Here is a 172,714-nt window from a genome sequence, read left to right as displayed (position 1 = left end):
AAGGACATCATGCGCTGCCTCAAGCGATTCGTCGCCCGCGAGGTCTACCGCGCACTGGCAGGAACACCAACCGAACACATCACTCAAACCGACCTTGCTCCTGCCGCTTGACATCTATAGGAGCATCCCGCGGCGCGCTACACACTGAGGTGTGACACGGACCGGTCGGCCGCGCCGAAAGTCGGCGAGCGCATTGCGACACCCGACCTTTGCGACGGTGCCGGCAAGGAGGCGGTCCGCCGGATGCCTGGCGGCGAAGTGATCCTCAGAGGGGAACGCCGATGCCCCCTTCGTCGGGGGTGTGACTTCGATCGCCTGTACACAGCGGAGGCGTCGGCTGTGTGGCACTGGCAGTCCAACGTGGTCCGGGGCCTAACCGGAGGAACGACGGTGGCTACCGCGACCGACTCAAGACCGAGCGCATCGCCGCAGGTCCGGCAGTATGAGCCCGCGCACACAGAGATCGGGCGATTAGTGGACAGCGGGCACGGCCAACTCCCACAGGATGCAGTACAACCCAATGGCATAGGTGTTGTCAGAGCCCGCCTGTCAGGACACCTGGGCGGATCCTAAACGACGATCTGGCCACGAATTCCGATATCTCGACCGTTTGCATATTGAGAACGACCTGTTCAGACCGCATGCAAGTGACAAATTGAAGTTCCTCGGTAGCACGAAGTGATCGATCTTGGGATACTATAAGGATCGAATTTGCGGTTCGTGCCATAACGGGCATTCCGCACATGAAGAAGGGCCCGAACGCCGGTCAGCTGAGCGGGCCCTTCCCGGGGCCCCGCGTTGACTGGCTAGCTAAGCCAGTCGCCGGGGCCTCCTCCATTCCTGAGCCACCATAGGAGCGTCCTCGCCGCGGCGAGGAGCGTCCGTACCAAGTCGACTAGCAGCTTCCACAGCCACCAGCGGGGTTGGCGTGAGGGATCGTCCCTCTGGGGGGCCTGCATGGAGTACCACCTCTCCAGTCCGGACGACCGCGCCGCCGGCGGCGGCAGGTCCAATCGACCGGATCCGCGTCGACCGCATGTCCGGATCGGCTGGGTGGTAGGAAGAAACCTACCGCCTACCGAACGGACCGCGCGCTGCTCCGCAACGTGTATCCGTGGCCCGCGGACGCCTTTCCGTCCGTCTCGAAGGGGGCGAGAGCGGTTCGGATCGGCTTCCTGCCGGTGCACCCTTACGGCTGACTCGAACAGTCCTCGGGCCGATCTCGCGACCCGAGGCCGTCGTCCCGCAGAGCCCGCCGATCCTCGTCATGCATCCACAAGCCCCCAGGTCAGGCCATGGAGCCCGCGGACGGCGACTGCTGCGAGAACTCGGTCCAGCCGTAGTCCGGGTGCGGCTTGTGGCTTCGGTCGAAGGCCGAGGCGCAAGGAGGAGAAACCCCCAAAGCGAAGTCTTGTGACCGGCCCGCCGGCATGCCCACTGGTACGTGAAAGCGAACCTGTAGTCGTTTTGGCAACTTTTTGGCAACGGACGAAGTGCTCGGTGTCTGTGCGGTGCACCGGGGGTGCCATCAGGGCACCTTGGTCCAGCTCGAAACGGACGCTGAGGTAGCCGCGCGCGACCTGCCGTGAGCGTGATCCGAAAGCCGTGCTCCGCGTCTACGGTCACGTGCTCCCGAGTTCCGACGAGCGTGCGGAAGGCGATCGACGACGGTCGGAAAGCCTCGATTCAGCACGGAGCACGCCTCTCACGAGCCGTTCCAGCGGCGGGAGAGGGCAGGAGAGAAGTCCCGGCCGCGTCCTCCCAATCCGGCTAGGGAAGAGCGACCGGGATTCTGGTGTCTTCGTGCGGCGTCAGGCGGGCAGGCCGAGGTCTCGGGCTATCAGCATGCGCTGGATCTCCGAGGTGCCCTCGCCGATTTCCAGGATCTTGGCGTCGCGGTAGAAGCGGCCCACCGGGTATTCGTTCATGAAGCCGTAGCCGCCGAAGACCTGGGTGGCGTCGCGGGCGTTGTCCATGGCGGCGTTGGAGGCCACCAGCTTGGCGATGGCCGCCTGCCGCTTGAACGGTTCTCCTGCGAGCATCCGGGACGCGGCGTCGTAGTACGCCAGCCGGGCGGTGTGCGCCCGCGCCTCCATGTCGGCGATCTTGAACTGGATCGCCTGGTAGTGGCCGATGTTGCGGCCGAACGCCGCCCGCTCCCCGGCGTAGCGCACGCTCTCGTCGACGCACCCCTGGGCCAGCCCCACCGACAGTGCGGCGATCGCGATCCGGCCCTCGTCAAGGGTGCGCAGGAACTGCGCGTAGCCGCGGCCCCGCTCGCCCAGCAGGTTGGCCTCGGGCACCCGGCAGTCCTCGAACACCAGCTCGTTGGTGTCGGAGGCGTTCCAGCCCACCTTCGAGTACTTCTGCCCGATGGAGAAGCCGGGCGTGCCGCTGGGCACGATGATCGTCGAGATCTCCGGGCGGCCGTCCGGGCGCTCCCCGGTGACGGCGGTGACCGTGACCAGCGCGGTGATGTCGGTCCCCGAGTTGGTGATGAACGACTTCGTCCCGTTGATCACCCATTCCCCGTCGACCAGGCGGGCGGTGGTGCTCGTCGCCGAGGCGTCGGATCCCGCGCCGGGCTCGGTCAGCCCGAAAGCGCCCAGCGCCTCCCCGGAGCACAGCCGGGGCAGCCACCGCGCCTTCTGCTCGGCGGAGCCGAACCGGTGGAGCGGCATCGCCCCGAGGGACACGCCCGCCTCAAGGGTGATCGCCACCGACGAGTCCGCGCGCGCCAGTTCCTCCAGGGCCAGGCACAGGGCGAAGTAGTCGCCGCCCATGCCGCCCTCCTCCTCGGGGAAGGGCAGGCCGAACAGGCCCATGCGGCCCATCTTGGCGACGATGTCGTAGGGGAACGCCCCCCGTTCGTAGAAGTCGCCGATGACCGGGGCGACCTCGTCGCGCGCGAACTTCTCTACCGTCGCGCGCAGGTCCTCGTGGTCGGCGGACAGGCCGTGTGCCATGCCTTCACTCCTTGCTCGTGGCGGGTGAGACGGGGCGGTCGGGGTCGACCGGTGCCGTGGGCGCCCCCGGCGGGGTCTCCGCGTGCGCGGGCACATCGGAGCTGCCGGGGGAGACCGGGGCGATGGTGGCGAGGAGGGCGTCCATGGCGACAGCCCGGCCGGCGCGGGCGTCCAGCCGGGTGACGACGCCGTCGACGGGGGCGGTGATCGCGTGCTCCATCTTCATGGCCTCGACGATCACCACCGGGGTGCCGGCCGTGACGTGCTGCCCCTCCTCCACCGCGACCGCGAGGACGGTCCCCGGCATGGGGCTGCGCAGCGACCCGTCGCCCGCCTGTGCCGAACCGCGGGTGGGGGCGACCGCGGGCTCCTCGTGGAAGCGCCAGGCCGACCCCGCCGAGCCGAGCCACAGGTCGGCGCCGTCGCGTGCGCGGGCATAGCGGGTGGTGCGGCCGTCGACGGAGACGGTGAGCGCGCGGCCGTCGGCCGAGCGCGCGGCCCGGACGCGCACCGGATCGGCACCGGCGACGCTCACCTCGTAGTCGAGCGGGCCGACGGGACCTGCCCCGGCGCCGTCCCCCTGGTGGCCGAGGACTCCGGATCGGCCCGCGCCGGTACCGGCGGGGGGCGCGGCGCCGGCCGCGGCCGCCCGCCGGACCCGGACGCTGACGATGTCGCGCCGGGGGGTGCGCAGCCGCCACGTCGTCCACGCGCGGCCGCCGATGCGCCAGCCATCAGGGATGTCGAAGCGGTCGGCGGCGGGGCCGGCGGGCTCCAGCCCGAGCTGGTGGTCCGCGGCCGCGGCGGCGTCGAGTTCGCGTTCACCCGGCGCATCGGCGGTACCCGGACCGGCCACCAGCCCGGGGCGGGCGCGCTCGGTGAGTCCGGTGGTGAGGTCGCCCGCCACGACGTCGGGGTGGCGCAGCAGGCGCCTGAGGAAGGCGACGTTGGTGCCGCAGCCCAGCAGCGTGTACCCGGCCAGAGCGGTGTCCATCCGCTCCAGCGCCGCCCGGCGGTCGGCACCCCAGGCCACGACCTTGGCGAGCATCGGGTCGTAGGCGGAGGTGACCTCCGTCCCGGTCTCGATCCCGGAGTCGACGCGCACGCCCTCGCCGCCGGGCTCCTCCAGGAGCAGGACCCGGCCGCCGGTCGGCAGGAAGTCCTGGGCGGGGTCCTCGGCGTAGACGCGCGATTCCACCGCGTGGCCCGACATCCCGATGTCGGCCTGCGAAAACGGCAGCGGCTCGCCTTGGGCGATGCGCAGCTGGAGCTCGACCAGGTCGATGCCGCGCCGCCCGCCGATGGCGACGACGGCCTCGGTGACGGGGTGCTCGACCTGGAGGCGGGTGTTCATCTCCAGGAAGGCGTACTCCGGCTCGGGGCCCGAGCCGCGGACGATGAACTCCACCGTGCCCGCGCCCACGTATCCGCACGCCTTGGCCGCCGCGACCGCGGCCTCGCCCATCGCGCTCCGCTGGGCGGGCGTGAGCAGGGGCGACGGCGCCTCCTCGACGATCTTCTGGTGCCGCCGCTGGAGGCTGCACTCGCGCTCGCCCAGGTGGACCACGCCGCCGTGGGCGTCGGCGAGCACCTGCACCTCGATGTGCCGGGGCTGCTCCACGAACCGTTCGACCAGGAGGGTGGCGTCGCCGAACGCGGCCGCCGCCTCGCGCCGGGCGGCCGCCGCCGCGGCGGCCAGCTCGCCGGGGGCTCGGACCAGCCGCATGCCCTTGCCGCCGCCGCCCGCGGAGGGCTTGATCAGCAGCGGGTAGCCCACCTGTTCGGCGGCCCGTGCCAAGGCGCCGTCGTCCATCGGGCCGGCGGCGGCGACGGGTCCCGGGGCGCCGTCGCCCGCGTCCGTCGTGCCGTCGCCCGCGCCCGCGGGGTCGTCCGCGTCGCCCGGACGGCGTTCCGCGAACCCCGGCAGCAGGGGCACCCCCGCTGCGGCGACCGTGGCCTTGGCGCGGATCTTGTCGCCCATGGCGTCGATCGCCTCCGGCGGCGGGCCGACGAACACCAGCCCCGCGTCGGCGCAGGCCCGCGCGAACCCGGCGTTCTCGGAGAGGAACCCGTACCCGGGGTGCACCATGGTGGCGCCGGAGGCGTGCGCGGCGGCGATGATCGCCGCCCCGTTGAGGTAGCTGTCGGCGAGCGCGGCGCCGCCGACGCGCACGGCCGTATCGGCCGCGCGCACGTGCCGCGCCTCGGCGTCGCCGTCGCCGTGGATCGCCACCGAGCGCATCCCGAGCCGGCGCAGCGTCCGCATGATCCGCACGGCGATCTCGCCCCGGTTGGCCACCAGGACAGTGGGGGGTCCGTCGCTCATCGGTCGCACCTCACATTCGGAAGACGCCGTAGCCGACGGGCTCCAGCGGGGCGTATCGGGCGCTCGCCAGGCCCAGGCCGAGGACCGTGCGGGTATCGGCGGGGTCGATGACGCCGTCGTCCCACAGCCGGGCCGTGGAGTAGTAGGGGTCGCCCTGGGTCTCGTACTGCGCGCGGATGGGCTCCTTGAACTCGGCCTCGGCCGGGGCGGGCCAGTCCTCACCGCGCGCCGCCATCTGGTCGCGGCGCACGGTGGCCAGCACCGAGGCGGCCTGCTCGCCGCCCATGACCGAGATCCGCGCGTTGGGCCACATCCACAGGTACCGGGGGGAGTACGCCCGGCCGCACATGCTGTAGTTGCCGGCGCCGAAGGAGCCGCCGATGACGACCGTGAACTTGGGGACCCGCGCGCAGGCCACCGCGGTCACCATCTTCGCGCCGTGCTTGGCGATCCCCCCGGCCTCGTAGTCGCGGCCCACCATGAACCCGGAGATGTTCTGGAGGAACACCAGCGGGATCCGCCGCCGGTCGCACAGCTCGATGAAGTGGGCGCCCTTCAGCGCCGATTCGCTGAAGAGGATGCCGTTGTTGGCGAGGATCCCCACCGGGTGGCCGTGCACGTGGGCGAACCCGGTGACCAGGGTCGGGCCGTACTCGGCCTTGAACTCGGTGAACTCGCTCGCGTCGACGATGCGCGCGATGACCTCGCGGACGTCGTAGGGGGTGCGGGTGTCGGTGGGCACCACCCCGTGGATCTCGGCGGGGTCGAACGCGGGGGGCCGCGGGGTGCTCCGTTCCCACGCGGGTTCGGGCCGCGGTCCGAAGGTCGCCACGATCTGGCGCAGGATCCCCAGCGCGTGCGCGTCGTCCTCGGCGAGGTGGTCGGTGACCCCGGAGACGCGGGAGTGCACGTCGCCGCCGCCCAGCTCCTCGGCGGTGACGACCTCGCCGGTGGCGGCCTTCACCAGTGGGGGGCCGCCGAGGAAGATCGTGCCCTGGTCGCGCACGATCACCGCCTCGTCGCTCATCGCGGGGACGTAGGCGCCGCCCGCGGTGCACGAGCCCAGAACGGCCGCGAGCTGCGGGATGCCCAGCTTCGACATGGTCGCCTGGTTGTAGAAGATGCGCCCGAAGTGCTCGCGGTCGGGGAAGACGTCGTCCTGCATGGGCAGGAACGCCCCGCCGGAGTCCGCCAGGTAGACGCACGGCAGGTGGTTGTGCAGGGCGACCTCTTGGGCGCGCAGGTGCTTCTTCACCGTCATGGGGTAGTAGCTGCCGCCTTTGACCGTGGCGTCGTTGGCGACCACGACGACCTCGCGCCCGTTCACCCGGCCCACGCCGGTGATCAGCCCGCCGGCGGGGGCGTCGGTCCCGTCGGCGCCGTAGAGGCCGTGGGCGGCCAGGGGCGACAGCTCCAGGAACGGCGATCCGGGGTCGAGCAGGGCGTCGACACGGTCGCGGGGCAGCAGCTTGCCGCGCTCGACGTGCCGGATGCGGGTCTTCTCGGGGCCGCCGAGCGCCGCGGTGTCGAGCAGTTCGCGCAGCCGGGCGACGAGGGCGCCGTTGGCGGCGGCGTTGGCGGTGAAGGCCGGCCCGCCGGTGTCGATCGCCGAGGTGAGCACGGGTGCCCTGCTCATCTGTTCCCCCAGGGGTTAATGACCGCTAACATCGGCGATGTTAGTGACCATTAACCACGGTGTCCAGGGCCACATGGGCGGCCGGCACCGCGCGGACCGGCCCACGGAGGAGCGGATGGCGAGAGCGGTGGCGCGGCGCGCCGATATCCTCCGGGCGGGCGCCGTCCTGTTCGCGGCGCGCGGGTTCCACGGCGTCTCGATCGACGAGCTGGGCCGCGCCGTCGGCATCACCGGTCCCGCCATCTACCGGCACTTCCCCGGCAAAGAGGCGCTGCTCGCCGCGATGCTGCTCGACATCAGCGAGCGGCTGGCGGCCGATGGCCGCCGCGCGGTGGCCGAGTCCCACAGCCCCGACGCCGCCCTTGACGCCCTGCTGCGCGGCCACATCGCCTTCGCCCTGCGCGAGCCCGCGCTCATCACCGTGCAGGACCGCGAACTCGACAACGTTCCCGAGGCCGAGCGCCGGAGCATCCGCCGGCTCCAGCGCGGCTACGCGGAGGAGTGGGTCGCGGTGCTCGCGCGGCTGCGCCCCGCGCAGCCGACCGCGGCGCTGAGGGCCGCCGTCCTCGCGACGTTCGGTCTGCTCAACTCCACGCCGCACAGCGCGGGCGGCCTATCGGAGGACGCCATGGCCGACCTCCTCCTGGCCATGGGCCGCGCCGCGCTGCTCGCCGAGGACTGAGCCGCGGCGGCCGCGCGGCCGGTGCCCGTTCCCATGCCCGCCGGCTTCCTCACCCCGCCGCCCCGGTCGGCGGCCGGCGGAGCGGGCACGGCCGGATCCGGCGCGGCGACGACCAGGCCGGAGCCGGCCGACCCCTTGGAAGCGCGCCCGGAGCGGGGCACGGCCGGTGCGCCGCACCGGCCGAGGAGGGGATGCCGCCTGAACATGGAAGAAGCGCCCTTCACCACGTGAAGCCCCCGATGCTCGGGACCCACGGGCAGGGGCACGCCCTTCTCCTTCTCCTGCCGGGGGACCGCCCTCGGGGCCGGCGCGGTCGTCCTGCTGTGCGGCCTCCTCGCGTTCTCCGTCGCCCCCGGCGGCCTCTGCGCCGGGCCGCCGGTCCGGCGGTTCGCGCCCGACCGGTCCCGTCGGCCCGGTCCGGGGCGTCCTGAAGCGGCGGCACCGCGCGCCGGCGCCGGGACCGGATCCGCGCCCGGCCCCGGCAACAGCGTGAGCGGTCCCGTCCACGGCACCCTGGTGCGGAGCGGATCGATCCACGGCCTCCTCCTCCACGTCGGCGCCTGCCCCTGAAGCGCGTGCCGCGTCCGGCGGGACACGGACGCGGCCGCCCGCTGCCCGGAGCGCCTCTAGGCCCACCGGCACGTGCCCGCCCGCGGCCCCGCGACGTTTGACGGCGGGGGCCGCGGGCAGCCGCATCCGAAAGGCCCGTTTTGCCCCGGCGATCGCGGCGCACACGCGCGACGCGACCGCCGGCCGTCCGTGGGGGAGTGGTGCGAGAATGTCACCGCCGCGTATCGTGGTGATCGGCGCCGGATTCGCCGGGCTGTACGCCCTGCGCCGGCTGGAACGGCGGATCCCGAGGGGCATGGCCGACCTCGTGCTCATCGCGCCCAACGACTACATGCTCTACACCCCGCTCCTGCCCCAAGTGGCGTCCGGGCTGCTCACGCCGCAGTCGCTGGCGGTCTCCCTGCACCGCCTGCTGCACCGCACGCGGATGGTGCCCGGATCGGCCATCGGTGTCGACACCGAGGCCCGCGCGGTGATCGTCAAGAAGATCTCCGACGAGATCACCTACGAGCCCTACGACCGGCTCGTCCTCGCCCCCGGCAGCCTCACCCGGGTCTTCGACATCCCCGGGCTCACCGAGCACGGCTTCGGCAACAAGAACCTCGCCGAGGCCGTCGTGCTGCGCGACCACGTGCTGGCCCAGCTCGAACTGGCCAACGCCACCCGCGACCCGGTCGAGCGCGAGGAGCGCTGCCGCTTCGTCGTCGTGGGCGGCGGCTACACGGGCGTCGAGACCGCGGCGTCGCTGCGCCGCCTGACCGAGGAGGCGGCGCGCCGCTACCCCGATCTCCGGCCGGACATCAACTGGCACCTGGTCGACATCGCGCCCCGGCTGCTGCCCGAACTCGGGCCGCGGCTCGGCGAGGAGTCGCTGGAACTGCTGCGCTCAATGGGCATCGAGGTGAAACTGGAGGTCACCGTCCGCGAGGCCACCGAGAACAAGGTGACCCTGACCGACGGCCGGGTGCTGCCCTGCCGGACCCTGATCTGGACCGCCGGAACTTCGCCCAGCCCGCTGATGGGCTCGCTGGGCTCCGCGACCGACCGGGGCCGCCTCATCGTCGGCGCCGACCTCACCGTTCCCGGCCACAGCGAGATCTTCGCGATCGGCGACGCCGCCGCGATCCCCGACCTGTCCAAGAGCGAGGAGGGCGCGACCTGCCCGCCCACCGCGCAGTACGCCGAGCGACAGGGCCGCGTCGCGGCTGAGAACGTGATCGCCTCACTGCTGCGCCGCCCGATGCGCGACTTCCTCCACCGCGACATGGGGCTGGTGGTGGACCTGGGCGGCCGGGACGCGGTGGCCCGGCTCCCGGGATACGACCTGGCGGGCCTGCCCGCGTTCGCCGTGACGCGCGCCTACCACCTGTGGACGCTGCCGTCGGCCCCGGCCAGGGCGCGTGTGGGCGCCAACTGGCTCATCCGCGCCCTGACCGGCGGCGAAGTGGCGCGCCTGGGGTTCGCCCACGGCAAGCCGTCGACGTTCGTCGACATCGAGGCCGCGCACTACCTCGGCCCCCAGGCCGTACGCCAGGAGAGCGCCCGCCTCCTGGACAGCGTGCCCGTGTAGGGCGGGTCCGGCGGCGGGCGCGCCGCCGGCCCGTGCGCGACGAGGCCGTGCCGCCGCGCCCGGAGGGCGCGGCGGCACGGGTTCGGCGGGACGGCCGGAGGTCAGCCCGCGATCTCGTAGCCCGCCTCGTCGACGGCCGCGGCGAGCTCGTCGGGGCTGAGGGGCTGCGTGCCGGCGATGGTGACCCGCCCGCTCTCCAGTTCGACGTCGACGCCGGTGACGCCGGGCAGGGCGGACAGCTCCTCCTTCACCGCGCTCACGCAGTGTCCGCAGGTCATGCCGGTGACGGTGATGGTCGTGGACATGGATGGCTTCCGTTCTGGGATGGGTGCCCGATCAGGAGCGCACCAGCCGGGCGATCGCCTCGGACGCCTCACGGACCTTCTCGTCGGCCTCTTCGCCGCCGTGCGCGACCGCGTGGCCGACACAGTGCTTGAGGTGCTCGTCGAGCATCGACAGCGCGAACGACCGCAGCGCCTTGTTCACCGCGGCGGTCTGGGTCAGGATGTCGATGCAGTACGCGTCGTCCTCGACCATCCGCTGCAACCCGCGCACCTGGCCCTCGATCCGGCGCAGCCGGTTGAGATGGCTCTGCTTGTTGTCGTGGTAGCCGTAGGTCGCCATGCCCGTGCTCTCCTGATGTACCTGGTCTTCCGCCATGAATATACCCCCTTGAGGTATGTCAGCGCCCGCGCGCCCGGCGGCATTCCCGCGGCCGCCCGGGGCGCGAGGCGCGACGCGCCGTTCTCCGCCCCTACGAGTATGAAGGGGCGCCGCCCCTTTCCGGCCGGTTCGTCACGCACCGGAGCCGCTGTTCCGGAGGTCGGGAGCGCTCGGGGGCGTCCGCCGCTCACCGCCGGTGCGGATGCAGGCCCATGCCGCTGAGCTCGAGTTCGGCCAGTCCCCGCACGATCGCGGGGTCGTCGGCCTGCCAGGCGGCGACCGGGTCGGAGTGCAGGGCCGCCAGCCGGCCCGCCGGCGCGGTGGACAGGGCGCGCAGGGCCAGCAGCCGCGCCCCCGCGTCCGCGGGCAGCGCCCGCAGCCGCACCGCGTCCGTCGCGCGCCGGACGAACCCCGCTCGTGCCGGAAGCCACACCGCCAGCACCACCAGAACCGGCAGGACCGCCGTGAGCAGCGACAGCGTGAGCGCCAGCTCCGTGACCCCGGCCCCGAAGTCGCGGCCGGCCTCGCTCAGCGACGCGCCGGCGCCGCCCACACTGTCGAGCGGTGCGGCCAGCGCGTCCCCCGCGAGCGGGAGCCCGCGGGCCTGCTCGGCCGCGTCGGCCATGTGGGTCGACAATCCCTCACCGGCCTCGTCCAGCAGGTCGCCCGGGCGCGCGAGCGACGCGATGAGGTCGTAGAGCCCCAGGGCGGCCCACACCCACCCGATGGTCCACACCACGGCGGACGCGTCGGCGGCGAGCTGCGCAAGGAAACGGGGGCGGCGGTCGGCGTACAACTTCATCTCGGGGACTCCAGGGGGCCGGGATCGGGGGGCGGCCGGGGAGCGCGTCCCCGGCGCCGCAGGGATTCCCCGGAGCGGGCGGAGCCAACCCCGGTACCGGCGGCGGCCCGGATCCGCGCGCGAGCGGGGCGGTCCCCGCGGGACCGGTCCCGCGGGGACCAGGAGCGGAGGGAAGTGCGCGGCCGGGAGGTGGGGCCGGCTGGCACGTGGCCGGGCGATGTCCCGCCGGGAGGTGCGGCGACGGGCGGCGCCGCGATGCTTGCCTTCGCGCCCACGGCCACCGAGCATGGATCGCATGACCCAGGACAGCGACATCCTCGAACGCATCACCGCACTCGTGACCGAGGAGCGCGCCCTCCGCGAGCAGAGCGAACACCGGCTGACCCCGGAGGAGCGGGAGCGCATGCGGGCGGTCGAGCGCTCCCTCGACCAGTGCTGGGACCTGCTGCGCCAGCGCCGGGCCCGCGACGAGTACGGCCAGGACCCCGACGACGCCGAGGTCCGCTCCACGTCCCAGGTGGAGGGCTACCGCCAGTAGCCGGGCGCCCGCCTGCCCACCCGCCGCGTCCGCGACCGGGAGGCCACGGAATCGAGCCCTGGGGGTGTGCGGCCCGGGATCCGCGGTGGTGTGCGTGTGCGGTCCCCGCGTCCCGCCGGGGGCGTGAGTGTGCGGTCCCGTCGTCCCTCCGGCGCGGGCGGAAGGCCCCGGATCCGCGCCGGCGTCGGCGGGCGGTGGCGCGGGCACCGGACCCGGACGCCGCGCCGGCGGTGGTGGCACATCCCGGGTGACGGACGCCGGAAGGGCACCGGAGCCGGTGCGCCGGCGCGGATCCCGCCGGGATCGCACCGAATTCGCCGGAACCTCAGGCGTTCCGCCGTCGTCTCACTACGAGTCGGACCGGCGGTGTGCCGGATGCGGGCGGACACGGACGGGCGGTAGCGGGCATGCTGGAGATACTCACCGGAACGGGGCTCGCGTCGGCCGCCGGGCTGAACGCCTACGTCCCGCTGCTGGTCGTGGGTCTCATCGCCCGCTACACCGACCTCCTGCCGCTGGGCGCCGGGTGGCAGTGGCTGGAGAACCCGTTCGTGCTGATCGTCCTCGGCGTGCTGCTCGTGCTGGAGTTCGCGGCCGACAAGATCCCCGGCGTCGACAGCGTCAACGACGTCGTGCAGACCATCGTCCGCCCCACCTCGGGCGGCATCACCTTCGGCGCCGGCGCGTCGGCGCTGAGCGGGGCCGACCTCGCCGCGGCCTCGGACGGCGGCTCGTGGTGGCCGGTCGTCTCCGGGGTGGTGATCGCCCTGGTGTTCCACGTCCTGAAGGCCGTCGCCCGGCCGGTCCTCAACGCCGTGACGTTCGGCGCGGGCGGGCCGGTCGTCAGTACGGTCGAAGACGTGGTCAGCTTCGCCACCTCGATCCTGGCGGTGGTGCTGCCGATCCTGATCCTCGTCGTCCTGCCGCTCCTGCTGCTGGTCGGAGCCTGGGCGTGGCGCCGCCGCAGGCGGCGGGCGGCCCTGCGCAAGGCCGGCGCGGAGAACGGCCCCGAGTTCTGAGGGCCCGCACCGGCCGCCGGTAGCCGGTACCGGCACGGTGACGGCGGGCATCCGCCGCCGTCGGCGCGGGAACCGGCGAAACCCGGTGGCCGCGCATCAGGCCGCAGTACGTTGGGCCCATGCCCACCGCCCGGCCGCTGCGCATCGGCACCCGCTCGTCACCGCTGGCCCTCGCCCAGGCCCGAGGGCTGCGCGACCTCCTCGCGGCGGCCGACCCCGCGCGCCCGGCCGAGATCGTCCCCATCACGACCACCGGGGACACGCGTAAGGGCTCCCTCGCCGCGTTCGGCGGCAAGGGGGCCTTCGTCAAGGAACTGGACCGCGCCCTGGCGGCGGGCGACGTCGACGTCTGCCTCCACTGCATGAAGGACGTTCCCGGCGACGCCCCCCGGCCGCCCGGCTTCCTGTGGGCGGCCTACCTGCGCCGCGACGACCCCCGCGACTGCCTCCTGCTCCCGGAGGGCGCGCCGCGGCGAGGGCTGCCGGACCTCCCGCCGGGCACCCGCGTGGGCACCTCGGCCGTGCGCCGGCGCGCGCAGCTGCGCCGCCGCCACCCGCACCTGGAGACCCGGGAGTTCCGCGGCAACATCAACAGCCGGATCGCGCGGCTGGACGCGGGGGAGTACGACGCCGCCGTCCTGGCCTACGCCGGCCTGCGCCGCGCGGGGCTGGAACAGCGGGCCACCGAGGTCATCGCCGAAGACGTCCTCTGCCCCGCGGTCGGGTCCGCCGTGCTGGGGGCGGAGTGCCGGCGGGACGACACCGCGGTCGCCGCGGCCCTGCGGGGCCTCGACGATCCCGGGACCCGCACCCACGTCACCGCGGAGCGCGCCATGCTGCGCGCCCTGAACGGCCACTGCAACTCACCCATCGCCGGGCACGCGACCACGGGTCCCGACGGCCGCGTCTCCCTGGTCGGGATGGTCTTCGCCGCAGATGGAGCCGCGTGGGCCCGGGCCCGGGCGTCGGCCGACCCCGGCGACGCCGCGGACCTGGGCGCGTCCGTCGCCGACGCCCTCCTCACCCAAGGCGCCCGCGCCCTGATCGAGGGCACCGCCCACTGAGGCGGGGCGGCTGCGCGCCGCGGGCCGCCGGCGCGCGGCGCAGGCCGCGGTCGCGCGGATCGACCGCCGTCCGCGGTCGCTCCGGTGCGGTCCGGGCACGGATCGTCGAGGAAATGCGCATCCTCCGCCATCGACCGAGGTTCGGACCGCTGCAAGGCTGATCCCGTCATCCGAGGGTGCCTCCGTCGCCGCGCGCCGCGGGCGGTGTGCCCCGGTGAGCGGATGGGCTCCGGCCCCGCTGTGCCCGCGGGTCGGCCGATGCTCGCCGCCACCCTCATCCCACCTTGCGAAGCCCGTATCCGGAGTGGCCCATGTCTTCCCCCCTGCCCGCGCCCTTGAAGAAGGCGCGCGTGTGCCTGTACATCACCGCGGGTGTCGCGGTGGCGATGCTCGCGGCCGGACTGCTGGTCGGACTCGACGCCAGGGGCATGGGGGGACTCACCGGGCAGCTGCTGCCCGCGCTTCTCGCGCTGCCCTGCGCGCTGCGGCTGCCCAAGGGACGTCGCCCGCTCTTCTGGACGATCACCGTCCTCCAGGTGTGGGGGATGCTCGGCGCCCTCGCCGCCCTTGGGGCGGGCGACCCGAGGGGCCTCACGCAGCTGGTCCTGCCGGTCCTCGTCCTGGTCTTCATCACCCGGCCGGCCGCGCGGGCCCATGTCAAGCGCTGATCGGCCCCGCCCCCGGGAGGGTGCGGACGGCGCTCACCCGTGGACCGGCCGGACGGTGCTCCGGCGGATCCACGACCCCGAACGCGGCGCCGGTTTCACCGAGTACGCAGCGGTGATCCTGCTCGTCGCCGCCATCACCGCGGGGGTCATCGGAGTGGGCATCCCCGCGCGCGTCGCCGACCTGATCGGCGGCGGCGTCGACGAGGCCGACTCGGCCCCGGGCGACGACAGCCCAGGCGGAGACAGCGGGCAGGCCGGCGACGGCGGGGGCGCGGCGGCGCAGGGCACCGAGCTGCCGGACCCCGCGGACGGCGCCGCCGAGGGATGGGGGCGATCGGACGGCGGAGCCGTCGTCCAGGCCGACGACACAGGCTCCGGAGAGGGCGGCGACGGATCCGGCATCCGCACCGTCGGGTGGAACCCGATCGAGTGGGGCGCCGACCTGGTGTCCGACGGCGCCGGCTGGCTCGGCGAGCTCGGCGGCGGTTTCGTGAACGGCGGGCGGAACTTCGTCGGAGGACTGATCGATTTCAGCCCTCCGGTCATGGCCTGGGACACCATCACCGATCCCGGTGGTGCCGTGGACGGCTGGTGGGACGGGGTCGTCGGCACCTGGAACGACCCGCTGGGGGTGTTCGTCAGCCCGGAGACCCGCGAATCGCTGGGCGAGGGGAACTACGGCGAAGCCATCGGGTATGGGATCTGGGACCTCGGGGGGCTGTTCTCACGCACCAGGATCCCGAAGCCCCCGAACGGCGGCGGCTCCGACCGCGGCGGCGGCGACAACGACCGCGATCGCGACGGCGAGCGGGAGGGCGACGACCATGGGGGAGACGACCGTGACGGCGACGGGAACAGCTGTCTCGCCGCCAGCGGTTTCGTACCCGCGGCGCCGATCCTGCTCGGCGACGGCTCGACGGCGGGGACCGGCGCCGCCGGGGCAGGGACGGTCATCGGCCGAGTCCGCGCCCTCACCGTCGAGGAAGTCCGCACGTATTACCTTCGTGCAAGGGCCGCGTCTCCTCTGGCTCACGGCGGGTCGTGGTGCACTGATGAGGAACGCGTCGAAGACGCCGAGGATATCGCCAGGGGGCACGCAAATGGTAAACATTCCAAGGAATTTCCCGGCTTGTCGACCGATGATCTCGTCGATCTCGCCACGGATGTGATGCAGAATCCGTCGCGGACCAAGGAATTGGGAAGTGGAAGGAAGGCGTTTCTCGGAAAAGATGGCACGACCATAGTGATCCACGACCCGATGAATCCGGACGGCGGAACGATATTCCGTCGGGATCCGGCGGACCTGGAAGATTACTGGCGAGGACTGGACTGATGTCAGAACTCGGAATTCCGGCGAGCCGACTCCTTGCCGGGCACGAGACGGAATTGCTGCGGCGGGCGCTCCTCGAATGGGGCGGACCAGCCCGGTGCGGTGATCGATTCGCTAGTGGAATGGGGTTTGCGAGCGAGCAGGATCTCCTCGATCAGTGTTCTCGGCTGAGGGGTGAGCTCGCGAACGATCTTCCGATCTCCCCGGAGGGCTGGGCGCGAATCCTATTGGCGGCTGAAATCGTTTTCATCAGCGACCTGGTCGGGTCGGGGGCCGAGTGGTCGACGACCACGGGATTCTCTGATGAGGCGACTGTTGGAGGTATCCGTTCCATCCAGCGGAAGCTTTCCCGGACCATCAGGGGCTATTACGGAAGAACGCCGATCGACTGACGCCACGGGCTGACCTCCCTGGCGCCGGCCGTGCGGAGCCAGGGAGGTTCCCCTCATTGTCAGGACAATGCCGAGCGCCCCCATGACACCGGTAGCTCCACCGTCGTATGCCCGGTGTCGACGGTGATCTCGGTGCCCTCCGGGTAGCGCTGGGTGTAGTCGTGGTCGGTCGAGATCAGGACGATGCCGATCCGGTGGCCGGCCTTGAAGACGTAGTCCTGAGCCTGGAGGTCCCAGGAGTAGCGGTACATCCGGTCGGCCACCACCGGGGTCTGCCAGGACTCCGAGCGGCGGTTGCGGGCGTCGATCCAGCCGCGGGTGACGATCTTGAAGTCGGCGGTCTCGGTCACGTGGTGGCTGGGGAAGGTGCAGCCGGTGTCCCCGGGCACGCCCTCGCCGTAGCAGACCTCGTTGTCCCGGTCATAGGCCACGCCGCCCGTTGCCCGGGTGTCGGTGCCGTAGTCCACCAGCAGCGCGCTCAGGTACGGGGACGGCCCGTCCATGGCGGCCCGTACCGATACCCGCACGGTCCCGTTCACGCGCACGTCGCGCGGGAGGACGGCGGTCCGGTGGACCAGGGCGTTGCTCCCGGCCAGCTCGGGGTCGGTGGCCAGTTCCTCGGCCGTCACCGTGCGTCCGGCGTCGGTGAACGACTCCCGGCCGCGCCCGTTGCTCCCGGGGGCGGAGGTCAGGTCACCGGCGGCCTCCGGCGCCTCCTCGGGAGCGTCCGCGGCTCCGTCCGCCGGGGCGGCGGCGCCCTCCCTGTCGGACGGCCCCGGGCGCAGGCGGACGGTGCGGGTGCCCGGAGCGGGCCAGGTGTCCTGCTCGGACCAGGTGAAGTCGGCGTTCTCGACGTGGACCGCGGGCTCGTCCATCACGCCGTTGTCCAGTTCGTAGAGCCAGTAGTCGAACCACGTGTGCATCTGGCGCAGCCACTCGTCCATCCGCAGGTTGAACGGGTTGACGTGGCCGCCCTGGTGGAGCCAGAGCCGGCGCGGCACGTCCTGCTCCTCCAGCGCCTCCCACAGCCGGGTGCCCTGGTCGGTCTTGACGTTCCAGTCGTTGAGCCCGTGGGCGATGAACACGCTCGCGGTGATGTCGCCGGCGCTGTCGCGGTAGTCGCGGTCGCGCCAGAACCGGGTGTAGTCGCCGGAGCCGCGGTCCTGGTCCTCGGCCAGGCCGTCGACCACCGGCCCGCACACCTCCTGGTCGGCGCGGGTGTAGACGGCCTCGGCCAGGATGTCGGCGTCCTCGCCCTGGTACCCGCCGGGCGCGATCACCCCGCCGTTGTCGCGGTAGTACTCGTACCACGACGAGATCGCCCCCTGCGGGACGATGGTGCGCAGCCCCTCGACGCCGGTCGTCGCGGCGGCGACCGGCAGCGTGCCGTTGTAGGAGATGCCGGTCATGGCGACGTTCCCGGTCGACCAGTCGTCGGCCGTGACCTCCTCGCCGTAGGGGTCCCAGCCGACCGTGCGGCCGTTGAGCCAGTCGACCGCCGCCTTCACACCGAGGGTCTCGTTCTCGCCGCCCGTGGTGGGGCAGCCCGTGGAGTCGCCGCTGCCCACGCTGTCGAGCTGGGCGACCGCGTAGCCGCGCGGGAGGAAGTAGTTGTCGTAGTAGCCCGACATCGTGCCCTCGGGGGCCGGGCCGCCCGCCTGCGCGAGCAGGGGATCGTCCTCGGTCCCCGCCGGCGCCCCGGCGGCCGCGGGCCCGCCGCGCGGGACGGTCCCGGCGCCGTCGTCGTCGAGGTCGACGCCGTGCATGGGGACGTCCTTGATCCCCGCCCAGTACGGGCTCGGCTCCAGGATGGTGGCGACCTTCAGGCCCGACTCCGTCTCGCGCGGGCGCATCACGCGCAGTCGCACGGTGTCGGGCTCGCCGTCGCCGTCGCTGTCGGCCTCCGTCCGGATGTCGACCTCCTGGTAGACGGCGTCGGCATAGTCGAACGCGACCTGGGTGGCACCGTCCTCGATCAGCAGCGACGGGGTGTCGGCGGCGGCCGGCGGGGCGAGCACGGCCGCGGCGACCGCGCCCGCGATGGCCGCCGCCGAAACGGAGCGGGCCGCGCGGACCGCGCGGGGGGAGGGGATTCGCATGTGCGCTGTTCCTCAGGGGGAGTGGGGAAGCAGGGGCGAGGCCATCCCATCCGATCCCGGCCGCCGCCCGGTAGCTCTCCGGTCGCCATAACGCCAAAATGTTATGCCCGGCGCGGCCGCCCTCCTGGCGCGCGGCGCGCGCGGGCGGCCGTCTAAAGTGCGCAGAGTGGTAGACAACGCGTTCGCTGACATGACAGGCATCAAGCACATCGTCTGGGACTGGAACGGCACCCTTCTCGACGACAACCACGCCAACCTCTCCGCCGTCAACGAGGTGTGCGGCATGTTCGGCCGCGATCCGGTGGACTTGGAGCACTGGCGCTCGATCTTCCGCCGCCCCCTCGTGCCGTGCTACGAGGAGCTGATCGGACGCGGCTTCGCCGACGGCGAATGGGAGCGGGCCAACACCGCCTACGACCGGCACTACGCGGCGGCGCTGCCGCGGTGCTCGCTGGCGCAGGGCGTCCCCGGCGTGCTGCACGACTGGGCGGCGACCGGCCGCACCCAGTCGCTGCTGTCCATGGCCTCCCACGAGCACCTGGTGCCGCTGATCGCCGAACGCGGCCTGTCCGCGCACTTCACACGGGTCGACGGCCGGCGCTTCGACACCGTGGACGACTCCAAGGCCGATCACCTGATCGCCCACCTCGCCGGTCTGGGGGCCGATCCGGCGACCGTGGTCCTCATCGGCGACATCGACGACGACGGCCACGCCGCCAGGAAGGCCGGCGCACGCGCGATCCTGGTCGCCAGCGGGATGATGAGCCGCGAACGGCTGGAGGCCACCGGCCACCCCGTGGCCGACACCCCCGCCGAGGCGGTGCGGGTGCTGCGCGGCGTATGACGGCGGAGTCCCCCGCTCAGCGTGCGGGGCGCCCGTGAGGCGCCGGCCTGCGCCGCCGCCGGGCGCTCCTGGGGCTCTGCGGCCCGCCCCGGCGGGGCGCGGTCCGGGGCCCGGACACGCCGAAGGGCGGCGCCCCCGGGGGGTGCCGCCCTTCGGCCACCGCCACCTGCGGGCGGTCGGCGGCCGCTAGCCCAACTGGACCTTGCGCGCGTCCTCGAAGCGGCTCTGGACGTCGGCCCAGTTCACCACGTTCCAGAACGCCTTGACGTAGTCGGCCTTGACGTTCTGGTACTGGAGATAGAAGGCGTGCTCCCACATGTCGAGCAGGAGCAGCGGGTAGGAGCCCGCGGCCAGGTTGCCCTGGTGGTCGTAGAGCTGCTCGACGATCAGCCGCTGGCCGAGGATGTCCCAGGCCAGGATCGCCCAGCCGGAGCCCTGGATGCCGGTGGCCGCGGCGCTGAAGTGCGCGCGGAAGGCGTCGAAGGAACCGAACTGGTCGTCGATGGCCGCGCCCAGCTCGCCGTCGGGCTTGTCGCCGCCGTCCGGCGAGAGGTTCGGCCAGAACACGGTGTGGTTGATGTGGCCGGCGAGGTTGAACGCCAGGTTCTTCTGGAGCTGGTTGACCGTGCCGAACTCCCCGCTCTCGCGGCTCGCGGCGAGCCCCTCCAGGGCCGTGTTCGCGCCCGCGACGTACGCGGCGTGGTGCTTGTCGTGGTGCAGCTCCATGATCTTGCCGGAGATCCACGGCTCCAGGGCTGCGTAGTCGTACGGCAGTTCGGGGAGCGAATAAGGCGCAGACATGTCCTACGCACCTTCCTCTGACGGTCTCGTCGCGATGATTGCGCGATCTTGGTCGCTGGTAAAAAGCTATCAGTCACGGGGCCTGCCGCCCGGTGTCGCCCTTGCGACAGGGCCGCGCGGGAATAACCGCGCACCGGACCCTCCGGCGGGCCGCCGCGGACGCCGGCCGGCGGGACCCGTGCGTCGGCCCTTCCCCCCTACCCCGGAGCCCTCCGCGGAATCGGACCGTGTGGGCCTGTGTCAGGTCGGGCCGGGGCGCGGTCGGCCCGCCGGCGTCAGGCCGACCGTTCGAATCCGCTGCCGTTCCAGGTCGTGCGGGCGCAGGCCACCCCCCAGGCGCCTTTGCGCTTGAGGATGTCGTAGATGTGCATCCGGTCGATCCGGGGCGACACCCCGTACCCCGACGGCCAGGTGATCGCCCAGTCCATGTCGAGGTCCACCAGCAGTTCCAGCAGCCGCGCGATCGTCGGGTCGTCGAGCCGCTCGAACGCCTCGTCCAGCAGCACCATGCGCAGCGGGCCCTCCGCACCCGTCTCCAGGGCGTCGTAGAAGGCCGCGCTGGCGGCGAACAGGGTCACATACGACACCAGCCGGGTCTCCCCGGACGACAGCTGCCGCACCCGGCGGTCGCGCGGCCGGCCGTCGGGCCCGGTGTCGTGGATGCGTACCCGGTAGGCGTACCACTGCCGGTAGTCCAGCGCCCCGGCCAGCACCTCGGCGTAGCCGCTGCTGCGGCCTTCGGCGCGGGTGGAGCGGATCCGGTCCATCAGCGCCCGGCGCAGCCGGTCGTTCTCCTCTGCGGTGCGCCGCGCCACGGGCTTCTTGGCCAGCGCGAACGCCGACCTCTCCGCCGGGTCCAGGTGCGGCGCGGGCTCCCACGCCAGGTCGACCCGCACCCCCTGGCTGGAGTGCGCCCCCTCCAGCACCGTGTTCATCCGCTGTGTCAGGGACTCGGCCGCGCCGATCTGGCGGTGCAGCTCCTCGGCGATGTCGCCGAGGAGGTAGTCCTCGAAGACGCGCTCCTCGCGCTCGGTCAGGTTCCGCTCGGCCTGCGCCAGCCGCGCCGCGGTGACGCGAGCGGTGGAGGCCACCGGCGCGCTCCCCGAGTCCTCCCCGACCGCGACGGTGAGGATGCCGCGGTCGCGGTCGGCCTGCACGTCGTGCGTCCCCGCGAGGGCGGCCTGCAGGGTCTGGATGCGGGAGATCAGGTCGCGCTCCAGCGCTCCCGGGTCGCCCGCCGCCCCGTCGCCGGACAGGGACGCCGCCAGCGCCGACCGCAGGTCGGCGCGTTCGAACGGGGCCTCGACCTCGCCGGTCGCCGCCTCCCACACGCCGGCGACCCCGGCGGAATCGGTGAGCGCGTCCTCGGCGTCGGCCACCCTGCCCTGCGCCTCGGCCACGTCGCGCTCGACCGCGGCCACGCGCCCTTCGGCGTCGGCCAGGGCCTTGATGCGCGCCTCGACCTCCGACTGCGCCTTGGGCGCGCTGCCGCGGAGCCGCCGGCGCTCCTCGTCCAAGGCGCGGACCTCGGCGCTCACCTGCTCGGCGTCGCGGCCCAGGCTCGACCGGAGCGTCGCGAGTACCGCGTGGGCCTCGGCGTAGGAGCGGTGCGTGTCCAGGGCGTCGGACTCGGCCTTCTCCCGGTCGGCCGCGGTGCGTTCGTGGTCGAGACGGGCGGCCTCGACCGCGCGGAGCGCCTCGCGGTGGTCGCGGCGCAGCAGCCCGGCCACCCCCTCCAGCGACTCGCGGGCGCGCCGCGCCTGGTCGCACAGCTCGCGCAGCTCCCCGACGCCGGCGCCCACGCCCAGCTCGCCGCAGGCGCGGCGGTGCGCGTTGCGCTCGGCGCCCATCGCGGCCCGCAGCCGGGCGTGCCCCGCTTCGGCCTGCTCGGCGTCGGCGACGGACCGCCGGGCCTGGGCCCGGCGCGACTGGGTCTCGATGTGGGCGCGCAGCACCTCCCCGATGTCGGGGAAGGAGTCCAGGCACAGCCCCCATGCCCGTTCCAGCGTCTGGGCGGCGTCGAGGTCGGCGCGCAGGCCGGCCGCCCGTGCCTCCAGGGCGGACAGCTCGGCCTCGGCCTCGGCCACGCGCCGCCGCCGCGCCTCGCCGCGCGCGCCCGCGCCGATGTGCTCGGCCTGCGCCTTGGTGTGGTGGCCCATGAGCACGCCGCTGCGCCACCGGCCGTCGGCGGCCACGCCCGAGTGCGGGGCGGCCGCGGCCTCCGGGGGCAGCAGCGGGACCGACCGCAGCAGGCGCCGCACGGCCTCCTCGGAGACCGGGGCGTCGGTGTCGGCGGCCGGGCGCAGGACATCGGCCAGGGTGGGGCCGTCGACGGGCGCACCGGGCCGCGCCCACGTGTCCTGGTGCGCCGGGTCCGCCGCGTCGTCCGCGGCGGGCAACCAGGCGTTGAGCAGCCCGCACGCGTGCAGGGCCGCCTCCAGCCCGGCCCGCTCCGCCTCACCTGTGCCGGGCTGGAAGTCCACCAGCCGGTAGAACGGCGCGCCGGCGGCGGGGTCGCGTTCGGCGCGGGTCAGCTCGGGGGCGGGCAGGCCCACCTCCACGGCCGCGCGCAGCCGCTCCAGTTCCGACCGGACACGGGCGTGCTCGGCGTCGGCCTCCTCCGCGCGGCGCTCGGCGGTCACCGCGGCGTGCTGGACCTCGCGCACCCGCGGGTGCAGGGCGGCGCGGACCTCGCGGTGGGCGTCGCGGAACGCCTCGGGGTCGGCGGCGACGCCGGCCGCGTCCGGCGCGGGCGGCAGCTCCCCGGTCCCGGGCCGGTCGCCGGACGGCAGCGCCTCGTCCCGCCAGCGCGCCACGGCCTGCGCCCACTGGCCGGCGAGGCCGCGCAGCCGCTCGCCGCTCTCGTGCGCCCGCCGGCCGGCCTCGGCGGCGGTCTCGGCGGCGCGGGCGGCGTCCTCGGCCAGCCGCTCCACCCGGCCCTCCTCCTCGCGCAGCCGCTCGGCCTCGGCGCGCAGACCGCCGAGCACCGGGGCGCGCTCGGCGGCGGCCCGTACGGCCCCGTCCACGCGCGCGGCGGCGTCGGCCGCCGCCTCCTCCAGCTCCGCGACCACGATGGAGGGGGCCGCGGGGCGGTCCAGCGCCTCGGGCCGGGCCCCGGGATCGGGCGAGAGCAGCACCCGGCCCGGGAGGGTGCGGCGGTCGGGATCGGGTGCCACCTCCGGCAGCGGGCCCAGGGCCTGGGGGAGGCCGATCGCGGCGAGCGCCTCACGCGACTCCGCGGCCCCCGACGCAACGGCGGCGCCGAGCCGCACGGCGGTGCCCGCCGCACGCTCGATCGCCGCGATGGACCGCTCCTCGGCCGCGCGCAGCTCCGCCGCGCCGGCGAGCTCGGCCTCGACGTGGCGGCGCTGGGAGGCGACGGTGGCCTCCTTGTCCTCCAGATCGCCGAGCGCGCTGTAGGCCGGCGACGCCTTCAGCGCCTCCAGCTCGGTCTGCACGTCCTCCAGCCGCTCGGCGGCCTCGTCGCGCTCTGCCTCGGCGCTGCGCAGCTCCGCCTCGGCGGCGGCGCGCTCCTTCTCGCGCTTGGCCCGGCGCGCCGCGGCCCGCTGGAGGTCGCCCTCGGACCGCTCCAGGCGTGCGGCGCGGTCGGCCAGCACCCCGCGGGCGTAGCCGCGGTAGCCGGCGAGGAACTCGCCCAGGGCGGCGTCGGCGCGGCGCAGCCGGGTCACGTTGCGCCGTACCCCTTCCAGGTTGTCCAGCCCGGTCGCCGTGCGGGTGATGACCTCCGGGTCGACCGGCGGCAGCGCATCGGACAGCAGCTGTTCGAGCTGGCCCTGGAGGACCTTGAGCCCGATGTCGGGGTTGCGCAGGGTGCGCTGCAGGTGCAGCAGGTCGGTGTAGCGGTTGCCGCCGGCGATGCCGTAGACGGCGGCGGCGACCCGCTGCTGGAACGCCTCCTGGCCCGGGACGACCGCGTCCTCGCCCACGTGCTCGCGCAGCCTCGCCTGGGTGATGGGGCGGTCCTGCTCCATCAGCGCGAAGTCCTTGTTCACCCGCAGCGGGGTCACGAACCGCCAGGAGTCGCTGACCTGCCGACTGGACGCGCTGGCCTTGACCCCGATCCCGCAGGTCAGGAAGGACGCACCGCCGTCGGGAAGCGCCCGGCGCAGCTCGATCCAGGCGTAGCCCAGCCGCATGGTGCCCTCGGTGTAGTCGTCGAGCATCAGCCGGCTCACGCTGACGGTGTCGAAGCCCTTGCAGCCCATGTTGCGCAGGTCGCCGTCCAGGCACAGCGGCAGCAGCAGCTCCAGCGTCCGCGACTTGCCCGAGCCGTTGGTGCCCTTGAAGATGACCCGGCCGCCGGAGAGGTCGAACTCTTCGTCGCGGTACTGCCAGATGTTGACCACGCCGCCGCGGTGCAACCGCCAGCGCCGGCCGTTCGGGCCGCCCGCGTCGTCGTTGCTCACCTGAGAACTCCTTGCCTGGATTGCGCCCTTCTCGGGCTTCGGATGCCGGATGACGCCGCACCACGGGGGCCGGTGGCGCGCAGCGAGTAGCTTAGCCAGGCGCCCGGCCTCGGGTTTCCCGCCGAACCCCGGCGCGCCCGGCGCCCGCGCCGCCCCCGTCCGGCCCGCGGCGGCGGCCGGAGCCGGGACCGCGGGGCGGCGCCGTCCCCTTGGCCGTTCAGAACGAGAACAGCGCCTCCTGCCCCTCGCCGGGGGCCGGCAGGGGCGGGTCGCGGTCGTCGGGACCCGTATCGGGGTCGGCCGGCGCGTCGGGGACGGGGCGGTAGCGGGCGGCGGCCGGGCTGAGCTCCATCCCTCCGTCGGGACGGGTGCGCGCGAGGCCGACGTGGGCCAGCGCGTGCGCCACAGCGGCGGCCAGCCGGGGGGTGTCGCGGACCGCGTCGCGCGACCAGGCCCGCGGGTGGCGCTCGGCCAGCCCGCGCACCACGGCCGCCAACCGCTCGGGGGGCACGTCGGTCCACGGTGAACCCGCGCCGGCTCCCGCCCCGGCCGTGCCCGCCCCGGACCCGGCACCTTCCCCGGCCCCGCTGTGCGCCTCGTGCAGGAGCTCATCGGCCGCCAGGAGTGCGATACGGGCGACCGTGCCGGTGCCCGGGAAGACGCGGTCGGTGAGGTAGCCCTCGGGATCGACGGCGAGCACCCCTTCCGCCCGCGCCTCCAGCCGCAGCCCCGTCAGCTCCTCCAGCAGATGCGCCTCCTGGCGCAGGTTGGCCCGCAGCCACTCGCGGCCCGCGGGCGCGACCTCGGTGTAGGGGACCACCGGGTCCTCCACGATCCGGCGGCGCACGGCGTGCCGCTCGTCGGCGCCCGGGTCCTCCGCCGCCTCCGGGCGCACGATGCGCGCCAGCGGCGCGGCCACCAGGTGGCCCAGCAGTTCGGCGTCGACCGTCAGCAGCGCCTCGCGCTCGGCGTCGTCGGCCCATGGCGACACGCTGCCGTCGGTCTCGCTGAGCACCCCCAGGCCGATCAGGTGCCGCAGCGCGGCCGCCAGCGCCCGGCGGTCCACGATGCCGCCGCCCAGGTCCAGCCCCGCTTCGGCGCCGGCCGCCCGGACGTCGGCCACCAGCGATGACAGCAGGAGCTGCCCGCCGCCGCCCGAGAGCACGGCCAGCACCAGCGCGAGGTAGGCGTAGGCGCGCGGGGTGAACGGCGCCCCGTTGGGCTTGTGCGCCCCGCGGACACCGCCGGGCGTCCCCCCGGTCTTGTACAGCCGGGCGAAGCCGGGCTCCACCACCAGCCGGTAGCCCAGATAGCCCGCGAACAGGGCCTGTAGGCGGTCGGCGTAGCGCCGCACCACCGGCAGGACCTCGCCCTCGGGTCCGTTGGCGCGCAGCAGCGGGCGCCGCAGCAGCACCCGCGCGCAGCGGCGCACCTGCGCCGCCTCGATCGCGTCCAGCCCGTCCAGGGCCCCGGCGTCGGGGCTGCCCAGCGCCTCGCGGCGCGGCCCGCTCACCGGTCGCTCCCGGCCGCGCCGGCGCCCATGCCCTCGCCCACGTCCACGCGGACCGCCACCCCGTGCAGCTCCAAGTCGCCGAACACCGAGCCGATCCGCGCCACCTCCCCGGCCGGCCGCGGCTCCAGCCGCAGCGTGAGGCCGGTGACGGCGTCGGCGGCGCTGCCGCGCTCCTCAGGGCCGTCGCGGTCGGCCCCGGCCAGCGTGAGCAGCTCGCAGAACACCTCCAACGCGTCGCTGGAGAGCCGGGCCGCGGCGAGGTCGGGTGCCGACGCGGTCAGCTCCGCGACGGCCGCGGTCCGGCGGCCGCGGCGGCGCTCCTCCTCGTCCAGCAACGCCGCGCGGCCCAGCGGATCGTCGGTCACCCGCGGCACCTGGCCGCCCGGTGCCCGTTCCCCGCGGGTGCGCACGTTGACCTCCACCTCGACACGGCCCCCGGTGTGCCACGCCAGATCGGGGCGGAGCCCGTCGTCGTCCCCCGCCATGCCCAGGTGCCGAGCCGAGGACAGGCCGAACACCGACGCGTACAGGTCGTGGGCGTCCTCGGGGGCGGCGGCGTCGAAGCGGGCCGCCAGCGCGAGCAGGTCGCGCCGGCGCCCGGGGTCGACCCCGCCCGCACCCGTGGCCCGCTTGACGTTGGTCAGCAGCGCGGTGATCGCCCGGCTCGTCGCCTCGCGCAGCGCGTCGACCTCGGAGGGCCGCCCGGGGCCCCCGATGAACCACCCGGCCAGGCCGTCCCAGTCGGCGGCGCGCCGCCCGGGCGCCCGTTCGATCAGCTCGATCTGGCCGCCGCGGGACCCGGGAGGCAGCGGGCCGAGGCCCCCGCTGCCGGTGATGCCGGGCAGACCGCCGGCCCCCGCCTCCGCGGCGTCGCCGCCCAGCCGCTCCAGCAGCAGGCCGCGCCTGCGGTTCAGCGCCCCCAGCCGCCCCACGATCGGCTCGGAGTGGCGCAGCACGTCCTCGGCGATCAGCTCCACGTACTCCAGCAGCATGTGCTTGAACCCGGCCATCTCGGCGGGGGCCAGGTCATAGCGCGCGATGACCGAACCGAGGTAGGCGTAGAAGTCGCGGACCGCGGCGGCGAACTCGTCGTGCTGGAGGAACAGGGTGGTGACCTGCTGGGCCAGCTGTTCGCGGAGCGTGCGCGCCGAGGCGTCCGCGGGCCCGCGCCCCTGTTCGGCGTCGAGGAGGGCGGCCAGGGTGTGGTCGATGTCCGCGAGGCCGTGCTCGATGGCGGGCAGCAGCTCGCGCGACACCTCGCGCGCGCCCTCGGCCACGGTCAGCATGTCGTCGACGTCGCGCTGGACCCGCATGGCGAGTTTGGCCACCTGGTAGCGGACGCGGCTGCGGGTGAACTCCGCGATGGTCGCGGCCGGCTCGCGGCGGCCCGGTACCAGGTTCCCCCAGCGGGCGAGCTGCTCCAGGCGGTCGATCACGGTGTCGAGCCGGGACTCGCCCTCGTCGACCTCGCCGTTGCGCTCGGCGGCGGCCAGGGCCGCCGCGACCTCGCCCGCGCCGAGGTCGGCCAGGAGCGTCGAGGTGAACAGCCGCATGACCGCCACGTAGGTGCGGCGCTCGGGCGCGGTCAGGTAGCCGTAGAGGCGCAGGCGGGCGTCGGCATCGCCGTCGGGGCGGGGCGGTGGGTCGGCATCGTTGAGCATGACCCGCCCCAACTTAGCGGCTCACCGCCCCGGTCAGGGCCGACATCGCCGTCACGGAGAGCCGGCGGGCGAGCGGAGGCGGCGCCGCCCCCGGCCGAAGGCGCCCGTCCGCGGGGCCGTGGGAGCAGAGCGGGAAGCCGAGCGTGACCCGGACCCCCGCGGCGCGCCGGAGGGCCGCTCAGGGGACGTACAGCGACAGGGTCTCGGCCACCAGCGCGTCGCGCTCGCCGCCCTCGATCTCCACCCGGTGCGCGAGCGTCAGCAGCACGCCCTTGGGGGTCTCCTTGGTGTCGGCCAGCTCGATGCCGTCGCGCACGCGCGCGCCCGCGCGCACCGGCTGGAGGAACCGGACCTTGTTGAGCCCGTAGTTGATGCCCATGCGCGGCGGCCGGGCCAGCCGGAACACACGCGGACCGAAGTAGGACAGCAGCGACAGGGTGAGGTAGCCGTGGGCGATCGTGCCGCCGAACGGTCCGTCGGCGGCCCTCGCCCGGTCGACATGGATCCACTGGTGGTCGCCGGTGGCGTCGGCGAAGCCGTCGATGCGGTCCTGGGTGACGGTCAGCCAGTCGCTGTGGCCCAGGTGCTCGCCCGTGGCGGCGACCAGCTCATCGATGTCCGCGAACGTCCTCAACCTGTGCTCCTCGCATCGGGTGGGAAACCGCGTGCCGACTCTAGCGGGGCCCGGCCGTCCGGTGTGTGCCGGGGGTCACACGTTGCGTCGCCGCCGCGGCCGAGGCCGGTCAGTCGGTGACGAGCTTGCTCATGCGCTGTTGCGACAGGCCCAGCCAGTGCGCCACGTCGTCGCTGCTCAGCCCGGCGTTGGTCAGGCCGTAGACCGCCTGCCGGGTCTTGGCGGTGGCCACCCGCAGCGCTTCGTCGGCGTCGCCGAGCGCGGCCTTCGCCTCCAGGGCGACCCGGTCGAGGTCGTCGCCGACGCTCGGGACCACGTCGACCTCGACGCCGGCCTCCTCGGCGGGCAGCTGCCCGCAGATGTACTCCCGGGCGCGCGCCGCGGCGTCGCCCAGGGTGGGGGACCAGGTGACGCCGATGCCGCCGACGCTCAGCTCCCACCCGTTCGCCCACTTGCGGGCCCGCACCTCGTAGCGTGCCACCGTGCCCATCCTTCCCCGACGTCCAGGACCAACGATCCTCTCCGAAACCCCGCCGCCCCGGCAAGGCGCCGGGACGCGCGGCCGGCCGGGACGACAGTGACGCATGTGCGGACCGAAACAGGAACGCAACAGAGGGTAACGCAATCTGCATGCATCGAGCCCCTTGCCGTGAACTGCGTCTGCTACACAGAGTGACACGAGGGTCGCAGTCGATTAACCCCCGTGTTGCGCGGGTTGACCCGGCGGCAACACGTCCTTCTTAGAGTTCGGCTGTTCGCCCCCCGCCGCCATCCCACGCGGGACGGCGGCTCACACACTTCCTGGCGACCCCACGGGAGGACGCATGGGCCCCGCGGCCAAGGCGACCGGATCAGCGCTCGACGTGCCGTTCATCGACATCTCCGGCTGGGAGAACGGCCCCGGGGCGCAGCCCGCCATCGCCGCGCGGATGGACGCGGCGGCCGCCGACACCGGGCTCATGCGGATCGCGGGCCACGGCATCCCGGAGAACATCCACGCCGGGATCGCCGACGCGATCGACCTCTTCTTCGACCGGCCCCCCGCCGCCAAACTCCGCTACCTCGCCGCGGAACCCGACCTCGACCGCGGATACGCGCCGCCGGGCCCCGCGCACCCCGAATCGTTCCGAATCGGCACCCGCGCCGACGACTTCCCCGACCGGGCGCTGCCCGCCGAGATCTACCCCGACAACATCTGGCCGGTGGGCCTGCCCCGGTTCCAGCCGCAGGTGATGGCGTGGTTCGACGCCGCCCAGCGGCTCGCCCGCCGGCTCACCCGGATCTGCGCGGTCGCCCTGGACCTGCCCGAAGGCTTCTTCGAGCCCTACACCGGGCACTCCATCGACACCCTGCGCCTGGACCACGGGGTACCCGCCCTGCTGGGGCCGGGAGCCCGGGGCCCCGGCCCGGCCGGGGCCGGCACCCCGGCCGGGGCCGGCACCCCGGCCGGTGCCGGGCGCACCGATATCGGCCTGCTGCGCATCCTGTGGTCCGACCCCGGCGGCGGCCTGCAATTCGGCGACGAACAGGGCCGCTGGCACGATGTCGAGCCCTGGCCCGGCACCCTGCTGGTCAATGTCGGCGACCTGCTGGCGCGCTGGACCAACGACCGCTGGCTGTCGGTGCCGCACCGGGTGGTGCCCGCGGACGGCCCCGCACCGGCGGCCGGGCACCGGCGTTCGGCCGCGCTGACCCACGGCGGCGACTTCGACGCGCTGGTCACCACCCTGCCCACCTGTGTGGGGGCCGACCGCCCCGACTACTACGAGCCGGTCACCATCGCGGGGCACATCGCCGCCAAGCTCGGCGGGAGGCGCTGGGAGCGCATCGTCGGCCCGCGCCCTGTGATCGCCCCGCTCGACACCTGAGGCGCGGCTGGCGCACCGCCACGGCCCGCGCCGGGAGCGGACGGGCGCCCGCGGGCGTCAGTCGGCCGGTTCCGCCGGTACGGTGCGGCGGCCCTGGCGGTCGAGCGAGACGGAGTCGACCGCCGCGTTGCCCAGCGCCCGGAAGTCGATATCGTGGCCCAGCCCGGGACGGGTGAGCGGGATGGGCGTGATGCCGTCGTGGGCGCGCACCGGCGGATCGGCGACATCGCGGACGGTGTGCCCGCCGGCTCCCGGCATCTCGCTGGGCAGGGTGATCCCGGGAAGCGACGCGAGGGCGACGATCGCGGCCCGGCCGATCCCGGATTCGGAGTCGGAACCGCACCAGAGGTCCCACCCGGCGTCGGCGGCGCGGTCGTGGGCGCGGCGCGCCGGGGTGAGCCCGCCCAGGTTCGCCACCCGCAGGTTCAGCGCACCGCCCGCTTCAAGGCGGATGGCATCGTCGAGCGCGGCCAGGGAGTCGACCGACGCGTTCAGCGCGACCGGCGTGCGCAGCTCGCGGTGCAGCCGGGCGTGGGCGGCGAGGTCGGGCGCCGCGAACGGCTGCTCGATGGCGAGCAGGCCGCGGCTGTCGAGGGCGCGGAGCCGGTCGAGGTCGGCGGGGTCCTCGGTGTAGCGCCCGCGGGCGTCGACCTGGAGTACCAGGAACGGGTAGCTCTCCTGGACGGCGCGGACGGCCTCGATGTCGTGGCCGGGCGCGATCTCCAGCCGGATGCGCCGGAACCCGCTGCCGACCTGCCGGTTGACCTCCTGAACCAGGGCGTCGAGCGTGTCCTGGCGGTGCACCGTGACCCCGGCGGTGACCGCGGTGCGCTCGCCGCCCAGGGAGTGGGCGAGCGGCGCCCCGCGCTGCTTGGACCAGAGGTCCCAGCAGGCGGAGTCGAGCCCGGCCGCGACGGGCGCGCACCAGGGCAGGCCGGCCCAGGCGAGTTCGGCCTCGGTGGGCCGGTGCCACGTGTGCGCCAGCAGGGCGGGGGCGTAGTGGTCGACGAGGAGGCGCCAGCGGTCGGGGTCGGCCATGGTGACCTCGCCCCAGCCGCTGATGCCGCGGTCGTCGGTGACGCGGACGAGGGCGTGCGGCTCACGGCGCGGCCGGCCCGCGGGATCGGCGCGGCGGGGCCGGGGATGGGCCGACGGCAGCCGGACCAGGGTCGCGTCGATGCTCGCGACCCGGGTGGCCGTCACCGGTTCGGTGGGTGGCACGCGCGCTCCAACTCGCTCGGGTGTGGGGTGGTCAAGGGTCGATCCCCTCCGATTCGAAGGTATCCGCTCGCCCCCGGCCCCACCACCGCCGGGCAGCGCCCTGTGGATACCGGGAGGCCGGGCATGACCGGGGACGCCGGCGGCGGGCCGGCGGGCGAGCGGACGGAGATCCGGCGGCCGGCGGCGCGTGTCGCGGGGCCGGCGGAGCGGGGCGCGGCGGCGGAGGCCGCCCCGGGACCGGGGACGGGCCCGTCCTCATTTCACCGCGGCGAACACCACGGAGCCGTGCAGGAGCGTCCGTTCGGCCGTGCCGAAGCGGGTCGCGAGCGCCTTCTCCACGGTCGACAGCTCCTCCTCGGCGAGGGCGAATCGGGTGGGCCGCCGGTGCCAGGCGACCACGGCCCGGCCCCCGCTGCGCAGCACCCGGTGCAGCTCGGCCATCCCGTCGTCCAGGCTCGGCCACATCGCCACCGTGTTGACCGACACCGCGAGGTCCGCACGGCCGTCGCCCACTCCCGTCGCCGCCGCGTCGCCGCGGTGGATGCGTACACGCCCGCTGCGCAGGGCCCGGGCGTTGCGCCGCCGCGCCATGGCGACCATCTCGTCCGAGGGGTCGACCGCGGTCACGGCCACCCCCGGGCGGCGCGCCAGCAGCTCGACCAGCACCCCGGGTCCGCACCCGACCTCCAGGACGCGGGTGCCCGCGCGGACGTCCAGCCAGTCCAGCAGCTCGGCGTTGCGGTCCCGGTTGGCGCGGGCCATGATCCGCCCGGCCAGCCGCCCGCTCAGGCCGCGCGGAAGGGCGAAGGGGTTGCGCCCCGGGGGCGCCCCCGTCCAGAGCCGCCGTGGTCCCACCGGCCACCCCCAAGGTCCGCACCTCCAGGGGCGTCTCGCCGAGCGCGATGTCGTCCCTGCACATGCGTTGTCCACTGCCCCGCAGAGCCCGGCTGACGCCCCCCTGCGCCCGCCGGATCGAAATCCGGCGCGGTCCGGTGGGCCGGCGCCGGGCGGGGGCGCCCTGCGTCCGCCCGGACCCGTCCCGCGGGCTCCGCGGCGCGGCCCGGCCATGCCGACGGCGCCCGCCCGGGAAGGCCCCGGACGGGCGCGGTGCCGTGGCCGCGCGCCCGGCCGTCTGCTCGGGCGCCGCCTGCCGCGCCCTATCCCGCGATCGCCTCGGCGACCGTGCGGTGCTTCAGGCCGTGCGCCTCCGCGACGGCCTCGTTGGTGAGGTCGCCGTCGAAGGTGTTGAGGCCCTGCGCCAGCGCCGGGTCCTCAGCCAGCGCCGCGCGCCAGCCCTTGCCGGCCAGCGCCACCGCGTAGCGCAGCGTGTCCTTGGTGAGGGCGTGGGTGGAGGTGTTGGGGACCGCGCCGGGCATGTTCGCCACGCAGTAGAACACGGTGTCGTGCACGTCGAAGGTGGGATCGGCGTGGGTGGTGGGCCGGGAGTCGGCGAAGCAGCCGCCCTGGTCGATGGCGATATCGACGAGCACCGCGCCCTTGCGCATCCGCGAGACCAGCTCGTTGGACACCAGCTTGGGCGCCTTGGCGCCGGGGATGAGCACCGCTCCGATCACGAGGTCGGACTCCAGGACGGCGCGTTCCAGCTCGAAGGCGTTGGAGGACACGGTCGCCACCCGGCCCGCGTAGAGGTCGTCGGCGTGGCGCAGCTTGCCCACGTTGAGGTCGAGCAGCGTCACATCGGCGCCCATGCCCACCGCGATGCGGGTGGCGCTGAGCCCCGAGACCCCGGCGCCGATCACGGTGACGCGCGCCGGCCGCACCCCGGGAACCCCGCCCATGAGCATGCCGCGGCCCCCGTTGGGGCGCTGGAGCGTGGCGGCGCCGACCTGCGGGGCGAGCCGCCCGGCGACCTCGGACATCGGGGCCAGCAGCGGCAGCGAGCCGTCGGGCAGCTGCACGGTCTCGTAGGCGACGGCGGTGACCTTGCGCTCCAGCAGCGCGTCCGTGCACTCACGCGAGGCCGCCAGGTGCAGGTAGGTGAACAGGGTCTGGCCTTCGCGCATCCGGTGGTACTCCTCGGCCACCGGTTCCTTGACCTTCAGGATCAGGTCGCCCTCGGCCCAGACGTCGTCGGCGGTGCCGAGGATGCTCGCGCCCGCGGCGGTGAACTCCTCGTCGGTGATCGACGAGCCGAGGCCGGCGCCGCGTTCGACGGCTACCGAGTGCCCGCGGGTCACCAGTTCGTGGACGCCTGCCGGGGTGATCGCCACCCGGTATTCGTGGTTCTTGACTTCTCGGGGCACACCGACGCGCACGGCGGTTCCCTCCTCGGCATCGTTGCGGCTACACCCTCACTGTGACGCGGAGGGGCGACCCCGGCCATCTCCAACATGGAAGCGAATCGGAGCCCATGTTGACAAAGTGTATCCACCCCTGGGGGTTCAGCCGCTGATGGGGAGCAAAGGGCCTCCGTCGGCGGTGTTCGGGCCCGGCCTCCCCGCGCCCTCCGCCCCGGTGCCGGCGGGGTCGGCGAACGCGGTGCGCCCCGCCACCCACGTCCCGGCCACCCGGCCGGTCAGGCGGCGCCCGGCATAGGGTCCCCCGCCGTGCTCGGGCACCGCCTGGACCGCGTCGGGGTCGAACGCCACGAGGTCGGCGTCGTGGCCGGGTGCGATCCGGCCCTTGCGCCGCAGCCCGACCAGCTCGGCCGGGGCCTGGGCGGTCCAGCGCGCGATGTCGTCCAGGCCGCACCCCCGGCGGGCGGCGGCCGTCCACAGCGCGGGCAGCAGCCACGCGATGGCCGCCACCCCGGTCCCCGGGCGGTGTCCCGACCCGATCGTGGTGATGGGGGAGTCGCCCTCGTCGCTCAGGACGCTCCACAGGGCGTTGCGGTTGGCGCTGGACCGCAGCGGGGGGCGGCAGCCGAAGGCGGGGGAGGCGTCGGGGACCTGTTCGGCGGGCAGGCACAGGTAGTGGGGGCAGGTCTGCGCGGTGACGGGGATGCCGATCGCCTGCGCCGCCGCGAGGATCGCGGCGCACTCGGCGGCGGTGAACGGGGCGACGTGGGTCCGGGCCCCGGTCACCCGCGCCGCGGCGATGATGCGCTCCAGCCCCCTGCGCTCGGCCCGCGGCGGGCGCGACACCAGCAGCGCGGCGTTGCCGGCGCGCGCGGGCTCGCTCAGCTCGCCGGCGTCCTCGGCGTGCACGAACAGCGGGACCTGCATGGCCGCGAGTTCGACCATGGCCTTGCGCAGCCGGGAATCGCCGACGGGCCCCACATCGGGCGCGCCGCCATCGGACAGCGAGCAGTGGAACCCCACCACCCCCGCCGAGCGCAGGTCGGCGAGGTCGGCGGGGGTGCTGTGCGGCCCGATCCCGCCGAGGAAGGCGACGTGCACACCGTTGTCCGCCGCCGCGGCCACGTGGCCGTTGAGCGCGTGCACCCCGGTGACCGCCGGGCGCGCGGGGGCGGGCGTGACGACCAGGGTGGTCACCCCGCCGCGCACGGCCGCCGCGGACGTGCGCGCGTAGCCCTCGCGCAGCTGCTGCCCCGGGGCCTGCACGGCGACGTCGGTGTCCACGCAGCCGGGGAGCAGCGCCACCGGGCCCAGATCGGTCTCGCCGCCACCGGTCAGCGGGGCGTCGTAGTCGGCCACGGCGGTGATACGCCCGCCGCGGATCCCGACCGCACCGGGCCGGACCCCGCCGGGGGTGACCACGCGCCGCGACCGGATGACGCTGTCGTACTGGGGCATCGCATCCCCTTCGTAGTCCAATGACCCTTTTCACGCACGCAGGGCGCAAATGACGAACAATGTGGCGGTCTGAGCATCGCCACACCTCCGGAAACCGCGTGTCGACCGCTCGACGGTATCGCGATCCGGGGGGCGAACCGCTATCGTCGTCACCGCACAGCCCGGATGAGCTGCGGAGATCAAGGTCCCTCCCAGAGTTTCCGATGAATTGCGGAGAACTTTCCCGAGTGGGCACCGATTATCGCCATGATGTGCCGCCGGATCATCGAAACCCGGATATTCGGAGGACCGCCATGCGACTGCCCCCTGCCCGTTACGTGGTTCCCCTAGCGGCGGCCACAGCGGCCGGCCTGGGCCTGACCGGGCTGCTGTGGGCGTCCGGCACCGTGGATGCGGCGGTCGCGCTGCAACTGGTCGTGTCGGTCCTGACAGCGGCGGCCGTGGCGGCCGCGGCGGTGTCCGTGCGCAGGCAGGGCATCCAGCTCCGCCGCCTGCGGGACGACCTCGCGGACCTCGCCACGGGCCAGTCCGCACTCCTGGACCGGGTCGAGACCGGCCTCGACACCCTCGGCGGCCTCAGCGAGCTGCCCAAGTCGCTGCGCGGCGTCCGCGCCGACCAGAAGGACCGGTTCGAGCGGCTGACCGCCCACGTCACCGCCCAAGGGCGGGCCGACTACGAGCAGCAGGTCGCCTGGCAGGAACTGCGCGACTACCTGAAGCCGGGCCCGTTCATGCCCGCCCTGCGCGACTGGGCGGCGTCGCCCGACATCCTGCGGCTGCTCGTCGAGCAGATCCGCGACCGCGCCCCCAAACTCGTCGTGGAGTGCGGCAGCGGCGCGTCCAGCGTGTGGCTGGGCTACGCGCTGCGCCGCGCGGGCTCCGGGCGGCTCGTGGCCATCGAGCACGACGAGCGCTACGCCGCCCTCAGCCGCGACCTGGTCGCCGCCCACGGGCTGTCCGACATCGTGGAGGTCCGGCTGGCCCCACTGCGCGACTGGTCGCCCCAGGGCGACGGCACCGACGCGCAGCGCTGGTACGACGTCGACGCGCTGGCCGACCTGAAGGGCATCGACCTGCTGTTCGTCGACGGCCCGCCCGCCCGTACCGGCCCGCAGGCGCGCTACCCCGCCGTGCCCGTCCTGCTGCCGCGCTGCTCCACCGACGCGGTCGTCGTCATCGACGACACCATCCGCACCGACGAGCAGGAGATCGGCGACCGGTGGGTCGCCGAGCACCCCGACCTGCGCCGCGTGCGCCGGGTGGCGCTGGAGAAGGGGGCCGACGTGTTCACCCTGTCCTCCCCGGAGGACCCCACGGACTGACCGCGGAGGCGTTCGCGCGCCGCCCCGGGCGGCCGTCCGCGCGAGTGCGGCGGCGCCCGGATCCGCGGTGCGGCGGACGGATCCCGGGAGGACTCCTGGAGGCGTGTCCAAGCCGTTGACCTGCGGGGCGGTGGGGTCTGCACCGCCCCGTCCGCGCTTTGCGCACGGTGGGTCCGACGCGCTGTAGTAGTAGGCTTACCCTGGTTCGAGGTGGTGTCCGCGTGGATCTGGCAGGCCTGCTCACCGGCGACTCCGTCGCCGCGCTCGGCCCCTGGCTGTGGGGCGGTTTCGGGCTGCTGGTGGGCGCGGCCACCGCTGTGGTGGTGATCCGTCGCCGCCACTGACCGGAGGGCGTTGCCCCGGCGCTGATTCGGCCTCATGGACTCCTCGTCCGTGGACCGACCGAAAAGCCGCCGTCGAGCCGCGCCCTGTCGAATTCGACGACGACGGAGTGGCACCGCGTGGCTCCCCCAGTGAACCGCGAGACCTCGACCGCAGCGCGCGGCGGGACCGACACCACGATCATCATCGGTGTGGCGGCGACCGCCGTCACCCTGATCGCGCTGATCATCGCGCTGGTCACCGGTGGCGCCGTGACCGCGCAGGTCATCCCCGGCCTGCCCGACGCCGGGCCCCTCACCCGCTGGGGCCTGCCGGTCGCCCGGACCGTCATGGACGTCGCCGGCGCGCTCACCGTCGGCCTGCTGCTGCTCGCCGCGTTCCTGCTGCCTTCCGACAAGGGGATCCTGGGCGGCCAAGCCCGCGGGTATGTGCGGGCGGCATCGTGGGCGGCGCTCGTTTGGGCCGCCACCGCCGGGGTCACCCTGGTCTTCCAGCTCTCCGACCTGCTCGGGCTGCCCCCGGGCGAGGTCATCGGCGACCAGCTGACGAGCTACGCCGGGTCGGTCGCGCAGGGCATCGGCCTGATGTTCGTCATCCTGTTCGCCACCGCGGTCGCCCTGTTCGGGCGCACCGTCGAGACCGCGGCGGGGGCCGTCGGCCTGGTGGCGACCGGCCTCGCCGGCGTCGTGCCGCCCGCGCTGACCGGGCACTCCGCTTCCTCCGGCGCCCACGAGCTCGCCACCACCGGGCTGGCCCTGCACGTCCTGGCCATCTCCGTGTGGGTGGGCGGGCTGGCCGCCGTGACCTTCCACGGCCTGCGCGCCAACGGCGAGCACACCGCGATCGCGGCCGAGCGGTTCAGCCGGATCGCCCTGTGGGCCTACATCGGCGTCGCCATCGGCGGTACCGCCAGCGCGCTCAGCCGCCTCTACGACGTCACGGAGCTGTTCACCACCGAGTACGGCCGCATCATGGTGGCCAAGGCCGCGGTCTTCGCCGTCCTCGGCGTCATCGGCTGGCTGCACCGCCGCTCCACCATCCCGCGCATCCGCGAGTCCGAGGGCCGGCGGCTCTTCGCCCGCCTGGCCGGGGCGGAGATCGCGGTCATGGGCGCGGCCATGGGCCTGGCCACCGCGCTCAGCCGCACGGCGCCGCCCCCGCCGATCGACGGCACCGTCGACCCCGTCGCCGAACTGCTCGGCTTCCCCATGCCCCCGCCCATGACCGCCACGACCCTCGCCACCCTGTGGCGGCCCGACCTGTTCTTCATCATGGTCGTCGTGGTCCTCGGCGGGCTCTACGCCGCCGGGGTGGTGCGCCTGGTCCGGCGCGGCGACCGCTGGCCGTGGGGCCGCTGCGCGGCCTGGGCGGCGGGCCTGGCGACCATCGTCATCGCGCAGCTCAGCGGGGTCAGCACCTACTCGATGGTCCTCTTCAGCGTCCACATGGTCCAGCACATGGTGCTGTCCATGCTGACCCCGATCCTGCTCGTCCTCGGCGCCCCGGTGACCCTGGCCCTGCGCGCCCTCAAGCCCGCCGCCAGGCGCGGCGACCGCGGGCCGCGCGAATGGATCAGCGCGTTCCTGCAGAGCCGCTTCTCACACGTGGTCACCCACCCGGCGGTGGCCACCCCGCTCTTCGTCCTCAGCCCCTACGCGCTCTACTTCACGCCGCTGTACGCGGCGCTGATGAACGACCACCTGGGCCACCTGGTCATGGGCGTGCACTTCCTGGTGAGCGGGTTCCTGTTCTACTGGGTGATCGTGGGCGTCGACCCCGCCCAGCGCAGGGTCCCGCACCTGCTGCGCATCGTCCTGCTGCTGGTCACGATGGGCGTGCACGCGTTCTTCGGCATCACGATCATGATGCAGTCGGAGCCGCTGGCCATGGACTACTACGGGCAGTTCGTCGTCCCGTGGAGCGAGGGCGTGGCCGAAGACCAGTACATGGGCGGCGGGGTCGCCTGGGCGGTCGCCGAGATCCCCACCCTGCTGGTCATGATCGCCCTGGTCGTGCAGTGGTCGCGCGACGACGAGCGCACCGAGCGCCGGCGCGAGCGGCACAGCCGCCGCGGCGGGTCCGACGACGCCGACATGGACGACTACAACTCCTACCTCGCCGAACTCGACCGCAAAGCGAAGCAGCAAGGCTAGACCTCCGGCGCCCGCCGGGTCCAGAGGGCTGAGCCGAGAGCGGAATTCTCCAGCTCCGGGCGTAACCCCCTGGTGCCCGCGGGCGCGTTCGGGTTGGGTCGGCCCATGACCACATTTCGGTTCGGTGTCAATTTCGGCAACACGGAGATCGGCCGGTGGCCGGACTTCTGCCGGAGCAGTGAACGCCTGGGGTTCGACGTCATCCTGGCACCCGACCACCTCGGGGCGCCCTCGCCCTTCGCCATGCTGGGGGCCGCGGCGGTCGCCACCACCCGCGTGCGGCTGGGCACGCTGGTCGTCAACAACGAGTTCTGGAACCCGGCGGTCCTCGCCCGCGAGGCGGCGACCGTCGACCGGCTCTCCGGCGGACGGCTGGAACTGGGCCTGGGGGCCGGCCACATGAAGGCGGAGTTCGACCGGGCCGGCATCCCATGGCGCCCCCACGCCGAGCGCGTCGACCGGCTCGAAGGGGCCATCCGGGAGCTCGACACGCTCTTCGCCGAGGACGGCCAGCAGCCGCTGCCGCGGCAGGTGCCGCGGCCGCCGCTGCTGATCGGCGCGCACGGCGAGCGCACGCTCGCCCTCGCCGCGCGGCACGCCGACATCATCGGGTTCGGCGGCCTCACCCAACTCAAAGGGCGGCGCATGGGCGAGTTCGGCGTCGCCGGACCGGAGGAGACCCTGCAACGGGCCGACTTCGTGCGTGAGCGCGCCGGCTCGCGCGCCGCGCACCTGGAGTTCAACGTCCTCGTCCAAGGCGTCTTCCTCACCGACGACGCCGAGAAGAAGGCGGCGGAACTGGCCGTCAAGCTCGCCGACAGCGGGCTCGGCACCGTCCGGTCCGTCCTGGACAGTCCCTACCTGCTGGTGGGTACGGCCGAGGAGATCGCGGCGGAGATCATCGCCAACCGCGACCGCTACGGCTTCGGCTACGTGTGCACCCACGGCCCCTATCGCGACGCCCTGGCCGAGGTCATCCCGCTGGTCCGCCGCAAAGCGGGCGAGGAGCCGGACCCTCCGGAGCCCGTCGACCGGCCCCGCGGCGCGGACACGCTCCCCGGCACAGCGGACACCTGAGCCGCCGGCCCGCCCCCGCCGCGCAAGGGACGCGGCGGGTCAGAGCCACCACCCGGCGAACACCGCGTCCGCGACCAGCACGAGCGCGCCGCCCAGGACCACGACGGCCAGCGCCGCCACGGCCGCGGCGTGCGGGCTTGTGCGAATCGCGCCGTTGCGGTGTCGCTGCCGCGGCTCCGGATCAGGCCGCGTTCGCGGCCAGGGCCAGCCCCGCGTCGAGCGCGCCGAGGGCGGCGCAGATGATCAGGCCGCCGAGCAGCGTCGCCGGGGTGAGCCGGAGGGGAGCGGGGCGGTCGAGGCCCCGCGCGGCGGCCGCGCGCCGCAGCGCCAGCGGGATCAGGGCGACGTTCGTGGCGTAGACGATCGCCACCACGCAGAACGCCACCAGGAGCGCCCGCCCGAAACCGGCCGAGGGGTCGGCGGCCAGCAGGTTCAGCGCCGCGATCGAGGGGACCATCAGCAGCAGGACGACCGCGACCGCTCCGAACAGGATCCGCACGGGGCGGCCGGCATTGCGGCCGGAGGCGATGAGCAGCAGCCCGATCAGGGCCGCCATCATGACGGCGCCGGCGATGCCGAACGCGACGATGTTGACCAGGGAATTCACCCCGACATTCTGTCATCGGACGGCCGGCGGTCCGGCCGGTGCCGATGCCGCCGCGGCACCGGCCGACCGCTCGGAATCGCGGTGCGGACGCCTCTGACGTGCCGCGACCACCATCCGTCACCGGACCAACGCCACCCGCCTCGGGGTGGAGGTGAAGCGGATCGCACCCAGGGCGCGTGCCTTCGCGCGGTCCAGCAGCTCCAGCGAGCGTGCGCCGCGCAGCACCGCGCCGGGGCCGCTGCCGCAGGCCGACAGCAGCCGCGTCCACCGTCGGCTGTGCGTGCGGTGGCTGTAGGCCGTGACACGGCGTCCGCGCTCGATCTGGCTGCGCAGGGCCTCATCGGGCGCGACGTCGATCAGCACCAGGTGCACCTCCACGCTCGCCCGGCGGCAGTGCCAGCCCAGCAGCCTGCGCACCGCGCGCCGGGTCCCGGTCTCGTGCACGATGACCGGGTCGCCGGTGCGCAGAGCGGCGACGACGCGCGCGTAGTGCAGGACGTGCACCACCCACCGCCACCACGGGTAGGGGACCAGGCGCAGCGCCGGAGTGAGGCGGTTGCGCGACTGCTGCGAATCCACCACGCGCACGCCTTCGCGCGTCCGTACGGTCCCGGTCTCGGTGCCGTCGAGCCCGTACAGCCGGTTCAGCAGCGTGCTCTTGCCCGCCCCCGGCACACCGCCCAGCAGCACGAGCGAACGGGCCGGGTAGTGCAGTACGGGCGGGGGCACCGCCGCCGGACGGGGTGGGGCCGCCGCCTCGCGGGCCGGGGCCGTCCGCGGCCCGGCGGGAGGGGGCGGACCGGTGGAGGACGGTCGGCTGCGGGGGTGGTGGCCGTGGCGGTCGAAGGCGGCGGATGGAGCGTCGGGCCCGGAGGGGGGCCGGACGCCGGTGTCAGCCACGGCGTCGGTTCTGACGTCGGAACACGTGGAGCACTCCAATGCACCGGCTCTTCGCGGCGTCCGCGCCTGCGGGGCGGCGGCGGGGACGAGGGAAAGGGTCATGTCCGTGTTCTGCGCCTTCCGGATAAGTGCCGTCTAAGGACAACCGGGACCGGTGGTGAGAAGTTCCGGAATCACGGCCGATCCCACCCCGGGTCACCGCTGGGCCGGCGCCCGGCCCGGCGCGGCACGGTTTCTCCTGGTCATCGCGGTTTCCCATGGTCATCCAGGGTGGTGTCCGCCTGGGCGGCGGACGTACCTCACCGGCTATCCGGTCGAGCCGGATCCAATCGCCGCATGTCGTGCCGGGCGGGGCAGGGACCGTGGCGTGATGCCCGAGACCGGCCGGCGGGTGGGTGACGTGGCGGGGCCGGGGGACGCGGGCCGGATCCCGAGCGGGTGGGGCGGCGGCGCGGCGCGGGCGGGCGCCGCAGGTGGGGTGGGCGGTCGGGGTGGTGGCGGTCGGCCGTCCACTACCCGCGGCGGGGGAGGTTTCGGCCCTGAACGGCAGGTGTTCGGGTCGCGCTGGTCGGATGTGCGGGATCGGGCCCCTGCTCCGGATGGGCGGGGCGGCGGGGCCGTGCGCCGGACCTCGCCCGGGCCGGCCGGATCGGCCCGCCCGCCGGTGGCGGCGGGCGGTGTCCCCGCAGGCCCTGTTCTCTCGGATCGTTCCGGGATCGCGACCACGCCCCTCCTGTGCCTGCTCCATATGGCGGCACAGCGGGGCCCTGACGCCGCATCGCTGCGCCGATCGCGCTTGAACGGGACCAGGCTGAACTTCGCGGATCGTCGTGCGAGGCGGCGCCTGGACGGCCGCTCGCCTATCCGGAGGCATCCGAACAAGCGGGGCCTATCCGATCTGGGTCAGGGTCGATCCGGTCGGGGTCTTGCCGACCTTGAGGCGGGTGGTGATGCGGGAGCGGAGGTCGGCGACGTGGCTGACCACGCCGACCGCCCGGCCGCCGTCGCGGAGGTCGTCGAGCAGGCCGAGCACCTCCTCCAGCGCCTCTTCGTCCAGGCTGCCGAAGCCTTCGTCGACGAAGAGCGTGTGGATGTCGGCGCCGCCGGCCTCCGCTCCCGCGACATCGCCCAGGCCCAGTGCCAGCGCGAGCGACCCCGCGAAGGTCTCGCCGCCCGACAGCGTGGCGGGGTCGCGCTCCTGGCCGGTCCAGGCGTCGAGCACGCGCAACCCCAGCCCGCCGCCCGAGCGTGAGCGGTCGCCCGCCGACTTGTCGATCGTGTGCCGCAGTTCGTAGCGGCCGCTCCACATCTTGGCCAGCCGGTCGTTGGCCGCGGCCACGACGCGCTCCAACCGTGCCGCCAGTACATACGCCGACAGGCGCACGTTCTCGCGGTTGGCGGTCGACGTGCCGGACGCGAGCCGGGCCAGCCTCTCGGCGACGGCGTGCCGCTCGCGGGCCGGGCGTGAACCCGCCAGCCTGGAATCGAGTTCGGCGCGGAGGCCGGCGAGGCGCGCGGCGCGGCGGGTGAACCGGTCACGCCAGGCCAGCGCGTGTTCGGCGGCGGCCTCGGCGGTGCCGGCCACGCGGCGCAGCGCGTGGAGGTCCGGGGCGGGCCGCGCCGCCGCTGCCGCGAGCTCCGGATCGGCGAGCACCGCCCGCACGGCGGCGAGTTCGTCGTCATGGGCGCGGGCGCGCTCGCGGAGGCCGCGCACGATGTCGTCGCCGCGCTCCGCGGCCCACACGGACGCGGTGTGGGGGAACCCGGCCTCGCCGAGGGCCCGGCGCGCTTCGCGTTCGGCGCCCCGCAGCTCCTCGGCCGCGGCGGCGAGCCGGTCCAGGGACTCGCCCGCCGCGGCCAGGAGGTCGGCCTCGGCGGACAGCCGGGAGATCCGCGCGGCGAGGTCGGGGTCGGGCCCGCGGGCGGAGTCGAGGAGCCCGGTGAGCCGCTCGGCCTCGCTCTCGCGGGCGGCGCGCCGCTCGGTGATCTCGGCGAGGTCGGCGGTGAGCCGGGCCTCGCGGGTGCGCGCGTGGTCCAGGGCGGTGTCGAGCGCGTCCAGGCGTTGGGCGGCCCCGGCCGCCTGGGCGGCCGCGGTGTCGATGTCGTGCAGGGCCTGCTGCCGCCGCCCGGCGAGGGCCACGGCGTCGGCTTCGTCCAGCCCTTCGGCCGCGGCCCGTGCGGCGGCGAGCCGCTCGGTCAGGGACGTGACCGCGGTCTCGGCCAGGGTCCGCCGCTCGCCCGCGGATTCCGCGTGCAGACGTGCCCGTTCTTCGTCTTCGGGGGAGGGGCGGTCGCGGTCGCCCGGCGCGGGGCGGGGATGCTCGGCCGACCCGCACACGGGGCACGCCGCACCGTCGGCCAGCGCGGCCGCCAGTTCCGCGGCCATGCCCTCGATCCGGGCCCGCCGGAGGTCCTGGAGAGCGTCGACCGCCGCCTGGGCGGCATCGACCGCGGCGACGCGGTGCCGTTCGGCCGCCGCGAGTTCGCGGTTCAGCGACGCGTGGTCGCGCGCCGCCGCCACCGTCCGCCGGGCGAGTTCGAGCGCCGTGGCGGCGTGCTCGCGCGATCCGGCACGGGACCGCGCGTCCTCCAGTTCGGCGGCGAGCGCGGACCGCTGCGCGGGGAGTTCGGCGATGCGGCGCCGCTCGTGGTCGAGGTCCTCGCGCTTGGCGGCGATGGCGTCGTCGAGCGCCGCGATCTCGCGGCGCACGTCCCGGCGGCGGTCGGCGTCGCCGCGGAGGTGTTCGAGCCGCGCGACTTCATCGCGGCGCAGCCGCTCGGCCGACCGCAGACGCCCCCGCTCGGCGCCGGGGTCGTCCCCGGGGCCGGCCGCCGGGGGCGCGGCCGGACCGTGATCCCGCCCGGCGGCGGCGTGGGGCTCCGGGGCGGCCGCGGCCCGGTGGCCGGGCGATGGGGACGGGGAGTCGGATGCGGAGATGGGCGCTGCCGGGTGGTCGCGCGGTGGGGGCGCGGGGTCGGTGGGCAGGCCGTTGACGAGGTCCAGGTGCTCGGCGACCGCGAGTTCGGCCTTGGCGAGCTGGGTGCGGCGCTGGTCCTCGGTGCGCAGCAGCGGGACGACGGCCGCGGCCCGCCCGGCGGCGTCGAGCTCGGAGTCGAGCGCCGCCCGCTCCGCCGCGCGTGCGGAGAGCACCGTGTTCCGCTCAGCGGCGCCGGCGTGGCGGCGGCGGCGCTCGTCGAGGGCGCGGGCGGAGTCGACGGCGCGGCGCGCGTGGTCGCGGTCGGCGACGCGCTCAGCGGTGACCGTATCGGCGTCGGCGGCGGTCGCCGCCGCCAGGGACGCGAGTTCGGCGGCCCACGGGACGAGGTCGTCCAGCCCGCCACCGGCCGGCCGGGAGGCGCCGGCGACCTCGGCCACGAGGTCGGCGGTGGAGGAGACCGTGGCCTCGGCGGCGTTGGCCGCCGTTCGCAGCGTGCGGGCGTGCTCGCTCAGCCAGTCCTCGACGCGCGTGAACACGCCGGTGTTGAAGATGCGTTCGAGGGACTCGCGGCGGTCGGGCGCCTTGGCCCGCAGGAAACTGGCGAATTCGCCCTGGGGTAGCAGCACGATCTGGCTGAACTGGTCCAACGACAGCCCCAGGAGGTCGTCGACGATGAGCTGGGCGGCTTCGTCGATCCGGTTGGTCAGCCCGCGCCATGCGCCGTCGACCAGTTCGGAGACGACGACCTTCGCCTTCTCCTCCGTGGTGCCCGTGCCTCGCTTCTTGGGGCGGTTCCACGCCGGGGAGCGGGTGATCGACAGCCGCCGCCCGCGGATGGTGGCCTCCAGCACGACCTCGGGGCGCCGGTCGGGCGGGGCGTGGTTGCTGCGCGGCAAGGTGGTGGCCTTGCGGGCGCCGGGCAGATTTCCGTAGAGGGCGAAGCACACGGCGTCGAGCACGGAGGTCTTGCCCGCTCCCGTGGGGCCGTGGATGAGGAACAACCCGCCCGCGCCCAGGCGGTCGAAGTCGACGGTCTCCGTTCCGGCGAACGGCCCGAACGCCTGGACGGTCAGTGTGTGCAGTCGCATCAGCGCGTGGCCTCCCGGGTGCGGACGTCTTCGAAGGCCGAGCGCACCAGCCCGCGTTCGGCGTCGGTGGCGGGGGCGCCGCGCGCCCAGCCGACGAAGTCGAGCGCGAGGTCGGGCTCGGACCGGCCCGCGACCCGCTGGGACCAGGTGGAGTGGTCGGAATCGGGGCGGTGGTCGGGGTCGAAGTCCAGGGCGAGGGCGTGCGGGAAGCGCTCGCGCAGCCGGTCCATGGGCAGCTGCGGGCGCAGCGGGTCGGTGAGGGTGATCTGGAGCCAGTGCCCGGTGTAGCGCTCCCAGCCGGCCCCGTTGAGGAGGTCGTCGATGCGCCCGCGGATACGGGCGATGGGCCGGGGGACGGGGGCCTCGGCGAATTCGGCCGACGCCGGGCCCGACGCGCCCAGGTCCAGGATCCAGGACCCCTTGACGTGGCGTTCCTCGGAGAAGGAGTAGGCCAGCGGCGACCCCGAGTAGTACGCGGTCGGCGACATGGCCTGCCTGCCGTGCAGGTGGCCGAGCGCCACGTGGCCGACGCCGTCGAAGACGGACAGCGGGACGTGCGACGCCCCGCCCACGGAGATGTCGCGCTCGCTGTCGGAGGGCTCCGCGCCGCTGACGAAGGCGTGGGCCAGGACCACCGACCGCGTGCCGGCCGGGCGCCGCTCCAGGTCGGCGCGGACGAGGTCCATGGCGTGGCCGATCACCGCGGAGTGCCCGCGCTCGGTGAGGCCCCAGTGGTGGCGGGCGATCTCGGGTTCGAGGTAGGGGATGCCGTAGAAGGCCACCGGCCCGTGGCGGTCGTCGATGACGACCGGCGTGCCCACGCGGTCGAGCGAGCTGCGCAGGTGGATGCCCGCGGCGTCGATGAGGTCGGTGGCATAGCCCAGTCGCACCATGGAGTCGTGGTTGCCGCTGATCAGGACGGCCCGCGCCCCGGTGTCGCGGATGCGGCGCAGGGCGTCGTCGAAGAGCCGCACGGCGTCGAGCGGGGGCAGCGCGCGGTCGTAGAGGTCGCCGGCGACCAGCACGACGTCGATGCGCTCCGACCTGATGGTGGCGATGAGGTGGTCGATGAACGCCGCCTGCGCGCTGATCAGGTTTTCGCGGTGGAACGAGCGTCCCAGGTGCCAGTCGGAGGTGTGCAAGAGCCGCATGGTCCGGGAGGTTACTGGAGTCGGGCCGGTGCCCGCAGGGGTTGTCCACACGTGCCCGGCTTCGTCCGGTACCGACCGGGCCGGGGGGCGGCCGCGCCCGCCGCCCCACGGCCCGGAGTCAGGGGGCCGCTGCCGCCGGCGGGGTGCCGGCCGCGGCGGGCGCCGCGCCCGCCGCGGGTGCGTCCCCGGCGCCGCCGGGCGGGGCGTTGAGCTCGGTGAGCATGGCGGCGCTGAAGCCGAAGTAGTACGTGGCCACGAACCCGGCGATGTAGCCCGACAGGAGCCCGGCCGCGTAGACCGCGATGGCGAAGCCGATCCCCTGCTCGCCGTTCGTCAGCGGGAACAGCGCCCACCCGGAGGGACCGATGGCGGTGGACCCGGTGGTGTAGCCGAGCTGGGTGAGCAGCCCGACGACGGCGCCGCCGAACGCCCCGCCCACGCAGGCGGTGATGAACGGGCGCCCCAGCGGCAGCGAGACCCCGTAGATCAGCGGCTCGCCCACACCCAGCAGCCCGGCGGGCAGCGCCGAGCGGATCGTCCGGCGCATCGCCGCGTTGTGCTTCAGCCGCAGGTACACGGCGAGCGCCGCGCCCACCTGGCCGGCGCCGGCCATGGCGAGGATGGGCAGCAGCATGGTGTAGCCCGACTGCTCGATCAGAGTGGTGTGGATGGGGATCAGCGCCTGGTGCAGCCCGAGCATCACCAGCGGCAGGAACAGCCCGGCCAGGACGAACCCCGCGAACACCCCCGCGCTGCCCAGCAGCCGGTCGGCCGCCACGCCCACGCCCTCGGCGACGAAGCCCGCCACCGACATCAGCACCAGGAGCGTCACCAGCCCCGCTACGAGGACCGCGAAGGTCGGGACGATCAGCATGGCGATGGATTCGGGCGCCCACCGGGTGGCCCACCGCTCCAGGTAGGCGGCGAGGACGGCGGCGCCCATCGCCCCGAGCACCCCGCCCTGGTTGGGCGCGAGATCCTGGCCGAACAGCGTGAAAGGCACGTCGGCGACGCCGGGGTAGACGATGATCGCCGCCACCGCGCCGCCGACGATCGGGGTGCCGCCGAACTCCTTTGCCGCGTTGACGCCGACGAACACCGCGATGAGGCTCATGAACCCGGCGCTGATCGCCGACAGCAGCGGCAGGAAGGCCGCCAGCCCGGTCAGGCCGTAGCCGGTGGCCACGTTGGTGAGCACGCCGGTGATGCCCGCGATGATGCCGCACGCGATCAGCGCGGGGATGAGCGGCACGAAGATGTTGGCGATCCGGCGCAGCAGCAGCTTTCCGGGGGTGGCGTTGCGCCGCCTCTGCTCGGCCTTGAGCCGCGCGGCCTCCCCCGTGAGGGCGCCGCTCCCGGACCCGCCGGCGGGCCCGGCCGCCGCCCCGCCCGGACCGCCGGCCGGGGCCGCCGCCTCCCGGGCCTCGTCCACCAGGCGTCCGAACGCCGTGGCGACCTTGGCCACGGCCCCCGGGCCGAGCACGATCTGGTAGGTGTCGTCCTCGACCACGCCCAGTACCGCGTCGTGCGCCCGGATGTCGGCGTCGCGGACCAGCGAGGGGTCGGCGATCCCCAGCCGCAGCCGGCTGATGCAGTTGGCCACCGAGGTGACGTTGGCGGCGCCGCCGACCAGGGGGAGCAGGTTGGCCGCTGTTCTCTGGTGCTTGTCCGTGTTGTCGGTGCTGCCCGCGTTGTCCATGAGGGCTCCTCGGCGGTGGGTGGCCGGCGTCGCTCAGTCGCCGGAGAGTGCGGGGCCGGCCCCGTTGGGGGCCGCTTCGAGTGCGGCGCGCAGGTGCCCCCGTGCCTCGGCGAGCAGATCGGCGGCGTCGGCGGCGCCCACCCCGGAGAGGATCATCAGGATGGCGTCCTTGACCTCGCCGCCGGTGGCCGCGAGCGCCTTTTCGATCTGCGGTTCGGGCGCCCCGGTCGCGAGCGCGACGATGCGCCGCGAGCGCACCCGCAGCTTCTCGTTGGTCGAGCGCAGGTCGACCATGAGGTTCCCGTAGGTCTTGCCGAGCCGGATCATCGTGATGGTGGAGATCATGTTGAGGACCAGCTTCTGCGCCGTCCCCGCCTTGAGCCGGGTCGACCCGGAGACCAGCTCGGGCCCGGTCTCGATCTCCAGCGCGTGCTCGGCGGCGGCGCCCAGGGCGGAGCCCGCGTTGCAGGCCAGCCCGACCGTCAGCGCCCCCGCGGAGCGGGCGTGCTCGACGGCGGCCACGGCGTAGGGGGTGCGACCCGACGCCGAGATCCCCACCACCACGTCCTGGGGGCCGAGGCCGAGCGCGTCCAGGTCGGCGGCGGCCCGCGCGGCGTCGTCCTCGGCGCCCTCGACGGCGGTGCGTATGGCCTGTTCGCCGCCTGCGATCAAGCCGATGACCTGCTCGGGCGCGGTGTTGAACGTGGGCGGGCACTCACTGGCGTCCAAGACGCCCATGCGCCCCGCGGTTCCGGCGCCGGCGTAGACGAGCCGGCCGCCGCCGCCCATGCGCTCGGCTATGGCGTCGATGGCCGAGGCGATGGCGGGCAGCGCGGCGGAGATGGCCGCCGGGACCTCGGCGTCGCCCTCGTTCATGGTCCGCGCGAGGTCCAGGGTGGGCAGCCGGTCGATCTCGGCGTGGTCGGGCCGGCGTGCCTCGGTCGACAGCGTCTCCAACTGCCGGCGCAGCTCGGCGGAGGGGCCCTCGGTGGTGGTCATCAGGTGGCGCGTCCTCGTCGTCGGGGCCTGGGATGCGGCGGGCGGGCCACCGGGTTGGTTTTCTCCCGCGGTCCGCTCATACGGGAAGGTTATTTACCACGCGCCCCGCGCACCACCCCGGGGCGGCACCGCTCTTTCGCGCCTCGCCCGGTCCGACGGCGGGCCCGGCCGAGGGCGGGGCGCCGCGCCTGGGCGGGTCAGTCCCTGCGACGGGCCAGCGTGAGGCCGTCGCCGATCGGCAGCAGGACGACCTCCACGCGCGGGTCGGCCAGTGCGTGGTCGTTGAAGTCGCGGATGCCCTGGACCTGCGCCGACGTCACGTCGGGGTCGATGACCCGCCCGTGCGACAGGGTGTTGTCGACCAGCAGCGCGCCGCCCGGCCGGATGCGCGGCACCAGTGCGTCCCAGTAGCCGATGTAGCCCTCTTTGTCGGCGTCGATGAACGCCAGGTCGAACCGCGGCCCCTCCGGCAGCGCCCGCAGGGTCTCCAGTGCCGGGGCCAGCTTGAGCGTGATCTTCCCGGCGACCCCCGCGCGCTCCCAGTAGCGGCGGGCGACCGAGGTCCATTCCTCGCTGATGTCGCAGGCGAGCAGGGTGCCGTCGGCCGGCAGGCCGCGGGCCGTGCAGATCGCGGAGTAGCCGGTGAAGGTGCCGACCTCCACGGCGTCGCGGGCGCCGGAGAGCCGGGCCAGGAGGGTCATGAACGTGCCCTGCTCGGGACCGATCTGCATGCCCGCGCTGCGCGGGTACAGGCGCTCGGTCTCGGCGGCGAGGTCGGCGAGGACGTCGTCGACCGGGGCGCTGTGGGCCACGATGTAGTCGTTCAGTTCCGGGCTCAGGGACTCCGAGGTGCGCGTCACGGAGATCACCTTAACCCCGCGGGGCCTCCGGGGCCGGGCGCCGCCCGGTCCTGGAGGCCCCGGCCGGGGGTCAGGACTCCGGTATGAGCTCGGGCCAGGGGAACAGGTAGACGCTGTAGAGGATGATCCCGATCGTGAGCAGCGGGGTGACGACCTTGCGTTCGATCTTGCTGTCGGTCTTGAACCCCATGTTCTGGCCGAACCGGTACTTCCAGAACGGCCACAGCAGCGGCACGCCCATCTCGGTGACCATGTCGCCGATGAAGTGGAGCAGGCAGCCGAAGGCGACCGCCAGGCCCATCCACGTGTAGTTCACGTCGTTGGTGAACAGCGCCAGTGTGATCCCCGCTGTGACCAGCGCGTTGATGACCTCGGCCGCGGTCTTGTTCTTGTCCATGCCGAAGCCGAGCCCGTTGAAGGCGATGCCGATCAGCAGGAAGACGAAGATCTGTACGGCGAGATCGGACCACAGCGCGAGTGCCTGGGTCAGCGCCCCCATGAGCAGGGCGAACAGTAGCGAGTGCGTGCCGTTGCGGTGCCCGCCGAACAGCCAGTTGAACAGCGCCCCCAGGGTGCGGGTGACCACGCCGTAGGTGTTGGTGACGGTGGCGCTCTTGTGGTCGATGTCGGGGAGCAGCGCCGCCCCCGCACAGACCAGGCCGCCCGCGATGATCTCGCCGGACCCCAGGTCGAAGCCGACCCCGAAGAACTCTGTTCCCTGGAGGAGCGGAACGACCGCCATCCATCCGACCACGCCGCTGAGCGCGTGTGAGTGCCCCATCATGGCCGGAACCGTAGCGGTAGCGGCGATTCCTGGCGAATCATCCCGGGTTTCGGAGCGGAGTTAATACCCGCTCCGGTGCATCTCGGGGTGGCGCCGACGATCCGCCCGGAACATCGTAAACAATGCGTGACAGGGAAGGTGTAGCTCGTTGACGCTCTTCCGTCCACGCTGGTAAACAACCAACACACCGACGGTCGGACTTCCCGTCCCCCACTGAAACCAAGGGGTTGGACTCACGTATGGCCACCAATTTGCCGGACCCCCCGAGACCCGGATCGCGCAGATCCCGGGCCTCCCGCCGGTTGCTCTCGGTCACCGCCGCCGCCATGGCCCTCGCCACCGCGGCGCTGCCCTCCGCGGCCGCCGGCGCCGACGAGGGGTCCGGGAACACCCTGACCGTCGGCGTGTCCCAGCCGGTCGACTCCCTCAGCCCCTTCCTCGCCCAGCGCCTCATCAGCACCAGCCTCTTCCGCCTGAACTACGACTTCCTCACCAACTACGACCCCGCCACCAACGAGCCGATCCCCGGGCTCGCGGAGTCGTGGGAGACCTCCGACGACGGCCTCACCTGGACCTTCCAGATCCGCGATGACGCCCAGTGGAGCGACGGCGAGCCCCTCACCGCCGACGACATCGCCTGGACCTACACCACGATGATGGAGGACGACGCCGCCGCCACCGCCAACGGCAACTTCGTCGCCAACTTCGAGAGCGCCACCGCCACCGACGACACCACCCTCGAAATCGTCCTCTCCGAGCCGCAGGCCACCATGCTCGCGCTCGACATCCCCATCGTCCCCCGCCACGTCTGGGAGGACGTCGAGGACTTCGGCGAGTTCAACAACGACCAGGACTTCCCGATCGTCGGCAGCGGGCCCTTCACCATCACCGGCTACGAGCCCAACCAGTCGGTGACCCTCGAGGCCAACGACGACTACTGGCGCGACCCTCCCCAGTTCGACCGCGTCGTCTTCACGACCATGCCCGAACAGGACGCCCAGGTCGAGGCGCTGCGCAGCGGCGAGGTCTCCCTCATCAGCGGCCTCACCCCCGCCCAGGCCGACGCCCTCGGGAACGAGGACGGCATCACCGTCAACAACGCCACCGGCAAGCGGTTCCAGGCGTTCACCATCAACCCCGGCGCCGAGACCCAGGACGGCGAGGCGTTCGGCGACGGCCACCCCGCCCTCCAGGACCGTGTCCTGCGCCAGGCCATCATGCGGGCGATCGACAAGGACGAGATCGTCGAGAACGTCTACGGCGGCTACGCCGAGCCCGCCGAGGGCTACATCCCCGCGCGCTACCCCGACTACGCGTGGGCCCCCGAGGGCGACCAGCGCCTCGACTTCGACGTCGACGCCGCCAACGACATGCTCGACGACGCCGGCTACGAAATGGGCGACGACGGCGTGCGCACCTCGCCCGACGGCGACCGGCTCGAACTGCGCTTCCACGTCCACAACGACCGGCCCGACTACGTCAGCATCGGACAGGTCCTCACCGAGCGCCTGGCCGCCATCGGCATCGAGATCGACAACCAGACGGTCGACCCCGGCGTGCTCAGCGACGCCCTGCACAGCGGCGAGTACGACCTCATCATGACCGGCTGGAGCGTCAACCCCGACCCCGACTACGTGCTCGGCATCCACACCTGCGACGCCCTGCCGGAAGAGCCCGGCACCATGCGCAGCGACGCCTACTTCTGCAACGAGGAGTACGACGAGCTCTACGCCGAGCAGCTGGCCGCCTACGACGACCCGCGGGCGCGCGCCGAGATCGTCAAGGACATGCAGGCCATCCTCTACGAAGAGGCCGTGGTCAACGTCCTGACCTACTCCAACACGCTGGAGGCCTACCGCTCCGACCAGATCTCCTCGATCCAGGTCCAGCCCGACCCCGGCGGCAACATCTGGGGCCAGGACGGCCACTGGAGCTTCACCTCGGCCACGCCGGCCGGGGCGGGCGCCGGCGCCGGATCGGGCCCGTCCACGGGGGTGATCGCCGGCGTCGCGGCGGTGGTCGTGGTGGCGGTCGCGGGCGGTGCCTTCTACTTCTGGCGCAGGTCGAAGACCTCCGAAGATCGAGAGTGATGCCTTGACCGCTCCGCACGACGAGGCCCCTGCGGCGGCCACCCCGGGCACCGGTCCCGGGGGCGGCCGCCGCGGCGCGGCACGAAGAACCCTCCGCTACCTGGGCGGGCGGCTGCTCACGGCGGCCGTGTCCCTGGTCGCGGTGATGGTCACCAGCTTCTTCCTGTTCCGCATCCTGCCCGGCGACCCCGTCACCGCGCTCACCCAGGGCCGCGCGGTCAGCCCCGAGCAGCTGGAGAACATGCGCCGCGACTTCGGCCTCGACCAGCCGCTGCCGCAGCAGTTCCTCGACTACTGCCTGGGCCTGCTCCGGTTCGACTTCGGCATGAGCTACCAGTACCGCGTCCCGGTGGCCGAGCTGATCGCCGAGCGCATCGGCCCCACCGTGCTGCTGGCCGGCACCGGGACCCTCATCGCCGCGGTCATCGGGCTGCTGCTGGGCACCGGCTCGGCCTGGCGGCGCGGATCGGCCATGGACCGGGTCAACACCGGGGTCGCGCTGACCATGTGGTCGGTGCCGTCGTTCTGGCTGGGCCTCATCCTCATCGTCGTGTTCGCATCGGGCACCGGGCTCTTTCCCACCAGCGGCATGATGACCCCCGGGGTCACCGGCACCTTCGCCGTGGCCCTCGACGTCGCCCACCACATGGTGCTGCCGGTCGCGACCATGGTCGCCGTCACCTACGCGCAGTACATGATGATCATGCGGTCGTCGCTGCTCGACGAGATGGGGTCGGACTACCTGACCACCGCCCGCGCCAAGGGGCTGCGCGACGCCCTGGTCCTGCGCCGCCACGCCGCGCCCAACGCGCTGCTGCCCACCGTCACCCTGATCTTCCTGAACCTGGGCCGCGTAGTGGCCGGGGTCATCCTGGTCGAGACCGTGTTCGCCTGGCCCGGGCTCGGCTCCCTGTTCTACTCCGGCCTGGGGGTCCCCGACCTGCCGACCGTGCAGGCCCTGTTCGTCGTCTTCGCGGGCGCGGTGATCCTGATGAACCTGCTGGCCGACCTGGTGTACCCCCTGCTGGACCCGAGGGTGCGCGTATGAGCGCGACCATGAGCCGGACGGAGCGGCCTGTGACGAGGACTGCGGCGGCTCCGGGAGGCGACGCCTCCCGGCGTCCCGGATACGAGCGGGGAGGAACGCCATGACCGCCCCGGAGCTTCCGCGCGACGGCGACGGCGACTCGGCCGCGCCGGCCGGCACCGTCCCCGCCCAGGGGGCCGAACCCGTCCACGAGCCCGCCGCACCGTCGCCGCCGCCACCGCCGCCCGCCTCCCGCCGGGCCCTGCTGTGGGAGCGGCGCCGCCGCGCCCTGACCGGGTTCCGGCGCGAGTACGCCCGCAACCGCGCTGGAATGTTCGGATTCGGCGCCCTGCTGCTGTTCGTGGTGGTCGCCCTCGCCGCACCGCTGTTCATCGACCCCGCCGGCCTCACCGTCACCGGCGCCCCCGGCGGGCGCTTCGAGCCGCCCAGCGCCCAGTACCCGCTGGGCACCGACGCCTTCGGCCGCTCGGTCCTGGACCTGGTCATCTGGGGTGCGCGGATCTCGCTCACCGTGGGGTTCCTCGCCACGTTCGTCTGCGTGGCGCTGGGCACCCTGGTCGGCATCGTGGCCGGGCACTTCGGCGGCGTGTGGTCCAACGTCCTGATGCGCGTCACCGACTGGTTCGTGGTGCTGCCCACGCTCGTCATGGCGGTCGCCCTGGCCGCGGTCATGAGCCGCAGCACGCTGACCATCATCATCGCCATCGGGGTCACCTGCTGGCCGACCACCGCCCGCCTGGTGCGCGCGCAGACCATCGCGGTCGAGGCCCGCCCCTACATCGAACGCGCGCGGGCTCTGGGCGGCGGGCACGCCCACGTCATGCTCCGGCACGTGCTGCCCAACGTCACCCCGGTCATCCTGGCCCAGACCACGCTGATCGTGGGCGAGTCGATCATCATGGAGTCGACCCTCGCCTTCCTCGGCCTGGGCGACCCGAGCACGATCTCCTGGGGCGGCATCCTCCAGGACGCCCGCACCGCGGGCGCCGTCAGCTCGGGCATCTGGTGGTACATGCTGCCCCCCGGCGTGGCCATCGCGGTCGTGGCCCTCGCGTTCACCCTGTGCGGGCGGGCGCTGGAAGGCGTGTTCAACCCGAGGCTGCGGGAGCGCCGGTGAACTATCTCGAAGTCAAGGACCTGCACGTCACCTACCGCACCGCCGGCGGCGAGGTCCCCGCTGTGCGCGGGGTGGGGTTCTCCGTCGAGCCGGGCCGCAAGCTCGGCGTCGCGGGGGAGTCCGGGTGCGGCAAGTCGACGGTGGCGCTCGCGCTGCTAAGGCTGCTGCCCTCCTCGGCCACCCTGAGCGGGGAGGTCCTGCTCGACGGCGAAGACGTGCTGACCATGCGGTGGGGCCGGCTGCGCGCGGTGCGCTGGGTCGGCGCGTCCATCGTCTTCCAGGGCGCCATGCACTCGCTCAACGCCGTGCGCCGCGTCGGCGACCAGATCGCCGAGCCCATCCTGCTGCACAACACCGCGACACCGGCCGAGGCCACCCGGCGCGTGGGCGAACTGCTGGAACACGTGGGCCTGCCCCGCTGGCGGGCGCGCAGCTTCCCCCACGAACTGTCCGGGGGCCAGCGCCAGCGCGTCATGATCGCCATGGCGCTCGCCTGCGAGCCGCGCCTGATCATCGCCGACGAGCCCACCACGGCCCTGGACGTCATGATCCAGGCGCAGATCCTGCGCCTCATCGACCGGCTGGTCGGCGAGCAGGGCATCAGCATGATGATGATCAGCCACGACCTGTCGGTCCTCGCCGACACCTGCGACCGGCTGGCCATCATGTACGCCGGGCGCATCGTCGAGGAGGGGCCCGCCCACACGGTGTTCGCCGGAGCCCGCCACCCCTATGGCGGGGCGCTGAGCGCGGCCTTCCCGCGCATCGGCGACCCCGCGTCGCGGCGCGCCCCCAGCGGGCTCGCCGGCGACCCGCCCGACCCCGCGGCCCTGCCGGGCGGATGCTCCTTCCGCCCCCGCTGCGCGGTGGCCCAGGACCGCTGCGGCGATGTCGACCCGGTGCTGTGGCCCGCGGGGCCCGATCGCGCCGCCGCCTGCGTGCGGGTGCTGACCGACGAGCAGGCCGCCGAGGCGGGGGTCCCCGTGGCCGCCGCCCCCGCGACCCCCGAGAAGGAGACCTCCGCATGACAGCCCTGGAGACCGCCGGGCAGGGTCCGCCCGCCGCCGCGACGCCCGTGCTCAGCGCGGCCGACCTCTACGTCCGGTTCAAGGGCCGGGGCGGGCGCGGTACCGCCCGCGCGGTCGACGGTGTCGACCTCGACGTGCGGCGGGGCGAGATCGTCGCCCTCGTGGGCGAGTCCGGCTGCGGGAAGACGACCCTGGCCCGCACCCTCTTGGGGCTGGAGAAGGCGTCCTCGGGCCGGGTGGCGTTCGAGGGCGAGCCGCTGACGTACACGTCGCGGCGGCTGAAGGCGTTCCGCAAGCGGGTGCAGCTCGTCCTCCAGGACCCCAGCGGCTCCCTCAACCCGCGCCACACCGTCTACGACGCCGTGGCCGAGGGCCTGCGCATCCACGAGGGCGCTGCGGCCGACGAGGAGCGGCGCGTCGCCGAGGCCCTCGCGCGCGCCGGGCTGCGCCCGCCGGAGCGCTACTTCCTGCGCTACCCGCACGAGCTGTCGGGCGGGCAGCGCCAGCGCGTCGTCATCGCGGGAGCGCTGGTCCTGGAGCCCGAGGTGATCATCGCCGACGAGCCGGTGGCCTCCCTGGACGCGTCGGTGCGCGGGGAGATCCTGCAACTGCTGCTGCGGCTGCGCGACGACCTGGGGCTGTCGGCGCTGGTGGTCACCCACGACCTCGGCCTGGCGTGGAACATCGCCGACCGCGTCGCGGTGATGTACCTGGGCCGCGTGGTCGAGGCCGGCACGGTCGAGGAGGTGCTGGGGGCGCCCCGGCACCCCTACACGCGGGCGCTGCTGTCGGTGCTGCCCGACGCCGACGCCGGCGAGCCGGTGGTCCTCACGGGCGAGCCGCCGGACCCGACCCACATCCCCGGCGGCTGCCGGTTCCACGCGCGCTGCCAGGTCCTCGCATCGGGAGAGGCGGAGCAGGCCGGGGTGGCCGGGCGCTGCCGCACGGCGGACCCCGGGATCCTGCCCGCCGACGACACCCACCGCGCCGCCTGCCACTGGGCCAGGGCACAGGCACCGCAGGCGTAGCCCCCTCCTCGCCGCCCGCCTCCGGGCGGCCGACGGGGTCACGGGGTGCCGGGCCCGGCATCGTCGAACCGGTGCCGGGTGGCCTCGATGCGGTCGAGGTGGGTCCGGGTCCAGGCGCACACGCCGTCGATGACCGAGCGCATCTCCGTTCCGGCCGGGGTGAGGGCGTAGTCCACGCGGGGCGGCACCACAGGGTGCACCGTCCGCTCGACCAGGCCGTCGCGTTCGAGGGCGCGCAGGGTCCGGGTGAGCATCTTGTGGCTGATGCCGTCGAGGAGCGCCCGCAGTTCGGTGAACCGCAGGGTTCCGTTGCCGAGGGCGTAGACCACCGGGACCGCCCACCGGCCGGCGACGGTCGCGAAGACCTCGGTGGCCACGGTGTTGACATGCGCCACATCGGGGCCGCCGGGCGGGCCGCTGAGCTGTTCGGTCACCTCGGGGTTCCTCTCTCACCGGAAAGTTCCGTCTTCCCGGCCAACCGGCGCGCTCCTAGCGTTCTTCCGAGCCCGGGCGCCGGCCCGGCGACCACTGCGAGGGGAACGGCCGTGACGATCCTGAAGACCTACGCCCGCCTGTGGGCGGACGACCTCGACACCGCGCTGCCGCTGCTGCGGACGCTGACCGGGCGCGAGCCCGACCTGCGCCTGGGCTTCGAGGCGGTGGAACTCGCCGCGATCGGCGACTTCCTGGTCATCGCGGGGGCCCCGGAGGCCCGCGCCCGCTACGCGAACGCGTCGGCCACGGTCGTCGTGTCCGATCTGGACGGGGCGGCGCGCGACCTCGCGGCCGACGGCGGGGAGGTCACCGTGCCGGAGGCGGCGGGCCCGACCGGCCGCTTCCTGTACGCCCGCCACCGGGGCGGGCCCGAGGTCGAGTACGTGGAGTGGACCCCCGATCTGGTCCGCCGCATCGCCGACGGCGGCTGACCGGGCGGCCCCGCACCGGGTGCGGGGCCGCTGTGCCGGGCGGGCGCCGGTCAGGCGGCCTCGCGGATGCGCTCGCGGATCCACTGGCCGGACTCCTTCAGGGGCGCCTCGCCGGTCCAGGGTCCGTTGGCGTCGCAGACGCCCTCGTCGAAGACGGCGCCGCTGCGGAAGTCGTCGGAGAAGTTCCAGTTCACCCAACTGATCTGCCGCTCGGCCATGAGGTCGATGTAGCGCTGGGCCGAGGCGAAGTCGTGCGCGCCGTCACCGGTGGCCGACTGGGTGCCGAACTCGGTGACGAAGATCGGCAGCTCGTCGGCGGCGCGGTCCAGGGTGTCCAGGTAGGACTGGCCGTGGGAGGCCGCGTAGAAGTGGAAGGTGTACATCAGGTTGTCCGCGTCGACGGGGTCGGCGATGATCTCGCGCTCGTCGGAGCCGTCGGAGACCCCCAGCGACGACCAGCCGCGGGTGCCCACGAGCACAACGGAGTCGGGGTCCTCGGCGCGGATCACGGGGATGACCTGCTCGGCGTAGCCCTTGATGGAGCTCCAGCTCACGCCGTTGGGCTCGTTGGCGATCTCGTAGAGGACATTGGGATTGCCCGCGTGCTCGCGGGCGATCTCGGCGAAGAAGGTGCGGGCCGCGTCGAGGTTGTGGTTGGGGTCGCCGGGGGTGAGCATGTGCCAGTCGACGATGGCGTACAGGCCGCGTTCGGTGGCCTCGCCGATCAGCTCGTGGACCCGCTTGGTGAACCCTTCGGGATCGGTCTCGTAGCCGTCCTCCTGGATGTACATGGAGATGCGCAGGACGTCGGCGTTCCAGTCGCCGGCCAGGGCGTCGAGCGAGCCGTCGGTGAGGCAGTGGCCGTACCACTGGAGCCCGTGGCTGCTCATGCCCTGGAGCTGGACGGGTTCGCCGTCCTCGCCGCACAGCAGGGTGCCGCAGACGGCGAGCTGCCCGTTCTCGGCGACCGCGCTGCCGGCGGGCGCTGCGGCCGGGGCGGCCTGGTCGGACCCGGCGGCGACGGCGGTGGCGCCGGAACCGGGCGGTGCGGGCGGGGCGACGAGGGCCGCGGCCGCCAGGGCCAGGCCCAGCAGGGCGGCCGCCGCGGCGGGCAGGAGGCGTGCGTGGGGGAGGGTGCGGGGGAGGCGCGCCATCGTGTCTCCAGGGGGGTCGGGGCGCGGGCAGGGGGTGTGGGGAATGTGGGGGGAGTGGGGGAGAAGGCGGGGCCGGGGGATTCGGAAACGCTTTCCCGGCCATTGGTCCCGGACGGTAACGACACCTTCCCGTTGCGTCAATAGGGGCAACGGGCGGCAGCCGCGGCCGCCCGCCGCCCGGGTGCAGGTGGGACGCGCGGTGTGTGTTGTGGACAAGCTCTGCGGGGCGGGCGGTGATCGTGCACCATGGAGGGGTGGACGCCCAAGACGTATCCCTCCTCCGCGAACTCCTGGCCTCGACCTCGTGGGTCGGGCGCGCCGACGACCTCGGCCGCGCGCTGCGGCGCACCCGCGATCCCGGGGGGCTGCTCCTCGTCGGAACCCCTGACCACGAGCCCTGGCACCTCGCCGCGCACCTCGACGACGAAAGCCGCTACGCCGGCCTGCCGCAGCTGGCCCCGAGCCTGGTCCGCTGGAACCCGCCCCCCGACGCCCCCGCCCATCTGCGCATCGGCCTCGAACGCCTCGAGGACGCCCGGCGCGGCGAAACCCTTTTCGTGGTGAACTCCGAGGTCGAGGCGCCGGTGCCGCTGCTGGAACGGGTCGACGACGCCCGCCGCACCGGTGCCACGGTCCTCGCGCTCGACCACGGCGACCCCGAACTCGGCGCGCTCGCCCACGACTCCATCAGCCTCCTGCCCGAACGCTCGCCGCTGTCGTTCGAAGGGCTGCAACACCTGGTCAGCACGGCGGCCGGGCAGCCCGAAGGCCGCCGCAAGGCCGGGGTCCGCGACCGCCTGTCGCGTTTCCTCGACCTCGTCAGCGGCCCTCGCGTGCTCGACCACCAGGACAGCTACTGACCTCGCCGGCCCGGTCGCTCCACCGTGTCGCCCGCATGGTGCCGGGGGAGGTCAGTCGCGGTCCTGCTCGTCCCACGCCTCGTTGCGTTCGGCCACCGTGTGCAGCGCCTCGGCGGCCGTCTCCCGGTCGGGGTAGGGGCCCAGCCGGTACTTGTCGGGGCAACCGGGTCCCTGCTCGGGTCGGCTGTGCCTGAGGCAATACCACCACCGCCGGTCGCCGCCGGGCGTGATGTCCTCCCGGTCACTCATGGTCGACTCCCGCTGATTCGTTCCGGTTTCGACTGCCTGCACCCGGCTCCTACCCGCACCGCGTGCTCCCGACTCCGATCCGGCCGCAAGCCGTACGAACTACACTGCGACGACATGAGCACTCCGCTGGTTCCCGGGCGTATCTCGCCGCCTCGTTCGGTCCCCTCCCCCATCGCGCGCCCCGAATACGTGGGCCGCAAGCACCCGGTCGAGGGTGTGCTGGGCGACCTCCAGAGCCCCGAGACCATCGAGAACATGCGGGTGGCCGGCCGGATCGCCGCCCAGGCGCTGGCCGAGGTCGGCAAGCACGTCGTCCCCGGTGTCACCACCGATGAGCTCGACCGCATCGGCCACGAGTTCCTGGTCGACCACGGCGCCTACCCCAGCACCCTGGGGTACAAGGGGTACCCGAAGTCGCTGTGCGCCTCGCTCAACGAGGTCATCTGCCACGGCATCCCCGACGACACCGTCGTCGCCGACGGCGACATCGTCAACATCGACATCACCGCCTACATCCGCGGCGTCCACGGCGACACCAACGCCACCTTTCTCGCCGGCGACGTCGCCGAGGAGTCGCGGCTGCTGGTCGAACGCACCCACGAGGCCACCATGCGGGCCATCAAGGCATGCCGGCCCGGCCGCCAGATCAACGTCATCGGCCGCGTCATCGAGTCCTACGCCAAGCGCTTCGGCTACGGCGTGGTGCGCGACTTCACCGGCCACGGCGTGGGCCCGGAGTTCCACTCCGGCCTGGTCGTCCCGCACTACGACGACCCCCGCGCCACCACCGTCATGCAGCCCGGCATGACCTTCACCATCGAGCCCATGATCACCCTGGGCGGGGTCGCCTACGACATCTGGGACGACGGCTGGACCGCGGTCACGGCCGACCGCAGCCGCACCGCGCAGTTCGAGCACACCCTCGTCATCACCGACTCCGGCGCCGAGATCCTGACCCTGCCCTGACCCGGCGGCGCCGGCCCGCCCGCGGGCGGGCCGGGGTCCCCCGGACGAACCCGGCCGAACCCCATCTGACCGGGGCATTCCTGGCCTGACCTGGCCACCGCGCCACGCCGGTGGGATACCGCAGCCGGGGGTCCAACCGGTAGGGTCCATCCCGTGAAGATCCTTATCTCCGCCGACATGGAGGGGGCGACGGGGGTCACCTGGCCGGCCGACGTCGAGCCGGGGACCGAGCAGTGGCAGCGCTGCCGGTCGATGTTCACCTCCGACGTCAACGGCGCCATCGAGGGCTTCTTCGCCGGCGGCGCCGGCGAGGTCATGGTCAACGAGGCGCACGCGACCATGCGCAACCTGCTCCTGGAACACCTCGACGACCGCGCCGTGATGCTCACCGGCCGCCACAAGGACCTCTCGATGGTCGAGGGCGTCCAGAGCGGCGACGTCGACGCCATCGCCTTCGTGGGCTACCACTGCGGCGCCGGCGACGAAGGGGTGCTCGCCCACACCTACCTGCCCAACTCGATCACCGGGGTGTGGCTGAACGGCGAACCCGCCAGCGAGGGCCGGCTCAACTCCTTCGTGGTCGCCGAGTACGGGGTGCCCGTCGTGCTGGTCACCGGCGACGACCGCGCCTGCGCCGACGCCGCGGCCTACGCCCCCGATGCCCGCACCGTCGCCGTCAAGGACTACGTGTCGCGCTACGCCGCCGTCTGCCGCACACCGGCGCGCACCCGCGCCGACATCGCCGCGGCCGCGCAGGCGTCCATGGCGCTCGCGGGGCGCACGGAGCCGGTCCGGCACGGCCCCCTCACCGTCGAGGTGGAGGTCGACGCCGCCCACCTCGCGGGGGCCGCCGCAACGGCGCCGGGCGTCGAGCAGGTGGGGGAGCGGCGCGTCCGGTCCACATCGCCCGACGCCTATGAGATGATCCGCTGTTTCAAGACCGTCGCCACGCTCATCTCCTCCGCCGTGGAGTCGCGGTACGGATGACGCGGGCGGGCGGTGCGCGCGCCGTGCGCGGACCGCCGGCAACGGCAGAGCGGCCCCGGACCCGAACCGGGGCGGGCGTGTGCGGCGGGGGCGGCCACGACACCGGAACGGCAGGAACCAGGAACCTTGCGACGGGGCAACGAGGCAGACGAGGGGCGGCGGCCCGCGCCGCTGGAGACCGCCGACGACGAAGTCGTCCGGTTCACCTCCGACCTGATCCGCATCGACACCAGCAACCGCGGCGGGGGCGACTGCCGCGAGCGGCCCGCGGCCGAGTACGTCGCCGAGCGCCTCGCCGACGCCGGGCTCGAACCGCGGATCCTGGAATCGGCGCCCGGGCGGGCCAACGTCGTGGCCCGCATCAGCGGCACCGACCCCTCCGCTCCGGCGCTGCTCGTCCACGGCCACCTCGATGTCGTCCCGGCCGATCCCGCCGACTGGACGGTGCACCCGTTCTCCGGCGAGGTCCGCGACGGCCTGGTGTGGGGGCGCGGCGCCATCGACATGAAGAACACCGACGCCATGGTCCTGGCGCTGGCGCGCGACTGGGCCCGCACCGGCCGGGCGCCGCGGCGCGACATCGTCCTCGCCTTCACCGCCGACGAGGAGGACAGCGCCGTCCACGGCGCCGACTTCCTGGTCCGTCGCCACCCCGACCTGTTCGAGGGCTGCACCGAAGGCATCAGCGAATCCGGCGCCTACACCTTCCACGCCGCCGCTCCGGGGGGCGAGCGCGTGCGGCTCTACCCGGTGGGCGCCGGCGAGCGCGGGACGGCGTGGCTGCGGCTCACCGCGCGCGGGACCGCCGGGCACGGCTCCAAGGTCAACCGCGACAACGCCGTGAGCGCCCTGGCCGCGGCCGTCGCCCGGATCGACGCCCACCGCTGGCCCGTCCGGCTCACCCCGCTCACCCGCGCCGCGATCACCGAGGTGGCCGCGGCCATGGGGGTCAAGGTCGACCTCGACGCCCCGGAGTTCGACCCCGAGCGCGACCTCGACGCCCTGCTGGAGCGCCTGGGGACGGCGTCCGCCCTGCTGGCCTCCACCGTCCGCAACAGCGCCAACCCCACGATGCTCGACGCCGGGTACAAGGTCAACGTCATCCCCGGTACCGCCTCCGCCGGGGTCGACGGCCGCGTCCTGCCGGGGGCCGAGGACGAGTTCCGCACCACCATGGACGAGCTCACCGGGGACCGGGTCTCCTGGGGGTACCGGCACTCCTCCCCGGCGCTGATGGCGCCGGTGCAGTCGCCCACCTTCGCCGCCATGCGCGCCGCCCTGCTCGCCCACGATCCCGAGGCGCACGTGGTGCCCGTGTGCATGTCGGGCGGCACCGACGCCAAGCAGTTCTCCGAGCTCGGCATCGTCGGCTACGGCTTCTCCCCGCTGCGGCTGCCGCCGTCGCTGGACTACGCGGCGCTCTTCCACGGTGTCGACGAACGGGTGCCGGTCGACGCCCTGCGCTTCGGGCTGCGCGTCCTGGACCGCTTCCTGACCACCGTCGAATGAGCGGGACGGCCGATCACGGGTGCCGGCGCCCAACGGCGCGCATTCGTGGACCGGAACACGGAGTTTCGCCGGACCGAAATCGGAGAACACCGAACGGCGCGCGCCGCCGGGATAGGAGTACTTCCATGACCGCCGTAACGCCCGGACAGTGAGTACCCGGACACACCCGAGTTCCCCCGGACAGAAGGGCACCATGCGAACCCTCCCCTACGGCTCCTGGCCCTCACCGATCGACGCCGACGACGTCGCACGCCACGACGGCATGCCCAACTGGCCGTCCGCCATCGACGACGAGGTGTGGTGGACCGAACCGCGCCCCGCCGAGGGCGGGCGCGTGACCCTGTGCCGCACCCACCTGGGCGCGCCCGACCGCCGTCCCGAGACCGTGCTGCCCGCCCCGTGGAACGCCCGCAGCCGCGTGCACGAATACGGCGGCCGCCCCTTCCTGCCGGTGCACGGCGAGATGGGCGGCACCGCCGTGGTGTTCAGCGAGTACTCCGACCAGCGGCTCTACTTCTACGAGCCCGGTGTCACCCCCGCCCCGCTGCCCATCACCCCGGAACCCGCGATCGGCTCCGGCCTGCGCTACGTCGAACCCGTCCTCGGGCCCAACCGCGAGGTGTGGTGCGTGCGCGAGGAGCACCTCCCGGCCGACGAGGGAGACCCCGACGGCTCCGGTGCCGACGACGCCGAGGCCCGCCCGGTCGTGCGGCGGGCCATCGTCGCGGTACCGCTCGACGGAACGGCCGCCGCCGACCCCGGCGCCGTACGCGTGGTCGCCGGCGGCCACCACTTCCTCGCCTGCCCGCGGCTGTCCGAGGACGGCCGCCGGCTCTCCTGGATCGGCTGGGACCACCCCGCCATGCCCTGGGACTCCACGGTGCTCAACGTCGTGGACCTGTTCGAGAACGACAACGCCCGCGCCATAGCGGTGGGGGAGCCGCAGGTCGTCGCCGGCGGCCCTGGTGAAGCCGTCGTCCAGGCCGAATGGGGCACCGGCGCCACCCTGTTCTGCATCTCCGACCCCGACGGCTGGTGGAACCCCCACCAGATCACCGTCACCGGTGTCGACGCGCCCACCCAGCGCGCCGTGGCGCTGACCCGCAGGGAAGAGGAGTTCGGCGGCCCGCTGTGGCAGCTCGGCCAGCGCTGGATGGTGCCGCTGCAGGACGACCACCTCGTCCTCATCCACGGCCGGGCCACCACGTCGCTGGGCGTGCTGTCGCCCGATACCGGGGAGATCTTCGACTTCGACACGCCCCACACCGAGTGGTTCGGCAAGCTCACCCTCGCCGACCGCAGCGAACGCACCGTCGTCGGCGTCGCCGCCTCGCCCACCCTGCCGGCCGAGGTGGTCGCGGTCGACATCTACGAGGGGACGTGGCGGTCGCTGAGCCGGCCGCGGTCCGCCGATGCCTCGGCATCCTCCACCACGGCCGCCGACGGCCCGGTCTCCGGGTACCTGCCCCGGCCCGAGGCGCGCGTGTTCACCGGCGCGGGCGGCCGCGAGGTGCACGCCAACCTCTACCCGCCGCACAACCCCGACTACACGGGCGTCCCCGGCGAGCTGCCGCCCTACGTGGTGTGGGTGCACGGCGGGCCCACCAGCCGCGCGCCGATGCTGCACGACCTGGAGATCGCCTACTTCACCAGCCGCGGCATCGGCGTGGTGGACGTCAACTACGGCGGGTCCACCGGGTTCGGCCGCGCCTACCGCGAGCGGCTGCGCGAGAACTGGGGCGTGGTCGACGTCGAGGACAGCGTGGCCGCGGCCCAGGGCCTGGTCGCCGAAGGGCTGGCCGACCCGGGCCGCCTGGCCATCCGCGGCGGCAGCGCGGGCGGCTGGACCAGCGCCGCGGCGCTCGTCTTCACCGACGCCTTCCACTGCGGCACCATCCAGTACCCCATCGTGGACCTGGCCGGATGGCGCACCGGTGAGACCCACGACTTCGAATCCCGCTACCTGGAGAGCCTGGTCGGCCCCTGGCCGCAGGTCAAGGAGCGCTACGAGGAGCGCTCGCCGGTCAACCACGGCGACGCCGTGAGCGTCCCGTTCCTGCTGCTCCAGGGGCTGGAGGACGAGATCTGCCCGCCGATCCAGAGTGAGCGCTTCCTGGAGCGCATCCGCGGCAGAGGCGTGCCGCACGCCTACCTCACCTTCGAGGGCGAGCAGCACGGGTTCCGCCGCGAATCCACGATCCGCACCGCCCTCCAGGCCGAGCTGTCCCTGTACGCGCGCGTCTTCGGATTCGAGACCGACGCCCCGGCCCTGGAGCTCCGATCATGAACGACGCCCAAGGCGGCCGGGGCGGGCTGACCCGGCCGCCCCGGCTGGTGCCCGGCGACACGGTCTCGGTCGTCGCGCCGTGCAGCCCGGTCGACCCGGACCTGCTCGACGGCTCGATCGAGGTCCTGCGCGACTGGGGGCTGGAGGTCAAGGAGGGGGCCCACCTGCGCGACCGCCACCCGCTGTTCCCCTTCCTGTCCGGGATGGACACCGACCGCGCCGCCGACCTCCAGCAGGCGTGGCTCGACCCCGACACTACGGCCGTCCTGTGCGCCCGGGGCGGCAACGGGGCACACCGGACCGTCGACCTGCTCGACTTCGACGTCCTGCGCCGCCGCCCCGCCAAGGCGCTGGTGGGGTTCAGCGACGTCACGGCGCTGCACGAGGCGTTCGCCGTCGAACTGGGCGTGGCCACCCTGCACGGCCCGGTGCTGGCGTCGGGCTACTTCGTGGGTGACGACGCCGCGAACAAGGGGCTGCGCGCCACCCTGTTCGAACCGGAGTCGCAGATGGTGCTGGCGCCCGAGGGTGCGAGCACGCTCGTCGGCGGCACGGTCCGCGGCGTCACCATCGGGGGGAACCTCAGCCTGCTCAACGACGGCGTCGCCACCCCGCACAGCAGGGGATCGGCGGCGGGCGGCCTCCTGCTGCTGGAGGACGTCAACGAGGACATCTCGCGCATCGACCGCATGCTGACCCAGCTGCTGCGCAGCGGGTGGATGCACGGCGTCGCCGGGGTGCTGCTGGGGTCCTGGACCGACTGCGCGCCCGGGCCCGAGCTGATCCGCGAACTCATGCTGGAACGGCTCGCGCCCCTGGGGATCCCGGTGGTGTGGGAGTTCGGGTTCGGCCACCGCTTCGGGCAGGTCACCGTTCCGCTGGGTGCGGTGGCCACCCTCGACGCCGACGCGTGCACCCTCACCCTGGACGCCCCCGCGCTGCTGTGACGCGGACCGCGGTGTGACACGGCGGGGCCGGGCGCGCCGGGCAGGACCGGCGGCCCGGCCCCGGGCGGAGAGGGCCCCCGCCCCGGGGACGATGTCCTTTCACCTTTTCCTGCGCATACTTGAGCGACCTATGGGGAACGCCAGGTAGCAGGGAGGGTGATCAATATGGTGACGATTCCCGTAGAGCCTCGTACATTCACGAGGACGGTACCGGCCGAGCGCGGCGCCGCCGATTCCCGGCGCTCCGGATGGCGGCGCGTCCTCTACGTCGCCCGGGGCATCCTGGGCGCGATGTTCGACGCCGAATCCGTGTTGCCCGAAGCCGATCCCGACCAGGTGCGGGCCCTGCTGATCGACCTCGGCAGGCTCGACTCGACCGCCGACCCGGCCCTCAGGGGACCTGCCCTGGCGGCGTTCCAGTACGACAACGGCCTGCCCGCCACGGGTACGGCCGACGGACGCACCGTGTCCGCCCTGGCCGCAGCGGCCAGGGAAGAGAACGAACTCCGCGAGCTGGGCCTGGCGTAACCGACCGCCCCACCTCACGACTCCCGGGATACGGGCCCGGAAACCGCCCGTATCCCGGGCACGGCGGTCCCCGCCGCCGGTGCGCACGGCCGCGCCGGCGCGGCCGACCGCACCGGCTGCCGGCCATACGAGGCCGGACACGGCGTCCGGCGGTGACACCGCGTCGTGTTCCCGTTCACCGGTGTTCCGTGTCACACACCGCCCGTTCCGGCCGATCCCGGCCGGCGGCTGCGATGATCGGACGCATGTCAGATCAGCAGACTCCACACGCCACCCCCGATGTGTCCGGGCGCACGATCGCGGTCCTGGGCGGCACCGGCGACCAGGGGCGCGGCCTGGCCCGGCGGTTCGCGTTGGCCGGGATCGACGTCGTCATCGGCTCGCGCCGTGCCGAGCGCGCGCAGACCGCTGCCGACGAACTGGGCGGCTCCGACCTGCCCATCCGCGGCCTGGAGAACGCGGCCGCGGCGGCAGCGGCCGACATCGTGATCGTCGCCGTGCCGTGGGAGGGCCACCGCGACCTCCTCGCCTCCCTCGAAGAGGAGCTGGCGGACAAGATCGTCGTCGACTGCGTCAACCCGCTCGGCTTCGACAAGCAGGGCCCCTTCGCGCTGCCCGTCGAGGAGGGGAGCGCTGCGCAGCAGGCCGCGGCGGTCCTGCCGCGCAGCCGCGTGGTGGCGGCGTTCCACCACGTGTCCGCGGTGGTGCTGCTCGATCCCGAGGTCGACGACGTCGACCTCGACGTGCTGGTGCTGGGCGACGACCGCGACGCCACCGACCAGGTCCGCGCCCTCGCGGACGTGATCCCGGGCGTCCGCGGCATCTTCGGCGGCCGCCTCCGCAACGCCCACCAGATCGAGGCGCTCACGGCCAACATCATCGCCATCAACCGCCGCTACAAGGCCCACGCCGGTATCCGCATCACCGACGTGTAGCGCCGGAGCGACGAACGGGCGGCCCCGCACGAGCGGAGCCGCCCGCCGTCGGGCTGCGAGCGGTCAGCCGGCGGCCGCAGCGGCGGCACCGACCCGGTCACTCCAGGTGAGGGTGAACCCGACGCCGTGGCGGGGCCGGGGGAGCGGGCCCCAGGTGTCGGCCAGGTAGTCGATCAGCCTCATGCCGCGCCCGTGCTGCGCCATGGGTGTCAGGGGACGCATGAACGGAAGCGTCCCGCCGGTGGGACACCCTTCGTCCTCGACCTCGATGGTGATCTTCCACTGCTCGACCATGAGCGTGACGTCGAACCTCCCGCCCCGACCGCTGGCGGTGTAGCGGATGGCGTTGGTGGCCGCCTCACTCAGGAGGAGGACGGCCGAGGCGACGGTATCGCCGGGGATTCGGCGCCCGGAGTGGAGGGTCAGCAGATCCTCACACCAGTCCCGGGCCCGCTTGACCTGATCGGCCCACCCCGGAAACCGGGCGTAGTAGACGACCATCGTCACCGCCCTCCGATCCGGAACAGATAGGGGCGAATTCGCCCCCGCCGGTGTCGCTGGAAAATTCCGTTCCGGGATTGCGCGACGCTAGGCTTCGTCATTGGTCCTCCCTGGATATTCAGGCCGAGGGCTGAGCCTGCTCAGTGCTGTCACCACTGGGCAGGGTCGCTTTCGTGCAGGGAATCGGTCCGAGATGTCATTTCGCCGCGGCCGGACTTCGGTTCCCGGATGCGACTATGCCACCACAGCCTTCGACCTGCCATAAGGGATACATGTTTGTTGATCTATTGTCAGATGTGTTCTCGTTGGTATCCGCGCAATGAGATGCTGTCGCCATGCAGAAGATAGATAGGAACAAATGGCGTCCATTCGGACATGAACTTCGGCAGCAACGTCAGCTGGCCGGGATGACGCAGCGTCAGCTCGCGGGGAAGGTGGGACTTTCCCACGGTATGGTCGGGGCGATCGAAAGGTGTACACGAAAACCACAGGCGGAACAATCGGACGCCTTCGATGTGGTCCTGGATACGGGTGGCATCCTCCGGCGCCTCTGGCAGCAGCTGGCGGAGCAGCGCCACGTCCCCGACTGGTTCAAGGACGTGCTCATCATGGAGCGGCGCGCTACGGAGATCCGGGAGTATGAGCCGACGACGATCCCCGGACTGCTTCAAACCCCTGGCTATGCGCGCACGTTGGTCAACGCCCGACGCACCACGGCGACGGTGGAGGAGGCCGAGGAGATGGTCACGACGAGGACCGGCCGTCTCTCGGTGATCCTGGAAAACGGGCGCCCGCTCCTGTGGTTCATCCTCAAGGAGGCGATGTTCTCGCGCACCGTCGGGGATGAGAACATCATGCGAGAACAGCTCGCGCACATCATCAAGCTGGCGGAGGACGGCGTTGTCCGCGTCCAGTTGCTTCCGGACACGCCTACGAGTGCCGCACCCGGTACCCCGTTCCGGGTGATGGCGCTCGGCGGTACTCAATCCGTCGTCTACGCCGAGCACGCGTTGGGTGGCGAGACTTTCGACAAGCCTGAGCAGGTCAACGCCATGACGACCCTTTTCGGCATGTTGCAGGCCGAGGCTCTGCCGGTGCCTGCCTCCATCAACCTGATACGCAAGATCAATGGAGAACGCTATGGAGATGTGGACTAAGAGCAGTTACAGCGAAGGCAACGGCGGAAACTGCGTGGAGGTCTGCGAAACTCCGGAGAACGTCAAGGTGAGAGACACCCAACACCGCCACCTCGGCCACCTGACGGTTCCCTCGCCGGAGTGGATCGCGTTCCTCGCCGGGATCGACTCCCTGTAGCCCCTGCACGACCACGGCCTCCGCCCCGGTTCCCCGGAACGGAGGCCGCCTCGCCTCAGCTCCGCCTCACAGCCACCCGCGCAGCTTCTCGATGAGCTTCACCGGGTCGGCTCCGACCGGGGTGACGTTGAGGTGGGTGACTCCCGCCGCGCGGAACGCCTCCACCCGTTCGCGGACGTGGGACTCCGGGCCGACGAGGTTGGTCAGCTCCACGACCTCGGCGGGTACCGCGGCGGCGGCCTCGTCCTTGCGGCCGGCCAGGTAGAGGTCCTGGATCGTGTCCGCCGCCTCCTCATAGCCGTAGCGGCGCATGAGGGTGTTGTAGAAGTTCCTGCCCTTCGCGCCCATGCCGCCGACGTACAGGGCGATCATCGGGCGGGAGAAATCGGCCAGCTTGCGGGTGTCCTCGTCCTCGCCGATGGCGAGCATCCCGCCCGCCGAGATCTCCAGCGGGCCCAGCTCCGGGGCGCGCTTGGCGGCCCCCCTTTCGAGGGCGCCGCCCCAGACCTGCCGGGCCTTCTCCGGGATGAACAGGTGCGGCAGCCAGCCATCGGCGATCTCCGCCGTCATCTCCACGTTCTTCTCGCCCAGGGAGGCCACGTAGATCGGCACCGCGCCGCGCACCGGGTGGTTGATGATCTTGAGCGGCTTGCCGAGCCCGGTGCCCTGGTCCGCGGGCAGGGGGAGGGTGAAGACGGCGCCGTCATGGGTCAGCGGCTCCCGGCGCGCCCACACCTTGCGGCAGATCTCCACGACCTCGCGGGTGCGGGCCAGCGGCTTGGTATAGGGGACCCCGTGCCACCCCTCGATGACCTGCGGGCCGCTCGCGCCCAGACCCAGGACCGCGCGGCCGTCGGAGAGGTAGTCGAGCCCGGCGGCGGTCTGCGCGATCAGCGAGGGGGTGCGGCTGTACAGGGGGAGGATGGCCGAGCCGATGCGCACCCGCTCCGTGCGCGCCGCGATGTAGCCCATAAGAGTGGGGCTGTCGTAGCCGTAGACCTCGGCCACCCACACGGTGTCCAGGCCGGCCTTCTCCAGGTCGGCGACCTGGCCGAGGGCCTGCTTGGGGTCGCCGGCGTATTGCAGCGGCATGGAGATGCGCATCGTGCCTCCGTTGGTCCTCGCACCGGGGTTCGCGAAACTCTACCGCCGAGTAGCGTTCGGTTTCGAGTCCCCGGAGGGAACACGCCGCAGGCCCTCGCCACCGACCCCCGGGACCGACCCGTGCGGGTGTTCCGAGGCGGTCGGCACCGCGGACGCGGTACCGCGGAGAGCTCCGGCCCGAACCGGCCGGGCCGGAGCCCGGAGGCTCAGGAGTAGGAGTGCTCCTTGTCGGGGAACCGGCCCCCGATCACGTCCTCGGCGTAGCTCTTGGCCGCCTCCGACAGCGACTCCGTGAGGTTGGTGTAGGTCTTGACGAACTTCGCGACGCGCGGGCTCAGCCCCGCCATGTCCTGCCAGACCAGCACCTGGGCGTCGGTGCCCGCCCCTGCGCCGATCCCGATGGTGGGGATGGTCAGCTGCGCGGTGATGTCGGCCGCCAGCTCGGCCGGCACGCACTCCAGGACCACGGAGAAGGCCCCGGCGCGTTCCAGCTCCTTGGCGTCGGCCAGCAGTGCGGCGCCGGCCTCCCCCCGCCCCTGGACCCGGTAGCCGCCCAGGGTGTTGACCGACTGCGGGGTCAGCCCGAGGTGGCCCATGACCGGGACGCCGGCCGCCACGAGCGCTTCGACCTGGTGGGCGACCCGGTGGCCGCCCTCCAGCTTCACCGCCTGGGCGTTGCCCTCCTTCATGAACCGCGCCGCGGCGGCCAGCGCCTGTTCAGGGGAGCCCTGGTAGGAGCCGAAGGGCAGGTCGGCGACCACCATCGCGCGGCGAGTTGCGCGCGCGACGGCGGCGGTCAGGGGCAGCAGGTCGTCGATGGTGACGGGGAGGGTGGAGTCGTAGCCGTAGACGACCATCGCCGCGGAGTCGCCGACGAGCAGGACGGGGATGCCCGCCTCGTCGAAGACCCGCGCCGTGAGGGCGTCGTAGGCGGTGAGCATGGGCCAGCGCTCACCGCGCTCCTTGGCCGAGGCGATGTCGCGGACGCTGACCCGCCGGTTCGCGGTCCCCCCGTAGAGGGCGGGGGGCTGGGTGGTGGAGCTCATGTGCGTTCCTCCGATGTCTCGAAGCACCTTCGTGGCGTCCCCGGACGGTGTAGGTAACGGTTGTGGCGACGGTGGGGCCGTCACCGGTCACGTCATCATCGCATGACCCGGAATCGCTGATCCCTCTGAGGTTTCAACTCCCTGGAGGCGCCGGATCATCCCTGGTCGGGGGTCGATCGCGCCCGTGAAGTTCCGCTGTTCAGGGGGTAGTGGGTCCGGTCGGCGGGCAGGAACCCCACGTCGCGACACAAGGAGCAGGAGTGGACCCGACTTCGACCTACCGGCGCAGGTGGGCCATCCTCAGCGTGCTGGTCATCAGCCTGCTCGTGGTGGTCCTCGACAACACGATCCTCAACGTCGCCCTGCGCGTCATCTCCGACCCCGATCGCGGTATCGGCGCCAGCCAGGCGGAACTGGCCTGGGCGATCAACTCCTACACGCTGGTGTTCGCGGGGCTGCTGTTCACCTGGGGTGTGATCGGCGACCGGGTGGGCCGCAAGCGGATCCTGCTCATCGGCCTGGCCCTGTTCGGCTTCGGCTCGCTGCTGTCGGCCTACTCCCAGGCCCCCGAGCAGCTCATCGCGGCCCGGGCGGTCATGGGCGTCGGCGGCGCCGCCGTCATGCCCCAGACCCTCTCGATCATCAGCAACGTGTTCCCCTCCGAGGAGCGCAGCCGGGCCATCGGGATCTGGGCCGGAGCGGTCGGCCTGGCCATGGGCATCGGCCCGCCGCTGGGCGGCCTGCTGCTGGAGCACTTCTGGTGGGGGTCGGTGTTCCTGGTCAACGTGCCGGTGGTGATCATCGGCATCGCGCTGATGCTGTTCCTGGTCCCCGAATCGCGCAACGAGCGTCCCGGGAAGATCGACCCGATGGGGGTCGGGCTCTCCATCGTCGGGCTGGTCCTGATCGTCTACGGCATCATCAGCGCGGGCGAGCGCAGCTCGCTGGCCGACCCCGACGTCTTCATCGCCCTCATCGCCGGGCTCGTGGTCATCGCGCTCTTCGTCCGCCACGAGGCGCGGTCCGACCACCCGGCCCTCGACGTACGGCTGTTCCGCGACCCCCGCATGTCCGTCGCCGTCGTGGCGATCGTGCTGATGTTCTTCGCCATGGCGGGCGTGCTCTTCTTCATCACCTTCTACTGGCAGAGCGTGCGCGGCTTCTCGCCGCTGCACGCGGGCCTCCTCGTGCTGCCGATCGCCGCGGCCCAGATCATGGTCTCCCCCCTCAGCCCCCTGCTGGTGGAGCGCTTCGGCCGCAAGCTCGTCTGCGCCTCCGGCGTTCTGCTGACCTCCCTCGCCCTGGGCTTCTACTCGACGCTGAGCGAGCACACGCCCGTGTGGCTCATCGCGGTGGCGTTCTTCGTCCAGGGGGCCGGCATGGCCATGGTGATGACCCCCTCGACGGGGGCGATCATGGCGTCCGTGTCGCCCGCCAAGGCCGGTTCGGCGTCGGCGGTGCAGAACACCGCGCGCCAGTTCGGCGTCGCGATGGGCGTCGCGGTGCTCGGCGCCGTCGTGTCGACCGTCTACCGCGGCGACATGGCCCCCCACCTGGCCCGGCTGCCGGAGAAGGCGCCCGGCAGCGCCACGGCCTCCATCGAGGCGACGCTCGTCTTCGCCCGGAGCCTGGGCCCTGAGGGTGCCGGGCTCATCGCCCCGGCCAAGGAGGCGTTCCTGCACGGGATGCACCTGGCGTCGCTGTGCTCCACGGGGATCGGCCTGCTGAGCCTCGTCATCGTGCTCGTGTGGATGCCCAGTTCCGGACGCGTCGAACGCCAAGACCGCCGGCGGCGCAGGAAGCGCGAGGGCCACTCGGAGGGCTGAGGGTTCCAGGCCGTTCGGGTCGCTCACCCGGCGCGAGCGCGAGGTGCTGGAGCCGGTCACGCGCGGGTGCGGCGATCGGGAGATCGCCGCTGAGCTGGTGATCTCGGTGAAGACGGTCAGCGTGCACGTCTCGAACGTGCCGGCCGAGCAGCCGAGCAGCCAAGCACAGTGTGGCGAATCGCAATGCCGCCGCTGCCAAGGCACGGGACGAAGGTCTCGAATGAATTTGCGGGAAGGCGCCGAAAACATGGTGAATTGGGGGTAATGTTCGGATCGGCCGTTTGAAACCGTATGTTTTTGTCCGTGCGGATGGCCCCGATAGGGGGCGCGCGGCCCGGGAATCTCGTGCACAGGCGGGCGATCCGCGGCTGTCCATGGCCGGATCAATGGCATAAACTGTGCCGAACAACGGCCTCCCGATGCGCATCGCAGCAGGTCATTCCGTATCCGACGGTCCACCCCCGGGGATTCGCCGGACCCGCACCCGAATAACTCGATATCCGGCCGCCTCGCGCCAGGAAGGAATTCCGTTGTGAGTGGGCATGCCCCCGCCCCCGTCACCACCCCGACCGCCCCCGCCCCCACCGCGGTCTCCGCCCGCCCCATCACGGTCCTCGCGGTCGACGACCACGCGTTCTTCCGCCGCGGGCTGGTCTCCTTCCTCGCCGAGGAGGCCGATATCGACGTCGTCGGCGAATGCGGCGACGGCGAGGACGCCCTGAACCAAGCCACCCGCCTGCGCCCCGATGTCGTCCTGATGGACGTGTGGATGCCCCGCATCACCGGCATCGACGCCTGCGCGGGGATCAAGAACACCGTCCCCGAGACCAAGATCGTCATGCTCACCATGAGCGACGAAGAGGACGACCTCTTCGAGGCGCTGAAAGCCGGGGCGACCGGCTACCTGCTGAAAGAGATCGCCGTCGACGAGCTCCCCGACGCCGTCCGCGCGATCGCCGAGGGCCAGTCCTTCATCAACCCGTCCATGGCCAACAAGCTCATCGGCGAGTTCACCGGGCTGGCCCGGCGCGGCGGCGGGACCTCCGCCCGCAAGGCCCCCGTGCCCAGCCTCACCGAGCGCGAGACCGAGGTGCTGCGGCTGGTCGCCCGCTGCCTGAACAACAAGGAGATCGCCGACGAGCTGTTCATCTCCGAGCACACCGTGAAGAACCACGTGCGCAACATCCTGGAGAAGCTCCAGCTGCACTCCCGGACCGAGGCGGCGGTGTTCGCGGTCCGGGAGAAACTGGTCGACGGCTGAACGGCGGTCAGAGGGTCGGCAGGTACCGCTGGAGCTCGTAGGGCGTCACCTGGCGGCGGTAGGACTCCCACTCCGCCTTCTTGTTGCGCAGGAAGTAGTCGAACACGTGCTCACCCAGGGTCTCGGCCACCAGCTCGCTGGCCTCCATCACCCGGATCGCCTCGTCGAGGCTCTGCGGCAGCGGCGAGATCCCCAGCGCGCGGCGCTCGGCGTCGGTCAGCTGCCACACGTCGTCATCGGCGCCCGGCGGGAGGTCGTAGCCCTCCTCGATCCCCTTGAGGCCCGCCGCCAGGATCACGGCGTAGGCCAGGTACGGGTTGCAGGCGGCGTCCAGCGAGCGGAACTCGATCCGGCTGGAGTTGCTCTTGGTGGGCTTGTACATGGGCACCCGCACCAGCGCCGAGCGGTTGTTGTGGCCCCAGCACACATACGCCGGCGCCTCGCCGCCCATGCCCGCCGCCGCCGACGCGTTGTCCCACAGCCGCTTGTAGGAGTTCACGTACTGGTTGCAGACCGCCGTGATCTCGCCGGCGTGGCGCAGCAGGCCGGCGATGAAGCCGCGGCCCACCTTCGACAGCTGGAAGTCCGCGCCCGGCTCGTGGAACGCGTTGCGGTCGCCCTCGAACAGCGACATGTGCGTGTGCATGCCCGAACCCGGGTACTCCGTGAACGGCTTGGGCATGAAGGTGGCGTAGACGTCCTGCTCCATCGCCACCTCCTTCATCACCAGGCGGAACGTCATGATGTTGTCGGCCGTGGTGAGCGCGTCGGCGTAGCGGAGGTCGATCTCCTGCTGGCCCGGGCCGCCCTCGTGGTGGCTGAACTCCACCGAGATGCCCATGGCCTCCAGCATGTTGATCGCGTTGCGCCGGAAGTCGTGGGCGCTGTTGTGCGGGGTGTGGTCGAAGTAGCCGCCGGAGTCGTTGGGCTCGGGGAACTCGCCGTAGCCCGGCATCTTCTTCAGCAGGTAGAACTCGATCTCGGGGTGGGTGTAGAACGTGAACCCCAGGTCCGATGCCTTGCTGAGCTGGCGCTTGAGCACGTGGCGGGGGTCCGCGTAGCTCGGTGAGCCGTCGGGCAGCAGGATGTCGCAGTACATGCGCGCGGTGCCGTGCGGCTCGTTGCGCCACGGCAGCACCTGGAAGGTCGACGGATCGGGCTGGGCCAGCATGTCGGCCTCGTGCACCCGGGCGAACCCCTCGATCGCCGAGCCGTCGAACCCGATGCCCTCGGAGAACGCGGCCTCCAGCTCGGCGGGCGCCACCGCCACCGACTTGAGGTAACCGAGCACGTCGGTGAACCACAGCCGGACGAACCGGATATCGCGCTCCTCCAGCGTGCGGAGCACGAATTCCTGCTGTCGATTCAACGGGTTCACCTTCCTCGTCATGGTCACGCGCGGCGCTTCCATCGTGTCGTACGGAGCCCTACCCCACAGTGTGCCCTGTTGAGGTTTCCGATGCATTAACGCAGCTTGAGGCCACAATGGTGAATCGGGTGTACGCATTATCACAACACAACACCGGGACCCGGACGGCCGCCCCCGCCCGCCGAGGCCCTAATCTCGGGGGCGTGGTGCAGATCAGAATCGCGATGGCACAGGTGAACCCGACCGTCGGCGACCTCGAGGGCAACTCGCGGATCGTCGTCGACTACGCCCGCCGCGCCGCCGGCCAGGGCGCTCATCTCGTGGTATTCCCCGAAATGGTGGTCACCGGCTATCCCGTCGAAGACCTCGCCATGCGCAACTCCTTCGTCTCCGCGTCGGTCAAGGCCACTCACGCCCTCGCCGAAAGCCTCGACGCCGCGGGGCTGGGCGGGCTGCCCGTCGTCGTGGGCTTCCTCGACCGCCGCGACGGCGTCGGCCCCCGGTTCGGCCAGCCCGCGGGGGCGCCGCAGAACTCCACCGCGCTCCTGCACCGCGGCCGCATCCGGCTGACCTCCGCGAAGCACCACCTGCCCAACTACGGCGTGTTCGACGAGTTCCGCAACTTCGTGCCCGGCGACTCCCTCGCCGTGGTCCGGCTGCACGGAGCCGACATCGCCTTCGCCGTCTGCGAGGACCTGTGGCAGGAGGGCGGCCCCGTCACCGCCGTGCGCGCGGCCCGCGCCGGCCTGCTCATCACCCTCAACGGCTCGCCCTACGAGCGCGACAAGGACAACGTCCGCCTGGAGCTCTGCCAGCGCCGCGCCCGCGAGATCAACGCCGCGGTGGGCTACGTCAACATGAGCGGGGCCCAGGACGAACTGATCTTCGAGGGCGACTCGCTGATCGTCGACGCCGACGGCGAGCTGGTCTCCCGCGCCCCGCAGTTCGAGGACCACCTGCTGATCACCGACCTCGACCTGCCCCGCGCCGACCCCGGCGACCCGCCCGACGGCCCCGTCGACGGCATCCGCGTCGTCCGCTACACGGTCTCCACCGAGCCGGTCGACCGCTACGAGCCCCGCGCGCACGAGGTCACCCCGCGCCCCGACCCCGTCTCCGACATCGGCGAGGTGTACCGCGCGCTCGTCGTCGGGCTGCGCGACTACGTCCTCAAGAACAGGTTCGGGTCGGTGCTGGTGGCGCTGTCCGGCGGCATCGACTCCGCGCTCACCGCCGCCATCGCGGTCGACGCCATCGGCGCCGACAACGTGTACGGCGTCCTGATGCCCAGCGCCTACTCCAGCGAGCACTCCATCGCCGACGCCGAGGAGCTGGTCAAGCGCCAGGGGATCTCCGGGCGCACCATCCCCATCGGCTCGGTCGTCGACGCGTTCCAGGCCGCCAACCCCGTCGAGGGGGTCGCCGCCGAGAACCTCCAGGCCCGCGTGCGGGGGACGACGGTCATGGCGCTGTCCAACCAGGAGGGCCACCTCGTTCTGGCCACCGGCAACAAGAGCGAGCTGGCCACGGGCTACTCCACCCTCTACGGCGACGCCGTGGGCGCCTACGCGCCCATCAAGGACTGCTGGAAGACGGTGGTGTGGGAGCTCGCGCGGTGGCGCAACGCCCAGGCCGAGCGCGCGGGCGAGACCCCGCCGATCCCGGAGAACTCCATCAGCAAGCCGCCCAGCGCCGAGCTGCGCCCCGGGCAGCTCGACACCGACTCCCTGCCCGACTACGCCGTGCTCGACTCGCTGCTGAGCGCCTACATCGGCACCGACAAGGGCCTGGCGGAGCTGACCAGCGCCGGCTACGACCCCGAGCTGGTGGTGCGGGTGATCGGGCTGGTCGACCGCGCCGAGTACAAGCGCCGGCAGTACCCGCCGGGGCCCAAGATCTCCTCGCGCAACCTCAGCCGCGACCGCCGGCTGCCGATCACCAACCGCTGGACCCCCTGAGCCCGAGCCTGGCCAGGGCGCCGCGCCGGGCGGGCGTACCGCCGGCGGCCGGCGGTTCCGGCGCCGGTTCCGACCGCCGCTGGGCCGGTGCCGCCCGGCCGAGCGCCCGCCGCTCGCGCTCGGCGATCCGGTCGCGCGCCACCGCGCTCAGAATGTCGGGGTGCATCACGTCGTCCTCCCGTGTATCCGCCGCCGGGCGTCCCGGCCGATGGTCCGAGATTCCGCCTAAGACCCCCTCCCGCACATCGGGCGAATTCCTTAGCCCCGCCCGGGGCCGGCGGGGCGGGCGGGAACAGGGCTAAGGCGGCCGGGGCCCGGTGCCGCGCGGCGCGGACGCCGCTGCCGCGGCGCCCTGGCGCGGCCGGCACCGGGCCGGCCCGCCCCGCAGCCCTTGGCGGAGATTTGAGGCGCACGTGGGCGGCCATCTGTCGCGCGCTCCGGGCGTCTATCGGATGCTGGTCAGAGGGTGTGTGGGACGGCCAAGGGAGGAATCCGTATGCTCACGACCGACTTCGTCTTCGGCTCCCCCTGCTGGCTCGACCTCGGCGCGCCCGATATCGACGCCGCCGTGGCCTTCTACGGGGCGGTCTTCGACTGGGAGCACAGATCCGCCGGGCCCGACATGGGCGGGTACGGCTTCTTCCAAGTGGGCGGGCGGACCGTGGCGGCGGTCGGACCTCTCACCGAGGAGGGGGCCCGGTCGGCGTGGACGCTCTACTTCAGCACGTCCGACGCCGACTCCACGGTCCGGTCCGCGGAGCGGTCGGGCGGGACGGTGCGCGTCGGGCCGATGGAGGTCGGTGAGGAGGGGCGGCTCGCCCAGCTCAGCGACCCCCAGGGGGCCGACTTCGCCATCTGGCAGCCGGGCCGGATCCGCGGGCTGGACGAGGTGTCGCGGCCGGGGGCCCTGAGCTGGACCGAGCTGTGCACCAGCGACGTCGCCGGGGCCAAGGCCTTCTACGGGGCGCTCTTCGGCTGGCAGACCAGCGACGTCCCCATGCCCGGCGGCAACGAGGGGACCTACACGCTCATCACGCCCTCCGGCCAGGGAGAGGACCTCATGCAGGGCGGGTTCGTCCAGCTGCCAGTGGAGTACCTGCCCGAGGGGCCCTACTGGCACCCGGTGTTCGAGGTCGCCGACTGCGACGCGGCGGTCGCCCGGCTGACATCGGCGGGCGGCAACGTGCAGATGGGCCCGGACGACGTCGAGGGCGTGGGCCGGCTGGCGGTCGGCACCGACCCCGCCGGCGCCGAGTTCGTGGTGCTCACGCCCAGCGCCGGCTGACGCGGGCCCGGGGCCCGCGTCAGCCGGGCCCCGGGGCACCGGCGGCCGAATCGTTACAGCTCCGGTCGTGCGGGGGCGGCGCGCACAAACTACACGGCGTAGTAGATTTGGGCCATGGAGATCCTCAACTCGGCCCTCGTCTTCCTGCACCTCCTGGGGATGGCCGGAATCCTGAGCGGGTTCCTGATCCAGGTCATGACCGGCAACGCCAAGGCGCCCAAGGTGCTGCTGCACAGCTCGCTGCTGCAGCTGGTCACCGGCCTCCTGCTGGTCGGTGTGGCCGAGATGGGGGACGGCGCCGTCGACCACATCAAGGTCGGCGTCAAGCTCGTCATCGCCCTGGCCGTCAGCGTGCTCGCCTTCCTGAACCTGCGCCGTCCCGCGACCCGCCTCGCGGTCGCCGCCGGTGTGCTCACCATCCTCAACGTCGCCGTCGCCGTCTTCTGGTAGCCGCAACCCACCATCCGTGCCGCCGAGTGCCGGTCCACCCGTCAGGTGGACCGGCACTCGGCGTTCGCGGGGGCGGACACCCTCTGGTCGCTTCAGCCGGCGCACGCGGTGGGCAGGGCGCCGCGGTCACCCGTGGGGCTGCGGGCGCCGGCGGGGCGGGAACGCCGCGATGGCCAGGGCGAGGGGGCGGCGGCGCCGATGGCCGTCACGACCCGGAAGCCCGCCTGCGACGGGACGTCCGTGTCGGCGAAGGGGGTGGTCATCTGTGCCACGAGGACGCCCGCGACGGCTCCGGCGATGGAGATGCCGATGGCGCGCCACCTGATCACGCAGATGTCCGTAGAGAGGGAGCGCGCCCTGGCCGAGGGCGGCACCACCCTCCGATCGAGCTGGGAAGACCTTGCCACCAGCATCATCGACGCGATCACCGGACTCTGGACGGCCCCGGAGACGCACCGGCCGCGACCTGAGCGTGCCCCCCGGACGATGGTCGCGTCGCGTCACCTACCGGGGATCACACCTGTCGGATCAGCCGTGTTCACGGTGGGCGCGGATCGCGTGGAACCGCTCCAGGACGGCGTCCGTGGGCACCAGGTGGTCGTCGGGACCGGGGACGCCGATGCCCCCGGCGTGGACGCGCTGGTGCAGGTCCTCCATGAGGGAATCCAGCCGGTTGGCGGTCTCGGCGGCCTCCGTGAGGTGGTCGACCACCTCACGCGGCACCTCGCGCCGGTACTTATAGAAGATCTTGTGCTCGAGGCTGGCCCAGAAGTCCATGGCGATGGTGCGGAACTGCAGCTCGACGGTGACCTGTACCGCCCCGTCGGAGAGGAAGACCGGGACTTTCACCAAGGCGTGCAGGCTGCGGTAGCCGTTCGGCTTCGGATGCGCGATGTAGTCCTTGACCTCGATGACCGTCAGGTCGGACTGGCTGGTGAGCATGTCGAACAGCCGATACACGTCCGAAGTGAAGCTGCACGTCAAGCGGACACCGGCGATGTCCGTGATGGACTCCCGGATCGCCTCGAAGGACGGATCGGAGCCTTTGCGGGCGACCTTCGCGATGATCGACTCGGGGGACTTCAGCCGGGAGCCGACGTGCTCGATCGGGTTGTAGTCGTGCAGCAGCCGGAACTCCTCACGCAGGATCCCGATCTTGGTGATCACCTCGTCGACACCGAACCGGTACTGCAGCATGAAGCGCGTGAATTCCGTGCGAAGCTGCGTCAGGTCGCCCAGGAGAGCGGGGTCGAGGTCGGCCAACGGGCCGCCGGCGCGGTGCGGATCGGCCGAGGCGGCGTCATTGGTCACGTTGTCTCCCGGTGGGTCGTCCCGAAGGTGGTCGGGCTCATTGTCGATGCCCCTCGGCGCAGGGGGCCGGTGACGCGCGTCGCCGCGCGGGCGGTCATGAGGTGCGGGCGGTGCCACAACGGAAGGGCCGCCCGGGGAGCCCGCTCCCCTCGCCGGGACGCGCCCCGGCGACGATCATCCGGCCGCCCGGTCCACGGTCGCGCGCTACGGACGGCTGCGGAAGAGGACGGACGGCACCGACGCACAACGCGATGATCTCACCGGCACCGACCCACCACTGCATGGGCCCGCGGTCCCGGGCTGCCTGGTGCGGCGTCTGAATACGCGTCGATGCTCCGGACGCCGAAAAGGCCGGCGCCGACGAGCACGGTGCCGCTCGTCATGCCGACCGGCACCGGGGAAGGCCGAGGTCCGGGGCCGATGCCAAGTGCTCGTGCATGGCGGCGGCTCTATCGGCGGTGGCGGCAGAAGAGCGGCAAGACGATGACAGTGGCTCGGTATCTCTCACTGGTCGCTCTGCGCGATCCGGCGCAGGGTCGGGATAGACCGTACTCCCGGCCCGATGGAGGAGCCGATGCGTTCTGGACCCCTTCCGCCTTCCCGACCGTTGTCGGTCGCACTTGAAGGGTCGAGTGGTTCGGGCACGACCACGACGGCCCGGCTCCTGACCTCCCTGTGCACCGAAGAGGTGGCATCGTGAAGGTCGCCCTGATCTATCCCGAGGTCTACGACATGGCGCGCTACAAGGAACACCGCAAGGAGTTCCCGCCCTTCGGCGTTCTCTACCTGGCCGCTGTGCTCGAAGAGGCCGGCCACGAGGTGGCCATCGAACGTGCCTGGCCCGGTCACGTGGCCACACCAGAACCACTCTCGCCCCGACCGCTCGCGCGCTGCGGGAACTGCTCGGTGAACACGGCCCCCTGCACCACCGCGCCATCGAAGCCCGCCTGGTCACCTTTACCGCGGCCGACGTCCGCTTGGCGCTCAAACTCGCCTGGGAACAAGGACACCTCGCCTACGTCAACACCAGCCCCCGCTGGGACCGCGAACACCGCACATTCGCCCTCACCGACCGCGCCTACCCCCGCCTGGACACCGGCCTTGACCGTGGCGCGGCCACGCGCAGGCTGGTCAACGCCTACTTCGACCGCTACGGTCCGGCCACCGTCAAGGATGCCGTCTGGTGGTCGGGCCTGTCGGCCGCCGCCATTGTCCAGGCATTGGACGAAGAAGGCACCGAACTCGCCGAACTGGACACCCCCTGGTCCGGCGACCCCCTCTACATGAGTACCGACCGCTTCCACCACGCCATCACCTCTCCGGACGAACCGACCGGCATCACCCTGCTGGCCCACGAAGACGTCGCCCTCAATGCCTACTTCCAGACCCGGCAGCGATACCTGGCCGGCCTGCCGCAAGCCAAGGCCTTCAACCGGATCGGCGAGGCGCTGCCCACCGTCTGCGCCGACGGTCGGGTCGTGGGCACCTGGGCCTGGGACCCCGCCGACCGGCGCGTGCGCCACCGCCTTCTGCCCGGCCTGCTCCCTCGCGGCCGCCACGCCGAGGTGCGCCGGGAAGCCGCCCGCCTGACGAGCCTGCTCAACGCCGCCCTCCGCGGCTGAAGGTGCCTCTTCGTCCCACGTGCCACAGCCGTCCCTGCTAGCGTGTCGCGCATCCCGTGCACCAGATGACCCGCGGAGATGCGATGCAGCCGCTTCCCGAGCACCCGCTCACCCTTGCCGAGATCCAGGACTACGTGCAGAAGATGGAGGCCGAGCGGGGCTTCTCCGGTAGCAGCATCGTCGAGCAGACCCTCAAACTCGCAGAGGAGACCGGCGAGGTCGCCAAGGCCGTGCGCAAGCGCCAAGCGCTGGGCATCGACCCGGCCAGCACGACCGGCGATCTCGGGGCCGAACTCGCCGATGTCCTCATCTACCTCGCCGCGATCGCCAACCGGACGGGCATCGAACTGTCCCAGGCCTTGCGGGACAAGGAACGCATCAACGAGACCCGCACCTGGTCGTAGCCGCCACCGGGCCGTAGGCGTTCATCCGGTGAGCAGGTCCAGCACCGCCGCATGGTAGGCGGCTTGCACCGGTACCAGCGACTCCACGCGCACCCTTTCGTCCACCCCGTGCAGCCCCACGTAGTCGGCCCCGAACCCGGCGGTCGCCGCTATGCCGAGCCCGGCGAGGTAGTTGCCGATGTTGGAGGGGCCGGCGACCTTCGGCTCGACCCGCAGGCCCGCGCCCGCCGCCCCACCCAATAGCGCACCGGCCAGCGGGTGCGTGGGTTCCAGCGCGAAGGCCGGCCAGGACAGCACCGGCTCCATCGACGAAGGCGGTGTCGTCGGCCAGGCCCGGTCCACATCGGCCACAGCGGCGGCCACCGTCTTCTCCGCCCACGCCGCGTCCGCCGACGGAGTGGTGCGTACGTCCACGTTCACCGTGCACACATCGGGCACGACGGACCAACTGTCCCCGCCCTCGATACCGGTCACCGTGATCCGGGGCGGCTTGGGGAAGCCGTCAGCAGGGGGCGCGTCGATATCGATGGCGTGCAGCCCTTCCACCAGTTGCGCGGCTTTGACGATCGCGCTCGGCGCCACCGCCGACCCACCCGAATGGGCCGCCATCGCGCGCACCCGCACCCGAGCCCGCCACACCCCGCGCCCACCCACCACGAGATGATCAATGCCCGGGTAACCGATCATCACCCCGGCCACATCGGCGTTGTCGGTGCGCCCGAAGTAGGCCCGCGCCCCGCCGAAGCCCCCCGTGTGCTCGTCCACGTCGAACAGCAGGACCAGGCGGCCCGCGAAGTCCCGGGTGCGGTTCAGTGTGGCGGCGATGTGCGCGAACACCGCCGCCCCGGACTTGGAGTCCGCCGCACCGCGCCCGTGCAGCCACCCGCCGCCGATCTCGCCGGACAAGGGAGGTCGGATCCACGCCTCCACGTCGCCGAAGCCGGCGGTGTCCAGACAGGCATCCAGCACGACGCGCTTTCCGGGGCGGTGGCCGTGGATTTCGCACACCAGCGCGACGGGCGCACCGGCGCCATCGTCGAGAACTCCAGGCTCCAACCCGGTCTCTTTCAGCCAGGTGGCCATCGCCTCCAGCACCGGACCGTAGTCGTCGATACCGCCGCGCGAAGGAATCCGCACCAGCTCCCGGGTCAGTGCGACCACGGAAGCGTGATCGGTGCGTGCCTGCGCCATGGCCTCCTCGATCACCGATACCCCCCACTTTCCCGGAGCACGCCCAGTTCCTCCACCGCCGCCCGGGTCTCTACCGGCCGCGACGCCGCGTAGAGCTGTACGGCGTGTTCGACCAACCGTGGAGCCTCATCCTGCCCGACCACGACACCGGAGTCGAAGGCGCGCGCATTGCTCAGCGAAGGAACGCTGACGACCGCCTGCTGCTCGCTGGCCACGAAATGCCGCTCCGGGTACAGCAGGGAATCCTCTACCACGCCGATATGGAGCGTCTGCACCCCGGCCGAGCGGTCGGCCGGGTCCCGCACCTCGAGCAGGGCGAGCAGGTGCCGGTGGAGCACATCCCGGTGCGGCGGCCCGAAGAGCACCCGGTAGTGCACCAGCCGCGGGTCGGCCTCTACGGCCTTCTCGATAGCCGCGAGGTAGGCGCCGTCCCGCGAGCGTGATCCGGTCACCACCAGCAGGCGGCGGGCGTCCCGCACGACCCGGAGCATCGCTTCCGAGAGCTCGTCGTGAGTCTTCAGCAGGCGCGGGTGTGCCAGTCGTCCCGGAGCGTCCTAGTAGGCGAACAGGTCGCCGGCATCGGCGCGGTAGAGGCGGGCGAGCAACCGCCGGTAGGCGGGACTCGTGCGGGTGGTGCCGCGTTCCCACGCGCTGACCATGGACGGGGTGACCCCGAGGTCGGTACCGGGAGGTGCGTGGGCGATCAGCTCCTCGACCACACGGTCCAACGTCGAGGAGCGCCGTAAACGCGCCCGCCGCAACGGTGAAGGTCCGGCCATGACCGCTCCTCACGTGTTGAGCAGGAATCGATCCTACGGCTGCACGCACATACCAAGGCTCGCACGCAGTGCCGCCAGCGGTCGCCGCGGCGGCGTGTCCGCTGGGCACACCTGGCTCGCAAGTACTTGCGGTAATTTGCGGGGCCCTTCCGTTGTCCGATGGCGGGCGGGGGTCGGTCGTTGCTGGTCGTGTGTGCGGGTGATGATTACTCATGGTGCATAAAAAGTGTCTAAAAGTGGTCGTTTGTGTGTATCGCCAGGTTGAAGGGTGGTCGGGCTGCGTGTCACCGCATCGTCGCTTCCCGGAAACCGCGTATTCACAAGTGGCCGCTCGCTTGTTATCTTCGTCACGGCGCGAAATTTTTTGCAGGATCTGAAAGCACGACACATCCCCTCGGTCCCCGACGCCCACCCCCGTCGGACACATCCGCCCAGGAGGCGTGATGAAGATACGAAGGCTCGGCCCGGCCGCCGCGTCACTCGCCCTCGCCGCCGGTGCCCTGTTCGCCCTCACACCCCCCGCACAGGCGCAGAGCGCCCCCGCATCCGCCCCCGCATCCGCCCCCGCGACCGCGCCCGGCGAGAACGCCCCCGCCGCCGCCGAGGGAAACGGCGACGCGATCGTCCACCTGTTCCAATGGCGATGGGAATCGGTCGCCCAGGAGTGCGAGGACGTCCTCGGCCCCAACGGGTTCGGCGCCGTCCAGGTCTCCCCGCCCCAGGAGCACGTCGTCCTGTCCGGGCAGGGGTTCCCCTGGTGGCAGGACTACCAGCCGGTCTCCTACACGATCGACACCACCCGCCGCGGCACCGCGGCCGACTTCCAGGACATGGTCGACCGCTGCCGCGGCTCCGGCGTCAAGATCTACGTCGACGCCATCCTCAACCACATGTCCGGAACGGGATCCGTCGGCTCCGGCCCCGGCAGCGACGGCACCGAGTACGGCAAGTACGACTACCCCGACCTCTTCGGCGACGGCGCCCACGGCTACAGCAGGCAGGACTTCAACGGCTGCGGCCGCGACATCTCCAACTGGAACGACCGCTGGGAGGTGCAGAACTGCGAGCTGGTCGGCCTGTCCGACCTCGCGACCGGCAACGACTACGTCAGGGACCGCCTCGCCCAGTACCTCAACGGGCTCATCGACATGGGCGTCGCCGGGTTCCGCTACGACGCCGCCAAGCACATGCCGCTCGCCGACATCGAGGCGGTCAACTCCCGGCTGCGCACCACCGTGCCCGGCTGGGACGAGCCGCCCTACATCTTCCAGGAGGTCATCGGCGACGGCACGATCGGCGCGGGCGAGTACACCGGCGCCGGCGACGTCACCGAGTTCGAATACCACCGCAGGGTGAGCTCCCGGTTCGCCGAGGCGAACCTCCAGGGGCTGCGCACCATCGGCGACGGGCTGATCCCCGGCGACGACGCCATCGCGTTCGTCGTCAACCACGACACCCAGCGCAGCCATCCGACCCTGACCCACCGCACCGACCGCGACCGCTACGACCTCGCCCAGGCGTTCCTGCTGGCCTACGACTACGGCACCGCCCAGGTCATGTCCAGCTACGACTGGACGGGGAGCAACGACACCGGGCCGCCCAGCGAGTCCGACGGCACCACCCGGGCCACGGCGTGCGGCCAGGACGGCTGGGTCTGCGAGCACCGCGCCCTCAACGGCATGGCGACCTTCGCCAACGCCGCCGACGGGACCGGCGTCGACTGGAAGGACGGCGACGGCAACGCCCGCATCGCCTTCGACCGCGGCGGGGCCGGGTTCGCGGCCTTCAACGCCACCGGCGGCGCGTGGACCGCCACCGTCGACACCGCCCTCCCCGACGGCGAGTACTGCGACGTCGCCAACGGCACCTTCACCGGCGGCACCTGCGATTCCGACGGCTACACGGTGTCGGGCGGATCGGTCACCGTGCGGGTCCCGGCCGAGGGAGCGGTCGCCCTCCACGTGGACGCCCCCGGCTCCTGCGACGACCCCGCCGGCTGCGGGCCCGGCGGCCCCGGCACGGGCGAGTGCGACACCATCGACGCCTCGTTCACCACCGAGGCCACGACCTGGTACGGCCAGGAGGTGTACGTGGTCGGCTCCATCCCGCAGCTGGGCTCCTGGGAGCCGGCCCGGGGCCTCAAGCTCGGCACCGACGAATCCCGGTACCCGCTGTGGAGCGGCGGGCTGAGCTACCCCGAGGGCACGGAGTTCGAGTACAAGTACGCCAAGGTCGCCCCGGACGGCGGCGTCGAATGGGAGCCCGGCGCCAACCGGGCCGCCGTCGCCGAGGCCGGCTCGGACGACTGCACGCAGGTCTTCACCGACCGCTGGCGCTGACCCCGGCGCCTGGACCGCGTCCCCGACGGCGGGTGCCCCCTCCCCGGGCACCCGCCGTCCCCGCGCCGCGGCGGCTGAGGAGTCGAAGCGCCCGGGCACGCGCCGCACGTGCCGATGTCACAGGCGGGCCCTAGCGTCTACGGCCATGAGCGACCCCTTGACCCGGAGCCTCCCCCTCGACGTCGACTACGCCCAGGCGTATCTCCACGACGGCCACGCCGGAGCGGAGACCTGGCCCGACGACCCCGATCACTCAGCGGGGATCATCCGGACACCGCCCGACCCGGGCTATGCCTTCCTCGTCACCGGCACCCGCACCGGCGAGGTCGGATTCACCGTGGCGGTGGGCGCCGAGGACCCCGGCCCGGACCTCGACGGCTATGAGGACGCGGTCGAGATCAGCGTGCACATGCCCGAGGGCACCCCCGTCATCGAGGAATGGGGCGGCGACGTCCACGAACTGCCGCCGCTCACGGACGGGCCGGGCTGGTACCGCCTCCGCTACCACGCCCGCGGCTTCGACGCCGGGCGCGACGACGACCACTGCGACGGCGGCCCGCCCGACTCCTACCTCCTCCAGATCTGGCCGGCCCCGCCCGCCCCGCCGCAGACCCTCCGCGTCGTCAGCGAAGGCGTCCGCTACTGGGTGAACGAGATCTGACCACCGAGGGCCCCGGCCGCCGCCCCGCCCTGGTCAGTCGTCGTAGAACACGCGTTCCATCACCGTGCGGGCGCGGCGGGTGGCTTGGCGGTAGTCCTGGAGGAGCTGGCCCGAGGCGCCCTCTCCGTCGTCCTCGCTGCGGTAGCCGAGCGCCCCGGCGATGGCCGACAGGTCGCGCAGGCCCGTGGGGATGGAGTCGCCCGCCCGGCCGCGGACGAGCATGACCGCCCCCCGGACCCGGGCCGCCAGGCGCCACGCCACCTCCAGCGTGCCGCCGTCCTCGCTGTCGAGCAGGCCGTGGGCCACGGCGACGTCCAGGGCCCGCAGGGTGCTGCGCGTGCGCAGGTCCTCGATCCGGTGCGCGTGGCGCAACTGGAGGAGCTGGGCGACCCATTCCACGTCGGACAGGCCGCCGCGCCCCAGCTTGGTGTGCAGCGTGGGGTCGGCGCCGCGCGGCAGGCGCTCGGCCTCCATCCGCGCCTTCAGCCGGCGGATCTCGCGTACGGCGTCGTCGCTCACCCCGCCCGCCGGGTAGCGCAGCGGGTCGATGAGCCGGACGAAGCGCTCGCCCAGCTCCCGGTCGCCCGCGATCGGCTCGGCGCGCAGGAGGGCCTGGCTCTCCCAGGTCGAGGACCAGCGCCGGTAGTAGGCCGCGTAGGAGTCCAGGGTGCGCACCATGGGGCCGCTCTTGCCCTCGGGGCGCAGGTCGGCGTCCACGTGCAGCGGCGGTTCGGCCGCGGGGATCTCCAGCAGCCTCCGCAGCTCGCGCACCAGCGCGTCGGCCTCGCGCGTCGCCTCCTCGACATCGGCGCCGGGGAGCGGGTCGTGTACGAACATCACGTCGGCGTCGCTGGCGTAGGACAGCTCGCCGCCGCCGAAGCGGCCCATGGCGATGACCGCCAGCCGGGTCCGCTGCTCCCCGCCCTGCCGGGCCAGATTGGCGCGCGCGGCCTGGAGCGCCGCCTCGATGGTCACGGCCGAGACCGTGGTGAGCGCGCCGCCGACCTCGTCGATGCCCGCGACCTCCAGCAGGTCGGCCGCTGCCGTGCGCAGCAGTTCGCGCCGGCGCAGCGCCCGCACCGCCGCCACCCCGTTCTCGGCGGTGTCGTGGCGCCGCAGCGCGGAGGCCGCCTCGGCCGTCAGGGTCGGGGCGGGCCGGCGCGCCAGATCGGCGTCGTCGGCGAGGATCGCCACCGCCTCGGGGGCGCGCAGCAGCAGCTCGGTGACATAGCGGCTGGTGCCCAGCAGCCACGCCATGCGCTCGGCCACCCGGACGTCGTCGCGCAGCAGCCGCAGGTACCAGGGGGTGGCGCCCAGCTGGTCGCTGACCTTGCGGAAGCCCAGCAGCCCGGCGTCGGGATCGGGGGCGTCGGAGAACCACTCCAGCATGACCGGCAGCAGCGTGCGCTGGATGGCGGCGCGGCGGCTGACCCCCGCTGTCAGCGCCTCCAGGTGGCGCAGCGCCCCCGCGGGGTCGACGAACCCCAGGGCCTCCAAGCGGTCGCGGGCCTGCTCCAGGGTGAGGCGGGCCTCGGCTCCGGGCAGCCGCGCGACCGCGTGCAGCAGCGGGCGGTAGAACAGCTTCTCGTGCAGCCGCCGCACCTCGCCGGCGACCTGCTTCCACGACGACATCAGCTCGGTGACGGGGTTGGCGGCGTAGCCGAGCGCCCGGCCCAGCCGGCGCAGCTGGTCGGGGCCGTCGGGCGATGCGGGGTCGGGCAGCAGGTGGGTCCGGCGCAGCCGGTGCAGCTGGAGCAGGTGCTCCACCCGCCGCAGGAACCGGTAGGCGTCGGCCAGCCCCGACGCGTCCTCACGGCCCACGTACCCGCCCTTGGACAGGGCGTCGAGGGCGATGAGCGTGTTGCCCGACCGCAGAGCCGGGTCACTGCGCCCGTGGACCAGCTGGAGGAGCTGCACCGAGAACTCGATGTCGCGCAGCCCGCCGCGGCCGAGCTTGATCTCCCGCTCCTTCTCCGCGGGCGGGATGTGGGCGATGACGCGGCGGCGCATGGCCTGCACATCGTCCACGAAGTTCTGCCGGCCGGCCGCCTCCCACACCAGCGGGGTGATCGACTCGATGTAGGCCGCGCCCAGGGCGGCGTCGCCCGCGATCGGCCGGGCCTTCAGCAGCGCCTGGAACTCCCACGTCTTGGCCCACCGCCGGTAGTAGGCGATGTGCCCGGCGAGGTTGCGCACCAGCGGGCCGTTCTTGCCCTCGGGGCGCAGCGCGGCGTCGACCTGCCACAGGGTTCCCTCGCGGTCGGTCTCGCTCGGAATGCGCATCATCGCCGCGGCCACGCGGGTGGCGGCGCGCATCGCCGCCTGCTCGTCCTCGACCCCCTCGGCGGGTTCGGCGACGAACACGACGTCGACGTCGCTGACGTAGTTCAGCTCCCGGCCGCCGCACTTGCCCATGCCGATCACCGCGAGCCGGCACAGGGCGGCCTCGTCGGGGGACTCGGCGCGGGCGATGGCCAGGGCGGCGTCGAGCGTCGCCGCGGCCAGGTCGGCGAGTTCGGCGGACGTGGTCTCCAGGTCCGAGGCGCCCGTGAGGTCGCGCCCGGCCAGCCGCAGCACACGGCGGTGGTAGGCGACCCGGAGCGCGTGGGCCGGGCCCTCGGGGTCGTCGCCGTCGGCATCGGCGACGGGGGCGTCGGCATTGGGGTCGGCGCCGACGGTGTACAGCAGGCCGGCGCGCACCTCGTCGCGGCCGGGGACGCGGGCGGCGTCGGCCCCGCGCAGCTCGCGCCAGTCGCCGGGGTGGCGCACCAGGTGGTCGGTGAGGGCGGCGCTGGCCCCGAGGACCCGGGTGAGCCGGACGCGCAGGTCGGGGTCGTCGCACAGGGCGTCGAGCAGCTCCTTGGGGTCGCCGCTGCACTCCAGGAGCCGGACCAGGCCCAAGAGCGCCTGGTCGGGATCGGCCGCCCCGCTGAGGTCGCGGACGACGGCGCCGTGCGCGTGCGGGTCCAGGCCCGCGTCCTCCACCAGCCGCACCGCCCGCGCGCCGTCGCCGAACCCGCGCCGCGCGAGCGCGCCGGGCGTCACCGTGAATCCGTCCTGAGTCCCCACGCAGATCACCGTAGCCCGTCCGGCCCCGCTCGGGGAGCCCGGATCCGCGGCACGGGGATCCGCCGCCCGCCGCGGGCGCGGCGCGCCCGCGTGCCGGTGGGGCGCGTGGGGGAGCGGAGCGGCGTGTCGGTAGGTTGCGGGGGTGCCGCCGCACCGGTCCGGCGGCGTATCCCCACGTCCCGGAGGTGTGTCCGCCATGCCATGGCTGCTGCTCGTCGGAGCGATCGTCGCGGAGGTCACGGGTACGATCTCGCTCCGCTACTCGGAGGGCTTCACCCGGCTCGTCCCCTCCGCCATCACCGTCATCGGCTACGGGGCCGCGTTCTGGCTCCTCGCCCAGGTCCTCAAGAGCGGCATGAACATCGGTGTCGCCTACGGCGTGTGGGCCGCGGTGGGCGTGAGCCTGGTGGCGCTCATCGGCGCGCTCTTCCTCGGCGACGGCCTCACCTGGATCCAGATCGGCGGGATCGGCCTCGTCATCGCGGGCGTGATGGCTCTCGAACTCGGCGCGGCCCACTGACGCGGCCCTGTGCTAGCCGCCGAGTCTGTCCTCCATCCAGGCGGTGGCGAAGCCGATGACCTCCGCGGCGTCGAACACGTGGCTCTCGGCGGCGCCGACACAGCCCGTGCGGCCGATTCCGGCCGCGATCATGTCCCGGGCGATGGCGTCGAACGGATCCTGGCCCGCGGGAACCGCGGCGGAGTAGTCGAAGGCCCCGTTCTCGGAGTCGATGTCGTGGAAGCGGCGCCAGACCCGCCTGCCGTCCACGATCACGGGCTGTTCGTAGGCGACGAACCGCTTGCCCGGTGCCTCGGCAAGGACCTCGGCGTGGTGCAGCAGGGTGAGGGTGTCCAAGGGGGCACCCAGCAGGAGGACCCTGCCGCCGTGGGAGACCAGGCGGGCCAGGGGGCTGCCGGGGCCGTGTGGATCGTCCCAGGGATGGTCGTCCATCAGCGCCGGCGCAGCCGGCCCCAGGGCGGCGAAGCTGACGTCGGGGTGCCGGCTGCGGACGGCCCCGGCCCGGCGGCGCAGCGCTTCGGGCAGGCGGCCGTTCGCGTGGTCGGCCTCGCTGAGGTCGGGATCGTAGGCGGGGTGTTCCGCCCGCAGAGCGGCCTGCCAGGAGGGCGGCCAGCCGGTGAAGTCGTAGGGCGGCGCGTCGTTCCAGCCGCAGGTCACCATGAGTGTCCCCGCAGGTCCGACGACGTCGAGCAGCGCGTCGATGACGGTCTGGGATCCGCCGGGGACATAGCCGATGGCGGACATGCGGGTATGGAACATCACCACATCGCCCGCGCCGAGGCCGAGTCCGGCGAGGTCGCGGCTGATCCGGCTCCGGGACACGGGACCACCGGACCGGTCGAGCAGGTCCTTTTCATCCATACCGCGAACCTAGCGCCGAATCGCGATCCGCCGGACATCCGGGCAACGGCCGAGGGCCGTCCGCCGCGCTCCTGCGGGGAGGCGCGGCCGACGGCCCTCGGATGGTCCAGCGGGGCGGGCCCGCGCTGGATCGCTACGCGTCTTAGACGTCGTAGTAGAGCTCGAACTCGCGCGGGTGGGGGCGCAGGCGGACGGAGTCGATCTCCTCCGTGCGCTTGTAGTCCACGTAGGTCTCGATGAGGTCGGGCGTGAACACGCCGCCCTCGAGGAGGAACTCGTGGTCGGCCTCCAGGGCCTCCAGCGACGCGTCGAGCGAGGCCGGGACCTTCTGGATGGCGTCGGCCTCGGCCGGCGGGAGCTCGTAGAGGTCCTTGTCGACCGGCTCCGGCGGCTCGATCTTGTTCTTGATGCCGTCGATGCCGGCGAGCAGCAGCGCGGAGAAGGCCAGGTACGGGTTGGCCGACGGGTCGGGCACCCGGAACTCCAGGCGCTTGGCCTTGGGGTTGGAGCCGGTCAGCGGGATGCGGATGCACGCGGAGCGGTTGCGCTGCGAGTACACGAGGTTGATCGGGGCCTCGTAGCCGGGGACCAGGCGGTGGTAGGAGTTCACCGTCGGGTTGGTCAGGGCGAGCAGCGCCGGGGCGTGCTTGAGAAGGCCGCCGATGTAGTACCGGGCGAGGTCCGAGAGCTGGGCGTAGCCGGACTCGTCGAAGAACAGCGGCGCGCCGTCCTTCCAGAGGCTCTGGTGGACGTGCATGCCGGAGCCGTTGTCACCGAAGACCGGCTTGGGCATGAAGGTGACCGACTTGCCGGCCGCGTACGCCGTGTTCTTCACGATGTACTTGTAGAGCTGGACGTTGTCGGCGGTCTTCAGCAGCGTGCCGAACTTGAAGTCGATCTCCGCCTGGCCGGCCGTGCCGACCTCGTGGTGCTGGATCTCGACGTCGATGCCGGACTCGATGAGGTTGCGCACCATGGTCGAGCGCAGGTCGCTGTAGTGGTCGACCGGCTCGACCGGGAAGTAGCCGCCCTTGTAGCGCGGGCGGTAGCCGAGGTTGCGGCCGTCCTTCTCGGTGCCCGTGTTCCAGGCGCCCTCGACGGAGTCGATGTAGTAGAAGCTCGCGTTCTCCTGCGTCTGGAACCGGACGTCGTCGAAGATGTAGAACTCGGCCTCGGGACCGAAGAACGCGGTGTCGGCGATGCCGGTGCTCTTGAGGAACGCCTCGGCCTTGCGCGCGATGTTGCGGGGGTCGCGGCTGTAGGACTCGCGGGTGAACGGGTCGTGGACGAAGAACGTCACGTTCAGCGTCTTGTGCTCGCGGAAGCGGTCCAGCACGGCCGAGGAGACGTCCGGCAGCAGCAGCATGTCGGACTCGTGGATGGCCTGGAAGCCGCGGATGGACGAGCCGTCGAACATCAGGCCGTCATCGAAGGTCCCCGCGTCGACGTGCTCGATGGGGAGCGTGAAGTGGTGCGTCGCTCCGAAAAGGTCCGTGAAGCGGACATCGAGGAACTTCACGTCCTCGTTGCGGGTGAAGGCCAATAGCTCTTCGGCGCTGCTGAACAAGACTCAACCTCCGTGCAGGTGACGGAGACCACGTGGCCCGGTCTCCACATCGTCGCTGATGTCGCTCGGATACCCCGCCGCCTCCCGGCTACGCCTCGACGCTAGGAGGGGGCGGTTTCGGACCCATGTCTCCAATGTTTCCTCCAGGTTACGGAGCACCGTGTTTCCCCTGCCTGAGGGGGATGAAACCCGTGTCGCGCGGGACCGGATCGGGGTGGCGTGCGGGGGCCGATACCGTTGGGATCATGGCGAACACAGGAGGAGCGGACGACACCGCGTTCCAGTACCGGGGCAACCGGCTGGGGATGCCGGAAGAAGGCACGGGGTCGGTTCCCGGGTTCGGGCGCCGGCTCGCCGCGATCATGCTGGACTGGCTGCTCTGCCTCGCCCTCGCCCACCTGTTCACCGGGTCCGCCCTGGGCGATCCGGCCGCCGCCAACGCGGTCTCCGGCCCCGCCCTCGCGATCTTCGCCGGCTACAACGTCGTGCTGCTGTCGCTGATCGGCACCACGGTGGGCAAGCGGCTCGCGGGCGTGGGCGTCGCGGCGACGGGGGAGCGCGCGATGCCCTGGCCGGTGGCCATGCTGGTGCGGACCCTGCTGCTGTGCCTGGTGGTCCCCGCGGTGGTCTACGACCGCGACCAGCGGGGCCTGCACGACCGCTTCGCCGGGACGATCACCCGCCGCTTCTGACACATCGGGCCGCCGGGCCCCCCGGGCGCGCCCTCCGGCAACGCGGGGCCGCCCCGTGACGCGCTGGGGCCCCGCCACATCGCGGCGGGGCCCCAGCGCGTCACGGAGGCGGGCGGGGTCAGCCCTGGGCCTTGGGGCCCTTCGGCATCTTCACACCGCGCGGGATCGGGCCCTTGGGCATCTGCATGGCCGCCGGCAGCGCCTTGAGGCGGTACCGCAGCTCGGCGACCTCGGCCTTGCTGAGGTTGCGGGGCAGCTTCACCAGGTGCCGCTGGAGGTCGGCGATGGCGACCTGGTCGTCGCCGTTGCCCACCCGGACGTCGTAGATGGGCGTGTTGTAGGCGACCCGCGCCACACGCTTCTTCTCGCCGGCGATCAAGCCCTTGAGGCGCCCGGGGTCGCCCTCGCCCACGAGGACCACGCCGGGGCGGCCCACGGCGCGGTGGACGATGTCCATCTGCCGGTTGGCGGCCACGCCGGGTTCCACGCTCCAGTCGCCGCGCATGTTGTCCAGCACCGCCATGCCCGCGCCGAGCTGGCCGTCGAGCATCTTGTACTGGATCCGCTGCGCGGAGCGCGTGAAGAAGATGAACCCCGCCAGGAACGCCACCGGGATGCCCAGGGTCAGCCAGTAGAGCCACCCGCCGGTGAGGAGCGCACCCACGACGGACAGCGCGACCAGCCCGACGAAGATCGCCACGGCGATCGGGATGCTGCGCGGGCTCTGCTTGTGAACGACCTTGGCGACCATGCCGACCTGCTTGAACCGGCCAGGCGGCTTCTCGGCGCCGCTCTTCCCCTTGGCGTCGGCGGCCGGGGGGGCCTGGGTGTCCTTGGGCTTCTTCGCCATAACCCAAGGATATGGGGCGCGGCGGCCCGGACGTGAAACGGCGGCCCGCGGCCGCCGTTTCAGCTTGATTACTTTGTCCGGTTCGACCGGACCGCCGGAAGGGCCCTGATCAGGCGCCGACCACCTGCGCGCGCTTGTCGACCGCCTGCTGGTACAGGCGTCCGGCACGGTAGGAGGAGCGCACCAGGGGCCCCGACATGACCCCGGCGAAGCCGATCTCCTCGGCCTCCGCGCCCAGGTCGACGAACTCCTGGGGCTTGACCCAGCGGTCGATGGGGTGGTGCAGCTTGGACGGCCGCAGGTACTGGGTGATGGTCAGCAGGTCGCAGCCGGCCTCGTGGAGGTCGCGCATGGCCTGGCTGATCTCCTCGCGCTCCTCGCCCATTCCCAGGATCAGGTTGGACTTGGTGACGAGACCTTCCTCGCGGGCGCGGGTGATGACCTCGAGGGAGCGCTCGTAGCGGAACCCCGGGCGGATGCGCTTGAAGATCCGCGGCACGGTCTCGATGTTGTGCGCCAGCACCTCGGGGCGCGACCCGAAGACCTCGGCGAGCTGGCCGGGGTCGGCGTTGAAGTCCGGGATGAGCAGTTCGACGCCGGTGCCGGGGTTGAGCTCGTGGATCCTGCGCACGGTCTCGGCGTAGAGCCAGGCGCCGCCGTCGTCGAGGTCGTCGCGCGCCACACCGGTGACCGTGGCGTACCGCAGCTCCATGGTCCGGACGGATTCGGCGACCTTCAGCGGCTCGCGGCGGTCGAGGGCGGTCGGCTTGCCCGTGGCGATCTGGCAGAAGTCGCAGCGCCGCGTGCACTGGTCGCCGCCGATGAGGAACGTGGCCTCGCGGTCCTCCCAGCACTCGTAGATGTTGGGGCACCCGGCCTCCTGGCACACGGTGTGCAGACCCTCGCGCTTGACCAGGGAGTGCAGCTCGGTGTACTCCGGCCCCATCTTCGCCTTGATCTTGATCCACGGCGGCTTCTTCTCGATGGGGGTCTGGCTGTTGCGCGCCTCGATCCGCAGCAGCTTGCGCCCTTCAGGAGCGATGGACAACGCGGGCCCTTCCTTTCGTCATCCCTTGTGGGGAAGTCATGGTGTGGCTCGTGGCCGCTGGTTCGATGCTCAGGCGCCGACGAGCCCGGCGGGCTCCGCGGGCTCGGGGACGCCGTCGAGGTGGCTGTACCGGGGGGCATCGAGTACGGCCGCCAGATGCCGTTCGACGAGCGGCAGCACCTCGGCCACCGTGACGTCGCGGCCCAGTTCGCGGGTGAGTGAGGTGACGCCGGCGTCGGTGATCCCGCACGGGACAATGCGGTCGAACCACGACAGGTCGGGGTCGCAGTTGATCGCGAAGCCGTGCATGCCGACCCCGCGGGCGATCCGGCAGCCGATGGCCGCGACCTTGCGCTCGATCAGCCCGCGCGCGGGATCGGCCGCCAGCCAGACGCCGGTGCGCCCCTCGACCCGCAGGCCGGTGAGCCCGAACTCCGCGATGGTGCGGATGATGGCCTCCTCCAGCATGCGGACGTAGGCGATGACGTCGATCGGGTCGGCGAGCCGGACGATCGGGTAGGCGGTCAGCTGCCCCGGCCCGTGCCAGGTGATCTTGCCGCCGCGGTCGATGTCGACGACCGGTGCGCCGGGATCGGTCAGCGGGCGGTCGCCCTTGCCCGTGCGCTTGCCCGCGGTGTACACCGGCTCGTGCTCCAGGAGCAGGACGGTGTCGGGGACGCGATCGGCCACGCGCTGCCCGTGCAGCCGCTTCTGGAGGTCCCAGCCCTCGTGGTAGGGGACGGGCGCGGTGCCGAGCCGGGCGAAGACGAGCTCACTCATACATCCCACCTTATGCCGTGCGGTGCGGGTCAGGCGATGTCGGATAGGGCACTGGCGATATCGGGGTGGCTGAAGGAATACCCCGCCTTCAGCAGCCGTTCGGGGACCACCCGCTGGTTGACGAGAGCCGCCTCGTCGGCGAACCCGCCGAGCGCCGCGCGCAGCAGCACACCGGGCACCACCAGCGGCGCCGGCCGGTGCACCGCCCGGGCCAGCGCGGCGGTGTAGTCGGCGTTGGTCACCGGCTCGGGGGCGGTGAGGTCGAAGGCGCCCGTCAGCACCGGGCGCTCCAGCAGGAAGCGGATGGCGCCCACCTCGTCGGCCAGCGAGATCCAGCTCATGTACTGCAGGCCCGTCCCCAGGCGCGCGCCCAGCCCCAGCCGGAACAACGGCAGGACCGCGCCGAGCAGCCCGCCCCGGCGCGCCAGCACCACCCCGGTGCGCACGTGCGCCACCGAGATGCCCGCGTCGGCCGCCGGCGCCGTCGCGGCCTCCCAGTCGGCCGCCAGATCGGCGAGGAACCCCATGCCGCGGGGCGAGCCCTCGTCGGCGACGGAGTGCCCCGTGTCGCCGTAGTAGCCCACGGCCGAGCCCGACACCAGCCGCCGCGGCGGCTCCGCCATCCCCGCCAGCGCGACCGAGAGGACGCGCGTCCCCAGGACGCGGCTGTCGCGGATCCGGTTCTTGTAGCGCGGGGTCCAGCGGGCCGGCCCCAGCGGGGCGCCCGCCAGGTGCACCACCGCGTCGGTGCCCGCCAGCCGCTCGGTGTCCACGCCCCCGCCGGAGGGGTCCCAGCGGACCTCGGCGATGTCGCGCGGCGCGCGGCGGACCAGCCGCAGCACCTCGTGGCCGTCGCCGGTCAGGGATCGGGAGAGCGCGGTTCCGACCAGGCCCGATGCCCCTGTGATCGCGATTCGCATGTCTGTTGCCTACCCCCGGACCTCCGGGTCACGCGCCGTCCGTGCCGTGACGGCCAGGCGACCGGCGCCGGTCCGGCTCGCGAAAAGTCGGCCTGATTGCGCCAAAAGGCTGCGCGGTGGCACCTCGGGCGCCTACCTTTCTGTATGGGACACGGGACTCCCTGTGACGAGCAGGGGTCCTCGGGGGCGGCGCGTGCGCCGCCCCCGGCCACAGACCTTTGGTGATGGGGATCACCAGGGGATGGTGAATGGTGGGGTAAGAGGCGGGGCGGCATCCGATCCGGATGCCGCCCCGCTGCCGTTCCCACCCCTCCCGCCCCGCGGCGGGAGCCGGCCGGGTCAGGCCAGGCCGAGCTCGGCTTCGAACGCGCCCTCTTCCAGGCGTTCGCGCACGCTCTGCAGGAAGCGCGCGGCGTCGGCGCTGTCGATCAGCCGGTGGTCGTGGGTGAGCGCCAGGTACGCCATCGAGCGGACCGCGATGACCTCGCCCAGCTCCGGGTCGTCGACCACCACGGGCCGCTTCACGACGGCGCCGGTGCTCAGGATCGCCACCTGCGGCTGGCTGATGATCGGGGTCTCGAACAGCGCGCCCACCTGCCCGGTGTCGGTCAGCGTGAACGTGCCCCCGCTCAGCTCGTCCGGGGTGAGCCCGCCGGTGTGCGCGCGCTCGGTGAGGTCGGCGATCTTGCGCGCGAGCCCGCCGAGGTTGAGGTCGCCGGCGTCCTTGACGACCGGGACGAGCAGGCCGCGCTCGGTGTCGACCGAGATCCCGACGTTCTCGATGCTGTGGTAGGTCACCTCGTAGCTGGAGCTGTCGATGACGGCGTTCAGCTTGGGGTGGACCTTCAGCGCCTCGGTCGCCGCCAGCGCGAAGAACGGGAAGAAGCCCAGCTCCACGCCCTCGCGCGCCTCGAAGTCGGCGGCGGCCTTGCCGCGCAGGCGCGCGATGTCGGTGACGTCGACCTCGATGACCTGGGTGAGGTCCGCCGAGATCCGCTGCGACTCCGCCATCTGGTCGGCGATCGACCGGCGCAGGCGCGACATCTGCTCGGTGCGGCCGCGCAGCGTCGTGTCGGCGACCACGGGGCGCGCCGCGCGGGCGGGGGCGGCGGCAGCGGCCGGAGCGGCGGCGGGCGCCTCGCGGCGGGCGCGGGCGGCCTCCTGCACGTCCTGCTTGCGGATGCGCCCGCCCACACCGGTGCCGCGCACCGTGCCCAGGTCGACGCCCTCCTCGGCGGCGAGCTTGCGCACCAGCGGGGTGACGTAGGCCTCGGTGACGGCGTCGGTCCCGCTGGAGCGGCCGGTGCCGCTCAGGGTCTCGACGTCGACGCGCGGGGTGGACTCCTCGCGGCTGGGCCGCGCCTCGGCCTCGGCGGCGGGGGCCGGGGCGGGAGCGGGGGCCGCGGCCTGCGCGGGCTCGGGCTCAGGGGCGGCCTGCGGCTCCGGCTCGGGGGCCGCGGGGGCGGGCTCCGGCTCGGGCTCCGCCTGGGCCTCCCCACCGCTGGGGGCGCCCTCCTCGGCGGGGGCCTCGCCGGCCTCGCCGATGACCGCGATCTCGGCGCCGACCTCGACCGTCTCGTCCTCGTCGACGAGGATCCGGGTCAGCACCCCCGCCACCGGCGACGGGATCTCGGTGTCGACCTTGTCGGTCGAGACTTCGAGCAGCGGCTCGTCGACCTCGACGGTGTCGCCCTGCTTCTTGAGCCACTGGGTGACGGTGCCCTCGGTGACGCTCTCACCCAGGGCGGGCATGGTAACGGAAGTCGGCATGGGATGGGTTCCTCTTAGATGGACGTGCGAGAACGCGAAGAGAACGGGGCGGGCCGCAGCCCGCCCCGTCGGCGCGTCAGTCGTGGACGTGCAGCGGCTTGCCCGCGAGGGCGAGGTGCGCCTCGCCCAGCGCTTCGGACTGGGTCGGGTGCGGGTGGATGAGCTGCGCGACCTCCGAGGGCAGCGCCTCCCAGTTGTAGATGAGCTGCCCCTCGGCGACGAGCTCGCCGACCCGGCTGCCCACCATGTGCACGCCCAGAACCGGCCCGTCCTTCTGCGCGATGACCTTGACGGCGCCCTGGGTCTGCAGGATCTGGCTCTTGCCGTTGCCGCCGAGGTTGTAGTTCATCTCGACGGTCTCGTAGCCCCGCTCCTTGGCGATGGCCGAGGTGATGCCCACGGAGGCGACCTCGGGCTCGGAGTAGGTCACGCGCGGCACGCCGTCGTAGTCGATCGCCGGCGGGTTGAGGCCCGCGATGCGCTCGGCGACGAAGATGCCCTCCGCGAAGCCCACGTGGGCGAGCTGGAGGGTGGGGATGAGGTCGCCCACGGCGTAGATGTTGCCGACCCCGGTGTGCAGGTTCTCGTCGACCTGGACGAACCCGCGGTCCAGGCGGATCCCGGCCTCCTCGTACCCCAGGCCCTCCGAGACCGGGCCGCGGCCGATGGCCACGAGCAGGACCTCGGCCTCCAGGGTCTTGCCGCCCTTGAGGGTGACGTTGACGCCGGAGTCGGTGGTCTTGACGCTCTCGAACGGGGTGCCCAGCTCGTACTTGATGCCGCGCTTGCGGAACGCCCGCTCCAGCAGCTTGGAGCTGGACTCCTCCTCGACCGGCACCAGGTGCGGCAGCGCCTCGACGATGGTGACCTCGGCGCCGTAGGAGCGCCACACGCTGGCGAACTCCACGCCGATGACGCCGCCGCCCAGGACGACGACCGACTCCGGAACGCGGTCCAGCCGCAGGGCCTCGTTGCTGGTGATGACCTTGTCGCCGTCGATCTCCAGGCCCAGGGTCTTGGGCTTGGAGCCGGTGGCCAGCAGGATGTTGGCGCCCTTGTAGGCGGTGCCGTCGACGGTGACCTCGTCGGCCCCCGTGAGCTTGCCCTCGCCCTCGATGACGGTGATCTTGCGGGACTTGATCAGGCCCGTCAGCCCGCGGTGCAGGCCGGTGATCACCTTGTCCTTGTACTTGTGGACGGCGTCGATGTCGATGCCCTCGAAGGACGCCTTGACACCGAAGGTCTCGCTGTCCTTGGCGGCGTCGGCGACCTCGGCGGAGTGCAGCAGCGCCTTGGTGGGGATGCAGCCGTAGTGCAGGCAGGTGCCGCCCAGCTTGTCTTTCTCGATCAGGGCGACGCTCATGTCCAGCTCGGCCGCGCGCAGCGCCGCCGCGTAGCCGCCGCTGCCGCCGCCCAGGACGATGAGGTCGAAGGTGCCGCCGCTCTCGCTCACGGAAGGACACTCCTTGCTGTGGATGTTGGTGTGCGTCTGGTTGTCGTGCGGGTTCCGACCGCGGCGCGGCGCCCGCGCGCGTGTCCCGCGCGGGCGCCGCGCCGGTCAGTCCCGGCCGCTTGCGTGGGCTTCGGCGATCCGCACCAGCGTGCGGGCGCCCGCCCCGGTCCCGCCCTTGGGGGTGTAGCCGTAGGGGCCGCCCTCGTTGAACGCGGGGCCGGCGATGTCGAGGTGAGCCCAGTCGACGCCATCGGCGATGAACTCCTTGAGGAACACGCCCGCGCTGAGCATGCCGCCCCACCGCTCCCCGGCCACGTTGGCGATGTCGGCGACCGCGGAGTCCAGGCCCTTGCGCAGCTCCGCGGGGAGCGGCATGGGCCAGGCGGACTCGCCCGCCGCAGCGGCGGCGTCCGTGACGTCCTCGCGGACGGAGTCGCCGTTGGCCATGACCGCGAAGACGCGGTTGCCGAGGGCGACCTTCTGCGCGCCCGTGAGGGTGGCGATGTCGACGATGAGGTCGGGCTCGTCCTCATGGGCGCGCACCAGGGCGTCGGCCATGACGAGCCGGCCCTCGGCGTCGGTGTTGAGGACCTCGACGGTCCGGCCGCCGTAGATCGTCAGGACGTCGGAGGGCCGCTGCGCGGTGCCGCTCGGCATGTTCTCGGCGATCGCCAGGTACCCGACCACGTTCACCGCGGGCTTGAGCACGGCGATGGCCTGCAACGCCGCGAGGACGGCGGCGGCGCCGCCCATGTCGGACTTCATCGCGTCCATGCCCCCGGCGGGCTTCAGGGACAGGCCGCCGGAGTCGAAGGTGATGCCCTTGCCGACGAACGCCACGGTCGAGGCGGCGTCGGGGTGGGTGTAGCCCAGGCGCACCAGTCGCGGCGCGTTGGACGAGCCCTGGCCGACGCCGAGGATGCCGCCGTAGCCGCCCTCGGCGAGCGCGCTCTCGTCGAGGACCTCGATGCTCAGGCCGTTCTCGCGGGCGACCTCCTCGGCGATGCCGGCGAGGTCCTCGGGGACAAGGTCGGCGGGGGCGGTGTTCACGAGGTCGCGGGCGAGGGCGACCGAGCCCGCCAGGACCTCGGCGCGCTCGACCTCGGCGGCGGCGGAGCCGGACGCGCTCACGACCAGCAGCCGCTCCAGCGGGGTGTCGGGCCCGGCGCCGGTGCGGTAGCGGGTGAAGGAGTAGTCGCCCAGCAGGGCGCCCAGGGCCGCGGCCCCGGCCTCACCGGGGCCGGAGGCGGGCAGCGCCAGCGCGACGCGGGCGTGGCCGCTGCGTGCGCGCAGGGCGGCACCGGCCGCGCGGGACAGGGTCTCGGAATCGAGCGCGTCGCCGTCGGCGGGGGCCGGCCCGAGGCCGACCGCGATCACCACGGGCGCCGTGACGGAACCGAGGGAGGGAACGCTGTACACCTCCTCGGCGGCGCCGCTCGCTCCCAAGAGCGACAGTGTCTTGGCGAGGCCGCCGGCGAAGGCGGCATCGACATCGTGAGCCCCCGACGCGGGCTCCGGGCCATCGGCTCCGGAGTGGTAGCCGACGACTACCGCGTCGGCGTCGAGCGAAGAGGGGGATTCCGTAATGACTGACAACGACGTGCTCACGAACCCGATGCTAGTCCTTATGACGTGCCGCCGGGCACGTGGCATGCGCCGTAGCCCGGGCTCACACCGGGGCTGGGTGAAATGTCCTGACCGCGAAGAACGTCGTTTATCCGATGATTGCCCTCGACCGGCACGGCGGGGGAGCGGGAGTACGCCCCGATGCCGTCACCTGCCCTTTCACCGAAACAGCCGGGCCTCCGGACCCAACCCCCGCCGGTCGGCACCCCCACACGAACCCCCCGATGGCCGGGAGCGGCCGGAACCATCACACCCACCCCAAGCCGACATGCGCGCCATGAGGCCATACGTGCGGCCGGTGTGAAGAAATGTGATGATCCTGACACGTTCGTCCGAATCGGCGAACCTGTCCGCGACCGTTGGACGCGCTGTCCAACACCCGCCCCGATCATGTGCATCACCCGGACACCGACGCGACGCCTTCCGGGTGGCCCATGATGACCGCCGGCCTCAACAGGGCCATCGCGGACAGCCCCAACAACAAGTTGCAAAAACCGGCCTTCCGCCGCGATATCATCCCAGCTCAGCAAGCCTGCTCCCCGCACGCGCGGGGATGGACCCGGTGAGGTCGTCGCCGCCTGGTCGCGCAACATCTGCTCCCCGCACGCGCGGGGATGGACCCAGCGCGAGATTGAAGACCTGATGATGATGGATCTGCTCCCCGCACGCGCGGGGATGGACCCTGGCCCGGCATGTACGTGGACGCCGTCGAGGACTGGTCCCCGCACGCGCGGGGATGGACCCTGGTCGCCTACGCCGGCTTCGTGTCCTGGTGGCTGCTCCCCGCACGCGCGGGGATGGACCCGAGTGCAAGACCGTGAAGCCGATGAAGCAGATCTGCTCCCCGCACGCGCGGGGATGGACCCTACGTGTCCGCCCCGGACTACAAGCACGACATCTGCTCCCCGCACGCGCGGGGATGGACCCGGCGGCGGCCCAGATCAGAACATCAACAGCCACTGCTCCCCGCATATGCGGGGATGGTGGGGCGGTTACGCCAGGGCTGCGAGGGCCACAAGTGCGGTCGTCGTGGCGGTTTCGCTGAGGGCTCCCAGGACGTCGCCGGTGATGCCGCCCAGTCGGCGGGCTGCGTGCCAACGTAGGGCGGCGGCTGTGAGTTGGGCGGCCCCCAGCGCGACCGCGCAGGACAGGGCGAAGGTGATGCCGTGGGGGAGTCCCACCAGCGTGGCGAGCAGAGTGACCACGACCGTTGTCGCGATCGCTGCCCGCTGTGGCACGGTGCCCGCTACCAGGGCTCCCAGGCCCTCTTCTCTGGCGGATGGGGTCTTTGGGGTGCAGGACCAGGTGATCGCCAGGCGGCCCGACATCGCCGCCACCACGATCGCGCCGATCGCGGCCGCCGGTGATGTGGCCGCGATGTCGCCCAGCGCCACCACCTGTATGAGGACCACCAGGACAAGGGTGACGACGCCGAAGGGGCCGATGTCGGAGCGCTTCATGATGTCGAGCGCTTCACCGGCCGGGCGGGCGCTGCCGAGACCGTCGGCAAGGTCGGCCAAGCCGTCCAGGTGAAGGCCCCGGGTGAGCAGCGCCAGAGCACCGACCGCCAGGGCCGCCGCCAGGAGCGGCGACATCGCGGTCAGTCCCGTCAGGAGCAGCACCGCCCCCGCCACCGCGCCTAGGAGCAGGCCCGCGGCCGGGGCCAGCGACATCGCCCAGCCGGCCGTGGTGCGGTCGACACGCTCCACCCGGACGGGGATCACGGTGAGCGTCCCCAACGCCAGCCGTGCGCCGTCGGCGACGTCACGCCCCCTTGCGGCGTAGCGACCCGATCCCCCCGTAGACCAGCGGTCCCAGCGGCCCCCCGGCGGTGTGCCGGGGTTGGTCACGGGAGGTCCACGATGCGGCCCGCCGTCGCCAGGAGGACCTGTTCCGACTCGGCGGCGAGGAGCCGGTTCAATCGGCCCAAGCGGTCGCGGAAGAGGTTCCCGCTGGCGGTGGGCGGGACGACGCCCGAGCCGACCTCGTTGGTGACGGCGACCAGCAGGGCCGGGCACTGTCTCCAGGCGTCGATCAGCTCGGCTTCACGCGCGGCCAGCGTCTCCAGGGCGTCTCCGGGCGGGGTGTCCGACCACAGGCCGCAGGCGTCCATCACCCCGGCCAGCCACGTCCCGACGCAGTCGAAGAGCACCGCGCCCGTCGCATCGCGCAGGACCGCCGCCGCCTCCAGGGTCTCCTGGGTCTTCCACCACGTCGGGCGGCGCCGGCGGTGGGCCGCGATGCGCTCCGCCCACGCGTCGTCGTCACCCGGCTGCGGGCCCGTGGCCAGGTAGGTGACCTCGGGTTCGCCGAGGAGGCGCAGTTCGGCTTCCGCCGACTTGCCCGACCGCGCGCCGCCGGTGATCAGCACCCGGTGCGGTCCGCCCACGCGGTCCGGCGGCCACGCCGCCGGGGGACACGACAGCTCGTGGCCGTCGGAGGGCGCGGACGCGCCCCACAGGCGGGCCCGGCGCTCGAACTCGGCGGGGGAGTGCACCCGGTGGTCGCCGCCGACCGCCACGACCACCGTCGTCCTGCCGACGACGCCCGCCCGGCGCAGCGCCCCGATGACCTCGGGGTTCTCGACCACGTCGACGATCGCGACGTCTACCTGCCGCGTCGGGGACGGCGCCCCGTCCGGCAGGTCGTCGGCCGGAGGGTCGGCGGGGGCGTCGGGGCGTGCGTAGAGGAGGCGTCCCCCGTCCGGGCCGTCCACCCGGGTGCCGTGCGGCGTGGCGGTGACGGTGTAGCCCTCGGGCGCCGGGGTCGCGGTGCCGGTGCCCGGTTCCCGGAGGGTGAACGCCTGGTCCACCGTGAGGCGCACCGGTAACCGCCGGTTCTCGACCGCGCGGTTGCACGATGCGCATCGGCAGTGGGGCGCGGGCCATCCAGCGGGGCCGGAGGTGCCCGAGAGTCGGATTCGCACGTTGGCCAGTTAACAGCATGTCGAAGGGCTGCGCGGCTAGGCTCTGCTGGGATGACCGGCCGTGCGGGACGGCGGGCCCCAGGAGAGAGGTGACCCATGGCGTGGAGCTGGCGGTACGAGGCGGCCGATGGACGGGTGCTCGAGGACAGCGCGCTCCCCGGTGAGCTGTTCTCCTCCCGGGGCGACGCGGAGAGCTGGCTCGGGGAGAGCTGGCGCGGCCTCACCGATGCGGGAGCGTCGCAGGTCACGCTGCTGGAGGACGAGCGTCCGGTCTACTCGATGAGCCTCACCGAGACCGTCTGAGAACGGCCGGTCCGGCGACCCGTTCGGCCCTCGGGGCTTACTCCCCCGGGGCCGGCGCGCACCGATTCCCGTTCACGCGCCGAGCACGTGGGCGTTCCGGGCCCGCCGCGCACCTGTGTGCGGAGATCGCCGCCCAATCGGAATCCGCGGCGGTAGGCGCCCCGTCCGTTCCTACGGCTGTCTGCGCGGCCGGCCGGTCCCGGGTCCGCACGGCCCTCGGCCGCGGTGGAATGACGATGGGCCGCCCGGCCGCCCGGCCGGGCGGCCCATCGCCGCGATCCCTGATCCGCGTACCGGCGCGGCCTACGGCCGGTGCTCCGGGCTGACCGTGAGGGCCGGGTCGGTCTGGATCTTGTCGCCCAGGACCCCGTCGATGCGGCTCAGCAGCTCCGCGTCCAGCTTCACTCCCGCGGCGCGGGCGTTGGAGCGCACCTGCTCCGGGCGCGAGGCGCCGATGATGGCGGAGGAGACGTTGGGGTTCTGGAGGACCCAGGCGATCGCCAGCTGGGCGAGGTCGAGCCCGGCCTCCTCGGCGATCGGCCGCAGCTCCTGCACCCGCTGGAGCAGTTCGCGGTCCTCGACGTAGCGCGAGATGAAGCGGGCGCCGCTCTTCTCGTCGGTCGCCCGGGACCCCTCCGGCGGAGCCTGGTCCGGCAGGTACTTGCCGGTGAGGATCCCCTGCTCGATGGGCGACCACACGATCTGTCCCAGGCCCTCGCGCTCGGAGACGGGCACGACCTCCGACTCGATGACCCGCCACACCATGTTGTACCGCGGCTGGTTGGAGATGAGCCGGGTCAGCCCGAGTTCCGCCGCGATCTTCTGCGCGTTCTCGATCTCCTCGGCGCGCCACTCCGAGACACCGATGTAGAGGACCTTGCCCTGGCGGACGAGGTCGTCGAACGCCCGCATGGTCTCCTCCAGCGGGGTCGCGTAGTCGTACCGGTGGGCCTGGTACAGGTCGAGGTAGTCGGTGCCCAGGCGGCGCAGCGACTGCTCCACCCCGCGCACGATGTGCTTGCGGGACAGCCCGCGGTCGTTCTTGCCGGGGCCGACCGGCCAGAACACCTTGGAGAAGATCTCCAGGCCGTCGCGGCGCTCGCCCTTGAGTGCGCGGCCCAGGACCTCCTCGGCAGCACCCTGCGCGTAGCCGTCGGCGGTGTCGAAGGTGGTGATCCCCTCGTCGAGCGCGGCGCGCACGCAGGAGACCGCCGCGTCCTCCTCGACCTGTGAACCGTGGGTGATCCAGTTTCCGTAGGCGATTTCGCTGACGACGAGGCCGCTGCTGCCAAGATGACGGAATTCCATGTCGGCACCTTAACGCCGTGCCCGCGGCAGGTCCCGGGCGGCGGGCCGCTAGCGGCCCGCCCGGTCAGGAACCAGGAGTGGGGATGGGCTGTCCCACCTTGAGGCGCGGCTTGGGCAGGCGCAGCCGGCGGATCTGCAACTGGCGCATCGCCGCGTACATGCCCACGCCGCGGATGGTGTCGTCGCCGGGGAACAGCCTGCGGGCGTCCTTCTTGATGCGGTTGCCGATGTAGAGGCCCTCGGCGACGATCGTGACCATCATCAGCGGCCACACCACATAGGTGACGCCGAGCTGGAACTCGGGGAACGGCAGGAACAGCAGGACGATGATGGCCAGCGAGAAGTAGAGGAAGAACTCGCTCACGCTGCGCCGGGAGTCGACGACGTCGCGCGCGTAGGCGCGCACCGGGCCGTGGTCCTGGGGGCGGAAGTAGCGCTCCTCGCCGCGGGCGGCGCCACCGCGCTGGGCCGCGCGGGTGGATTCGCGGGCCTGGCGCTCGCGGTACTGCCGGTACGCCTCTTTGCGGGTCTGCGGCGCGTTGAGGGGGCGGCGCAGTGTCTTCTCTGCCTCACTGCGCTTTGGGGTCGGCGCACCTTTTTTCGGGGTATATCCCTTAGGTTGGGTGGCCTCAGTAGCCTCAGAACTGGCAGAGCCGGCCACGGCCGGCTCTTCGGATGCGGAAGCGGAGCGACGTCGGAACACATCCCCCAGGGTAGCCGGTCCGAGCTTCATGGCGACCGCTCGCCAGAGCGCGTAGGGTTGGATGCAGCGCCCGCCGGGAACAGCCGATGTACGGACCGAGAAGGGGACGGCCACGCCGATGAGCGTGTTTCAGCGACTTTCCATGATCTTCAAGTCCAAGGCCAACAAGGCCTTGGACTCCGTCGAGGACCCTCGCGAGACCCTCGACTACTCTTATCAGAGGCAGCTGGAACTCTTGCAGAAGGTCCGGCGCGGGGTGGCCGACGTCGCCACGTCGCGCAAGCGGGTCGAGCTGCAGGTCCAGCAGCTGGAACAGCAGTCCGGCAAGCTGGAGAACCAGAGCCGCGCGGCGCTCGGGCAGGGCCGCGAGGACCTCGCGCGCGAGGCGCTCACCCGCCGCTCCGGCCTCCAGTCCCAGATCGAGTCCCTCAAGCAGCAGCACGAGCAGCTCCAGGGTGAGGAGCAGAAGCTCACCCTCGCCGCGCAGCGCCTCCAGGCCAAGGTCGACGCGTTCCGCACGCGCAAGGAGACCATCAAGGCCACCTACACCGCCGCGCAGGCCCAGACCCAGATCAGCGAGGCGTTCTCCGGCATCTCCGAGGAGATGGGCGACGTCGGCATGGCCGTGCAGCGCGCCGAGGACAAGACCGCAGAGATGCAGGCGCGCGCGGGCGCCGTCGACGAACTCCTCGCCTCCGGCGCCCTCGACGACGTCACCGGCACCTCCAAGGACGACATCCAGGCCGAGCTCGACCGCATGGCCAGCACCAGCGGCGTCGAGCTGGAGCTGGAGCGGATGAAGCAGGAGCTCGGCACCGGCAGCGGCGGCGGCTCCACCCCCCAGATCGAAGGCGGCAACGGCCAGGCGTCGGGCAACGGCAGCCAGGTCCAGCCCTACCGGCAGGGGGATGGCGCATGATCGTCCGCATCATGGGCGAGGGGCAACTCGACCTCTCCGACGCAGACCTCGACCTGCTCAACGGGTTCGACCGGACCCTGGAGCAGGCGATCGCCCTCGGCAACGAGGACGAGTTCCGGCAGGCACTGAAGGAGCTGCTGGACAAGGTCCGCGAGGACGGCAAGCCGGTGCCCGCCGACTCGCTGGCACCGTCGCAGTTCATCCTGCCGCCCGCTGATGCGACCATGGACGAGGTCCGGGCCATGCTCGGCGACGAAGGGCTCATCCCCGACCTCGCCTGAGCGTCCCACGGCCTCCCGGCATTCGGCTGCTGCGCCTGCGGCCGCCCGGCACACCCCGTGCCGCGGCGGCCGTACGCGTATCCGCACCTTTCACCCGCCCTCCCGTCGCACACCCGCCCGTCGTACGCCGGCCCGTGAACGGCCGCGACCGGCCCCGGCCCGGCCGCCGGGGGTCGGCCGACTCACAATCCCGCTTAACGGAATTCACGCCCTGCCTGGCTAGACTGCGATCAAGGCCGGGGCGGCGGGAGCCGTCGGGCCCGCACGGACGCACCCGGTGAAAGGCCGTCGCTGTGGCAGGATCCAAGTTCATTCCCGATCGCGGGCTGACCAGCCGCATGGTCCTGACGATGTCCCTCCTGGGCATCCTCTACGTCGCGTTCGTCATCGCCCTCGTCCTGGTCGGCCTGAACGTCTGGCTCGTCGTCGCGATCGTCGTCGGCTTCGCGCTCTTCCAGTACTTCACCTCCGACAAGATCGCGATGTACTCCATGGGCGCCCGCGAGGTGTCGCCCGATGAGGCCCCCGATCTGCACGCCGTCGTCGACCGGCTGTGCGCCATGGCCGACATGCCCAAGCCCAAGGTCGCCGTCGCCCGGACCGACGTGCCCAACGCCTTCGCCACCGGCCACAACAGCAAGACCGCAGTCGTGTGCGTCACCAGCGGCATCATGCGCCGCCTCGACACCGCCGAACTGGAGGCGGTGCTCGCCCACGAGCTGTCGCACGTGGCCCACCGCGACGTGATGGTCATGACCATCGCCGGGTTCCTGGGCATCGTCGCGGGCTTCCTCACCCAGATGGGCCTGCGCTTCGCGCTCTTCTCCGGCGGCGGGCGCGGCCGGGGCCAGAACAACCCCGCGATCGTGGCGCTGGCCGTGGTGGCGGTGAGCGCGATCGTGTGGGCGCTCAGTTTCCTGCTCACCCGGGTGCTCTCGCGCTACCGCGAGCTGTCGGCCGACCGCGCCGCCGCCTACCTCACCGGCCGCCCCTCGGCCCTGGGTAGCGCGCTCACCAAGATCACCGGCGACATGGCCCGCATCCCGACCGACGACCTGCGCAAGGCCGAACCGTTCAACGCGTTCTTCTTCACCCCGGCGGCCGCCCCGAAGGGGTTCAGCCTCAGCACCCTCTTCGCCACCCACCCGCCGATCGAGCAGCGCCTCTCCCAGCTCGCCGACATCTCCCGGCAGCTCGGCAGCGGGGCCTGAGGAGCGCGCACCCACTCCACCCCCGACCGCCCGACCCGCCGGTCGCCGGCGGCCGAAGCCGAAAGGCACGTTCAGCGCCATGAGTTTCCTCCGGGCCCTGCTGGGCCGCTCCAAGCCCGCCAAGCCCGACCTCGACGCCCTGTTCGGGCTGCCGTCGGCGGCCGTCACCCTTGAGGCGACGGCCGGGTTCCAGCCCACCGGGACCGGATCGGTGGCCTTCCGCGCGACCGAGGGCCAGGCGTTCGCCACCCTGGAACGCGACATCACCGAGCTGCTCAACGCCGACAACGGCCCCGCGGTCGAGCCCGTCGCCGACGACTACGGCTACACCTGGCTGGTCCTGCGCGCGCCCGAAGGCGCCGAATCCGACGTCTCCTCCCTGGTCACCGACATCCACGCGGTGAACTCCTCGCTGGAGAGCGCCGGCTACGGGCCCTCGCTGCTGTGCTCCCTGGTGACCTTCGCCGACCCCAAAGGCCGCCGGGTCGCCCTCGTCTACCTCTACAAGCGCGGCACCTTCTACCCCTTCGCCCCGCTGGGCGGTCAGCGCCGCGACAACGCCCTCGAACTCCAGACCGAGGCGGCCATCGGCAACGACCTGGCCGTCGAGAAGGACAAGTCCCGCTGGTTCCCCGTCTACGGCGCGCCCGGGCTCTGACGCACACCCCCGGTGACCCGGGGTGATGGCCCACCCCCGGGTGTGGCCTGGACCACCCCCAGGCGGCACACTGGCCGGGTGCGCATCATCATCGCTCCAGACAAGTTCGCCGGGACGCTCACCGCCCTCGAAGCCGCGCAGGCCGTGGCCGACGGCTGGCGGAGCGCCGACCCGACCGTCGACGCCGAACTGGTCCCGCTGTCCGACGGCGGCCCCGGGTTCGTCGAAGTCCTGCACACCGCTCTGGGCGGCACCCTCGCCCAGGCCACCGTCACCGGTCCCTTGGGCGACCCCGTCCAGGCCGCCTACCTGCTCGACGGCGACACCGCCTACATCGAGAGCGCGCAGGCGTGCGGCCTGCACCTGGTGCCGCCCGACGCCCGCGACGCCGGACGTACCACGACCCTGGGCGTCGGCGAGCTCATCGCCCACGCGATCGCCGCCGGCGCGCGTACGCTCGTCGTCGGCCTCGGCGGCAGCTCCACCAACGACGGGGGCGCCGGCATGCTCGCCGCCCTCGGCGCCGGGCCGCGCGACGCGCTCACCCGCGGCGGTGGCGCGCTCGCCGCCCTCACCGGCGAGATCGACCTCGGCCCGGCGCGCGCCGCGACAGGGGGCGTCACCCTCATCGCCGCCACCGACGTCGACAACCCCCTGCTCGGGCTGCACGGCGCCAGCGCCGTCTTCGGCCCGCAGAAGGGCGCCGACGACAACGAGGTGCAGCGCCTGGACGCGGCCCTGGCCGCGTTCGCCGACGCCACCGAGCCCGGCGGGGCCCTGCGCGACGCCCCGGGCGCCGGCGCCGCCGGCGGGCTCGGTTACGCGCTCCTCCTGCTGGGCGGCACCGTCGAGTCCGGTGTGGCACGGGTCCTGGCCGCGGTGGGCCTCGACCGGCTCGCGGCAGGGGCCGACCTGGTCATCACCGGCGAGGGCTCGTTCGACTTCCAGTCGCTGCGCGGCAAGCTGCCCCACGGGGTCGCGCGGGCGGCCGCCGCCCACGGTGTCCCGTGCGTCGTCACCGCAGGCGTGGTGTCGGTGGGCCGGGCCGAGGCCGCTGCGGCCGGGATCACCGAGACCTATTCCCTGGTGGAGTCGGCGGGCTCCACGGAGGCGGCGCTCACCCGCTCGGCGGAGGAGCTGCGCGGCCTCGCCGCCCAGGTCGCGCGGCGCTGGACGTCCTGAGCGGATCCGCGCGGGCGTCCGCCGGGCCCGGGTATCCCCAGAGCCGCGGTCCCTGATGGCGGCATCGGCCGATACGCCCTAACCTGGGGGGAGACCCAACCTGGATGAAGCGGCGAGCCGCTTCCCCGGCACAGGCAGGAATGCACCACGCGGTCCCGGCGTTGACCACGTCCGAGGGGCAACCGGGTCGCAGTGGCGGCCACACCGCATTTTCGGAGGAGTTGGCAGATGACGGTTCAGAGCGAGGCCACGACGGCGGGCATCATCCTGACCGATGAGGCGTCGGGCAAGGTGAAGACCCTCCTGGAGCAGGAAGGCCGCGACGACCTCCGGCTTCGCGTCGCCGTGCAGCCGGGCGGTTGCTCGGGACTGCGGTACCAGTTGTTCTTCGACGAGCGCGAACTCGACGGCGACGTCGTCGCCGACTTCGGCGGCGTCGGTGTCGTGACCGACCGTATGAGCGCCCCCTACCTCATGGGCGCCACGATCGACTTCGTCGACACCATCGAGAAGCAGGGCTTCACCATCGACAACCCCAACGCCACCGGCTCCTGCGCCTGCGGGGACTCGTTCAACTAGCCCGGTGAAGGGCGCGTCCCGGCGGGCCCGCCGGACGGCCACGCGGACCCCGGGGCCCGCGCGCACCACGGGTGCGCGCGGGCCTTCGCCGTGCCCGGGCCGTCCGCGCCCATGCCCGGTCCGCCCGCTCGATCCCAGGGCACGCGGTGTGAGTGGGGTTCATGGGCCCTACTGCGGCACGGAGTCGCTGGGTACTCTTGTGGTTTGTTCCGTCTCCCGACCCAAGGAGCCCTCAGCAGTGCGCATCGCGGTTACCGGATCGATCGCCACCGACCACCTGATGACCTTCGAGGGCCGGTTCGCCGAGCAGCTCATCGCCGACCAGCTTGAGCAGGTCTCCCTGTCCTTCCTGGTCGACGAGTTGGAGGTGCGCCGCGGCGGCGTCGCCGCCAACATCTGCTTCGGCATGGGCCGCCTGGGCCTGCGCCCCCATCTCGTCGGCGCGGTGGGCGCCGACTTCGACGAGTACCGGTCCTGGCTGGAGCGCCACGGCGTCGACACCTCCGGGGTGCACGTCTCGGAGCTGCGGCACACCGCCCGTTTCGTGTGCACCACCGACCGCGACCACAACCAGATCGCCTCGTTCTACGCGGGCGCCATGTCCGAGGCGCGCAACATCGAACTGGCCCCGCTGTCGGACAGCGTTGGCGGGCTCGACCTCGTGCTGGTGGGCGCCGACGACCCCGAGGGCATGCTGCGCCACAGCGACGAGTGCCGCGACCGCGGGCTGCCCTTCGCCGCCGACCCCTCCCAGCAGCTCGCGCGCATGGAGGGCCCCGATGTCCGGCGCCTGATCGAGGGCGCGACCTACCTGTTCACCAACGAGTACGAGAAGGCGCTCGCCGAGCAGAAGACCGGGTGGAGCGAGGACGAGATCCTGGAGCGGGTCGGCACCCGGATCACCACGCTGGGGGCCAAGGGCGTGCGGATCGACCGCCAGGACCAGCCGCCGCTGGACGTCCCGGCCGCCGCGGTCACCGCGAAGGTCGACCCCACCGGTGTGGGCGACGCGTTTCGCGCGGGCTTCCTCGCCGGGCTGTCCTGGGGCCTGTCCCTGGAGCGCTGCGCACAGGTGGGCAACGCCGTGGCGGTCCACTCGCTGGAGGTCAACGGGCCGCAGGAGTACCACTTGACCGGCACGACCCTGCTGGAGAAGGTCAACCGCTCCTACGGTGAGGACGCCGCCCGCGACGTCGCCGAGCACGTGGCCTGACACCGGCGCAGGTGTTCCGGCGGCCCCGGCCCGCCGGTCCCGGTCCCCGCGGCGCAGGCCGCGGGGACCTCGTCATTCCGGGGCCCCCGGGTGGTGGCCCGGTCCGGCGGGGGCCTGGTTGCGGGCCAGCAGGTCGTAGAGGGCCCGTTCGAGCTGGCACGGAGCGGTGATCGGGGCGCTCCAGGGGATGCGGACGAGCACCGGGTGGCCGGCCCCGGCGGGGTTCACCCAGAGAGTGGCGCCGGCGGAGTCCAGCTCCCAGAGCCAGGCGGCCCCCTCGGGCGCATCGGGCAGGTGGCGCAGCGCGGCGCTCAGCTCGTCGCGGTGCCGGTCGTTGACGTGGCGCAGGATGTGCTCGGCCGCGCCGGTCAGGGGGTCGGGCCGGGCCACGCGGAACGCTTCGCCGTCGATCACCCCCGCCGCGTCATATGTGTGGTAAATCACGGTTGCGGGCTCGACCCGGGCGAGCAGCGGCGCGTCCGGCGTGGGATCATCTTCTACTGCGGCGAGCAGCCCTTCGTCGGGATGGCCTTCGGCCACCGCGAGGGCCGCATCGCGGCGCTCGCCTGCGGGGATCACCGACACCCAGCCCTCGCACCACAGGCGGGCGCGTACAGTGGGTGTCCGACCCACATGCCGCATCGCGCAGAGATCGACGCCGACCGCCAGGTCGGCGCGTCCGTGCCGCCGTGCCCGCAGTGCTTCGTGCAGCGGATGCCCGGCATCGATCCACAGGATCGCGCGACCGGCGTGATCGACCGCTCCGCGCACGCTGAAATGCGTGCCGGGATAGTCAGCCGACGTCGCCATGGTGGGGGTCGCCGTGGCGGCAAGGGAACGGACCCGTTCGATCACGGACGGGCTGGGTGGTCGCATGACACCTCCTAGACTTAGGCAAGCCTTACCTAGGATTCCCGTTTTTGCAAGATCGCACATAGACGGAGGAACACGAATGCGCTACACCGGACCGAAGGTGCGGTTGTCCCGGCGCGCCGGTACCCCGCTGACCCGTAAGGCGGTCAGCTACTTCGAGAAGCGTCCGTACCCCCCGGGTGAGCACGGTCGCCGCGTACGCCGCTCCACCAGCGACTACGCCGTCCGGCAGGCCGAGAAGCAGAAGCTTCGCTGGTACTACGACCTCTCGGAGAAGCAGCTCGCGCGCATCTACGAGAACGCCAAGAAGCGCCCGGGCCGTACCGGTGAGGAGATGATCGCCGAACTGGAGCTCCGGCTCGTGACGGTGGTCCTGCGCTCCGGGCTCGCCCCCTCGATCTACGCCGCGCGCCAGTACATCACCCACGGCCACATCACCGTGGACGGCCGCAAGGTCGACATCCAGTCGTACCAGGTCAAGCCGGGGCAGATCATCGGCGTTCGGGACAAGTCAAAGCAGACCGTCCCGTTCGTCGAGGCGTCCGAGGGCGTGCACGCCGACGACAAGATCGCCGGCTACCTCGCCGTCAGCCATAAGGACCTGCGCGTCGCGGTCGTCGACCGCCCCAAGCGCGAGCAGGTTCCGGTGCCCTTCGACGAGCAGCTCGTCGTCGAGTACTACGCGCGCTAGAGCCGCAGGCTCCTCCGCGTGACCGCGGGCCGTGTGACCGAAGGGCACACGGCCCGCGGCCGTGCGCGGTCCGCGGCCACCGCACGCGGACCCGTCAGTACATCCGCCGGATGTGGAAGGCGTGGCCCCGCGCGAGCGGCACCTCGGCCACGAACTGCTGCATCTTCAGGCGGCACCACGAGGGGATGTCGGTCCGGGCGGCGGGGTCGTCGGCGGTGACGGCGATGACCGACCCGATCGGCACCTCCCGGATGCGTCCGGCGAGCATGATGATCGGGATCGGGCACTTGCGGCCGATCGCCTCCACGGTCACCAACGGCTGGTCCGACACTGACGCTCTCCTTCCGTGCCCCGCTGTCCGGGCGGGCTGCGGGCCCGCCCGCGCGCTCGGGCGGCCGCCCGTATCCCATTCTTTACCCACGCCGGCGGCTAAGCGGCACCCGGTTAAGCGTCCGATAAAACCAGCGATACGCTCGGCCTAGCCCGTCCATGAGGGGGCACGCCAACGCCGCACCGGCGGCCGGAGGCGATCCTCCTGGGACGGACCGGGCGATCCGGCGCGAACCGCCCTGGCCGGCGGCTCACCCGCGCCGCGCGACGAGGCCGGAAGGGAACGCTGATGAGTGTCCGCACACGCCCCCCAGGGCGGGCGCGCTCCAACACGCGCCCCCTCGGGCCCCTGATCGGCGCAGCAGGTGGATCGCGCTAATGTTGCCCCTTGACAAGCTTTGGACATACGACCGCCCGCGCGATCGTCGCGGGCATCACCGCTGGGAAGGCATTCCGTGAGTCCGACCCGCCATAGGAATCGGCGCCCCGCGTTGCGTCGATGGGCACCACGTGGCGCCGCGCTCGCCGCGTTGGGCATAGCCGCGACCGGCTGCGCGTCGAACGAGTTCACTCGTTTGGGTGTGCCCGAGCCGATCACCGAGCAGGCCGAGCGCGTCCTCATGCTCTGGCAGGGTTCGTGGGTGGCGGCTTTCGCGGTCGGCATCCTCGTGTGGGGACTGATCATCTGGTCGATCATCTTCCACCGCAAGCGGTCCGAGCAGCTTCCGCCGCAGGTGCGCTACAACCTGCCGATCGAAGCCCTCTACACCGTCCTGCCGATCGTCGTCATCGCGGTCCTCTTCTACTTCACCGCGCGCGACCAGACCTACCTGCTGGAGACCGAGGAACCGGCCGACACCAACGTCGAGGTCGTGGGCTTCCAGTGGAGCTGGCAGTTCAACTACCTGACGGAGCCGAACCCCGAGGGTGAGACCGACCCCCGGTCGGAGCGCGAGTTCTCCATCGAGGGCACCCCCGACGACGTTCCCACCCTGGTGGTGCGCGAGGGCGACGTCGTCCACTTCGACCTCGTCTCGCCCGACGTCATCCACTCGTTCTGGATCCCGTCGTTCGCGTTCAAGATGGACGTCATCCCCGGCCACCCCAACGAGTTCCAGGTCAAGGTCAAGGACGACGTCGTTCCCGAGGGCGAGGACTCCGCCACCTTCGCCGGCCGCTGCGCCGAGCTGTGCGGCGTCGACCACGCCCGGATGCTGTTCAACCTCGAGGTCATGACCCCCGAGGCCTACGACGCCTGGTACGCCGAGCAGCTGGAGACCGCGCAGTCCGAGGCCGAGCAGCAGGCGGCGCGCGCCGAGGAGCAGGAGCTGGTCGAGGACCCGCGCCCGGAGAACCAGCCCCCCGCCGGCGACGCCGAGGGCGGCACCGAGACCGAGGACCAGCCCGCCACCGAGGGCGCTCCCGAGCCGCAGACGGCGGAGACGCCCGCTGAAGAGGAGGGTGGCAACTGATGGCGACCACCGTGGCGACCCCGACCGGGTCTGCGGACTCCGCCCCGCCCGCCGCCAAAGGGTCGATCCTCGTCAGCTGGATGACGTCGACCGACCACAAGGTGATCGGGTACATGTACCTCATCACCTCGTTCGCGTTCTTCATCTTCGGCGGCATCCTGGCGCTGATCATCCGCGCCGAGCTGTTCCTGCCGGGCATGCAGGTCGTGACCGCCGAGCAGTTCAACCAGCTGTTCACCATGCACGGCACGATCATGCTGCTGATGTTCGCGACCCCGCTGTTCGTCGGGTTCTCCAACATCATCCTGCCGCTGCACATCGGCGCACCCGATGTGGCGTTCCCGAGGATCAACCTCTTCGGGTACTACCTGTACCTGTTCGGCAGCCTCATCGCCGTCGGCGGGTTCCTCACCCCGGGCGGCGCCGCCAGCTTCGGCTGGTTCGCCTACACCCCGCTGTCCGACGCCGTCCGCTCGCCGGGCCTGGGCGGCGACCTGTGGATCCTGGGCCTCGCCGTCAGCGGTCTGGGCACCATCCTGGGCGCGGTCAACTTCATCACCACCGCCCTGTGCATGCGCGCGCCGGGCATGACGATGTTCCGGATGTCGATCTTCTCCTGGAACACCGTGCTCACCAGCGTGCTGGTGCTGATCGCCTTCCCGGTGCTGACCGCCGCCCTGATCGCCCTGGGCGCCGACCGCATGGTCGGGACGCACGTCTTCGACCCCGCGCACGGCGGCGCGATCCTCTGGCAGCACCTCTTCTGGTTCTTCGGCCACCCCGAGGTGTACATCATCGCGCTGCCGTTCTTCGGCATCGCGACCGAGATCCTGCCGGTGTTCAGCCGCAAGCCGATCTTCGGCTACAAGAGCCTCGTGGGCGCGACGATCGCCATCGCCGGCCTGTCGGTCACCGTGTGGGCGCACCACATGTTCCCGACCGGCGCCGTGCTGCTGCCGTTCTTCTCGTTCATGTCGTTCGTCATCGCGGTGCCCACCGGTGTGAAGTTCTTCAACTGGATCGGCACCATGTGGCGCGGCCAGCTGGTCTTCGCCACCCCGATGCTGTTCACCATCGGATTCCTGGTGACGTTCCTGTTCGGCGGCCTGACCGGCGTCCTGCTGGCGTCGCCGCCGATCGACTTCCACGTCACCGACTCCTACTTCGTGGTGGCGCACTTCCACTACGTGGTGTTCGGCACCGTGGTGTTCGCGATGTTCGCGGGCTTCTACTTCTGGTGGCCCAAGTTCACCGGCAAGATGCTCGACGAGCGCCTCGGCAAGATCCACTTCTGGCTGCTGTTCTTCGGCTTCCACGGCACCTTCCTGGTCCAGCACTGGCTGGGCGCCGAGGGCTTCCCGCGCCGCTACGCCGACTACCTGCCCACCGACGGCTTCACCGCCCTCAACCAGTTCTCGTCGATCAGCTCGTTCGTCCTGGGCGCCTCCACGCTGATCTTCTTCTGGAACATGTGGGTCACCCACAAGAACGCGCCCAAGGTCGAGGTGGACGACCCGTGGGGCTACGGCTGCTCCCTGGAGTGGGCCACCTCGTGCCCGCCGCCGCGGCACAACTTCACCTCGCTGCCGCGGATCCGGTCCGAGCGCCCCGCGTTCGACCTGCACCACCCGCACGCCGCCGCACCCGGTGCGGCCGCCCAACCGGTCAGCAGCAAGGGGTAGGCGAGTTCCATGAAGATGCAGGCCTATCTGTTTATGGGCGTCTCGACCTTCTTCGGTCTGGTCGCGGGGCTGTACGCCTACTGGTCCTACGCCGCCGAGGGCTACATCGAGTGGACCGGCACGGTCGCGCTGGTGGTCTCGGTCGGGTTCGGCTGGATGGTCGGGTTCTGGCTCTGGCAGGCAGCCCGCCGCAGTGAGCGCCACCACGGCCTCGCCCCTGAGGAGCGCCTCGACGGGGAGATCGCCGAGAACGCCGGCGAGTACGGGTTCTTCAGCCCGCACAGCTGGTGGCCGCTGTTCGTGGCCCTGGCGGTCGCGTTCATGGCGGTCGGCGTGGCGATCGGCTGGTGGATGGTCGCCGTCGGCGCCTTCGCGGTGCTCCTCACCGCGATCGGCTGGATCTTCGAGTACTACCGCAAGGAGTTCCAGCACTAGGAGTGACGGTCGCGGCGGACCCTCGGGGCCGCCGCGACACGCCGGGCAGCGTGCTCAAAATGCCTTATGCCCTGGTCCGTCCCCGGTTGGTCACCGATTTCCGCTGAAATCGGGATCAGCCGGGGTATCGTTTTTCAGGGGGCAGATACCCACTGTCGGTGAGCGGCCGTTCAGCGCCGACCGTGGCCGGTTTGCCGGGGATCGGGGGGAGACACGAGCTTCCCGCGATGCCACGCGTCCCACGGAGTGATGGGCCTCAGGGGTTCCAATCGACGTGGAGGTTGCACGGTGAAGGGCAGCACATCTACAGCGGGGTACCGCAGCGTCGGGGCAGGAGCGGCGGGGTCCGCCATCATCCTCACGGCGGCCTGCACGGGGCTCTGGGCCGGTGTGACCGGCTCCGGAGGCGACACCGAGCCCGTGACGATCGAGATCACGCCGGCCGACGGGACCGGCGACGTCCGGTCCAACGTTCCGATCACGGTGGGGGCCGCGAACGGGACCATCACCGATGTCCGGGTCGAACAGGCCGGGGGCGGTCCCGATGAGGACATCCCCGCGCGCGTCGGCACCGAGGCCGAAGCGGTCGCGGAGGCCGGGGACGGCGACGACTACGCCATGACCGGTGTGCTCGACAAGGCCAAGACCGAGTGGGTCAGCGACTGGAACCTCGTCCCCGGCGCCGACGTCGTCGTCACCGCCACGGGCATCAACGCGGACGGCGCGGAGACCGAGGTCGTCAGCCGGTTCACCACGGAGCCGGCCGACAAGGGCAAGAGGCTGGGGCTGGAGTCCAACTTCCCCTCCAGCGGCCAGACCGTCGGCGTGGGCATGCCGGTCATCGTCAACTTCGACGCGCCCGTGGAGAACAAGGAGCAGGTCGAGAACTCCATCGAGGTCACCTCGGAGAAGGCCACCCAGGGCGCCTGGAACTGGTTCGGCGACCAGATGGCCGTGTTCCGGCCGGAGGAGTACTGGGAGCCCGACCAGAAGGTCTCGGTGAACATGCGCCTCGCCGGCGTCGAGGCGTCCCCGGGGGTGGTCGGGACCGAGAACCGCCGGCTCGACTTCCAGGTGGGCCGCGAGCAGATCACCACGGTCGACGACGGCGCCCACGAGATGACCGTCCAACGCTCCGGCAAGACCGTCAAGACCTTCCCGATCAGCAACGGGCGCGCCGACACCGAGCGCTACACCACCACCAACGGCGTCCACCTGACCATGGAGAAGTACGAGCACCTGGTCATGGACTCCTCCACGGTGGGCATACCCGCGGGCAGCGCCGAGGCCTACCGCCTCGACGTCAACTGGGCGGTCCGCTTCTCCAACAGCGGCGAGTTCGCCCACGCGGCGCCCTGGAACGGCAATGTCGGTTCGGCCAACTCCAGCCACGGCTGCACGAACATGGCCACCGACGACGCCAAGTGGTTCCACGACGAGACGCTGATGGGCGATCCCTACATCGTCGAGGGCACCGACCGCGAGCTGGAGGTCGACAACGGGTGGGGCTTCTGGCAGCGCTCCTGGGACGAGTGGCTGGAGAACAGCCCCACGGGGGAGCCCGACTCCACCGACGACACCGGCACCCCGGGCTCCGTCCACGCGGCGTAGCCCGCAGCGGAGGCACGGCCCTGCCCTCGTCCGGCGAGGGCAGGGCCACTCAGGGCTGGAGCCCTGCTCACCGATGGCCAGGGAGGTCGGCCGGCGCCGTGCGCTCCGCCGCCCAGGTGATCGTGAACGCGATCCCGCAGCGAGGGCGGGGGAGTGGCGCCCAGGTGTCGGCGAGCATGTCGATGAGCCGGATGCCCCGACCGCGCTCGGCCATCGGGGTGGCGGGCCGGAGGAACGGGATGCTCTCTGCCTTGCCCTCGTCCTCCACGTCGACGCGGATGCGCCCGCGATCGACCGTCATCCTCACGGTGAACATCCCGCCGCGACCGCTGGCCGTGTGGCACACGGCGTTCGTCGCCGCCTCGGAGACGAGCAGCACGGTGGAGGCGACGGCGTCATCGGGGATCTCGAATTCGGAGTGCGCGGCCAGGATGTTGTCGGTCCACGTGCGCGCGCGGCGGATCTGGTCCCGCCATCCGGGGAATTCCTCGGAGTAGGCCATTCCCATCATCGCATTCCGGCGAAGCGTCGGCGTCCGACGCGGAAGAAATAGGGACGAACACGGGCGCATTGCACCCGGAACGGCCTAGTAGGGTCGTGCATGTCATCAGCTCCTGGAGATCGCTGCTGGCCGTGCCCCGGACGATGTGGCGTCGTCGCGGGGTGTCTGCTGCTGCGTGCCCAGCGTTCCGGGACGGGCTGGGGAATTCCAGCGATTGTCCAGCTCTGGGAGCTATCTGTGAAGGCTATGGAAAATTAATGCGTCGGATGGTAGAACTCCTTTCCATGGTGGAGAAGGAGTTGCCCGACTGGGTCGATTTTGGCCGAGAGCTTCGCCGATTTAGGCTGCAAGCTGGAATGACGCTCAACGACGTGTCTCGGAGGATCAATATCTCGATCGGTATGCTGTCCAAGATCGAGAGGGCTACTCGGGCGCCCAAAAAGGACACCGTTGGAGAATTGGATCAGGTTTTTTCGACAAACGGATCCTTGCTCAGGCGCTGGTCCGATGTCACGCGAACAGTGGCCGATCCGGAGTGGTACCGCCGCGTCGAGGACGCCGAGGCCGCTGCCATCGAGATCCGGTTGCACAACCCGACCCTGATCCCCGGTCCATTGCAGGCCACCGAGTACACGCGTCAGGTACTGGAACACGGTCGTCCCTTGGACAGGGAGGACGACATCGACACTCTGCTCAGGCTGAAGGCGAGGCGAGCCGAGCGTCTTCTCGCAGAAGGCGAACCGCGCTTGACGGCTGTGGTCCCAGAGACCGTCATCACCGAGTGCGTGGGCACCCCGAAGACTGCGGTCGCCCAGTTGGAACGATTGGTCGATCTGCAAGAATCGGCCAGGGTCACGATGCATGTCATCCCCAAAGGGATGCCGACCCATATCAGTCAGTCAATCGGAGCCTTCGCGCTGATCACGTTTGTGGACCGGATGCCGACGGTGTTCGCGGAGTCGGCGACGGGTGGCGATCTGGTGGATCATCCGCGGGAGATCCAGCGGTTCGTCAGCGTGTTCGGGACACTACAAGGCTGGGCGCTGTCGCCCACCGACTCCCTGAGCCTGATCAGAAGGGCATGTGATGGATTCTCAGTGGCGTAAGGCCAGTTACAGCAATGCCGGTTCGGATTGTGTGGAGTGCCGGAGCATCGACGGCCGGACCGTGCAGGTGCGCGACACGGTGCATCGGGAGCTCGGGCACCTCGACCTCCCCTCTGGCGCCTGGGTCGCGTTCCTGGCGGAGGCCGGCCGGATGTAGGCGCCCTGGCGCTTCTCCAGAGAACGCCGAAGGCCCGGCCGCCCGTTGGGGCGGCCGGGCCTTTTCACGGGCCTGAGAACGGGTCTCAGTGCGTGTTGGCGGCCTCCGTGGTGTCGACCGCGGCCTCGTGGTGGGCGCGGTCGGCGGAGTCCCCTGCGTGCTGCAGGTGGTGGCCGCTGTGCGGCTGGACGCCCTCGAACGAGACGTTGTCGCGCGTGTACCAGTCCGCCAGGCGGGCGTGGAGCTTGCCCATGAGGCCGCGGGCCTGCGGCGACTCCACACCGTTGGCGTCGACCTCGCCGACCTCGATGCGGGGCACCTCCTCCTTGCTCTGGAGGATGTGCACGGTGTCGGCCGAGGACTCCTTGTGGACCTCGATGAACTCACCGCTGGGCAGCTGCTTGACGTGGCCGCTCTCGTAGCCGTGCTCCAGCGTCTCGCGGTCGCGGCGCTGGAGGCCAAGGCAGATCCGCTTGGTGATCATGAAGCCCGCGATCGGACCCACGATCACCGCGATGCGGAAGAACCAGCTCAGCGCGTAGAGGCTGATCGAGAACGTCTCCGACAGGATGTCGTTCGAGCCGGCCAGCCACAGCAGGCCGTAGAACGTGATCCCCGCGACACCCATGCCCGCGCGGACCGGGGCGTTGCGCGGCCGGTCGGCCATGTTGTGGTGCCGCTTGTCCTTGGTGATCCACGCCTCGATGAACGGCCACGCGCCCATGGCCCCGAAGATCAACCCCGGGATCACCAGCCCCGGCACCAGCACACCGGTCGGGATGGCATACCCCGCGATGTTGATGTCGAAGTAGTTCGGGAAGAGCCGCAGCGCCCCCTCCATGAAGCCCATGTACCAGTCGGGCTGGAGCCCGGAGGTGATGGAGGTGGGGGTGAACGGCCCGAACAGGTGCACCGGGTTGATCTGCACGAACGCGCTGAGGCCCACGCACACGGCGAACACGAAGAAGAAGAACCCGCCCGCCTTCACGGCGAACCCGGGGAACATCGGCGTGCCGACGACCTTCTTGTTCGTGTGCCCCGTGCCGGGGTACTGCGTGTGCTTCTGGTGCCACAGGATCATGAAGTGCGCACCGATGAGCGCCAGCAGCAGGCCGGGGATCAGCAGGATGTGCAGCATGTACAGGCGCGGGATGATGTCGTGCCCGGGGAACTCCCCGCCGAACAGGAACATCGAGATGTAGGTGCCCACCACCGGCAGCGACATCATCACACCCTGGAGGATGCGCACGCCCATACCCGACGGGAGGTCGTCGGGCAGCGAGTAGCCGAACAGGCCCTCCAGCATGGTCAGGGTGACGATCGCCACCCCGATCAGCCAGTTGATCTCACGCGGCTTGCGGAACGCGCCGGTGAAGAACACCCGGAGCATGTGCACCAGCATCGACGCCGCGAAGATCAGCGCCGCCCAGTGGTGGATCTGGCGCACCAGGAAGCCGCCGCGGACATCGAAGTCGATGTACAGCGTGGAGGCGTAGGCCTCGCTCATCGTGACACCGTGCAGGCGCTCGTAGGAGCCGTCGTACACGATCTCGGCCATGCTCGGCTTGAACCACAGTGTCAGGAAGACACCGGTCAGCAGCAGGATGATGAACGAGTACAGCGCGATCTCGCCCAGCATGAACGACCAGTGGTTCGGGAAGACCTTGCGCAGGTTCTTCTCGCCCATCTTGGCCAGGTGGAACCGATCGTCGATCCAGTTGCCCGCGCCCTTGAGCGCCTTGGGCGCCTGAGTTGTCCTGGTCATCGGCTACGCACCCCTCTCCGCGTCCCAGAAGGTCGGGCCCACGGCGCTGGAGAAGTCCCCATCGGCCACGAGATAGCCCTCGTCATCCACTGTGATCGGCAGCTGCGGCAGCGGGCGGTGCGCCGGGCCGAAGACGACCTTGGCGCCGTCGGTGGCGTCGAACGTCGACTGGTGGCAGGGGCACAGGATGCGGTGCGTCCCCTGCTCGTACAGTGCCGCCGGGCAGCCCACGTGGGTGCAGATCTTGGAGTAGGCGACGATCCCGTTGTGCGTCCAGCCCATCTGCTCTTCGGTCATGGTCGGCTTGAAGTCGCCGTCCGGCACCTTGATCAGCAGGATGACCGCCTTGGCCTGGTCGTTCAGGCTGAGGCCGTGCGGGTGCTCCTCGTCGTGCTCCTGGTAGGGCAGCGCGCTGATCATGCCGCCGGGCTCGTTCTCCAGGTCCTCGGCGCGGATCCAGGTGCCGGGGCCCTCGCGGTCCGTCCCCTCGACGACCATGCGCCGCCCGCGGTGCCACGGCGTGTGGTGCAGCACATCGCCGGGCAGCGGTCCGGTGTCGCGCAGCAGCACGATCGGGGCCAGCCCCAGGGGGGCCATGGCCAGCAGCAGCGTGCGGCGCAGCAGCGGGCGCTTGGTGATGCCGCTCTCGTCGGCGCTCTTCATGAAGAACTCGCTGAAGGAGCCCTTCTCCTCGGGTGAGGAGGGCAGCTCGTCGTAGGGCGAGGACACCTCGTAGTGGGGCATCACCTTGCGCGCCCACACGGTCATGCCCGCGCCGATCCCGAACAGGGCCAGCGCGAGCGATCCGCCCAGCGCCATGTTCGAGTACTGCGCGATCTGCGGGTCGGCGATGGCCTGGTCGCCCTCGGCGTTCGGGCCCCACCAGAAGAAGGCCACGAAGAAGAGGATGCCCGCGACGAAGGCGACCGTGAACCAGGCGGCGGCGGCGCGCTCGCCCTTGCGCTGGACCTCTTCGGACTGGGAGTGGGTCTCCTCGGCCGGGTAGGGGCCCTCGTGCTCGCTGTGCGGGTCCGCGGGGGCGGCGATGACGCCCCCGGCGGTGGACGGGGTGCCGATGACCCGGTCGGGGCCGTCGTCACCGGGGTTGTTGTCGGTGTTTGGGGTATCAGTCATGGGCTCGCTGCTTCGCGGTGATCCAGATCGCGCACGCCACGATCAGGCTGAGGCCGACCACCCAGCCGATGAACCCCTCGGCGACCTGGCCGATGCGGTTCAGGCTGAAGACGCCGCCGGCGTCGGGCTCGGCCTGGAGGTCCTTCACGTACGCGATCAGATCCTGCTTCTCGTCCGGGGTGATCGTCATGTCGTTGAACACCGGCATCTGGCCCGGACCGGAGAGCATGGCCTCGTAGATCTGGCGCGGCGTGGCGTCGTGGATCTCGGGGGCCCACTTGCCGTCCGTCAGGGCGCCGCCGGCACCGGACCAGCTGTGGCAGTGCGCACAGTTGGTCAGGTACAGCTTCATGCCGGCCTCGGTGTCCTGGGCGCCGGAGATGTAGGACTCGTAGGCCTCCTCGTACTCGGCCTCGGCGGCCAGGTAGGAGTCCTCGTCCTCGAAGTCGGCGCGCACGGGGGCGTCGGCGGGGATGCCCTCCGGGACCGCGGGACCTTCGCCGATCTCCTGCTCGTAGTAGGCGATCAGGTCGTCGATCTCGTCCTGGGTGAACGCCGGCGGCTTGCGGGGCATCTGCGCGTCGGGGTTCATGGAGGGCATGCGGCCCGTGCTCACCTGGAAGTCGATGGCGGCGCCACCGGCCGTGGTGATGTCGGGGGCCATGTCGGAGCCGGTGCCGGTGAGGCCGTGGCAGCTCGCGCAGCTCCTGACGAAGATGTCCTTGCCCTGCGCCACGTCCGTCTGGTCATCGGCCGCCGCTTCGGCCGCGACGGTTTGCGCCTCGGCCCGGTCGGCGCTGGGCGCCACATAGGCATAGCCCACGCCGACGAGCGCGAGCGCGAGTATGACGACGGCATACCCCGCAAGGGGATGCCGTCGCCGCGCGGTAATCCATTTCACGGTTTCCCCGTTTCGGGTTACTGAATGAAGTAGATGGTTGCGAACAAAGCGATCCAGACCACGTCAACGAAGTGCCAGTAGTAGGACACGACGATGGCGCTGGTCGCCTGCTGGTGGGTGAAGCGCTTCGCGGCGTACGTGCGTCCCAGCATGATCAGGAACGCGATCAGACCACCGATGACGTGGAGACCGTGGAAACCCGTGGTGAGGTAGAACATCGAGCCGTAGGCGCTGGACTGGAGGGTCAGCCCTTCGTGAACGATGAGTTCGTAGTACTCGTACGCCTGGCCGAGCACGAAGACCAGGCCCATGAAGAACGAGATGAAGAACCACATACGGAGCTTCCGCACATCACCGCGTTCGGCGGCCCAGACGCCTGCCTGTGCGGTGAAGCTGGAGGCCACCAGGATGACGGTGATGCCGAGGGCCCACGGGACGTTCAGGTGAGCGGCCGGCCACTCACCGAGGTCGGGGTTGCCCACGGTCACCGATCGGATGGTGAAGTACATCGCGAACAGCGCTGCGAAGAACATGAGCTCGTTGGCCAACCACACGATGGTGCCAACGCTCACCAGGTCAGGTCGCTTAGCCGCACCATGTACCGGTGTCGGTGCTGTTTCTTGGTTCGCGGTTGCTGTCGCCACGGTTGCATTATTGCGGCATCTCGCGGGGGTTGGTGCACGACCCCCCGAAAGCCACCCGATCTGCGGTGGCAACGGTATCGGCCCGTGATGAACCGGGCCTCCCGCGCGCCGGAAGGCGGTCGGGGGCGGTCGGCGGCGCCCGGGCGGGTGCGGTGCGGGGGCGGGGCGGCATGGCCGCGAGTGTGGCGCAGGTGGCATGCTGTCGTGGCGAAGGTCTCAAGGCAATAGGCTCGGAACAGGCGCGGAAGCGGTGGCGCGCGGTCGCGTACCCGCGCCGCCAGACGCAAGGGACGGTGACGGTCGACCATGGCGGACCACGGATCCGGGGCAGCGGACAGCGGCGCCCGAATGCGCATCCTCATCTACAGCGACAACGGCAGGACCCGCGAGCAGGTGCGGCTGGCCATCGGCCGCCGGCCCGCCGCCGACGTGCCCAAGGTCGAGTTCGTCGAGTGCGCGACCGCCCCCGGGGTGATCAAGCGGCTGGAGAACGAGCACATCGACGTCGCCGTCTTCGACGGCGAGTCCGCCCCCGCGGGCGGCATGGGCGTGTGCCGCCAGATCAAGGACGAGATCTACCAGGCGCCGCCGGTGCTGCTGATCATCGGGCGCCGCGACGACGGCTGGCTGGCCGCGTGGTCGCGCGCCGACCGGGTCGTCAGCCACCCCATCGACCCTGTCGCCCTGGCGGAGTCGCTGGCCGAGCTGATGCGGGAGCAGCAGGCCAAGGCCGCCGCGCTCGGGTAGGCTCCGGACAGGCCACCGGCACGGCGGCCCGCCCGCCACGAACGGAAAATCACGAGCATGGTGCACCACCCCGCCGCCGGCCCCCCGCTCGGCGGCGGCCGGTCCTCCCGGCGACCCGGGTCCCCCCGGTCCTTCAACGGCGCGGCCCACCACGGGGCCGACATCGCGCGATGGCGTCCGACCGCCACCGCCCGATGACCCCGTTCCGCACGCCGCTGTACTGGAGGACCCGCCCGTGAGTACCCGAGAACGCACCTGGCCCGAACTGATCACCGCCCTGCTGGAGGGCCGCTCCCTGACGGAGGCGGAGACCGGCTGGGCGATGAACGAGATCATGTCGGGCTCGGCCACCGACGTCCAGGTCGCCGGCTTCGCCATCGCGCTGCGCGCCAAGGGCGTCACCGTCGAGGAGGTCACCGGCCTGGCGGAGGGGATGCTCGACAACGCCGTGCAGATCACGGTGCCCGGCCGCACCGTCGACATCGTCGGCACCGGCGGCGACCGCGCCCACACGGTCAACGTCTCCACGATGGCCGCCATCGTGGCCGCCGCGGCCGGGCTGAAGGTCGTCAAGCACGGCAACCGCGCCGCCTCGTCCTCGTGCGGGACCGCCGACGTGCTGGAGCGGCTGGGGGTCGTCATCGACCTGGCGCCCGAGCACACCGCCCGCGTCGCCGAAGAGGCGGGCATCACCTTCTGCTTCGCGTCGCTCTTCCACCCCGCGTTCCGGTACCTGGCCAAGCCGCGGCGGGAGCTGGCGGTGCCGACCGTCTTCAACTTCCTCGGCCCGCTGACCAACCCGGCGCGGCCCGGCGCCGGCGCCGTCGGGGTCTTCGACGCGGGGATGTGCGAGGTCATCGCCGGGGTGTTCGCGCGCCGGGGGACCACGGCGCTGGTCTTCCGCGGCGACGACGGGCTCGACGAGCTGACCACGACCACCACGTCGCAGGTGTGGGAGGCGCGCGACGGCGTCGTCACCCACAGCCGGCTCGACCCCGCCGACCTCGGCATCGAGCGCTCCGCGCCCGACGCCCTGCGCGGCGGCGACGTCGAGTTCAACGCCCGGGTGGTCCGCGAGCTGGTGGGCGGGCGGACCGGACCGGTGCGCGACGCCGTCCTGCTCAACGCCGCCGCGGCCATCGTCGCCGCGGAGGAGGGCGGCGGCGCCGCCCTCGTCGACGCGCTGCGCGCCGCCTACGCGCGTGCGGCCGCCGCGGTCGACAGCGGCGCGGCGGCGGCCCTGCTCGACACCTGGATCGAGACCAGCCAGTCCTACGCCAAGGGCGCGTAGCCGCCGCGGAAGCGGAGGAGCGACGCACGAGGGGCCCGGTCCGCGGACCGGGCCCCTCGTCGTTCGCTTCGTCGCCTCGGGCCGTGCGGCGGCGCGGCCGGGACCGCCCGTGGCGGCCGGGCCTACTCCATGCCCAGCGAGAACGCCGATTCCAGGTCGTGCCGGGAGTGGGCGCTGAACGCGATGTGGGTGTCGGAGGAGCGCACGCCCGCGATCTTGTTGATGCGGCCGGGGATGACGTCGGCCAGCTCCTCGTGCCGGCGGACCCGCACCATGGCGATCAGGTCGACGCCGCCGGTGACCGAGTAGACCTCGCTCACCTCGTCGATCTCGGCGGTGGCCGCGGCGACCTCCGGAATGCGGTCGATGTCGGCCTTGATCATGACGATCGCGGTGATCACGGGTGCCCGTCCTTCTTAGTAGACGTCCGACAGGCGCGTTCCGGCGCGCCAGCGGATGCGGTACATGAGCAGCCCGCCGATCACGCCGGCGATGAAACCGTAGACGTGGGCGGCGTAGGCGACGCCGGCGTCGGTGCCGCCGCCGGGGAACAGCGAGACGCTGATGTAGAGAAAATACTGAAGCACGAAGTAGGTGGCCACGAGCGCCCACCCCGGCAGCCGCACCGGCAGGATGAAGAACACCAGGGTGATGACCCTGCTGCGCGACTGCACGGCCAGGTAGGCGCCCAGCACGCCCGAGATCGCCCCCGACGCGCCCACCAGCGGGACGTCGTCGACGCCGGTGCTGAGCGCGAAGGCGTAGGTGGCGGCGATGCCCGATGCGGCGTAGAGGCCGAGGTAGCGGTAGCGCCCCAGCCGGTCCTCGACCACCGGGCCGAACACGAACAGGTACACCATGTTGCTGAGCAGGTGGAAGCCGTCGCCGTGCAGGAACATCGAGGTGACCGACGACAGCCACGGGAGCTTGGTGAAGTCGCCCCCGCCGCACGCGGCCGTGCCCGCGACCTGGTCGCCGGTGAGCAGTTCCGCGGGGATCGCCGCCCAGCGCAGCAGGTACAGCTCGACCGGGCACATGCGCGCCATGAGGTCGCCGCCGTACCAGACGGCCAGCGCCGACATCGGCGACATCAGGTAGACCACGACGTTGGCGGTGATCAGCAGGTAGGTGACCACCGGCACGCGACGGACCGGGTAGTCGTCGCTGAGCGGCATGCCCGCCATGTCTCTCCTTCTACCTGGATGCGCGGCCCCAGTCTGTCAGGTCGCGGTGCTTTTCTGCACCATTGACGGGACATGTCCACGGTGATCCGGCTTCCACCAGCCGGACGCCAGGGGATTCCAGCCAGCGCAGCACGCATTCCATCTCGGCCGCTCCCGCGCGCGGCGCGGGGCCCGGACCGGGCTCGACCGATTCCGCGGTGCGGGTCAGCGCGTCGACGAAGGCGACCGGGTCGGCCGACGGCGCCATCACCGCGCTGCCGGCCAGCCGCCCGTAGCGGACCACGTGCACCTCCCACGCCGCGCCCGCGCGCCGGGCGGCCACCAGCTGGGGCAGCCGGGCCAGGGCGGTCAGGCGCTGGGAGCGGGCGGCGGCGGTGAGGAACGCCGCGAGCCGGTCGCGGTGGGCGGCGGCCTCCTCGTAGCGCAGCTCGGCCGCGAGCCCGGCGATGTGCGCGCCGACGGCCGCGACCACGGGGGAGGCGTCGAGGGTCATGGCGGTGTGGGCCGCGTGGGCGTGCGCGGCGTACTCCTCGGGCGATTCGCGCCCGTCGCACGGCGCGCCGCACCGGCCGAGCTGGGCCAGGACGCAGGCGGAGATCGGGCGGGCGGGGGAGAAGCGGTGGGTGCACTGGCGCAGCCGAAAGGTCTGGTGCAGGGCCTCGCGCGCCAGCTCGGCGTCGCGGGCGGACCGGAACGGGCCGATGTAGGGGGCGTCGTCGTCGCGCACGGTGCGCACGATCGACAGGCGCGGGTACGCCTCGCTGGTGAGCTTCAGCCAGTTGGCGCGCTCGGGGTTGCGGGAGCGGCGGTTGTAGGGCGGTTTGCGCTCGCCGATCATGCGCAGCTCGCGGACCTCGGCCTCCAGCTCGGTCGCGCAGACGATCGGGGTGACCCCTTCGACCAGGGCGATCATCTCGCGGATGCGCCCGCGGGTCTCGCCGGCGGTGAAGTAGGAGCGGACCCGGCGGCGCAGGTTGCGGCTCTTGCCGACGTAGAGGGTGTCGCCCTTGGCGTCGGTGAACACGTAGACCCCGGGCGCCTCGGGTACGCCGTCGGCGAGGCGCCGCTTGCCGCGCTGGGCGGCGGTGGGGGCCGAGCGGAAACCCCGCAGCTCCTCGACGGTGTCGATGCCGAAGGAGCCGAGGCGTTCGAACAAGTGGTGCAGCACGCCCACCGTTGCGCGGGCGTCGTCGAGGGCCCGGTGGGTGGGCTGGTCGGGCACACCGAAGTAGCCGGCGAGGGTGCCGAGCTTGTGGTTGGGGACTTCGTCGCGGGTGACCAGCCGGCGCGCCAGCGGCACGGTGTCGACCACGTGAACCGCGGGCCAGTCGAAGCCGTGGTGTGCGCAGGCGCTCTTGAGGAACCCGATGTCGAAGGGGGCGTTGTGGGCGACCAGCACCGTTCCGCCCCCCAGCTGCGCGAACTCCAGGAACGCCGGGAGCACGGACTCGATGCGGGGGGCGGGGGCCACCATCGCCTGGGTGATGCCGGTCAGCAGGGTGATGAAGGGCGGGATGGCCACCCCCGGGTTGACCAGTGTGGCGAACTCGCCGACGACCTCCCCGCCGCGGACCTTCACGGCGCCGATCTCGGTGATGCCGGCGCCGTCGGCGCGCGACCCGGTGGTCTCCAGGTCGACGACCACGAACGTGGCCTGCGACAACGGGGTCCCCAGATCGTCGAGGGTCCCCTGCACCGGTACCTGCTGCTCTACCACCCCGCCAGGGTAAACGGGGGTGCCGACGGTCCCGGCCGGAGGTCGGTCCTACGCCCACCAGCCCGGATGCCCCGCCGCCCGTCCGGGTGCCCCGCTCCATGGAAAGATGTCTCCCACCTCACGGGGCCGGACCGGGCGCGCGGGGCGGCGCCGGCCGCGGCCGTGTTACCCGGGCGGTTCGCCGTGCTCAGCACTAGTTTTGATGGAAGACGAAGGAGGACCAGGCTGTGAGTATTTCGGTGCCGTCCGATACCCAGCGGTGGCGGTGCACCCAGTGCGGGAACCTGACCCGGTTCGACGTCACGCGCAGCGTGCGATCGCGCGACTACCTGCACGTCGACCTCTCCGGCGCGAGCCGGGTGGAGGAGAGCGAGGTCCTCTCCGAGACGGTGGAGCAGGTGCGCTGCCGCTGGTGCAACGCCGTGGACGCCGTCGAGGTCGTCGACCGGCCCGCGGCCGAGCAGAACGGTGCGGCCGGAAGCGGCGCGGAGCGGGCATGAGTTCCGGCTCGGATGCGACGCCTCCGGGCGAGGCCACAGCGGAACCCCCCGAGGGAGGGGAGGAGCCGCTGCGCCGGCCGCTGCCCGAAGCCGTCCGGGCCCGCGTCATCGACTACGGCTCCGACGTGCTCGGCGGCCTGCGCGTCACCGACCTCCCGCCCGCGCTGCGCAGAGTGGCCAGATTCGAGCCGCGGCGCCGCGCCCGGCTCGCCGGTCCGCAGATCGCCGCGCAGCTGGAGACCGATCCCGGATTCCGCGCACGCGTGGCCGAGCGGGTCGAGCAGGTGTGGCCCGAGCTGGCCGAGGGGATGCGCAACGGGGTGGTGCCGCCCGCGGCCGACCCGATCGCCGTCGCCGCCGCCGGCTACCTGATCCGCCCGCCGGGCTGGCAGGAGATCGTCGAGCGCATCCACGACGAGCTCGACCGCCGCGACGAGGTGAAGGAGGCCGACGAGGCGGCCGAGGCGATCGCCGACCTGCGGCGGCGCCTGGACGAGGCGGTGACCGGCCACCGCGAGGAGGTCCTGAGACTGCGCGGGGAGCTGCGCGAGCAGCGCGGCACCATCGCCGACCTGCGGCGCAAGATCCACAGTGAACGCCAGCGTGCGAAGGAGGCCGTCCAAGGCGCCGAGCAGGCGATCGCGGAGGCGGCGGACCGCACTGCCACGACGACCAGCCAGGTCAGTTCCGTGGAAGCGGAGAACCGCCGGTTGCGCAACCGCCTTGCCGCGGCCGAGGCGCAGGTCGAGAACGCGCGCCGGGCGGCCCGCGCCGGGCGCAGCGTGGAGGAGGCGCGCGTGCGCGTGCTGCTCGACGTGCTGCTGGACGCCTCGCACGGCCTGCGCCGCGAGCTGGCCCTGCCCACCTCGATCGAGAGCCCGGCCGACCTGGTCACCGACGCACGCAGCACGCGCGCCGCGGGGACACCGGGCGGCGGGCTCCCCGACGACGACCCGGGCCTGGTCGACCAGCTGCTCGTGCTGCCGCGGATCCACATCCTCGTCGACGGCTACAACGTCACCAAGACCGGGTACGGCACGCTGCCGCTGGCCGACCAGCGGGGCAGGCTGCTGGCGTCCCTCGAAGGGCTGGCCAGCCGCACCAAGGCCGAGATCACCTGCGTGTTCGACGGCGCCGACGTGGACACCCCGCCGGTGCTCGCGGCGACGCGGCGCGTCCGGCTGCTGTTCAGCGACCCCGGCGAGACCGCCGACGAGCTGATCGTCCGGCTGGTGCGGGCGGAGCCGCAGGGGCGCCCGCTGGCCGTGGTCACCTCCGACAAGGAGATCATCGCGGCGGTGCGCCGCGAGGGCGCCCGCACGGTCGCGTCCGCGCTGCTGCTGCGCCGGCTGGAGGCGCCCGGATAGCCCCGCCGGGGGAGCCGCCGGGAGCCGCGCGGGTCCGATGTGACCGATTCGTGATGGGATGCGGAGCCCGTCCCGGGTCAGGGGCGATGCCCGTGTGATCTCGCCCCGTGGCGAACAGGATTCCCTGCCCCGGTTGAGGAGCCGGGACCGGTCCGCTAGGTTCTATCCGGAGCTTGATCGGCTTCCCGCTATAAGGCCGAATTGCGTCCGCGTTACGGCGCACCCCGGCCGGTGGCCTACGGGCCGATGCGCGGGAGGTTCCCTGACCTCAGGGGCGGTGCGGTCGTGCTGCCGCGTCACGCGGTCGAAGGTGACGCACCGCGACCGCGGTCCCCGCTCCCCGGTCCTGTGCGCTGCCGCGCCGTGGGTGCCGACCCCCGATCCCCCCATCCCCGTATGTGCACTGACGTAAAAGGAGCGTGGACCGCCATGGCGAGTAGAGGTGGTCGGCGCACGGCCCACCGGATTGCGACCGGTCTCGGGGTCGTCGCGGCCGGCGGCTTGATCCTGCCCTCCGGGGTCGCCTACGCCGAGCCGACCCAGGAAGAGGTCGAGGACCGGCTCGATGAGCTGAACCAAGAGGCCGGCCAGATCGTCGACGACTACAACGACGCCAAGGAAGAGTACGAGGCCGCCCAGGAGAAGGCGGACGAACTCGAGGCCGAGGTCGGCGACGAGCAGGACAAGTACGACGAGCTCCGCGAGGAGGTCGCCGGCTTCGCCAGCGCCGCCTACAAGGGCAACGACCTCAACGCCCCGAGCACCGTGCTGACCGTCGAGAACCCCGAGGACCTCCTCGACCAGTCGGCCGACATCTCCTACCTCTCCGAGAGCCAGAAGGCCAAGCTCGACGAGTTCGGCGACTCCTCCGAGCGGCTGTTCCAGCTCAAGGACGAGGCCGACGAAGCGCTCGCCGACGCGGAGGAGAAGTTCGACGAGATCGAGGGGAAGAAGGACGAGGTCGACGAGAAGATCGCCGAGCAGGAGGACCTGCTCGCCGAGTTCCCCAGCGCCGACCCCGCGACCGAGGGCAGCGACGTCGGCGGCTCCTACACCGGGTCCGCCTCCGGCAGCGCCGCGGCCGCGCTCGACTTCGCCTACTCCCAGCTCGGCAAGCCCTACGTCTACGGTGCGGCCGGCCCCGACGGCTACGACTGCTCGGGCCTGGTCATGCGCTCGTGGGAGGCCGCGGGCGTGAGCCTGCCCCGCACCACCTACGGCCAGGCCGAGGCCGGCGCGCAGGTGGGCCGCGACTCCCTCCAGCCCGGCGACATCCTCTTCTTCAGCGACCTGGGCCACGACGGCCTCTACGTCGGCAACGGCCAGATGATCCACGCGCCGCGCACCGGCAAGAACGTCGAGGTCGTCGCGCTGGCGGGGTATTGGGACGGACAGTTCATGTACGGCGTCCGCCCGTAACCGCGACCGCCCGCCCGCGGCGACCGCGCCGCGGAGTCCTACATCACACGCGCCGCCCATGGCGTACCCGCGTCGTCCCGCCTCCGGCCACCACCGGAGGCCGGGCGGCGCGGGCTTTTTCGTGCCGGGAGACCTGTGGGTCCGACCGAAATCCAGAACGGGACAATCCGTAAAATCGGGAATTAGGTAACGAATCGGTTGAGTCCGGTGCCGGGGATGCACTAGTGTTCGACGCCGAGCGCGGTCGTCGACCTCGCCATCACCAGATGGCGGCGCCCCGCTCCCGCCGAACTCCGCGCCGCACACCCCCTGTCCGATGGCGCGGAGACCGGAAAACCCCCGGGCGGCCCCCTGGTCCGCCTGTTCACGGAAGGTTTCCGGGTGACCTGCTGCCACGCCCTCAGTCGGCCTGGCCACGGGGCCCTGCCCCGCCCGCACCCGCGTCCGGTAGGCGGACCATGGCAGAAAGGTGTGCCACCCTCGTGGATGAACGCCATGAACGTGGCTCGTACCGCCGGCATATCGCGACCGTCGGCTTCGTCGCCTTCGGCGCCCTTGTGATGTCCACCGGCGTCGCCAGCGCGGACCCCACACCCGACGAGGTCCGCGACGAGATCGAGCAGCTCGAGCAGGAGTACGCCGAGCTCGCCGAGGCCTACAACCAGGCCGAGCAGGACCACGACGCCGCCCAGGAGAAGCTCGACGACCTGGAGGCCGACCAGCAGGACATCGAGGACGCCCTCGGCGAGATGCAGGGCGACGTCGTCCAGCTGGCCCACGCGGCCTACACGGGCACCGACTACAGCTCGCCGGCCTACCTGTTCGGGTCCGCCGGTCCCGAGAACGTGCTCCTCCAGGCCGCCGACCTCGGCTACCTGTCGCAGAACCAGCAGGACACGCTGGCCAACTACGTCGACCAGCAGGACACGCTGGACGACCTCACCGCCGAGGCGGCCGAGACCGAGCAGGACGCGGCCGACAAGCTCGACGAAGCCGAGCAGGCCAAGGCGGACGCCGAGGACAAGATCGACGAGCAGCAGGCGCTCCTCGACGACCTCACCGCCGAGGAGCAGGCCGACGCCACCTCCGGTGTGTCGCCGGTGAGCAACGGCTCCTCCGGGTCCTCCTATACGGGCGACGCCTCCGGCGACGCCAAGGTCGCGCTGGACTTCATCTACGCCCAGATCGGCGACTCCTACAGCCTCGGCGCCAACGGCCCCGACGTGTGGGACTGCTCCAGCCTGGTGCAGGCCGCCTGGAGCGAAGCCGGCGTGAGCCTGCCGCGGACCACCTACGACCAGGTCAACGCGGGATCATCGGTCTCCTGGGACGACTTGCAGCCCGGCGACCTGATCTTCTTCTACGGCGGCCCCGACCACGTGGGCATGTACGTCGGCGACGGCAAGATGGTGCACGCCTCCAACCCGTCCAAGCCGGTCGCGGAGGTTCCGCTCAACGACTACTACCGGACCAACTTCCACTCGGCCATCCGCCCGTAGGAGGTGCCGGGTCGCCCCGCGTCCCCGGTGTCCGAAGGAGACCCGCCCGCGCACCGCGCGGGCGGGTCGACCGCTGCCCGGCGCCACCCGCGGTCCGGCGGCCGGTGCCGGGACGCGCCGCCCGCGGGCGCACCCCGCCCGGCCGGCTCGCAGCGGGAACGCCGGGCGGGCGGGTGGTGCGCGCCGCCGCCCGGCATCGCCGGTCGCGCGCGCTGGCTAGACTCCGACCGTGCCCCGTACGCTGATCGTCACCAATGACTTCCCGCCCCGGCCCGGGGGCATCCAGTCCTTCGTCCACGAGCTGGCGGTCCGCCGGCCCGCCGGATCGGTCGTGGTCTATGCCTCCACCCCCACCGCGCGCAGCGCCGCCGCGTGGGGCGACTCCGAGGCGTTCGACCGCGCCCAGCCGTTCCCGGTCGTGCGCGAACGCACCCCCGTCCTGCTGCCCACCCCCGCGGTCACCCGCCGGGCGCGACGCATCGCCGAGCTGGAGGGGTGCGACTCCGTCCTCTTCGGCGCCGCCGCCCCGCTCGGGCTCATGTCGGGCGAGCTCCGCAAGGCCGGCGTGCGCCGGATCGTCGCCCTGACCCACGGCCACGAGACCGGGTGGGCGGCGCTGCCCGGCCCCCGTTCGGCGCTGCACCGCATCGGCGAACAGGTCGACACCCTCACCTACCTCGGCGACTACACGCGCGGCCGGCTGGCCCGCGCCCTGTCGCCGCGGGCCGCCGCCCGCATGCGGCCCCTCGCCCCCGGGGTCGACACCGACCGCTTCCGGCCCGGTTCCGGGGGCGAGGCCATCCGCGCGCGCTACGGGCTGACCGGGCGCCCGGTCGTGGTCTGCGTGTCCCGGCTGGTGCCGCGCAAGGGCCAGGACACCCTGCTGCGCGCGTGGCCCCGGGTACTGGCCGAGGTGTCCAACGCCGGGCTGCTGATCGTCGGCGGCGGCCCCGACCTGCGGCGGCTGGAGGCGCTGACCCGGCGCGAGGGGGTCGCCCACACGGTGCGGTTCGCCGGCGACGTCCCCGCCCGCGAGCTCGCGGCCCACTTCGACGCCGGAGACGTCTTCGCCATGCCGTGCCGCACCCGCAACGGCGGGCTGGACGTCGAAGGGCTCGGGATGGTCTACCTGGAGGCGTCCGCGTCCGGCGTCCCGGTCGTCGCCGGCGACTCCGGGGGAGCCCCCGACGCCGTCGTCGACGGGGAGACCGGCCTGGTGGTCGACGGCCGCCGGCCCGGACCCACGGCGCGCGCGCTCATCGGGTTGCTGAGCCGCCCCGAGACCGCCGCCGCCATGGGCTCCCGCGGGCGCGCCTGGGTCGAGCGCGAGTGGACGTGGGGCCGCGCCGCCGACCGGCTCGACGCTCTGCTGCGGGGCTGAGCGCCGCCCGTCCGCGCACCGGAGCACCGGGGCGCGGACGGGCGGCGCGGCACCGCCGTCCCCAAGGGGTCAGGAGGCGTAGATCTCGTCGATCTCCTTGCGGTAGCGCTGGGCCACCACGTGCCGCTTCACCTTGAGCGACGCCGTCATCTCGCCGCCGTCCTCGGAGAAGTCGTGCGGCAGGAGGGTGAACTTGCGCACCGACTCCGCCCGCGAGACGGCCTTGTTGGCGTCGTCGACCGCCGCCTGCACGGCGGCGATGAGGTCGGGGTCGGCGATGTTGTCGGCGATCCCGCCGGACTTGGCGTTCTGCTTCTTCCAGAACTCGAAGGCGTCGGGGTCGATGGTGATCAGGGCGGAGATGAAGTTCCGGTTGTCGCCGATGACCATGCACTGGCTGATGATGGCGTGCCCGCGGATGCGGTCCTCGATCACCGCGGGGGCGACGTTCTTGCCGCCGGCGGTCACGATGATCTCCTTCTTGCGGCCGGTGATGCTCAGGTGGCCGTCCTCGTCGAGCGTGCCGAGGTCGCCGGTGCGGTACCAGCCGTCCTCGTCGAACGCGTCCTTGGTGGCGGTCTCGTTGCCCCAGTAGCCGCGCATGATGTGGTCGCCCTTGGCGAGCACCTCGCCGTCGTCGCCGATGCGCAGGGACACCCCGGGGAACGGCGGGCCGACGGTGCCGATCTTGTTGACCTCGGGGGAGTTGACCGCGGTGGGCGCGGAGGTCTCGGTGAGCCCGTAGCCCTCGATGATGGCCAGCCCGATGCCCTGGAAGAAGTGGCCCAGGCGGTCGCCGAGGGCCGATCCGCCGGAGATCGCGTAGCTGGCGCGCCCGCCCACGGCGGCCAGGATCTTGCCGTAGACGAGCTTGGCGAAGACCGCGTGCTTGACGCGCAGGCCCAGCGGGACGCGGCCGGCGCTCAGCGCCTTGCTGTAGGCGATGGCGGTGTCGGCCGCCGCGGCGAAGATCTTGCCGCGCCCCTCGGACGTGGCCTTCTGCTCGGCCTTGTTGTAGACCTTCTCGAATACGCGCGGAACGGCGAGCAGGAAGGTCGGCTTGTAGACGCCGAGGGTGTCGATCAGCTCGGGGCCGGTGGTGGGGAAGTGGCCGAGGACGGTCTTGGACTCGATGCAGCCGACCTGGATCAGCCGCGCGAAGGAGTGTGCCAGCGGCAGGAACAGCAGGGTGCGGCGGCCTTCGAGGGTGAAGACCCGCTCGAGCGGCCCGTTGATGATGTTGAGGATGGTGAAGAGGAGGTTGCGGTGGGTCAGCTCGCAGCCTTTGGGGCGGCCCGTGGTGCCCGAGGTGTAGATGAGGGTGGCCAGCTCGTCGGCGCCGCCGGCACCGCGGCGCTCGTCGACCGCCGCGTCGTCGACATCGGCGCCGGTGGCGGCGAAGGCGGCGAGCGCGGCGCCCTCGATCTGCCACACATGGGCCAGCGCCGGAAGTTCGCCCCGGACGGCCTCGACCCGTGCGGCGTGCTCGGCGGTCTCGACGAACACGGCGGTGCTGCCGGAGTCGCTGAGGATCCACTGCGCCTGCTCCTCGGAGGAGGTCTCGTAGATGGGGACCGTCACGGCCCCCACCGACCAGATGGCGTAGTCGATCGTGGTCCACTCGTAGCGCGTGCGCGACATCAGGCCGACGCGGTCGCCGTGCCCGATCCCGGCCGCGATGAGGGCCTTGGCGATGGCGGCGATGTCGTCGCGGAACTCCGCGCACGTGACATCGCGCCACTGGCCGGACTCCTGCCGGCGCAGTGCGACCGCCCCGGGCTCCGCCGCCGCCCGGGCGAAGACGGTGTCGGGCAGGCGGGCCTCCGCGGAGACCTCGACCTTCACAGGGCGGCTGAATTCGCGCACGTGATCGCTCCTGGGCGTGTGGGGGATGGGCAGGGACGGGACGACCGTAACAAGAAACGCTACCGGTGGGTAGAACGCGTTCTAGTTTTGCAACGGGAGTGTGACCGAACCCCGCGGGGAACAGGGGTCGCGGCCCGGCCGCCGCGGTGTCGCCCCGGGGCCGGAGCGCCTCGCGCGTCCATTCGACAGTACCGCCGAAGCGCGCCGCGCGCACGCCCTGGCCTGCGACCTGGGCACCCTGAACCGCCTCGGGGTCCTCCCCGATTTCCGCCGCCCGGCGCACCGCCCGCCCGCGTGTGCGGCTAACGTGACGGCATACCCGACGAACAGGGGCAGCGAACACCATGGCAGAGCCGAACCGCGACTCCGGGTCGCAGGACATGATCGACGACGCCCTCCGGCTGGTCGACGCGTTGCAGCGCAAACTGATCATCGCCGGCGTCCGCAAGGGCGTCTCCGCGGCCACCTCCCCGCCGCCGCGCAAGGGCGACGTGTGGGAGGAGGCCATCCGGCAGGAGCAGCCCGAGCCGGAGCGGCCGCCCCTGGAGCAGTTCTTCGGCATCGTCCGGGCTAAAGGCCCTGAGGTCGCCGGGCACCTCGGCCGCGCGGGGTTCGCGTTCGTGGGAGCGGTGGGCGAGACGATCGGGGTCGTCGAGCGCGCGCTCCAGCGCTCGGGCTCGGGCACGCCTCCGCAGGCCGGCGGCGGCGACCGGGAACTCCCCCGCGGCGGCACCGGGAACTGAGGGCTCCGCGGCCACCGCGTGGCCGGCCGGTGCCGGAGCGGGCGCGGCGGCGAGGACTCCCGCATACCGCCTCCCGAGAGCGTGCCGGAGACCGGCGCACTGGTTTAATCCAGTGGTCCAGTCCATTTCCCGCGCGACGGGCCCCGGGACCGCCGTGCCGTGCGCGGGCACCACATGACAAGGAGCCGTCCATGCGGCTGACGATCGGCGTGGACATCGGCGGCACCAAGGTCGCCGCGGGCGTCGTCGACCCCGGCGGCCGGATCCTCGACGAGGTCACCCACCCCACCCCCGGCGGGGACGGGGAGGCACTTGCCGACGTGGTCGGCCGAGCAGTCGCCGAACTGCGCGAACGCCGGCCCGAGGGCGAGATCGCCGCGGTCGGCGTGGGCACCGCCGGGTTCGTCGACGAAGAGCGCTCCCGGATCGTCCTCGGAGCCAACCTCGGCCTGGCCGACGAGCCCTTCAAGGACCGCCTGCGGCGCCGCGTGGACCTGCCCATCGTGGTGGAGAACGACGCCAACGCCGCCGCCTGGGCCGAGGTCCGCTTCGGCGCCGGGCGCGGCAGCCGCCACGTCGTCTGCGTGACCCTGGGGACCGGCGTCGGCGGCGGAATCGTCATGGACGGCGAGCTCAAGCGGGGCCGCTACGGGGTGGCCGCCGAGGTCGGCCACTACCGTGTCGTCCCCTACGGCCGCCGGTGCGGCTGCGGCAACCACGGCTGCTGGGAGCAGTACGCCAGCGGACGCGCCCTCGTCGCCGAGGCCCAGGACCTCGCCAAGAACGACCCGGCGCGCGCCGCGCGGATCCTCAAGCCCGCCGGCGGCGACATCGCGCGCATCACCGGCCCAGGCATCACCCGGGCGGCCCTGGAGGGCGACGACGGCGCACTGGAGTGCTTCCGCACCGTGGGCGGCTGGGTGGGGCTCGGCCTGGCCGACCTCGCCGCGATCCTCGACCCGGAGTGCTTCGTCATCGGCGGCGGGGTCTCCGACACCGGCGACCTCCTCCTCGAACCGGTGCGGCGGTCCTTCGCCCGCCACGTCACCGGCCGGGCCACGCGCCGACTCGCCGATATCCGCATCGCCGAGCTCGGCTCCAAGGCCGGCATCGTCGGGGCCGCCGACCTCGCCCTGCGCTGACCCGCCGCCCGGACCGGCCCGCGCCGAGCGCGGCCGTCCACCGCGGGGCGGACGGCCGTTCGCCTTAGGGGGCGGCCGCCGGGTCGGCGTCGTCGGGGGCGTCCGCGGCCGCCTTCTTCGCCGCCTTGCGCGCGTCGCGCTCGGCGCGGCGGTCGCGCTTGCGCTTGGCGCGGTCGGCGCGGCGGCGCTCGCGCTCGTCGGCGTGCTGCTCCTTGCGCTCCTCCCGGGCCGCCGCCTCCAGTTCGGCCTTGACCGACTGGGCGTAGCGGTCGACGTACTCCTGGCCGGACTGCTCCATCAGCGCGTACATGATCTCGTCGGTGATGGCGCGCAGGACCCGCGGGTCCTTCTCCATGCCGTAGTACCGCGAGAAGTCCAGGGGCTTGCCGAAGACGACCTTGGGCCGGATCCCGAGCCGGGGGACGGTGCGGCCGGGGGGCATGATCTTGTCGACGTTGATCATCGCCATGGGGATCACCGGCGCCTTGGACTCCAGGACCAGCCGGGCCACGCCGGTGCGCCCGCGGTAGAGGCGGCCGTCGGGCGAGCGCGTGCCCTCGGGGTAGATGCCCAGCAGCTTGCCCTGCTTGAGCACCTTCAGCCCGGTGCGCAGGGCTGCCTCGCTGGCCTTGCCGCCGGAGCGGTCGATGGGGATCTGGCCGACCCCCGTGAAGAACAGCCGGCTCACCAGGCCCTTGGGGCCGGTTCCGGTGAAGTACTCCGCCTTGGCCAGGAAGGTGATCTTGCGGGGGAGGGGGAGCGGGCCGAAGAAATGGTCCGAGAAGGACAGGTGATTGCTGACCAAGATGGCCGACCCCTGCCGTGGGACGTTCTCGACGCCATAGGCGCGCGGTTGCCACAGCACCGCCAGCACCGGGCCCAGGATCGCCTTGACCACCCAGTAGAACACCGAGATCACCCCCGCACACGCGGGGAGCGTTCGGACAAGCTTGCCACGTTCGCCTTCCCGCTTCCACGAACAACCGTGGCCATCTTCGCACCGCTCGGGACCGACTACCAATATCGGCCCAAGTTACCCGGTGGTAGTCGACCTGGGCCGACGCGCCCGGGACCGCGCCCGCCCCGGGGGCCGGTACCCCCGCCACCGGAGTGGCGGGGGTACCGGCCACCCGCGCACCGGGTTAATTTCATACAGTCGGTGCGGTACGCGCGCGGCCCGCGGCACCACCGGAGAACCCGGAGAACAGGGAGTCCCCATGTCTTTACCGCCAGGAGCCGAACCGTTCCGCCACGACGGCGACGCCACCGGCGTCCTGCTGTGCCACGGCTTCACCGGCACCCCCCGGTCGATGCGTCCCTGGGGCGAGTACCTGGCCGGCGAGGGGCTCACCGTCGACGTGCCGCTGCTGCCCGGCCACGGCACCACCTGGCAGGACATGGTCACGACCACCAGCGACGACTGGCTCGCCGAGGTCGAATCGGCGCTGCTGCGGCTGCGCGCCCGGTGCGACCGCGTCTTCACCATGGGCCTGTCCATGGGCGGCTGCCTCGCCCTGCGCCTCGCCCAGCTGCACCCGGACAAGGTCGGCGGGGTCGTGGTGGTCAACCCCTCGCTCGCGGTCGAGAACCCGCTCCTGCTCGTCGCCCCGCTGCTGGCCCGGTTCGTCCCCTCCACCCCCGGTATCACCGACGACATCAAGAAGCCCGGCGCCACCGAAGGCGGCTACGACCGCGTCCCCACCGCCGCCGCGGCGACACTCCCGAGGCTGTGGCGCGCGACCCGCCGCGGCCTCGCGGGGCTCACCGCGCCGGTTCTCGCCTACGCGAGTCCCGAGGACCACGTCGTCGGCCCGCGCAGTCTGCGTATCCTCACCAATAGGGCGGTCAACACGGAGCTCACCGTCCGCACCCTGGACGACAGCTACCACGTCGCCACCCTCGACAACGACGCCGACGCCATCTTCGACGGCAGCCTCGCCTTCGTGCGCGAGCAGGCCAGGAGCGGGGAAGGAACGAAGCGATGACGCATCGCCGTGGGAACGGCCTGCTCGCCGACGCCTACGTCCCGCTCGTCCTGCTCGCCCCACCGCAGGCCGACCTCATGCTGGAGGCGCTGGGCAGATCGGGGATCGCCGCCTACGCCATCCCCCTCGACCAGGACATCCTCGACTCCGGCGGCGGGGTCGCCACCCCCTCCACCGACCACCTCTACGTCGACGCCCAAGAGCGCCCGGCCGCCGAGGAGATCCTGCGCACCGAACTGCCGGAGCTGGGCGAGCAGCCGGCGGGAACCGCCGGTCAGGGCTCCGCGGGCAGCGCGGAAGAGCCGGATTCCCCGCCGTCGCCCCCCGAGTCCGCGACGGTCGGCACCGCCCCCGCGCGGGAGTCCGCCGACGGCGTCCGCGGCGACCAGGACGACGACGTCTGGGCCGACCTGGTCGCCCGCTTCTACGACTACGGCGACGTCCGCGAACGCCCCGTCTGGCCCGACGCCGAGAACGTCGGCACCGACGACGGCCCCGCCGATCCCGCCGAGCCCCCGCCCGGCCGCGGCGGCGCCGACCTGCTGGCGGCCGACGACGATGACGACCGCCCCAGCCGCCCGGCCGCGAGCCGCGACGAGACCGACCACTACATCCCGCCGCCCCCGCCCCCGCTGCCCCGCGGCGACCTCACCAGCCGGCTGTCCTGGGCCGCGCTGTTCGGCGGCCCGATGGTCCTCCTCGGCTCCATGCTCTTCAGCGTCCGGCTGCCGGGGTGGCTGGCCTTCGTCGCGGTGGCCGCGTTCATCGCGGGGTTCGTGGTGCTGGTGATCCGCATGGGCGACCGCCCCTCCGGCGACAACGGCCCCGACGACGGCGCGGTGGTCTGAGCCCGGACGGATCCGGCGCCGCCGCGGACGGCGGCGGCCCCGCGCGCGTGCCCCGCGGCCGTCGCAGCCGCCGGAGCCGCGCCCGGTTCAGTGGGGGACGCGCAGCTCGATCTCGGTGCCCTCGCCCGGCGCGGTGGTGACGACGGCCTCCCCGCCGAGGTCGCGCAGCCGCCCCCGGATGGACTGGGCGAGTCCCAGGCGTCCCTGCCCGGCCGCCTCGGCGATGCGGTCCGGCCGCATCCCGGGCCCGTCGTCGCGGACCGTCACGGTCACCGCGCCGGGCTCGTCCTCGATCAGCAGCCACACCCGGGTGCCCTCCGGGCAGTGGCGTTCGACGTTGGCCAGCGCCGCCCCGACCGCGGCGTCCACCTCGCGCACCGCGTGCGCGCTCAGCAGCACCGGGGTCGCCGGAGCCGAGACGGTCACGCGGGAACCGGCGCGCGCCCCCAGCACCGGCCGCAGGTCCTCGGCGCCCGCGGCGGAACCGGCGGTGCCGCCGCCGGGGCCGGGCCCGGCGAGGTCGCGGCTCTGGTCCTGGCGCCCGATGAGGCCGCGCAGCGCCGCCTCCTGCTCGCCGGCCAGCCGGCCGAGTTCGGCGGCCTCGCCGCCGATGTCGGCGCCGCGCCGCTGCACCATCGCCAGCACCTGGAGGACGGAGTCGTGGATGGACCGGGCGAGCCGCTCGCGCTCATGCGTCCGGGCCTCCAGCTCCACGGCGCGGGCGAACCGGCGCTCGGCCGCGGCGGCGTAGGCGACCACGGTGCCCACCGCGTAGGCGGCGAGGAGCAGCAGCACGATCCCGCGCGGCACCGCGGCGGAGACGGTCAGCCCCAGCGCCACGCGCACGGCGATGTCGAGTACCCCGTGGCCCAGCGCGGCGCACATGCCCCAGAGGCGGCCCTTCACCACCGCGGCGGCCAGCACCGCGCCGCCGAACCAGGTGGTGGTCAGCGGCGGGGCCATGCGCAGGTAGCCGGGCTCGGCGGCCATGGCCGTCGCCGCCAGGCAGCCGCAGGCGATGGTCAGGTCGAGCGCGAGCAGGATGCGGCGGTCGGCGCCGGGCCGGGGGTAGGCGCGGGCGGCGACGGCGGTCCAGGCGGCCATGGCCGCGAGGACCGACCAGGCGACCCACGGGCGGGCCAGGAGCTCGTGGTACTGCGCCACGTGGCTGACGGCATAGCCCAGGGACGCGACCCGGAACACGGTGATGCCGCGCCATATCGGCGCCTCGAAGCCCATAGCCTCCGCCTCCCGCCGTCCCGTCGCAGGCAAGTGTCCACGATGCGCCGGTCTGCGGGCCAATCGGACGGTTGCGCCGGGCGGGGGCCCCGTGTCCGCGGTGGCGCGTACGGGCCGGGACAGGGCTGTAGCGGTGGCGGTGCCGCCGGTCACGAGGCCGGCGAGGCCACCGGCCCGGTGCCGGTGGTGCGATGGCGCCTGCGGGGATTTCGGGGCGCCGGCCAGGGCGGGCGTCGTCCGGGACTCGTGCTCCGTGCCCGGGACGGGGGCGCGCGGTCCCCGCGACGGCGCCGGTGACGCGGGCGGTGCCGCGCGGACCCCCGGATACCGCCCCGGCCCCGGGGCGGGGCGGGTGGGGTCGGTGGCCCGCGGGATCGGTGTGGTGGCGGGTGGTCGCCGGGTGGCCCGGGGCCCGCGGCCGGCGCACGGGGGCGTGGTACCGGCCCGGCGCCGGGCCCTCAGGTGAGCGGCGGGCCCTGGCCCGGTTCCTCCTGGTAGGAGTAGCGCTGCTCGTGCCAGGGGTCGCCGCGGTTGTGGTAGCCGCGCTCCTCCCAGAAGCCGCGCCGGTCGGCCGCCAGGTACTCGATCGCCCGCACCCACTTGACGCTCTTCCAGCCGTACAGGTGCGGCACCACCAGCCGCACCGGGTACCCGTGCTCCGGGGTCAGCCGTTCGCCCGCGCGGTGGGTGGCCAGCAGCACATCGGGCCGCAGGAAATCGTCCATCCGCAGGTTGGCGCTGTAGCCGTACTCGGCCCACACCATCACATGGGTGGCATCGGGGTCGGGCGGCGCGTGCTCGGCGATGAACTCGGCCCGCACGCCCGTCCAGTGGACGTCACGGAACGTGAACCTGGTCACGCAGTGGAAGTCGGAGACCGAGTCGGTGCGCGGGAGGGAGTCGAACTCCGGCCAGGTCCACCGGGCCCCGCCGGGCGATCGTGTGTGCCCGTACACCCGGAAGTCCCACCGCTCAGGGCGGAACCGCGGCACCGGACCGTAGTGCAGGGCGGGCCGGTCGGGGGGCGCATACTGCCCGGGCGGCAGCCGTTCATCCGACAATCGCACTCCTTCGTGGTCCTTACGCCATCCTGCCAGGCACCGCACACACCGTGACTTGAACCCCATTCGAGCTCCGCTCGACCAGGCGTGCGCTATAGTCGATTCCATGCAGCGGAAGTTTTGGCGCTTTTATGGCTACCGGCCCATGGGTAGGACGGTCGCCCGTTTAGCGCTGCGCTGACACGGACGAACCTCAAGAGCCCCGGGCCGATGGCCCGGGGCTCTTTCGTTTGCCCGCACCTTTTCGACAACGCCGCCCCAAGACGCGCCGCCGATCGGCGGACGCGCACCGCTGGAGGAACAAGACCATGGTCATCGTGATGGCTCCCGACGCCACCCCGGACAACATCGACAAGCTCGTCGACCTCGTCGCCACGGCCGGGGGAGAGGCGTACGTGACCCGCGGTGTGAGCCGTACGATCATCGGCCTCGTCGGCGACGTCCAGCAGTTCGAGACCCTCGACCTCCGCGCGATGCCCGGGGTGAGCGACGTGCTGCGCATCTCCGCGCCCTACAAGCTGGTCAGCCGCGAGAACCATCCCAGCCGCTCCATGGTGAGCGTGCGCGGCGTACCCATCGGCGGCGACAACGTCACCGTCATCGCCGGGCCCTGCGCCGTGGAGACCCCCGAGCAGACCCTCGCCGCGGCCCGGATGGCGCGCGCCGCCGGCGCCTCACTGCTGCGCGGCGGCGCCTACAAGCCGCGTACCTCCCCCTACGCCTTCCAGGGGCTCGGCGAGTCCGGCCTGAAGATCCTCGCCGACGTGCGCGAGGAGACCGGACTGCCCATCGTCACCGAGGTCGTCGACCCCGCCGACGTGGAGCTGGTGGCCGGGTACGCGGACATGTTGCAGATCGGCACCCGCAACATGCAGAACTTCGCGCTGCTCCAGGCCGCCGGGGAGGCGGGCCGGCCGGTGATGCTCAAGCGCGGCATGAACGCCACCATCGAGGAGTGGCTGATGGCCGCCGAGTACATCGCCCAGCGCGGCAACCTCGACATCGTGCTGTGCGAGCGCGGTATCCGCACCTTCGAGAAGGCCACCCGCAACACCCTGGACATCAGCGCGGTCCCGGTCGCCCAGAACCTGTCGCACCTGCCGGTGATCGTCGACCCCTCGCACTCGGGCGGCAAGCGCGACCTGGTGCTGCCGTTGTCGCGCGCGGCCATCGCGGTCGGCGCCGACGGCATCATCGTCGACGTCCACCCGGCGCCCGAGACCGCCCTGTGCGACGGTCCCCAGGCGCTGGTGGGCGACGACATCGAGGCCCTGGCGGACCTGGCGGCGTCCCTGGCCGCCCTCATGGGCCGCACCCTGACCCCCGCCCCGGAGCCGGTGCCCGCGGCCGTGTGAGCGGCACACGGCGGCGCCGCCCCACAGGCCGAGCGGGGCGCCTTCCGGGCGCCCCGCAGGCTGAGCGGGAAACTCAGACCCTGGCCGGGGCGGCGTCGCCGAGGAAGCTCGGGCGGTGCAGCTGCGCGGTGGTCACCAGGTGCTCGGCCAGCTCCTCGGCGTCGAGGCGCTTCTCGATCTGGCGCAGGTCGGCGATCTTGGCGGCGGTCTCGACCTGGCGCGGTGTGAGCAGCGTGCAGCAGTCCTCGTCGGGGAGCTCGGAGATCGACAGGGTGCCGATCGCGCGCGCCTGGTCCATGATCTCGGTCTTGTCCATGCCGATCAGCGGGCGCAGGATCGGCAGGTCCACGGCGTCGTCGAGCGCCGTCAGGTTGGTCATGGTCTGGCTGGAGACCTGGCCCAGCGCGTCGCCGGTGATGAGGGTCTCGGCCCCGAGGTCGTCGGCGAGGGCCTCGGCGGTCTTGAGCATCAGCCGCCGCTGGGCCACGATCTGCAACCGCTCGATCCCCGACGTCTTGAGCTGCTGCTGCGCCTTGCCGAACGGCACGACGAACAGCCGCGAGCCCGACTGGTAGCGGTCGAGCTGGCGGACCAGGCTGTAGGCCTTGTAGATGGACTCCGGGCCGGTGAACGGCATCCCGGAGAAGTGCAGGAAGTCGACCTTGAGTCCGCGGCGCATCATGCGGTGCGCGGCGACGGGGGAGTCGATGCCGCCCGACATCAGCACCAGGCCCCGGCCGCTCATCCCCACCGGCAGCCCGCCCTGCCCGGGGATGCCGTCGGTGAAGACGAACACCTCGTCCTTGTCGACCTCGACGTGCAGGGTGTTCGCCGGCCGCTTCAGCTCCACCGGAAGCCCGTGGGCGTGCTGCACGGCGGAGCCGATGTGCACCGCGATCTGCGACGACGTCATCGGGAACCGCTTGTCCCGGCGGCGCGCCTTGACCGCGAACGTGCCCGCCCGCTCGGCCATGGAGCGGACCGCGATGTCGGTGACGGAGTCGAGGTCCTTGGCGACCCGGCGCACCAGGTGCACCCAGACCACGCCCATGACGTTGCGCATGCGCTCGGCGAGCTCGGCGACCTCCAGGTCCGAGCCGCCGGGCATGCGGACGATGATGACCCCGGCGCCGCGCTGTGTGAGCGTGATCGAGCGCAGATCGCGCGCCGCCGAGCGGATGTTGTTGTGCAGCCGGCGCTGGAAGAGGTTCCGGTTGCTGCCCTTGAGGACGATCTCGCCGAGCTTCATCAGCACGCACAGCTCGCCCAGACCGGGATCGCCGCCGAGCTGCTGCGCGGTGTCGCGCACGTCGAGGGCGGCGGGGGCGGACGTAACGGCCATGAGGGCATCTCCAGGTGGGGTGGGGTCGGAGGGGGCGCGAGGGGGCACCCGGCTCCGGGAATGATTCCAGTATCGAACATGGGGCAACCGATTTGGACGGTGCGGTATTTCCCGCTCGGCCTCCGGGGGCGCTTCAACGCGCCGCCTTCGCTTCCCGATGCGCAGCACAGTGGCCCCGACCGATCGGGCGGGGCCACTGGCGGGTGCGGGCGGGGGTCAGCCGAAGAAGACCTCGGCCTCGGCGAAGCGCTCGTCCGGGACGGTCTTCAGCTTCTCGGTGGCCGCGGACAGGTCGACGCGGACGATGTCGGTGCCCTGGAGCGCGACCATCTTGCCGTAGTCCTGGGCGTGCACGGCCTCGATGGCGTTGACGCCCAGGCGGGTGGCCAGGACGCGGTCGAAGGCCGAGGGGGTGCCGCCGCGCTGCACGTGGCCCAGGACGACCGAGCGGGCCTCCTTGCCGGTGCGCCTCTCGATCTCCTCGGAGAGGCGCTGGCCGATGCCGCCCAGGCGCACGTGCCCGAAGGAGTCGGTCTCGCCGTGGGACAGCTCCATCTGGCCGTCCTTGGGGTGCGCCCCTTCGGCGACAACGAGGATCGGGGCGTACTTGGTGGTGAAGCGGCTCTCGACGTGGGCGACGACCTCGTCGATGTCGAACGGGCGCTCGGGGATGAGGATGACGTTGGCGCCCGCCGCCATGCCGGAGTGCAGGGCGATCCAGCCCGCGTGGCGGCCCATGACCTCCACGACCAGCGCGCGGTGGTGGGACTCCGCGGTGGTGTGCAGCCGGTCGATCGCCTCGGTGGCGATGTTGACCGCGGTGTCGAACCCGAAGGTGAAGTCGGTCGCGTTGAGGTCGTTGTCGATCGTCTTGGGCACGCCCACGACGTTGACGTCGCGCTCGTGCAGCTGGGTGGCGACGCCGAGGGTGTCCTCGCCGCCGATCGCCACCAGGGCGTCGATGCCCAGCGCCGCCATGTTGTCCTTGACGCGCTCGACCCCGCCGTCGATCTTCATGAGGTTGGTGCGGGAGGAGCCGAGGATCGTGCCGCCGCGCGGCAGGATGCCGCTGACCGCGGCGCGGTCCAGGGGCATGGTGTCGCCCTCAAGGGGCCCGCGCCAGCCGTCGCGGAAGCCGACGAACTCGTACCCGTAGTCCTTGATGCCCTTGCGGACGACCGCGCGGATGACCGCGTTCAGCCCCGGGCAGTCGCCGCCGCCGGTCAGCACCCCGACTCGCATGCGTGTACTCCTCGAATCCCGTGAAAAATCCCGAAATGGCCAATGCTGCGGCGCCCGTGGGCGCCGTACGGGTGGCCGGCCCCGCCGCAATCGTGACCGCCGCGATCACCGTGAGGGCGGCGATGTGACAGGGGTCACGAAAAGTGGGCCGTGGCGATTGTGAGCCGGTCATCCGCGGGGTAGGTCCCACGCATGGCGGCCCGGAGCGGAGCTGGTGGCACTTCCGTCTCACGCCGTCCACATGGTCTAGACCATAGTCGTCCAACCCAGCGGAGGCCAACCCATGTCCGTGCTCACCATCGATGCCGGAACCACCGGTGTCACCGCCCTCGTCGTCAGTGAGAACGGCGAAGTGGTCGCGCGTGGCTACCAGGAGTTCTCCCAGCACTACCCCCGGACCGGATGGGTCGAGCACGTCCCCGAGGAGATCTGGCAGGCCACCCTCGCCGCCTGCCAGAGCGCCCTGGACTCCACCGACGACGCCCCGACCTGCATCGGGATCACCAACCAGCGTGAGACCGCCGTCCTGTGGAACCGCAGACGCGCGAGCTCACCCCGCAGGGCGATCGTATGGCAGGACCGGCGCACCGCCGACATCTGCACCGAGCTGCGCGACGCCGGCCACGAGGACCGGGTCGCCGACATCACCGGCCTGCGCCTGGACCCCTACTTCACGGCGACCAAGCTCACCTGGATCCAGCGTAACGACCGGCGCGCCTGGAGCGGGGTGGAATCCGGCGACGTCGCCATCGGGACCGTCGACTCCTACATCATCGCCCGCCTCACCGGCGGCAAGCGGCACGTCACCGACGCCTCCAACGCCTCGCGCACGCTCCTGTTCGACCTGCGAGCCGGGACCTGGTCCGACGAGATGTGCGAGCTGTTCGGGGTCCCCCGCACGGCGCTGCCCGAGGTCGTCCCCTCCTACGGTGTCGTGGCGGAGTCCGAGCCCGACGACTTCCTCGGGCTGCGGCTGCCCATCGCCGGAATCGCCGGCGACCAGCAGGCCGCCATGTTCGGCCAGAACTGCTACACCCCCGGGTCCTCCAAGTGCACCTACGGAACGGGGTCCTTCATCCTGGTCAACACGGGCGCGGAGCCGGTTGCCCCGCAACAGGGCCTGCTCAGCACGGTCCTGTGGCAGCACCCCGACGGCCGGCTCGAATACGCGCTCGAAGGATCCATCTTCGTCACCGGCGCGGCCGTGCAGTGGCTGCGCGACGGCCTGGGGCTCATCGACAGCGCCCCGCAGTCGGAGGCGCTGGCCGCCAGCGTCGAGGACTCCGGCGGAGTGGTCTTCGTCCCCGCCCTCACCGGCCTGGGCGCGCCCGACTGGGACCCCTACGCGCGCGGGGCGATCTTCGGCATCACCCGCGGCACCGGCCGCGCCCACCTGGCCCGCGCCACGCTGGACGCCATCGCCTTCGAGGTGCGCGACGTGGTCGAGGCCATGGCCCGCGCGTCAGGGACCGAGCTGCCCGAACTGCGCGTGGACGGCGGCGCGTCGGCCAACGACCTGCTCTGCCACATCCAGGCCGACCAGCTCGGGGTGAGCGTGGCCCGCCCCCAGATCCAGGAGACCACGGCGCTGGGCGCCGCGTTCCTGGCCGGGCTGGGGACCGGTGTGTGGGGCTCCACGGACGACCTGGCGCACACCTGGAAGCTCGACCGGCGCTTCGAGCCGCGGCACCGCGACGACGCCGCCCACCGCCGCTGGCGGGTCGCGGTGGAGCGGTCCAAGGGCTGGGCCGGCCTGGAGTGAGCGGCGGCGCCCGGCCGGGAGGGGGACGGCGCCGCGGCGCGCCCTTGGCGGCGCCGGACGCTCAGTCGTCCAGGCCCTGGTCGATGGCGTAGCGCACCAGCTCGACCCGGTTGTGCAGCTGGAGCTTGCTGAGCGTGTTCTGCACGTGGTTCTGCACGGTGCGGTGGGAGAGGGTCAGCCTCGCGGCGATCTGCTTGTAGCCCAGCCCTTTGGCGACCAGGCGCAGCACCTCGGTCTCGCGCGGGGTGAGGGCGGGGGCGGCCGGGGCCGCCGCGGGGGAGGGCGCGGACGCGAGCCGCCGGAACTCGCCCAGCACCAGCCCGGCCAGCCCCGGGGTGAAGACGGCGTCGCCCCCGTGCACGCTGCGCACCGCGTCGAGCAGTTCGTCGCGGCCCGCGGACTTCACCAGGTAGCCGGTCGCGCCCGCCTTCACCGCGTCCAGCACGTCGCCGTGCTCGCCGCTGGCGGACAGGATGAGGACGCGCGGGGGGCGACCGGGCAGCGCCAGCAGCCGCCGGGTCACCTCGACGCCGCTCATGTCGGGCAGCTGGAGGTCGACCACGGCCACCGTGGGGCGCGCGGCCGGTGCGACGGCCACGGCCTTGCGGCCGTCGCCGGCGGTGGCCACCACCTCCAGCCCGGCCTCGGCGAGGTCGCGGGCGACGGCGTCGCGCCACATCGGGTGGTCGTCGACCACCATGACCCGGATCGCGCCGCCGGCCCCGCCGGCGGGGTCAGTCATCGTCGCCCCGGCCGTTGCCGTTGCCGTTGCCGTTGTTCCCGTTCCCGTTGTTCCCGTTCCCTCGGTCGTCGCCGTTGCCGAACGGGGTCACGAACAGCTCGACCTCCGTGCCGCTCTCGACCTCGCCCTGCGGGCTGAAGCCCGCGACGCGGTCGCCGCCCAGCGGTGCGGTGACCGTCACGGTCAGGCCCAGCTCCTCCAGCCGCTCCTGCGCGGCCGCCACCGACAGGCCGGTGACGTCGGGCACCTCGATGCGGTCGGGGCCCGAGGAGACGGTCAGTGTGACGGCGTCGCCGCGGCCGACGTTGCCGCCCGGGCCCGGATCCTGCGAGATGACCCGGCCGGCCTCGACGTCGTCGCTGGGCTCCTGGGCGATGTCGACGCCCAGGCCCCTGTCGCGCAGCGCCTGGGTCGCCTCCTCCTCCGTTCGGCCCTCGACGTCGGGCGCGCCGAAGCCGGTGCTGAGCGTGAGGGTGACCGATGCGGCGCGGTCGGCGTCGCTCCCCGGCTCGGGGTCGGAGGAGACCACCGCGCCGACCGGTTCGTCCTCCGAGGACGCCTCCTCCAGTTCGATGTCGGAGAACCCGGCGCCCTCCAGGGTGTCGCGGGCGTCGTCGGCGCTGAGGCCGACCACCTCGGGCATCGCGATGGTCTGCGGTCCCCGCGACAGGAAGACGGTGACGGTTCCGTCGGGCTCGATGCGGTCGTCGACCTCGGGGTCGGCTCCGGCGACCTCCCCCTCGTCGGCGGCGTCGCTGAAGATCCCCCGGTCGTCGACCTCCATGCGCAGCCCGCTGTCGGCCAGCACGTCGGCCGCGGTCTCCTCGTCCAGCCCGATCACGTCGGGGACGGTCTCGAAGCGCCCGATCAGCAGCCACCAGCCGAAGACGAGCACCGCCACCGCCATGGCGCCGCCGGCGAGGACGAGGAGGTGCTTGCGCTCCAAGGGGCGGTCGTCGGCGCGCCGCTCCGGCTCGGCGATGTCGTCGAGGTCGACCACGAGGGTGGCGTTGCCGCCGGCCGGAGCGGCCGGGGCCTGCGCGTCCACGCGGGGCGCGGTCGCGGCGGCCGCGCCGCCGTCGTCCGGCATGTCCTTCATGACCTCGGACATCCCGGCGAGGTACTGGGCGGCGTCGCCGGGGCGGTACCGCGGATCGCGCTCGGTGGCCTTGGTGACCAGGACGTCGACCGCGGGGCCGATGCCCGGCACGACGGTCGAGGGCCGCGGGACGTCGACGTTGACGTGCTGGTAGGCGACGGCGATGGGGGTCTCGCCGGTGTGCGGCTGCTCGCCGGTGATCAGCTCGTAGAGCATGATGCCGGCCGCGTACACGTCGGTGCGCGCGTCGGCGGTGCCGCGCTCGATCTGCTCGGGCGCCAGATAGGCGGCGGTGCCCATGAGCGTGCCGGTCTTGGTCATGGCCTGCTGCGCGGACTCCACCAGCCGGGCCAGCCCGAAGTCGGCGACCTTCACCTGCCCGTCCGCGGTGAGCAGGACGTTCTCGGGCTTGACGTCGCGGTGCACCATGCCCGCGCGGTGCGCGGCGCCCAGCGCGGCCAGCACCGGCGCCATGATCTTCAGGGCCGCGTGCGGCGCCAGGCGCCCGCGCTCGCTGAGGAGGTCGCGCAGGGTGCGGCCGGGCACGTACTCCATGGCGAGGTACACGTGGCCCTGGTCGGTGCCCTGGTCGTACACCTGCACCACATTGGGGTGGGAGAGCCGGGCGACGGAGTGCGCCTCGTTGATGAAGCGGCGCACGAACGTGGGGTCCTCGGCCAGGGACGCGTGCATCACCTTGCACGCCACCCGGCGGTCCAGTCGCAGGTCGTGGGCGACGTAAACGGTCGCCATGCCGCCGCTCGCGATGCGCCCCTCGATGAAGTAGCGATGGTCGAGGGTCGCACCGACGAGTGAGTCCGCAGTCGTCATGTCCACGCCGCCGAGTGTAATGGGGGAGCGGCCCCCACGCCGGTCCGCGCCCGGCGCGCGGCGGCCGAACCCAATGTGAACTGCGGTGATGTCCCGCCGCGTCACTCCACCGATGGTGACGATGCGTGGGCATACCGGCGCACCGGGATACGGCCCGCGCGCCGCGCGGCGCGCCCCGCGGCGACCGCGTCGCGCATGGCGGCGGCCATGAGCACGGGGTCCTGGGCGCGGGTGACCGCGGTCGCCAGCATGACGGCGTCGCACCCCAGCTCCATGGCGAGCGCCGCCTCGCTGGCGGTGCCGATCCCGGCGTCGATGATCACCGGGACGCCGGCCTCCTCCACGATCAGCTCGATGTTGTGCGGGTTGCGGATGCCCAGACCCGACCCGATCGGCGCGCCCAGCGGCATGACGGCGGCGCAGCCCACCTGTTCGAGCCGGCGCGCGAGCACCGGGTCGTCGTTGGTGTAGGGGAGCACCGTGAAACCGTCGTCGACCAGGAGCTCGGCGGCGTCCAGCAGCTCCACCGGGTCGGGCAGCAGGGTGCGCTCGTCGGCCACGACCTCCAGCTTGATCCAGTCGGTCTCCAGCGCCTCGCGGGCCAGGCGGGCGGTGCGGAGCGCCTCGGCGGCGGTGAAGCACCCGGCGGTGTTGGGCAGCGGGCGGATGCCGTTGCGCCGCAGCACGTCCCAGACCGAGCCCTGCGCGCCGGGGGAGACCCGGCGCAGCGCCACGGTGGTCAGCTCGGTGCCCGAGGCGATCAGCGCGTCCTCCAGGACGCGCATCGACGGCGCCCCGCCGGTTCCGGTGATGAGCCGCGAGGAGAACTCGCTCCCGGCGATGACGAGCGGGTCGGCGGCGGGGCGGGACGCCGGTGCGGCGGCCGGGTCGCCGATGTCGGTGGTCATGGTCAGCCTCCCTGGACGGCGGTCAGGACGTCCACACGGTCGTTCTCGGCGACGAGGGTGCGCGGCCAGGCCGCGCGGGGGACGACCTCGTCGTTGACCGCGGCCGCCACGCCCCCCTGGGCATCGGTGAGGGAGCCGACGATGTCGGCCACGGTGCTGCGGGGCGCCACCGGGGTGGGCCGCCCGTTGATGATCACGTTCACGTGCGTGCCTCGCTTCCATCGGGGCCGCCGTCGGCGGCGAAGAGCCGGGCGTAGCCGGGCAGGCCCCCGCCCGCCAGCACGTCGGCCAGCGCGTCGCCGGTGGCGGGGGCGAACAGGACGCCGTGCCGGTGGTGGCCCACGGCGAGGTGCAGGCCCGGGAGCCCGGTGGGGCCCAGCAGCGGTGCGTTGCCGGGCGAGCCGGGGCGCAGCCCGACGCAGATCTCGGCGACCTCCAGCTCCTCGACCCCGGGGACCAGGGTGTGGGCGTCGCGCAGCAGCTCCCACATCCCGCCCGCGGTCGGCCGCAGGTCGGCGCCCATCTCCTCCTGGGTGGCGCCCACGACCACCTCTCCGCTGTCGCGGGGGACCAGGTAGACGGGGGCGCCCCGGACCAGGCCGCGTACGGTGCGCGTGACGACGGGCGCGGCACCGGAGGGCGTGCGCAGCCGCAGCAGCTGGCCCTTGACCGGGCGCAGCGGCGGGACGGCGCCGTCGGGCAGCCCGCCGATCTCCGGCGTCCACACCCCCGCCGCCAGGACGACCTGGTCGGCGAGCAGCTCGCCGCCGCCGGCGAGGAGCACGCCGGCGGCCCGGCCGCGGGAGGTGAGCAGGCTCGCCGCCCGGTCGCGGACGCGCTGGGCGCCGCGCCGCCGGGCCGCGGCCGCCAGGGCGGCGGTGAGCAGGCGGGGGTCGACGGAGTGGTCGTCGGGGGCCAGGACGCCGCCGCGCACCGACGGGGCGAGCATCGGCTCCAGCCTGCGGCACGCGCGGCCCGTCAGCCGTTCGGCGGCCAGCCCCAGGCGGGCCTGGAGCTCCGCGAGCTCGCTCAGCCGGGCGAGGTCGTCGGTGTCGTAGGCGACCTGGAGGGTGCCGCCGGTCCGGTAGCCCGCGTGCAGGCCGGAGTCGCGCTCCAGCTCCTCGACGAACGCGGGATAGCGGTCGCGCGAGAGCGCGCCGAACCGCATCAGCGCCTCCTCGCCGAACACGGCCTCGCCGGCCGGGGTCAGCATGCCCGCCGCGACCCCGGACGCGGCGCCCGGGGTCGAATCGGGGGCGACGACGGTGACGTGCAGGCCGCGCCGGGCCGCCCGCCAGGCGACGGCGAGCCCGATCACGCCCGCGCCCACGACGAGGACTTCGCAGGGGCCGGGCGCGGGAGGCGCCGGAGGGGACGGGGACGGTGGTGAGAACGGGGACGGGGGTGTCGTGCGCACGGCTCCGCTGCCACTCCCTTCGCCGGTATGACCCGGATCAGGTTCTTGCGGTCGGAGGCTCGCCGCCTCCCTCTCAGCCGGTCCCACCGGCTCCCGCGGGGATCGTTGCTCGCGGCCAATCCTAGGGCCCCGCCTCCGGCGCCGGGCGACCGCCCTCCCGCGACGGGCCCGCTACGCCGGAAGCGATAAGGCCGGAGGGCCTGGTTTGGCGCACCCGGAACTGTGGGACATTGGCTGCGTGACAGAGAACGACCACACCATCGATTCCCTGGTCGGCGACTGGTTGACCCTGAAGGAAGCGGCGAAGGCGCTGAACATCAGCCCGAACCGGGTGAAGCAGTACATCGGCGACCACAAGCTGCTGGGGGTCCGCCGCAAGGGCGAGACCGTGGTCCCCGCGGCCTTCATCGCCGGCGGCGACATCGTCAAGGGCCTGCCGGGGACCCTCACGCTCCTCGCCGACTGCGGATTCGCCACCGACGAGGCGCTGACCTGGATGTTCACTCCGGACGACACCCTCCCGGGGGCGCCCATCGAAGCGCTGATCGCCAACCGCGGCACCGAGGTCCGCCGCCGCGCCCAGGCCATGGCGTTCTGACGGCCCGCCCCACCGCTGCCGGGCCCGCCTCGGGCGCGGGAACGGGCGCGCACTAGCCTGGGGCGGGTGAACACGAGCCCGCGCCGCCGCCTGGCCGATGCCCGCCTGTACCTGTGCACCGACGCCCGCCGCGAACGGGGCGACCTCGCGTCCTTCCTCGACGCCGCCCTGGCGGGCGGCGTCGACATCGTGCAGCTCCGCGACAAGTCGCTGGAGGCGCGGGAGGAGCTGGCGGCGCTCGCGACCGTGCGCGAAGCCTGCGAACGCCACGGCGCGCTGCTGGCGGTCAACGACCGGGCCGACATCGCCCGCGCCGCCGGCGCCGACGTGCTCCACCTGGGCCAGCGGGACCTGCCCGTGCCCTTCGCCCGCGAGATCATCGGCGACGGCCCGCTGATCGGCCGGTCCAACAACAACGCCGCCTCGGCCGCCGCGTCGGCGGCCGAGGACGGAGTGGACTACTACTGCGTCGGCCCCACCTGGGCCACGCCGACCAAGCCCGGCCGCCCCGCGGCCGGGCTGCCGCTGGTCCGGACGGCCGCGGAGCTGCCGGGCGGGCGCCCGTGGTTCGCCATCGGCGGCATCGACCTGGACAACCTGGACCGGGTCCTGGACGCCGGCGCGCGCCGCGTGGTCGTCGTGCGCGCCATCACCGAGGCCCCCGACCCCCGCGCCGCGGCCGCCGCGTTCACCCGGCGCCTGCGGGCCGCGGTCTGAGCCCCATTTCGACAGAGCGGGCGCGGCGCCTTGCCCGCAGCGGCGGCGGACGCCGCGCACGGAACCGGCCGCCGCGGTCCGGATCGGGCCGTCGCCGCCCGCTCGGGGTTCAGGGGTTGATGCGGCTCAGCGCGCTGGGGTGCTTGCGCAGGTAGCCCTCGATCGTCTGGGCGGGGTGGCCGGTCAGATCGGGGACAGCGGGGGAGACGACGTCCATCTCGCCCGCGGCGATGGCGGCGTAGGAACTGGCCCAGCCCTCGACGGCCCACTCCGGGGCGCCCGACGGCCGGCGCGACTCCAGCGCCTCGTCCCAGGTCTCCGGGACGTAGCGGACGACCTTCCCGGTGAGCGTGGACAGCCGTTCCACGGTCTCTCCCAGGCTGACGGCCTCGGGCCCGGTCAGGTCGTAGGTGCGTCCGTCGTGCTCCTGTTGCCCGAGCAGCACGGCGACCGCCGCGTCGGCGACGTCGTCGCGCGACACCCACGCGATCCGGCCCTGCCCGGCCGGGCCGCGGATCACGCCGTGCTCGTCGGCCCAGTCGGGCAGCAGGTCCAGGTAGAGGCTCGGCCGCAGGAAGGTGTGCTCCACGCCCGTGGAGCGGATGTGGGCCTCGGTGTAGAAGTGGTCGCGGGCGAAGGTGAACGTGGCGGCCGGCGCGGCGGAGAGGAAGGACAGGTAGACGATCCGGCTCACGCCCGCCGCCACCGCGGCGTCGACCGCGCTGATGTGCTGGTCGATCCGGTCGGCGGCCTCGATGGCCGAGACCAGCAGCAGGGTGTCGGTGCCGCGCACCGCCCGCCGGAAGGCAGCGGGGTCCTCGTAGGCGGCCATCGCCGCGCTGGCCGACGCGAGCTCCGGGGCGCGGTTGAGGTCGCGGACGATCAGCCGCTGGCGCACGCCGCGCCGCGCCAGCCGGGCCGCCACGCGCCCGCCGACTGCGCCCGTGGCCCCGGTGATCCCGACGGTGTGCGCTATTGCCTGATCCTTGCCCATGAGTCCCATTTTCGGGCAATGGCGCCCCGCGCGCACTCACCGGCGCGCGGGGCGGTCGCCGTCAGCGCGCCGCGTCCTGGGCGCCGGCCCCGGCGGGAGCCGGCGCGGACGGCGGTGCGGGCGCGGCGGGTTCGGGGCGCCGGTAGGTGAGCCGGCGCAGCAGCACCTCGGCGGGCCCGCGCCGGCCCGCGCGTTCGAGCGCGTAGGCGACGGCCACGGTCACCAGCCACACCGCGATCGCGAACAGCGCCATCGAGGCGCTGTGCATGGCGGCGCCGAGGCCCAGGCCCCAGGCGGCGAGCACGGGCGAGCAGATCACCGACTGCGCGAGGTAGCTGGTCATGGAGCGCTTGCCGACGGCGGTGACCGCGACCACGACCACGCCCTGGCGCTCGCGGCGGCCGAGCAGGTGGCCGATGATCCCGAACAGCGCGACATAGCCCAGCCCGCCGAACAGGCCGGCGAGGGACCGGGCCCCGTCCAGCGACTCCAGAGCGGGGGCGTTCAGGTTCAGCAGCCCGACCAGGTTCAGCGCTCCGGGGAGCGCGACCAGCCAGGCGGCCGAGATCCCCAGAACGGCGGTCCAGCCCAGGAGGCGCAGGTTGCTCCCCGGGAGCTCCAGGACGCGGCGCCGGCCCGCCGCCATGCCGAGCAGCATCGCCGCGGGCACGATCAGGCCGAGGCCCTGGACGAGGCTGGTCAGCGGCCACATCATCAGCCGGGCCAGCGCCGCGCCCAGGACGGTCGGCTCGCTGAAGGAGGCGAACATGAGGTCGGCGACGCCGCCGTCCACCGCCCCGGCGGCACCGTCCGGGCCCTGCGCGGCGATGACGCCCCCGGCCACCGAGACCAGGGCGAGCAGGGCCGCCAGCCCGGCGAGGACCGCCGCCCAGACGCGGATGGTGCGCTCCCGGCGGCGCAGGAACAGGCCGCACATCACCAGCCCGGCCAGCCCGTAGGCGCCCAGGATGTCGCCCATCCACAGCAGGGCCGCGTGGACGAACCCGAACACGAGCAGCCACAGGTGGCGGCGGCGCAGCAGCGCCGCGGCGCCCCGCGGATCGGCGCCGGCCGCGATCTGGCGGTCGAAGGTGCGCATGATCCCGTAGCCGAACAGGAAGGCGAACATCGGGTAGATGCGGCCGTCGACGGCCACCGTCATGACGAACTGCACCGCCGTGTCCAGCGCCGACCCGCCGTCGGGGTGCGGGCTCATCGACGGCCGGTCGGTCCCCCACAGGTAGTACGGGGTATTGGCCAGGGCGATCATCAACAGCATGAAGCCGCGGGCGAGGTCGGGGGCGAGCGCGCGTTCCGTCGCGCGGGTGGGACCTCGGTGTGGCGTACGGGTGGGCTGCATAAGGGGGCTCCTGTGGGGTCCTTCAGCGGACTTTCCCCCAGGGTCGCGGACGGCGGCGCCACGGGCATCCGCTTGCGGGAGGAGCCCGCTTCCTCCGCATGGCCGACCGCCTCCGCCACCACCGCAGGAGACGGCCCCGGCGGCGGCCCGCTCCACCGGAGGACGCCGCCTCCGCCGTCCCGGGCGTTCCGCGGGGTCAGTGCTCGCGGGCGGTGGCCGCGACGATGAGGTCGGCGAGGGAGCGGCGGGCCTCGTCGTCGATCAGGTCGCTGTCGAGGGCGTCGGCGGCCTGGCCGACATAGTCGTCGATCCGGCGCTCACAGGCCGCCAGGGCGCCGCATTCGGTGGTGACGCCGCGCATCCACTCCACGTCGCCGGGGGTGAGGCCGGGGTCGCCCAGCAGGCGCCGGAACCGGGCGGAGTCGGCGGCGGGGGCGCGCTCCAGGGTCTCGGCGACGATCAGCGTGCGCTTGCCCTCGCGCAGGTCGTCGCCTGCGGGCTTGCCCGTCTGCTCGGGGTCGCCGAAGACCCCCAGAACGTCGTCGCGCAGCTGGAAGGCGATGCCCAGCGGCAGGCCGTAGGCGGTGTAGACCGGGGTGAGGTCGTCGGCGCGCCCGGCCAGGGCCGCGCCCAGGTGCAGCGGGCGCTCGACGGTGTACTTGGCGGCCTTGTAGTGCATGACGCGCAGCGACGCCTCGACGCTCTCGGCGCCGCGCACCTGTTCGAGCATGTCGAGGTACTGCCCGGCCATGACCTCGGTGCGCATCCGGTCGAACGGGCCGCGGCCGTCGTGCAGCGCCTTCAGCGGCAGCTCGCTGGCCGCGTACATCTGGTCGCTCCAGGCCAGGCAGAGGTCGCCGATGAGGATGGCCGCCCCCTGGCCGAACGCCGCGCCACCGCCCGACCAGCCCGATCTCCGGTGCAGCCCCTCCAGGCGCTTGTGGGTGGCCGGCAGGCCGCGCCGGGTGTCGCTGTTGTCGATGACGTCGTCATGGATCAGCGCGCACGCCTGGAGGAATTCCAGGGAGGCGGCGGCGGTGTAGATCCCGGGCACGTCGGTGCCGCCGGCCCCCCGCCAGCCCCAGTAGCAGAAGGCCGGGCGCAGCCTCTTGCCGCCCGTCAGCATGGCCTCCAGGGCCTCCATCGCGGGCTCCAGCTCCGGGCCGATCTCCAGGAGTTCGGCCCTGCGCTCCGCTGCGAACGCGGTGAGCTCGGTGTCGACGGCCCCGCGCACGAAGGAGACCGGTGTGGCGTAAGAGGAGGTCATGCAGAGCAGGCTATCCGTTCCGGGACGGCCGCCCGCCGCCGCCGGGCCGGTGGCGTCGCCTAAGGTGGTGGGCATGCTTGGGTCTACGACACGCTCCGGTCCGGCGCGTCACTCCGCCGCGCGGCCCCGCCGCATCCGCGATCTGCTCACCGCCGGCGAACCGACGTTCTCCTTCGAGTTCTTCCCGCCCAAGACCGACCAGGGGCAGCGCAAGCTCTGGCGGGTCATCCGCGAGATCGAGGCGCTCCAGCCCTCCTTCGTCTCGGTCACCTACGGAGCGGGCGGTGGTACCCGCGACCGCACGGTCGAGATCACCGAGCGCATGGCCACCGACACCACCCTCCTCCCGGTGGCGCACATGACCGCCGTCGACCACTCCGTGCGCGAGCTGCGCCACCTCATCGGCCGGTTCGCCGATGTCGGCGTCACCAACGTGCTGGCGCTGCGCGGCGACCCCCCGGGCGACCCGCTGGGGGAGTGGGTCCGCCATCCCGAGGGCCTGGAGTACGCCGACGAACTCGTCCGGCTGCTCAAGGAGAGCGGCGACTTCTGCGTGGGCGTGGCGGCGTTCCCCTACAAGCACCCCCGCTCGGCCGACGTCGACTCCGACGTCGAGTACTTCGTGCGCAAGTGCCGCGCCGGCGCCGACTACGCGATCACCCAGATGTTCTTCGACCCCGAGGACTACCTCCGGCTGCGCGACCGGGTCGCGGCCAAGGGGTGCGACGTGCCGATCATCCCCGAGATCATGCCGGTGGTGAAGCTGGGCACGATCGAGCGCTCCGAGCAGCTGTCGGGCGCCCCGTTCCCGCGCCACCTGGCGGAGGAGTTCGCGAAGGTGGGCGACGACCCCGAGGCCGTGCGCAGGCTGGGGATCGAGCAGGCCACCCGGATGTGCGAGCGGCTGCTCGACGAAGGCGCCCCCGGCATCCACTTCATCACCTTCAACCAGTCCACAGCCACGCGCGAGATCTACCAGCGGATCGCCGCCGACCGGCTGCCCGCAATGGCAGCGGGGCGGCCATGATCGCGAAGGGCCGGTCCGGGCTGCCCGGGAACCGGAACTCCGGCAGGACGTCGGTGAACCCGCACGAGGCGTAGAGCCGGCGGGCCACGGTGGGGCCGGTGTGGGTCGACAGCACGGCGGTGCGCTCGGCGCGCGCCGCCGTGAGGTGTTCCAGGAGCCCGCGCCCCAGGCCCCGCCCCTGGTGGTCGGGGTGCACGTGCAGTTCGGCGATCTCGAAGGCGTCGGTGAACCACCGCCGCTCGGCGGCGGGGTCGCGCGAGCGCAGCTCCTCGGTGACCACGTCGTGCCACCACTGCCCGCGGTGGCCGTGGAAGCCGTAGGCGAACCCGAGGACGGCCGTGCCGCCGGGGGCGAGCGCCGCCACCGCGCGAAAGCCGGTGTTGAGGGTGTGGTGCTCCATGATCGTGTGCCGCCCGGCGAGCTGGTCGGGGGGCGGGGACATGGCCGCGGAGTAGACGTCCAGGAGCGCGGGGAGCGCGTGGACGAAGGCGGGGGCGGTCGGTTCCCACAACTCGGCATCGGTCTGCACAGCGCCACCCTAGATGACGCCGCCGCGCCACCCGGACCTTCTTGACGAAAGCCATTGCGTGAGGTTAACTGAGATTGTTCGAACGGATGTTCGATCTCGGTGGCCGGGGTTCGGCCCTGGCCCGCCGATCGCACCGGCCGCTACCCCCGTGGCGGCCGTGCGCGGGAGCGGCCGGGTGGGGGAGGGGAAGCCCCTTGCCCGGCCGCTTCGCCGTGTGCGGACCACGGCCGCGGCCGCGGTCCCTCGCGCCCGGTGCACATGCAGGTGGCCACGCACCCTGACACGGGTACGTGGCCACCTGCATTGCGGCATGCGTGCCCCTGGGGCATGGGGGCGCTGACGAAGATGCGCGGGGACGTTCCTAGAACGCGTCGACGGCGCGGCGCGCCTCGGGGTCGAGGACGCCCCAGTTGATCAGCTCCTCGGTGAGGTCGCCGGGCGAGCGGTCGTAGATCACCGCGAGCGAGCGCAGGTCCTCCTGGCGGATGGACAGCACGCGGCCGTTGTAGTCGCCGCGCTGGCTCTGGATGGTCGCGACGTAGCGCGCGAGCGGGCCGGCCTTCTCCTGCGGCAGCTGCTGCATGCGCTCAAGGTCGATGACGAGCTTGGGTGTGGGGCCGAGCGGGGTCGGCGCGGCGCCGCCCGGCAGCAGCTCCGACATCGGGACACCGTAGAAGTCCGCGAGCTCGGCGAGCTTCTGCACGGTGACCGCGCGGTCACCGCGCTCGTAGGAGCCCACGACGACGGCCTTCCAGCGGCCGTGGGACTTCTCCTCCACCCCGTGCAGGGACAGGCCCTGCTGGGTGCGGATGGCGCGCAGCCGCGCGCCGAGGGACTTCGCGTATTCGGATGGCATCTTCTTCGTCGCTCCCCGGCCGTGATGGTGGCTGGTGTGGGCAGTGGGCCCCGAGTTCGCTCGGTAGTGACCAAGCCCCCGGAAAATGTGCTGTGCACCGATTCGCGAGGGGTGGACACGGAGCGGTCCCACCCAGATTGGTTACGGACAGTGACGGTAGGGCTGTTCGGTTGCCAGGTCAAGCCGTTGGGCGGAAACGCGACTAATCAGTGGCCAAACCGTGCGTAAGTGAGGGGTCTCTCATTTCGGGAGTGATGCGGACCAAACGCAGCCGGGTGCGTACCGCAAAGCCTGGCGGCGCAAGCACTTTCGCGTTCTTCGCGGAGGAAGGCGGCGGATTGGGCGCCGCTCGAATCCCACTCGAAGCGCGGATGTCAATGTCGAAATGAGTGATCATCGTCATATTTTCGCCGAGTTTCACTCGGCGGCCCGGCGGGCCCGGTGGGACGGCGCTGGTAGCGTGAGGCCGTTCGACATCCTTTAACGACCTGTTCAGCGAGGCAGGGAAGGGGGTCATCACTGTGTGTGCGCACAAACGCGCAGAACGTGATGCACATGTCGAGGATCCGCCCGCGCGCGATCATACCGACGCGCAGCGCGCCGTCCTCGAAGGCCCGGAGATCCACCGGGCCCTCACCCGGATCGCCCACGAGGTGCTCGAACGCACCAAGGGCGCCCACGACGTCACCCTGCTCGGCATCCCCACACGCGGCGTACCGCTCGCCCGCCGGCTCGCCGAGCGCATCGAACGCGTCGAGGACCGCACCATCCCCTGGGGCTCCCTCGACATCACCATGTACCGCGACGACCTGCGCCTGGCACCCGCCCGCGCGCTCGGCCGCACCGAGATCCCGCCCGAGGGCATCGACGGCCGCACCGTCGTGCTCGTCGACGACGTGCTCTTCTCCGGCCGCAGCGTCCGCGCCGCGCTCGACGCCCTCAACGACCTCGGCCGGCCCCGCGCCGTCCAGCTCGCCACCCTGGTCGACCGCGGCCACCGGCGGCTGCCGATCCGCGCCGACTACGTCGGCAAGAACCTGCCCACCTCCATGCGCGAGAACGTCGCCGTCCTGCTCGACGAACTCGACGGCCGCGACGCGGTGCTGATCGGCCCGGCCAAGCCCCGCCCCGGTGAGGAGGACGACCACTGATGCGCCACCTTCTCTCCGCCGGGGACCTCAGCCGCGACGAAGCCACCCTGGTCCTCGACACCGCCGCCGAACTCGCCCAGATCAGCGGGCGCTCGGTGAAGAAGCTCCCGACCCTGCGCGGGCGCACCGTCGTCAACCTCTTCTACGAGGACTCCACCCGCACCCGCACCTCCTTCGAGCTCGCCGCCAAGCGCCTCTCGGCCGACGTCATCAACTTCTCCGCCAAGGGCTCCAGCGTCTCCAAGGGCGAGAGCCTCAAGGACACCGCGCTGACCCTCCAGGCCATGGGCGCCGACGGCGTCGTGATCCGCCACGGGGCCTCCGGCGCCGCGCACCGGCTCGCCAACTGGGTCGACGGCGCCGTGCTCAACGCCGGCGACGGCACCCACGAGCACCCCACCCAGGCGCTGCTGGACGCCTACACCATGCGCGAGCGCATGGGCCGGCTCGACGGCCTGCGCGTCGCGATCGTCGGCGACGTCCTGCACAGCCGGGTGGCCAGGTCCAACGTCCTGCTGCTCAACACGCTGGGCGCCGAGACCACACTGGTCGCCCCGCCCACCCTGATGCCGGTATCGGTCCACACCTGGCCCTGCGCCATCTCCTACGACCTCGATGAGACCCTGCCCAAGAGCGACGTCGTGATGATGCTGCGCGTCCAGGCCGAGCGGATGAAGGACGCCTTCTTCCCGACCGCGCGCGAGTACAGCCGCCGCTACGGGCTCGACCGCGACCGCTTCGCGCGCCTCGGCGACGACGCCGTCGTCATGCACCCCGGCCCCATGGTCAGGGGGATGGAGATCTCCGCCGAAGTCGCCGACTCGCCGCGCTCCACCATCACCGAGCAGGTCGCCAACGGTGTCAGTGTGCGCATGGCAGTGCTCTACCTGCTGTTGGGCGGGTCCGAGTCGGCGATCGGCGCATGAGGGCCGGGAACATAGGGAGAAAGCACGACATGACCGAGACCAGTCACCTGATCCGCGGCGCGCGCGTCGCGGGCGGCGACCCGGCCGACATCCTGATCCGCGACGGCGCCATCGCCGCGATCGGCACCGGGCTCGACGCCCCCGGAGCCGAGGTCACCGACGCCGCCGGCCTCATCGCCCTGCCCGGCCTCGTGGACCTGCACACCCACCTGCGCGAACCGGGCCGCGAGGACGCCGAGACCGTGGCCACCGGCGCCCGCGCCGCCGCCATGGGCGGCTACACCGCCGTGCACGCCATGGCCAACACCGACCCCGTCGCCGACACCGCCGGCGTCGTCGAGCAGGTCTGGCGGCTGGGCCGCGAGGCCGGGCACTGCGACGTCCAGCCCGTGGGCGCGGTCACCCGGGGCCTGGCCGGGCAGCAGCTCGCCGAGCTGGGCGCCATGGCCGACTCGGTGGCCGCCGTCCGCGTCTTCTCCGACGACGGCATGTGCGTCTCCGACCCGCTGCTCATGCGCCGGGCGCTGGAATACGTCAAGGCGTTCGGCGGCGTCGTCGCCCAGCACGCCCAGGAGCCCCGGCTCACCGAGGGCGCCCAGATGAACGAGGGCACCGTCTCCGACCGGCTGGGCCTGGCCGGCTGGCCCGCGGTGGCCGAGGAGGCCATCATCGCCCGCGACTGCCTGCTCACCGAGCACGTGGGGTCGCGGCTGCACGTCTGCCACGTCTCCACCAAGGGGTCGGTGCAGATCCTGCGCTGGGCCAAGAGCCGCGGCTGCGACGTCACGGCCGAGGTCACCCCGCACCACCTGCTGCTCACCGACGGCCTCGCCGAGGGCTACGACCCCATCTACAAGGTCAACCCGCCCCTGCGCACCGCCGAGGACGTCCAGGCGCTGCGCGAAGGGCTCGCCGACGGCACCATCGACTGTGTCGCCACCGACCACGCCCCGCACCCCATCGAGGCCAAGGAGACCGAGTGGTCCACGGCCGCCATGGGCATGACCGGCCTGGAGACCGCGCTCTCGGTGGTCCAGCACACCATGGTCGACACCGGCCTGCTCGACTGGGCCGGGGTCGCCGAGCGCATGTCGGCCACCCCCGCCCGCATCGGACGGCTGGCCGGGCAGGGCCGCCCGCTCGCCCCCGGCGAGCCCGCGAACGTTACCCTGTACGACGCGGACGCCGCCCGTGACATCGACCCGGCCGCGATGGCCTCCAAGAGCGCCAACACCCCCTACCGGGGCATGCGCCTGCCCGGACGCGTGATCGCCACCTTCCTGCGCGGCGTCCCCACGGTCCGCGACGGGAAGATCCAGTGACCGCGGCGCGGCGCCCGCCGGCGCCCGGGACACCCGCAGACACCCCCGCAGCACACCCAGCAGGCCAGGAGCCGGACGGCCGGGCCACCGCCCCCGGCCCCGCGGAAGAGGAGACACACGTGCAGACAAGCGCCATGCTCGTGCTGGAGGACGGCCGCGTCTTCCACGGCACGTCGTTCGGCGCGCAGGGCGAGACCTTCGGTGAGATCGTCTTCAACACCGGCATGACCGGCTACCAGGAGACCCTGACCGACCCGTCCTACCACCGCCAGATCGTGGCCATGACCGCCCCGCACATCGGCAACACCGGCGTCAACGACGACGACCCGGAGTCCGGGCGGATCTGGGTGGCCGGCTACGTCGTGCGCGAGCCCGCGCGCATCCCCTCCAACTGGCGCGCCCAGCGCACGCTCGACGAGGAGCTGCGCCGCCAGGGCGTCGTCGGCATCGCCATCCCCGGGACCCGCGCCCTCACCCGCCACCTGCGCGACCGCGGCGCCATGCGCGCCGCCATCAGCACCGCCGAGACCGACCCCCGGGACCTCCTGGAGCGCGTGCTCGCCAGCCCCCCGATGGCGGGCGCCGACCTCAGCGCCGAGGTCGCCACCACCGAGCCCTACACCGTGCGCCCGCCCGAGGGCGTGGCCCCCCGCTTCCGCGTGGCGGCCGTCGACCTCGGCATCAAGGCCATGACCCCCCAGCGCCTGGCCGAGCGCGGCTGCGAGGTCACCGTCCTGCCCGCCGCCGCCACCGCCGAGGACATCCTCGCCACCGGCCCCGACGGCGTGTTCTTCAGCAACGGCCCCGGCGACCCCGCCACCGCCGACGGCCCCGTCGCCGCCGTGCGCGGGGTGCTCGACTCCGGCACACCGCTGTTCGGCATCTGCTTCGGCAACCAGATCCTGGGCCGCGCCCTCGGCCTGGGCACCTACAAGCTCCGGTTCGGCCACCGCGGGGTCAACCAGCCCGTGCGCGACGTCCACACCCGCCGGGTGCACATCACCAGCCACAACCACGGGTTCGCGGTCGACGCGCCGATCGACGGCCCGTTCGAGACCCCCTACGGCCGCGCGGAGGTCAGCCACGTCGACCTCAACGACGACGTCGTCGAGGGGCTGCGGCTGCTGGACCGGCCGGCGTTCAGCGTCCAGTACCACCCCGAGGCCGCCGCGGGCCCGCACGACGCCGCCGAGCTCTTCGACGCGTTCTGCGACCTGATGTCCGCCCAGCCCGCCAGCAAGCCGTAGAGGACCGCCATGCCGCGCAGAAGTGACCTGACCTCCGTGCTCGTGGTCGGCTCCGGGCCGATCGTGATCGGGCAGGCAGCGGAGTTCGACTATTCCGGAACCCAGGCGTGCCGCGTCCTCAAGTCCGAGGGGCTGCGGGTCGTCCTGGTCAACTCCAACCCGGCCACGATCATGACCGACCCCGAGATCGCCGACGCCACCTACGTCGAGCCGATCACCCCGGACATGGTCGAGAAGATCATCGCCAAGGAGCGCCCCGACGCCCTGCTGCCCACCCTGGGCGGGCAGACCGCGCTGAACACCGCCGTGGCCCTGCACGAGTCCGGGGTGCTGGCCAAGTACAACGTCGAGCTGATCGGCGCCAACATCGACGCCATCCAGTCCGGCGAGGACCGCGAGACCTTCAAGGGCATCGTCGACCGGATCGGCGGCGAGTCCGCCCGCTCGCTCATCTGCCACACCATCGACGACTGCCTGGGCGCCGCCGGGCGGCTGGGCTACCCCGTCGTGGTGCGCCCCTCCTTCACCATGGGCGGGGCCGGGTCCGGCTTCGCCCACGACGAGACCGAGCTGCGCCGCATCGCCGGCCAGGGGCTCGCGCTCTCGCCCACCACCGAGGTGCTCCTGGAGGAGTCCATCCTCGGCTGGAAGGAGTACGAGCTGGAACTGATGCGCGACGCCCACGACAACGTGGTCGTCGTCTGCTCCATCGAGAACCTCGACCCCATGGGCGTGCACACCGGCGACTCCATCACCGTCGCCCCCGCCATGACCCTCACCGACCGCGAGTACCAGCGCATGCGCGACATCGGCATCGCGGTCATCCGCGCCGTCGGGGTCGACACCGGCGGCTGCAACATCCAGTTCGCGGTGCACCCCGAGACCGGGCGCATCATCGTCATCGAGATGAACCCGCGGGTCTCGCGCTCCTCGGCCCTGGCCTCCAAGGCCACCGGGTTCCCCATCGCCAAGATCGCCGCCAAGCTGGCCGTGGGCTACACCCTCGACGAGATCCCCAACGACATCACCGCCGAGACCCCGGCCAGCTTCGAGCCGAGCCTCGACTACGTGGTCGTGAAGGTCCCGCGGTTCGCCTTCGAGAAGTTCCCCGGGGCCGACCCCGGCCTGACCACCACCATGAAGTCCGTGGGCGAGGCCATGGCCATCGGCCGCTCCTTCGCCGAGGCCCTCCAGAAGGCCATGCGCTCGGTCGAGAAGCAGGGCATCGGGTTCACCTGGGCCGGCGACCCCGGCGACAAGGACGACCTGCTGCGCGCCGC

General features: G+C 72.7%; 155 protein-coding genes, 1 pseudogene, 1 CRISPR repeat array and 1 riboswitch (1 of these 158 only partly in view). Of the genes and pseudogenes, 78 read left to right on the top strand and 78 right to left on the bottom strand.

Translation table 11 applies throughout. From position 1 onward, the window contains the following. Nucleotides 1-1,811: 1,811 nt before the first annotated feature. Genes ACFO4E_RS07290 through ACFO4E_RS07280 form a run of 3 tightly spaced genes read right to left on the bottom strand, consistent with a single transcriptional unit; the run spans nucleotide 1,812 to nucleotide 6,913 of the window. Complete coding sequence (locus ACFO4E_RS07290; protein ID WP_378572261.1) at nucleotides 1,812-2,966, bottom strand: acyl-CoA dehydrogenase family protein; 1,155 nt, start codon at nucleotides 2,964-2,966, stop codon at nucleotides 1,812-1,814. Between the two features lie 4 nt (nucleotides 2,967-2,970). After that, nucleotides 2,971-5,292 (bottom strand): ATP-binding protein, encoded by a 2,322-nt coding sequence (locus ACFO4E_RS07285; RefSeq protein WP_378572260.1) that lies wholly within the window; start codon nucleotides 5,290-5,292, stop codon nucleotides 2,971-2,973. Nucleotides 5,293-5,302: 10 nt separating this feature from the next. Then, nucleotides 5,303-6,913, bottom strand: coding sequence for a carboxyl transferase domain-containing protein (locus ACFO4E_RS07280; RefSeq protein ID WP_465263128.1), 1,611 nt, complete (start codon nucleotides 6,911-6,913; stop codon nucleotides 5,303-5,305). A gap of 130 nt (nucleotides 6,914-7,043) precedes the next feature. Between ACFO4E_RS07280 and ACFO4E_RS07275 the strand changes: the two genes are divergently transcribed. Together ACFO4E_RS07275 and ACFO4E_RS07270 are read left to right on the top strand one after the other, a co-directional pair. Continuing rightward, nucleotides 7,044-7,610, top strand: a complete 567-nt coding sequence (locus ACFO4E_RS07275; RefSeq protein WP_378572258.1) for an SACE_7040 family transcriptional regulator — start codon at nucleotides 7,044-7,046, stop codon at nucleotides 7,608-7,610. A gap of 778 nt (nucleotides 7,611-8,388) precedes the next feature. Next, nucleotides 8,389-9,750: an NAD(P)/FAD-dependent oxidoreductase gene (locus tag ACFO4E_RS07270; protein ID WP_378572257.1), complete on the top strand. Its 1,362-nt coding sequence runs from the start codon at nucleotides 8,389-8,391 to the stop codon at nucleotides 9,748-9,750. A gap of 101 nt (nucleotides 9,751-9,851) precedes the next feature. On the opposite strand, the gene ACFO4E_RS07265 is transcribed toward ACFO4E_RS07270, so the two are convergent. The 3 genes from ACFO4E_RS07265 to ACFO4E_RS07255 form a co-directional block, all read right to left on the bottom strand. Beyond that, entirely contained in the window at nucleotides 9,852-10,055 is a 204-nt protein-coding gene (locus ACFO4E_RS07265; RefSeq protein ID WP_378572256.1) for a heavy-metal-associated domain-containing protein, read from the bottom strand. A 31-nt stretch (nucleotides 10,056-10,086) separates the two neighbouring features. Continuing rightward, nucleotides 10,087-10,374 carry a metal-sensitive transcriptional regulator gene (locus ACFO4E_RS07260; RefSeq protein ID WP_179770443.1) on the bottom strand — a complete coding sequence of 96 codons (288 nt, stop codon included), beginning with the start codon at nucleotides 10,372-10,374 and terminating at the stop codon, nucleotides 10,087-10,089. 226 nt (nucleotides 10,375-10,600) lie between these two features. Further along, nucleotides 10,601-11,215: a hypothetical protein gene (locus ACFO4E_RS07255; protein ID WP_378572255.1), complete on the bottom strand. Its 615-nt coding sequence runs from the start codon at nucleotides 11,213-11,215 to the stop codon at nucleotides 10,601-10,603. A gap of 295 nt (nucleotides 11,216-11,510) precedes the next feature. Here ACFO4E_RS07255 and ACFO4E_RS07250 point away from each other — a divergent pair, with 295 nt between their 5' ends. The 6 genes from ACFO4E_RS07250 to ACFO4E_RS07225 all read left to right on the top strand — a co-directional run bounded on the left by ACFO4E_RS07250 (nucleotide 11,511) and on the right by ACFO4E_RS07225 (nucleotide 16,226). Then, nucleotides 11,511-11,753: a DUF2630 family protein gene (locus ACFO4E_RS07250; protein WP_378572254.1), complete on the top strand. Its 243-nt coding sequence runs from the start codon at nucleotides 11,511-11,513 to the stop codon at nucleotides 11,751-11,753. Between the two features lie 407 nt (nucleotides 11,754-12,160). Next, nucleotides 12,161-12,772, top strand: a complete 612-nt coding sequence (locus ACFO4E_RS07245; RefSeq protein ID WP_378572253.1) for a DUF4126 domain-containing protein — start codon at nucleotides 12,161-12,163, stop codon at nucleotides 12,770-12,772. A gap of 119 nt (nucleotides 12,773-12,891) precedes the next feature. Next, nucleotides 12,892-13,836 (top strand): hydroxymethylbilane synthase, encoded by a 945-nt coding sequence (hemC, locus tag ACFO4E_RS07240; RefSeq protein WP_378572252.1) that lies wholly within the window; start codon nucleotides 12,892-12,894, stop codon nucleotides 13,834-13,836. Between the two features lie 311 nt (nucleotides 13,837-14,147). Further along, on the top strand, nucleotides 14,148-14,504 hold the full coding sequence (locus tag ACFO4E_RS07235) for a hypothetical protein (protein WP_378572251.1): 357 nt from the start codon (nucleotides 14,148-14,150) through the stop codon (nucleotides 14,502-14,504). Nucleotides 14,505-14,559: 55 nt separating this feature from the next. Next, nucleotides 14,560-15,837, top strand: coding sequence for a hypothetical protein (locus tag ACFO4E_RS07230; protein ID WP_378572250.1), 1,278 nt, complete (start codon nucleotides 14,560-14,562; stop codon nucleotides 15,835-15,837). After that, nucleotides 15,837-16,226 (top strand): hypothetical protein, encoded by a 390-nt coding sequence (locus ACFO4E_RS07225; protein WP_378572249.1) that lies wholly within the window; start codon nucleotides 15,837-15,839, stop codon nucleotides 16,224-16,226. Before ACFO4E_RS07230 ends, ACFO4E_RS07225 begins: the two co-directional genes overlap by 1 nt. 59 nt (nucleotides 16,227-16,285) lie before the next feature. Here ACFO4E_RS07225 and ACFO4E_RS07220 read toward each other — a convergent pair whose 3' ends face one another. Continuing rightward, entirely contained in the window at nucleotides 16,286-18,325 is a 2,040-nt protein-coding gene (locus ACFO4E_RS07220; protein WP_378572248.1) for a Xaa-Pro dipeptidyl-peptidase, read from the bottom strand. A gap of 190 nt (nucleotides 18,326-18,515) precedes the next feature. Here ACFO4E_RS07220 and ACFO4E_RS07215 point away from each other — a divergent pair, with 190 nt between their 5' ends. Further along, nucleotides 18,516-19,169 carry an HAD family hydrolase gene (locus ACFO4E_RS07215; protein ID WP_378572275.1) on the top strand — a complete coding sequence of 218 codons (654 nt, stop codon included), beginning with the start codon at nucleotides 18,516-18,518 and terminating at the stop codon, nucleotides 19,167-19,169. A 186-nt stretch (nucleotides 19,170-19,355) separates the two neighbouring features. Here ACFO4E_RS07215 and ACFO4E_RS07210 read toward each other — a convergent pair whose 3' ends face one another. From ACFO4E_RS07210 to ACFO4E_RS07185, 6 genes are all read right to left on the bottom strand, one after another. Further along, nucleotides 19,356-19,970, bottom strand: a complete 615-nt coding sequence (locus ACFO4E_RS07210) for a superoxide dismutase (RefSeq protein WP_378572247.1) — start codon at nucleotides 19,968-19,970, stop codon at nucleotides 19,356-19,358. Nucleotides 19,971-20,245: 275 nt separating this feature from the next. After that, nucleotides 20,246-24,397 carry a TIGR02680 family protein gene (locus tag ACFO4E_RS07205; RefSeq protein ID WP_378572246.1) on the bottom strand — a complete coding sequence of 1,384 codons (4,152 nt, stop codon included), beginning with the start codon at nucleotides 24,395-24,397 and terminating at the stop codon, nucleotides 20,246-20,248. Between the two features lie 217 nt (nucleotides 24,398-24,614). Beyond that, the gene (locus ACFO4E_RS07200) at nucleotides 24,615-25,910 is read right to left on the bottom strand and encodes a TIGR02678 family protein (protein WP_378572245.1); all 1,296 of its coding nucleotides are present in this window, start codon (nucleotides 25,908-25,910) and stop codon (nucleotides 24,615-24,617) included. Beyond that, nucleotides 25,907-27,571: a DUF2397 domain-containing protein gene (locus ACFO4E_RS07195; protein ID WP_378572244.1), complete on the bottom strand. Its 1,665-nt coding sequence runs from the start codon at nucleotides 27,569-27,571 to the stop codon at nucleotides 25,907-25,909. The genes ACFO4E_RS07200 and ACFO4E_RS07195 overlap by 4 nt, the downstream gene beginning before the upstream one ends. A 178-nt stretch (nucleotides 27,572-27,749) precedes the next feature. Next, nucleotides 27,750-28,205: a MaoC family dehydratase gene (locus tag ACFO4E_RS07190; RefSeq protein ID WP_378572243.1), complete on the bottom strand. Its 456-nt coding sequence runs from the start codon at nucleotides 28,203-28,205 to the stop codon at nucleotides 27,750-27,752. A 109-nt stretch (nucleotides 28,206-28,314) separates the two neighbouring features. After that, nucleotides 28,315-28,686, bottom strand: a complete 372-nt coding sequence (locus ACFO4E_RS07185; RefSeq protein WP_378572242.1) for a hypothetical protein — start codon at nucleotides 28,684-28,686, stop codon at nucleotides 28,315-28,317. A gap of 343 nt (nucleotides 28,687-29,029) precedes the next feature. On the opposite strand from ACFO4E_RS07185, the gene ACFO4E_RS07180 reads away from it, so the two are divergent. After that, on the top strand, nucleotides 29,030-30,073 hold the full coding sequence (locus ACFO4E_RS07180) for an isopenicillin N synthase family dioxygenase (RefSeq protein WP_378572241.1): 1,044 nt from the start codon (nucleotides 29,030-29,032) through the stop codon (nucleotides 30,071-30,073). 57 nt (nucleotides 30,074-30,130) lie between these two features. On the opposite strand, the gene ACFO4E_RS07175 is transcribed toward ACFO4E_RS07180, so the two are convergent. The 4 genes from ACFO4E_RS07175 to ACFO4E_RS07160 all read right to left on the bottom strand — a co-directional run bounded on the left by ACFO4E_RS07175 (nucleotide 30,131) and on the right by ACFO4E_RS07160 (nucleotide 35,010). Continuing rightward, nucleotides 30,131-31,294 (bottom strand): enolase C-terminal domain-like protein, encoded by a 1,164-nt coding sequence (locus ACFO4E_RS07175; RefSeq protein WP_378572240.1) that lies wholly within the window; start codon nucleotides 31,292-31,294, stop codon nucleotides 30,131-30,133. 255 nt (nucleotides 31,295-31,549) lie between these two features. Beyond that, entirely contained in the window at nucleotides 31,550-32,149 is a 600-nt protein-coding gene (locus tag ACFO4E_RS07170) for a class I SAM-dependent methyltransferase (protein ID WP_378572239.1), read from the bottom strand. 302 nt (nucleotides 32,150-32,451) lie between these two features. Continuing rightward, nucleotides 32,452-33,570, bottom strand: coding sequence for an alanine dehydrogenase (ald, locus tag ACFO4E_RS07165; RefSeq protein ID WP_378572238.1), 1,119 nt, complete (start codon nucleotides 33,568-33,570; stop codon nucleotides 32,452-32,454). 126 nt (nucleotides 33,571-33,696) lie between these two features. Beyond that, the gene (locus ACFO4E_RS07160) at nucleotides 33,697-35,010 is read right to left on the bottom strand and encodes an amidohydrolase family protein (RefSeq protein ID WP_378572237.1); all 1,314 of its coding nucleotides are present in this window, start codon (nucleotides 35,008-35,010) and stop codon (nucleotides 33,697-33,699) included. Between the two features lie 293 nt (nucleotides 35,011-35,303). Here ACFO4E_RS07160 and ACFO4E_RS07155 point away from each other — a divergent pair, with 293 nt between their 5' ends. The 4 genes from ACFO4E_RS07155 (at nucleotide 35,304) to ACFO4E_RS07140 (ending at nucleotide 39,904) form a co-directional block, all read left to right on the top strand. Further along, nucleotides 35,304-36,332, top strand: coding sequence for a class I SAM-dependent methyltransferase (locus tag ACFO4E_RS07155; RefSeq protein ID WP_378572236.1), 1,029 nt, complete (start codon nucleotides 35,304-35,306; stop codon nucleotides 36,330-36,332). A 221-nt stretch (nucleotides 36,333-36,553) separates the two neighbouring features. Then, nucleotides 36,554-36,676: a hypothetical protein gene (locus ACFO4E_RS07150; RefSeq protein WP_378572235.1), complete on the top strand. Its 123-nt coding sequence runs from the start codon at nucleotides 36,554-36,556 to the stop codon at nucleotides 36,674-36,676. A 117-nt stretch (nucleotides 36,677-36,793) separates the two neighbouring features. After that, nucleotides 36,794-38,827: a bifunctional copper resistance protein CopD/cytochrome c oxidase assembly protein gene (locus tag ACFO4E_RS07145; RefSeq protein WP_378572234.1), complete on the top strand. Its 2,034-nt coding sequence runs from the start codon at nucleotides 36,794-36,796 to the stop codon at nucleotides 38,825-38,827. Nucleotides 38,828-38,932: 105 nt separating this feature from the next. Continuing rightward, nucleotides 38,933-39,904 (top strand): TIGR03621 family F420-dependent LLM class oxidoreductase, encoded by a 972-nt coding sequence (locus ACFO4E_RS07140; RefSeq protein WP_378572233.1) that lies wholly within the window; start codon nucleotides 38,933-38,935, stop codon nucleotides 39,902-39,904. 181 nt (nucleotides 39,905-40,085) lie between these two features. Here ACFO4E_RS07140 and ACFO4E_RS07135 read toward each other — a convergent pair whose 3' ends face one another. From ACFO4E_RS07135 to ACFO4E_RS07100, 8 genes are all read right to left on the bottom strand, one after another. Continuing rightward, nucleotides 40,086-40,511 (bottom strand): hypothetical protein, encoded by a 426-nt coding sequence (locus ACFO4E_RS07135; RefSeq protein ID WP_378572232.1) that lies wholly within the window; start codon nucleotides 40,509-40,511, stop codon nucleotides 40,086-40,088. A 117-nt stretch (nucleotides 40,512-40,628) separates the two neighbouring features. Then, nucleotides 40,629-41,411: an AAA family ATPase gene (locus ACFO4E_RS07130; protein WP_378572231.1), complete on the bottom strand. Its 783-nt coding sequence runs from the start codon at nucleotides 41,409-41,411 to the stop codon at nucleotides 40,629-40,631. Nucleotides 41,412-42,300: 889 nt separating this feature from the next. Next, entirely contained in the window at nucleotides 42,301-45,438 is a 3,138-nt protein-coding gene (locus ACFO4E_RS07125; RefSeq protein ID WP_378572230.1) for an AAA family ATPase, read from the bottom strand. Beyond that, nucleotides 45,438-46,589 carry an exonuclease SbcCD subunit D gene (locus tag ACFO4E_RS07120; RefSeq protein WP_378572229.1) on the bottom strand — a complete coding sequence of 384 codons (1,152 nt, stop codon included), beginning with the start codon at nucleotides 46,587-46,589 and terminating at the stop codon, nucleotides 45,438-45,440. The genes ACFO4E_RS07125 and ACFO4E_RS07120 overlap by 1 nt, the downstream gene beginning before the upstream one ends. Before the next feature lie 118 nt (nucleotides 46,590-46,707). Further along, complete coding sequence (locus ACFO4E_RS07115; RefSeq protein ID WP_378572228.1) at nucleotides 46,708-48,288, bottom strand: PTS transporter subunit EIIC; 1,581 nt, start codon at nucleotides 48,286-48,288, stop codon at nucleotides 46,708-46,710. A 33-nt stretch (nucleotides 48,289-48,321) separates the two neighbouring features. Beyond that, the gene (murQ, locus tag ACFO4E_RS07110) at nucleotides 48,322-49,287 is read right to left on the bottom strand and encodes an N-acetylmuramic acid 6-phosphate etherase (RefSeq protein ID WP_378572227.1); all 966 of its coding nucleotides are present in this window, start codon (nucleotides 49,285-49,287) and stop codon (nucleotides 48,322-48,324) included. Nucleotides 49,288-49,484: 197 nt separating this feature from the next. Continuing rightward, complete coding sequence (locus ACFO4E_RS07105; protein WP_378572226.1) at nucleotides 49,485-50,147, bottom strand: O-methyltransferase; 663 nt, start codon at nucleotides 50,145-50,147, stop codon at nucleotides 49,485-49,487. A gap of 70 nt (nucleotides 50,148-50,217) precedes the next feature. Beyond that, the gene (locus tag ACFO4E_RS07100) at nucleotides 50,218-50,931 is read right to left on the bottom strand and encodes a metal-dependent hydrolase (protein ID WP_378572225.1); all 714 of its coding nucleotides are present in this window, start codon (nucleotides 50,929-50,931) and stop codon (nucleotides 50,218-50,220) included. A 239-nt stretch (nucleotides 50,932-51,170) separates the two neighbouring features. Here ACFO4E_RS07100 and ACFO4E_RS07095 point away from each other — a divergent pair, with 239 nt between their 5' ends. The 5 genes from ACFO4E_RS07095 (at nucleotide 51,171) to ACFO4E_RS07075 (ending at nucleotide 57,242) form a co-directional block, all read left to right on the top strand. After that, nucleotides 51,171-53,021 (top strand): ABC transporter substrate-binding protein, encoded by a 1,851-nt coding sequence (locus ACFO4E_RS07095; RefSeq protein WP_378572224.1) that lies wholly within the window; start codon nucleotides 51,171-51,173, stop codon nucleotides 53,019-53,021. Between the two features lie 4 nt (nucleotides 53,022-53,025). Then, entirely contained in the window at nucleotides 53,026-54,069 is a 1,044-nt protein-coding gene (locus tag ACFO4E_RS07090; RefSeq protein ID WP_378572223.1) for an ABC transporter permease, read from the top strand. Between the two features lie 100 nt (nucleotides 54,070-54,169). Next, complete coding sequence (locus ACFO4E_RS07085) at nucleotides 54,170-55,186, top strand: ABC transporter permease (protein WP_378572222.1); 1,017 nt, start codon at nucleotides 54,170-54,172, stop codon at nucleotides 55,184-55,186. Beyond that, the gene (locus tag ACFO4E_RS07080; RefSeq protein ID WP_378572221.1) at nucleotides 55,183-56,214 is read left to right on the top strand and encodes an ABC transporter ATP-binding protein; all 1,032 of its coding nucleotides are present in this window, start codon (nucleotides 55,183-55,185) and stop codon (nucleotides 56,212-56,214) included. The genes ACFO4E_RS07085 and ACFO4E_RS07080 overlap by 4 nt, the downstream gene beginning before the upstream one ends. Then, nucleotides 56,211-57,242 (top strand): ABC transporter ATP-binding protein, encoded by a 1,032-nt coding sequence (locus tag ACFO4E_RS07075; RefSeq protein WP_378572220.1) that lies wholly within the window; start codon nucleotides 56,211-56,213, stop codon nucleotides 57,240-57,242. The genes ACFO4E_RS07080 and ACFO4E_RS07075 overlap by 4 nt, the downstream gene beginning before the upstream one ends. Before the next feature lie 38 nt (nucleotides 57,243-57,280). Here ACFO4E_RS07075 and ACFO4E_RS07070 read toward each other — a convergent pair whose 3' ends face one another. Continuing rightward, entirely contained in the window at nucleotides 57,281-57,676 is a 396-nt protein-coding gene (locus ACFO4E_RS07070; RefSeq protein ID WP_378572219.1) for a winged helix-turn-helix transcriptional regulator, read from the bottom strand. Nucleotides 57,677-57,787: 111 nt separating this feature from the next. Between ACFO4E_RS07070 and ACFO4E_RS07065 the strand changes: the two genes are divergently transcribed. After that, nucleotides 57,788-58,168, top strand: coding sequence for a hypothetical protein (locus tag ACFO4E_RS07065; RefSeq protein WP_378572218.1), 381 nt, complete (start codon nucleotides 57,788-57,790; stop codon nucleotides 58,166-58,168). Nucleotides 58,169-58,218: 50 nt separating this feature from the next. Here the strand turns inward: ACFO4E_RS07065 and ACFO4E_RS07060 are convergent, their stop codons facing one another. Then, nucleotides 58,219-59,322, bottom strand: coding sequence for a glycoside hydrolase family 5 protein (locus ACFO4E_RS07060; protein WP_378572217.1), 1,104 nt, complete (start codon nucleotides 59,320-59,322; stop codon nucleotides 58,219-58,221). A gap of 254 nt (nucleotides 59,323-59,576) precedes the next feature. Between ACFO4E_RS07060 and ACFO4E_RS07055 the strand changes: the two genes are divergently transcribed. Next, nucleotides 59,577-60,182, top strand: coding sequence for a hypothetical protein (locus tag ACFO4E_RS07055; protein ID WP_378572216.1), 606 nt, complete (start codon nucleotides 59,577-59,579; stop codon nucleotides 60,180-60,182). 51 nt (nucleotides 60,183-60,233) lie between these two features. Here the strand turns inward: ACFO4E_RS07055 and ACFO4E_RS07050 are convergent, their stop codons facing one another. Next, complete coding sequence (locus ACFO4E_RS07050) at nucleotides 60,234-60,431, bottom strand: hypothetical protein (protein WP_378572215.1); 198 nt, start codon at nucleotides 60,429-60,431, stop codon at nucleotides 60,234-60,236. Between the two features lie 114 nt (nucleotides 60,432-60,545). Here ACFO4E_RS07050 and map point away from each other — a divergent pair, with 114 nt between their 5' ends. The 7 genes from map to npdG all read left to right on the top strand — a co-directional run bounded on the left by map (nucleotide 60,546) and on the right by npdG (nucleotide 68,590). Next, nucleotides 60,546-61,397 (top strand): type I methionyl aminopeptidase, encoded by an 852-nt coding sequence (map, locus tag ACFO4E_RS07045; RefSeq protein ID WP_378572214.1) that lies wholly within the window; start codon nucleotides 60,546-60,548, stop codon nucleotides 61,395-61,397. A gap of 153 nt (nucleotides 61,398-61,550) precedes the next feature. Next, nucleotides 61,551-62,384: a M55 family metallopeptidase gene (locus ACFO4E_RS07040; protein WP_378572213.1), complete on the top strand. Its 834-nt coding sequence runs from the start codon at nucleotides 61,551-61,553 to the stop codon at nucleotides 62,382-62,384. Nucleotides 62,385-62,510: 126 nt separating this feature from the next. After that, entirely contained in the window at nucleotides 62,511-63,893 is a 1,383-nt protein-coding gene (locus tag ACFO4E_RS07035; protein WP_378572212.1) for a M20/M25/M40 family metallo-hydrolase, read from the top strand. 193 nt (nucleotides 63,894-64,086) lie between these two features. After that, the gene (locus ACFO4E_RS07030) at nucleotides 64,087-66,180 is read left to right on the top strand and encodes a S9 family peptidase (RefSeq protein WP_378572211.1); all 2,094 of its coding nucleotides are present in this window, start codon (nucleotides 64,087-64,089) and stop codon (nucleotides 66,178-66,180) included. After that, nucleotides 66,177-67,127 (top strand): S66 peptidase family protein, encoded by a 951-nt coding sequence (locus ACFO4E_RS07025; RefSeq protein WP_378572210.1) that lies wholly within the window; start codon nucleotides 66,177-66,179, stop codon nucleotides 67,125-67,127. The genes ACFO4E_RS07030 and ACFO4E_RS07025 overlap by 4 nt, the downstream gene beginning before the upstream one ends. A 165-nt stretch (nucleotides 67,128-67,292) precedes the next feature. After that, nucleotides 67,293-67,655, top strand: coding sequence for a peptidoglycan-binding domain-containing protein (locus tag ACFO4E_RS07020; protein WP_378572209.1), 363 nt, complete (start codon nucleotides 67,293-67,295; stop codon nucleotides 67,653-67,655). Nucleotides 67,656-67,900: 245 nt separating this feature from the next. Continuing rightward, nucleotides 67,901-68,590 carry an NADPH-dependent F420 reductase gene (gene npdG, locus ACFO4E_RS07015; protein WP_378572208.1) on the top strand — a complete coding sequence of 230 codons (690 nt, stop codon included), beginning with the start codon at nucleotides 67,901-67,903 and terminating at the stop codon, nucleotides 68,588-68,590. A 63-nt stretch (nucleotides 68,591-68,653) separates the two neighbouring features. Here npdG and ACFO4E_RS07010 read toward each other — a convergent pair whose 3' ends face one another. Continuing rightward, nucleotides 68,654-69,091: an ATP-binding protein gene (locus ACFO4E_RS07010; protein ID WP_378572274.1), complete on the bottom strand. Its 438-nt coding sequence runs from the start codon at nucleotides 69,089-69,091 to the stop codon at nucleotides 68,654-68,656. Between the two features lie 335 nt (nucleotides 69,092-69,426). Between ACFO4E_RS07010 and ACFO4E_RS07005 the strand changes: the two genes are divergently transcribed. Both ACFO4E_RS07005 and ACFO4E_RS07000 read left to right on the top strand, forming a co-directional pair. Continuing rightward, nucleotides 69,427-70,248, top strand: coding sequence for a helix-turn-helix domain-containing protein (locus tag ACFO4E_RS07005; RefSeq protein WP_378572207.1), 822 nt, complete (start codon nucleotides 69,427-69,429; stop codon nucleotides 70,246-70,248). Continuing rightward, nucleotides 70,232-70,405: a DUF397 domain-containing protein gene (locus tag ACFO4E_RS07000; RefSeq protein ID WP_378572206.1), complete on the top strand. Its 174-nt coding sequence runs from the start codon at nucleotides 70,232-70,234 to the stop codon at nucleotides 70,403-70,405. Before ACFO4E_RS07005 ends, ACFO4E_RS07000 begins: the two co-directional genes overlap by 17 nt. 66 nt (nucleotides 70,406-70,471) lie before the next feature. Here the strand turns inward: ACFO4E_RS07000 and ACFO4E_RS06995 are convergent, their stop codons facing one another. Together ACFO4E_RS06995 and panB are read right to left on the bottom strand one after the other, a co-directional pair. Further along, nucleotides 70,472-71,509 (bottom strand): LLM class F420-dependent oxidoreductase, encoded by a 1,038-nt coding sequence (locus ACFO4E_RS06995; RefSeq protein ID WP_378572205.1) that lies wholly within the window; start codon nucleotides 71,507-71,509, stop codon nucleotides 70,472-70,474. A 206-nt stretch (nucleotides 71,510-71,715) separates the two neighbouring features. After that, nucleotides 71,716-72,555 carry a 3-methyl-2-oxobutanoate hydroxymethyltransferase gene (gene panB, locus ACFO4E_RS06990; RefSeq protein WP_378572204.1) on the bottom strand — a complete coding sequence of 280 codons (840 nt, stop codon included), beginning with the start codon at nucleotides 72,553-72,555 and terminating at the stop codon, nucleotides 71,716-71,718. A 260-nt stretch (nucleotides 72,556-72,815) separates the two neighbouring features. Between panB and ACFO4E_RS06985 the strand changes: the two genes are divergently transcribed. From ACFO4E_RS06985 to ACFO4E_RS06975, 3 genes are all read left to right on the top strand, one after another. Beyond that, nucleotides 72,816-74,381, top strand: coding sequence for an MFS transporter (locus ACFO4E_RS06985; RefSeq protein ID WP_378572203.1), 1,566 nt, complete (start codon nucleotides 72,816-72,818; stop codon nucleotides 74,379-74,381). A 43-nt stretch (nucleotides 74,382-74,424) separates the two neighbouring features. Continuing rightward, a complete protein-coding gene (locus ACFO4E_RS06980) occupies nucleotides 74,425-74,646 on the top strand; it encodes a LuxR C-terminal-related transcriptional regulator (RefSeq protein WP_378572202.1) in 222 nt (73 codons plus the stop codon). A 267-nt stretch (nucleotides 74,647-74,913) separates the two neighbouring features. Then, nucleotides 74,914-75,642, top strand: coding sequence for a response regulator (locus ACFO4E_RS06975; RefSeq protein ID WP_378572201.1), 729 nt, complete (start codon nucleotides 74,914-74,916; stop codon nucleotides 75,640-75,642). A 7-nt stretch (nucleotides 75,643-75,649) separates the two neighbouring features. Here the strand turns inward: ACFO4E_RS06975 and ACFO4E_RS06970 are convergent, their stop codons facing one another. Next, nucleotides 75,650-77,011: a glutamine synthetase family protein gene (locus tag ACFO4E_RS06970; RefSeq protein WP_378572200.1), complete on the bottom strand. Its 1,362-nt coding sequence runs from the start codon at nucleotides 77,009-77,011 to the stop codon at nucleotides 75,650-75,652. Nucleotides 77,012-77,235: 224 nt separating this feature from the next. Between ACFO4E_RS06970 and ACFO4E_RS06965 the strand changes: the two genes are divergently transcribed. Beyond that, nucleotides 77,236-78,969 carry an NAD+ synthase gene (locus ACFO4E_RS06965; protein ID WP_378572273.1) on the top strand — a complete coding sequence of 578 codons (1,734 nt, stop codon included), beginning with the start codon at nucleotides 77,236-77,238 and terminating at the stop codon, nucleotides 78,967-78,969. Here ACFO4E_RS06965 and ACFO4E_RS06960 read toward each other — a convergent pair. Beyond that, nucleotides 78,947-79,135 (bottom strand): hypothetical protein, encoded by a 189-nt coding sequence (locus ACFO4E_RS06960; RefSeq protein WP_378572199.1) that lies wholly within the window; start codon nucleotides 79,133-79,135, stop codon nucleotides 78,947-78,949. The genes ACFO4E_RS06965 and ACFO4E_RS06960 overlap by 23 nt on opposite strands. Before the next feature lie 330 nt (nucleotides 79,136-79,465). Here ACFO4E_RS06960 and ACFO4E_RS06955 point away from each other — a divergent pair, with 330 nt between their 5' ends. After that, on the top strand, nucleotides 79,466-80,254 hold the full coding sequence (locus ACFO4E_RS06955) for a VOC family protein (RefSeq protein WP_378572198.1): 789 nt from the start codon (nucleotides 79,466-79,468) through the stop codon (nucleotides 80,252-80,254). Between the two features lie 114 nt (nucleotides 80,255-80,368). After that, nucleotides 80,369-80,704 carry a hypothetical protein gene (locus ACFO4E_RS06950; protein ID WP_378572197.1) on the top strand — a complete coding sequence of 112 codons (336 nt, stop codon included), beginning with the start codon at nucleotides 80,369-80,371 and terminating at the stop codon, nucleotides 80,702-80,704. A gap of 92 nt (nucleotides 80,705-80,796) precedes the next feature. Here ACFO4E_RS06950 and ACFO4E_RS06945 read toward each other — a convergent pair whose 3' ends face one another. Both ACFO4E_RS06945 and ACFO4E_RS06940 read right to left on the bottom strand, forming a co-directional pair. Further along, entirely contained in the window at nucleotides 80,797-81,033 is a 237-nt protein-coding gene (locus ACFO4E_RS06945; RefSeq protein WP_378572196.1) for a hypothetical protein, read from the bottom strand. A 199-nt stretch (nucleotides 81,034-81,232) separates the two neighbouring features. Beyond that, complete coding sequence (locus ACFO4E_RS06940; RefSeq protein WP_378572195.1) at nucleotides 81,233-82,015, bottom strand: GTP pyrophosphokinase; 783 nt, start codon at nucleotides 82,013-82,015, stop codon at nucleotides 81,233-81,235. Nucleotides 82,016-82,842: 827 nt separating this feature from the next. Between ACFO4E_RS06940 and ACFO4E_RS06935 the strand changes: the two are divergent. After that, a pseudogene (locus tag ACFO4E_RS06935) lies at nucleotides 82,843-83,637 on the top strand (DNA glycosylase AlkZ-like family protein); the annotation flags it as partial. A 65-nt stretch (nucleotides 83,638-83,702) separates the two neighbouring features. Then, on the top strand, nucleotides 83,703-84,041 hold the full coding sequence (locus ACFO4E_RS06930) for a MazG nucleotide pyrophosphohydrolase domain-containing protein (RefSeq protein ID WP_378572194.1): 339 nt from the start codon (nucleotides 83,703-83,705) through the stop codon (nucleotides 84,039-84,041). Between the two features lie 21 nt (nucleotides 84,042-84,062). Here the strand turns inward: ACFO4E_RS06930 and ACFO4E_RS06925 are convergent, their stop codons facing one another. The 3 genes from ACFO4E_RS06925 to ACFO4E_RS06915 all read right to left on the bottom strand — a co-directional run bounded on the left by ACFO4E_RS06925 (nucleotide 84,063) and on the right by ACFO4E_RS06915 (nucleotide 86,011). Next, nucleotides 84,063-85,247: a M20 family metallopeptidase gene (locus ACFO4E_RS06925; RefSeq protein ID WP_378572193.1), complete on the bottom strand. Its 1,185-nt coding sequence runs from the start codon at nucleotides 85,245-85,247 to the stop codon at nucleotides 84,063-84,065. Continuing rightward, on the bottom strand, nucleotides 85,244-85,711 hold the full coding sequence (locus tag ACFO4E_RS06920) for a hypothetical protein (RefSeq protein ID WP_378572192.1): 468 nt from the start codon (nucleotides 85,709-85,711) through the stop codon (nucleotides 85,244-85,246). The genes ACFO4E_RS06925 and ACFO4E_RS06920 overlap by 4 nt, the downstream gene beginning before the upstream one ends. A 75-nt stretch (nucleotides 85,712-85,786) precedes the next feature. Then, on the bottom strand, nucleotides 85,787-86,011 hold the full coding sequence (locus ACFO4E_RS06915; RefSeq protein ID WP_378572191.1) for a helix-turn-helix domain-containing protein: 225 nt from the start codon (nucleotides 86,009-86,011) through the stop codon (nucleotides 85,787-85,789). 443 nt (nucleotides 86,012-86,454) lie between these two features. Between ACFO4E_RS06915 and ACFO4E_RS06910 the strand changes: the two genes are divergently transcribed. Next, nucleotides 86,455-88,350: a carbohydrate-binding module family 20 domain-containing protein gene (locus ACFO4E_RS06910; RefSeq protein WP_378572190.1), complete on the top strand. Its 1,896-nt coding sequence runs from the start codon at nucleotides 86,455-86,457 to the stop codon at nucleotides 88,348-88,350. A gap of 145 nt (nucleotides 88,351-88,495) precedes the next feature. Further along, the gene (locus tag ACFO4E_RS06905) at nucleotides 88,496-89,011 is read left to right on the top strand and encodes a hypothetical protein (protein WP_378572189.1); all 516 of its coding nucleotides are present in this window, start codon (nucleotides 88,496-88,498) and stop codon (nucleotides 89,009-89,011) included. Nucleotides 89,012-89,044: 33 nt separating this feature from the next. Here ACFO4E_RS06905 and ACFO4E_RS06900 read toward each other — a convergent pair whose 3' ends face one another. Then, nucleotides 89,045-92,056: a bifunctional [glutamine synthetase] adenylyltransferase/[glutamine synthetase]-adenylyl-L-tyrosine phosphorylase gene (locus tag ACFO4E_RS06900; RefSeq protein WP_378572272.1), complete on the bottom strand. Its 3,012-nt coding sequence runs from the start codon at nucleotides 92,054-92,056 to the stop codon at nucleotides 89,045-89,047. A gap of 220 nt (nucleotides 92,057-92,276) precedes the next feature. Between ACFO4E_RS06900 and ACFO4E_RS06895 the strand changes: the two genes are divergently transcribed. After that, the gene (locus ACFO4E_RS06895; protein ID WP_378572188.1) at nucleotides 92,277-92,600 is read left to right on the top strand and encodes a DMT family transporter; all 324 of its coding nucleotides are present in this window, start codon (nucleotides 92,277-92,279) and stop codon (nucleotides 92,598-92,600) included. A 12-nt stretch (nucleotides 92,601-92,612) separates the two neighbouring features. Here ACFO4E_RS06895 and aac(3) read toward each other — a convergent pair whose 3' ends face one another. Next, nucleotides 92,613-93,461, bottom strand: coding sequence for an aminoglycoside 3-N-acetyltransferase (gene aac(3) / locus ACFO4E_RS06890; protein ID WP_378572187.1), 849 nt, complete (start codon nucleotides 93,459-93,461; stop codon nucleotides 92,613-92,615). Between the two features lie 142 nt (nucleotides 93,462-93,603). Further along, on the bottom strand, nucleotides 93,604-95,028 hold the full coding sequence (glnA, locus tag ACFO4E_RS06885; protein ID WP_378572185.1) for a type I glutamate--ammonia ligase: 1,425 nt from the start codon (nucleotides 95,026-95,028) through the stop codon (nucleotides 93,604-93,606). A gap of 245 nt (nucleotides 95,029-95,273) precedes the next feature. Between glnA and ACFO4E_RS06880 the strand changes: the two genes are divergently transcribed. Further along, nucleotides 95,274-95,720 carry an RDD family protein gene (locus ACFO4E_RS06880; RefSeq protein WP_378572184.1) on the top strand — a complete coding sequence of 149 codons (447 nt, stop codon included), beginning with the start codon at nucleotides 95,274-95,276 and terminating at the stop codon, nucleotides 95,718-95,720. A gap of 118 nt (nucleotides 95,721-95,838) precedes the next feature. Here ACFO4E_RS06880 and ACFO4E_RS06875 read toward each other — a convergent pair whose 3' ends face one another. The 9 genes from ACFO4E_RS06875 to ACFO4E_RS06835 all read right to left on the bottom strand — a co-directional run bounded on the left by ACFO4E_RS06875 (nucleotide 95,839) and on the right by ACFO4E_RS06835 (nucleotide 106,991). After that, nucleotides 95,839-96,570: a DUF4191 domain-containing protein gene (locus tag ACFO4E_RS06875; protein ID WP_378572183.1), complete on the bottom strand. Its 732-nt coding sequence runs from the start codon at nucleotides 96,568-96,570 to the stop codon at nucleotides 95,839-95,841. Between the two features lie 109 nt (nucleotides 96,571-96,679). Further along, complete coding sequence (lipA, locus tag ACFO4E_RS06870) at nucleotides 96,680-97,618, bottom strand: lipoyl synthase (RefSeq protein WP_378572182.1); 939 nt, start codon at nucleotides 97,616-97,618, stop codon at nucleotides 96,680-96,682. 69 nt (nucleotides 97,619-97,687) lie between these two features. Further along, nucleotides 97,688-98,398, bottom strand: coding sequence for a lipoyl(octanoyl) transferase LipB (gene lipB / locus ACFO4E_RS06865; protein ID WP_378572181.1), 711 nt, complete (start codon nucleotides 98,396-98,398; stop codon nucleotides 97,688-97,690). Between the two features lie 29 nt (nucleotides 98,399-98,427). Next, nucleotides 98,428-99,318, bottom strand: coding sequence for a TIGR01777 family oxidoreductase (locus ACFO4E_RS06860; RefSeq protein ID WP_378572180.1), 891 nt, complete (start codon nucleotides 99,316-99,318; stop codon nucleotides 98,428-98,430). 339 nt (nucleotides 99,319-99,657) lie between these two features. Next, complete coding sequence (sucB, locus tag ACFO4E_RS06855; RefSeq protein WP_378572179.1) at nucleotides 99,658-101,088, bottom strand: 2-oxoglutarate dehydrogenase, E2 component, dihydrolipoamide succinyltransferase; 1,431 nt, start codon at nucleotides 101,086-101,088, stop codon at nucleotides 99,658-99,660. A 76-nt stretch (nucleotides 101,089-101,164) separates the two neighbouring features. Next, a complete protein-coding gene (gene lpdA, locus ACFO4E_RS06850) occupies nucleotides 101,165-102,541 on the bottom strand; it encodes a dihydrolipoyl dehydrogenase (RefSeq protein ID WP_378572178.1) in 1,377 nt (458 codons plus the stop codon). 105 nt (nucleotides 102,542-102,646) lie between these two features. After that, entirely contained in the window at nucleotides 102,647-104,149 is a 1,503-nt protein-coding gene (locus ACFO4E_RS06845) for a leucyl aminopeptidase (protein WP_378572177.1), read from the bottom strand. A 550-nt stretch (nucleotides 104,150-104,699) separates the two neighbouring features. Beyond that, a CRISPR array of direct repeats spans nucleotides 104,700-105,094; the repeat unit is 29 nt; unit sequence CTGCTCCCCGCACGCGCGGGGATGGACCC. A 65-nt stretch (nucleotides 105,095-105,159) separates the two neighbouring features. After that, nucleotides 105,160-106,017: an adenosylcobinamide-GDP ribazoletransferase gene (locus ACFO4E_RS06840; RefSeq protein ID WP_378572176.1), complete on the bottom strand. Its 858-nt coding sequence runs from the start codon at nucleotides 106,015-106,017 to the stop codon at nucleotides 105,160-105,162. Then, nucleotides 106,014-106,991: a bifunctional adenosylcobinamide kinase/adenosylcobinamide-phosphate guanylyltransferase gene (locus tag ACFO4E_RS06835; protein WP_378572175.1), complete on the bottom strand. Its 978-nt coding sequence runs from the start codon at nucleotides 106,989-106,991 to the stop codon at nucleotides 106,014-106,016. Before ACFO4E_RS06835 ends, ACFO4E_RS06840 begins: the two co-directional genes overlap by 4 nt. 198 nt (nucleotides 106,992-107,189) lie before the next feature. Here ACFO4E_RS06835 and ACFO4E_RS06830 point away from each other — a divergent pair, with 198 nt between their 5' ends. Continuing rightward, complete coding sequence (locus ACFO4E_RS06830) at nucleotides 107,190-107,396, top strand: hypothetical protein (RefSeq protein WP_378572174.1); 207 nt, start codon at nucleotides 107,190-107,192, stop codon at nucleotides 107,394-107,396. A 303-nt stretch (nucleotides 107,397-107,699) separates the two neighbouring features. Here the strand turns inward: ACFO4E_RS06830 and ACFO4E_RS06825 are convergent, their stop codons facing one another. Together ACFO4E_RS06825 and ACFO4E_RS06820 are read right to left on the bottom strand one after the other, a co-directional pair. After that, nucleotides 107,700-108,704: an aldo/keto reductase family protein gene (locus ACFO4E_RS06825; protein WP_378572173.1), complete on the bottom strand. Its 1,005-nt coding sequence runs from the start codon at nucleotides 108,702-108,704 to the stop codon at nucleotides 107,700-107,702. A gap of 64 nt (nucleotides 108,705-108,768) precedes the next feature. Then, nucleotides 108,769-109,365 carry a DUF3043 domain-containing protein gene (locus ACFO4E_RS06820; RefSeq protein ID WP_378572172.1) on the bottom strand — a complete coding sequence of 199 codons (597 nt, stop codon included), beginning with the start codon at nucleotides 109,363-109,365 and terminating at the stop codon, nucleotides 108,769-108,771. Nucleotides 109,366-109,525: 160 nt separating this feature from the next. On the opposite strand from ACFO4E_RS06820, the gene ACFO4E_RS06815 reads away from it, so the two are divergent. The 7 genes from ACFO4E_RS06815 to ACFO4E_RS06785 all read left to right on the top strand — a co-directional run bounded on the left by ACFO4E_RS06815 (nucleotide 109,526) and on the right by ACFO4E_RS06785 (nucleotide 115,450). Next, nucleotides 109,526-110,326 carry a PspA/IM30 family protein gene (locus ACFO4E_RS06815; RefSeq protein ID WP_378572171.1) on the top strand — a complete coding sequence of 267 codons (801 nt, stop codon included), beginning with the start codon at nucleotides 109,526-109,528 and terminating at the stop codon, nucleotides 110,324-110,326. Beyond that, a complete protein-coding gene (pspAA, locus tag ACFO4E_RS06810; protein ID WP_378572170.1) occupies nucleotides 110,323-110,607 on the top strand; it encodes a PspA-associated protein PspAA in 285 nt (94 codons plus the stop codon). The genes ACFO4E_RS06815 and pspAA overlap by 4 nt, the downstream gene beginning before the upstream one ends. Nucleotides 110,608-110,900: 293 nt before the next feature. Continuing rightward, nucleotides 110,901-111,818 (top strand): zinc metalloprotease HtpX, encoded by a 918-nt coding sequence (htpX, locus tag ACFO4E_RS06805; protein WP_378572169.1) that lies wholly within the window; start codon nucleotides 110,901-110,903, stop codon nucleotides 111,816-111,818. A 79-nt stretch (nucleotides 111,819-111,897) separates the two neighbouring features. Beyond that, entirely contained in the window at nucleotides 111,898-112,476 is a 579-nt protein-coding gene (gene pspAB, locus ACFO4E_RS06800) for a PspA-associated protein PspAB (protein WP_378572168.1), read from the top strand. Between the two features lie 78 nt (nucleotides 112,477-112,554). After that, nucleotides 112,555-113,658, top strand: a complete 1,104-nt coding sequence (locus tag ACFO4E_RS06795; protein WP_378572167.1) for a glycerate kinase family protein — start codon at nucleotides 112,555-112,557, stop codon at nucleotides 113,656-113,658. Between the two features lie 228 nt (nucleotides 113,659-113,886). Further along, nucleotides 113,887-114,237 carry a HesB/IscA family protein gene (locus tag ACFO4E_RS06790; protein WP_378572166.1) on the top strand — a complete coding sequence of 117 codons (351 nt, stop codon included), beginning with the start codon at nucleotides 113,887-113,889 and terminating at the stop codon, nucleotides 114,235-114,237. Nucleotides 114,238-114,475: 238 nt separating this feature from the next. Beyond that, nucleotides 114,476-115,450: a carbohydrate kinase family protein gene (locus ACFO4E_RS06785; protein WP_378572165.1), complete on the top strand. Its 975-nt coding sequence runs from the start codon at nucleotides 114,476-114,478 to the stop codon at nucleotides 115,448-115,450. Nucleotides 115,451-115,522: 72 nt separating this feature from the next. Here ACFO4E_RS06785 and ACFO4E_RS06780 read toward each other — a convergent pair whose 3' ends face one another. Then, nucleotides 115,523-116,326, bottom strand: coding sequence for a DUF2470 domain-containing protein (locus tag ACFO4E_RS06780; protein ID WP_378572164.1), 804 nt, complete (start codon nucleotides 116,324-116,326; stop codon nucleotides 115,523-115,525). A gap of 76 nt (nucleotides 116,327-116,402) precedes the next feature. On the opposite strand from ACFO4E_RS06780, the gene rpsD reads away from it, so the two are divergent. Beyond that, nucleotides 116,403-117,014, top strand: a complete 612-nt coding sequence (rpsD, locus tag ACFO4E_RS06775) for a 30S ribosomal protein S4 (protein WP_378572163.1) — start codon at nucleotides 116,403-116,405, stop codon at nucleotides 117,012-117,014. A 94-nt stretch (nucleotides 117,015-117,108) separates the two neighbouring features. Here the strand turns inward: rpsD and ACFO4E_RS06770 are convergent, their stop codons facing one another. Continuing rightward, entirely contained in the window at nucleotides 117,109-117,345 is a 237-nt protein-coding gene (locus ACFO4E_RS06770; protein WP_378572162.1) for a sulfurtransferase TusA family protein, read from the bottom strand. 454 nt (nucleotides 117,346-117,799) lie between these two features. Between ACFO4E_RS06770 and ctaC the strand changes: the two genes are divergently transcribed. The 4 genes from ctaC (at nucleotide 117,800) to ACFO4E_RS06750 (ending at nucleotide 122,544) form a co-directional block, all read left to right on the top strand. After that, nucleotides 117,800-118,816 (top strand): aa3-type cytochrome oxidase subunit II, encoded by a 1,017-nt coding sequence (gene ctaC, locus ACFO4E_RS06765; protein ID WP_465263127.1) that lies wholly within the window; start codon nucleotides 117,800-117,802, stop codon nucleotides 118,814-118,816. Then, nucleotides 118,816-120,498, top strand: coding sequence for an aa3-type cytochrome oxidase subunit I (gene ctaD / locus ACFO4E_RS06760; protein WP_378572160.1), 1,683 nt, complete (start codon nucleotides 118,816-118,818; stop codon nucleotides 120,496-120,498). The genes ctaC and ctaD overlap by 1 nt, the downstream gene beginning before the upstream one ends. Nucleotides 120,499-120,507: 9 nt before the next feature. Next, entirely contained in the window at nucleotides 120,508-120,933 is a 426-nt protein-coding gene (locus tag ACFO4E_RS06755) for a cytochrome c oxidase subunit 4 (protein ID WP_378572159.1), read from the top strand. 288 nt (nucleotides 120,934-121,221) lie between these two features. Continuing rightward, entirely contained in the window at nucleotides 121,222-122,544 is a 1,323-nt protein-coding gene (locus ACFO4E_RS06750; protein WP_378572158.1) for a L,D-transpeptidase, read from the top strand. Between the two features lie 67 nt (nucleotides 122,545-122,611). Here ACFO4E_RS06750 and ACFO4E_RS06745 read toward each other — a convergent pair whose 3' ends face one another. Further along, nucleotides 122,612-123,046: an ATP-binding protein gene (locus ACFO4E_RS06745; RefSeq protein WP_378572157.1), complete on the bottom strand. Its 435-nt coding sequence runs from the start codon at nucleotides 123,044-123,046 to the stop codon at nucleotides 122,612-122,614. Between the two features lie 266 nt (nucleotides 123,047-123,312). Here ACFO4E_RS06745 and ACFO4E_RS06740 point away from each other — a divergent pair, with 266 nt between their 5' ends. Further along, entirely contained in the window at nucleotides 123,313-124,152 is an 840-nt protein-coding gene (locus ACFO4E_RS06740) for a helix-turn-helix domain-containing protein (protein ID WP_378572156.1), read from the top strand. A 31-nt stretch (nucleotides 124,153-124,183) separates the two neighbouring features. Next, the gene (locus ACFO4E_RS06735; protein WP_378572155.1) at nucleotides 124,184-124,309 is read left to right on the top strand and encodes a DUF397 domain-containing protein; all 126 of its coding nucleotides are present in this window, start codon (nucleotides 124,184-124,186) and stop codon (nucleotides 124,307-124,309) included. Between the two features lie 85 nt (nucleotides 124,310-124,394). Here the strand turns inward: ACFO4E_RS06735 and qcrB are convergent, their stop codons facing one another. The 4 genes from qcrB to ctaE are packed head-to-tail and all read right to left on the bottom strand — an operon-like array spanning nucleotide 124,395 to nucleotide 128,753. Then, nucleotides 124,395-126,074: a cytochrome bc1 complex cytochrome b subunit gene (gene qcrB, locus ACFO4E_RS06730; protein WP_378572154.1), complete on the bottom strand. Its 1,680-nt coding sequence runs from the start codon at nucleotides 126,072-126,074 to the stop codon at nucleotides 124,395-124,397. A 3-nt stretch (nucleotides 126,075-126,077) separates the two neighbouring features. Further along, complete coding sequence (qcrA, locus tag ACFO4E_RS06725; RefSeq protein WP_378572153.1) at nucleotides 126,078-127,208, bottom strand: cytochrome bc1 complex Rieske iron-sulfur subunit; 1,131 nt, start codon at nucleotides 127,206-127,208, stop codon at nucleotides 126,078-126,080. Then, nucleotides 127,201-128,109 (bottom strand): cytochrome bc1 complex diheme cytochrome c subunit, encoded by a 909-nt coding sequence (qcrC, locus tag ACFO4E_RS06720; RefSeq protein ID WP_378572152.1) that lies wholly within the window; start codon nucleotides 128,107-128,109, stop codon nucleotides 127,201-127,203. Before qcrC ends, qcrA begins: the two co-directional genes overlap by 8 nt. Nucleotides 128,110-128,126: 17 nt before the next feature. Further along, nucleotides 128,127-128,753 (bottom strand): aa3-type cytochrome oxidase subunit III, encoded by a 627-nt coding sequence (ctaE, locus tag ACFO4E_RS06715; RefSeq protein ID WP_449289740.1) that lies wholly within the window; start codon nucleotides 128,751-128,753, stop codon nucleotides 128,127-128,129. Between the two features lie 306 nt (nucleotides 128,754-129,059). Here ctaE and ACFO4E_RS06710 point away from each other — a divergent pair, with 306 nt between their 5' ends. Both ACFO4E_RS06710 and trpD read left to right on the top strand, forming a co-directional pair. Further along, nucleotides 129,060-129,500 (top strand): hypothetical protein, encoded by a 441-nt coding sequence (locus ACFO4E_RS06710; RefSeq protein WP_378572151.1) that lies wholly within the window; start codon nucleotides 129,060-129,062, stop codon nucleotides 129,498-129,500. Between the two features lie 235 nt (nucleotides 129,501-129,735). Continuing rightward, nucleotides 129,736-130,791 carry an anthranilate phosphoribosyltransferase gene (gene trpD / locus ACFO4E_RS06705; protein ID WP_378572150.1) on the top strand — a complete coding sequence of 352 codons (1,056 nt, stop codon included), beginning with the start codon at nucleotides 129,736-129,738 and terminating at the stop codon, nucleotides 130,789-130,791. A gap of 122 nt (nucleotides 130,792-130,913) precedes the next feature. Here the strand turns inward: trpD and ACFO4E_RS06700 are convergent, their stop codons facing one another. Genes ACFO4E_RS06700 through ACFO4E_RS06690 form a run of 3 tightly spaced genes read right to left on the bottom strand, consistent with a single transcriptional unit; the run spans nucleotide 130,914 to nucleotide 133,692 of the window. After that, complete coding sequence (locus tag ACFO4E_RS06700; protein ID WP_378536816.1) at nucleotides 130,914-131,192, bottom strand: Lrp/AsnC family transcriptional regulator; 279 nt, start codon at nucleotides 131,190-131,192, stop codon at nucleotides 130,914-130,916. 15 nt (nucleotides 131,193-131,207) lie between these two features. Beyond that, nucleotides 131,208-131,975, bottom strand: coding sequence for a rhomboid family intramembrane serine protease (locus tag ACFO4E_RS06695; RefSeq protein ID WP_378572149.1), 768 nt, complete (start codon nucleotides 131,973-131,975; stop codon nucleotides 131,208-131,210). Between the two features lie 10 nt (nucleotides 131,976-131,985). After that, nucleotides 131,986-133,692 (bottom strand): DEDD exonuclease domain-containing protein, encoded by a 1,707-nt coding sequence (locus ACFO4E_RS06690; protein ID WP_378572148.1) that lies wholly within the window; start codon nucleotides 133,690-133,692, stop codon nucleotides 131,986-131,988. A 227-nt stretch (nucleotides 133,693-133,919) separates the two neighbouring features. On the opposite strand from ACFO4E_RS06690, the gene ACFO4E_RS06685 reads away from it, so the two are divergent. The 5 genes from ACFO4E_RS06685 to ACFO4E_RS06665 all read left to right on the top strand — a co-directional run bounded on the left by ACFO4E_RS06685 (nucleotide 133,920) and on the right by ACFO4E_RS06665 (nucleotide 139,858). After that, complete coding sequence (locus tag ACFO4E_RS06685) at nucleotides 133,920-134,192, top strand: hypothetical protein (protein WP_378572147.1); 273 nt, start codon at nucleotides 133,920-133,922, stop codon at nucleotides 134,190-134,192. Continuing rightward, entirely contained in the window at nucleotides 134,189-135,559 is a 1,371-nt protein-coding gene (locus tag ACFO4E_RS06680) for an NYN domain-containing protein (protein WP_378572146.1), read from the top strand. The genes ACFO4E_RS06685 and ACFO4E_RS06680 overlap by 4 nt, the downstream gene beginning before the upstream one ends. A gap of 429 nt (nucleotides 135,560-135,988) precedes the next feature. After that, the gene (locus tag ACFO4E_RS06675) at nucleotides 135,989-136,978 is read left to right on the top strand and encodes a C40 family peptidase (RefSeq protein ID WP_378572145.1); all 990 of its coding nucleotides are present in this window, start codon (nucleotides 135,989-135,991) and stop codon (nucleotides 136,976-136,978) included. Nucleotides 136,979-137,460: 482 nt separating this feature from the next. Then, nucleotides 137,461-138,477, top strand: coding sequence for a C40 family peptidase (locus tag ACFO4E_RS06670; protein WP_378572144.1), 1,017 nt, complete (start codon nucleotides 137,461-137,463; stop codon nucleotides 138,475-138,477). 229 nt (nucleotides 138,478-138,706) lie between these two features. Then, the gene (locus ACFO4E_RS06665; protein WP_378572143.1) at nucleotides 138,707-139,858 is read left to right on the top strand and encodes a glycosyltransferase family 4 protein; all 1,152 of its coding nucleotides are present in this window, start codon (nucleotides 138,707-138,709) and stop codon (nucleotides 139,856-139,858) included. A gap of 69 nt (nucleotides 139,859-139,927) precedes the next feature. Here ACFO4E_RS06665 and ACFO4E_RS06660 read toward each other — a convergent pair whose 3' ends face one another. After that, the gene (locus ACFO4E_RS06660; RefSeq protein ID WP_378572142.1) at nucleotides 139,928-141,724 is read right to left on the bottom strand and encodes an AMP-dependent synthetase/ligase; all 1,797 of its coding nucleotides are present in this window, start codon (nucleotides 141,722-141,724) and stop codon (nucleotides 139,928-139,930) included. Between the two features lie 344 nt (nucleotides 141,725-142,068). Between ACFO4E_RS06660 and ACFO4E_RS06655 the strand changes: the two genes are divergently transcribed. Together ACFO4E_RS06655 and ACFO4E_RS06650 are read left to right on the top strand one after the other, a co-directional pair. Next, nucleotides 142,069-142,467: a hypothetical protein gene (locus ACFO4E_RS06655; protein ID WP_378572141.1), complete on the top strand. Its 399-nt coding sequence runs from the start codon at nucleotides 142,069-142,071 to the stop codon at nucleotides 142,465-142,467. 191 nt (nucleotides 142,468-142,658) lie between these two features. Then, nucleotides 142,659-143,609 carry an ROK family glucokinase gene (locus ACFO4E_RS06650; RefSeq protein WP_378572140.1) on the top strand — a complete coding sequence of 317 codons (951 nt, stop codon included), beginning with the start codon at nucleotides 142,659-142,661 and terminating at the stop codon, nucleotides 143,607-143,609. A gap of 64 nt (nucleotides 143,610-143,673) precedes the next feature. On the opposite strand, the gene ACFO4E_RS06645 is transcribed toward ACFO4E_RS06650, so the two are convergent. Then, nucleotides 143,674-144,519 carry a lysophospholipid acyltransferase family protein gene (locus ACFO4E_RS06645; protein WP_378572139.1) on the bottom strand — a complete coding sequence of 282 codons (846 nt, stop codon included), beginning with the start codon at nucleotides 144,517-144,519 and terminating at the stop codon, nucleotides 143,674-143,676. Between the two features lie 307 nt (nucleotides 144,520-144,826). Between ACFO4E_RS06645 and ACFO4E_RS06640 the strand changes: the two genes are divergently transcribed. Further along, entirely contained in the window at nucleotides 144,827-145,594 is a 768-nt protein-coding gene (locus ACFO4E_RS06640; RefSeq protein WP_378572138.1) for an alpha/beta hydrolase, read from the top strand. Beyond that, a complete protein-coding gene (locus tag ACFO4E_RS06635; RefSeq protein WP_378572137.1) occupies nucleotides 145,591-146,442 on the top strand; it encodes a hypothetical protein in 852 nt (283 codons plus the stop codon). The genes ACFO4E_RS06640 and ACFO4E_RS06635 overlap by 4 nt, the downstream gene beginning before the upstream one ends. 87 nt (nucleotides 146,443-146,529) lie before the next feature. Here the strand turns inward: ACFO4E_RS06635 and macS are convergent, their stop codons facing one another. Beyond that, on the bottom strand, nucleotides 146,530-147,681 hold the full coding sequence (gene macS / locus ACFO4E_RS06630) for a MacS family sensor histidine kinase (RefSeq protein ID WP_378572136.1): 1,152 nt from the start codon (nucleotides 147,679-147,681) through the stop codon (nucleotides 146,530-146,532). Nucleotides 147,682-148,139: 458 nt separating this feature from the next. Further along, on the bottom strand, nucleotides 148,140-148,742 hold the full coding sequence (locus tag ACFO4E_RS06625) for a sulfite oxidase-like oxidoreductase (RefSeq protein WP_378572135.1): 603 nt from the start codon (nucleotides 148,740-148,742) through the stop codon (nucleotides 148,140-148,142). A 308-nt stretch (nucleotides 148,743-149,050) separates the two neighbouring features. On the opposite strand from ACFO4E_RS06625, the gene aroF reads away from it, so the two are divergent. Next, nucleotides 149,051-150,097: a 3-deoxy-7-phosphoheptulonate synthase gene (gene aroF / locus ACFO4E_RS06620; protein ID WP_378572134.1), complete on the top strand. Its 1,047-nt coding sequence runs from the start codon at nucleotides 149,051-149,053 to the stop codon at nucleotides 150,095-150,097. Nucleotides 150,098-150,170: 73 nt separating this feature from the next. Here aroF and thiI read toward each other — a convergent pair whose 3' ends face one another. After that, nucleotides 150,171-151,439, bottom strand: a complete 1,269-nt coding sequence (gene thiI, locus ACFO4E_RS06615) for a tRNA uracil 4-sulfurtransferase ThiI (RefSeq protein ID WP_378572133.1) — start codon at nucleotides 151,437-151,439, stop codon at nucleotides 150,171-150,173. A gap of 216 nt (nucleotides 151,440-151,655) precedes the next feature. Continuing rightward, nucleotides 151,656-152,681, bottom strand: a complete 1,026-nt coding sequence (locus tag ACFO4E_RS06610; RefSeq protein ID WP_378572132.1) for a 6-phosphofructokinase — start codon at nucleotides 152,679-152,681, stop codon at nucleotides 151,656-151,658. 283 nt (nucleotides 152,682-152,964) lie between these two features. On the opposite strand from ACFO4E_RS06610, the gene glpK reads away from it, so the two are divergent. Then, nucleotides 152,965-154,443 (top strand): glycerol kinase GlpK, encoded by a 1,479-nt coding sequence (gene glpK / locus ACFO4E_RS06605; RefSeq protein ID WP_378572131.1) that lies wholly within the window; start codon nucleotides 152,965-152,967, stop codon nucleotides 154,441-154,443. 61 nt (nucleotides 154,444-154,504) lie between these two features. Here glpK and ACFO4E_RS06600 read toward each other — a convergent pair whose 3' ends face one another. From ACFO4E_RS06600 to thiO, 5 genes are all read right to left on the bottom strand, one after another. After that, nucleotides 154,505-155,185 (bottom strand): response regulator, encoded by a 681-nt coding sequence (locus tag ACFO4E_RS06600; RefSeq protein ID WP_378572130.1) that lies wholly within the window; start codon nucleotides 155,183-155,185, stop codon nucleotides 154,505-154,507. Then, complete coding sequence (gene pknB / locus ACFO4E_RS06595; RefSeq protein WP_378572129.1) at nucleotides 155,178-157,121, bottom strand: Stk1 family PASTA domain-containing Ser/Thr kinase; 1,944 nt, start codon at nucleotides 157,119-157,121, stop codon at nucleotides 155,178-155,180. The genes ACFO4E_RS06600 and pknB overlap by 8 nt, the downstream gene beginning before the upstream one ends. A gap of 95 nt (nucleotides 157,122-157,216) precedes the next feature. Next, nucleotides 157,217-158,023: a thiazole synthase gene (locus ACFO4E_RS06590; RefSeq protein ID WP_378572128.1), complete on the bottom strand. Its 807-nt coding sequence runs from the start codon at nucleotides 158,021-158,023 to the stop codon at nucleotides 157,217-157,219. A gap of 2 nt (nucleotides 158,024-158,025) precedes the next feature. Beyond that, nucleotides 158,026-158,226, bottom strand: a complete 201-nt coding sequence (gene thiS, locus ACFO4E_RS06585; protein ID WP_378572127.1) for a sulfur carrier protein ThiS — start codon at nucleotides 158,224-158,226, stop codon at nucleotides 158,026-158,028. After that, nucleotides 158,223-159,353 (bottom strand): glycine oxidase ThiO, encoded by a 1,131-nt coding sequence (gene thiO, locus ACFO4E_RS06580; RefSeq protein WP_378572126.1) that lies wholly within the window; start codon nucleotides 159,351-159,353, stop codon nucleotides 158,223-158,225. The genes thiS and thiO overlap by 4 nt, the downstream gene beginning before the upstream one ends. An 84-nt stretch (nucleotides 159,354-159,437) precedes the next feature. Beyond that, a riboswitch (TPP riboswitch) is annotated at nucleotides 159,438-159,547 on the bottom strand. A 131-nt stretch (nucleotides 159,548-159,678) separates the two neighbouring features. Between thiO and ACFO4E_RS06575 the strand changes: the two genes are divergently transcribed. Together ACFO4E_RS06575 and thiE are read left to right on the top strand one after the other, a co-directional pair. Next, nucleotides 159,679-160,038, top strand: a complete 360-nt coding sequence (locus ACFO4E_RS06575; protein WP_378572125.1) for an Rv2175c family DNA-binding protein — start codon at nucleotides 159,679-159,681, stop codon at nucleotides 160,036-160,038. Between the two features lie 66 nt (nucleotides 160,039-160,104). Then, complete coding sequence (thiE, locus tag ACFO4E_RS06570) at nucleotides 160,105-160,755, top strand: thiamine phosphate synthase (protein ID WP_378572124.1); 651 nt, start codon at nucleotides 160,105-160,107, stop codon at nucleotides 160,753-160,755. 109 nt (nucleotides 160,756-160,864) lie between these two features. Here the strand turns inward: thiE and ACFO4E_RS06565 are convergent, their stop codons facing one another. The 3 genes from ACFO4E_RS06565 to ACFO4E_RS06555 form a co-directional block, all read right to left on the bottom strand. Beyond that, complete coding sequence (locus tag ACFO4E_RS06565) at nucleotides 160,865-161,749, bottom strand: NAD(P)H-binding protein (protein ID WP_378572123.1); 885 nt, start codon at nucleotides 161,747-161,749, stop codon at nucleotides 160,865-160,867. A 61-nt stretch (nucleotides 161,750-161,810) separates the two neighbouring features. After that, complete coding sequence (locus tag ACFO4E_RS06560; RefSeq protein ID WP_378572122.1) at nucleotides 161,811-163,109, bottom strand: DUF418 domain-containing protein; 1,299 nt, start codon at nucleotides 163,107-163,109, stop codon at nucleotides 161,811-161,813. Between the two features lie 196 nt (nucleotides 163,110-163,305). Next, nucleotides 163,306-164,376, bottom strand: a complete 1,071-nt coding sequence (locus ACFO4E_RS06555) for a polyprenyl synthetase family protein (RefSeq protein WP_378572121.1) — start codon at nucleotides 164,374-164,376, stop codon at nucleotides 163,306-163,308. Between the two features lie 73 nt (nucleotides 164,377-164,449). On the opposite strand from ACFO4E_RS06555, the gene metF reads away from it, so the two are divergent. After that, complete coding sequence (metF, locus tag ACFO4E_RS06550; RefSeq protein WP_378572120.1) at nucleotides 164,450-165,403, top strand: methylenetetrahydrofolate reductase [NAD(P)H]; 954 nt, start codon at nucleotides 164,450-164,452, stop codon at nucleotides 165,401-165,403. Here the strand turns inward: metF and ACFO4E_RS06545 are convergent. Both ACFO4E_RS06545 and bldD read right to left on the bottom strand, forming a co-directional pair. Further along, a complete protein-coding gene (locus tag ACFO4E_RS06545) occupies nucleotides 165,321-165,932 on the bottom strand; it encodes a GNAT family N-acetyltransferase (RefSeq protein WP_378572119.1) in 612 nt (203 codons plus the stop codon). The genes metF and ACFO4E_RS06545 overlap by 83 nt on opposite strands. A gap of 361 nt (nucleotides 165,933-166,293) precedes the next feature. Further along, nucleotides 166,294-166,788, bottom strand: coding sequence for a transcriptional regulator BldD (gene bldD, locus ACFO4E_RS06540; protein ID WP_017591133.1), 495 nt, complete (start codon nucleotides 166,786-166,788; stop codon nucleotides 166,294-166,296). A 521-nt stretch (nucleotides 166,789-167,309) separates the two neighbouring features. On the opposite strand from bldD, the gene pyrR reads away from it, so the two are divergent. The 5 genes from pyrR to carB all read left to right on the top strand — a co-directional run. After that, nucleotides 167,310-167,939 (top strand): bifunctional pyr operon transcriptional regulator/uracil phosphoribosyltransferase PyrR, encoded by a 630-nt coding sequence (gene pyrR / locus ACFO4E_RS06535; protein ID WP_378572118.1) that lies wholly within the window; start codon nucleotides 167,310-167,312, stop codon nucleotides 167,937-167,939. Then, complete coding sequence (locus tag ACFO4E_RS06530; protein ID WP_378572117.1) at nucleotides 167,939-168,865, top strand: aspartate carbamoyltransferase catalytic subunit; 927 nt, start codon at nucleotides 167,939-167,941, stop codon at nucleotides 168,863-168,865. Before pyrR ends, ACFO4E_RS06530 begins: the two co-directional genes overlap by 1 nt. A 29-nt stretch (nucleotides 168,866-168,894) precedes the next feature. Further along, a complete protein-coding gene (locus tag ACFO4E_RS06525; protein WP_378572116.1) occupies nucleotides 168,895-170,187 on the top strand; it encodes a dihydroorotase in 1,293 nt (430 codons plus the stop codon). A gap of 134 nt (nucleotides 170,188-170,321) precedes the next feature. Then, entirely contained in the window at nucleotides 170,322-171,434 is a 1,113-nt protein-coding gene (gene carA, locus ACFO4E_RS06520; protein WP_378572271.1) for a glutamine-hydrolyzing carbamoyl-phosphate synthase small subunit, read from the top strand. 9 nt (nucleotides 171,435-171,443) lie between these two features. Then, nucleotides 171,444-172,714: the 5' portion of a carbamoyl-phosphate synthase large subunit gene (gene carB / locus ACFO4E_RS06515; RefSeq protein WP_378572115.1), read on the top strand. It continues 2,032 nt past the right edge of the window; 1,271 of the gene's 3,303 nt are visible here — the first part of the coding sequence; its start codon is at nucleotides 171,444-171,446; its stop codon lies beyond the right edge, outside the window.

The sequence above is a fragment of the Nocardiopsis mangrovi genome, from assembly GCF_042653925.1.
GTDB lineage: Bacteria > Actinomycetota > Actinomycetes > Streptosporangiales > Streptosporangiaceae > Nocardiopsis_B > Nocardiopsis_B mangrovi.
This window is presented reverse-complemented; position numbering and strand designations above follow the sequence as displayed.

What these genes read in the sequence shown, in the direction of transcription:
- npdG (WP_378572208.1), top strand. Translation starts at nt 67,901, where the DNA reads ATGTCAGATCAGCAGACTCCACACGCCACCCCCGATGTGTCCGGGCGC.
- ACFO4E_RS07075 (WP_378572220.1), top strand. Translation starts at nt 56,211, where the DNA reads ATGACAGCCCTGGAGACCGCCGGGCAGGGTCCGCCCGCCGCCGCGACG.
- ACFO4E_RS06530 (WP_378572117.1), top strand. Translation starts at nt 167,939, where the DNA reads ATGCGCCACCTTCTCTCCGCCGGGGACCTCAGCCGCGACGAAGCCACC.
- ACFO4E_RS06680 (WP_378572146.1), top strand. Translation starts at nt 134,189, where the DNA reads ATGAGTTCCGGCTCGGATGCGACGCCTCCGGGCGAGGCCACAGCGGAA.
- ACFO4E_RS07120 (WP_378572229.1), bottom strand. Translation starts at nt 46,589, where the DNA reads ATGCGGCTCTTGCACACCTCCGACTGGCACCTGGGACGCTCGTTCCAC.
- ACFO4E_RS06815 (WP_378572171.1), top strand. Translation starts at nt 109,526, where the DNA reads ATGAGCGTGTTTCAGCGACTTTCCATGATCTTCAAGTCCAAGGCCAAC.
- murQ (WP_378572227.1), bottom strand. Translation starts at nt 49,287, where the DNA reads ATGACCACCACCGAGGGCCCCTCCGCCGAGCTGCGCCGGCAGTTGGAG.
- macS (WP_378572136.1), bottom strand. Translation starts at nt 147,681, where the DNA reads ATGGGCTTCGAGGCGCCGATATGGCGCGGCATCACCGTGTTCCGGGTC.
- ACFO4E_RS06965 (WP_378572273.1), top strand. Translation starts at nt 77,236, where the DNA reads ATGGCACAGGTGAACCCGACCGTCGGCGACCTCGAGGGCAACTCGCGG.
- ACFO4E_RS07270 (WP_378572257.1), top strand. Translation starts at nt 8,389, where the DNA reads ATGTCACCGCCGCGTATCGTGGTGATCGGCGCCGGATTCGCCGGGCTG.
- hemC (WP_378572252.1), top strand. Translation starts at nt 12,892, where the DNA reads ATGCCCACCGCCCGGCCGCTGCGCATCGGCACCCGCTCGTCACCGCTG.
- ACFO4E_RS06565 (WP_378572123.1), bottom strand. Translation starts at nt 161,749, where the DNA reads ATGGGCAAGGATCAGGCAATAGCGCACACCGTCGGGATCACCGGGGCC.
- ACFO4E_RS06740 (WP_378572156.1), top strand. Translation starts at nt 123,313, where the DNA reads ATGGTAGAACTCCTTTCCATGGTGGAGAAGGAGTTGCCCGACTGGGTC.
- ACFO4E_RS06830 (WP_378572174.1), top strand. Translation starts at nt 107,190, where the DNA reads ATGGCGTGGAGCTGGCGGTACGAGGCGGCCGATGGACGGGTGCTCGAG.
- sucB (WP_378572179.1), bottom strand. Translation starts at nt 101,088, where the DNA reads ATGCCGACTTCCGTTACCATGCCCGCCCTGGGTGAGAGCGTCACCGAG.
- ACFO4E_RS06905 (WP_378572189.1), top strand. Translation starts at nt 88,496, where the DNA reads ATGAGCGACCCCTTGACCCGGAGCCTCCCCCTCGACGTCGACTACGCC.
- ACFO4E_RS07025 (WP_378572210.1), top strand. Translation starts at nt 66,177, where the DNA reads ATGAACGACGCCCAAGGCGGCCGGGGCGGGCTGACCCGGCCGCCCCGG.
- rpsD (WP_378572163.1), top strand. Translation starts at nt 116,403, where the DNA reads ATGCGCTACACCGGACCGAAGGTGCGGTTGTCCCGGCGCGCCGGTACC.
- ACFO4E_RS06950 (WP_378572197.1), top strand. Translation starts at nt 80,369, where the DNA reads ATGGAGATCCTCAACTCGGCCCTCGTCTTCCTGCACCTCCTGGGGATG.
- ACFO4E_RS07235 (WP_378572251.1), top strand. Translation starts at nt 14,148, where the DNA reads ATGTCTTCCCCCCTGCCCGCGCCCTTGAAGAAGGCGCGCGTGTGCCTG.
- ACFO4E_RS06875 (WP_378572183.1), bottom strand. Translation starts at nt 96,570, where the DNA reads ATGGCGAAGAAGCCCAAGGACACCCAGGCCCCCCCGGCCGCCGACGCC.
- ACFO4E_RS07115 (WP_378572228.1), bottom strand. Translation starts at nt 48,288, where the DNA reads ATGGACAACGCGGGCAGCACCGACAACACGGACAAGCACCAGAGAACA.
- ACFO4E_RS07030 (WP_378572211.1), top strand. Translation starts at nt 64,087, where the DNA reads ATGCGAACCCTCCCCTACGGCTCCTGGCCCTCACCGATCGACGCCGAC.
- ACFO4E_RS07155 (WP_378572236.1), top strand. Translation starts at nt 35,304, where the DNA reads ATGCGACTGCCCCCTGCCCGTTACGTGGTTCCCCTAGCGGCGGCCACA.
- ACFO4E_RS07290 (WP_378572261.1), bottom strand. Translation starts at nt 2,966, where the DNA reads ATGGCACACGGCCTGTCCGCCGACCACGAGGACCTGCGCGCGACGGTA.
- ACFO4E_RS06880 (WP_378572184.1), top strand. Translation starts at nt 95,274, where the DNA reads ATGGCGAACACAGGAGGAGCGGACGACACCGCGTTCCAGTACCGGGGC.
- qcrB (WP_378572154.1), bottom strand. Translation starts at nt 126,074, where the DNA reads ATGACCAGGACAACTCAGGCGCCCAAGGCGCTCAAGGGCGCGGGCAAC.
- ACFO4E_RS07260 (WP_179770443.1), bottom strand. Translation starts at nt 10,374, where the DNA reads ATGGCGACCTACGGCTACCACGACAACAAGCAGAGCCATCTCAACCGG.
- ACFO4E_RS07180 (WP_378572241.1), top strand. Translation starts at nt 29,030, where the DNA reads ATGGGCCCCGCGGCCAAGGCGACCGGATCAGCGCTCGACGTGCCGTTC.
- ACFO4E_RS07220 (WP_378572248.1), bottom strand. Translation starts at nt 18,325, where the DNA reads ATGCGAATCCCCTCCCCCCGCGCGGTCCGCGCGGCCCGCTCCGTTTCG.
- ACFO4E_RS07210 (WP_378572247.1), bottom strand. Translation starts at nt 19,970, where the DNA reads ATGTCTGCGCCTTATTCGCTCCCCGAACTGCCGTACGACTACGCAGCC.
- ACFO4E_RS07140 (WP_378572233.1), top strand. Translation starts at nt 38,933, where the DNA reads ATGACCACATTTCGGTTCGGTGTCAATTTCGGCAACACGGAGATCGGC.
- ACFO4E_RS07005 (WP_378572207.1), top strand. Translation starts at nt 69,427, where the DNA reads ATGCAGAAGATAGATAGGAACAAATGGCGTCCATTCGGACATGAACTT.
- ACFO4E_RS06655 (WP_378572141.1), top strand. Translation starts at nt 142,069, where the DNA reads ATGGCAGAGCCGAACCGCGACTCCGGGTCGCAGGACATGATCGACGAC.
- ACFO4E_RS06640 (WP_378572138.1), top strand. Translation starts at nt 144,827, where the DNA reads ATGTCTTTACCGCCAGGAGCCGAACCGTTCCGCCACGACGGCGACGCC.
- ACFO4E_RS06560 (WP_378572122.1), bottom strand. Translation starts at nt 163,109, where the DNA reads ATGCAGCCCACCCGTACGCCACACCGAGGTCCCACCCGCGCGACGGAA.
- ACFO4E_RS07085 (WP_378572222.1), top strand. Translation starts at nt 54,170, where the DNA reads ATGACCGCCCCGGAGCTTCCGCGCGACGGCGACGGCGACTCGGCCGCG.
- ACFO4E_RS07215 (WP_378572275.1), top strand. Translation starts at nt 18,516, where the DNA reads ATGACAGGCATCAAGCACATCGTCTGGGACTGGAACGGCACCCTTCTC.
- ACFO4E_RS06635 (WP_378572137.1), top strand. Translation starts at nt 145,591, where the DNA reads ATGACGCATCGCCGTGGGAACGGCCTGCTCGCCGACGCCTACGTCCCG.
- ACFO4E_RS06745 (WP_378572157.1), bottom strand. Translation starts at nt 123,046, where the DNA reads ATGGCCTACTCCGAGGAATTCCCCGGATGGCGGGACCAGATCCGCCGC.
- ACFO4E_RS06610 (WP_378572132.1), bottom strand. Translation starts at nt 152,681, where the DNA reads ATGCGAGTCGGGGTGCTGACCGGCGGCGGCGACTGCCCGGGGCTGAAC.
- ACFO4E_RS07095 (WP_378572224.1), top strand. Translation starts at nt 51,171, where the DNA reads ATGGCCACCAATTTGCCGGACCCCCCGAGACCCGGATCGCGCAGATCC.
- ACFO4E_RS06675 (WP_378572145.1), top strand. Translation starts at nt 135,989, where the DNA reads ATGGCGAGTAGAGGTGGTCGGCGCACGGCCCACCGGATTGCGACCGGT.
- ACFO4E_RS07275 (WP_378572258.1), top strand. Translation starts at nt 7,044, where the DNA reads ATGGCGAGAGCGGTGGCGCGGCGCGCCGATATCCTCCGGGCGGGCGCC.
- ACFO4E_RS07020 (WP_378572209.1), top strand. Translation starts at nt 67,293, where the DNA reads ATGGTGACGATTCCCGTAGAGCCTCGTACATTCACGAGGACGGTACCG.
- ACFO4E_RS06915 (WP_378572191.1), bottom strand. Translation starts at nt 86,011, where the DNA reads ATGGCCGGACCTTCACCGTTGCGGCGGGCGCGTTTACGGCGCTCCTCG.
- ACFO4E_RS06995 (WP_378572205.1), bottom strand. Translation starts at nt 71,509, where the DNA reads ATGCGCATCTCCATGCCGCTGCAATACGCCGGCGACCCCAAGCAGGCC.
- thiI (WP_378572133.1), bottom strand. Translation starts at nt 151,439, where the DNA reads ATGGCCGTTACGTCCGCCCCCGCCGCCCTCGACGTGCGCGACACCGCG.
- ACFO4E_RS07060 (WP_378572217.1), bottom strand. Translation starts at nt 59,322, where the DNA reads ATGGCGCGCCTCCCCCGCACCCTCCCCCACGCACGCCTCCTGCCCGCC.
- ACFO4E_RS07250 (WP_378572254.1), top strand. Translation starts at nt 11,511, where the DNA reads ATGACCCAGGACAGCGACATCCTCGAACGCATCACCGCACTCGTGACC.
- ACFO4E_RS06825 (WP_378572173.1), bottom strand. Translation starts at nt 108,704, where the DNA reads ATGGAATTCCGTCATCTTGGCAGCAGCGGCCTCGTCGTCAGCGAAATC.
- ACFO4E_RS07285 (WP_378572260.1), bottom strand. Translation starts at nt 5,292, where the DNA reads ATGAGCGACGGACCCCCCACTGTCCTGGTGGCCAACCGGGGCGAGATC.
- ACFO4E_RS07265 (WP_378572256.1), bottom strand. Translation starts at nt 10,055, where the DNA reads ATGTCCACGACCATCACCGTCACCGGCATGACCTGCGGACACTGCGTG.
- ACFO4E_RS06710 (WP_378572151.1), top strand. Translation starts at nt 129,060, where the DNA reads ATGGCGGACCACGGATCCGGGGCAGCGGACAGCGGCGCCCGAATGCGC.
- ctaD (WP_378572160.1), top strand. Translation starts at nt 118,816, where the DNA reads ATGGCGACCACCGTGGCGACCCCGACCGGGTCTGCGGACTCCGCCCCG.
- panB (WP_378572204.1), bottom strand. Translation starts at nt 72,555, where the DNA reads ATGAGCTCCACCACCCAGCCCCCCGCCCTCTACGGGGGGACCGCGAAC.
- ACFO4E_RS06790 (WP_378572166.1), top strand. Translation starts at nt 113,887, where the DNA reads ATGACGGTTCAGAGCGAGGCCACGACGGCGGGCATCATCCTGACCGAT.
- carA (WP_378572271.1), top strand. Translation starts at nt 170,322, where the DNA reads ATGCTCGTGCTGGAGGACGGCCGCGTCTTCCACGGCACGTCGTTCGGC.
- aroF (WP_378572134.1), top strand. Translation starts at nt 149,051, where the DNA reads ATGGTCATCGTGATGGCTCCCGACGCCACCCCGGACAACATCGACAAG.
- ACFO4E_RS06960 (WP_378572199.1), bottom strand. Translation starts at nt 79,135, where the DNA reads ATGCACCCCGACATTCTGAGCGCGGTGGCGCGCGACCGGATCGCCGAG.
- ACFO4E_RS07100 (WP_378572225.1), bottom strand. Translation starts at nt 50,931, where the DNA reads ATGATGGGGCACTCACACGCGCTCAGCGGCGTGGTCGGATGGATGGCG.
- ACFO4E_RS06895 (WP_378572188.1), top strand. Translation starts at nt 92,277, where the DNA reads ATGCCATGGCTGCTGCTCGTCGGAGCGATCGTCGCGGAGGTCACGGGT.
- bldD (WP_017591133.1), bottom strand. Translation starts at nt 166,788, where the DNA reads ATGCCATCCGAATACGCGAAGTCCCTCGGCGCGCGGCTGCGCGCCATC.
- ACFO4E_RS07255 (WP_378572255.1), bottom strand. Translation starts at nt 11,215, where the DNA reads ATGAAGTTGTACGCCGACCGCCGCCCCCGTTTCCTTGCGCAGCTCGCC.
- qcrA (WP_378572153.1), bottom strand. Translation starts at nt 127,208, where the DNA reads ATGACTGATACCCCAAACACCGACAACAACCCCGGTGACGACGGCCCC.
- ACFO4E_RS06860 (WP_378572180.1), bottom strand. Translation starts at nt 99,318, where the DNA reads ATGCGAATCGCGATCACAGGGGCATCGGGCCTGGTCGGAACCGCGCTC.
- glpK (WP_378572131.1), top strand. Translation starts at nt 152,965, where the DNA reads ATGTCCGTGCTCACCATCGATGCCGGAACCACCGGTGTCACCGCCCTC.
- ACFO4E_RS07245 (WP_378572253.1), top strand. Translation starts at nt 12,161, where the DNA reads ATGCTGGAGATACTCACCGGAACGGGGCTCGCGTCGGCCGCCGGGCTG.
- ACFO4E_RS07195 (WP_378572244.1), bottom strand. Translation starts at nt 27,571, where the DNA reads ATGCTCAACGATGCCGACCCACCGCCCCGCCCCGACGGCGATGCCGAC.
- ACFO4E_RS06955 (WP_378572198.1), top strand. Translation starts at nt 79,466, where the DNA reads ATGCTCACGACCGACTTCGTCTTCGGCTCCCCCTGCTGGCTCGACCTC.
- ACFO4E_RS06780 (WP_378572164.1), bottom strand. Translation starts at nt 116,326, where the DNA reads ATGCGACCACCCAGCCCGTCCGTGATCGAACGGGTCCGTTCCCTTGCC.
- metF (WP_378572120.1), top strand. Translation starts at nt 164,450, where the DNA reads ATGCTTGGGTCTACGACACGCTCCGGTCCGGCGCGTCACTCCGCCGCG.
- lipB (WP_378572181.1), bottom strand. Translation starts at nt 98,398, where the DNA reads ATGAGTGAGCTCGTCTTCGCCCGGCTCGGCACCGCGCCCGTCCCCTAC.
- ACFO4E_RS06930 (WP_378572194.1), top strand. Translation starts at nt 83,703, where the DNA reads ATGACCCGCGGAGATGCGATGCAGCCGCTTCCCGAGCACCCGCTCACC.
- ACFO4E_RS07225 (WP_378572249.1), top strand. Translation starts at nt 15,837, where the DNA reads ATGTCAGAACTCGGAATTCCGGCGAGCCGACTCCTTGCCGGGCACGAG.
- ACFO4E_RS06650 (WP_378572140.1), top strand. Translation starts at nt 142,659, where the DNA reads ATGCGGCTGACGATCGGCGTGGACATCGGCGGCACCAAGGTCGCCGCG.
- ACFO4E_RS07050 (WP_378572215.1), bottom strand. Translation starts at nt 60,431, where the DNA reads ATGAGTGACCGGGAGGACATCACGCCCGGCGGCGACCGGCGGTGGTGG.
- ACFO4E_RS07000 (WP_378572206.1), top strand. Translation starts at nt 70,232, where the DNA reads ATGGAGATGTGGACTAAGAGCAGTTACAGCGAAGGCAACGGCGGAAAC.
- ACFO4E_RS07010 (WP_378572274.1), bottom strand. Translation starts at nt 69,091, where the DNA reads ATGGTCGTCTACTACGCCCGGTTTCCGGGGTGGGCCGATCAGGTCAAG.
- ACFO4E_RS07160 (WP_378572237.1), bottom strand. Translation starts at nt 35,010, where the DNA reads ATGCCCCAGTACGACAGCGTCATCCGGTCGCGGCGCGTGGTCACCCCC.
- map (WP_378572214.1), top strand. Translation starts at nt 60,546, where the DNA reads ATGAGCACTCCGCTGGTTCCCGGGCGTATCTCGCCGCCTCGTTCGGTC.
- ACFO4E_RS06590 (WP_378572128.1), bottom strand. Translation starts at nt 158,023, where the DNA reads ATGACCACCGACATCGGCGACCCGGCCGCCGCACCGGCGTCCCGCCCC.
- ACFO4E_RS06695 (WP_378572149.1), bottom strand. Translation starts at nt 131,975, where the DNA reads ATGGCGGGCATGCCGCTCAGCGACGACTACCCGGTCCGTCGCGTGCCG.
- ACFO4E_RS07125 (WP_378572230.1), bottom strand. Translation starts at nt 45,438, where the DNA reads ATGCGACTGCACACACTGACCGTCCAGGCGTTCGGGCCGTTCGCCGGA.
- ACFO4E_RS06525 (WP_378572116.1), top strand. Translation starts at nt 168,895, where the DNA reads ATGACCGAGACCAGTCACCTGATCCGCGGCGCGCGCGTCGCGGGCGGC.
- ACFO4E_RS06600 (WP_378572130.1), bottom strand. Translation starts at nt 155,185, where the DNA reads ATGACTGACCCCGCCGGCGGGGCCGGCGGCGCGATCCGGGTCATGGTG.
- ACFO4E_RS06910 (WP_378572190.1), top strand. Translation starts at nt 86,455, where the DNA reads ATGAAGATACGAAGGCTCGGCCCGGCCGCCGCGTCACTCGCCCTCGCC.
- ACFO4E_RS06555 (WP_378572121.1), bottom strand. Translation starts at nt 164,376, where the DNA reads ATGACCTCCTCTTACGCCACACCGGTCTCCTTCGTGCGCGGGGCCGTC.
- pspAB (WP_378572168.1), top strand. Translation starts at nt 111,898, where the DNA reads ATGAGTTTCCTCCGGGCCCTGCTGGGCCGCTCCAAGCCCGCCAAGCCC.
- pspAA (WP_378572170.1), top strand. Translation starts at nt 110,323, where the DNA reads ATGATCGTCCGCATCATGGGCGAGGGGCAACTCGACCTCTCCGACGCA.
- ACFO4E_RS06755 (WP_378572159.1), top strand. Translation starts at nt 120,508, where the DNA reads ATGAAGATGCAGGCCTATCTGTTTATGGGCGTCTCGACCTTCTTCGGT.